This window comes from Agromyces ramosus (assembly GCF_030817175.1).
GTDB lineage: Bacteria > Actinomycetota > Actinomycetes > Actinomycetales > Microbacteriaceae > Agromyces > Agromyces ramosus_A.
In genome coordinates, this window is sequence record NZ_JAUSYY010000001.1 from 2,598,294 (window position 1) to 2,823,865 (window position 225,572).

Genomic DNA, 225,572 nt, shown 5'->3' on the forward strand with positions numbered 1-225,572 from the left:
TGGGAACGGTCACGGCCTTGCAGACCTCACCCGGGGCGAAGGTCACCTTCTGCGCGACCACCCCGACCTTGGAGGTGGTCGCGGTGGAACCCAGCACCGACACATACACGTCGGAAGCCGTCGTCGCCGGCGCGGAGAGCACGACCGGAACCTGCACCTCGTTCGGGCCGACGCGCTCCTCGACGTACGTGGTCGCCGTGTCGACCGCCACCATCGTCTGCGGTGTCGCCTGCCCGAGCGAGGGCCGGTCGAACGACAGGTCCGACACGTATGCTGCTCCGTCGGCGGTGCCCGAGACGCCAGCGGCGCCCGCCAACCGCACCTCACGCACGTCGGTGATGTTGAGCCCCGCAGCGGCAAGGTCCGCGAGCGGGACGCTCACCTTCTGCAGCACGATCTTGCCCAGCGTCGTCGAATTCTGCGTGCTCTGCGGTAGGCGCAGCAGCGCAGCCGCGTTCAGCTCCGAGGCCAGCGCGGTGAAGGTCGCACCCGCTCCGTCGATGACCGAGATCTTCAGGTCGGTGCCGCCTCCGTACGGGACCGACTCGTCGGCCGCCGTGCGGAACGAGAGGTTCGTGTACTCCGAGGCATCCCGTTGCGCGGCGGGCACCGGCACGCGAACCTCGCCTGAGGCATCCGACCACTTCATGCGGGCGACCGGCGTGGCCGGGACGTCACCGGCGAACCGGACGTTCGTCCAGTGCGGCACCTGCGCCGACGCGAGCGTCGAACATGCGGGGAGCTCTTGAGGCACGAGCCGTCCTGCCATGCTGGCGCACACCGACAGGGAGGCGCTCCCGTAGGTGCGGGCCGTCGTCGCCGGTCCCTCGAAGGTCTCGAGGTCGGCTCGAGCCGAATCCGGCTGGGTCGCGACGGTGCGCACGTCGACATCGGCGGTGGTGGCTGTCTTCGCGCCCGAGCCGTCGAAGGGTGCCAGGAACTGCTCCTCGCCACCCACGGTCGCCCGGAACCAACCGGTCATCAGCGAGGTGCCGACGTCGTACTGCACCGACGGCGACACGCGGATCGTGGTATCGACCGCCGCCCCGGCGGTACCGCAGACGCTGTCGACCGCACGGGCGGAGGTGGTGCTGGTGCCCGACCAGTCGTCGCTCACGTTGAAGGAGTAGAGACCCGGCGTCCAGACCGTGTTGAAGAAGTTGTGGTTCGCGCCCATGACCCACACGTCCGAGCGCAGCACGTCGTCGCCGAACGCATAGCGCGCATCGTCGTTCATGTGCTGGCCCTGCTGATTCGAGACATCCCCGTCGCAGTACGGCAGGATGACGAGGTTCGGCACGTTGGGCACCGTCATGCGTCCGAAGTCCACGGGCGCGAGCGGCAGGGTCGAGACGATGGCGAACGGGTCGGGAAGAGCTTGGTTGAGCGTCGCGGCCGAGGTGACCCCCTCGCCACCGCGTGAGTGCCCCATGAGGCCGATGCGCGAGAAGTCGAAACGCCCCACCAGGTCGCTGGGGGTGAGCTCCACGACCGCGGGATCGATGCGAGCTGCCTCAGTACCCTCGTTGCCCGTGAGGGCGTCGGCGAGCGTCACGTCTACGCCAGTGGCGGCGTCGTGCAGCACCACCGACTCGCCCGCGTTGGCCTTCCGGAGCAGGTCGAGCGTGTCGAGGATCAGCTGGCCGCGGGCACGTGCGCCGAAGTCGAGCGCGAGCTGGTTGTCGTTCGAGTTCACTGCGTTCGCCGAGATCGAGACGACGGCGTACCCGTTGCTCGCGAGCGACTCGGCAGTGCCGTCGTAGCCCGCGTAGCTCGGGATCGAGACCTGGCTCGACGAGCACGGCCACCGAAGCGGGTTGGCGGGGGAGCCCGCGCACGAGGTGTGACGTCCGTGCAGCAGCACGACGAGGGGACGCGCGCCACCGGTCGAGGGGAGGTAGATCTTGCCTTCGACCTCTCCTCGGATGCCGCCGATGCCCGCGAGGTCGATCGCCTGGTCGCCGAAGCGGTAGATCGACTCGGTGTACGCGTAGTCGCCGTGCACTGCGGGGTCGGCGCTGAGCGCCGACGTCTCAGTGGGAGCCGTCTCGATCGCGGGCACGTCGGCGACGACTTCCTCGGTGGTGCCGGCCTCGGCGAACCAGCCAGGCTCGACCTCCTCCGGGTCGTTGACGATCGGGTCGCTCGTCAGCACGGTCAACTTCTTGCCGTCGGCCGACTCCCGGGCGAACCCGACCGCCTCGCCATCGACCTCGATGGTCGGGGCATCCGACCGCATCTCGAGGGGACGGTCGAGCTCGACCTCGACCTCGTAGACGCCGCCGAGGTCGGTGACCGTCCAGTTGTCACCGGAGGCGATAACCGCGTCGTCGACCGGGGCCGCCGCCGCGGGGAGCGCGATCGCCGGCGTGATCAGGAACGCCGTGGTGATGCCCACGGCGAGACTCGCAGCGGCGCGGCGACGCCACGCGATGCGCGAGATTGGTGCATTCATTGAGAGTCCTTCGTTCACGAACGGATGGGGGAGTCAGGGCTGACTGCGGCCCTGTTCGTCACCAGACCAGAAAGCGGTTTCCGCCCTATGCCGCCCGCATTTCGCGCGTGAGAACAAGTGCTCACCGAAGGCGAGGTGCGGCTCTCACGGGGTGAAGGGCTTCAGGAGACGACGGGCGCCTTGACGTCATCCGCATCATGCATGGCGCCGATTTGGCCCGCAGGTAACGCCCTGAGCCGCGGCCACCAGCACCGAACCGTGTCCCGGTAGCGACGGTACTCATCGCCGAAGCGTGCCTCGAGATCGGATTCCTCGAGCGGACGGATGACGTAGTTCCACATGAGCGAGCCGGCGATCGAGTAGGCGACGACCAGCCACGACGAGAGCAGGAGGCCGACCGCGACACCCTGCACGAAGCCGGCGATCGCCATCGGGTTGCGCACGAAGCGGTAGGGGCCCGCGATCACGAGCCGGTTCGGCATCGCTGCCGGCAGCGGAGTGCCAGCGCCCCTCGTCGACATGGCGGCCGCCGACCACAACCCCAGCGCGCTCGCGAGGAGGAACACCACGAAGCCGGTGGGGCCGGCGATCGGCGGGAACGGCATCGACAGTCCCCAGCGCTGCTCCACGAAGGCCAGGACCAGCGGCACGACACCGAGGAAGAAGCCCCAGAAGATCAGGATCTGGAATGCGGTGGTCGCCACGTGTGCGAACGAGGACGCCCGCGCGTTGGCAGGACGGAACGCGAATGGCCCACGAGAGACGATCCACTCAGTCGGCAACCGACCGAGCAAGACGAAGCACAGCCCAACCGCCGACCCTGCCGCGGCGCCTGCCATCAGGAGCACGCCCAAGCCCGCCTCGGTCGTCACCGTCGCGTACACCGCCAAGCAACCGGTGACGATGAACGTCCAAACGGCGGCGATGACGGCGGCGACACGCGACCCGAGGGCGGCGACTGCTGAAGCGCAGACGAACAACGGGATGTCGAAGATCGCGACGATCACCGGATCGAGGCTTCCGAGCGTGGCCTCGCGCACCGCGGGTGAAAGGAACACCGCGACCCACCAGGCACCGCCGGCGAGCGCCTGCGCGACGAAGTACAGGCGACTCCACATGGCCGAACGATAACACCGGGGCGCCGAGGCCGGGCACTCGTGCGAGACTGCCCCGATGACCGCCGACATCGAGCTCGCACGAATCGAGGCCGGCGCCGTCACGCTGCACGACGCGCGCCGCAAGGTGCGGTGGAGCGTCGACCTCGAGCCGTTCGAGATCGGCGTCTACCCGGTGACACAGGAGCAGCTGGCCGAGATGCTCGGAGAGACCGCGTCGCATCCGCGCCGACCGGCGACCGGGGTGAGCTGGCTCCGGGCCATCAGGTTCTGCAATGCGGCATCCGAGTGGGAGGGACTCGACCCCGTCTACACCTTCGACGGCGAGGATGTTACGTGGCACGTCGGTGCCGACGGGTACCGCCTGCCCACCGAGGCGGAGTGGGAGTTCGCGTGCCGCGCGGGGTCGACGGGCGCGCACTACGGGCCGCTCGCCGAGGTCGCGTGGACGAGCGGCGACGGGGTGACGACCCCGCAAGACGTCGGTGCAAAGCTGCCGAACCTCAACGGACTGTTCGACACCCTCGGGAACGTGTGGGAGTGGTGCTGGGACCTGCTCGATCCCGCCCGCTACGACGCCTACCGAGTGTTCCGCGGGGGCGGGTTCGCAGACGATGCCTGGAGCGTCAGGGCCTCGACGCGGCGGGGCGGTGCGCCGCGCATGCACCAAGAAGACGTCGGGTTCCGCGTCGCGCGCGGCGGGTTCGATGCGACGGATGCCGCCCAGGGATGGTCCGCGGAGGCCGACCGGGAGCGGGCCGCAATCGACGGCCCGCTTCCGCCCGGGTGGACGCCGCGCCGCTGAGGGTGCGAGTCAGACCTCGTTCCAATGGCGCAGCTTCACCGGGCACAAGCGGATCCAGACCATGCTGATGAGTCCTCGGGTGAAGTCGACCGTCATCGCGGCAATCGTCTCACCGCCTCGGCTGAGCATGAGGCCCGCCTGTGCATTGACTGAGCGCTCGTCGATGACGAGTTCCGGCTTGGCGGCCATGCCGTGCAGGAGCAATGCGATCGCGGCGGATGCCCCGCGCACGACTCCGAGCTTGGGCTGACTCTGATCACCCGCATCGACGACCACGGCGACGCCGGGATCCAGCATCGCGGCCAGTCGTTCGGCGTCACCGCTCTCAGCTGCGCGGCGGAACGCGTGCACGGCGCGGTGATGCGGAGGGCGGGGCATCCAATCGATCGTGGTCATGCTGTTCCCTTCGAGCCACGGCCCCAATGAATAGGGCCCTGTACATATGACGGAACGAGCGGCGATTCTGTGACATCGGGGCTGGCTGCGGGCGGTTTCCCGCCAGGCTCGGGGTGGCTCGGCGCGCGGCGCAGCCCTACAGCTCGAGGGAGTAGTAGTACGCGTGTTCGCCGGTGTCATGGTCCGTGCCGCTGAACCCGTGTCGCTCGTAGAAGCGCTGCGCGTCGACATCTCCGGCGTCGACGTTGATCTCGATCGCCGAGATGCCCTGCTCTTCGGCGTCGGCGATCAGCCGGTGGATGATCGCGGCGCCGAGGCCATGACTCCGACGATCGGGCACGACATACAGTTCATCGAGGAGGGCGACGGGTCCGTCGTACCAGACGTTGCTTCGGAGCGTCACGAGCGCGAATCCGGCCGCGGGCTCGCCGACCAGGTACGCGATCGTGCTCGGCGCGGCGAGCAGCGATTGCAGGCGCTTCGTAAGAACCGCGGGGCCGGGCGTCGGAGTATCGAACTCGGTGTTGAAGTCGTGCAGCAGCTGCGCCAGCGTTTCGGCATCGTCTGGTCGGGCCCGTCGAGGCTCAAGATCTGTCGAATGCTCAGACATGAGCGCAACGATACCGACCGCGAGTGGGGCTGACGAGGCAGGACAATAGTCCACATGGCCTTGAGTTCGAGGGACGTCGAGTTCGCGATCGCGGCTCGACCGAGTGCCCGCACGCGGTTGATCACGTGGATTTTCGCGGTGACTGCGACCGCGATCGTCGGGGTGTCACTGGCGCTCGGGGCTCTGCTCGAGAACCGGACCTTCCAGGAGACGTACGGTCGCGGCATCCACATGCCTATACCCGACACGCCATGGGGACATCCCGGCGGGCTTTACCTCATGGCTGCGGCCGGTGCCGCCTTCGGAGCTTGTTGGCTCCTCGCTTGGTTGGTCGGCCGCGCGGTGCGACGCGAGACCGCTGCCGGCTATACCACCCTGAGGTCTGGCACCCGTTCTGTTCCAGAGGTGGATCCGAGGTCCGGAAGGGTCGTTCGTTCAGCCGGGGAGCCCGCGATCTCGGCGGCAGAACGCTCCGCACGTCTGCGTAGTATCCGAGGTCTCTGACGGCTGGCCGGCAGCGCATCAGTTACCTGTGGGCGCCCCGAAGTAGACGGTCTGCGAGTTCATGTAGAAGCGCACGCCCCACACGCCCCGGTCGCCATCCGCAGTCGGGATGTCGATGACGACGTTGCCGGTTTCGGATGCCTCGGGGTCGACGCCACCGAGTGTCTCGATGGTTCCCTCCATGTTGATCCAACGCTTCTCGACCACCTGGAGACCGGACGTGACGTACTCGAACTTGAGCTGCACGGCGGGTGTCGCTCGCAGGGAGCCCATGTTGGTCACGGTGACCGGCACGGACGCGTACTGTTCGCCCGGCTCGAGGTCGGAGTACGGGTACCCGGCCGCCACCTCGGCGGTCGCATCGAGGGTCGGAGACCCGAGGGTCACGTCCCATCCATAACCGAGGAAGTCGTCGGGAGCACTGCGAAAATGCACGGTCGAGCCGAACGGAGCTGGATTGTCGGGGCTCAGCCCCAGGCCGGCGTCGGCGGGCTCCGACGAGTCGGGCTCGAACACGACCGGCTCCTCCTCGGTGATGAGGTACGACGCGCCGTCGTCTTCGACGGTGTCGACCCACCCGGTGAAGGCCACCGCATACAGGACCACCAGGAGTACCGACAGTGCGAGCGATACGACCGAGACAGGCACACCGATGATTGCGGTGAGTTTGGGCTTGCCGCGCTGGAGCAGGCCGATGACACCCAGCACGACGCCGACGAGCGCGGCCAGCGCTCCGAGCACGTTCAGGATCGGAATCAACGCGAGGACGAGCGCGACCCCACCGAGCGCAATCGACGCGATTCCCAGTCCATTCGTCCGGGACGTGGGCCGGGAGGCCGGGGCTCCGGTCAGCGGAGGGTACGGAGGCGGCGGCGAGTTCAGCGTCGATCCGACCGGGGTCACCGGGGCGGGCGGAGTGGGCGGCGCCTCTGGCGGCGGGAACGACGTCGGGTTGGACACCCACATACTCTCTCAGATGACGTCACGGCGAAGTGCCCGCAGGGCCGGATGCCCCGGTGCATCCGGAGCCGCGATTCCCTTCAACCCGCTTCATGGTTGCCGGGCCGTCGAACACGCCGGTGTCAGCCGTCGCTGACGCGCATCCCGGCCGAGCCGAGCACTCGCTCGACGGTGATCTCGAGTACGACCCGGTTCGGATTCGGGCGCGGCTGCCGGTAGCGGGCGGCGTAGAGCGCAACGGCGAGGGCGACCGACTCTTCATCGGTGCGAACGCGGGCGGGGCCTTCAAAGCTGATCCAGCGCCGGCCGTCGACGGTGTTGACGGTGGCACGGCCGCTGCGCTCGGCGTTGACGAACTTCTGCGAGCCGCGGCTGCCGATCACGCGGACGATCCCGTCGAGGTAAGTGATGCCGACCGGCACCGAGTGGATGCGCCCACGGCCGTCGAGGGTCGAGAGCGTGGCAAGGTGGTACTCCGAGAGGAACTCTCGTGCGAGGTCGGTCAGCACATCGCTTCTTTCGTGCAGGCGGGCAACCGTGAGCTCAGTCTGCGGGCGACTCGCGGGGCGGGTTATGCATGAACTCGATGCGGATGCCGTTGTCGTCTTCGAGGAAACACGCGTAGTAGCGCTCGTTGAACCGCGGGAAGGTCTTCGGATCGCGCACCGGCGTCCAGCCTGCGTCGACCGCGATCGCGTGCAGGCGATCGACCTCCGCGCGTGAATCGACGGCGAAGGCGAGGTGCTGCCAACCGACCCGGCCGTGCCGGTGCGGGCCGGTGCCAGCCTCTCGGGCGGGGAAGAGGATGAGCTCCTCTTCGCCCTTGTACCAGGACACTCCGTTGTCAGCATCTTGCCGCGTGCAGCCGAGCGCCTGCATGACCGGGTCGAACTGTGCGATCGAGCGAGGCAGGTCATCGACGGTGATACCCAGATGGTCGAAGAGAGACATCCGAACATCCTAGGAGCTACTCGACTGAGCTACTCGACGAGCTTGCCCGCCACCGATACGTCGCGCATGAGCGCGGCGATCTCGGCCGGGATGGGCAGGATCTCCTCGCGGGTCACGCCCGTTGAGGGCGACCAGACCAGGTTCACCTGCAGCGACTCGTCGAGCTCTGGGTAGTCGCTGCGGTTGTGGCATCCGCGGGTCTCGCGCCGTTCGAGCGCCGCCTCGAGGGTCGCGCGAGCCGCCAGCGCGGCCGACTTGAGATCGAAGGCGTGGGCCAGGTCGTGGTAGCCGGCGATGTCGGGGTGCACGCCGATGTCGGCGATGCGCGCCTCGATCGCGTCGAGCTCGGCGAGGCCGGCGAGGAGGCCGTCTTCGTCGCGCACCACGCCGGCGTGCTCGGTCATGGTGTCGCGGATCGCGCGCTGCAGGGCGCGCACGTTCTCGGCACCATCCGAAGCCAGCAACGACGCGATCTCGTCGCGCGCGGTCCGCACGGCGGCGGCCGACCGCGTCTGCGCCGCGAGCGAGGCCGAGTACGACGCCGCGGCCTGCCCCACGATGCGCCCGAAGACGAGCAGCTCGATGAGCGAGTTGCCGCCGAGGCGATTGGCGCCGTGGAGGCCAGAGGATGCCTCGCCGATGGCGTAGAGGCCCGGGACATCCGTGCCGTGGTCGTCGGGTCGCACCCACACGCCGCCCATCGAGTAGTGCGCGGTGGGCGCGATCTCGATCGGCGACTTCGTGATGTCCAGCATCTGCAGTTCGAGCATGGTCTGGTAGACGCGGGGGAGGCGCGTCATGATCGTCTCGCGGGGCAGGTGCGAGACATCCAGCCAGACACCGCCATTGGGGGTGCCGCGCCCCTCCTTGATCTCGGTGTAGCAGGCGAGGGCCACGCGGTCGCGCGTGGAGAGCTCGAGCCGCTCGGGGTCGTACTTGTGCATGAAGCGCTCGCCGAGGCCATTGGTGAGGATGCCGCCCTCACCGCGTGCCGCCTCGCTGATCAGGGTGCCGGCCGCGCTCTCGGGCTCGATGATGCCCGACGGGTGGAACTGCACGAGCTCGGGATCGCGCACCCGCCCGCCGGCCTCGACGGCGAGCCGCCACGAGTCGCCCGTGTTCTCGTCGCGGCGCGACGAGGTGCGCCGCCAGATGCGGTTGTGGCCGCCGGCGGCGAGGATGACCGCGTCGGCGTGGATGAGGTAGCGCGTGCCGTCTTCGAGGTCGAAGCCGTAGGCGCCGAACACCGCGCCGTCGTCGTTCACGAGGATGCGCGTGACGTACACCGTGTCGAGGATCGGCACGTTCAGCTGCGCCGCCCGGTTGATGAGCGTGCGCTGGATCTCGAGCCCGGTGTAGTCGCCCGCGAAGGCCGTGCGGCGATACGTGTGGGCGCCGAAGAAGCGCTGTGAGATGCGGCCGTCGTCTTCGCGGGCGAAGGGCATGCCATAGCGCTCGAGGTCTTCGATGCCGCGGGCCGCGCCCGAGGTGACGATCTCGACCGTGTGCGGGTTGGCGAGCAGGTAGCTCTCCTTCAGCGTGTCGGCGGCGTGCTGCTGCCAGCTGTCGTCGGGATCCATGGTCGACAGCGCGGCGTTGATGCCCCCGGCGGCGAGGGAGGTGTGGGCGTCGGACTTCGGGCGCTTGCCGAGGGCGAGCACGTCGACACCCGCCTCGGCGAGCTCGATGGCGGCGCGCAGTCCTGATCCGCCGGTGCCGATGACGAGAACGGTGGTGGAGATCTGGCGTTCGGAGGTGCTCAAGGTGCTCATGCTTCAACGCTAGGCAGCCGCATCCGATTACTCCAATGCATATATTTCGTCGTAACGATGCGCGTAGGCTATCGATATGAACCTCGAGCAACTGCGGAGCTTCGTCGAGGTGGCCCGGTTCGGCAACTTCACTCGGGCCGCCGAAGAGCTCTACCTCGCGCAACCCTCGCTGAGCCGCCAGATCGCCGCGCTCGAGCACGACCTCGGCGCCGAGCTGTTACACCGAGCCCGCGGCGGCAGCACGCTGACGGTCGCGGGCGAATCACTGCTGCCGCTCGCGCGCCGCATGCTCGCCGATGCAGAGTCGGTGCGACGCGAACTCGCCGAGCTCGCCGGCCTCGAGCGAGGCCGCGTGCGGCTCGGCGCCACCCCAACCCTGTGCATCAGCCTCGTCGCCGAGGTGCTCAGCGCGTTCCACGCGGAGCATCCGGCCATCGAACTGCACCTCTCGGAGCAGGGCTCCCGTCGGCTGCTCGACGAGCTCGCGAGCGGCGAGCTCGATCTCGCCCTGATCACCACGTCGGATGCGACCTCCGCTGACCGATTCACCGTGACCCCGCTGCTCGTCGAAGAGCTCGTGGTGGTCTCGTCGGCCGCCGCACCGCCGGTCACCACCGGCGAGAGCATCGGGCTCGCGGATGTCGCGGGGCTGCCGCAGATCGTCTTCAGCTCGAGCTACGACCTGCGCAGCACGACTGATGCTGCGTTCGATGCCGCCGGGCTCACGCCCGAGGTCGTGCTCGAGGGCGCCGAGATGGATGCGGTCCTGCGGTTCGTGGAGCGCGGGCTCGGCGTCGCGATCGTGCCCGCGATGGTGCTCATCGACCGCCCCGGGCTGCGATCGGTGCGGCTCGAAGGGCCGACGCTCGACCGGACGATCAGCGTCGCCAGCCCTGCGGATGTCGCGCCGACCGCAGCGGTCGAGGTCATGCAGCGCACCATCACGGCGAGCGCCACGGCGTTCGCGGCCAGGGCCGGGGAGACCATGCGGCTCGCTGAAGCGAGCGCATGACGCGCCGACGAGCCGTCGCGACGCTACGCCGCCGAGCAGTGATGCGTCCCCGCCGGCGGCGCCTCGGGCAGCGCTGCGGCATCGGCCGCGTCGTGCATGACCTCGCCCCCCACGATCGTGAGGTCGGCGCGCTCGCCGAGCAGTTGCCCGGGATCGGCCTCGAGTTCGTAGAGATTCGACGACCAGGTCACGAGGTCGGCGCGAGCTCCGACACGCAGCCGGCCGAGCGAGTCTTCGGCGTGCCACGCCCAGGCGCCCTCGACGGTGTAGCCGCGAATGGCCTGGTCGAGCGACATCCGCTCGGCCGACGTCCATGACGACCGGCCTTCGAGGCCGGCTCGGGTGATCGCCGAGTAGAAGCCGACCAGCGGGTCCATCTCGCCGACCTGCCAGTCGCTCGAGAGCGCCACGTGCGCACCCGACTCGGCGAGCGACCGGAACCGCCAGGCGCGGCTCCAGCGCTGCTCGCCGACGTTGTTCATCCAGGTGCCGCCGACGAGGTCGGGCGAGCAGTGCCGCGGCTGCATGGCGGCGGTCACGCCGAGGGCGGCGAAGCGCGGCAGGTCGTCGGGGTGCAGGCATTCGACGTGCACGATGCCGTGGCGACGGTCGCGGGTGCCGTTGGTGCGTGCAGCGTGCTCGATGGCGTCGAGGGCGATGCGGATGCCGCCGTCGCCCGTGGCGTGCGTGTGGGTCTGGAAGCCGAGCCGGTCGAGCTCGGTCACGATGCGGGTGAGCTCGCCGAGCGGCGCGCTCGGGTGGCCGCGATGACCCGGACGATCGGCGTAGTCGTCGAGCATCCATGCCGTGTGCGGCTCGATCACGTCGTCGGCGTAGAGCTTGACCGGCCCGAACCGCAGCCGCTCGTCGCTGGGAGCCGAGTCGACGGCCTCGCGCAGCTCGGCGCGGAACGCGCCATCCGCATCCATGGGGTGGAAGAGCGCGGCGATGACCCGGCTCGAGAGCTCACCCTCATCGCGCGCTCGCAGCAGCAGGCTCATCTCGGCGAGCGGCACCTGCGGCTCGACGACGGTGGTGATGCCGGTCGCGCGAGCCAGACGCAAGCTCGTGAGCAGCTTTCGGTAGCGGCGCTCGGGGGAGTACATCGGAATGTCGCGCTGCAGCGCCGCGAGGCCCGCGGTCGTCATCGCGCTCGTGTAGAAGTCGGTCACCCAGCCGGTCGGCTCACCGGTCGCGGGATCGATCTCGGGGTTGCCCCACGCGATGCTGTCGGCACGACGGATGCCGAGTACACGAAGCGCCACCTCGTTCAGCCACACCGAGTGCTGGTCGTACGTGGTGACGAAGACGGGCCGATCGGTCACGCCGGCGAGGTCCTCGGCGCGCGGCCGTCGGCCGTCGACGATCGAGTACACGGCGTTCTCAGCGCAGACCCAGTCGAGGTCGGGGCGGGCGTCCGCGAGCGCGCGGATGCGGCGGCGCACCTCGTCGAGCGACTCGGCGCCCTCGAGTGAGACGGCGTCGGCATCGAATCCCAGCAGGAGGTGGTTGTGGCTGTCGATGATGCCCGGCGTGACCAGCCGCCCCTCGAGCTCGACGGTCTGGCGTGCGGTCGGGGCATCCGCTGCACTGCCGACGTAGCTGATGCGGCCGGCGGTGGTGCCGATGGCCTCGGCCGTGGGCTGAGCGTCGTCGAAGGTGCGGACGAGGCCGCCGGTGAGAAGCAGGTCGATCACGCGTGGCGCTCCCCGCCGAGCCCGGCCTCGGCTTCTTCTTCGGCATCGAGGAGCACGAGGTGCGTACCCGAGCGCGGACGCAGGTAGGCGACGTAGTAGAGGAACCCGGCCGCGACGATGCCGACCGAGATGGCGAGGCTCAGCCACTGCGCCGGGTCGAGCAGCGCGCTGAGGATGATGCCCAGGATGACCAGCATCGCGACGATCGGCGGCAGCGGGAACAGCGGCATGCGGTAGGCGCCGGCGACGGCCTTGCGGCGGTGGTTGACGAGGGCCGCCAGGGCGATGAACAGGTAGCTGAAGGCGACCGTCGAGCCGGTGGCGGTGAGCAGCACGTCCATGGGGATGAAGCAGGCGGCGAGGGCGATGATCCCCATCGTCGCGGTCGCCACGATCGGCACGCGCGAGCCCGAGGTCACGCGGCTCAGCGGGCGCGACAGGGCGGCGGGGAGCGCGTTGTCGCGGGCCGCCGTGTAGAGCAGACGGCCGGCCTGCAGCGCGATGGCGATGATGGCGTTGATGATCGCGAGCGCGATCGCGAGCAGCACGACGAGGCTCACCACGTCGCCCGACTGCTCGGCGAGGAACGACTCGACCGGCAGCTCCGCGCCGAAGAGGCCCGGCAGGCTCGAAGCGCCGAGGAGGATCGCGGTGAGTGGCACGACCTCGGCGACGACGGTGATGACGCAGCTGAGGATCACGGCCTTGGCGATGGAGCGGCTCGCGTTCTTCGTCTCCTCCGAGAAGTAGACGGCTCCGCCGTAGCCGTTGTAGGCGAAGATGCCCTGCGTGACGGCGAGGAGCAGGCCGCCGAGGGCGAGGGGTGCCATCTCGTTCGTCGACGGGTCGAGGAACTCGGGGCTCAGCAGCGTGAGCGGCGAGCGCTCGATGCTGATGAAACCGAGCACCGCGAGCAGCGCGAGCGCGGCGAACTCGATGAAGAGGAACACGCCCGTGAGCCAGGCGTTGGCGCGGATGTTGAAGCATGCCGTCACCGTCGCCAGTGCGACGACGATGAGGCCGGTGCCGAGCGGCGAGAGCCCGGCGATCGCGACGCCGAGGTAGTCGGCGACGCCGAGCCCGAAGACGGCGAGGATGAGCGGCAGCGAGACGAGGCTGATGAAGAACGTGGCCACGCCGAAGGCCGGGCCGAGTGCCCGGGTCACGAGGGAGTAGTCGCCGCCCGACACGGGGTAGGCGCTCGCGAGCTCGGCGTAGCAGAACGCGATGAGGATGCTCACGACCCCGGCGATCACGAACGCCCAGAACACGCCGGTTCCATAGGTGGTGAGGGCGGCGCCGCCGAGGATGAAGACGCTTGAGGCGGGCGAGATCGACGAGAGGGTGATGAGCACGTTGCCGCCGACCCCGAGGCGGCGGGCGAGGCGTGGCTGCTCGGCGCGTTGCAGTTCGGCGGGGGTGGGCGGAGCCTGCTCGGTGGCTGCTGCGTTGGAGTCCATCGGTCTTCCGTTCTCGATTTCGTCTCGGGTTCGAGATTCTTTGACATCGGCGTCAATGAATGAAGCGATGCTGACATTCTTTTGCGCTAGTGTCAAGGAATGGCGCGACCGAAGAAGCAGGAGGCCAGACGGGCCGACCTCGTCGAGGCCGCGCTCGCCGCCGTCTCGGAGCACGGGTTGCGTTCGCTGTCGCTCGCGGATGTCGCCGCGCAGGCCGGTCTCACGCGCGGCGCCATCCTCTACTACTACGACGACCTCGACGCACTGCTGCGAGAAGCGCATCGCGCCGGCCTCGAGCGCTTCTGCGACCGGCGCGACGCCGTGGTCGCGACGCTTGCGGAGCCGCAGAACCAGTTGGCCGCCGCCATTCGCGAGGGCTTGCCGAGCGGGCCGGATGACGCGCTCATGCGCCTGCTCTACGAGTTCGACGTGCTCGCGGGAACGTCGAGACTGCACGACGAACTTGTCGAGCGGATGTACCAGCGCCAGCTCGCGACCTACGCCGGCGTGATCTCACGCGGGATCGAGGCGGGCGTCTTCGCGCCGCCCATGCCGGTCGAGCAGCTCGCCATGAACCTCGTGGCGCTCGAAGATGCCTACGGGTTGCATATCGTCGCCGGCAACAGCCTGGTGACGGTCGCGCTCGCCGAGGCCGCGATGCGGGCGGTCGCCGACAACCTGGGGTGCCCGACGACGGTGTGAGCGGGCGCCACCTTGGGGACGCCTCACGGCTGCGCCGCCATTCTCGGCGGTCTCTCGGTATGCGGTTCGCGGTGAGGCGCGTACTCTGGAGAGACGGGTCGTCACGGCGGGTCTCGAGCGAGACCACGCCGGTCGAGCCGGCGGGCAACCCATGAACCAGCGCCCGAACGGAGCAGCTCAACGATGTCCTGGGACGACGATTCCGACGCCGACGACTACGACGGCCGTCGGCCGGAGCGAGCCACAGGACGTGCGGCGGCCTGGCGCGTCACACGGCGTGTACTGGGCTACGCAGGGGTCGTCGCCGGGGTCGGCGCGCTGGTCGTCGGCACGATCTTCGCGGCGAACGTCGTGGGACTCGCGGCCAAGCCCGGGGGATTCGAGGCGCCCGGGGCGAAGGGTCCCAGCGTCGAGCTGCCCCCCGTGACATTGACGCCCGAGCAGGATGAAGCGGCGGACGAACAGCTCCCGACGAACGAGGAATCAGCGCCGGTGTCGAGCTCCGCGGGGTCGCTGATGCCTGGCATCGATCCGGAGTGGGCAACGGTGACGGCTGCGGCGACCGGAATTCCGGAGCGCGCGCTGACCGCCTACGCCTTCGCGCACGTCTCGATCGCCGACGAGCAGCCGGAGTGCGGCCTCGCCTGGATCACGATCGCCGCCATCGGCGAGATCGAGTCGGGTCACGGCAGCCACGGCGACACGATTCTCGACGAGAACGGCCATGCCCAGCCGGCGATCATCGGTCGCGCGCTCGACGGCGATGGCGTGGCGAAGATCGAGGACACCGACGACGGGGTGCTCGACGGCGACGACAAGTGGGACCGTGCGGTCGGCCCGATGCAGTTCATCCCCTCCACGTGGGAGAAGTGGGCGAGCGATGCGAACGGCGACGACGTCGCGGACCCGAACCAGATCGACGATGCCGCGCTCGCCACGGCGCGGTACTTGTGCGCGTCGGGGCCGATGACGAGTGTCGAAGGGTGGCGCGCGGCGGTGTTCTCGTACAACCACGACAACGACTACGTCGACAAGGTCGCCCAGGTCGCGAACGAGTTCGCAGCGGCAGTCGAATAGGTCGAAGACCGGCCGTCAGCCTCGGTCGGAGCTCGAGCCGGATGCCGCGGTCGCGGCCTCGGCCGCCGCGGCAGCGGCCCGCTCCACCCACTTCGGCGTCTCGCCGTAGCGCTGGAACGACACCAGCCGACCCGCGGCACTGTCGTCGATCAGCTGCGTGAGCCGTCGCTCGCGCGTGGCCTCCTGCTTGGCCGAGAGCACCCAGTGGGTCACCTGGCGGCGGTAGGTGGCGGTGGCGGCGTGCCAGAAGGCGGATGCCGCGGCATTTGCCGCCAATCGTGCCGCAGCCTCGGGCGGCAGCTCGGTGTCGGGGTTCTCGTGCGAGTACACGCCCGACCGGTCTTCGCGTCGCCGCTCGAACGCGGCGATGCCGGCGGGGTGCATGCGCCCCTCGGCGGTGAGCTTCTCGACGAGGGCGATGTTCACGCTCGACCAGATGCTCGAGGGCTTGCGCGGGCTCCAGCGCTGGCGACGCGCATCGTCGTCGATGCGCTGGGACACCGAGTCGATCCATCCGAAGCACAAGGCCTCGGGCACCGCCTGTTCCCAGGTAAGCCCCCGATCGGGTACGTGCTTCTTGTACAGGCCCATCCACAGCTCGGTCTCGGTGTCGTGATTGGCCTCGAGCCAGGCGCGGAACTCCTCTGGCCCGGAGAAGAAGGTGGCGGGCCGTTCGGGAGTGCCGCCCGGCGTGCCGATGCTCGTCGTCATGGCACGAGTCTGCCAGCAGGCACCGTCAGAGTGGCGCGAGGCGGCCGGGTCCGCCGAGCGCTACATTGACCCCGTCGGGGCGATGAGTCGGGGCGATGAAAGGGACACCATGTCGGATGCCGAGCTCGCGAACCTGCGGGAACGAGCCGCACTCGGCGACGCGGAAGCGGCTGCGCAACTCGTGGAGCTCGCCGCTGAGCGAGCCGATGCCCACGAGTTGCGGGTGCTCGCTGAGAGCGGCGGCACTGACGAGATGGACGAGCTCGTGCAGCTCGCAGCCGAGCACGGCGATCTCGATGAGCTCCGACGACTTGCGGCGACCGGCAACCGGGATGCCGCGGCGGTACTCGACGCGCTGTACGGTGCGGACCCGACCGACGACGGCACCTGAGTGGCTTCACGGGCGGGCGCGTTCGCAGGAGATGCGCAGCCGCGCGGCATCCGACCGGGTCTACCGTCGAGTATGGGCGATCGTCGAGAGGTCGCCGGCACGAGCGCGGCCGGTGCCGGCGCTGCACCGTGGCGGCCCATGCGACGTCGTCGCCAGGAGCCGCCGGCATGGACGGCAGCGCTCACCGAGGGTGAGGACGCCGGCTTCTTCGGTCCGGGCAGCGCCGCCTGGACCGTCAACGGGTCGATGCCCGCGCTCGTCGCCGGCATTCGGGCGCTGCTGCTGCAGACGCTGCATCCGGGTGCGATGGCGGGGGTGCACGACTGGTCGAGCTACCGCGACGACCCCCTGCGGCGGCTCGACGGCACCGTGCGGTGGATCGCCACGACGACGTTCGGCGACCGGCGCAGCGCCACCGAGGCATCCGCGTTCGTCTCGCGGTTGCACGAGCGGGTGACCGGCACGTACGTCGACGCGAACGGGGTCGAACGCGAGTACGCGGCGAACGACGCGGAGCTGCTGCGCTGGGTGCACAACGCGTTCACCGAGGCGTTCCTCGGCGCGCACGAGGTCTGGGGCGGCCCGATCCCGGGCGGGCCCGATGCCTACGTGCGCGAATGGGCGCAGGCGGGGCGGCTCATGGGCGTGCAGGATCCGCCCACGACGGTCGACGCGCTGCACGCCGAGATGGCCGCGTTCCTCGTCGAGGCGAAGCCCGATGAGCGCGTGACGGAGGCCATGGGCTTCCTGCGCAGACCCGGGCTGCCGGGCCTCACCGGGATGCTGTACCCGATCCTGTTCGGCGGCGCCGTGGCATCCCTCGATCAGCACTCTCGCGAGCTGCTGGGGCTGCGGCGCCCCTGGTGGCCGGCGATCACGCCGACGCGGGTGCTGCTCGCTGCGGCTGGGCGCGTGTTCGGCCGGGTCTCGCCGAGCGAGCGCAATGCGCGTGCCCGCATCGCGGGGTTGCAGGGGTCGGCGAACGCCTCCGTCAAGCCATCGCGTCCGCCGGAGTCCGTCGATACGCTGAGCGAAACAACGGGAGGAGCTCGCATGAGCATTAACGATGACGACATCACCCTCGAGCCGGGTGACGACGGTGAAGGCGTCGCCGACGGCGGCGCCAACCCGAAGGGACACGACGGCGGCGCCGACGGCTCCGCCGCCGAGGGTGAGGGAGTCGCCGATGGCGGCGCCAACCCCGGTGGCCACGACGGCGGCGCCGACGGTTCGGCGTAATGAACAGCCCCGAGCGCGGGCCGATCGGTCGGCCCGCGCTCGCACGCTGCATCCGGGTGCCGGCCGAGGAGTTCGGCGACCGGTACTGGGGTCGCGAGCCGCTCCTCTCCACGGCAGACGAGCTCGGGTCTGGTTTCGACGACCTGTTCTCGGCGACTGCCGTCGACGAGCTCGTCTCCCGGCGCGGGGTGCGCACTCCGTTCATCCGCATGGCGCAGGAGGGCGCGGTGCTGGCGGCATCCGCCTACACCGCCTCGGGTGGGTTCGGCGCTGAGATCGCCGACCAGGTCTCGAGCGACAAGGTGCTCGCCGAATTCGCGGACGGTGCGACCATCGTGCTGCAGGGATTGCACCGGCTGTGGCCGCCGATCATCGACTTCACCCGGGCGCTCGTCGACGACCTCGGTCACCCGGCGCAGGTGAATGCCTACGTGACCCCGCCGTCGTCGCAGGGATTCGACCCCCACTACGACACCCACGACGTGTTCGTGCTGCAGATCTCGGGCGAGAAGCACTGGCGCATCCATCCGCCGGTGCTGGTCGACCCGCTCCGCACGCAGCCGTGGGACCAGCATCGCGCCGCCGTCGCCCGCAGGGCCACGCACGAGCCGGCCATCGACGCCGTGCTGCGGCCGGGCGATGCCCTGTACCTGCCACGAGGTTGGATCCACTCCGCGACCGCCCTCGGCGAGACATCCGTGCACCTCACCGTCGGCATGTCGGCCTACACGCGTGCCGACCTCGTCGACGCGCTCATCGGCGAGGTCGGCGACAACGCCGCCCTGCGCACATCGTTGCCGCTCGGCGTCGACCTGCGCGACCCCGAGGCGCTGAAGCCGATCGTCGAGCAGACCGTGCAGGCGCTCATCGAGACACTGCAGCAGACGGATGCCTCGCGGCCGGCCGCCAGCCTCAGCGCCCGCTTCGACGCCGAGACGCGTGCAGAGCCGCTCGCTCCGCTCGCGACGCTCGAGGCGCTCGCAACACTCGACGCCTCCACCCCGGTGCGCTGGCGCGGGTCGCTGCCGGTGCGCATCGAGACGGTCGAAGACCGCGTGCGCATCGTGGCCCGTGCCAAGACGCTCTCCCTGCCCGCCGAGGCGGAGGCGGCGGTGCGGCGGCTTGCAGCCGGCGACCCGGTGACGGTGGGGGAGCTGCCGGGAATCGACTCCGAGAGCGCGGTCGTCGTCGTGCGCAGGCTCGTGCGCGAGGGATTCGTGGTGGCGGCCGCGTGACGCTGGTCGCCGAGCACTGGGCACCGTGCAGCGATCGCGCCCGCGAGCGCGACGACCCGCTGGTCGGCACCGGTTCGCGCGGGCTGCGCTGGTTCCTCATCGAGGTCGCGGCGAGCTGGGGCCACAACGCGTTGCTCAGCGAGCCGTTCGACCGTGAGCTCGGGAGAGCCCTGATTCGGCGCATCGAGGGCGCCGGCATGCGCCCGCTCGTCATCCGTCGCACAGGTCGCCGCGTTGCTTCGGCGACGCAGCGGTGGGCGATCGTCGACTCGCGGCCGGGGCTCGAGAGCGTAGTCTGGGGCGAGGTGACGGATGCCTCGGAGCTCCTCGACGTGCCGCTCGACGGGTCGACCGGCGTGCCGTCGTCGCGGCCGGTCTACTGCGTGTGCACGCATGCCCGCCACGACCGATGCTGTGCCGTGCGCGGCCGTCGCGTCGTCACCGCGCTCGCCGAGGCGCATCCCCACGAGACGTGGGAGTGCTCGCACCTCGGCGGCGACCGCTTCGCCGGAACCATGGTCGTGTTCCCGCACGGCCTCTACTACGGCTACGCCGACGACGGCGACCCGGTGCGCATCGCCGACGCCTTCGACGACGGCCGCGTCGTGCCCGAGCGATACCGCGGACGCAGCTCCCTGACGCATCCGGTGCAGGCGGCCCAGCACTACGCCCGCGAGCGGTTCGGCGACGACCGCATCGAGGCGTTCGCGCCCGTCGCCGAGGACGTCACCGAGACCGGTTGGCGCGTTCGCCTCGAGGGCGCCGGCGCGGGCGGCGAGGTCATCGCCGTGGAGCTCGAAGAAACCGAATCCGAGCCGCTGCTGTCGACCTGCGCCGCGACCCGGTTCGTGCGGGTGCGGCAGTACGCCCTCCGCTCGATCAGCGTCGAACGACCGAACGACTGACCGACTGAGTGACTGGACGACGCTCGTTCAGGAACTCGCGCCAGGTGCGGATGCCGCGCTGCGCGCCCTCACCCGCGAGGTTCTCTCCCTCGCGGTAGGCACGCCCCACGGCTCCGGGCAGGCGGATGGGCAGGCGGCCGCCCCGCGCCCGGGCGCCCGTCGCCTCCCGGAACGCCGCGACGAGTCGAGGGACGTCGAGCACCTCCGGTCCAGCGAGATCCGCCACCCGTCCCGACGGGGAGCCGAGGGCGAGCTCCGCCAGCCGAGCCGCGACCTCGTCGCCGTGGACCGGTTCGAAGCGCAGCCCACCGGGTACCGGCAGCAGCGGCATCCGTGCCATGCCTCGAGCGACCGGCAGCACGAAGTCGTGCAACTGCGCGGCTCGCAGCACCGTCCACGGCACCCCCGATGCGGCGATGACCCGCTCGGCCTCCGCCTTCGCGCGGAAGTAGCCGATCGGCATGCGGTCGGCGCCGATCACCGAGATGAGCACGAGGTGCCGCACGCCCGCCGCACGCGCGGCGGCCGTGAGGTTCCGTGCGGCGACATCGTCGCCCTTCGCCCCGCCGGCGAGGTGCAGCACGACCTCGACATCCTCGAGTGCGGCGGCGAGTCCGTCTCCGGCGACGGTGTCGCCCACGACATGCTGGATGCCGGGCTCAGGAGTGCGCGGGTGCCGGGACAGGATCCGGATGTCGCGGCCGGCCTGCCGCAGCAGCGGTACCACGCGGCTGCCGATGTTGCCGGTCCCGCCCGTCACGAGCAGAGGTGCGTTCATGGTCGATCCCCTTCATGTCACATCCGAGGGCGTTCCCTCGTCGACATGGTGACGATCGAGCACGAGGAGATGTGACATGACGGATCGAAGAATTCTCGCGAGGCGGTTCGAGACCGAGCGCCCGCGGCTGAAGGCGATCGCCACGAAGCTGCTCGGTTCGGCCGCCGACGCCGACGATGCCGTGCAGGAGACCTGGCTTCGCCTGGAGCGGGTGGATGCCGCGGAGCTCGACAACCTCGAGGCATGGCTCACCACCGTCGTCTCGCGGGTCAGCCTCGACCTGCTGCGCGCACCACGCCGCAAGCGGGAGCACTCGTGGCAGGTCGAACCCTGGCGTGACGAACCCGCCGCCGCCGACGCGGACCCGGCCGAGCTCGTCGCGCAGAGCGATCAGGTGAGCGTGGCACTGCTCGTGCTGCTGGAGACGCTGAGCCCCGCGGAGCGGATCGCCCTCGTGTTGCACGACGTGTTCGGCCAGTCCTTCGACGAGATCGCAGAGGCGCTCGATCGGTCGCCGCAAGCGGCACGGCAGCTCGCCTCGCGGGCGCGCCGCCGTGTCCGCGCCGCCGACGAGCCCGCACGGCCCGACCGCGAACGCGGCCGGCGGATCGTGAACGCCTGGCTCGCCGCCGCGCAGGGCGGCGACCTCGGCGCGTTGCTGGGGCTCCTCGACGACGGTGCGGTGCTCCACGCCGACTACGGCACGTCGACGCAGCGCGTGGAGGGCGCCCGCTCGATCGCCGAGCAGGCGGTGCTCTCGGGCCGGCTCGCGGCGCACTCCACGCCGATCCTGATCGACGGGCGACCGGGTGTGGCCGCGGTCATGCACGGGCACGTCGTGTCGATCATGGCGTTCGACCTCGACGCCGACCGCATCGTCGGCCTCGACGTGCTGGCCGATCCGAAGCGGCTCGAGGAGCTCGGCCTCGACGAGATCGTGCGGGGAACGGCGCCCGACGGTCCGACGCGAGGCGCATGAGCACCGCTCGTCATGACGACCAATACGACCAGAGGCAGCGGAGCACGCGCCATGGCCGCAAGAATGGCTGACATGATCGATGCGATTCGCCCCCTCGTCGAGATGCCGCCACCGGTGTACGTGATGTCCGCCTCCGGGCGGCGCCTCGCCACCTACCGGTGGGGCGACGATGATGCGCCGACGGTGCTGTGCGTGCACGGGTTCGCATCGAGTTGCCGCGACAACTGGGTGAGCACCGGATGGGTGCGCGACCTCACGAGGGCCGGTTTCCGGGTGCTCGGTGTCGACCAGCGCGGGCACGGCGAGAGCGACAAGCCGCACGAGGCATCCGCGTTCAGCATGGATGAGCTCGTCGGCGACCTCGTCACCGTGCTCGACACGTACCTGCTCGATTCGGTGCTCTACGCCGGGTACTCGCTCGGTGCACGCGTCGGCTGGCAGCTCGCGGTGCAGGTGCCCGAGCGCGTCGAGCGGGCGGTGCTCGGCGGCATCCCCGACGGGCGCCCCCTCGCACGACTGCAGATCGACCAGGCGAGTGCGTATGCCGAGCGCGGCATACCCGTCGAAGACCAGGTGACCCGCAACTACGTCACGCTCGCCGAGCGCGTGCCGGGCAACGACCTGCGCTCGCTCGTCGCGCTCGCCGAGGGCATGCGGCTCGGCGACGCCGACCCCGATCCGGAGCATCCGCCGCTGCAGCCCATCTTGTTCGCCACCGGCAGCGAAGACGCCATCCTCGAGCGGTCGAGGGGGCTCGCGGATGCCACGCCGAACGGCACCTTCGTCGAACTGCCCGGGCGCCACCACTTCAACGCACCCGGTTCACGCGTGTTCCGCCAAGCGGCGGTGGACTTCTTCACGACGCAGCGCTGACCTCGTGAGGCCGCGGCTCCGCGACCTGGGGCTCGAGCTCGGCGGGCGCGACGGGCCGGACGATGCGGTCCTCGAAGAAGAATCGGGAGAGGCGGACTCGCAGTCGTCGTGCCGGGGTGATCCGGCCCCGCTCATCGGGGCGCAGGAGCTCCGGCCGCGGGTCGACGACGCCGGTGAGCCGCGCTCGCTCGTCGTCGTCGACCGGCTGGTGCACCTCGATGTACTCGCCGCCCGGGAGGCGCACGATGCGGCCGGTCTCGAAGCCGTGCAGCACGATCTCACGATCCTTCCGCTGCAGCCCGAGGCACACGCGACGAGTGAGCTCGAATGCGATGACCGGCCCGATGAGCACCGCGACCTGCAGGGTGGCGACCACGGTCTCGATGGTCAGCGAGAACGCCACGGCGACCAGGTCGGCGCTGCCCGCCAGCCACAGCACGCCGAAGAACGTGAGCCCGGCGACGCCGATGCCGGTGCGCGAGGGGGTGTCACGAGGGCGGTCGAGCAGGTGATGGTCGCGGTGGTCGTCGGTGATCCACTCCTCGAGGAACGGGTAGACCGCGACGACGGCCAGCCCGACGGTGATCACCGCGAGCGGGACCAGCAGGGCGAGGGTCCAGGTTCGGTCGAGCCAGACGAACTCCCATCCCGGCGGGACCAGCCGCAGAGCTCCGTCGAGGAAGCCCGTGTACCAGTCGGGCTGGCTGCCCGCCCCGGCATCCCCGGGCGATGCCGGCCCGTAGAGCCAGATGGGGCTGATGGTCACGGTCGCCGAGATCAGCACGAGGATGCCGCTCACGATGAGCCCGAGTCCGAGGCCGCGCCGCGCCGCGTTCGGCACGAGCGGGATGCCCACCACCCGGGACTCGCTGCGGCCCGAACCCCGGAACTGCGGCGACCGATGCCGGAGCCAGAGGACGCCTCGCACGACGAGGAGCGCCACCAGCGCGACCGAGGCGACGAGGTGCAGCGGGTAGAGGTTCGCGAGCACGTTGCCGGGGAACTCCCCGCCGAACAGCAACCGCGATACGGGAGTGCCGATGAACGGGATGGCGAGGACGATGCCCTCCACGATGCGAAGGCCCGTGCCCGACAGCATGTCGTCGGGCAGCGCGTAGCCGCTCCATCCGGCGGCGAGTGCCGAGACGAAGACGAGGAACAGCAGCACCCAGGCGGCGCGACGAGGACGCCGGAACCCGCCCGTGAAGAAGATGCTGAGCATCTGCAGGATCACGGCGGCGGGCAGCAACAGGGCCGCCCAGTGGTGCGCCTGCCGCACGAGGAGTCCGCCGGGCACGTCGAACGTCACCTGCATCGTCGACGCGAATGCCTTCGACACCTCGGCGCCGTGCAGCGGGGCGTAGGAACCCTCATACGTGACGACCTCGTTCGATGGTGTGTAGAAGAACATGAGCACGAGGCCGGTGCCGAACAGCATGACGACGCACGCCGCCGTGACGACGCCGAACAGGTTCGTCAAGTGATTCGGCACGACCCGGCGGCGCAGCTCCGTCGACACCCGCGACGCCTGTCGCCCGAACCGGGTCGTCCGCAGGCGCGCTGCGATGCGATCGCTCACGTTCTGCCGCTGCTTCCGCTCGACTGACATGAAACCTCCTTGGGCTCTCACTCATTAAGACGCCGGAGCCCTCGCATTTGTGACATCCCCGGATCGGATGCCTCGGCCGGCGCGGCAGGTCGCGCCGAGTTGGTGCGGTGATCACGGCTGCGGACTAGCGTTGAGACGTGTCCGCTCCCGCGACCGACGCACGGACCGCTCACGCCGAGGGCGTGCAGCGCCTACTCGAGAGCTATCGTGCGGTGCCCGAGTCTGCCTCGATCCGGCTGGCCAAGCCCACCTCGAACCTGTTCCGGTCGCGCACGAGGGCCGACGGCGCGGGCCTCGACACGTCGGGGCTGACCGACGTCATCGCGGTCGATCCTGAGGCGCGCACGGCCGACGTCGCGGGCATGTGCACGTACGAAGACCTCGTCGATGCGACGCTGCGCTATGGGCTGACGCCGCTCGTCGTGCCGCAGCTGAAGACGATCACCCTCGGCGGCGCCGTGACCGGCCTCGGCATCGAGTCGACGTCGTTCCGCAACGGGCTCCCGCACGAGTCGGTGCTCGAGCTCGACATCCTCACCGGTGCGGGGGACGTGCTGACCACATCGCCGGGCGAGCACGCCGATCTCCTTCGCGCCTTCCCGAACTCGTACGGCACGCTGGGGTACTCGGTGCGCCTGCGCATCGAGCTCGAGCCCGTGAAGCCGTTCGTCGCGCTCACCCACCTGCGGTTCCACTCGCTCACCGACCTGATGGCGACGATGGACCGCATTGTCGAGAGCGGCACCCTGCACGACGTTCCCGTCGACTACCTCGACGGAGTCGTGTTCAGCGCCGACGAGAGCTACCTGTGCGTGGGCGTGCAGACCGCGGCATCCGGCCCCGTCAGTGACTACACCGGCCAGCGCATCTATTACCGCTCCATTCGGCACGACCAGGGCGCCGAGCACGACCGACTCAGCATCCACGACTACCTGTGGCGTTGGGACACCGACTGGTTCTGGTGCTCCGAGGCGTTCGGGGCGCAGCATCCGCTGGTTCGTCGGCTCTGGCCGCGCCGGCTGCGGCGCAGCAGCTCCTACGCGAAGCTGATGCGCTGGGAACGTCGATTCGACGTCGGCGACCGCCTCGAGAAGCTCAAGGGGCGCCCGCCGCGAGAACGCGTGATCCAAGACGTCGAGGTGCCGATCGAGCGGTGTGCGGAGTTCCTCGAGTGGTTCCTCGGCAACGTGCCGATCGAGCCGATCTGGCTGTGTCCGCTGCGGCTGCGCGACGACGAGGGCTGGCCGCTCTATCCGCTCCGGCCGAACCGCACGTACGTCAACGTCGGCTTCTGGTCGACGGTGCCGGTCGGGGCGACCGAGGGCGAGACCAACCGTCGCATCGAGCGAAAGGTCGGCGAACTCGACGGGCACAAGTCGCTGTACTCCGACGCCTACTACTCCCGCGAGGAGTTCGACGAGCTCTACGGCGGCGACACCTACCGGGCCGTGAAGTCGAAGTACGACCCCGATTCACGGCTGCTCGATCTCTATGCGAAGGCGGTGCAACGACGATGACCTCGTTCAAGGAACACGCGACGAAGGCGGCCGACGGGCCAGAAGAGCCGAAAGGTCAGGTGACGGATGCCGCGGCCGCATCGGATTCGGGAAAGCTGACCCTCGCCGAGATCCTCGAGATCTTCACCGCGGGTCAGCTCCCGCTGCGGTTCACCGCCTACGACGGGAGCACTTCCGGACCGCCCGATGCGCAATTCGGGCTCGACCTGAAGACGCCGCGGGGCACGACCTACCTCGCCACCGGCCGCGGCGACCTCGGCTTGGCCCGCGCGTACATCTCGGGTGACCTCGAGGCCGAGGGCGTGCACCCGGGCGATCCCTATGAACTGCTCAAGGCGTTGTCGGGCGACCTGATCTTCAAGCTGCCGTCGCCGCGGGTGATGGCCCAGGTCTTCCGTTCCATCGGCGTCGAGCACTTGAAGCCGATCGCACCGCCGCCGCTCGAGGTGCCGCCCCGGTGGCGCCGCGTCGCCTCGGGCCTCCGGCACAGCAAGAGCCGCGACGCCGAGGCGATCCACCACCACTACGACGTCTCGAACACGTTCTACGAGTGGGTCCTCGGCTCGTCGATGACCTACACGTGCGCGTGCTACCCGCGCCACGACGCCACGCTCGACGAAGCGCAGGAGAACAAGTACCGGCTCGTGTTCGAGAAGCTGCGGCTGAAGCCGGGCGACCGACTGCTCGACGTCGGCTGCGGGTGGGGCGGCATGGTGCGCTACGCCGCCCGTCGCGGAGTCAGGGCGCTCGGCGTCACGCTCTCGCACGAGCAGACGTCGTGGGCCCAGCAGGCCATCGCCGACGAGGGCTTGGGCGAGCTGGCCGAGGTGCGCTACGGCGACTATCGCGACCTCACCGAGGGCGGCTTCGACGCGGTGTCGTCGATCGGACTGCTCGAGCACATCGGGGTGCGCAACTACCCGTCGTACTTCGAGTTCCTGCAGTCGCGACTGCGTCCCGGCGGGCTGCTGCTCAACCACTGCATCACCCGGCCCGACAACCAGGCCAAGCCCTCGACTCGCGGGTTCATCGACCGCTATGTCTTCCCCGACGGGGAGCTCACCGGCTCGGGTCGAATCATCAGCGAAGCCCAGGACGTGGGCTTCGAGGTGCTGCACGAGGAGAACCTCCGCCACCACTACGCGCTGACCCTGCGCGACTGGTGCGCCAATCTCGTCGAGCATTGGGATGAGGCGGTCGCCGAGGTGGGGCTTCCGACCGCGAAGGTGTGGGGCCTGTACATGGCCGGCTCGCGGCTCGCCTTCGAGAGCGGCGGGATTCAGCTGCACCAGGTGCTGGCGGTCAAGCCCGACGGACGTGGCGGCGACGGCGACCTGCCGCTGCGACCCTGGTGGACCCCCTAGCCGCGAGTTGCCGGCCGCCGTTCGCTAGCGCCGCCCGCGCAGCGCCTCACGGGTGACCGACAGGATCTCCTCGGAGATCGGGTCGCCCGCGGTGCCGCGCGCGAGCGTCAGCGCGCCGACCATGGTCGCGAGCTGGAGGATCGCACGGTCGCGCCGCTCGCGCTCGTCGAGTTCTTCAGGCTGGTAGTCGGCGAGCTCCTCGACGGTGGCGCGCAGGCCGGCGGTGTAGGCGGCGTGCAGGGGACTGTCGCCCGGGGCGCGCGCCGAGTCCGCGGCGATCGCCGTGTTGCCGCATCCGGTGCCGGGCGTATCGCGATGGTCGACCGACAGGTACCGGTCGAGCATCTGCGTCGTCGCGTCGTCACGCTCGGGGTGCTCCTCGAGGATGCGCTGCATGCCGGCGATGCGCTGGTCGAACGCGGCCGCCGCGGCAAGCCCCATCAGCTCGTCTTTCGAGGCGAAGTGCTTGTAGAAGCCGCCGTGCGTGAGCCCGGCCGCCGACATGGCGTCATTCACGCTCACGGCGCCCGCGCCGCGCTCGCGGAGGAGCCGCGACGTGGCGGCGACGATCTCATCGCGGTGCTCTGCGGCATCTGCACGTGATGCTCTGCCCATGGCGTGGCTCCTCACTCGAAAATATATGAGATTCATCCTCTAACTGGGAATGATCCATCTCGAGTTTAGCTTATAACCGTCATCTAACCGCCACAACGAAGGCACAACGAAGGAGAACCCCATGGACCTCAAGCTCGAGGTACTCGTCATCCCCGTCAGCGACGTCGACCGCGCGAAGGCGTTCTACGAGCAGCTCGGATTCCGTCTCGACGCGGACTTCCCGGTCGGCGACGACTTCCGGGTCGTGCAGGTCACGCCGCCCGGGTCGGAGGCGTCCATCATCCTCGGCAAGGGGGTTTCGACGGCCGCACCCGGGTCAGTCCAGGGCCTGCACCTCGTCGTCACCGACATCGAGGCCGCCCGCGCCGAGCTTCTCGCCCGCGGCGCCGACGTGAGCGACGTCTGGCACGACGCCGACGGCGTCTTCCACCACCCCGGCACCACGAACCGCGTGAGCGGCCCGCACCCCGAGCGCGCCAGCTACGGCTCGTTCGCCTCGTTCGAGGACCCTGACGGCAACGGCTGGATCCTCCAGGAAGTCGTCACCCGCGCACCCGGCCGCTGAGCCGGACCACCCACTCGAACCTGAGACAGGAGCAGATCATGGAACCCACTGAGAGCACCACCGGCACCACCATCGACACCACGACGAACGAGCTCATCCTCGACGTGCTCGTGAAGGCGGCCACCGCCCACGGCGTGCACGAAGCCGAGGAGCTCGGCGGCGTCTACGACGAGGACTGGCCCGCGTGGTACGCCGCGCACATCACCCGCTCGCTCGCCGACGGCGGCTACCGCATCGTCCGCACGTCCAACGGCGGGCTCTGATGTCGACTCCTCAGGCGCTCGGCACGGCCGAGTACGACGTCATCGTCCTCGGCGCCGGCGCCGTCGGTGAGAACGTCGCCGACCGCGCGGTGCAAGGGGGCCTCACCGCCGTCATCGTCGAGAGCGAACTCGTCGGCGGCGAGTGCTCCTACTGGGCGTGCATGCCCTCGAAGGCGCTGCTCCGTTCCGCCCAGGTGCTGCGCGCCGCTCGCCGAGTTCCCGGAGCCGCGCAGGCGGTCACGGGCGAGCTCGACGTCGCCGCGGTGCTCGCGCGACGCGACGCCTTCACGAACAACTGGTCCGACGCGGGCCAGGTGGCCTGGCTCGAGAGCGCCGGCATCTCGTTGGCACGCGGCCACGGCCGCATCACCGGCCCGAAGGAGGTCACGGTGACGGCTCCGGATGGCTCGGTGACCGTGCTGCGCGCCCGCCACGCCGTTGCGGTGGCCACCGGTTCCGACGCGTTCATCCCCGACATCGAGGGTCTCCGCGACGCCCACCCGTGGACCAGCCGTGAGGCGACGAGCGTCAAGTCCGTGCCCGCGAGCCTCGCGATCATCGGCGGTGGCGTCGTGGCCGCCGAGATGGCGACCGCCTTCACGTCGTTCGGCACCGCGGTGACGATCGTCGCGCGCCGCGGCCTGCTCGACGGCATGGAACCGTTCGCCGCCGAGATGGTGGCCGACGCGCTCCGGGCCGACGGGGCATCCGTGCTCCTCGAGACCGAGACGACGCGCGTCAGTCGCACCGCAGATGGGTTCACCCTCGAGCTCGGCGACGGTTCGACCGTCGAAGCCGAGCAGCTGCTCGTCGCGACCGGTCGTACGCCGCGCAGCTCCGACATCGGGCTCGAGACGATCGGCCTCACGCCGGGCGCCTGGCTCGACACCGACGACACCCTGCTGGTTCCCGGATTCGACTGGCTCTATGCCGTCGGCGACGTCAACCACCGCGCGCTGCTCACCCATCAGGGCAAGTACCAGGCCCGCGCGGCGGGCGACGTCATCGCCGCGCGCGCGAACCATGAAGAGGTGTCGGATGCCCCGTGGGGCACCCACGTGGCATCCGCCGATCATCGTGCCGTGCCGCAGGTCGCCTTCACCGAGCCCGAGGTGGCGTCGGTGGGCCTGACCGCGGCCGCGGCTCGCGCCGCCGGATACGACGTGCGTGCCGTGGACTACGAGATCGGCCACGTCGCGGGCGCGAGCGTGCTCGCCGACGGGTATCGCGGCACCGCCCGCATGGTCGTCGACGAGGAGCGCCAGGTCGTGCTCGGCGTCACCTTCGTCGGACCCGACGTGGCCGAGCTCCTGCAGACGGCGACGCTCGCGGTCGTCGCCGAGGTGCCGCTCGACCGCCTCTGGCACGCGGTGCCCGCCTACCCGACGGTCAACGAGATCTGGCTGCGGCTGCTCGAGACGTACGGGCGGCCCGTCACGCAGCGGGAGCAGATGGCGGCGTAGGGTCGCCGGTCTCGAAGTACAGGTGGGTGTGCAGGCGGCAGCGCTCGTTGAACGGCGACCCGCAGTTCGGGCACTCGCTCGCCGCGAGGTAGGACGCGATCGTGAGCTGGGTCTTGCACGCGCCGCAGAGCACGGCCTCGTGGTCGCGGTCGCCGAGCCGCCACTGCTGGGCGGCATGGTCGGCTGTCTCCGCGTGGCAGAGATGGCACGGGTAGTACTCGTTGCAGCAGGCGAACTTGATCGCGACGATGTCGACCGCCGTCTGGTAATGCACGCAGCGAGTCAGGTCGTCGACCACCGGCCCGAGCACCCGCGGTGCTGCCCGGGTCTCGGGGTGGTCGGCGTCGGGCATGCGACCATCCTTCCATCACCGCGCCGGCGCCATCGAGACGGGTAGCGTTGGGCAGGTGGAAGGGGAGCTCATGCCCACATACCAGGTCGGCTACTTCGTCGGCAGCCTGTCCTCGAAATCCATCAACCGGATCCTCTCCAAGGCCCTGATCCGGGTGGCGCCCGATGACCTCGAGTTCACCGAGATCCCCATCGGGAACCTGCCGCTGTACAGCCCCGACTACGACGGCCACTTCCCACCAGAGGCCGTCGCGTTCAAGGCGGCGATCGCGGCATCCGACGCCGTGCTGTTCGTGACGCCCGAATACAACCGGTCGATCCCCGGTGCGTTGAAGAACGCCATCGACTGGGCCTCGCGGCCGGGCGGCGAGAACTCGTTCGACCACATCCCGGCGGCCGTCATCGGCGCCTCGAAAGGGCCGATCGGCACGGCGCTCGCACAGCAGAGCCTCCGCGCCGTGCTCGGCTACTGCAACGCCCGCCAGATGACCGCCCCCGAGGCGTACATCCAGTACTCACCCGAACTGTTCGCCCCCGACGGCACCATCACGGCGGAGCGCACCGAGGTGTTCCTGACGAACTTCATGGCCGAGTTCCGCGAGCATATCGAGCGCGTCCTGACCGTGCTGCCGCGGCAGTAGCCGCGAGATCCGTGCGAATCGATCGCGGCTCCCCGGCGACGCCGTCGGCGTGCGGACCTACGATGGCTGTGTCAGGCACGATCTTCCGACGGGAGTCGCCATGATGATCCAGGTCCGCGTGCTCGGAGTCGCGCTCGATGCTGCGCGGCAGCACATCGTCCTGCTCAAGCCGCTGCACGAGGAGCCGGGCGTGCAACGCGTGCTGCCCATCTGGATCGGCGCCCAGGAGGCGACGTCCATCGTCATCGCCGTCGCGGGCGAGCAGGCGCCGCGGCCGTTGACGCACGACCTCACGATGACGTTGCTCGACACGCTGCACGCCCAGATCGCGCGCGTGGAGGTGACCCGCATCGACGAGGGCACGTTCTACGCCGAGCTCACCCTCACCACGCCCGCGGGTCCGCGGGTCATCGACGCGCGCCCGTCCGATGCCGTGGCGCTCGCCGTGCGCGCCGACGCCCCGATTTTCGTCGACGAGGAGGTGCTCGACGAGGCCGGCATCCCCGGCGAGATCGCCGAGGGGGGCGACGATGACGCCGCGGTCGATGAGGCCGGCATGCCCGACGAGGCGGCCGCCGAGCGCACCGATGAGGCGGCGGTCGACGAGTTCAAGCGGTTCCTCGACGACGTGGATCCCGAGGACTTCCAGGGCTGAGCCGTCGGCGGTCGCGCACCACGGCCGCCGGGGCGAGGAATGGCTCCGGATGCCACGGCGGGATACCGTGACGGTATGCCCCGGAGCATGAGCGAGCGCAGTGACCGTGATGACGAGGTCGACCTGATCATCGACGCGTGGTCACGTCGACTGCCCGACGTCGATTTCACGCCGCTCGACGTGATGTCGCGTCTGCGGCGCGTGTCGAACCGCCTCGGCCGCCTGCGCGCGACCGCGTTCAGCGGAGCCGGGCTCGCCGTGTGGGAGTTCGACGTGCTCGCGGCGCTTCGGCGGGAAGAACCGCCCCATGAGCTCAACCCGGCCCAGCTGATCGAGGCCACGATGATCGGCAGCGCCGCGATGACGAATCGTCTCGACAACCTCTCGCGTCGTGGTCTCGTCGAGCGGCGCCCCAACCCGCGCGACGGGCGCAGCGTGCTCGTTCGGCTCACGCCAGAGGGGGCGACGCGCGTCGACGACGCCATGCGCCGGCTCGCCGAACGCGAGGCCGTCGAGCTGCGCGGCCTGAGCCGCGAGGAGCAGGCGACGCTCGCCGGGCTGCTGCGCCGCCTCGTGCAGGACTCCGAGTAGCGCCGGCCCGAGAGCTCGCGCGGTTACGACTCGAACCAGCGGAGCACACGCAGGGCGCGGAGCGTGTTCCAGCGGCTCGGCTCGCCCGCGGGCGCATCCGCCGCGAAGTGCACCTCGCCGTGCCACGGCTCGCCGGCACGCCAGCGGCCGTCGTCGCCGCGCTTCGAGATCAGGAGGTCGACCGCGTCGGCGACCCGGGGATCGGGGTGGTCGCCCGTGCTGCGGAAGTAGTCGAGCGAGCGCAATACGTCGTAGAGCCAGTAGGGCGGGAAGATGAGGTTGGCGTAGCGGTCGCGCACGATCTGACCCGTCGAGCGGCGGCGGAAGAGGTCGCGCTCCAGCAGGTACTCCTCGCCCCGGCGGCGTGCCTCGGTGATCGAGGCATCCGTGCCGCCCGTCGCCTGCTCGTACCCGAGCAGCCCCTCGAGCACGCAGAGCGTGGTGTCGAACGACGACCGCTTCGACTCGGGGGCGTCGCAGTTCCAGCCGCCGTCGTCGAGCTGCTCGTCGAGCAGTCGCGCGATGATGCGGTCGCTTCCGGCGCCGAGCACGCCGAAGTAGGCGCCGAGTGAGAGCACGCCGCCGTTGATGCAGGGCTCGACCTCGCCGTGGAAGTAGGGCAGGTCGTCCCACTCGCGCCACTTCACGCCGTCGCGAACCCGGGCGATCGCCGCGCGAACAGGCGGGGCATCCGGATCGATGCCGAACCGGCGCAGCAGATGCAGCGTCCAGGTGACGCTCGTGCGCTCACCGTGCATGCCGTACTCGTCGCCGCCCCAGTAGCCGTCGTCGGGCTGCAGGGCGAGGAGCCGCGCCCCCCAGCCCTCGGTGGCGACGCGACCCCGCTCGGCGGCGACCGCCTCGGCCGGCTCGTCGAGCAGGTCGCGCATCACCTGCCAGCGGATCGAAGGGTCGGAATCGAGCAGCCACTCGGTGACATCCATGTGCCCATGGTTCCGGATGCGGCCGGCCGACGCCACACTCGGGCGGGGTTCAGGCACGTCGGCGCCGCGCGCCCACGCGCCCCCACGGCTTGAACACCGCGAGGGCCATCGCGACGATCACGGCCGTCGACGACACGATCGGCGGGAACACGAGGGTCGACGGCAGCGTCGGAGCCGTGCCTGCGGCGAGCGAGTCGAGCGCCGCGCCGGAGAGCGCCGACGTGCCCGGTGCCAGCACGAGCACCACGAGCGTGACGAGCACCACGTTCAGCACGAGCTTCGCGAGCACCCACCAGTACCGCACGAGCCCGTACTTGGATCCGACGCCGAGCAGCACCCCGGTCACGAGCGTGACGAGGCCGACCGTGATGAGCGGCCAGGTCGCGAACGACGCCACGCTCGCCGCCGCGGCGGCGGACTGCACGGCGCTCGCCGTGAAAGCCGTGAAGACGAGCACACCGAGCACGAGGTCGAGGCCCAGCCAGGCTCCGGCCGCCGCGATATGGGTGAGCAGCACGACCTTGCGAATGCGCGGCGAGAGCCGAAGGCGAATGGATGCCGGCGGCATCGGCCGTCGCTCGGTTCGTGCCCTTGCTCCAGTGGCGGCTGACATGGTCGCTCCCTCTCGTGGGTGCTTCTCGACCAGCATTCACGGCGGATGCGCCGAGGGCATCCGCGCGGGGGAGGCATCCGTCGTACTCCCGACGGCGTACGCGACCGTTCACTGCGTTGAACGCGCGGCTCGCGCCGCCGCGTCGTCGCTACGCGCGCAGGTCGACGCCCTTCGTCTCCTTCACGAGCGAGACGCCGACGAGCGAGACGACCGCGGCGACGGCGATGTAGACGCCGATCATCCACGACTTGCCGGTGGCCCCGAGCAGCGCCTCGGCGATCATCGGGGCGAACGCGCCGCCGAGGATCGCGCCGAGCGCGTAGCCGATCGAGACGCCCGAGTAGCGCACGTTCGCGGGGAACATCTCGGCGTAGAGCGACGCCTGCGGGCCGTACGACAGGCCGAGGCCGAAGGTCATCACGAACAGCGCGACGAAGTACCAGACGATGTCGGCAGTGTCGATGAGGAACCACATCGGCACGGCCCACAGTGCGAGGAACGTGTAGCCGATCTGGAAGGTGCGCACCCGGCCGAGCCGGTCGGAGATGCGGCCGCCCCACAACGTGAACACCAGCCAGCCGAACGAGGCGAGGGTCGTGGCGAGCAACACCGTGGGTCGGTCCATCTCGAGCACGGTGACGGCGTAGGTCGCGAAGAACGCGATGAGCAGGTAACCCGCCGCGTTGTTGCCGATGAAGATGATCGCGGTGAGCAGCACCGAACGCTTGTGCGTCTTCAGGAGCTCGCGCAGCGGAGCTGAAGACTCCTTGCGGCGGCGCTGCAGGTCTTCGAAGACCGGGCTCTCCTCGACCGAGCGGCGGATCAGGTAGCCCACGGCGATCAGCACGATCGAGAGGAGGAACGGGATACGCCAGCCCCAGGCGATGAAGGCTTTCGGGCGACATGTTCGAGGTGAGCAGCCACAGCGTGGAGGTGGCGAGGATCATGCCGATCGGCACGCCGATCTGGGGGAACGCGCCGAAGAAGCCCCGACGGTTCGTCGGGGCGTGCTCGACGGCCATGAGCGCCGCGCCGCCCCACTCGCCGCCCGCTGAGAAGCCCTGCAGGATGCGGAGCAGGATCAGCAGGATCGGAGCCGCGATGCCGATCTGCGCGTACGTCGGCAGCAGACCGATGAGCGAGGTCGACAGGCCCATGAGCATGAGCGTGAAGACGAGCATCTTCTTGCGTCCGAGCCGGTCGCCGAGGTAGCCGGCCACGATGGCGCCGAGCGGGCGGAACAGGAACGAGATGCCGATCGTCGCGAACGCGAGGACCTGGGCCAGGGTGGCGTTCGACTCCGCGACGGGAGCGAGGAAGAGGGGCGCGAGCACGAGGCCGGCCGCCTGCGCGTAGATGAAGAAGTCGTACCACTCGATCGAGGTTCCGACGAGGGTGCTGGCGAGCACCTTGCGCTCTTCGGCGGGCATGCGCCCGGTGCGTTCTGCTTCTGTGGGGGTGACTGTCGACATGCGAACTCCGTTGTTCTCGCGTGGTCTTCGGTGGGGGTGCAATTACTGAACGATTGGTCGGTCAGAAAATCCGAGAATACCGCATCACCCGCCGGCACTGAAAGCCGTGTGCGATGAACGGCCGCCCTGCTGCGCCGAGCGGCGCCGTCGTCGTGACGGACGCCGAAATAGAATGGGCCGGATGACCCACGCGTCGACCTTCCCCGGCGGGACCGCCGTTTCATGGCTCGACGTCTACGACACCGAGTCGATCGACGGGCTGCGAGGTGGCACGCCGCACCTGCACCTCGTCTCACCCGAGTGCTACGTGGTGGTCGCCGGGCGCGGACGGCTGCAGACGCTCATTGCCGCAGGCGTGGCCGAGACGCCCCTTGCGCCCGGCACCGTCGCGTGGTTCACGCCGGGCACCGTGCACCGGGCGGTGAACGACGGCGAGCTGCGGGTGCTCGTGCTCATGGCGAACTCGGGCCTTCCCGAGGCGGGTGACGCGGTGATGACGTTCCCGCCCGAGCACCTCGTCGATGCGGCGACGTACCGCGCTGCGGCGCAACTGCCCGACCGCGAGACCGAGGCCGAGCGGCAGGCCGACGCCGATCGGCGACGCGATCTCGCGGTGCAGGGCTTCCTCGACCTTCGATCAGCGATGGAACGCGGCGCCGCGGCGCCGCTCGAACGGCTCTACGCGGCAGCCGCGCGCATCGTACAACCGCTCGTGCCCGGGTGGGAGCCGATCTGGAATGAGGTCGTCGGCGAGCAGGCCGAGCGCACCCGTGCGACCCTGCCGGCGCTGGCGAACGGCGACTGGAGCAGCTTGCTCGCCTCGGCCGTCTTCGAGGCCGACGCGAACCCGGGCGAGCGGCGGTTCGGCATGTGCGGCCGGCTCAGCACGTACCGGCTCGGGGCGTAGGGCGGCCTGCGGCGTCGGCCGGTCAGCGCTCTTCCGGGTCGAGACCCTGGGCGGCGCGCCCGCCGTCGACGGGCAGCACCGCACCGTTGACGAACGACGCGGCGTCGGAGAGCAGGAAGCTCACCGTGTTCGCCACCTCCTCGGCCTCGCCGGGGCGGCCGAGTGGGTGCAGGTGGGCGATCTGACGTTCCATCGCGGCACGCGAGGCGACATCGAGCCCCTCCACGTGGCGGACGTAGCGTTCGGTCACGATGGAGCCCAAGGCGACGGCGTTCGTGCGGATGCCGCGCGGCCCGTAGTCGACGGCCATCGCCCGGGTGAGTCCCTCGATCGCCGCCTTGGCCACGGCATACGGAAGCGCGCCGCGCACCGCCCGCTGCGCCTGGTGCGACGAGACGTTGACGATCGACCCGCGAGCCCCGGTGCGGAGGAACTCGTCGAGGGCGGCGGATGCCCCTGCCACCGTCGGTCGCAGGATCGCGTCGACGATGTCGAGCACGCCGGCGCTCCCCGCCTCGTGCAGCCACGCGTCGCGGAAGACCGCGGCGTTGTTCACCCAGCCGCGCAGCTCGCCGAGTTCGCGGGCCTGCTCGATCGCGGCCGACAGCACTTCCGCGTCGCCGGCATCGCCGACGATCCCGGCGCCGCGCGGGCCGCCATCGGATGCCGCGTGGTCGAGCCATCCGGCCGGCGCGACGTCGATGACGACGACCCCGTCGCCGCTGCGCAGCAGCGCCTCGGCGATGCTGCGCCCGACCCCGCCGGACGCGCCGGTCACGACGTGCACCGCCCGACGCTGCTCCATGCACTCCATGCTAGGTCGGTACGGCGTTCGCCGGGCAGCTGTTCTCGTGCACCGCGGTCAGCCCAGGTCGAGGCGCATGAGCACGCGCGGGAACCCGTTCAGCACCGACTCGGTGTCGGCCGCCTTCGTGAACCCAGCCCGCTCGAAGAGCTTGCGCGTGCCGACGTAGGCCATCGTGAGGTCGACCTTCTCACCCTTGTTGTCGACCGGATAGCCCTCGATTGCGGGTGCACCATGATCGCGGGCGAACACGACCGCGCCCTCGAGCAGGTGATGCGAGATGCCCTTGCCTCGATGGCCGGGTCGCACGCGGATGCACCACACCGACCACACGTCGAGGTCGTCGACGTGCGGGATCTTGCGGTTGCGCGCGAAGCTCGTGTCGGAACGCGGGTGCACACCGGCCCAGCCCACGACCTCGTCGCCGTCGTACGCAAGCACCCCGGGCGGTGGGTCTTGCCGGCACAGCTTCTGCACGAGCTCACCGCGAGCCGGGCCCTGCAGTGCGAGGTTCTCCTTCGACGGGATGCGGTAGCTGAGACACCAGCAGACGTTCGCATCGGGCCGCTTCGGCCCGACCATCGCCTTCACGTCGACGAACACCGACGCCGGACGCACCTCGATCGCCATATCACTCACCCTGCCACCGGCCTCCGACAGCGGCAACGGCGTGCCCTCGCTACGCTGACCACGTGGCAGACGACCTCCCGCTCCTCGACCTCGCGGGGCTGAGCGCCGCGAGCGAGCGGCTCTACGTGCATGTGCTCATGAACGGACGCGCGAGCGTCGCCGCGATCGCCGAGCAGTTCGAGCTCGACGAGGCCGTCGCGTTCGAGCGACTCGAGAACCTCCGGCAGCTCGGACTGGTGTCGCGTCTCGAGGGCGAGCCGCCGGAGTACGCGGCAGTCGATCCGCGGTATGCCCTGAGGGCGATCATCGATCGGCTCAGCGACCAGGCGCTCCGCATCCGCGAGGCCATCCCGATGCTCGTCGAGTACTTCGACGCGGCGACGCCCGGCGACACCGCTTCGCATCAGACAGTGGTGCTGACAGATCCCGACACGGTCGCCGGCTGGTACGCGAGGCTGCAGCATCAGGCGAGACGCGAGTTCCTCGCGTTCGACCGGCCACCCTACGTCTCTGCATCGTTCGACCCGTTCGAGGCATCAGTGCTCGCTCGCGGCGTCGATTGGCGCGCCGTCTACACGATCGAGAGCTTCGACCAGGGAGCGACGTGGGAAGAGGTCGAACGCCTCGCCGAGCAGGGCGAGCAGTCGCGCATCACCGACGACCTTCCGGTGAAGCTCGCGATCGTCGACGGTGAGATCGCGCTCGTGTCGCTGAGCCTCGAGCCGGGCCGCATCGATGCCCTCATCACGCACGCGCCGCCACTCGTGCACGCCCTCCGCGAGCTCTTCGAGTTCCACTGGACCCGCGCGATGCCGTTGCCCGAGGCGAAGGAACACGTCGCAGGCGGAGCATCCGACCTCGCGATCGCCGAGGAGTTCGGCAGGCGTCCCTCGCTCGAGGAGCGCTCGATCCTCACGCTCATGGCCGTCGGAATGAAAGACGACGCCATTGCCAGGCAGCTCGGGATGTCGCCTCGCACGCTTCGTCGGCGCAGCCAGGAGCTGCTCGCCGAACTCGGTGCCGGCAACCGGTTCCAGGCGGGTGTCGCGGCTGCGAGGCGTCGCTGGCTCTGAGTTCGAGCTGCCCGTGTAACAGTCACGTTTCGTGCGGTGGCCTCCCCCGGTCGTTGGCCGATATCGGCCAACGATGCGTGGTTCGGCTCGCACACAATGGGACGATCGTCGGCCGTCGAACGGCATGACACCCCCGGCATCCGTTCCCAGCAAGGATCCTCGTGACCACACGCACCCGCTCCGCCATCGTGACGAGAGGGCGTCGCTCGACTGCGACCCTCGCCGCCACGCTCCTGTTCCTCACGCTCGGCACCGCTTTTTCACCCGCGGCGACAGCTGACGACACTCCCACTCCCAACACGCCTGCGCCGACGGCCGCGTCCGCGTCGAAGGACGAGGCCGCGTTCGAGGATGGGCGCTATATCGTCACCCTCCGCGACGAGGCCGTCGCCACGTACGGCGGCGGCACGGGCTCGTTCTCGGCGACACGCGCGCCCGAGGGGGAGGAGCTCGCAGCTCGCTCGAAGCGAGCGGTCGCCTATGCCGACCACCTGGGTGACGAGCAGGCAGCGGTGGCCGAATCCGTCGGTGCCGACATCATCAGCTCCTACACGCTCGCGACCAACGGGTTCAGCAGCACACTGACCGCCGACCAGGCGGCTGCGCTCGCGGCAGACTCGCGGGTCCTCGCCGTCGTCACGGACGAGCTCCTGCACCTGCACGCGGCGGTGCCCTCGACCGAGTTCCTCGGTCTGAGTGGCGATGGCGGCGTGTGGAACGCGACGGGCGGCGTCGACTCGGCCGGCGAGGGCGTCGTGGTCGGCATCATCGACTCGGGCGTCGCACCCGAGAACCCGTCGTTCGCGGGCGAGCCGCTCGGCGATGCACCCGGGGGCGAACCGTATCGCGACGGCGAGTCGATCGTCTTCGACAAGGCGGATGGCGCCCGGTTCCGCGGCGCCTGCGTCACCGGCCAGCAGTTCACCGCCGACGACTGCTCGACGAAGCTCATCGGCGCACGCTACTTCCTCGACAACTTCCAGGAGGAGTCGATCGGCGCCGACCGCGCCGAGTACGTCTCGCCCCGCGACGGCAACGGCCACGGCTCGCACACTGCGAGCACCGCGGCCGGCAACCACGGTGTGTCGGCGAGCGTCGCCGGGCGCGAACTCGGCGAGATCTCAGGCGTCGCGCCCGCCGCGAAGATCGCGGTGTACAAGGCCTGCTGGTCGGGTCCGACACCGCAGGACGACGGATGCGCCACCGGCGACCTCCTCGCAGCGATCGACGCCGCGGTGCTCGACGGCGTCGACGTGATCAACTACTCGATCGGCGCGGGCGCCGCGTTCACGACCGTCTCCCTCACCGACCAGGCGTTCCTGCGCGCCGCGGCCGCGGGCATCTTCGTGGCCGCCTCCGCCGGCAACGACGGACCAGATGCCTCCACCGCCGACAACGCGGCCCCATGGATCACGACGGTCGCGGCATCCACGATCCCGAGCTACGAGGCGAGCGTTCGCCTCGGTGACGGCCGCACCTTCCTCGGCGGGTCGATCACAGTGCCGGCCGGCGGGTCGCTCGAGGGGCCGCTCCTCGCGGCGTCCGCGATCGGTGTCGCGGGCGCCGAGGAGCCGCGGCTCTGCGGGCCGGGCACGCTCGACCCCGCCCGGGCGGCCGGCACCATCGTGCTCTGCGAGCGAGGCGTGGTCGATCGCGTGGCGAAGTCGGCGGAGGTCGCGCGCGTCGGCGGCATCGGCATGGTGCTCGTCAACCCCGGACCCAACTCGATCGACCTCGACGACCACACGGTTCCCACGGTGCACCTCGACGGCGCCGCGTACGAGGCAGTCGGCGGCTACGCCGCGACGGCCGGCGCGAGCGTGACGCTCGAAGACGGCAACACGACCGGCGGGGCATCCGCTCCGACGCCGCAGGTGGCGGGCTTCTCGTCGCGCGGACCGATCCTCGCCGACGGCGGCGACGTGCTGAAGCCCGACGTGGCCGCGCCCGGCGTCGCGATCCTCGCGGATGCGGCGAACGCCGAGGGTGATGACCCGCGCTTCCAACTCCTGTCGGGCACCTCGATGGCCTCGCCGCACGTTGCCGGGCTCGCAGCGCTGTACCTTGGCGAACGCCCGAACGCATCGCCGTCGGAGGTCAAGTCGGCGCTCATGACGACCGCGTACGACACCGTCGACGGCGCCGGCGAGCCGGTCGACGACCCCTTCCTCCAGGGCGCAGGCCACGTCGACCCGACGCGGTACTTCGAGCCCGGATTCCTCTACCTCAACGACCTCGACGACTGGTACGGCTACGTCCAGGGCCTCGGCTTCGTGGATGTGGGCGTGGAACCCGTCGATCCCTCGAACCTCAACCTCGCGTCCATCTCGGTGGGTGCCCTCGCCGGCGTCGAGACGATCACCCGCACCGTCACGGCGACCGCGCCCGGTCACTACGAGGTGCAGCCGGTCGACTTGCCGGGGGTCGAGGTGAGTGTCGCGCCAGCGATGCTCGACTTCGCAGCCGCGGGCGATGAGCTGGCGTACACGGTGACCTTCCGGCGAACGGATGCCCCGCTCGACGCGTTCACCACCGGCACGCTCCGCTGGGCCGGGGCCGACGGCACCGTCACGACGCCGCTCGCGGTGCGGCCGGTCGTGCTCAGCGTTCCGTCTGATGCCGCCGGATCGGGTGTCGACGGCTCGCTCGAGATCCCGGTCTCTGCGGGCGACACGCTCGATGTTCCGATCGCGGTCGACGGCCTCGTCGAATGTCACGTCCTGCGGGGTCGCGGAACGGAAGGCGGCGCGCGCGACCGCCATGTGATCGAGGTCCCCGACGGCACGACGTACGCGCGCTTCGACCTCGACGCGGCCGATGACACCGCCGACCTCGACCTGCGCCTCTACCAGCTCGACCCGTACGGCAGCAGCTGGCTCAGCCGCGAGGCGACGACGCCGAACGCCGACGAGCAGATCGTCATGCCGCTGCCCTCGAGCGGTCGCTACGTCGTGGAGGTCGACTTCTTCGCGGGCGCCGGCGACCTCGACTACGAGCTGATCGGGTTCTTCCTCGGTGGTGAAGCGAATGTCGGCGACTTCAGTGCCGATCCGGCCGTGCTGCCGATGAGACTCGGCGAAGCGGCATCCGTCGCCGTGTCATGGTCGGGTCTCGCGCCCGGTTCCCGGTACCTCGGCCGGGTGCACTTCGGCGACACCACGCGCGTCACGAACGTCGTCGTCTCGACGCCCGGCCAGCCGGCCGGGGGTGACGAGGAGCTCGCGGTGACGGTCGCCCCCCAGTGGGTGCGACCGGGCAAGTCGTTCAGCATCGAAGCGGTCGGGCTCGCTCCCGCAGGCGATTACACGATCTCCCTCGACGGCGAGTCGTTCGCGGCCGGCCGTGCCGCGAACGACGGCGAGGTCTCGCGCTACCTGAGCGTGCCGGCGGATGCCGCGGAGGGTACGCACCTCGTGCGGATCGAGGCCGACGGCGGTCATGCAGAGGCCGAGTTGCACGTCGCGAACCTCATCATCTACGACCTCTGGGAGTTCGTCGACTACGGCGCCGACGGCAGCGCGACCGCGGGGGCCGAGATCACGTTCGGCGGCATCGGCCCGGTTCGTGTTGTGATCGAGAGCGCGGGCGGGGCGATCGCACTCGACGAGACCCTCGAGCTGTCGGTCGACCCGATGTTCGAGGCCGACAGTCGGAGGTCGTCGGCCGCGCCGGTCGTGCCCGGCGACTACACGGCGCGAGTCTGGGCGATCGCAGGCGACGGCTCGCAGACCCAGCAGGGCGAGTACGCCTTCACCGTCGCCGAGACCGAACCGGACGCGGTGACGATGACGCAGAACCCCGACAACGAGAACGCGATGGACCTCATCTACGAGAACACCACCGGCGACGTCAGCCAGGCGACGATGCGCTACAAGATGTGCTCGGGGCCGCTCGTCTTCGCGACCGTCTGGATCGACCAACCGGTCATCACCGGCACGTTCGACATGACAGCGATGACGGGCGTCGAGTTCCTGCTCGACGGCGAAGCGCTCGGCGCCTACGCGAACCACGGGTCGGAGCGCTGCGTGAGCGAGCCGAAGATTTCGAACGACTTCTGGGCGACCATGTCGGCGACGGATGCCTCGTCGACGCTGGGCGCGGAGGGCGCCACGGCAGCGGAGAACGCGGAGGCCGATGCGACCGCCGCGGCGACGCCGATCACCCTTACCGCGAGCAACCGGTACCCCGCCTACAGCCGGGGATTCGACTTCTCGGTCGGTCACGGGTGGGACATCTACCAGGGCAGGTTCCACCGGGAGGAGGTGCCGCACGACCAGGTGCTCGAGCCCGGCCCGGTCGAGTCGCGAACCATCCAGGTCGAGGAGGATGCCGCATTCTGGGTGCGCGCCAAGTACGAGGTGCTCACGCCCGACATCCACATCTCGGCGCATCGCGTGATCTTCACGACTCCGGTCTCGCTGGCGCAATTGGCGCCGGTCGAGGATGAGGAGCCCGGTGGGCCGACGGATCCGGGCAACGGCGGGTCGGGTGGCGGAGCGCCGGGATCGCCGTCGGCGCCCGCGGCAGGCGGCGGGTCGGGCCTGGCGCACACCGGCGTGGAGCTCGGCAGCGTCGTCGCGATCGCGGCCCTCGTGGCGGTGCTCGGCGGAATGCTGGTGGTGGCCGGGACCCGGCGTCGCCGCGGAGGACGCATCTAGCCGAGCGGCACGCCGGGCGGCGGTCGGCACGACACAATCGTGCGGCCGTCGCCCTGCGCCGTCGTCTCTCGCGGTGGCATCCCCGGAGTCGCGGCGGCCCTTGTGAGCGGCGCCCTTGTGAGCGGCGCCGACCTGCGGGAGGGTGGCGAGAGCGATGAGAGGCGGCCATGGTGAGGACAGGAAGCCAACCGATCGAACGTGTGCGTGTCGCGCGGCTGGAACGCGGTGGACAGGAGCCGCCCCCTCGGACATGGCCGGCTGTCGTGGAGGCGATCGCGAGATGAACGGCCCGGAGCCCGCGCCGATGGTCCTGTTCTGGCGTCGCACCGACCTGCGCGGCCTGGAGCGGCTGGCGTTGACCGTGTCCGGCGACGGGATCGTCGCCGAGTCCACGGTGCTCTGCCTCGAAGACGGCGGGTTCCGGCTCGACTACCGCTGGAGGCTCACGCACGGCTGGAGGGCCCTCTCGCTCGGGGTCGAGCGCTGGGGTGCGGGAGTGCATCGCCGGCTGGTGCTCGTGCGCTCGGGCGACGGATGGCTCGTCGACGGCACACTCCGACCCGACCTCGATGGGGCGGAGGAACCCGATCTCTCGGTGACGCCCTTCTGCAACACGTTTCCGATCCGGCGCACGCCGTCGGCGGCCGGCTCGAATCTCACGCTCGACACCTGCTACGTCGACGCCGCCGAGATGACCGTGAAGCGCTCCCGGCAGCGGTACGACCGCCTTGGGCCGAACCGGCTGCGGTACGTCGACCTCGGCGTCGCGGCCGGGTTCGAGGCAGATCTCGAGGTCGACGATGAGGGGCTCGTGCTGCGGTACGAGCACCTGTTCGAGCGCGTGGAGCCCGCCCCGTAACCTCGCTGCACGGCTGGCTACAGTCGAGCTATGCACGCAGAGGCGGCGCCGATGGTCGCGATTCCCGCAGGCGCGATCAAATTGCGCGACGCCCGATCGGGTTCCTCGCGTGTGGTCGAGCTGCGCGCGTTCGAGCTCGGGCGCACGCCCGTCACGCGACGCGAGTACGAGGCCGTGCGCGACCGGGGCGCGGCGGGCGCAGCCGACCGAGCGGGCGAGACGGAACCGGCAGCGGATGCCCCGGCGCATCCGGTGACCTGGTTCGACGCGGTGGGGTGGTGCAACGCGGCATCCGCTGCCGAGGGCCTGACGCCCGCATACGCGATCGACGGTCGCGACGTCGCCTGGGAGGTCGGCGCCGACGGCTACCGCCTGCCGACCGAGGCCGAGTGGGAGCGCGCGTGCCGGGCGGGGACGACCGCTCCCACCTACGGGCCCGTGCGCGAGATCGCCTGGTCGGCGCTCGACGAGGTCGACGGCCCGCAGCCGGTCGGGGGGAAGGCGGCGAACGCGTTCGGCGTGTTCGACCTGCTCGGCAACGTGTGGGAATGGTGCTGGGACTACGCCGACACCGCACGCTACGGCGACTACCGGAGCCTGCGCGGCGGCGGGTGGGCCGATCGCGAGTGGAGCGTCCGGGCGTCGGTGCGGCGGGGCAGCGCGCCCGATGCGGTGCTCGAGGACGTCGGGTTCCGGGTCGCCCGCGGACCCGTCGGCGAGCAGGGCGCGGATGCCGCGCAGGGCTGGTCGGCGGCATCCGACCGCCTGCGGGCCGACGTTCGCGGACCGCGTCCGATCGGATGGACCCCGCTGCACTGAGCCCGGAGCGCTCCAGCGCGACTCGGCGCACGTTGCTCGCGCCGGCGCACCGAGGACGTTGCGCCGCCGCGAGAAACCTGCGCCCGACGCGACGTACACGGAATCGCACGCCCGCTCGCCCGGTTGCACCCACCATGAGAGCTATCGTCTACAGCCGCACGGGAGACTCGTCCGTGCTCGAACTGTCGGAGCGGGAGATCGCGGAGCCGGGGCCCGGTGAGCTGCGCGTGCGGGTCGTCGTCTCGGGCGTGAACCCGACCGACTGGAAGGCGCGGCGCGGGTCGGGCACCGCGGCAACGACCGCCCTGAGCGTGCCGAACCAGGACGGCGCCGGCGTGGTCGACGCGGTGGGCGAGGGCGTCACCGGTTTCGCGGTCGGCGACCGCGTGTGGCTGGCGATCTCGGGCTGGAAGCGTCCGGCGTCGGGCACCGCGCAGGAGGTCACGATCACGCTCGCCGAACGGGCGTTCCCGCTGCCCGACGAAGTGTCGTTCGATGCCGGCGCGAACCTCGGCGTGCCGGCGGTCACGGCGTATCGCGCGCTCACGGTGTCGGAGGACGGCCCCGCTCGCCTGCACCCGGGCGCGCTCGGGGGCAGGACCGTGCTCGTCGCCGGGGGCGCGGGCGCGGTCGGGCACGCGGCGATCCAGCTCGCCCGCTGGGCAGGCGCGACGGTGATCACCACGGTGAGCGGCGACGAGAAGGCGGCGCTCGCGACGGCCGCCGGCGCCCACCACGTCGTGCGCTATCGGGACGCGGATGCCGCGCAACAGATCCGGGCGATCGCACGCGACGGCGTCGACATCGTGGTCGAGGTGGCCGCGGGCGCGAACGCCGAGCTCGACCAGGCCATCACCCATGAACGCTCGACGATCGCGAGCTACGGCAACGACGGCGACGTGCCGCTGACCATCGACTTCGGACCGGCGATTTTCAAGAACCTGCGGTACCAGTTCGTGCTGATCTACACGATGGGCGCTGAGGCCTGGGCGGCGGCCGGTGAGGACGTCACCGCTGCGGCGCGCGACGGTGCCCTCGCGATCGGTGCCGGGGCGGGCCTGCCGTTGCATCGGTACGCGCTCGAGCAGACCGCGGCCGCCCACGATGCCGTCGAGGGTGGCGTGGTCGGCAAGGTGCTCATCGACGTCGCGCCGCAGTGACGACCTCGGGGTCGCCTGCGCCTCAACGGATGCCGCCGCCACTAGCACGGCACACCCGGCTCGGGCATCCCCCTGCCGCAAGCGCGCGGCACCGCGTACGTTGGCGAGCATGACGTCTGAGACGCCCCTGCATGAATCGACCGACCACGCACGACGAGCCGCACTGATCTACAACCCCGTGAAGGTCGAGCCCGGCGAGCTGAGGCCCATCGTCGAAGCGGCCGAGCAGGAGGCCGGCTGGGGCCCGACGCTCTGGCTCGAGACGACCGAGGAGGATCCGGGTACCGGGCAGGCGGAGGAAGCGCTGAGCGCCGGCGTGGCGGTGGTGATCGCCGCGGGCGGCGATGGCACGGTGCGGGTCGTCGCCGAGGTGCTGCGGGGATCGGGAGTCCCGCTGGCGCTCCTGCCGTCGGGCACCGGCAACCTGCTCGCCCGCAATCTCGATCTCACGCTCGACGACGCCGAGCACTCGCTGCGCAGCGCCTTCGCCGGTGAGAATCGCCCGATCGACATGGCTGTCATCGACATCCGCGATGGGGTCGGCGGCTCGCGGCGGCACGCCTATCTCGTCATGGCGGGCTTGGGGCTCGATGCCAAGATGCTCGCCAACACCGACGACGAGCTCAAGGCGAAGGCCGGGTGGCTCGCCTACGTGAAGGCGATCGGGGTCGCGCTCCGCGACAAGAACCAGTTGCGTCTGCGCTTCAAGCTCGACAACGGGGGCACCCGCAGGATGCGCGCCCACACGATCATGATCGGCAATTGCGGATCATTGCCGGCGAACATTCTGCTGCTGCCCGAGGCGGCGGTCGACGACGGCGAGTTCGACATCGTCGTGCTGCGCCCCGAGGGGTTCGTCGGGTGGCTGCAGATCACGGTCAAGATCTTCTGGGAGAACGGGGTACTCCGGCGCACCACCGCGGGCCGCAAGCTCATGGGCGCGACCAAGGAGGTGCGCGCGCTCAACTACCTGCGGGGCAGGGAGCTCATCGTCTCGCTCAGCAGGCCCGAGCAGATCCAGCTCGACGGCGACGGGTTCGGGGTGGCGCAGTCGTTCAAGACGTGGGTCGACCCGCGGTCGTTGCTCGTGCGGGTGCCCGCCGAGGAATGACGGCTACGGCTCGGGCTCGCCCCGCACGACCTCGAGCTCGAGCCAGCGCGCGAGCTCACGGATCTCCTCGTCGACACCATGACGGATGCCGCGGTCGAACGGCTCGTCTTCGTGGATCGCGTGCACCGTGAGGACGCCGGCCTTGCGGTCGGCCTTCGCGTCGAGCTTTCCGACGAGGCGGTCGCCGTGCAGGATCGGCAGCGCGAAGTAGCCCCACCGTCGCTTCGCCGCTGGCTTGTACATCTCGAGGGTGTACTCGAAGTCGAAGAGCTGCTGCGCACGCACGCGGTCGTAGACGAGCCGGTCGAACGGTGAGAGCAGCGCGGTGCGGCCGGCGAACGGCGTGCTGCGAGGGAGTTCGAGCTCCCGTTCGAGCGTGGCCGGGTCGACGCGCCAGACGCCCGGCACGCCCTCGACGACTGCGGCCTCACCCGCCTGCCCCACGTCGACCGGTTCGAGCGGCATGGCCGTGCTCTTCTCGCGGGCGATGCCGAGCGCCGTGAGCCGGCGTTCGTTGCGCACCGTGTGCGCTTCGTCGGCTGGCAGCGCGGGCGGATGCCGCGGGTAGACGCGCTCGGCGAGGGTCCAGAGTCGTTCGCGACCGCGTCGGGCGGCGATCGCGATCTCACCGCGCATGGCGAGGAACTCGAGCATCTGGCCGACGTTGCGGTTGTGCGTCCAGCCGGTGGATTGCCACGACACGATGCTCGTGTCGGGGAGGTCGCGCGAGCGCAGCGGCTCGGGCGACTCCGCGAGCAGGTTCAGGATGTCGCGGCGGAACGCGTCGTTCTGCTCGAGCCACTCGCGTGACCTCGACCACGTCGGCCAGGCCGCCATGTCGGCGCGGTAGAGCGCGAGGTCTTCGATCGGGCGGATCAGCGCGTCGTACTCGAACAGGGGTTCGCTGCCGCTCGAGCGCGTGCACGAGATCGGCCGGCCGGTACGCCGAGCCGAGACGGCTCCAGGCCACCAGGTCGGCGTTCGGCGCGATCGCCGCGGTGGGGTCGACCTGCAGCAGGGTGAGGTGCCGCACCATGTCGACGAGCTCGACGGGCCGGTTGGCGTCGAGCAATTGAGCGCGGATCGCGATGCGCCGCGCGGTGGCGCGATCGAGCCGGTGAGGTTCCACGCGCGTCACGCTACCCGGTGCCGCCGACACGTCGCCGCAGGGCGGAGGGGAGAGCGGGTGAGGAGCTACGCCTCGGGGATCGCCAGACTGAACGCGTCGGTCGTGATATCGGCGGGCTCAGGGCCGCCGCGCACGCCGGTGTCGAGCCGGTCGATCGCCTCGAGCTCCGCCCCGGCGAGCTCGAAGTCGAACACGTCGAAGTTCTCGGCGATGCGTTCGGGGCGCGCCGACTTCGGGATGGCGGATCGGCCGTGCTGCAGCTGCCAGCGCAGCATCACCTGCGCGGGCGTCTTGCGATGGTTCACGGCGATGCCGCCGATCACGTCGTCGTCGAGCGTGCTCGAGCCCCCGCTCCGGTAGAACGTGATGCCGCCGATCGGCGACCACGCCTGCGTCACGATGCCATGCTCCGCGTTCGCGGCCCTGACCTCGGGCTGCGAGAAGTACGGGTGCACCTCGACCTGGTTCACGGCCGGCACCACCGACGTCCGCTCGAGGAGCGAGGTGAGGTGGTCGGGCATGAAGTTGCTCACGCCGATCGCGCGCACCCGCCCATCGGCGAGGAGGGTCTCGAGCCCGCGGTACGCCTCGACCGTCCGGTCGAACTGCTTCGGCGTGGGCTGGTGCAGGATGAGCAGGTCGAGCACGTCGACGCCCAGCTTGCGCGTGCTCTTCTCGAACGCGTGCAACGTCTCGTCGTAGCCGTAATCGCTGATCCACACCTTCGTCTCGATGAAGACCTCCGACCGGTCGAGGCCCGACTGCCGAATCGCTTCGCCGACGCCGCGTTCGTTGAGGTACGCGGCCGCGGTGTCGATGTGGCGGTATCCGACGCGGAGGGCGGATGCCACGGCATCGGCGGTCTCGTCGGGCGGCGTCCGGTATACGCCGAAGCCGAGGGCGGGCATCGTGATTCCGTTGTTGAGCGTGAGCGTCTGTGTCATCAGCTCGACGCTACGCGTGCTCACCCCGACGAGGGCGGCCCGGTCAGGGCATGTCAGATCTGACTGCGGTCACCCGGGACATCGTCGCCCTTGTCGAGGACGCGCGAGTGCGCAAGAGTGACGGCATGCACGTCACCGGGTTCCTCACTCCCGACGAGTTCTGGGCCGTCGTCGACCGCGGCGACGACGAGGTGCGGCGTTCCTTCGCGGAGCGACCGGTCTACGCCGTGCGGGGATGGCCGGGGCGCGCCATGATCTCGGAGTGGTCGTTCGGCGGTGGCAGCGGCATCCGCTCGATCGCGTTCCTTCCTGCAGGCTGGAACGGCGCCGATTACTCGGCTGACGAGGCGAAGCCGCGCGTCGACGTGCTCGTCGATCTCACCGAACCCCGACAGATGGTCGCTGAACGCATTGCGCAGGGCATCCTCGCGCGCAGCGGCACGCCACCGACGCTGCCGATGCCCGATGCGCCGGCCCCCGACGCGATCATCGAGCTCGAGGTCGACGGCATCGGCGAGCCGTTCGAGATGTGGTCGGATGACGCGGGCGAACGAGCGGCCGGTCGTATCGGTGGCGTCACCGTCGTGCTGGAGACCGTCGATCACCCGATCGCGGACATCGCGCTCGAACGCGTCACCGACCTCGAGCGATTCATCGCCGAGCGGCGACGCTGGATCCGGGCTCAGCGCGGCGAGGACTGACGCGCCGCCCGCTAGTGCTGCTCCACCCCGGAGAAGAACGCGGCGGTGCGGTCTGCCGAGGCGCGAGCGGACTCCTCGGGTTCGCCCGCCGCGATGGCGGCATCGCCCCACACCGCTGCGGAGGCGCGGATGAACGCGAGTCCCTCCTCAGACGTCGCCCATTCGGTGGTCTCGAGGGGCGCGTCGGTGTCGAACGCGAGGTGGGCCGCGAGCCCGAGCAGGGCGCCGTCCCAGCCGACACCCGTCGCACCGGGGCCGAACTGGTCGTAGAACTCGTAGGGCACGTCGCCGGAGTGCTGCAGCGTGAGGCGGGTGCCGTCGCCCTCGGGGGTGAGCGTGACGCTCAGCTCGCTCGTGCCGCCGCCGAACTCCCACGTGGCGGAGAAGCCGGTGGGGGCGTCGCACGTGAGGATGGTGCCGCTCGCGTTGCCCTCGACCGCGTACGTGCCGCCGAGCCGGAAGTCGCCGCTGACGGTGCCGAACCAGCGGGCGAGGCGCTGCTGGTCGACGATCGCGTTCCAGAGGTCGTCGACGTCGGTGCGGTAGACGTGGCTGACCGTCAGCACGCTGGCAGCTGCGGCATCCTGCTTGTCGATGGTCACCGATCGGTGCGCCTCGGTGAGCACCCGGTGGGCCTCGGACGTGTAGTCGTTCATTCCTGTTCCTCCTCATCATGGTTCGGGGTCGGTCGCGTCGCCGGTCGTCGTGTGCGCTTGCCGCGGGCGATCTCGGTCTCGAGCGCCGAGAGGCGCGGGCTCCAGTAGCGGCGGAACGGTGTCATCCATTCATCCACCTGCCGCATCCCCTCCGCTTCGAACGAGTAGAGGCGCCTCGGCCCGTCGGCGCGCGATGAGGCGAAGCCGCTGTCGCGAAGCACGCGCAGGTGCTGCGACACCGCCGACTGGGTGATGCCGAACTCGCCGACGACGGCGTCGGTCAGCTCGCCGGCGCTGCGCTCGCCGTCGATGAGCAGCTCGAGCACGCGCCGGCGTACCGGGTCTCCGAGGACATCGAACGCGTGCATGGCCCAATCGTATTAGCACTGACTCATATGAGTCAAGACTAATGCGAGCGACGCATGCCCTCAGGGCGCGTCCCGGTGTTCACCGGGCCGGCGGATCGCCGCGGCACGAGCTGCGACGACCACACGGGAATCGGCTGGCTCAGTTTGCCCTCGATCTGGGAGAGCAGCTCGAGCACCGAGGCACGACCTTGCGCCTCGAAGTCGACGCGCAAGGTCGTGAGGGGCGGGTCGAAGTACGCGGCGTCGGGGATGTCGTCGATGCCGACGACGCTCACGTCGTCGGGCACGCGATAGCCGCGTTCCTTCAGGGCGAGCATCGCGCCGAGGGCCATCTGGTCGTTCGCCGCGACGAACGCGGTGGCTTCGGGAAGCTCGGCGAGCGTCGTGATCGCCTCGTATCCGGATCTCGCCGACCAGTCGCCGGGGAGCACGCCGAGCGAGCGCAGCCCTTGACCCTCGACCGCGGTTTCATAGGCATGGATGCGGTTGCGCGCCGCCGTCCAGTTGGTCGGGCCGGCGATGTGCACGAGGTTGCGGTGCCCGAGGTCGGCGAGGTGCGTGATGAGCGCCGGGAGGCCGACACCGGTGAGCTCCGACGGCTCGCCGCTCACCGCGTCGTCGGCCTCGACGGCGATGAGCGTCGGCACGCGGAACTCCGTCGTCTCGAATGCCCGGGTCATCTCGTCGGTCGACGAGAGCGCGAGCACGCCGGCGAGGTCGTGCTGGGTGATGAGCGCGAGCGACTCCTCGATCGCGCGTGGGTTGCGCACGTCGAGTGAGACCAGGTCGAGCACGTAGCCCGCCTCGCGGGCCGCAGCGCTGGCGCCTTCCGCCACCCGGCTGGGGCCGACGTGCGAGATCTCGTGGGTGAGCGCGCCGATGCGGTGGGAACGCCCCGACTTGAGGCTGCGGGCGGTCAGGTTGGGTCGGTATCCGAGCTCGTCGAGGGCCTGCACGACCTTCTCGCGTGTCTCCGGGCGAATGCCCGTGAAGCCCTTCAGGAAGCGGCTGACCGTCTGGTGCGACACGCCAGCCGCCTGGGCGACGTCGTAGATGGTGGCGGCCTTCATCGGTGCGCCGTTGCGTTCCGATTCGCGCGGCTCAGAATCCGTGCTCATGACGATCCCCTCAGTACGTGGCGCGGGCTCACCACCTCGGGTGGTCGTGAGTGCGTCACGTGATCATTTTCGTCACAGTGTCCAATTGGTGCTTGACAAGGCGATGTTATCGGCAACATTCTGGTTTGGCACGGAATGTTGTCGACAACATTCGCCGCATCGCCCAGTGCACACCACCATCCAGTCCCACAACGGAGTTCGCACAGATGCAGAACCACCAGCCGGTCCAGTCGATGAGCGGACTCCTGTTCGGCGTGGCCTACTACCCCGAGTACCACCTCACCGATCGGGTCGAGCTGGACCTCGACCTGATGCGCGACGCGGGCATCAACGTGATCCGCGTGGGCGAGTCCGTGTGGTCGACGTGGGAGCCCCGCGACGGCGAGTTCGACCTGGAGTGGCTGGCGCCGGTGCTCGACAGCGCCCATCGCCGCGGCATCCGCGTGATTCTCGGAACACCGACGTACGCGGTGCCCCCGTGGCTGCAGGTCGCGCATCCCGAGATCGCCGCCGAGCGGCGCACCGGCGAGCGAATCCCGTGGGGCGCGCGGCAGGAGGTCGACTTCAGCCACCCGGTCTTCCGAACGCACGCCGAGCGGGTCATCCGTGCCGTCATCGAACGCTACGCCGGGCACCCCGCCGTGATCGGCTACCAGGTCGACAACGAGCCGGGCATGGAGCTGTTCCACAACGACCACGTCTTCGAGGGCTTCGTGCAGCGGCTGCGCGAACAGTACGGCGACGTCGAGACGCTCAACCGCGAATGGGGCCTCACGTACTGGTCGCACCGCCTCGGCGACTGGTCGCAGCTGTGGCGGCCCGACGGCAACACCTTCCCGCAGTACGACCTCGCGTGGCGGCGGTATCAGGCCGAGCTCACCACCGAGTTCATCTCGTGGCAGGCCGACCTCGTGCGTGAGTACCGCCGGCCCGGCCAGTTCGTGACGACCTGCCTGCAGTACGGACGGCCGGCGCTCGACGACGAGCGGTTGTCGCGCGCCCTCGACATCACGGCGGGCAATCCCTACTACGGCATGCAAGACCACCTGGATGCCTCGCTCGAGCGGCCGCAGCTCAGTCACTGGACCACGACCGGGGTCGCCGCGCTCTTCCGGCAGGCAGACCGCATGTACGCGTCGAAGCAGGGCCGGTACCTCGTCACCGAGACCAATGCGCAGTCGATCGGCCACTCCGACACGAACTTCCCGCCGTACCCCGGACAACTGAAGCAGGCGGCCTACACCTTCATCTCGCGGGGCGCGGCGATGATCGAGTACTGGCACTGGCACACGCTGCCGTATGGCATCGAGACCTACTGGGGCGGCGTGCTGCCGCACAGCCTCGAGCCCGGCCGCGTCTACGCCGAGGTGGCCGAGATCGGCGCCGAGCTGTCGAAGATCGGCACGACGCTCGACGGGTTCGAGCCCGACGCGGATGTCGCGATCCTCTGGTCGAATCCGAGCCGCTTCGCGCTGCAGTTCTCGCCGCCGTTGCGCGTCGGCGGGGCACCAGACGGCGAATCATTCGAGCGCATCGTCGACGCGTTCCACCGCGGCGCGGTCGAGACGGGGCGGCAGGCACGTCTCCTGCACCTCGATCAGGCTGCCGAGCTCGGTGCAGCCGCACTCGCCGACCGGTTCCCGGTGCTGGTCGCCGCGGGCGTCTACGTGACCTCCGACGATGAGCTGCAACTGCTGCGCGACTACGTGTCGGCGGGCGGCCACCTCATCGTCGGCATCCGCACGGGCTACGCCGACGACGAGGCACGTGCCCGTGTCGAGGTCGCCCCGCCCCGCCTCGCCGACCTCGCGGGCACCCGCTACGAGGAGTACTCGAACCTCGACGACGAGGTCGCGGTCGTGAGCGAGTCCGACGAGCTGCACCTCGACGGCGCCGCCGCGCGCCTGTGGATCGACGGCCTCATCGCCGACGACGCCGACGTGCTCGCGCGATACGAGCACCCGCGATTCGGCGACTTCCCGGCCGTCACGAGTCACGCTGTCGGCGACGGGCGCGTCACCGTCCTCGGCTGCGTGCCCAACCGCGCGCTCGCGGGCGGCATCGTCCGCTGGGCGGCGGGCGAAGGGCCCGGCCACGAGCTCGCCGGGGAGACCGCATCGCCGGTCTCCGTGGCATCCGGCTCACTGCCCGGCCGACGCCGCGTGTGGTTCGTCTTCAACTGGGGGTGGGAGCCGCAGGTCATCACGATCGCGGCCGACATCGCCGACACCGTCACCGGAGAGCGACTCCAGACGGGCACCGATGTCTCACTGCCGGCCTGGTCGGCGCGGACCTTCGTCAGCCAGTGAGCGCCAAGGGATCGTGTGATCCATCCCAACCACAGAAAGAGTGATCATGAAGAAGGCACGGAGAACAGCAGTGACGCTGGTGGGCGGCGCCGTCTCGATCGGCATGCTCCTGACCGGGTGCACCCCGGACGCCGGTGGCGGCACGACCGACGGCCCCATCACCGACGAACAGCGCGAGGAGGCCCTCAGCACCCCCACCGAGCTCACCTTCTGGACGTGGGTTCCCGACATCGAGAACGAGGTCGCCCTCTTCGAGGAGAAGTACCCCGAGATCGACGTGACCGTCGAGAACGTCGGCCAGGGCCTGCCGCACTACCAGAAGCTGCGCAGCGCGATCGAGGCGGGCGAAGGGGCTCCGGATGTCGCGCAGATCGAGTACCAGTACATCCCGTCGTTCGTGCTCCCCGAGTCGTTGCTCGACCTGAGGCCCTACGGCGCCGACGACCTCTCGGGCGAGTACGTGGACTGGGCGTGGAACCAGGTCTCACCCGACGATCCGGTCTGGGCGATCCCGCAGGACGTCGGCCCGATGGGCAACCTCTATCGCGAGGACATCCTGGCGCAGGCGGGCATCACCGAGCCACCCGCGACCTGGGACGAGTACGCGACGGCGGCCCAAGCCGTGAAGGAGGCCACGGGCTCGTACATCTCGAACCTCGGCGCCACCCAGGCCGGCCAGATGATCGGCTTCTTCTGGCAGGCCGGGGTCAAGCCCTTCGGCTACGACGGAGAGGAGACGGTGAAGATCGACGTCAACAGCGACGAGGCCAAGGAGGTCGCGACCTACTGGACCGACCTGATCCAGCAGGATCTCATCTCGACCGACGTCGACTTCCAGGACGAGTGGTACCAGGGCCTCGCCAGCGGGAAGTACGCGGGCTGGCTCACCGCCGCCTGGGGTCCGATCTTCCTCCAGGGCACGGCCGAGGGCACGACGGGCCTCTGGCGGGCCGCGCCGCTGCCGCAGTGGCAGGAGGGCGATGAGGTCTCGGGCAACTGGGGCGGCTCGTCCGACGCGGTGCTCGCGGACAGCGAGAACCCGATCGCCGCGTACGAGCTCGCGAAGTTCATCAACAGCGATGAGGAATCGGCGATGAAGCTCGCGACGGAGCAGTTCCTCTTCCCGCCGCAGGTCTCGGTGCTGGAGGATCCCGCGTTCGTCGACCAGGAGTCGGAGTTCTACGGTGGCCAGCAGGTCAACAAGCTGTTCTCCGAGATCTCGGAGACGGTGGACACCGACTTCCAGTGGCTCCCGTTCATGGACTACGTGTACTCGAGCTACGAGGAGACGATCGGCACCGTCATCGCCGACAAGGGCGACATCGCCGCGGCGCTCGACGAGTGGCAGGACCAGCTCGTCGCCTACGCGGAGGACCAGGGCTTCACCGTCGAGTGAGCCCGTGAGGCGCCCGCCGCACCGCACCGCACCGCGGGCGCCTCACGCCCCTGGCCCGAATCCACGATCAGAAGGAGCCGCCATGTCGCAAACCCCGGCGCTCAGAGCCGAGCGCCCCGCCGCACCGCCGTCGCCGTCAGTTGCCAGGCGCGGTGCGAGCACGGCGAAGCGCAAGCAGTACCGTGCCGCCTACCTCTTCCTCCTCCCGTTCTTCGTCGTGTTCATCACGATGCTCGTTGTACCCCTCGTCTACTCGGGTTACCTGAGCCTGTTCGAGAGCAAGCTCATCGGCGGCGACGTCTTCGCCGGCCTCGCGAACTACGTTCGCGCCCTGCAGGACTCCGCGTTCCTGGCGAGCATCGGCCGTATGGGCCTGTTCTTCGTCGTCCAGGTGCCGATCATGCTCGGCCTGGCGCTGTTCCTCGCCCTCGCGCTCGACACGGGCCGCGCTCGCGGCTCGAAGGGCGTGCGGCTGCTCGTGTTCATGCCGTACGCCGTGCCCGCGGTGGTCGCCACGCTGATGTGGGGCTACCTGTACGGTCCCGACTTCGGTCCGATCGCCCAGATCGCGCGGGGCGTCGGCCTCGGCACGCCCGACTTCCTCTCGCCCGAGAACATCCTCGGTTCGATGATGAACATCGTCACGTGGGAGTTCGTCGGCTACAACATGATCATCATGTACGCGGCGCTGCGGTCGATCCCGGGCGAGCTCTACGAGGCGGCCGAGATCGACGGCGCCGGCCAGTGGCGCATCGCGTGGAGCGTGAAGATCCCCGCGATCCGCCCGGCGATCCTGCTGACCGTGATCTTCTCGATCATCGGCACGTTCCAGCTCTTCGCCGAGCCGAGCCTGCTGAACGCGATCGCGCCCGATGCCATCACGAACTCGTTCACGCCGAACTACTACGCCTACAACCTCGCGTTCATCAACCAGGAGCTCAACTACGCGGCCGCGATCGCGTTCCTCCTCGGCATCTTCATCGCGATCGTGTCGTACATCGTGCAGCTCAGCACACAACGGCGTGAGCGCCGCGAGAGGGGGATGTCATGACCTCGCTCGACACGCGGGCCGCCGTGGCCATCGACGACGATGCCGCAGGCAGGCGTCGCGCGAAGCGCAGCTTCGACCCGAAGAAGCGACGCAGCGTGCTGCTCACGGTGCTGCTCTGGCTGTGCGTGCTCTACTTCGTGCTGCCGCTCTGGTGGCTGCTCGTCTCGGCGACGAAGGACAACTCCGCGTTGTTCTCGACGTTCGGCCTGTGGTTCGGCGGCGGCTTCTCGTTCGCCGAGAACCTGGAGACCCTGTTCACCGTGCGCGACGGCATCTTCACGCGGTGGCTCGTGAACACGCTCGTGTATTCGCTCACGGCCGCCGCCGGCGCCACGCTCCTCGCGACCATGGCGGGATACGCGTTCGCGAAGTACGACTTCCCGGGCAAGAAGGCGCTCTTCAGCGCCACGCTCGGCGCCGTGATGATCCCACTCACCGCATTGGCGCTGCCGACGTACCTGCTGTTCTCGCAGGCCGGCCTGACCGATACGCCGTGGGCGGTCATCATCCCGTCGCTCGTCTCGCCGTTCGGGGTGTACCTCATGCGCGTGTACGCGGCGGACGCCGTCGACGACAGCCTCATCGAGGCGGCCCGCGTCGACGGCGCCGGCGAGTTCCGCATCTTCTGGCAGGTGGGACTTCGCCTGCTCGGACCGGGCCTCGTCACCGTGTTCCTCTTCTCGCTCGTCGCGACCTGGAACAACTACTTCCTGCCGCTGATCATGCTGAACACCTCCGACCTGTACCCGGTCACGGTGGGCCTCGCGCAGCTCCAGGCGGCGGCCTCGGCGGGCGGCGGGTCGCAGGCGTTGTTCTCGACGGTCATCACCGGGTCGTTCGTCTCGATCCTCCCGCTGATCGTCGCCTTCCTGTTCCTGCAGCGCTACTGGCAGTCGGGGCTCGCGACCGGCAGTGTCAAGGGCTGAGCGGATGCCCCGCGACCATCACCCACGAGGAGGACAGACGTTTGATCTGGTACGGCGGCGACTACAACCCCGAGCAATGGCCGAGGGACGTGTGGGACGAGGACGTGCGCCTCATGCAGCGCGGCGGCATCACGCTCGCCACGGTCGGGGTGTTCTCGTGGGCTCGCCTCGAGCCGCGCGAGGGCGAGTACGACTTCGGGTGGCTCGACGAGCTGCTCGACCTGCTGCACGCGAACGGCGTGCGCGTCGACCTGGCCACCGCCACCGCGTCGCCGCCGCCATGGCTCGCGCTGCGGCATCCCGAGACCCTGCCCGTGACCGTCGATGGCGTGCGGCTCGGTGTCGGCAGCCGGCAGCAGTACTGCCCGAGCTCGCCCGTGTATCGCGCGAAGGCCGGCGAGCTCGTGCGGCGCCTCGTCGAGCGGTACGCCGGCCATCCGGCACTCGAGCTCTGGCACGTCAACAACGAGTACGGATGCCACGTGAGCCACTGCTACTGCGAGGTGTCGGCGGCCGCGTTCCGCGAGTGGCTGCGCGTGAAGTACGGCACGGTCGAGGAGCTCAATCGTGCGTGGGGAACGGCGTTCTGGTCGCAGCGCTACGACGCGTTCGAGGAGGTCGAGCCGCCGCGCGCCGCCCCGACGTTCAAGAACCCGACCCAGCTGCTCGACTTCGACCGCTTCTCGAGCGACGAGCTGCTGGCCTGCTACCTGGCGGAGGTCGGGGTGATCCGTGCGGGATCCGGCGTGCCGATCACGACGAACTTCATGGGCTTCTTCAAGGCGGTCGACTACTGGGCGTGGGGCGCCGCACGTCGACATCGTGTCGGATGACACGTATCCAGACCCCGCGGATCCGATCTCGCCGGCCTACGCGGCCATGGTGCGCGACCTCATGCGGTCGCTCGGCGGGGGAGCGCCGTGGCTGCTCATGGAGCAGTCGCCGAGTGCGGTGAACTGGCGGGCCCGGAATGCCGTGAAGGCGCCGGGCCAGATGCGGGCGTGGTCGCACCAGGCGGTGGCGCGCGGCGCCGACGGCATCCTGTTCTTCCAGTGGCGGCAGTCGGCGGCCGGGTCGGAGAAGTTCCACTCGGGGATGGTGCCGCACGGCGGCACCGACACCCGGGTGTGGCGCGAGATCGAGCAGCTCGGCGCCGAGTTGCGGCAGCTGTCGGGTGCGGAGCCGGGGGTCGAGGGAAGCCGGGTCGCGGCGAGCGTCGCGATCGCGCTCGACTGGCACAGCTGGTGGGCGGTCGAGCAGCCCGCGTCGCCGACGACCGTCTCGTACGTCGAGACCCTGTTCGCGTGGCATCGGGCGCTCACGTCGCTCGGCGTCACGGTCGACTTCGTGCGTGCCGACGCCGACCTCTCGGCGTACCGCGTCGTCGTCGTGCCGACCCACTTCGTCGCCACCGATGCGCAGCTCGAGAGCCTTGCGGCGTTTGCCGAGGCGGGCGGCACCCTCGTGGTCGGCTTCGGCACCGCGATCACCGATCAAGACCTGCACGTGCGACTGGGCGGTTACCTCGGCGAGCGGCTGCGGCAGGTGCTCGGCGTCTGGATCGAGGAGTTCGCGCCGCCCGCCGCGCCCGATCTGCGGGCGGCTGGCGGCGGTGCAGCGCCTCCGGTGGCGTTCGAGGGCGAGCTGCTCGGCGGCAGCGTGAGCGGCAGTGTCTGGAGCGAGTTCGTGCGCGTCGATGGCGCGGAGGTCGTGGCGACCTTCACAGCGGGCGCGCTCGCCGGGTGGCCAACGGTGACACGACGCGCAGCCGGCGAGGGAAGCGCGTGGTACGTCGCGACCCTCCCCGAGCCGGCGGCATTGCGCCGGCTCGTCGAGCACGTGCTCCGCGGGGCCGGCGTCGAGCTGCCCGCGCCGGTCACGAGCGGCGAGCGGGTCGAGGTCGTGCGCCGTGGTGAGCTGACCTTCGTCATCAACCACGGGGCGGATGCCGCGGAGCTTCGGCTCGACGGCACCGACGTGCTCACCGGGTCGCCGGCGGCGGGCCTGGTGCTCGGGCCGCAGGGGGTCGCGATCGTCAGGCGGTGAGCACCGCCCCCGCCCGGCCGGGCCCCATCACGCGGCTCACGCCGAGCCGCTCCAGGGCGCGGGCGCGAGCACCCAGCACACCTCGGCCGGTGCGTCGTCCTCGGCGTGCCAGGTGTGCGGCTCCCGGCCGGGGAACGTCAGGGCGTCACCGGTCTCGAGTCGCACCGAGCGGTCGGCGAATCGCACGGTGACCGCCCCCGCGATGACGTGGAGCACTTCGATGTCGCAGTTCACGGTGTAGAGCTCGTGCCCACCGTGTGCGCCGGGTTCGAGGGCGGAGCGGATGAGCTGCACTCGCGATTCGCCGCGCGGCGACATGAGGAGCTCGCTGACGCCGACGCCGCCGAGGTTGATGTGGGGTGCGTCGGCGTGCGTGATGCGCTGGATCTCGGGTTCGGCGAAGAGCGCGCCGACCGGCAGCGAGAGCACTTGGCACAGCTGCACGAGGGTGGCGACGCTCGGCGAGGTCTCGTCGCGTTCGACTCGGCTGAGGAATCCCTTGCTGAGTCCGCTCGACTCGGCGACCTGGGCGAGGGTGAGCCCCTGTGCGATGCGAGTGCTCCGCAGCTTCGCGCCGATCGGGGTGCCGATCGCGTCGGCGCTGGGGTGGATGGGACGCATGAGGTCTCCTCCCTTGACGGCGGCGGCGACCGCGGCATACAGTGGCCGCAGGTTTTCTCAACAGTACTGAAAGTTTCGTAATATGCAACCTACTCCCGAAGAGCCGCGCGACCGCGACATCCGCGGCCCCGTCGATGCGAGCGTCGTACCGCGCTTCGCCGGCATCGCGACCTTCGCCCGCCTGCCGCGCCTCGACGAGGTCGGCCGGGCACACGTCGCGATCGCCGGCGTGCCGTTCGACAGTGGCGTGAGCTACCGGCCGGGCGCCCGGTTCGGCCCCGCGCACGTGCGAGAGGCCTCGCGGCTCCTCCGCCCCTACAACCCCGCACAAGACGTCTTCCCGTTCGGTGCGCAGCAGGTGGCGGATGCCGGCGACATCGTCGCCAACCCATTCGACATCGCCGAGGCGGTGCGCCAGATCGAGGCGGGTGCGCTCGATCTCGCCCGGCACGCCGACAAGCTCGTGGCGATCGGCGGCGACCACACCATCGCGCTGCCGCTGCTGCGCGCCGTGCACGCGAAGCACGGCCCCGTCGCGGTGCTGCACTTCGACGCGCACCTCGACACCTGGGACACCTACTTCGGCGCCCCGACCACGCACGGCACGCCGTTCCGACGTGCGTCGGAGGAGGGTCTCATCGACCTCACGGCGAGCATGCACGTCGGCATCCGCGGCCCGCTGTACGCGAAGAGCGACCTCGACGACGACGAGCGACTCGGGTTCTCGATCGTCACGAGCGAGTACCTCGAGGAGAACGGCCTCGCCGCCGCGATCGACCGCATGCGCGCCCGCATCGGCGATGCGCCGCTGTACATCTCGATCGACATCGACGTGCTCGACCCCGCGCACGCCCCGGGCACCGGTACCCCCGAGGCCGGTGGGCTCACGAGCCGCGAGCTGCTGCGCATGATCCGATCACTCGCCGACCGCAACATCGTCGGCGCCGATGTCGTCGAGGTCGCCCCCGCGTACGACCACGCCCAGCTCACCGCAGTCGCGGCGAGCCACGTCGCCTACGAGCTCATCAGCGCCATGGCGCCGCGCGCATAGCCCTTCCGACGCGCCCGACACCCGACACCCGACACCCGACACCCGACAGAAGAACCCGAGGCGAAGGAGCCGCACCGATGACCGACCAGACCGAACCGAACCGCGAGGCGGTGCTGGCCGCGGCATCCGAGATCGTCGACGCCTTCGCCGCGACCGACGGCGAGCGCTACTTCGCAGCCTTCGCGCCCGAGGCGACGTTCCTGTTCCACACCGAGCCCGAACGGCTGGCCGACCGGGCCTCGTACGAGCGGCTCTGGGCGGGCTGGGTCGAGGGCGGCTGGCGCGTCGTCTCGTGCACGTCGAGCGACCCGCTCGTGCAGACGTTCCCCGGCGGCGCGGTGTTCACGCACTCGGTCGCGACGACCGTCGACACCGGCGGGGGCACCGAGTCCTACCGCGAGCGCGAGACGATCGTCTTCCGCGTCGAAGGGGCGACGGATGCCGCCTCGCCGCGCCTCATCGCCGTGCACGAGCACCTCTCTCCCATGCCCGACGCGGCCCACGCGTCCTGATGGCCACCCGAACCCGACCCACCACTCAACGAGGAGACCTGGCAATGTCGCTCTACTCCCGCCTCGAGCAGTACCTCGAGGAACACTCCGATGACGCCGGCCCCGTGCGGGGCACGCTCTCGCTGCCGCGCATCGGCATGATCTGGCTCGCCGCGAACCTCGTGGTGACGACCCTGCTCACCGGCACGCTGTTCGTGCCGGGCGTCGACTACGGCCTCGTCGTCGTGCTGATCATCGTCGGCACGATCATCGGCGCCGCGGTGCTCGTGACGGTGGGCAACATCGGCACGCGCACCGGCCTGCCCACGATGGCGCTCACGCGCGGGCCGTTCGGCACGCGCGGCAGCCTCCTCCCGGTGGCCGCGAACGTGGTCATCCTCATGGGCTGGAGCTGGGTGCAGGCGATGCTCGCCGGCATCGCGCTCGACTTCCTCGTGGCATCCGTCACCGGGTTCTCGAGCCCGATCATGTTCGCGGTGCTCTGCCAGACCCTCGTCGTGATCCTCGCGATCTTCGGCCACACGGGAATCGCTCGCGTCGAGCCGTGGCTCGCCGTGCTCATCCTCGGCATCATCGCGTACATCTTCGTCGTCGCGTTCACGACGTACGCTCCGGCCGAGTTCGTCGCGATCCCGGCCGATCCGTCGATCGGCTACACGCCCATCCTCGTACTCGACGTGGTCATCGCCACGGCGATCTCGTGGACGGTGCTCTCGGCGGACTTCAACCGCTTCGCGAGGTCGAGCAAGGCCGGCATCATCGGCTCGGGAGTGGGCTACACGCTCTCGACGGTCGTCTCGATGACCGTCGGCGCCACCGCGATCGGCTACGTCGTGCTGTCGGGCGGCGAGGCCGTTCCGTTCGACCCGGTGACGATCGTCGAGCCGTTCGGCGCTCCGCTCGCGGTCGTGATCTTCCTGTCGGTGATGGCCACGAACACGATGGTCGTCTACGGCATGGTCACCACGATCGTGAACGCCGTTCCGGGCGGCAAGAAACTGAAGTTCCTCCCGACCGCGCTCATCGTGGGCGTCATCTCGATCGTCGGGTCGACCTGGTTCGGCCTGCTGAACCAGTTCACGACGTTCCTCGTCACGATCGGCGCGCTCTTCGCACCCGTGTTCGCGATCATGATCGCCGACTACTACATCGTGAAGCGCGGCGCCTACACGCCCGACATCCTGCGCGCCCGCGACGGCCGATACTGGTACTTGGCGGGCGTGAACTGGGGCGCGGTCGTCGTGTGGCTCATCGGTGCCGTCGCGGCCTACGTCTTCACCTACGTGTGGCCGACGTTCGTCGGTGCGACGATCCCCGCATTCGTGATCACCTTCGTGCTCTACCTGCTGGTGTCGCTGCGCGAGCGCTCGTCGACGCCACAAGTGAGGAGCGAGCATCTCGCGGATGCCACGACGGAGCCCGCCCCGCATGCGTGACCTGAGCCATCCGGTACGCACCGGCATGCAGGTGTATCCCGGCGACCCCTCCGTCGACCTGACGCCGGCGCTGGACCTCGAGCGCGACGGCGCCGCCGTCACGTCGCTCCACCTCGGGTCGCACACCGGGACCCACGTCGACGCCCCCGCGCATACCGTGCCGGGCGGGCGGACGATGGACCTGGTCGCGCTCGAGGAGCTCGTCGGCGAGGCGCTGCTGATCCGGGTTCCGGGGCTCGCCGACGGGGCGACCATCGGCATCGCCGACCTCGGCGAGCTGCCCGACCGGGTGCCGTCGATTGTGGTCGTCGACACCGGGTGGGCGCGGCACTTCGGCACCGAGCGGGCGCTGCGGCATCCGGCGCTCGGTGTCGACGCGGCGCGCCTGCTCGCCGAACGGGGCATGCACGTGCTCGGCGTCGACGCCCTGAGCCCCGATCCCACGGATGCCGCCGGCACGACCGAGTTCCCGGTGCACGAGGTCGTGCTCGGCGGCGACGGCCTCATCGTCGAGAACCTCACTGGGCTTGACGGGCTTCCACCGCGCGTGCCGATCGGCGTGTTCCCGATGCGGCTCGCCGGCGACGGCGCGCCGGCCCGAGCGGTCGCCTTCGTCGGCTGAGTCACTCGGGCTGGTTGCCCGCCGCGCCGTTGATCGTGAAGGGCGTCGAGACGCCCTCGTACATGACGTGGGCGATGAGGCCGTCGACCGCGTGGGGGAGGGTGTGGCAGTGATCGCTCCAGATGCCGGGGTTGTCGGCGACGAAGGCGATCTCGTACGACTCGCCGGGGTGCACGTCGAGTGAGTCGACCCACCATGGGCTGCCCGACGCGGCCTCGCCGTCGCGAGACAGCACCACGAAGTGGTGGCCGTGCAGGTGCATCGGATGCACCTCGCCCGACTCGTTCGCGATGCGCATCACCACGATCTCGCCCTCTCGCACGTGGAACATCGGCACGTCGGGGAACATGCGTCCGTTGATCGTCCAGAAGTTGCCGGGGCGGCCGTCGATGATGCCGAATCGGCGGGCGATCACGTAATCGTACGTACGGTCGGGCGCCGTCGGGTCGAGGCCGAGCGGAGCGGGCGTCCCGTAGGCCAGCAGGTCGAGGGTCTCCGAGGGCTGCGGGCCCGGCCGCACGGATGCCGCGGGGTCGCCGACCAGGATGCGGCGCGCACCGCCCACGTGCAGACCCACTGAGCCGTGCTGCGGCGACCGCACCGAGACATCCGCTCGACCGCCGGCCGGGATGAGCAGCCGCTTCCCGTCGATGTCCGTCGGCCCGTTCACGTCGCGCCCGTCGGTCGCGACGACGCGGAACGGCGACTCCGACCACACGGCGGCCGTGCCCTGGTCGGTGTTGATCACGCGAACCCGCACGGTCGCGCCCGGCGGCGCCTCGACGCGCTCGTCGGAGACCCGCCCGTTGAGGGTGTGCTGCCCGCCGTAGACGTGCAGCAGTGCGGTGACGTCGAGGTTCGCCGCCGCATCCGACGACGCTGGGTCGACGACGATCGCGCCGAGAAGGCCACGCACGACCTGGTCGTGCGACACCTGGTGCGAGTGGTACCAGTACGTGCCGGCATCCGTCGCCTCGAAGCGGTAGACGGCATGGCCGCCGACCGGCACGGCGTCTTGGGTGATGCCCGCCACCCCGTCGGCCGCGTTCGGCACGTCGATCCCGTGCCAGTGCAGCGTCGCGCCGGCGCTCACCGACTCGTTCACGAACCTGACCTCGACGAGGTCGCCCTGCCGAGCCCGCAGCTCGGGTCCCGGCGACGAGCCGTTCACGGTGTACCCCTCGACCGAACGGCCCCCGGGCACGTCGATCGTCTCTTGCCGGGCGACGAGCTCGACGTGCACGTCGGCGGTGCGGTCGGGGTCGGCCGTCAGTGCGGTCACGCTGACCTCGCCTGCGGCACCAAAGACGTCGGATGCCGCCGCCCCGCCGCCGGCGCCCACGCCGCGCTGCGCATGGCCCGAGTGCCCATCGTGACCGCCGCCACTGTGCCCGTCGCCCATGGTCATGACCGAGTACTCGCCGAGGAGCGTGGAGCTCCACGCGAGCGCGCCGGCGCCGAGCGCGGTCACGACCGCGACGCCCACGACGGCGCGCCGCACGAGCTCACGCCGCGACGGCATCGGGGCTCGCCCCCTCGGCGCGCGCGGGCGACGCGTCGGTCGCGTCGGCGACCCGCCCTCGCCGTGAGCGCAGCGCGGCGATCGACGCCGTGGCCACGACGGCCAGCGCGTTCGCCCCGTGAATCAGTCCGAGGTACGGCATGTCGGTGATCGAGAATCCGAGGGTGACCTGCAGGGCGACGAGTCCGAAGACGATCGCCGCCCACAGCCTGGCCCCGCGCACTCGCACGAAGAACGAGACCACGAGCAGCGTGAGCGCGAGCAGGGGGATGAGGCCGGCTCCCACCACTGCGTGGATCATGAACCCGAGTTCGCCGACGCCGCCCGCCTGGAAGCTCTCGAGGAGTGCCTTGTCGACGACGCCGCCCTCCGACACGAGGTTCAGCATGCCGCCGAACGCGAACGCGATCGCGGCGGCCTGCACGACGACGGCGCCCGCGACCGTCCAGGCGAGGCCGGTGTACAGCTTGCGCATGATGCCTTCTCCTTGGTGCGGCGCCGGTCGTGGCATCCGCTCGCCCCATACGTTCGTCGACCGCGCCGAGCACCGGAACGCAGCGAACCGGATGCCGCATGGTGGAGCGCCGCACAGTCGATGGGGGGTACCCGCTAAGGGGTGTCGGGGGAGACCCTCTCCCGAGAACGGCCGGACAGGAGGACGATGGGAACCGTGGACCGCAGGTGGGTGTGCCTCGCGACGCTCGGCCCGATCGGGGTCGCCGCGCTGGTGTACGTCGTCGTCATGCGCGGCTTCATCGACCCCGACGTCAACTCGGACCACGGCCTCGCCTGGCCGCTGCTCGGTGCGCTGCCGCTGTTCGTGTTCGGCATGTGGCTGCTCACGGTGTCGGCGTCGCGGATCGCGCTGCTCATCGCGCTCGGGTCGACCGCGATGCTCGTCGGGTCGGCGTACGAGACCTTCGTGCATCTCAACGTCGCGATCCTCGGGGAACCCTGGTTCCCGCTCGTCAACATGCTCGGCCTCACCGCCGATGCGGTGGCGACGTCGGCGCTGCTGGTCGTGTTCGCGACCTTCCCCGACGGTGTTCCGGAGCATCGGTGGCAGCGGATCGCGGTCATCTTCCTCTGGCTCCCGGTGCTGGCGGGCCCGCTCACCCTGCTCACGACTCCGCACGTCGTGATGTCGCAGTTCATCGGCATCAGCGGCGAGTCGATCCCCAACCCCTACTTCCTGCCGTCGCTCGAGTGGGCGGCCCCTGCAGTGCACTACCTGGTCGTCCAGTCGTGGGCGGCCGTCGCGCTCGGCGTCACCGTGCTCGCCTCCCGTGCGCTCTTCGGGCCGCCGGCGGTGCGCGTCCGTACCCGAGTCATGGCCCTGGCGGTCGGCTCGGCGATGGTGGCGTTCGCGCTGTGGACGTTCGTACCGGGCCTCTGGGGCGTCGAGTTCCTGGTCTACGCGTCGATGATCACCATCCTGGTCGCGGCGATCCACGGCATCCTGCGGTACGGCGCGTTCGACATCGGGCCGGGCGATCGCGGCGCGCGGGTCGAGCGCTCGTCGAACCTGCTCATCACGGTCGTCTACGCGGCCGGCGTCGCGACGCCCGGCCTGCTGCTCACACCCCCGCTCAGGACCGTGCCGGCGATCCTGCTCACGACCATCCTCGCGGTCGTGTTGCTGCCCGGCCGGAGCTGGATGCAGCGGCGGCTCCACCGCGCCCTGTTCGGCGACCGCGAGCGGCAGTTCACGATGCTGAGCGAGCTCGGCGCGCAGCTCGAACAGGCAGGTGACCCGCGCGAACTGCTCACGAGGCTTGCCGAGGCGGTCCGCGATGGACTCGATGCGTCGTGGGTGCGGATCCGGCTGGTGCCGACGGATGCCGCACTCGCCGCGTCGCCCGTCGGTGTCGCGGGCGATGCGGCCGGCGCCGAAGAACCCGCGCTGTCGTGCGACCTGGTGCGCGGCGATGAGACGCTCGGGCGCATCGAGGTCGGCGCGCGGCGTCGCGGCGAGTACAGCGACGCCGAACGCACCCTGTTGCGCACGGTCGCCGGCCAGGCCGCGGCATCCGTCGCCAATGTGCGCCTGACGGAGCAGCTCGCGGCGCAGCTCGACGAGCTGACCGCCTCGCGTGAACGGCTCGTGGCCGCTCAAGACGACGAGCGCCGGCGCCTGGAGCGAGACCTGCATGACGGCATCCAGCAGGACGTGGTGGCGCAGATCGCCGGGCTCCGGCTCGCCCGCAACAGGTTGCAGCGCGGCGAGCTGACGGCGGAGGAGCTCACCGAGCTGCAGGACCAGGCTCGCGAGACGCTCACCGACCTGCGGGAACTGGCCCGCGGCATCCACCCGCCGGTGCTGAGCGACAACGGCCTCGTCGCGGCGGTCGAGTCGGGCGTCGCGCGCTACCCGATCCCGCTGACGGTGGAGGCCGATGACGGCGTTCGCGCCGAGCGCTTCCCCGACGATGTGGAGACGACCGCGTACTACGTGGTGCGGGAGGCGCTCGCGAACACGGCCAAGCATGCGAACGCGACGCATGCCTCGGTCGGACTGGCGCGAGACGACGGGCACCTGCGCATCGCGATCAGCGACGACGGATGCGGCATGGGGTCGGTCGTACCGGAGTCGGCCGCCAGTGGCGGACTCGCGAACATCCGCGACCGGGTCGCCGCGCTGCGCGGCACGATACGGGTGTCATCCAGCGAATCGTCGGGCACCACCGTGCTCGTCGACCTGCCGGTCGACGGCGTCGCTCCCGCAGCAGGGCCGGGGGTCGCCGCCATTGGATGAATCGGATGCGCTGCGAGTCGTGATCGCCGAGGACAACTACCTCGTGCGTGAAGGGCTGCGCCGCCTGCTCGAGGACTCGGGCGAGATCGACGTCGTGGCCTCCACCGGCAACGCCACCGAACTGATCGACGCGGTGCGGCGGCTCGCCCCGCACGCGGTGCTCACCGACATCCGGATGCCGCCCGGCCATCACATGGAGGGCATCGAGGCGGCACGTGCGATCCGCGCCGCTCACCCCGACACCGGCGTGGTGGTGCTGTCGCAGCACGCGGACGAGAGCTATGCACTCGCACTCTTCGCCGATGGCTCGGCCGGGCTCGGCTACCTCCTGAAAGATCGCATCGGCGATCTCGAGGACCTCGTGCATGCCCTGCGCGAGGTGCGCGCCGGCGGTTCGGTGATCGACCCGCAGATCGTCGACACGCTCGTGCGGCGCCGCAGTGCCGCGGCGGCGAGCCCGCTCGCCGCGCTCTCGCCCCGCGAGCTCGACGTGCTGCGCGAGATGGCGCAGGGCAAGACGAACGCCGGCATCGAGCAGTCGCTCTTCCTCTCGTCGTCGACGGTCGAGAAGCATGTCAATGCGATCTTCACGAAGCTCCGCTTTCCCGAGACCGGCGTGCACCGTCGGGTCGCCGCGGTGCTCGCCTTCCTCCAGAACGGCGGGTGATCCGGGCGGGTGATTCAGGAGGCGCGGCGCATCGTGGAGCGACCGAACTCGGCGCCCTCGCGGCGTGCTGCGTCATGGGCTGACCTGCGCCCGAGGTCGGCGTCGGCGGTGGCGAGGTTCGGGCGGGAGGCGATCGACGAGACATCCGTGATTCCCGTCCAGCGCAGCCAGTCCTCGAAGTAGGGCTGCTGGAAGTCGCTGCCGAACGCGGACGGTCGCCCGTCGCCGTACACGGCGCTCGTGTACACGACGGCCGCGCGGCGACCGCCGAGCCGGCCGGTGTAGCCGGTCTCGGCGTCGAAGTCGAACACCATGCCGGGCTGGCTGACGACGTCGATGAACTGCTTGGCGATGTACGGGATGCCGGCGTTCCACATCGGCAGGCTGAACAGGTAGAGGTCGGCCGCCGCGAAGCGCTCGAACGCGAGCCGCGCGCGATGCCACGCCGTCTCCTGCGGCCCCATCGGCTGCTCGCCGGCGAAGACGCGCATCTTGGCGCCCGCGCCGTCGGGGCCGAACTCGGGCAGCGATCCGTCCCAGAGATCCCACTCGTCGATGGATGCCTCGGGGTTCGCGTCGCGGAACGCGTCGAGGAACACCCGCGCGATCGCGAGCGACTCGGATGCCTCGCCGCGCGGTGACGCGGAGATGTGCAGGAGTGTGGTCATGGCTTCGTCCTCTCTTGTGTGCGTGCGCACATAAATCGGTAGACGGCACCGTAGCAGATATGTGCGCACGCACACAAATACGGCTAGAGTGGGGCCATGCCCTCGCCCACTGACGCTGAACGCACCTGGGAGGCCGTGCTGCGCCTGCGCGCCGCACTGCTCCCGCGCCTCGACGGCGCCGTCGCCCGAGACGGCGGCATGCCGCTCAGCTGGTACGACGTGCTGCTCGAGCTGCGCGACGCGGGCGGCCGGCTCACCATGGGCCAGCTCGCCGAGCGCGTGGTGCTGAGTCGCACCCGCGTGAGTCGCGTCGTCGACGAGCTCGTCGGCGCCGGTCTCGTGGCCAGGGAGCCGAATCCCGACGACGGCCGCTCGGCGTTCGCGGCGCTCACCGCCGAGGGGCGACGCCGGTTCCTCGCGGCGGCTCGCGCCTACCTGCCGGCCATCGACCGTGAGTTCGCGGCGGTCGACGCCGGCCGCCTCGCCGACGTCGCCGACCGGCTCGAGGCCGTGCTCGAGGCCGTGACGGGCGACCCGCCTCGCCGTCGACGGGGCACCGAGGCCTCGCCCTAGCGAGCGGGATCGCGTAGATTCGCGCTGGTGCCACCGCCGGCGCCGAGTGAGTGACGAGGAGAACCAGTGTCCTACCCGCTGTACCCCGCCGACCCCAACGCCGACCCCGCCGAGCCGTTCCGGGACCTGGAGCCTGCGACCGCGACGGGCTCGCAGCCGACCGTCGAGACGCGACCTGAGGCCTTCGACGAGGTCGTCGACTCCCGCCCCCTCACGACCGAGCAGGTCATCGAGCGCCAGCGCGAGCAGTTCGGAGGTGTGAAGGTCGGATCGGCGTTCTTCGGCTGGCTCACCGCGACGGGCACCGCGGCCCTCCTCACCGGGATGCTCGCCGCCACCGGCGCCGCACTCGGCCTCGGCGTGATGGTCCAAGACCCGGGGGCCTCGGCCGGCGACGTTCCGCTCGATGCCGAGACCGTCGGCTGGATCGGCGCCAGCGCGCTCCTCGTGACCCTGCTCCTCGCCTACTACTGCGGCGGCTACGTCGCGGGGCGCATGGCCCGCTTCAACGGCGCCGTGCAGGGCCTCGCCGTGTGGGTGTGGGCGCTCGTCATGGCCATCGTGGTTGCGCTCGTGAGCGTCGGGCTCGGCAGCCAGTACGACATCCTCGGCGACCTGAACGCGTTCCCCCGGTTCCCCGTCTCCGACGGCGTGCTGACGATCGCGGGCGTCATCACCGCGGTCGTGGTCGCCGTCGCGAGCCTCGGCGGCGCCGTGCTCGGCGGTATCGTCGGCGTCCGCTACCACCGGCGCGTCGACCACGCCGGCCTCGAGGGGTAGCCACCGCTCCCGAGCGCGCTCGTCGGCGGCTCGATCGGGTCCGGCGGTTCGGTCAGGTCCGGCGGGTAGAGTGAGGCCGGCCAGCCGTCGGCCCCGCGTCCCACGCGCTCCGGCGAGCAGCGCCGGCTCGAGGCATCCGTCTCGCCCTCCCTCTCTCTGCAAGGACCCCCGTGAGCCTGATCCGCCTGAACGACGTGAGCATGGAGTTCGAGGGGCGACCCGTCTTGCGGGAGGCGTTCCTCAAGCTGCGGCAGGGCGACCGCATCGGCCTCATCGGCAAGAACGGCACGGGCAAGACGACGTTCCTCGAGCTCGTGCTGGGGCGGCAGGAGCCGACCGGCGGCACGGTCGACGTCTCGCTCGGCACCACCACCGGGTACTTCTCGCAGTTCTCCGAGCTCGACGGCGAGCAGACCACCCACGAGACCCTCAGCGCCCACTTCGCCGCCGTGCACGAGACGCAGGCGCGCCTCGACGAGATCGGCATGCAGCTCGCCGAGCCGATGACGGATGCCGCGATGACGCGCCTGCTCACCGAGCAGGGCGAGCTGTTCGAGCGCATGGACGCGGTCGGCGGCTGGACCTACGAGAACACGATCGACACCGTGCTCACGAGCCTCGGCTTCGACGAGGAGCGGCGGCACCTTCCCGTCGACCGGCTGTCGGGCGGATGGCGCAACCGCGCCGCGCTCGCGCTGATCCTCGTGCAGGCGCCCGACGTGCTGCTGCTCGACGAGCCGACGAACTTCCTCGACCTCGACGGCGTGCGCTGGATCGAGGGCTGGCTCGGCGGATTCACGGGCGCGGTGCTCGTCGTCTCGCACGACCGGCAGTTCCTCGACGGGGTCGTCGACCGCATCGTCGAGATCGAGAACCACCGCCTTCAGGAATATGACGGAAACTACTCGGCGTACGTGCACGCGAAGCAGTCGCGCCTGAAGATGCTCGAGCGCCAGTTCGCCCACGAGGAGGAGCTGCTCGCCTACGAGCAGGCCGCGTCGACCGCCCGTCGCGAGGCCGCCCGCAACCCGTCGAACGCGGTCGCGCGCCGGCTCGCGGACATCAAGAAGCGGCAGGCACCGCGCCCGATCGACCAGATCATCACGGGCATCTACGAGGGGCTGCGGGTCAGCAACGACCTGCTCACCGTGACGAACCTCGCGAAGGGCTTCAACGGCACGCCGCTGTTCGAGGGGCTCTCGTTCAGCCTGCACCGCGGCGACCGCGTGGCGGTGCTCGGATCGAACGGGTCGGGCAAGTCGACGCTGCTCGACGTGCTCACGGGCGAGACCGAACCGGACGCCGGTACGGTGCGCTGGGCCAAGGGAGTGCGGTTCGTGTCGTACAACCGGGTCTACGCCGAACTGAACCTCGACGACACCGTCGGCCACGCGGTGAACGCCTACCCCGATTCGCTCGCGTTCACCGCGACGAAGAAGAGCGTGAACCGGTTCCTTGCGATGCTGCAGTTCTCCGACGCCGACCTGCAGCAGAAGATGGGCACCCTCTCGGGCGGTCAGCGTGCCAGAGTCGCGATCGCGCAGTGCCTGCTCTCGGGCGCCGGGGTCATCGTGCTCGACGAGCCGACGAACCACCTCGACATCACGTCGACGCAGGTCATGGAGCGGGCGCTCACGCACTTCCCGGGGGCCGTGATCGTGGTGTCGCACGATCGGTTCTTCGTCGACAAGCTCGCCGACCGGCTGCTCATCTTCGACGGCGGGCCGCGCGTCACCGAGACGGCGGCGACCGGCGCGCTCTGAGCGCGGCCGGCGCCGCACTCACTCGGTGACCGGGTAGGTCAGGCGGGGTCGATGCGCAGCACCGTCGGCGACTCGCCGATCGTGAGGTCGTCGACGACGCGGATGCCGCGAGCGAGCTCGTCGACGGCGCCGATGACGGTGCCGAACCGCTCGCGATCGCTGCACACGGCCGTGACGCTCACGAAGTGCGAGCCGAGGTCCCACGTGTACGTCGCGAAGGGCGGAGTGCGAGCCTCCAGCGGAAGCGGCATGGCGAGCCTCTCGCCGACGCCGAGGTAGGTGCTGCGGAACTCCTCGGTGTCGTTGTACTCGATCGGCATCGATGCGCGGGCGATCCGCAACTGCGGTGTCGCCGCCTGCACCTGGGCCATCACCACGAGCAATTCGGGGTCGGCCCTCCAGACCCACGCGAGCACTCGCCCGCCCGCCTTGCGCATGAGGAACGGGACGGCCTGGCTCACCGCCCAGGCGCTGAAGCCGCCGCGCGGACCCGACGGCGTCGCGGCGGGCCCCAGGGCTTGCGACAGGAGCATGCGGATCGCCGCCTTGCGGTGGCGGCGACCGCGGAATCCGAGGGAATCGGTGACGGGCACCCATCGGGATCGATCGGGATCCGCCTGGAGTCGGGTCATGCTCCCAGCCTACGAGCCGACGAGAGCCGCCGCCTCGACGATGGCCGCCGCGAACGCGTCGACTACTTCATCGCGGCCGACTGCGCGGCGAGCCAGTCGGCGAACGTCGTCGTCGACAGCTGGGCGCCGTCGCTCAGCGGCACGAGTTCGGTGCCCGTGAGCTTTGTGCCGAAGTAGGGCGCCTCGGGGTCGCCGATGACGGTGCGGGTGTCGCCCTTGGCGGCGAGGCCCCGGCGGATCAGCTCGTCCTGAGCGATGCGCTCGGGCCCGCCGATCTCGAGCGTGCCGTTGATCGGGTCGCCGGCGGCGACGCGGGCGACGGCGCCCGAGACATCCGCTGCCGCGATCGGCTGCATGAGCCCCGTGCTGAGACGTGCGGTGCCGTCGACGGTCGCCTCGTCGGCGATGCGCCCCACGAATTCGAAGAACTGCGTCGCCCGCACGATCGAATACGGCAGGCCCGACTCCTCGATCAGCTTCTCCTGGGCGACCTTCGCACGCAGGTACCCGCTGTTGGGCAAGCGCTCGGCACCGACGATGGAGAGGGCGACGTGGTGGGCCACGCCCGCCTCGCGCTCGGCCGTGAGCAGGTTCGTGGTCGAGGTCGTGAAGAACGCGAGCACGTCGTCATCGGCGAACGATGGCGAGTTCGAGACATCCACCACCACGTTGGCGCCCACGAGCACCTCGGCGAGCCCCTCGCCGGTGATGGTGTTCACGCCCGAGTTCGGCGACGCGGCGACGGCATCGTGGCCGTGCTCGGCGAGGTGCTCGACGACCTTGGATCCGATGAGGCCGGTGCCTCCGATGACGACGATCTTCATGATTGGGTGCCTTCCGTCGGGGCTGCGGTGGTTCCGCTGCCGTCACCCAGCTCTGACCGGGTGGCCGCTCGATCTGTGACGGGGTCGCGTCATCCGGGCTCATTCGAGGGCGGGGCGCCGACGGTTCCAGTGGGCGAGCTTGCGGGGCGCGGTCGAGAGCCACAACGCCTCGATCGTCTCGGTGCCCTCGATGCTGAGCACGCCGAGCACCGCGCCGTCGTGCCGGCGCAGCGCGACTCCGCTCCGTCCGTTGACATGCACGATGTGGAGCGACGCTTCCGGATGTCTCGCCAGTCGCTCTCTCAGGACGCGAGTGACGTGCGCGCGCCCGTGGAGGTCACCGCCGGTGTCGTCACCGCTGTCGACCACCAGGCGTACGTCGGGGTTCAGCACGCTCGCCAGCGCGAGGTCATCCCACTGTTCGAGGGCGACCAGGAGGCGAGCGGCGGGGTCATGAGGCTGCACGAGAGGTCACGGCGCCGAGCTTGTGGGGGTTCATCATCCAGAGCACCTGCTCGATGCCGACCGTTGAGGCGACGACGGTGAGCACCGCGAACGTCGTTCCCTCCTTCGAGAGCAGCATCGAGGGCCGGCCGTTGACCTCGGCCTCGGTGATCTCCACGCCCACCCAGAAGTGCGTGTGGAAGGCGCGGATGTACTTCGCGACGACGGCGCGGCTGCGCACGGGGAACTTCGAGGCCCGTACGACGCCGCCCCCGTCGGAGTACGACACGACGTCTTCCGCGAACAGCCGCTCGAGCTCGACGAGGTCGCCGGTCTGCGCGGCGCTGACGAACGCGGTGAGCAGCCGCCGCTGTTCCTGCTGCGATACCTCGCGTCGACGCTCGCCGGCGAGGTGCTTGCGCGCGCGACTGACGAGCTGGCGTGCGGCAGCTTCCGAGAGCTGCACGATCTGGGAAATCTGGTCGTACGGGTAGGCGAACGCCTCACGCAGCACATAGGCGGCCCGCTCGGTGGGTGTGAGCCGCTCGAGCATCACGAGAACGGCGACGCCGAGCGCCTCGGCGCGTTCGGCGCCGAGGGTCGGATCGCCGCTCGTGTCGACGGGTTCGGGCAGCCACGGGCCGATGTAGGTCTCGCGACGGGCGCGCGCCGATTGCAGCGCGTTGATCGCGAGACGAGTCGTCGCCGTGGCGAGAAAGGCCGGGGCGTTCTGCACGACCGAGCGGTCGGCGCCCTGCCAGCGCAACCAGGTCTCCTGCACGATGTCCTCGGCTTCAGTGGCGCTGCCGAGCATGCGGTAGGCGATGCCGAACAGCCGCCCGCGCACGCCTTCGAAGACGGCGAGCGCGTCATCGAGGTTCGCATCCATGTCGTTTCCTGTCAGTCGGAGGGCGGGCGCATCCGCCCCTTCCAGCTGAGACCGGATGCAACGCGCCGATGTGACACATCCGGGCGATTCTCCGCCGGATGCCTCGGGCCGGCGTGCACCCTTCCATGGTGGTGGGTCTGTGCCGACTACGCCACTGATGCAGTTTTGGCATCAGTGGCGTAGTCGAACCCGCCCTTGCACCCTCGCGTCACCGCCGCAAGCCCCTGAACGACGGCCCGCGCGGAGGCTAGCGTCGAGGGCAACTCGAAGGAAACCCGATGAGCACCCCGTCCACCCTCATCGCCAACCGCTACCGGCTGATCAACCTGCTCGGCACGGGCGGCATGGGAGTCGTATGGCAGGCGTGGGACGAGCGCCTGCAGCGACCGGTCGCGCTCAAGATGCTGCGCACGCAGCCCGAGCTCACCGACCGTGAGCGCGAGGTCGCGACGAACCGGGCGATGCGCGAGGCGCGCATCACCGCCGGCCTGCACCATCCGCACGCGGTCACGGTGTTCGACGTCGTCGAGCACGAGGGCAGGCCGTGCATCGTCATGCAGCTGATCGAGTCGACGCCGCTGTCGATGCTGCTGCGTGAGCACGGCCCGCTGAGCCCGCCGGAGACGGCGCGCATCGGGGCGCAGGTGAGCTCTGCCCTGGCCGCCGCTCACCGGATGCGAATCGTGCACCGGGACGTGACGCCCGGCAACATCCTCATCACCGAGGACGGCTCGGCGCTGATCAGCGACTTCGGCATCTCGCACGCGCTGGGGGACACCACGATCACCGCGACCGGCATGATCCACGGAACTCCCGCCTACCTCGCGCCCGAAGTGGCTCGTGGGCAGCAATCCGGCTTCGCTTCCGACGTGTTCTCCCTCGGCTCGACGCTCTACGCGATGCTGGAGGGCGCTCCGCCCTTCGGCGCCGACAACAATGCCATCGCCCTGATCCACAAGGTGGCGCGCGGCTCGTATCCCGCGCCGAAGCATGCAGGACCGCTCGCGCCGCTGCTCCGCGACATGCTGGCGGCGGATCCCAAGCGCCGGCCCAGCATGAAGTCCGTTGCCTCGTGGTTGTCGGCGATGTCCGAGGAGGCCGCCGCAGCAGCAACCGCCCCGCCCGCTGCAGCCGCGCCCGCTGCAGCCGCACCCGCGGCAGCCGCACCCGCGGCAGCCGCACCCGCGGCAGCCGCACCCGCTGCCGCAGCACCCGCCGTGGCGTCCGAGTCGCCGACCGTGCCGCTCGGTGCCGCAACGGCCGCCGCGCTCGCCGCCGATGGCCCGCCGACGACGACCGCGGAAACCCGTGAGCTCGGCGCCACCGCCGAAACCGAGCCGTTGGATCAGGGCACTGCGCAGATCGAGCACGCTGATGCGACAGTGCCCGACGAGACCGAGCCACCGCCCGCGTTGGCCTGGCTCGTGCAGGGCCCGCCGACACCGCCGCCGACGGAGGTGCCGAGACCCGAGCGCGAGCCGCTCGACCGCCGCCGCGCCGCCGCACTGATCGCCATCCTGCTGCTGGCCAGCCTGCTCGTGCTCGGCGGTGCGTTCCTGTTCGGCCAGTTCCGGTTGGATGCGGGGAACGCGGGCAGTCCCGAAGCCGACGGGAATCCGACGACGTCACAGACACCGGATGCCGCGACGTCCCCTCCTGCGACGCCGACGACGACCCCCACGCCCACGCCCCAGACGCAGCCCTCCCCAATCGCGCCGAGCACGCCGCCCGTGGAGTCGCCGCCGCCCAGCGCAGAGCAACGCGTCGTCGACGCGCTCACCAGCTACTACGCGCTCGTTCCCGGTGACCTGAACAACGCCTGGACGCTCATGACGGCCGACTATCAGGTGAATCATGTCGGAGGGCGAGACGCCTACGACGCATTCTGGGGTGCCATCGCCGACGTGGAGATCACCGACGTGAGCGTCTCGCCGCCCGACGCCGGCCAGGCGACCCTGACCTACTACTTCCACGACGGGAGCGTCGTCCAGGAGGTGACGGCGTATCGGCTGGTCGACGAGGGCGGCGTCCTCAAGATCGCCGCGACCGAGGTGCTGAGCAGCGTCGAACAGTGACACGGGTGGTGCCCGTCGGGCGGGCCATGGCGACGCCCGAGGTCGCCGCTGGGTTGTTACGAGGCCGCGCGCCAGCGGCCCTCGGGTTTCCCATGTCACAACGTCGCCGCGTGCTCGGTCATTGCTGCTGACAGGCTCGGCCGAGTCGTGAGGTAAGAGCGGGAGCACAGGGTTTCAGGCGGCCCCTTGGGAGGTTGCGCCAAGCAGACCGCGGCTGGTCCCACCCGCCGCCGAGCCCACTGTCATGACCAGGAGGAGGAGTGCGATGAGTGCAGGAGATGGATTCAGGATCGAGTACCCCGATGCGGCCGGCTATCCCGACGGCACCGGATTCCTCGGTGAGGGTACCGTGGCGCTCGTCGACGAGGTGACGGCCGGCGCGGTCCGCGACGTCGACCGGCCGTCGGCCGACGCGGCATCCGAGATCGAGGTGCATCGCCGCGACGAGGACCACGTCTACGTGGCCACGATCGACGACCGTGAGCTCGCGAGCATCCGCTACGACGAGGTCGATGGTCGCGTCGTGGTGCTCACGACGACCGTCGCTCCGGAGTTCCGCGGGCGAGGCATCGCCGCCGACCTCATCGCCGACGCGCTCGACGACCTCCGCGAACGAGGACGTCGCATCACGGTGCGCTGCCCGGTGGTCGCCGCCTTCATCGCGGGGAACCCGCAGTATGCGGACTTGCTCGACCCGGAGCATCCGGGCCGCTGAGTCGAACTCACGAGTCTCCATAGCGGGCGGCGACCACGGCGGCGCGATCGCGCAGCGTGACCCGCAACGAGGGCGGGGCCAGGGCTTCGGCGTCGGTGCTGAGCTGCCACAGCGCCCACTCCGCATGCCGTGCGTCTTGGAAGGTCACCTCCATGCGCAGCCAGCCGTCGTCGTTGGCGTCTTCGGCGAGAACCGCTAGCGCCGTGCCCACCATTTCCTCGCGTCGCGCCGGGTCGACCCGAACCAGCACCGTGAGCTGGTCGCCGCCGCCTCGAAACCGCGCACTGCGCTCCTGCCAGAGCTCGTCGAGGTCGACCCGGTCTGGCCGCTGTGCCGGTTCGTCGAGTTCGTGGGCGGCGAGGATCCGGTCGAGCCGGTAGGTGCGATCGGCGCCGGAGGTCGTCGCCAGCAGGTAGCCCGTGTCGCGCACCGTGACCAGGCCGATCGGATCGACCGTGCGCCAGGCGGGGCTGCGGTCGGCCGCCGCGTAGTGGATGCGCAGCCGGTGTCCGGCGAGCACGGCGCGCCGAACCTCGGTCATCGTGTGGTCGGGCACCTCGTCGGTGCCTCTCCGACGCGAGAGCAGGTCGGTCTCGGGGTCGACGAGGAATCGCCGGGCCGCGTCGCTCGCGGTCGCTTGGTGACCCTCGGGCAGCGCGTCGACCACCTTGCGCATGGCCGAGGCCAGCGCCGAGCCGAGGCCGAACGCCTGCTGGCCGCGCGCCGATCCCGCGGTCAGCACGGCCAGGGACTCATCGTGGTTCAGCCCAGTGAGCTCGGTACGGAAGCCGGGCAACAGCTCGAAGCCCCCGTGGCGGCCGCGTTCGGCGTACACCGGAACACCGGCTGCGGAGAGCGCCTCGATGTCGCGCAGCACGGTGCGCGTCGAGACCTCCAGCTCGCTGGCCAGCGTCGCCGCAGACAGCCGACCGCGCTGGCGCAGCAGCAGCACCAGTGAGACCAGCCGGTCGGCGCGCATACGAGCGAACCTATCCGAATACCTGACACAAGGTGTCACGAATGCTTGGAAGGCTCGAAAGTGGAGGTCGCAGATGGCGGCTGAATCGAATGGAGCTCACGTGGCAATCGAACGAACGGCAGTCAACCCGGTGGCGTGGTCGGCGGAGCTGGGATTCAACCAGGGTGAGGTGGTCTCGGGGCACACCCGCACCCTGTACTGCTCAGGGCAGACCGCGATGAGCGCCGACGGCGCGCCCCTGCACGACGGAGACATGGCGGCGCAGCTGGGACTGAGCGTCGACAACCTGGAGGCCGTGCTCGGCGCGGCGGGCATGTCGCTCGCGAACCTCGTGCGGCTCAACGTCTACACGACCGAGGTCGACCTGCTCTTCCAGCACTACGGCGTGCTGGCGTCGCGATTGGGCGCTGTGAGGGTGGCGCCCACCACGACGATGCTCGGGGTGACCCGGCTGGCGATCCCCGGCCAGCTCGTCGAACTCGAGGCCACCGCCGTCGCGTGATGCAACCGGGGCCCGGCCGAGCTGCCTGCCGCCGGGCCTCGAGGCGCCTCGCCGCATACCCTGAAGGGATGGACGCCTGTGCCGCCCTCGCGGAGTCGATCGCCCGCCTCGCCGAGCGCGATCACTCGAACTCGCGGTTCCTGAAGGAGCTCGGGCGAGCGGGGGGCGTGAGACGCGGCCCGCTCTGGATCGTCGACGTGGCGGGAGGCGGCCGCAACCGGCTGCGCGGCCGCGGTTTCCGCGCAACGGTCGACGACGCGACCGAGGGGCAGGCGAGACACTTCGCCGGTACGGTCGCGGTCGCAGCACGCATCGGCGGCCGGCTGACGCGGTGGCTGACCGTGACCGTGCTGCGCGACACGCCCGACACCGCCGACGGCAGGCTCAGCGAGGAGGCTATCGAGTTCGCGCGCCTCATCCGCTCGGGCGAACTGCAGCAAGCGGATGCCGCGGACTGGGTGCGCGCCCGCCTGTGCCGCGCCGGGGCGAACGACACCCGGGCGCCGTTCGCGAGCTGACCCGTCAGTCGTTCGCGAGCACCGCGTCGAGGCTCTCGCGCACGATGGAGAGACCACGGCCCAGTTCGTCTTCTGTGATCGTCAGCGCAGGCAGGAACTTCAGCACCTCGTCGTGCGCGCCCGAGGTCTCGATCACGAGGCCACGGCGGAACGCCTCGGCCGAGATGCGGCCCGCGAGCGTGCGGTCGGACTCGCACGCGATGCCGTACATGAGCCCGCGGCCGCGCACCACGAAGCCCTGAGCGGAGTGATCGGCGGCGATGCGCTCGAGCTCGGCGCGGAGCATCCGGGACTTCGCAGCGATCGCGTCGGTGAAGCCGGCGTCGGCCCAGTAGGTTTCGAGCGCGGCCCGTGCCGAGACGAAGGCGAGGTTGTTGCCGCGGAAGGTGCCGGTGTGCTGGCCGGGCTTCCACACGTCGACCTCTGGGCGCAGCAGCACGAGTGACATCGGGAGGCCGGAGCCGGAGATCGACTTCGAGACCGTGACGATGTCGGGCACGATGCCCGCCTCCTCGAAGGCGAAGAACGCGCCGGTGCGGCCGACGCCGGCTTGGATCTCGTCGAGGATGAGCAGGATGCCCCGCGCCGCCGTGAGCTCGCGCAGGCGCCGCAGCCACGGGGCGCCGGCGACGTTGATGCCGCCCTCGCCCTGCACCGCCTCGACGATCACGGCGGCGGGCAGGTCGAGCCCGGACCCCGGGTCGTCGAGCATCTTCTCGAGCAGGTCGAGCGTGTCGACGCCTGCTCCGAGGTAGCCGTCGTAGGGGAGGCGCGCGACGTCGTCGAGGCCGACGCCGGCCGCGCCGCGGTAGTGGCTGTTCCCGGTCGCGGCGAGCGACCCGAGGCTCAAGCCGTGGAACGCGTTCGTGAACGCCACGACCGTCGAGCGGCCGGTCGCCTGGCGGGCGACCTTGAGCGCCGCCTCGACGGCGTTCGCACCCGTGGGTCCCGTGAACTGCAGCTTGTAGTCGAGACTGCGCGGTTCGAGCACGAGCCGCTCGAACGTCTCGATGAACGCCTTCTTCGCCGAGGTCGCCATGTCGAGGCCGTGGATGATGCCGTCGCGCTCGAGGTACTCGATCAGTGCTCGCGTGAAGGCGGGGTTGTTGTGTCCGTAGTTCAGCACGCCGGCGCCGGCGAAGAAGTCGAGGTATTCGCGCCCGTCCGCGTCGACGAGCGTCGAGCCGATGGCACGGTCGAACACGGTCGGGAACGAGCGGATGTACCCGCGCACCTCCGACTCGCGACGGTCGAATACATCCAGGGCTGCGTCGCTGCTCATGGCAGGCGTTCTCCTCTCGGCGGGGGCGGCGGTGAATCGACCCTACGTCCTCAGGATGAGCGTCCGGTGCACGCGACAACAACATGCAACCTATGGGTTGCAACATGGTCTGCGATCTGCAACCATGAAGTTGCAGCAACTGAAGGAGTGAGACATGACCGCCATCCACCGCACCACACCCCGCCCGACCCTCGTGCTCGCCGTGCTCTTCGCCGGCGCGTTCGTCATGGGCTGCGCCGAGATGCTCGTCGTCGGGATGATCGACCTCATCGCCGAGGACCTCACCGTGTCGGTGCCGGCTGCGGGCGCGCTGCTCACGGCCAACGCGCTGGGGCTGGCGATCGGTGGTCCGCTGCTGACGTTCCTGACCACGCGGCTCGACCGGCGCCGTGTACTGCTCACCACGATCGTCGTCTTCGTCGTGGCGACCCTGCTGCCGGCATTCGGCGCCGACTATTCGGCCTTCCTTGCCGCCCGCGTCTTCACCGGCGCGGTGCAGGGGCTCTTCATCGCCGCCGCGATGGTGACCGCGACCTCGATCTCGCCGCCCGAGCGTGCCGGCCGCGCGATGGCCGTGGTCATCACGGGGTTCGCGTCATCGAGTGCGCTGGGCATGCCGTTGGGCACGCTGCTCGGGCAGGCGGTCGGCTGGCGCGGATCGTTCACGGCGGTCGTCGCGGTCGCGGTGGTGCTCCTGGTCGTCGCCGTTCGCGTGCTCCCGTCTGTGCCGACGCCGAGCGAGAGCCACGCCGTCGGCCAGGCCCGGTTCGCCTTCGCGCCGCGCGTGATCGCCGTGCTCGTGCTGGCTGCGCTGATCTTCGTGGCCATCTTGTCGGCCGTCACCTACCTCGTGCCGTTCCTCGCTGCGGTGACGGATGTCTCGGGCACCGCGGTCGGCGCGTACCTGATGGCCTACGGCGTCGCCACCACCATCGGCTCCTTCGCCGGCGGCCGCTTCGCCGACGCGAACGCGTCGCGGGCACTCGTGATCGGCGCGGCGGGAGTGACCGTCTCGCTCGTCGTTCTGTTCGCCTTCGGCGGCAACCCGCTCGTCGTGGCCATCGCCGTGGTCGGCATCGGGCTCTTCGGCATGGCGACCGGCCCGTCGCTCCAGCACCGCGTCGTGAGCCTCTCCGGACCCGGCGCACCGCTCGCCTCATCGCTGCCGGCATCCGCCGTGAACGCCGGCATCGCCGGCGGCGCGTTCGCCGGGGGAGTGGCGATCGACGTCGCCGGCGTCTCGGCAGCCGTCCTCACCGGTGCCGTCATCGGCGCGATCGCGATCGTCGCCGCGTGGGCGACCGGATTCCTCAAGCCCGCGGCGGTCGCCGCACCAGAACCTGTTGCAACCCATTAGCTGCAGGCATCCATCGAAAAAGGAGATCATTGTGACCATGACCGACAACCAGGCATCCGTCATCGACGAGAGCACCTTCAGCGTGCGACGCACGATCCGCATCGCCGCGCCCATCGAGAAGGTGTGGACCGCCGTCACCGAGGCGGAGCACATCTCCAAGTGGTTCGGGCACACGGTGCTCGAGGGAACGGGCGCCGGGGCATCCGGCAGCATCACGTTCCCCGACTACGGCTCGGTGCCGCTTCGCGTGGAGGCGATGGATGCCCCGCGCATGGTCTCGTACCGCTGGGGCAACGACGATGCCGCCGGCGAGCTGCCCGACGCGGTCGACGACCACTCGACCGTCTTCACGTTCACGCTCGAGCGGGTGTCCGACGGCACCGAGCTCACGGTGGTCGAGACGGGATTCGACCGCACCTCCGACCCGGCCGCGAACATGGCGAGCCACGCCGAGGGATGGGTCTCCGAACTCGACAAGCTCGTCGCCCTGCTGGAGGGCGACGCGTGACCACGGGAACGCTGGTCCCGGTGTTCGCCGCACTCGGAGACGAGACCCGGTGGAGCATCCTGGCCGCACTCGGCGAGGGCGACGCGTCGGCGTCCGCCCTCGCCGGGAGGCTCCCGGTCAGCCGCCAGGCGATCGCGAAGCACCTCGCGGTGCTGCAGGAGGTGGGCCTCGTCGAGCCCATCCGGGTGGGGCGCGAGGTGCAGTACCGAGTGATCGGGGCGCAATTGAGTGACACGGCCCGCCGGCTCGAGCGCATCGGGGCCGAGTGGGACCGCCGTCTGTCGGCGATCAGGGAGATCGCCGAGGGGCTGTAGGGCCGGTGACCTCGTCAGGCGTTCTCGAGCTCGGTGATCACGACCTTCTTCTGCCGCATCATCACCTGGATCTGCTCGGGCGTGCGCGTCAGCTCACCCATGTTGGCGGGGATGACCTGCCAGCTGACCCCGAACCGGTCTTTGCACCAGCCGCACTGCTCCGACTCGGGCACGTGCGAGAGCGCCGCCCAGTAGCGGTCGATCTCGTCTTGGTCGGCGCATGACACGACGAACGAGATCGACTCGTTGAACGTGAAGAGCGGGCCGCCGTCGAGGCAGACGAAGTCGACCCCGTTGAGGGTGAACTGCCCGTTGATCACCTTGCCCGACATGCCGGCGAAGTGCTCGTCGAGCGACTCGTCGGGGTACTCGTCGATATGCCTGATGCGGGAGTTCGGGAAGACCCCGACGTAGTACTCCATCGCCTCGCGCGCCCGGTCGTCGAACCACAGGCACGGCTGAATCGGTGAGAGCTCGGCCATGTGAACCTCCTTGTTCAGCTCATCGCTTCGCCGCCCACGCTACGCCCCAGCGCCGACGCTGGCGAGGCCGGTCGAGCGAGAGGTGCCACTACCGTGGGAGACGTTTGCGACCCACCACGGCGAAGGAACCATGCAACGACTCACCTACGAGATCCGCCACCTGAGCGGAATCGACGACCTCGAGCTCTTCAACAGCATCCCCTACGCACTCAACCACGAGGTCGCCGACGACCTCGAGCAGGGTCGCCGCCGGCGCGAGTGGACGTGGATGGCGCTTCGCGACGGCACGCTGCTCGGCCGCCTCGCGCTGTGGAGCACGGCGGATGCCGCAGAGCCGATGCAGTTCGACATCTTCGATGTCGACGAGTCGCTGCCCGTCGACGACCAGCGCCGGGTCGGCGCCGCGCTGCTCGAGGCCGCCCATGCCGAAGTGCTCGGCGGGATCGAGACCCTGCCCGAGTTCGCCCGCTACCTGCCCGCCGACTGGCGCGAGCACCCGGCGTCCCTGCGAGGAACCGAGCTGCGCATGGAGTTGCTCGAGAGCACCGGCGCCCGATTCGTGGTCGAGCGGCTGCGCCTGGAGTGGCGCGAGGGCGCCCCGATTCCCGAACCCGATCCGCGCCTGTCGTTCCGACCGTTCGCGTCCGACGACGAACTGGTCGAGCTGTGCACCCGCGTCCTGTCGGGCACGCTCGACGCGCATTCCATCGAGGAACTCGGCACCGCGAGCCCACAGGCCGTGGCCCGCGCGCAATACGACGACGAGTTCGCCACGTACACGAGCCCTCGCGACTGGTGGCGGGTGGCGACCGACGCATCCGGCACCGCCGTCGGATTCGTGCTTCCCGCCCGCAATTCGTATCGCCACATCATCGCCTACATCGCGGTGCTGCCCGAGCATCGGGGCAACGGGTACATCGACGGCATCCTGTCCGAGGGCACGCGCGTGCTCGCCGCGGCAGGTGCGCCGCTCATCCGCGCCTCCACCGATGTCGGCAACGTGCCCATGGCCGCGGCGTTCGCCCGCGGCGGCTACGACACCTTCGAGCGGCTTATCAACCTGGCGTGGGACTGACCGACCAGCCCCACCGGGAGCGCCCGGCTACGAGGGCGGGGTCGGCGGGTTCGGCGGGTTCGTGCGGATGCGGCCGCGCAGGAACGGGAGCGCCGGCGCCCGGTACACGAGGGCCGGCGGATGCTGCGGCTCGAGTGCGAACTCGGCACGGCCGAAGCGCCACATGCGGTTGAACAGGTAGACGCCGACGACCACCGTCTGGTGTGCCGGCACCTGCCACGTGCCGATTCCCCACTGGGCCGGCTGTCCTCGGCCCGCGATCACGAGCGTCGGCTTGATGCGGGCATAGAGCGCGAACCACGGCTTGTGCAGCGTCAGTTCGATGCGGCGGACCGCCGGGTCGTCGGAGTTCATCGAGGCCAAGGGTAGTGGCTGATGCGAATGCGGCTGCTTCGAGGCTGTCACCAGGAGTCCCGGCTGCCCTACGCTGCTGGGTGTGATCACCGACCGCGACATCGCCCGCTGGCGTCTGCACTCGCAGCACCTCGCGGCACCGGTCGAGTCGGCCCGCCAGGTGGTGCAGTCACTCGTCGCCGTGCAGGCCGAGAACGCCTCGCAGTCGGCGTGGGCGGTCGCGACGCGAACGACGTCGCCGCGCCGAGACGACCTCGCGCAGGCGCTCGTCGACGGCCGCGTGCTGCGCACGCACGTGCTGCGCTCCACCTGGCACTACGTGCGCGCCGACGACCTGCAGTGGCTCCAAGACCTCACGGGGCCTCGAGTCCTGCCGGTCTTCGACCAGCAGCTGCAGCCGCTCGCCGACCGCATGACCGCGCTCACCGAGGTGGTCGAGCAGCTGCTCGCCGAGGCATCCGATCGCACCCGCACTGATCTCGCCGACGCCCTCGCCGAACGCGGAGAGCAGCTCACCGGCCAGCAGCTGATGCTGCTGCTCGGCTACCTCGAGGTGCAGGGACTCGTGACCAGCGGTGCTCCGCGCGGCGGCGAGCACACGTATGCGCTCTTCGCCGATCGCGTGCCCGAGCCGAGGCGACTCGACCGCGACGAGGCCCTCACCGAGCTCGCGCTGCGCTACTTCACCGCGCACGGGCCGGCCACCGAACGCGACCTCGCGTACTGGGCCACGCTCACCTTCACCGACGTGCGTCGCGGAATCGCGGGCGCCGCCGATCGGCTCGCGTCGTTCGAGCACGACGACCGCACGTTCTGGCACGCGCCGGGGGAGGCCCCGACCTCGGCGTCGCCCGCCGGCCACCTGCTGCAGGTGCTCGACGAGATGTATCGCGGCTACCAGGACTCCCGCTGGATGGTCGACGCAGCCGGCGCCGTGCCGCGCGGGCGCGAGACGGCGATCGGCATGGCCCTGGTCGACGGGCAGCTGGTCGCCGGCATGAAGCGCACCGTCAGCGCCACGGCGGTCGCGTTCGAGATCCGGCCGCACCGGCCGCTGCACGCGAGCGAGATCGCGGCGATCCAGGATGCCGCGGCGCGGTACGCCGCGTATCTCGGACTCGAGGCGCGAGTGGATCTCGCGACCGGCGGTCGGGTCGAGTAGCGCCCAGGCTCCGGTGCGCGAGTCGCAGCCGCTCGCGATCCGGGCGAGAATGGAAGGCGACGCAAAGGGGCACGGCATGGGTGAGCAGACCACTGGATCGACGACGGATGCGACGGCATCGACGCCGGCTCCCGAGGTCGCGCGCGCTCCGCACGGCCCGGGGCATCACGCCCTCGGCTGCCCCGAGTGCTTCGAGGAGCTGCAGCGCAACCGCGACTGGTGGAAGGCGCGCCCCGAGGGAGCTCGGCTCGTCGGGCTCGTCGTGGCTCGTGACGACATGCCGTCGGTCGTCGAGCAGCGCAACGACCTGGCCGCCTTCGGCGTCGCCATCCTCGACTTCAAGCACCCTGCTGCAGAGGCGCCCGAGACATGGGAGCAGCGCCTCGGCCGCCTGTTCGGCACGCTGCGCGCCGGTGATGTGCTCGTCGTGGCGAACGAGCACGCCCTCGGCCGCAATCGCGACGAGGTCTCGCGCACGATCCGCACCCTGCAGCGGCACAACCTCGTGGTGAAGGTGCTGAACCACGGCGCGCCGCACCTCGAGGACGCCCGCAGCTGAAGCGCGACGTCGGGGATCTCGCTCGGGTCCAGCTCTGCGACTTCTATGCAGTGACGTCGTCGAAGGCGGTCGTGCTCGATACGTCGTCGGGCGCGGCGTCGAAGAAGCCCAGTCGCTCTGCCTGAAGGAGCGCGGCTCGACGGTCGTGGACTCCGAGTTTGGAGTTGATCGCCGCAAGGTGCTTCTTGACGGTGTTGACCGAGAGATGCAGCGCCTGGCCCAGCGCAGACACGGTGGTGTGATGCCGCATCTCGCGAATGACGTGCAGTTCGCGTGGGGTGAGTTCGACGAACTGGACGCGGTCCGGGAAGATGGAGCCTCGCGCCGAGAGGTGGTCCTCCACGACCTGAGGCAGGCCCGTACCAGCCTCCTCGGCAAGTGCGCGGACTTCTGCTTCAGGCACGATGAAGTACGCATGGAACGCCCCGAGCTGGGCGGCCAAGACGCCGGCCTGTCGGAACGCTTCGAGCGCACGTCGCTGGTCACCAAGTCGTCTGGAGGCGACCGCCTTGATCATGAGCATGTCGATTCGATCGCGCACGACGACGTCGGGCGCCCACAGGGCGGCGGTCGCAAGGCGCTGCGCACGTGCATCGTTGCCGGTGATGAGGAACATCTGCGTGTACGAGGCGCGCAACCACGCCAGATCGGATGGTGCGGTCTGGTGGGCCGTGCCGTTGGACCGATCATGCTGCGCGGCGATGTCGAGCATCATTCGTTCCGCACGGTTCACCTCGCCGAGCGCGAGCAGCGTGTCGATGACGCAGCGATCGAGAATCCTGGTCGCGGTGCTGTCATTGGCGAGAAGCCTGCGGTGTACGAAACGAAGGTGATCAAGACGCGTCAGGGCAACTCGAGGTTCTTCGAACAGATGTGAGTGCGCGGTTGCTGCGAGGGCCGCAAACGGCCACATCTCGATGGTGAGGGCGGTTCCCTCGGTGATCATCTTCCGGGCAGGTTCGGGCTCGAGCCGGTTGGTGGCCAAGTAGGCATCGATGATCTGGATCGGCCGGTCGGCGATGGTGTCGAACGGGTGGCCGGCAAGGTCGATCCCGCGCGCAAGCTCGAGCCAGTGGGCGGCCTCCTCAGGACTGCCGACCACGTGGTGCAGGATCGCGAGATGGCCGGCGGCGATCGCGGCGACGAACTCACCGTCGGGAATACTGGCAGCTTCGTATGCTCGCATGCACATCGCGATCGCTTCACCCATGTCCCCGACGAGCATCGACGTCACCGACCGCTGGTGGGAGAACAGGGCGGCGCGAGACGGGCTGGCAAGCTCTCCCGCGGCTGCCCGACGGGACAACTCGCCTGCGACCGTGTCGCCGGTGCGTGCCGCGCCGACGAGATCTCCGCGGAGCCGTTGCGAGACCATCACAGACGACATCGCGGTGACGTATTCGTCGATGTCGGTATCGCCTCCAACGCTTCCCGCGAGCACGTCCACGACTTCCAGATGGATACGCGACGCCCGGGTGCGCCCCGCGAAGTCGTCGCGGCTCGTTCGCAGGATCGCGGCAGCGAGCGCCAGGACGGGTCGCTGTTCGGTCGCCTGCGAGGGCAGGTTGTCGTATGCGCGTTGCGCCGCTGGAAGGTGGCGAGCCATGAGGGTCAGGGAGTGCCGAGCCCACAAGCGGGAGAGGAGTCTCCAATGGCCTCCGGCTCGTGCATGCTCGAGCACCCTGCCAAGATCGGCATTCGCTTCGTACAGTGCCTCCGCGAACAACCGGTGATAGTCGGCGGTCTCGTCCCGGAGGTGAGTGGTGACGCCCTCGAGGAGGACGTGCCGGAGCAGCGGGACGAAGCGCCACTCGGCGGCCGGTCCGGGGAGCAAGGTGAGGATGCCCCCGAGGCGAAGTTGATCGCCCGCACGGGGCGTCGAGACGGATCGCTCTGTGCGAGAGTGCAGCGCTGCGAGGTGCGGAGGTCCCACGACCGGCGTCAACGAGAGTGCGAGCGCCGCGTCCAGCACGTTGGCCGCGGCAAGATGGGGCAACACCACGGAGCGCAGGTACCCCTCGGCGGCCGTGGTGCGGATCGCGTCCGGTGAGGACTCGGCCAGCACGCGTTTGCTCAGCTCCGGCCACCCGCCGCACAACGCGAGCAAGTGCTGCAGCTCCTGTGGACTGGCTGCCCACCCCCACAGCCCGCCGAGCTGCTGCAACTCCGTTGCAGTGAACGTGAGATCATTCGCGGTGATGCGGGCGACCTCCAGCTGGTGATGACCGGCGATGTCGGCGAGCGCGAGGGTGAATCGTGAGCTGACGAGAAGATGCACGGCCGGTACCCGGTCGATGAACCCGGCCAGGTCCTCGCAGAGCCGAGTGTCGGTCAGGTGACCGGCGTCATCGACGATCACGATCAGCTGTTCTGCGGTGCTGTGCTCGATCGCCTCGGCCAGGCCATCCCACGAGTTGGTCGTCCGGCTCGCAGGCGGCTCGGTGCTGTTCACGATGACGCCGGCGCGGCTCATCGCGTCATGCAGGGCGTGAAGGAACGCGTCGGCCGAGTTGTGTTCTGCCCGAGCGGTCAACCAGATGACCGTGTCGCCGTTTTCGAGACGGTGTCGGCCCCAAGTCGATGCGAGCGTGCTCTTGCCATAGCCTGGCGGCGCCTGAATGACGGTGAGCGCGGCGAGTTGATCGAGTCGGTCGAGTAGGCGAGGGCGATGGAGCACCCGTCTCGACGCACGCGGCAGGGGGCTGCCGGGATTGCGGATGGGTCGCCGAGCGTCGGAACCAGGTGTCGCGAACACAGAGCCGTGGAGCCTTTCGGTATGCGTAGGGTTCGGCGGTTCGGGTCCACCGGCAGAATTCATCCGCGCGATCGACATTCTTCCACGCGATGGTGAATTTCTATCAGCCGTCGGTCGCCGGTCGCGGCTTCTTCACCCTCGTTTCACCCTGTCGCGGTGCAGGCGCTCGCGCAGGCGCACTCGAAGCGTGGCGTCAGAGCCGTGCCCGGCGAATCGCATAGGTTGGTGCATGCCGTGCGCGAGGGGAACAAGGTGACCGTACGAGACACATCTGCACCGCGCAATGCGGCGCACGAGATGCGGAATCCCGATCCATCAGGCGCCCATGAGCCGCCGCCTGGCGGACGGCCATGAACGAGGATCCCGGACGCGATCGATCGTCGCCCCTCGACGAGATGCCGGACGAGTCCGACGTGGTTGCCGCACTGGAACGCGCGGTCGTCGCAGGCGACCTCGATGCCGCCACGAGGGTGGTCGAGGCGGCATGGTTCCCGCTTCTGCGCGGCAACGGCGACCGTGTCCGGGAGCTGCTCTCACCCGTGCCGTTCACGCAGTTGCGGTCGCATCCCTTGCTCGCGGTGCTGCTCGGCGTCACCTACTACGGCGAGCGTCACCGCCGAGCGAAGGCATTGCAGTACTTCGCCGTCGCCTCGGTAGCCGCGCGACCGCGGAACGCACGCATCTCGGATGCCGAGCGGGCGCTCATCCTCGCGGGAGAGAGTGTCGGCCTTCGTCTGTTCGGACAGTATTCTCGGGCTGTCGGCCCGGCTCGAGCAGCGCTCCGAGTCCTCGACTCGATGGGAGGCGAACGGTCGGCCGTGATCGGACAGCTCCCGCGGGTGTACTCGCAGTTGGGAATGAGCCTGTACTTCGGCGGGTGTCCGGTCGAGGCGCTCGATGCATTCTCGATGGGCCTGGCTGAAACCGGGCCCCACGACGAGTCGGGGTTCGGGAACCTCGCCATGTTGTCGGGCATGCACGCGCTCGACGGCGACATCCTCGTGGCGCGCGAGTACGTGGATCTCGCACGGGGCGAGCCATGGACCGACCAACAACGCGCGATGTACACCGGGACGTTCTACCGGATCGCCGAAGCGGTGATCGCGCTCGAGCAGTTCGATACGACGGCCGCGCAGAACCACCTCGACGCGATGATCCACGATCGAGGCACGATCGAGCATTGGGTCGCCATCGTGCGAGTGGAGGCGATGACGGCGCTCCTTTCCGACGCCGCTGCGACCGGGCTCTCCCGACTCGAGAGCTTCGCCATCTCGCGCGGCTCGGATGGGCGTTCACCCTCGAGGCGTGCCAGCCTGGCATCCGTCCGCGCTCTCCTGCATCTGGCCCTCGGCAACATCGACGCCGCGAGCGAGATCCTTCGACGCGACGCTCCGGCATCTCCGCAGACGAACGTGGATCGAGCGAGGGTGTCGCTCGTGCGCGATCACACCGGTGCCGCGCTGCGCGACCTCCGCGCGATCGCCGGAACGTCGCAGTCCTCCCGCACCTCGGCCGAGGCATCGGCGATCGAAGCCGCGGTGCTTCTCCGCGTGTCTTCCACCGGCGCGTCCCGGTCCGCGGTGGACCGGCTGGGCGCCCTGCTCCGCGACACCGGTCAACGGTCGGCCATTGCCCTGCTCCCGCGGGCTGACCTCGAACGGGTCCGGTCCGCGCTCTCCAAGCGGGGTCATGATGCCCTCTTCGAAGGCGTCGAACTCCGCTCGGTCTTCGTCGACACCGACACCGGGTCAACGCTCACGCCGCGAGAGCTGGAAGTACTCAAGGCGCTCGAGCGCACTGGCTCGACCTCGCAGATCGCGAGTGCGCTCTTCGTCTCGGTCAACACGGTCAAGAGCCAGGTGAAGAGCATCTACCGCAAGCTCGGCGTGAACAATCGGGAAGACGCCATCGCCGTCGCCATCGCCCGGCACCTGTTCATCGACACCGAGGACTAGCGCCGTCAGCAGGAAGAAACCGTGCCCCGCCACGCAGGGTGGCGGGGCACAGCGACCGTCTCTCCCGGTCCGCTCCCTACGACGCGTCCCGACGTGCGTCGAGTCGTCGGGTGATCAGGAGTGCGCCGCCCCCGAGGACGAGGAGCAGGAGGGCCACGGGAAGCGTCAGCCATGGCAGGTCCCAACCGGTCGAGGCGAGCGGCGGGGGAACCTGGTGGTCGGTGGCGCACACGCCGTTCGGGTCGCAGAGCGCCCGCTCATCCGAGCTGGTCACGACATTGCGGAGCTGGTCGTCGCCGGCCGCGGTCACGGTCACGGAGTAGGTGAGGGTCACCACCTGTCCGACCGCGAGGTCACCGGTCCAGCCCAGCGTGTTGCCGGTTCGCGTCACCGACCCCGACGTGGCCGTCGCGTTTCCGTTCCAGGTGGCGTCGTCGAGCACGGCGGTGAGGTCGTCCGTCACGCTCGCACCGCTCACGGCGCCGTCACCGCGCTGGGTGATCGTGACCGTGTAGGTCACGACGTCGCCGACCTGCACGTTGGAGCCGGACTTCGGGTTCGCGACCTTGCCGAACACGTACCCGCCGGTCTTGTGGACGGTGCGGCACTCCGCGGTCTCATCCGGTGCCGGCACGCACTCGCCGGTGCCCGTGACGACGTTGGCGAGGGTCGTGTTCCCGGCTCCGGTCACGGTGACCGAGTAGGTGATCGTCACCACCTCGTCGACGCCGACGGTCCCCGACCAGGTCAGGGTCGTCGCGTCGAGCGCCACGGTACCGGTGGACGCTGCGGCGTCGTCGTTCCAGGTGGCGTCGTCGAGCACGTCCGAGAGGTCGTCGATGAGGGTCGCGGGCACCGCGGCCGGGCCGACCTGGGCGCCGGTGATCGTGTAGGTGATCACGTCGCCCCTCGAGACATCCGAATCGTGCACCGGGTCGGCCATCTTCGAGTACTCGAAGCGGCCGGTCTGGTGCGACGTCGCGCAGTCGGGCGTTTCGTCGGGCGCCGGAACGCAGGTTCCGGCCCCGGGGTCGACCTCGTTGTTCAGGAACATGTCGCCGGCCGCCGTCACGGTGACCGAGTAGGTGATGGTGACGACCTGCCCGACGCTGAGATCGCCCGTCCAGTCCAGCGTTTCGCCCTCGACGTCGACGAGCCCAGTGGATGCCGCGGCGTCGTCGTTCCACGTGGCGTCATCGAGCACGTCGCCGAGGTCGTCGGTGATGGTCGCGCCCGTCACCGCCCCCGGGCCCTGGTGGGCGACCGTGACCGTGTACGTGATGACGCCGTCGACCGGGACATCCGAACCGGATGCCGGGTCCGACATCTTCGACACCGTGTACGTGCCGGTCTCGTGCGTGGTCGTGCACGACGGTGCATCGACACAGCCCTCGCTCGTGACCACATTGGTCAGCGTCATGTCGCCGGCGCCGGTCACGGTCACGGAGTACGTCACTGTGACGACGTCGCCCGCCGCCAGGTCACCGCTCCAGGTGAGGGTGGGTGCCGAATACGACGATGTTCCCGCACTGGCGGCCAGGTCATCGTTCCAGGTGGCGTCGTCGACGACGGCCGACAGGTCGTCGCTGAACGAGGCGTCCTCGACGGGGCCTTCACCGATCTGGGTCACGGTCACCGTGTACTCGATGACTTCGCCGATCTGCACCGTGCTGCCGGCGGCCGGATCGGATGACTTCACCGTCTCGTACCGGCCCGTCTGGTGCGTGGTCTCGCAGTCGTCGACGCTCTCGCAGCCGGGCGACTGCACCGTGTTCCCGATCAGCGTGTCCCCGGCCGCGGTGACCGTCACCGAGTACGTGACCGTCGCGACATCGCCCGGGCCGAGCTCGCCGGTCCACGCGATCACGCCGTCCTCGTAGGTGAACGTGCCCTGGGAGGCGACGATGTCATCGTTGAAGGTGGCATCGTCGAGCGCGTCGGCGAGGTCGTCGTTGAAGAACTGCCCCACGACCTGGCCGAGGCCCGACTGCGTCACCGTCACCGTGTACGTGATCACGTCACCCGCCTGCACGTCGGAACCGGATGCCGGATCGGCGGTCTTCACCGTCGTGTACGAAGCCGTGTAGTGCTCCGTCTCGCAGTCCTCCTGTGTTGCGCAGCCCTCACTCGTGACCACGTTGTAGAGCCGGGTGTCGCCGGCGCCGGTCACGGTCACGGTGTAGGTGATCGTCACGACGTCGCCCACCGCGAGGTCGCCCGACCACTGCAGCACCTGGTTCACCGGGTCGAATCCGACGGTTCCCCCAGTTGCCGTCAGCTCTCCGTTCCACGTCGAGTCGTCGAGCAGGTCGGAGAGGTCGTCCACGAGTGCGGCGCCCTCGTACGCGGCTTCACCACGATGCGTCACCGTGACCGTGTATTCGATCTCGTCGCCCTCGTCGACGTTCGCACCATCCACCGGGTCCGAGGACTTCACCACGTCGAAGGCCCCGACCGTGTGCTCGACGGGCGGGCAGCCGGCGTCGGGGCAGCCCGGGCTCTGCACGCCGTTCTCGACGAACCAGTCACCCTCATCGCCGATCGCGGCCGACGGCTTCACCGTCACCGAATAGGTCACCAGCGCGACCCCGTCGACCGGAACCGTGCCCGACCAGGAGATCACTCCATCGACCAGGGTCGCGGTGCCGATCGTCGCCGCGAGGTCGCCGTTGTACACGGTGTCGTCCGTCACCCCCGCAAGGGCGTCGGTGAACTGTGCGACGGCCGCCGCCGTGCCTTCCTGGGTGACGGCGATCGTGTAGGTGATCACGTCACCGGGGTGCACCGTGCTGCCCGACGCGGGGTCGGCGGTCTTCCCGGTGGTGTAGTTCACCAGTTCGAGTCCAGCAGGATCGCAGTTGATGGTCGGGGCCACGCCTGAGTCATCAGGGATCGCGGCGGCACCGCAAGCCGTGTTCACGACGTTGCCTCCGCCCGTGGCCGTGATGGTGAACTCGTGGACCTGCTGCGCACCCGGGGTGAGCTCGGCAACCGTGAAGGAGCCTTCGGGGAACAGGTCGTCGGTGATCTCGAGGCCGGTCAGGGTGCCCTGCCCGGTGTTCTCGATCACGATCCGGTAGGGGATCTCGTCTCCGACGCGGTAGACCGGGTAGTCCTCGACCGTGTTCGCATCACGCCAGACTCCTTCGGCGTCCTGCACGTACTTCTTCAGCGCCGCCGAATAGTGGTTCGCCACCGTGATCGACGCCGAGGTGCGCATCACGAGCTCGGTGTGCTCGGTTCGCGCTTGCGCCCGGTTCACCAGCACATCCCCGCCATCGACGCCGTCAGTTGCGATGTTCACCGTGAAGGGCTGGGTCGCGCCCGCCGCGAGCGCCGGCCCGACCACGCGCACGGCGGTCGCATCCGGCGTGAACGTCGTCGACCAGCCCACCGTGTTTCCCGAAGGGTCGCCGGCTGCGCCGTTCGATGCGTCACCGGGGTCGTCGCTCAGCGTCGCCGGGTTCGCCGTGGTGTAGTACACCGTCGCGCCCCCGACGGCGTCGACGCCCGTCAGCTCGTAGTCGCCCACGAAATCGGTGCCGCGACCGTCGCCGACGTACGGCAGGATGTCGATCGTGTCCGTGTAGTCCTGCGGCAGCGGGTCGAACGAGCGGAGTGTCACCGTCCATGACCCCTCACCGACGCCGTCGCCGGCGAGGTTCGGGATGAAGGGCGAATCCGCCGTCTTGCCGATCGAGGTGTAGCCGCTCGTCGAGACGGTCACCTGGGCGGCCGCAGAGCGGGTCTGCCCGGCGTACGAGGCGACCGCGGTGTTGGTGAGCACGGTGCCCGGCGTCACGCTCTGGTCGGCGACGGCCTGGTAGGTCTGCGCGTGCTGGGTGTTGGTCGCGACGCCGTTGAAGGTCCAGTTCAGGACTTGCCGGCCCTGCCCATCCGCACTGACGACGGGAGCGGGCGTGGCCGAGCCCGGCACGTAGGTCAGGCCGAGGGGCAGGGTGTCGCTGACCTGGTACCCGTCGACGGTGGGCGGGATCTGCCCGGCTCCGTTGGCGGCGTACGTCAGCGTGAACGTCGCGGGGACGCCCGGAGTCACGGCAGTGCGGTCGGCCGACTTCACGATGGCCGGCGAGGCATCCGAGATGCGCAGCACGTCACGGAAGCCCGTCGTGCACGGGTACCGCCAACCCGGGGTGTTCGTGATGCACCCCGCATAGTCGGGGCCGGTCCAGGTGTTCGGGACGGGGGCGTCGTGGATTCCGGAGAAGAAGCTCCACACTTCGGTGCCTGCGGGCGTCGACGGCCGGATCCGCAGGAAGGCGACCGGGGTGATGCTCGAGTCGTTGACGTGCGCCTCCGCCTGGCCCTGGGTCATGACGACGCGCACGGCCTTGACGTCGGCGAGGTTCGCCGGCGGCGTCGTGCTCCAGCCGGTCGCGGGAGCGCAGTCGAACGCGCTCGGGTTGTAGCCGGGGCTCGCCGGGTCGAGGTTCGCGCTCGTGCCCGTGTAGTACTCGAACGGGGCGCCGTCGACGCCGCCCGCCGGGGCGCCCCATACGAAGTTCTCGAGGGTCACGTACCTCGTGTCGAATGGCGCGCACATGCCGACGAGAAGGTTGTCGGCACGGTGGGACCACCGCTGCCAGCCCGTGTCGAGGTACTGCCCCACGACGGTGCCCGCGGCGACGCGGTAGGTGTCGTCCCACGTCGTGCCGCCGCTGCCGGTGTAGCCGCGGCCCCAGCCGGAGGAATATATTCCCAGCGGCTGCCACGTCTTGGTCTCGCTGTTGTTCGACGGATCATCCTGCGCGGTCTGCCCGCTCGTCGACGTATAGGTCGGTGCGCTCGATGTGACGGTCGCCGAGCCGCCGGGGACGTTGAAGACCCGAACATAGATGGAGCCGGATGCCAGCGCCACCTGATCGGTCGGCAGCAGGCTGCCGGCCGAGTCACGGGTGGGAATGTTCGCGGGGTCGTAGTCGATGCCGCTCAGGGTCAGCTGGAACGTGTTCGGCCCGGTCTGGGTGAACGTGCAGGTGTCGACGAACGACGTCATGTGGGTTGACGGGTGGTCACCGCCCGACCACGGATGCCCATTGGCCGCGATGCCCATGTCGAACGGCGTGCAGCCCTGTGGTGCGATCTGGATCGTACCGCCCTGCGGCGAGGCGATTGTGAGGTCGTAGGTGATCGTCTGCGGGCCCGGGTCGCTTCCCGCCTGCTTGCTCAGCGTCCACTCGTAGCTCGTCTCGAAGTAGTTGGCCCCGCTCGAGATGTAGGCCGCGCCGGTGCCCCACCGGATGTCCATGCCGAAGCCGTTCACGATGGCGATCGGGCTGAGCGCGGCGGACTGCCCCGCGATCGAGCCGGTCGAGGAGAGCTGGCTGCCGGTGGGGCCGTTGGCCTCGATGGGAGTCTGCAGCACGACCGCCGTGCCCTGATCGTGGGTGCCGAGGTTGCACGTGAGGGTCGCCCGGTCTGCGGACAGCGCCGAGACCGGGTCGACTCCCGTGGTGAGACAGGCGTCGGGAAGCCGGCTGAAGAGGCCGTTCTGCAGCGTGGCAGTGATCGTGATGTTGTCGACGGGCGAGTTCGATGGTGCGGCGGCGTCATCGTTGACGTTCACGCGCCACTCGCCGGTGACCACATCGCCGGTGGCGACCGTGGTTGGCGTGCCGGGGACCCAGTCGGCGGTGATCTCGTAGACCGGGGCAGCGACAGCCGGACTTGCGATGAACGCACCCGCTCCGATCGTCGCAATGGCGACCGCCGCTGAAAGCACGCGGCGCCCGAGTCGACGCACCCGCCCTCGCGTTCGTCGGGATGATGCATCCGCCGTCGATCGCTTCGACTGCCCGAGTTGCATGAACCAGCCCATGTGTTGCTTCCCCCTGCTCGTTCCGGCATCGCCTGCAGCCGTCGACGGCCTGAGCCACGCTCGACGGTGGCGATGCTGATTCCTTTCTAGGGATCGTCCAGAATGGTCACCACTCAGTAGGAGGAAATGGTCCAAGGATGGTCCGCGTCTGGTCCGCCGGGTACCCGAACACTGGTCCGCCGGGCACGCGAAGGCTCACCACGAAACCAGGTCCTCCGGACCCCGCAGGACCGGCGTGCCGGGCAGGCGCCGACGTGCGCAGGTCGCGCTGCCCGGACCCACTGGGGTCGGGCAGCGCACTGCGGAGCCGCTCGCCGGCGCTGCCCTACTTGGGTCCGCTCTTCCGCGCGAGTTCGAGCGTGCGCGTCGACTCGGTGTGACCGGCGATGTCCACCGCGCGGTAGTCGATGGTCGTCGCGCCCTTGCCGACGCGGATCGGACCCGTGTAGGCCTGGAACTCGCCGCCGTCGATCCGGTACTCGATCACGCCGATACCCGACATCGCGTCCTTCGCCGTCAGCGTGACGATCCGCTTCTTGGTGTCGACCTTCGCCGACGTGACTGGGGCAGCGGTGTCCCGCTGCACGGAGACCGCGGCTTCTTCCGACACATTGCCCGCCGCGTCGGTTGCCCGCGCCTTCACGATCGTGGTGCCGTCGGCGGTGACGGCGACCGGCTCGACGTAGGGCTGCCATCCGGATCCCGTCGAGATCTCGATCGTGGGCGCATCATCGAGGTCGTCCGTCGCTGCGGCGGCGACGGTGACGTCGCCCGTGAACCAGCCGGTCGCCGGCTCGGCCGGCGACGTCGTGAGCGTGACCTTCGGAGCCTCGGTGTCGACGACCTCGGGCTGGATCCTGAACGCATCGACGATCATGTAGCTGCCCGACTTCATCGTGCCGGTGATCGTGTGAACGCCTGGAGCCAAGCCGCTGATCGAGAGCACCGTCTGCTGATGCAGCCGGGTCGCGTTGAAGAACGACTGCGTCGTGTAGAACGCGCCGTCGAGGGTGACGTCGACCTCACCGAGGTCGGTGTTGACCTGGGAGATGATGTCGACGCCGGTGCCGTTGAACGTCAGCTCCCACGAGTCGCCGAGGTTCTGCGTCGCATCGATGTCGCCCAGCCATGCACCCCCACCGCCCCGCGCTGCGTCACGCCAGACCCACGACTCTCGAGTGGGTGCCGGAGCGCTTCGGTAGATGACACCGGAGGTGTTGTTGATGGTCTCGCCATCGGTCGGCTTGGTGAGCTCGACCGTCACGTTCGTCGAGGCCCGGCGCACGCCGAGGGTCATCGACGCACCGGCCGGCAGCGCGTTGTAGGCCTGCCAGAACGAGTTGCGTTGCTCCGTGACCTCGGTGCCGTTGATCGTGCGAATGAGGTCGTCGGTGCGCAGGCCGGCCGTCGCGGCCAGGCTGCCGTCCGGCACGGAGACGAACTTCACGCCCTTGAAATCACTGATCGCATAGGACGACTGCTCCGCCGTGGTGGTGATGTTGGCGATGTCGCCGCCCCAGAGGTTCTCGACGTACTTGCGCCGGGCGAGCTCGATCGGATCGGGGCCGCTCGTTCCGGTCGGGAGCACTGCCTCGGGCGGGAGTGCGCCGTCTGCGGCGCCGAAGCCCGTCATCGGGATGTCTTGGAAGCCGAGAGCCAGGGCCGGCGACGTGCTCCCCACGGTGAAGTCGTAGTTCCCGGTCGGGTCGGCATCGGAGAACATCGGATCGCCGACGGCCGAGTCCTGGTCCATGCCGGCGGCGTACCAGCTCGACGCGGTGTTGAGCGTCGTGCCGTCGGCGGAGAGCTTCTCGGTGACGCCGCCTCTGGGCCTGACATCGATCGCGGCTCCGGCGTTCCAGAAGAGGTTCTTGCCGATCGTGTACTTCGCGAGGGCGGGGTCGTTGAGCACGTTGTCGTAGGGAAGCCTGCCGAGGGTGATGTTGTGTTCGATCACGTCACCGCCGGGCATGTAACTGACTTGCTCGAACGTCGCCCCGTTGAGGATGAGGTTGTTGCGCAGCGTGCGCTCGAAGCCGTCGCGGAGCTTGACGCCGCCCTTGAGCAGGACGTTGTTCGTCATGACGAAATTCGATGAGCCGTCGTCGAGGTCGATGGCCCAGTCGCCATCGTGCCAGAACCGGTTGTGGTCGATGGTGATCGGCTTGATGACGTCGAGCTTCATCATGGCTCGCGCCTGCTCGGCGGTCAGCTGGCCACCCGTGTTGCCCATGAAGGTCACGCCCTCGGCCAGACTGGCGAACGCGTTGTTCGCGGCACCGGTCTTCCAGAACCGGCTGCGGCCCCACGAGTTGATCGAGCCGTTGTCGCCGGTCTCCCGCACGCAGTCGAAGATGTCGTTGTCCTGGATGAGGTGCCCGCCCCACGTGTTGTCGGAGAAGTTGAGGCACGCGCGAGGGCTGTCCGACAGCGAGTTCCCACGAACAGTGACGTCGAGGGCCATGGCGATGTTGACGGACGAGGTCTGCTTCTCGTAGCGACCGTTGTTGCGCATGACATTGCCCTCGATGAGGATGTCGCGCGGGTAATCCTCGGTCTTCGGCCCGCGCTGCCGAGATCATCGATCGGCGGGGTGGTGAAGTAGTTGCCGGCGTAGTTGCGAACAGCGGCGGGCGATCCGACGACGTGTACGTCGGTGGCTCCGTTGTTCTCGAATCGGCTGCCGGTGATCTCGGTGCCGCTGTTGTATCCCTCGAGGTAGACGCCGTTGCCGCCGAGGTCGGTGAAGGTCGAGTCGGTGAATGTGACATCCCGACTGTTCTTGAGGTAGGCGGCGCCCTTGGCGACGACCGACCAGTCGCCCCGCGAGAGGCTGACGAAGGGGCTGTTGAAGAGGGTCCGGTGGGTGCGCTCGAAGCTCAGGTTCTCGAAGGCGATGTCGTGGATCGGGTCGGCGGACGAAGTGCCGGTCAGCGTGACGAGCTGGTCGAGTTCGCCGACCTCGATGGTCGCGGTCGAGAGGTCGACCCCCGGGGCGGGCTTGAGGTAGAGCTTGTTCGCGTCGCGATCGAGGAACCATTCGTTCGCGGCGTCGAGCTCTTCACGGATGTTCTCGACCATGACGGCGTTGGAGTTCATCGGCAGGGCGGCATTGCAGTCCTGCGGACGGTTGTTGTCGCCGACGAACGTCAACTGGAGCGCGTCGCTGACGCGCCCGGCGATCGTGAAGGAGACGCTGCCCCAGTCGTGGCAATGCATGGCGCGGACGTAGCCGGTTGTCGGCTTCGACCAGCCGGCCGAACGGGAGTTCAGCGTGGCCATCGACGTCGTGCCCTCGAGACGGGAAGCGCTGTCGTTCCAGTTCGGGTATCGGGCCATGACCTGGCGTGCATCGTCGACGAAGAGCTCATCGAAATCGACGCCGGCGGGGACATCCGTCACCATGACGCTCGGATCGGCCTCGGTCGGCGTCCAGGTGCCGGTGAGCTTGCGGCCGCCGTTGATCGTGGCGCCGTTTCCCGCGCCGACCCAGCGCACGGGTGCAGCCTCGGTGCCCGAGTCGGCGTTGGTCAGCGCGAGGGTCGAGTCGAGGTAGTACTCGCCTTCGGCGAGCTGCACGGTCACCGGGGCGCCGCCGGCGAGGGCGTCGCGGACGAGTTCCTGTGCCTTCGTCATCGTCTTGACGGGCGCCTCGCCTGAGGTGCCGGCATTCGCGTCGCTCCCGTTCGTCGCGACGAAGACCGTGACGGCTTCGGCGGCCTGCGCGGGGAGCGCGGCAAGTGTGGACAGCGCGATGGCAGCGATACCCGCACCGGCGATGGCCCGAAGGAAATGGCGCGCCCAAGGGGCCGCGCCGCTCGTCGGGGTGACCTGATCTGACACTGGAACTCCCTTGTTCAGCGTGTGTCGAGAATCGAGGTTCGGATGAAACATCCGATCTCTCCGGCCAAGGCTAGAGGTGTCAAGCCCAAAGCGTCAACGTTTCGGCGATGAACGGCGGAGAATACCTCCGATGTTCAGCGGGGATGCCACAGCAAACCGTGAGACGCGCATGCGGGTGCCCTCCGCCTGTTCGGCACGCGCGCGCCGGTGATGTGCTCGTCGTGGAATGAGGACGCCCACAGCTGCTCTCGGCTCAGCCGAGCAGCTCGACGATCTCGCCCGCGCGTCCGCGCTCGAGCAGGCGCTGGACGTGGTCGGCGATCTGCTGCGGCGGGATCAATGGCCCGGCAGCGCGCTGCTGGTCGAGCGTGAGCGCCGCGAACTGCCGGCGTGCACGCTCGAGGCCGATCCAGCCGGGAACGACGGCCATGACCCGGACATCGGCCCGGTCGCCGAGCGAGCTCGTGTAGCGCCGGATGGCGGCCTTCGCCGCTCCATACTCAGGCGACGCGTACGGCTCATCGCCCTCGCCGGCGCTCGAGCCGATGTTCACGACCGCTCCGTGCGCCGCTGCGAGCCGCGGCCAGAGCCGCTGGGTGAGGAGCATGGGCGCGATGAGGTCGAGCGTCAGCGCGGCCAGCCAATGACCGGGATCGGCGTCGGGATACTGCGCGCCGATCGACCAGTCGCCGGCGTTGTTGACGAGTGCCGTGATGTCGGGGCGCTCGAGCAGCGAGTCGGCCGCGGCGTGAATTGCTTCGACCGTCGACAGGTCGGCGTCGACGACCGGTACCGGCGACCCGTGCCTGGCCTCGAGCTCGTTCGACGTCGCCGCCGCTGCCGCTTGGTCGCGGTCGACGAGGAGGACCCCTCGACCCTTCGCGAGCACGGTGTCGGCGATGACGGCTCCCAACCCGGCTGCTCCACCCGTGACCACGACGGTTCCATGCATGCTCTCATCCTGCGCTGCCGCACCGACAGTGAACAGGTGCCCTCCCGCTCTGCACGAGCGGGAGGGCACCCGATTGCCCACCGGCGAGGATCAGCCCGCCGCGTACACGCCGAGCTCCCAGATGGAGTAGCCCCAAGTGGTCTTGCGGTCGATGCCCTGCATCCGCACGTACTGCACCGGCTCGTCTTCGGGGAAGGTGTAGAGGTCGAGAGCGCAGGTCGAGTCGTCGACCGTGCGAATCGTCTTCCACGTGGTGCCGTCGGTCGAGGTCTGCAGTTCGTAGGCGGTCGCGCAGGCCGCCTCCCAGTTGACCGTGATGCCGCGCACGACCGTCGGTTCTGCGAGCTTCACCTGCACCCATGAGTCGTCGCTGTACCCGGAGGCCCAACGGGTCGACGGGTCGTCGTCGTTGACGTTCTCGGGTCCGAACCGGGGGACCTCGGTGCTCGAGGCCGACGCAGTGCCGGCAGGTGCGACGTTGACGACGTCACCGGCTCCCCACATGGCGAGCGTGAACCCGATGCGGCCGTGGAAGACGTCGAGCACGCCGTCGGCGATGCGCACCTTCGCCGTGCCCCACGTGTTGTCGGGCGGGTCGACGACCACCGCTGCGGCCTGTGCCGCCGTGGCCTTCGCCGAGGCGGCGAGCTCGTCGGATGTCGCGTCGTCGCCGTCGATCCGAGCCTGCACGGCGTCGAGCAGCTGCACCGTCGACTGGCCCCAGAGGGCGGTCGCGTCGAGCCAGGGGCTCGCGTCCGACAGGAACGCCGCGTCGGTCGGACCGGAGCGGATCGCTGCCGGGGCGTCGGCGATGGACTGGGCGTAGGCGCGGAGATCCGCCACCGCCTCGACCCGCTTATCGGCGTCCCAGCGCTCCCAGAACTCGGCGATGCGAGCGGCGAGCTCCGGCGACTGCGGCTGCCACGGCGCCCCGAAGCTCGGGGCGAGGTGGTTGAGGTCGGCGAACACCCGCAGCGCAGCGCTTGTCGGGGCATCCTCACCGGCGATGTACTGCAGCGCCTGCGACCAGTTGTGCTCGGCGTTGTACGCTTCGTCGTTCCACGTGAAGTCGGCGACGCCGAAGATCGCGATCTTGCTCGCGGCCGCCTGGTTCATCGGGTTCGAGACGATGCCCGAGAGGTACTCGCCGAGGCCGGCCTCGCGCTTGTCGTAGGGCGCGAGGAGCAGGCGCCCGGCCGTCTGGCCGTAGTCGTTGACCGGGTAGTTGTCCCAGAGGAAGGTCGGGCCGCCGAACACGGTGGCGGCCTTCTCGGCTTGCTCGACCGTCACCTCCTGGGGCACGACGCCCTCACCGGTCCACATCACGACGATGTCCTCGTCCATTCCGCGCAGGGCCGTCTTGTAGCCCGAGTCGGTCGTGTTGTAGTACTCGGTCGGCACCATCTGCAGCGGGTACACGCCCTCGTGCGTCTCGACGAACTCCCGCTGAACGCGGTCGAGGAACGTCGCCTGGGCCACACCGGCCGTGCGCGCGCTCGGTGCGCCGAACGCCGTGCGATCGGCGTCGCAGTGCCAACGGCCGTAGTCGATGTCGTCGAGCGGGATGTTGAAGGCACGAACCCCGAGGTCGTACATCTGCTGCAGCTTGGTCACGAGCGCCTGGTAGTCGGCGTCGCTCGAGTAGCAGACGGTGTTGCCGGGGGAGAGGGCGAACGTGAAGCGCACGTGGTTGTCGGTCGCCGTCTGCACGAGCCCGCCGAGTTCGGCCAGCTTGTCGGCCGGATACGGCTCACGCCAGCGATCACGGTGATACGGGTCGTCCTTCGGCGCGTAGATGTAGGTGTTCGCCTTGACGTCACCATAGAACTCGAGCTGGTCGAGACGTTCCTCGTGCGTCCACGGCTCACCGTAGAATCCCTCGATCGTTCCCCGCAGCGGCATCGACGGGGAGTCGCTGATCGAGGCGCCCGCCACGCGGAAGCCGCCGTCGTCCTTCGGGACGAACAACTGCTCGAGCGTCTGCACCGCATAGAACTGGCCGGCCGGGTCGACACCGCCGAGTGCGATGGTGCCGAGGGGCCCTCGAGCTGCGTCGGCCCGGACCGCATAGCCCTCGGCATGGGACGGCACCTCCGTCGCGCCGAGCGTGGAGCTGATGTCGGCCCGGGAAGCTGCGCCGAGCTGGATCGTGAGTGGCGCCCGGCCTGAGGCGCTGGCTCGCTCGTCGATACGGTCGACGCCGTGCTCGTCGAGGGTCGCTCGCAGCGCTGACAGGGCACTGGGGTCGGTGCCGGCGTCGACGACGACTTCGACGCGCCCCGGCACGGTGATGTCGGAACCGGCCCGAGTCATCGACTGCGGTGTCGGACTCACCGCCGGCAGGGCACCGGCTGGAGGGGCCGCCGCCGCCGGGAGCGGAACGAGTGCTCCGGCAAGCGCGACGGCGCAGATTCCTGCCGAAGCCAGCGTCTTCCGTATTGATTGCATCATTGCCTCCAACTATCTCGACGACCCTCGTGACAACTTCGTTAACTTTGTTAACCCAGTAAACTAAGTGAATACGAAACTAGGCGATGCCATGGGATGCGTCAAGAGACCGGCCACGCCGGCTGCTCGCCGCGAGCGGCGACGGAGGGTGACATCCAGCCAGGAAGGGAGGAGGCTGGGGCGCATGGGAAGGGTGACGATTTCATTCGAGATGACACTCGACGGGGTGTTCGACCAGATGGAGCAGTGGTTCGATCCAGAGGACCCGGGGGTGCAGCGGGCCTCCGACGCGCTCGTGTTCGGTGCCGACGCGGTGCTCCTCGGCCGGGAGAGCTACGAGTTCTTCCGCGAGTACTGGCCCGCGCAGACCGATGACCGCGGCTTCGCGGCGCATTACAACGCGCTCCCGAAGTTCGTCGCGTCGACGACCTTGTCGGGCCCGCTCGACTGGAACGCGACGCTCATCGAGGGCGACGTGGCCGAGGCGGTGAGGAGCCTGCGCGAGCGGTACGAGTCGATCATCTCGCACGGCTACGGCGGGCTGGCGGCCACGCTCGTCGACGCCGGCCTGGTCGACGAGATCCACGCCGGCATCCATCCGTTCATCGTGGGCAATGCCCGAGACCGGCTGCGCACGCCGCATCCGGTCAGCCTGCGACTGCTCGATGCGCAGACCTACGACTCGGGCATCATCGCCGCGAGGTACGCGCCGGCATAACGAGCTGCGGGGACTCCGAGGCATCCGCTCGGGCATCGCCATCTAGCATGAGCGGGTGGACTTCTCACTGACCTTCACCCCCGACCTCATCGCCGTCTTCGTGACGCTGTTCGTGCTCGAGATCGTGCTCGGCGTCGACAACGTCATCTTCATCTCGATCCTCGCGTCGAAGCTGCCCAAAGAGCAGCAGGCCCGCGCACGCAACCTCGGGCTCACCCTGGCCATGGTGATCCGGGTGGTGCTCGTGTTCTTCGCCGGCTGGATCATCACGCTGAAAGACGACGTCGTCGAGCTCTTCGGCATGGGCTTCTCGGTGAAGGACTTCATCCTGATCGCCGGTGGGCTGTTCCTCGTCTACAAGGCGGTCACCGAGATCCACCACAAGCTCGAGGGAGCCGAGGAGGAGCACGGCGCGGCGCCCAAGAAGATCACCTTCGCCTCGGTGCTCGCGCAGATCCTCGCGCTCGACATCGTCTTCTCGCTCGACTCGGTCATCACGGCCGTCGGCATGACCGAGAACCTCGTCGTCATCGTCACCGTCGTCGTGCTCTCGTTCGGCATCATGCTGTTCGCGGCGCGGTTCATCTTCACGTTCGTGAACCGCCACCCCACGGTGAAGATGCTCGCCCTGTCGTTCCTCCTGCTGATCGGCGTGTTCCTCATCGCCGAGGGCTTCGGCGTGCACATCGACAAGGCGCTCATCTACGCGCCGATGGCGTTCGCCATCCTCGTCGAGGCACTCAACCTCATCGCCTCCGCACGCAAGGCGAAGCGCGAGCACCGGCGTCAGCAGGCCGTGCAGTTGCGCCCGGAGTACCCCGACGTCGACGAGTCCGTCGCGGTGTCGGCCGCGCTCTCGACGGGTGCGGGCCGGGGCTCGGTCGGCCTCTCGAACCGCCCGGTCGAGGGCGAAGCGGATGTCTCGGAGGAGCGCGCCGGGCTCGGCTGAGCGCCGTCTATTCGTCCTGCTGAGCCGTCTGCGGCTTCAGGCGCCCCGCGACATAGCCGCGCTGGATCGGATCCGCCCAGTAGTTGCCGTGGTTCGCGGGCCGGTTCCATGCGCGGATGTCGCGGAGTTCCTCCTGGTCCATCTGCACGTTCATCGACTTCTCGCCCCAGGGCGGGTCGTCGAGCGGATCATCACGGAAGGCGGCCTCGGTGATCGGCGTCGCGACGGGATCCGTCTCGCGCCAGAAGTTCGCCCACCCGGCTGAATGGTCTCTGACCCTCCCGAAGAACGTCGCATCGAAGTACGCGGGAAAGAAATGCGCGTAGAGGGAGTACAACGGTGACCCGCAGGTGACGAGGTCGACCTTCCGTTCCGGGGTGCCATGCACGCCCACGAACCACGCCGCGATGACCGAGCCCTGCGAGTGCCCGGCGAGGAGCACGCGGCGGCCCTCGAGCTGGCTCAGTTCGTCCCTGATCCCGTTCAGCACCGGTGCACGGTAGGACCGCCCGGAGAGCGGGTGCCAGCGCACCGGCCAGAATCCGATGATGTCGGCGACGGTCGATCCGAGGCGGCGCGCCGTGCCGTTGAAGAACAGGAAGAGGACGACCACGATCGCGCCCGCATGGGCCACGAGCACGACCGCGAGGGTCGAGCCGGCCCCACCGCGGGCCCTCCAGAGCGCGAGGAGCACGAAGAGGCCGGTCCAGAGCAGCCAGGCGATCACGACCGTGACACCGAGCCGTGAGGGGATGCTCGCGACGAGACGATGCGTGTACCGCCACACGTCGACGAGTCGAAGGGATGCCGGTGCGCCGGCCTTGCCCGCGCCGACCAGGTTGGTGAGCCCGAAGGTGACCGCGAAGACGAGCAGGCCGAGCACGGCCAAGCCGGCGAAGCTGTTCGGCAGCCACTCGCCGCTGGCGACGTCGCAGCCCAGATCCGCTCCCCGCACGTACGTGCGTCCACCCCGGAGGCCGGTGGCACGGTCGAACCAGCCGAAGAGGTCGAACCGGTCGAGGTACGTCAGGATCCACTCGATCGCGAGGCGAAGGGACCCGCCGAGCGCATGCATCAGCCCCATCGCCGCCGAGAGCGCCATGGCCGCGCCGGCGAGTTCGGTTCGCTTCGGGGTCTCCCTGCGCCCGAACGAGAGGGCGACGAGCACGAGTGCGATGATGCCGGTGAGCAGCACCGATCCGACGATCCAGCTGTTGACCGGATTCACGTAGGTGTCGAAGGACGGGTCGGTGGCGGCACGCCGACAGAACTCCTCGGCGGCCATCCGGTCCGATGGGTCGTGCGGCCGCGGATACGTGAACAGCGCGAGGTATTCGGGCGATGGCACCCGCAAACGGGTCGGCGGAAAGGCCACGACCAGCGCGCCGGCGACGAGCACCGAGAGGACGTGCAGCCCCGTCAGCCAGAAGTTGACCCCGCGCTCGCCGTCACCCACTCCTCCGACCTGCCGGCGGGCCCTCCAACGGCGGTGCAGGTACGCGTGACGGATGACGATGCTGATCGCGTAGGCCACGAAGACGAAGATCACCGTCCATTGCCCGATGCCTTCGCGACCACCCGCCGCGAGGTAGTCGAGCACCGTCTCGGCGATCAGGAGCAACCAGAACAGTCCCGTGAGCGTCGCCAGCAGACCGACCAGGTTCACGCAGACGACGAGAGCGAGGTTCTTCGCCGATGGCGTGACACCCTCGCGCGCGTCGGCCATCTGGCCGGCGACGTTGACGAGAGAGAATGGCAGCGCCGCGAACCAGATGGCGCCGCGGGCGTGCCGACGTGATGTGCGCGACCAGTTGAGCAACCGGAGTTCATGGCTGCTCGGAAGCTCGGGCGCGAGCATCGTGTCGGGTCCGCGGGGAAACCTCGATGCGACCACGGGTCCGCTGCCGATCGAGTCCATCGGCCGATGGTCGCCCATGCCGTGGATCCGTATCTCAACGCCGAGCGCGGAGTCCTCCGCGTCCCTCGCGGCCGTCATGTGGCGAGCGTAGTGCGTGGGCGCCGCCGGCCACTGCCTCCAGTCCGGGGGTGCCGCACGACGCGTCCGCTTGGCAAGAGGTCGGGCCCGAAGAAGCAACGCGGCAGCAGGCCGTCGTAGGCTCGGTAGCATGACCGACGATCCCTTCGTCACCCACCGCAGCCTGCTCTTCACGGTCGCCTACGAGATGCTCGGCTCGGCGGCCGACGCCGAAGACGTGCTGCAGGAATCCTGGCTGCGATGGGCGGATGCCGCACAGGAGCAGGTGCGCGACCCGCGCGCGTACCTCGTTCGCATCGTCACGCGCCAGGCGCTGAATCACCTGCGCACGGTGTCGCGCCGCCGCGAGTCGTACGTGGGGGAGTGGCTGCCCGAGCCGCTGCTCACGATGCCGGATGTCGCCGACGACGTCGAGCTGGCCGAGAGCGTCTCGATCGCGATGCTGACCGTGCTCGAGACGCTCGGGCCGACCGAGCGCGCGGTCTTCGTGCTGCGCGAGGTGTTCGACGTTCCGTACGACGAGATCGCGGTCGCCGTCGACAAGTCGCCGGCGGCGGTGCGGCAGATCGCGCACCGGGCGAAAGACCATGTCGCCGCTCGGCGGCCGCGCATGGAGGTGGAGCGTTCGGAGCACGCCGAGGCGGTCGAGCGATTCGTGGCCGCGCTGAACACGGGCGACGTGCAGGGGCTCATGGACGTGCTCGCGCCCGACGTGGTGTCGGTCGCCGACGGCGGTGGCAAGGTGCGGGGTGCCGCGCTTCGCCCGATCATCGGCGCCGACCGCATCGCGAGGTACCTGGTCGGCGGGCTCGCGAAGTACCCCGGCCGGTACTTCGCCGCGCCGGCGTGGGTGAACGGGCAGCCGGGTATCCGGGTCGAACTCGACGGGCGGATGGCGGGGGTCGTGAGCCTGAGCGTCGAGCACGGGCGGATCACCCGCATCTACTCGATGGCGAACCCCGAGAAGTTGGGCTGGATGGGGGCGGCCGCCGAGTTGGCGCGGTGAGACGAGCGCGGGCGACGCCGGCACCCCACTCAGGAGAGCTCGTCGCGACGGCGTGACAGGTAGGCGGTCTCGGCGGTGTTGCCCGCGAGCGCGATGGCCCGGTCGTATGCCGTGCGCGCCTCCTCGCGGCGTTCCAGTCTGCGCAGCAGCTCGGCGCGAGTGGCGTGGAAGGCGTGATACCCGTCGAGCGCGTTGCCGAGGGGGTCGATGACCTCCAGCGCGGCATCCGGACCCTCGAGCTCTGCGACCGCGATGCCGCGGTTGAGCGCGACGATCGGCGAGGGATCGAGGCGGACCAGCTGGTCGTAGAGGGCGACGACCTGCGACCAGTCGGTGTCGCGGGCGTCGAGTGCGTCGGTGTGCACGGCGTTGATCGCCGCGAGCAGCTGGTAGCGACCAGGAGGGGCACCGGAGTCCAGGCGGTCGCGCACGAGCCGGTGCCCCTCGGCGATCAGTGCCTCGTCCCATGCGCCTCGGTCCTGCTCGCCGAGCGGGACGAGCTCGCCGTCGGCTGAGACGCGGGCGGGGCGACGAGCCTCCGTGAGGAGCATCACGGCGAGCAGTCCGGCCACCTCGCCGTCATCGGGCAGCAGCGTGCGGATCAGGCGCGTCAACCGGATCGCCTCGGCGGTCAGGTCGGCGCGCACTGGGTCGGTGTCGGAGCCCGTCGCCAGGTAGCCCTCGTTGAACACGAGGAACAGCACGGCCAGCACGCCGCTGATGCGCGCCGGCAGGTCTCGCGTGTACGGCACCCGGTAGGGGATGCCCGCCGCCGCGATCTTGCCCTTCGCGCGGGTGATGCGCTGTCCCATGGTGCTCTCCTGCACGAGGAAGCCGCGGGCGATCTCGGGCACGGTCAGGCCCCCGACCATGCGCAGCGTCAGCGCCACGCGTGCTTCCATCGCCAGCGCGGGGTGACAGCAGGTGAAGATCAGCCGGAGCCGGTCGTCGTCGATGGCGCCGAGCGGCTCGGGCGGGTCGTCGTCGGTCAGCATCAGCGCCTCCCGGTGCTTGTCGACGCGCTTGTGCTCGCGCCGGATCCGGTCGATCGCCTTGTGATTGGCGGTCGTGGTGAGCCACGCACCGGGGTTCGGCGGGACCCCGTCGGCGGGCCACCGCTCGACCGCGGTCGCGAACGCCTCGGCTGCGGCCTCCTCGGCGATGTCGAGGTCGCTGAAGCGCTTGGCGAGTGAGGCGACCACCCGTGCCCACTCCTCGTGGTGGGCACGGGTGATCGCCGCGCGCGCGTCGATCGGGCTCACGCGGCCAGGATCGGTCGCACCTCGAGCCGGCGGTTGCAGGCCTTCGACCCCTCGGCCATGAGGCCGAGCGCGACGTCGAGGTCGGGGGCGTCGATGATCCAGAAGCCGGCCATGTGCTCCTTCGACTCGATGAAGGGTCCGTCGGTGAACACCGGGTGCTCGCCTCGGCCGTCGATGACCGTCGACGTGCTCGGCGCGGCGAGACCGGCCGCGAACACCCAGTGGCCACCCGCCCGGAGGCGGTCGTTGAAGTGGTCGATCGCCACCATCTCCTCGGGGGTGCCGGAGTTGCTCCGGTCGTCGATCACGGAAACCAGGTACTGCATCTCACACCTCCACGATGGGGTTCACGGCCATCTTGCTCCTGTGCTGCCGGCTACGCATACTGCGGGCGCCCGCCCGGCCGATACCTCTGCACGGTGATGCCCGTCGGGAACGTGCGTGATTCGAGCAGCTCGAGGGCGAAGTCCCGGCCCTCGTCAGGGAACAGCCGCGTGCCCGCGCCCACGATCACGGGGCAGACGATGAGCGTCATCTCATCGACGAGTTCGCGTTCGAGCAGCCAGCGGATCAGCTGCCCGCTGCCGTGCACCTGCAGTTCGCCGCCGGGCCTGGCCTTGAGTTCGCGGATGGCCGCCTCGAGGTCGCCGGAGAGCACCGTCGTGCCCGCCCACGTGGCCTCGCTGAGCGTGTTCGACGCGACGAACTTCGGACGGGTGTTCAGGGCGCCGGAGAACGGATTGTCGAGCGCGTCCTTGACCCCCCAGTAGCCGGCGAAGAGCTCGTACGTGCGCCGGCCGAAGAGGAACGCGTCGGCGCGCTGATAGCACTCGGCGATGTAGCCGATCGACTCCTCATCGCCGAGCGGCAGCGCCCACCCGCCGCGCTCGAACCCTGGGTCGAGCTCCGGGTTGTTCCCACCGTTCGCCTGCATCACGCCGTCGACGGTGATCTGGGTGTTGGTGATCAGCTTCATGGTCATTGCCCTCCTCGTCGCCCCTCGCGGGCGACCTCACTCTTGCTACGAACAGCGGTGCCGCGATCCGACAGCTCGAGGAGAAATTCCTGTTTCGCAACCAATGGGTTGCACGAAAACCTAATTCCTGCAACCATTAGGTTGCACATAGCGAACACGAGATGACGGGAATGGAGGCGGCGCGATGCTGCTCGAGAAGAAGGTGGCCGTGATCCACGGCGGTGGCGGTTCGATCGGAGGCGCGGCGGCGCGCGTGTTCGCCCGTGAGGGCGCACGACTCTTCCTCGCGGGCAGGAGCCTGCCGCGACTCGAGGCTGCAGCATCCGCCGCCAGAGCCGAGGGGGCGGATGTCTCGATCGCCGTCGTCGACGCGATGGACCAGGCGGCGGTCGACCGGCACGTCGACGAGGTGGTGGATGCCGCCGGCCGTATCGACATCGCGCTGAACGCGGTGGGATTCGACCACGTGCAGGGCCTGCCGATCGCCGAGACGTCGCTCGACGACTACCTGCATCCCGTGGTCGGGTACCTGCAGACGAACTTCGTGACCGCGAAGGCGGTGTCGCGGCGCATGATCGCGGAGGGGAGCGGCGTGATTCTCACGATCTCGACCCCCGGGGCGCGGCTCACCGGCCGCGGGCTCATCGGCAATGCCGCCCAATCGGCCGCGCTCGAGGGGTTCTCGCGCGCGCTCGCCGGCGAGCTCGGGCCTGACGGCGTACGGGTGGTCTGCGTGCGTCCGCACGCGATGTCGGATGCGCTCGCGACCTCGTACACGCGCGAGATGTTCGGCCGCACTGCTGACGCCAACGGCGTCTCCATGGACCAGTTCGTCAGCGGCCTGGCCGCCATGACGCTGCTCGGCCGCCTGCCGGTGCTCGACGAGCTCGCGGAGTACCTCGCGTTCGCGGCATCCGATCGTGCGGGTTCGATGACGGGGGCGATCGCGAACCTGTCGGCGGGAGCGCTCGTCGACTGAGGCGGATGCCGCGCGTGCCGTCACCTCGGAGCCGGCGGCCGCGGCGGTGGACGAGTGGCATGGGGTTGCGGCGCAAGCCCCTGCCCGGATCCGGGCGACCGCGTCACGATCGAAGCATGCTCCTCATCTTCGGCGCGTGGCCCCGCGAGCGAGTGCTCACGGTCGTGACGTTCGTCTGCGAGTACTGCCGCACCCGGGCATCGCAGGACGTGGTCGAGCGCGCGACGAGGTTCTCCGTCTTCTTCATCCCGTTGTTCACGGTGTCGCGGCAGTACTTCGTCGTGTGTTCGAACTGCGGCGGCATGACCCCGCTCACCAGGGAGCAGGCGACGCACGGGGTCGAGTGGGCGGCGCAGAACCGGCAGATGAGCTGACCCGGGGAGCGGCTGCCGTGGTCGCACCCGTGGCGCGACGTCCGCGCACCGAGCATGCTGAAGGGCATGAGCGAGCGGATGCACCGGGCTGAGGTTCGATCGCTGCGGGTCGCCCGCCCCGACGGCGCCGAGATCGCGGCCGAGGCGATCGGTTCGGCGGGACATCCGGTCGTGCTGCTCGTCGCCGGGGGCGAGAGCTCGATGGATTGGTGGCGACCCGAGTTCTGCGACCTCATCGTCGATCGAGGGCTGTGCGTGGTGCGCTACGACCAGCGCGGCATGGGCGAGACGACGCTGGGCCCGCCGGGTACGCGCCGTGACGGGCTGACGGTCGCCGTCGACGACGCGATCGCGGTGCTGGATGCCGCAGGCGCCACTGATGCGCACTGGCTCGGCTTCTCGGCGGGCGCATGGGTGGCGCAGCTCGCCGCGCTCGACCACCCCGGTCGGGTTCGCGCGCTCACCCTCGTGTCGACCAGTCCGACGATGTTCGAGTCCGATCCCGACCTGCCCGGTGCGACCGCCCGCATGCAGGAGGCGTGGGCGAACCCGCCGCCCGAGCCCGATTGGAGCGACCCCGACGCCGTGATCGAGTACCACGTCGACGTCGACCGCGACTATGCCGGCGACGAGTTCGACGTGGCGCACGACCGCGCGATCTGGGCGGACACGGTTCGCCGATCGCCCGGAATGCACCGCGACGAGGGCCGGGCCGAGGTCATCGAGCCGGCTCCGCGCTGGCGGGAGCGGCTCGGCGAGATCCGGGTGCCGACGACGGTCGTGCACGGCACCGCCGACCCGGTGTTCCCGATCGGGAACGGTGAAGCGCTCGCGCGTGACATCCCGGGGGCGCGGTTCGTGTCGCTCCCCGGCGGCGGGCACGAGCTGCCGCCGGCAGCGTGGGGTGCCGTGGTCGAGGCGGTGGCCCGCACGGCGTGATCAGCGCTCGAGCGCGCGTGCCACGCGCAGCCATGGCACGGATGCGTCGGGGCGTGCCGCCGACCCGCGCGCCTCGCCGTCGCAACGCACGACGACGGCCCAGTCGTCGAGTGACGTGCCCGCCGCCTCGAGTCGTTCGCGCAGCCGGCGCACCGCCTTGGCCGACGGTTCGCCCTGCACCGAGACGTGCGCCATGTGCGTCTCGGCGATGGCGGAGGCGGCCTTCACGAGTGGGCGAGGAAGCTCCAGGCGGCGCCCCATCGAGCGGATCAGCTCGGCACCGTGCTCGGCGTGGCCGTGCGAGGTGATGCGCCCGTTCATCCTTCGAGTCGTGTCGGGCTTGCCGAGGTCGTGGAACAGGGTCGCGAGCACCAGGACGGCTCGCCAGTCGGAGTCGACGCCGCGCTCGTCGGCGTATGTCGCAGCGAGATCGGCTGCCCACAGCGAGTGCACGAGCACGTCGCCCTCGGGGTGCCAGCGCGGGTCCTGCGGCGTCACCGCGAGCGCCTCGAGCTCCGGCACGGAATCGACGATCCCGTGGTCACGGATCGCGCGCGACGGGATGGGCTCCTCCCGTGCAATGCCGAGCAGCGCAGCTCCCACTTCGCGATCCGAACGGATGCCGCGACCACTCATCCCGCATCCCTTTCTCGCCCGCCTCAATCAGACAGGCGCGCGCTGACGACCCGCATCGAGTCGCCCTGGATTCGAACGACGCAGCGGACCAAGGCGTGGTCGACGTGACCCGACTCGTCGACGGAGGTCACGGAGCCCGACACGCGGTCGGCACCGTCGGCCTCGGTGACCTGGAACGACCGGGACACGTCGATGTCGGTGTGGCCGCGCGATTCCAAGGTGGCCTCGATCGCCGACCGGCACGCGGACTCCACGGTCGCTGGCGGCTGGGACCTGGCCGCCGAGACGCCCACGACCACGGCCGCCCCGCCGATGAGGACGACGACGGGGACGGTGATGCGGGCCCACAGCGGCGTTCGCGCGAGCGGGCTCGATTTCTGTGCGGGCGCTTCGGGAGCGCGTTCGCCGAGTTCAGATGTCATGGCAGCACAGTAGGTCGCACGAGTCGTGGCGGCATCCGTGCGCTCCACGGAAGTCTCTCCGGGGCAGCACCGTCGGCGAGCCGGCCAGCAGGGCATGCGACCGGCGAAACCGCGTCGGCGTCACGGCTCCGTCGTCGGCCGGATGACGCGGCGCGCGACGTTGTCGGCGGCGTCGGCCGGTACCTCCTCGGTGATCCACGGGCCCGTGCCCTCGCTGGGGTCGAGGATGCCGTCTTCGAGCCACGTGTAGCGCCCGTCGAGCACCAGGGCGGCGAGGCGCTCGTCGGCGGCATCCGTGTTGTGCCAGAGCGCGTCGAGCAGCCGCTCGACGCGATCGCGCGACTGCTTCGCGAACGTGTCGGCGAGCTGGTACGCGGACTTGCCATGCTCGGGGGTGTCGGCGGCGATCATCGCCGCACGCACGCACGACGCCGACACGGCGAACAGCTCGGCGCCGACATCGACGACGCGAGCGAGGAAGCCCTGCTTGCGTTCGAGGCCGCCCTGCCAGCGCGCCATGCCGTAGAAGGTCTCGCGGGCGAGCTTGCGACTCGTCCGCTCGACGTAGCGAAGGTGGGGAGCGAGTGCTCCGAACTGGTCGAACGAGGTGGGCAGGTCGCCCTTGCCGGCGACGAGCTGCGGCAGCCAACGCGCGTAGAACCCGCTCGCCGAGGCCGCCGCTTTCAGCCGGCGGGCGATGTCGAGGTGCGGGTCGATCAGGTCGCCGGCGGCCTTGAGGTGCGCGTCGACCGCCTCGCGCGCGATGAGCAGGCGCATGATCTCGGTCGAGCCCTCGAAGATGCGGTTGATGCGCATGTCACGGAGCACCTGCTCGGCGCCGACGGCGCGTTCGCCGCGGGCAGCGAGCGACGCGGCCGTCTCGAAGCCGCGGCCGCCGCGGATCTGCACGAGCTCGTCGGCGATGCGCCATCCCATCTCGGAGGCCCACATCTTGGCGAGCGCCGCCTCGATGCGGATGTCCTTGCGGCCCTCGTCGGCGAGCATCCCCGAGAGGTCGACCACTGCCTCGAGCGCGAACGTCGTTGCTGCGATGAACGCGACCTTGTGCGCGACCGCGGCGTGCTCGCCGACGGGTCGGCCCCACTGCACGCGTGCTCGCGACCACTCGCGCGCGATCTTCAGGCTCCACTTGCCGGTGCCCGCGCAGATCGCCGGGATCGCGAGCCGCCCGGCGTTGAGGGTGGTCAGCGCGATCTTGAGGCCCTCGCCCTCACGACCGATCAGGTTGTCGCGCGGCACGCGCACGTTGCGCAGCGAGGTGAGCCCGTTCTCGATGCCGTGCAAGCCCATGAAGGCGTTGCGGCGGTGCACGGTGATGCCCGGGGCGTCGGCCTCGACGATGAACGCGCTGATGCCGCCGCGGTGTTCATCGGACTTGGGCACCCGCGCCATCACGACGAGCAGCTCGGCGACGACGCCGTTCGTGGTCCAGAGCTTCGTGCCGTCGAGCACGTACTCGGAGCCGTCCTCGCTCGGGACCGCCGTGGCGCGCAGCCGGGCCGGGTCGGAGCCGACCTCGGGTTCGGTCAGCAGGAAGGCGCTGATGGCGCCCGTCGCGCAACGGGGCAGGTACTGACGCTTCTGCGCCTCCGTGCCCGCGAGCACGAGCGGTTCCGGCAGGCCGACCGATTGGTGCGCCGAGAGCAGCGCACCGATGCTGGCGTTGACCGAACCGATCATCACCAGGGCGCGGTTGTAGTAGTGCTGCCCGAGCCCGAGGCCGCCGTACTCGATCGGGATCTTCATGCCGAAGGCGCCGATCTCGGCGAGCGCCTGGAAGGTCTCGTCTGGGATGCGCGACTCACGCTCGATGCGCGCGACGTCGACTTCTCGCAGGAGCGACTCGAGGTCGGCGAGGAACTTCTCGCCGCGCTCGACGCGGTCGGGTTGCGGTCGAGGGTGCGGATGGATCAGCGACAGGTCGAACTGCCCGAGGTAGAGGCCTTTCGCGAAGCTCGGCTTGCGCCACTCCTGTTCGCGGGCGGCTTCGGCGACGGCGCGCGACTGCTGTTCGTCGACGTGCTCGACAGGTGGGATGGCGGAATCACGGATGGCGCTCACGCGAACCTCCTCGTGTTGCGCCAAATCTACGCGCTCGCCTTCGCCCGGGCGAGTCGCCCCGCGCGGGCGTTCCCCTGTCAGGGCGCGCTACATCATCGACTGCAACAGCTGTGTGGCCCGCTGGTTGTCGCTCGTCGCGAGGACGACGCGGTTCCTGGAGGCCACGTAGGCGAGGTTGATGTTGATACCCGCCTCGGCGATCGCGCGCGCCATCGCACCGAACCTGCCTGGCGTGTCGATGTCGGGCTCGGGTAGGTGCGGGCTGACGATGACGTCGGTTTCGGCGTCGACCGTGATGCCGGCGCCGTCGAGCGCCGCCTTGGCGCCCGCGACGTCCTCGACGAGGATGTGGACGATGCCCGTTCCGCCCTCCATGAACGCGCAGAGGCCCTCGATGTTGACACCCGCGTCGCCGAGGGCCTCACCGAGTCGAGCCCCTTCACCGGGCTGGTCCTTGAGCGTGACCAAGAGATCCTTTGCCATGACGGCACCTCCTTCTCGGATGCCTCAGGTCTACGCCTGCGGCCGCGGCGCGTCAACGCGGCGGGCGGCTGCCGGCACTGCGTCCGCTACTCGAGACATGCGGTGCTCGACGTCGCGGCCACCGATGTCGGCAGCACCGGGACGAGCGCCGCGACGACCTTGAAGAACTCCTCGCCGGTACCGCCGTCTCCGTTGCCGATGAGCGCGAGGACCGCGCCGGAGCCCGCGAAGTACTGCACATGCGCGCCGTATCCCGGTTCGGCTCCACTGTGGCTGAGGTCGAGCAGGCATTCGGAGACCGGGTCGATGTGCACCCCCACGCCGAGCCCGTACCCGTACCCCGCGGCGCTGGTGCCTGGTGCGAGGTCGTCGATGCGGGCGGCCCGCAGCTCGGGGGTGAGTCCGTATCCTTCACCCAGCGCGAGCCCCCACGCATGGAGGTCGTCGATCGTCGAGAGCATGGCGCCGGCCGCCCAGGACTCGTGGTTTGTCCAGTCGGTGGTGTCGGTGGGTTGGGGGAGTTGGGCGCAGAATCCCGAGTAGCCCCGGTTGAACGGCTCCGCCAGCACGGCATCGGGAGCGAAGCGGCTTCGCGTCATCTCGAGCGGCTCCATCAGGTGCTCGTCGATCAGCGTGCCGAGATCGGTGCCCGTCGAGTGTTCGAGGATGCGTCCGAGCAGGAAGGTGTTGAACCCCGAGTAGGCGAAGCCCTCGCCGGGTGCGTAGGCCTCGCGGGGTGTGGATGCGCCGATGGCGATGACCTCATCGGGCGTGATCGTCGAGTACGGATCGGCACAGATCCGGTCCAGTTGTGCCTGGCCAGGGCCGCCGATCCCGCTCGACATGTTCATGAGCATGCGCACGGTGATCGCGTTCGCTTCAGGAAAGTCGGGATACCACCGGTCGATCGTGTGGTCGAGAGTGAGCCCGGCCTCTCCGTCGCCGATGACCTGCAGCGCGACCGTGCCGACGATGGTCTTGGTGATGCTCCCGATCTTCGACTGGTTGGCACGGTCCATCGGCAGGTTCGAGGCGAGATCCGAGACGCCTCGAGTGGCGACCCATTCGTCCTGGCCGGGGATCCACAGTGCGACGGTCACGCCGGGCATTCCGGATGCCGCGAAACCTTCATCGAGGGCGGCCTCGAGTTGTGCGCGCACGGCAGGGTCGAGCGAGGTGGTGGAGGCGGTCGGCGGGGTCGAGGCAGTCGTCGGGGCGGGAGTTGCGGTGCACCCCGCGATGCCGCAAGAAAGCGCGAGCGCCGCTATGGCTGCTGCATGCACCCGCAGTCGGCCTTTCGCGCCTCGCACTCGTCGTTGCGCGCTCATGGTCGGCTCCGTCCTCACGACGGGTCGACGGTGTGACCGGCCCTCAAGCGACAGTACGCTCGCGCTTCTGGGCCGGGCAGCCCCAGAACGCGGGTGGATGGCGGCGCCTGCCGCTCACCGAGTGACGGCGCGTGGCGCGTCGGGGCCAGCTGCCTCGACCTCCCGGCGATGCACCTTCTCGATGCCGTCGAGGATCAGCTCGAGCCCGAACTCGAACTCGTTGCCATAGGCGTACCCGGGCTGGAGGATCAGCGTCACCGCCATCTCGGCGAGGTTCGCGAACGCGTCCGACATCATCTCCTGCTGCGCCATGATGTCTTCGGTGACGGCGCCGATGTCGCCCGACGCGTCGAGGGGCAGGGTCGCCTCCTGCATGGCGAACCCCTGCACGTAGCTGTCGAGCAACGACATCGCGTGGCCGACGAGGGGCATCGAGAATCCGGCCGCTCGAAGCACGCCGATCGTCGCGTCGAGATGCCCGAGGGTCGCCGGGCCGGGCGATGTGCGTGCGTCGAGGCTGATGGCCCACGGATGCCGCGCCAGCACCGCGCGCGTGGACTCGGCGCGTTGCAGCATGGCCGTCCTCCATTCGACGCCGGGCCCGGGCACGTGCATCTCGGAGTACACGACGTCGAGCATCCCGTCGAGGATGTCCTCCTTGTCGGTCACGTGGTAGTACAGCGACATCGGCGTGATGCTCAGCTCCGCGGCGAGCTTGCGCATGCTGACGGACTCGATTCCGCCCGCATCGGCGAGTTCGACCGCGACCCGCACTGCTCGCTCGCGCGTCACCGGCTCCCTGGTCACTGTCGCTGTTTCGCTTGGCCCGCCTGGCATTGCGCCTCCGGTCTTCGGCCTGTCGGCCATCCGTGATCGTCCCGTAGACGAAACCATACACCGTATGGTACCTTCGACCCAACCGACCATACACCGTATGGTTGATCACTCCTCGAGACAGGTCGACCATGGACACCACGCGAAACCCGGCACGGCTCACCGCACGCCGGGTGGGGGTGCTCATGTTGAGCGCCTTCCTCCTCTACGGAATCGGGAGCATGCTCGCGACGAGCGCTGGCGCCACCGCCACCGCCGCCACCGCCGGCGACGCAAGCCTCCCGCTGATCGCCGGCGCGGTGATGATGCTGCTCAACTCCGCCGCCGTCATCGCCATCGGCGTGCTCATGCTGCCGATCCTTCGGCCGCGCACGCCGGTCATCGCGGTCGGCTACCTCACCACCCGCATCTTCGAGGGGGTGGTGCTCGCCATCGGCGTCATCAGCCTGCTCACGCTCTCAGCCACTGCCGTCGCGGGCAACTTCCTCGCCTACAACGTCGCGATGGCCGGTCTCGGCATCGGCAGTCTCTTCTTCTGCGTCGCGCTCTTCCGGTCGCGCCTCGTGCCCCGCTTCCTCGCAGTGTGGGGCTTCGTCGGCTACGCGTCGTTCGCGCTGGGCTGCATCCTCGAGCTTCTGGGGTTCGCCGGCGCCGGCCTCGTGTCGACCGTCCCGGGTGGGCTCTTCGAACTGTTCTTCGCCGTCTGGCTCATCGCGAAGGGCTTCGCCCCGGCGGCGATCACCGCACCGCCCGCACCGGTCGCGCTCCGCACGTTCGCGTCGCAATCATGACCGCCACGACGGCAACCCAGCCGGCTTGGACGGCCGAGCGGATGCCCCGCCTCGATGGCGCGACCATCATCGTCACCGGCGCGAACAGCGGCATCGGCCTCGAAGCCGTCCGCGCCTTCGCCCGACACGGAGCACACGTCGTGCTCGCGGTTCGTGACGAGCAGCGGGGCCGGGATGCCGCGGCCGACGTCGAGGGTTCCACCGAGGTGCGCCGCCTCGACCTCGCCGACCTCGCGTCGGTGCGCCGGTTCGCCGCCGAGTGGACCGGCGACATCGACGTCCTCGTCAACAACGCGGGCGTGCTGATGCCGCCGTTCGGCCTCACGACCGACGGCTTCGAGCTGCACTTCGGCATCAACCACCTCGGCCACTTCGCGCTGACCAACCTGCTCCTCCCGCACATCACGGGCCGCGTCGTGACCGTCGGCAGCGGTGAGCACCGAGCGGGCACGATCGACTTCGACGACCTGAACTTCACGACCCGGCGATACGGCTGGGGTTCGGCGGCCTACGGGCAGTCGAAGCTCGCGAACCTGCTCTTCACGCTCGAACTGCAACGGCGGCTGGATGCCTCGGGGTCGCACGTCTTGGCGACGGCCGCGCATCCCGGCATGGCCGCCACCAACCTCGGGTCGAGCTCGAAGAAGAACCTGATTCTGGCGGCGGTGGCAAAGGTCGCGGTGCGCCTGTTCGCGCAAGATGCCACGAGCGGAGCTGCCCCGACGCTCTACGCGGCGACCGAGCCGATGCCCGGCGCCGGCTACGCGGGCCCGGGAGGCCGCCGGGAGATGACCGGTTCGCCGGTGCTCGTCGGCCGCTCCGACGAGGCCGCGGATGTCGCGACCGCCACGCGACTCTGGGTGGCGTCCGAGGAGCTCACCGGCATCGGCTTTCCTCTCTAGATCTCGGCCGCTGATGCGCAGGTCGCGCCACCCGAGAGAGATCAGCCGCGCTCAACGGGTTGGGCCGTCTTCGCCATTGCTCGAGACGAGGTCGGCGATGGGTGCGAACGGGATCGGGCAATTGTCCTCGAGCGCACATGTGGCGAGATCGCTGCATCCGGCCCCGCGCACGTCGACGAGTATGCGCTCGATCTGCTCCAATGCGGCGATCTTCTCCCGCACCTGACGGAGCTTCGCCTCGGCGAGCTCGTGCAGATCCGCCCGGCGCCGGTGCGCGTGCGAGCCGGTGTCGATGAGTGCGGAAACCTCATCGAGCGTGAAGCCGAGCGCCTGCGCGGCCTTGATGACGCGGAGCAAGAGCACCGCGTCGTCGTCGTAGAGGCGGTGACCGCCGAGGCTGCGGTCGGGTTCGCGCATGAGTACCGGCACATGCGCGGGCGGGACGGCGACGGTCATGAGCACGTGCAAGGGTAAATCGGTACCTACGTACCGGCTGCAAGCTCCAGGATGCTTCGAGCCGCTCCGCGAACGGTGCGCGGCCTGGTCACGTGGTGAGTATCACGTACCCGAGGCGTGTCCGATGCGCATCGTTGCTCCGCGGCAGTGGCGTCATCGGCGATCAGACATGTCCGATGCCGAAGTTCCACGGCGCGAAAATCGAGTTGGAGGCGCCGTGCCACTCCCAGGTGTTCACTGCGACCGAGTAGGCATTCTCGTAGTCGTTGTAGGGCTGCTGTTCACCGATCGGCTCGCCAGTCTCGACGCGCACTTGGTCGTTTCCATTGCCGTACCAGGGTTCGCCGAGCTCGGCGGCGAGTGCCTGCGCGTCGCCGCCCGGACGGTATCCGTTCACGGTGCGCACGGCAACACCATCGCCAACGGTCGGCGCGGTGAACATCACGCTCACGTTCATGTCGAACGGGCCGTACCCCCCGAGTCCGTTCGGGGAGATGACTTCCTCGTGGTCATCGCTGGCATGTACTCCCTCCCACGTGTATTCCGTTCTCGCAGGCGTCTCCATGCTGGCGGTGTACTCACTCTGCTCGGGGGCGGCCCCCAGCACGGTCGAGAGCGCACCGATGAACGCCGACGCCTCGGCGTCGTACGACAGCGTGGCAACCTGGACGCCTTGGGCGTCGTGGAGCTCCAGCTGTTCGGGGCGCACCACGATCTCGGTGACGGTGGTGAGCGGGTCTGGCTGCGCAGTCGGCGTGGGGCTCGCGGTAGCGGAGTCGGCCGCGTCAGGTGTCGGGGTCGGCACGGGTGACGGGCCGAGCGTGCACCCGGCCAGCGCGAGCACGGCAGCGACCGTCGCCAGGACAGGCAGGCGGCGGTTTGCGAGGTTCATGGGTCTCCGATTCGTACGCAGGGATGGCGCTGCGATCACTCTAGGGCCCGCGTCGGCTTGCGCGATTCCGTTCCACGAGTCGAGCGAGCTCGCGGCGCCAGGTCTGCCGGCCCACAATTGGGAGATGGTCGAAATCTCCGATGAGGACTTCGAGCGGATGGTCTCGGAGGCGTTCGACGCGCTTCCCGACGACATGGTGCGTGGAGTCGAGAACGTCGCGATCGTCGTCGAGAACCAGCCGGTGGGGGAGCGGCCGCGGCTCTTCGGTCAGTACCGGGGGCATCCGCTGACCACGCGAGGGGTCTACGGCTTCGGTGAGCTTCCCGACCGCATCACGCTGTACAAGAACAACCTGCAGGAGCACAGCGCCGACCTCGAGGCGCTGCGTTCGCGGGTGCACATCACGCTCGTGCACGAGATCGGTCACTATTTCGGGCTCGACGACGCTCGGCTCCACGAGCTCGGCTGGGCGTAGGGCGCGCTCCCAGTCGCCCCGACGGTCGCGGGGGTGTCGGTCGCGGAGGTCAGGCCGATGCGCGAGTGTGCACCCGCGCGCCTTGTGCATTGAACAGGCAGAGCACCTCGAGCGCGTCGGGGCCGGGATTGCCGAATCCGTGTGGCACGCGAGTATCGAACTCGGCAGCCTCGCCCGCCTCGATGATGAGATCGTCGTCGGCAAGCAGCAGTCGCATGCGACCCGAGATCACGTAGATCCAATCCCACCCAGGGTGCACCCACTGACGAATGGGCTTGTCCGGTGATGGCGGATGCACCTGCTTGAACGCTTCCCAAGAGCCAGTCCCTCCGGACAACGGCACCGTCACGACACCATCCCGCAGCCGCGGACGCGGGTGGATGCGCGGGTCGCCCAGGGCGGGGACGCCGACCAGGTCGTCCAAGGGGAGGCGATACAGCCGAGCGAGGGGCAGGAGCAGGTCGAGCTGCGCTCGTCTGGAGCCCGATTCGAGGCGGGACAACGTGCTGATCGAGATCCCGCTGGCCTCGCTCACCGCTCGGAGGGTCATTCCCCGGGACTCGCGGATCGCACGCAGACGATCCCCGATACCGGCCAAGTCGTCGTGCTGCGCCATGTTCACCCTCGTTGCCATTCCAGCAAACAGTATTGTCACCGCCTGTGTCCCGGCACCAGCATGAATCACATGGGCCGCGGGCAGCAACCAATCGATGTCGTGATCGTCGGCGGCGGGCCGGCAGGCCTCAGCGCCGCTCTCTCGCTCGCTCGATCGCGCCGACGGGTGATCGTCGTCGACGCGGGCAGACCCAGGAACATGACCGCTTCCCACATGCACGGGGTGCTCGGCCACGATGGACTCTCGCCACTCCGGCTCCTCGAGCTCGGACGCAAGGAGGTTGCGGGGTATGGCGGGCGGCTCATTCACGGCGAGGTGACATCGGCGCGCACCGACGGCGCCGCCATTGAGGTCGACACCGCAATCGGGACCATCCGCACCCGGCGCCTCCTCGTTGCGACCGGCCTCGATGACGACTTGCCGAACATCCCGGGGTTGCGTCAGCAGTGGGGACGAGGAGTCGTCGTCTGCCCCTACTGCGACGGGTGGGAGCACCGAGACGACGTCATCGGCGTCGTCGCGACCTCACCCCACAGCATCGAACAGGCTCAGCTGCTCCGGCAGTGGTCGGACCGCATCATCTACTTCGCGAACGCGCTCGGCGTGCCCGCGACCGATGAGATGGACGCGCTCGTGCGCCGCGGCATCGCGTTCGAACCCAGCTTGGTCACGGGGCTCCGCATCGATGATGACCGTGTGACCGGCGTGGAGGTCGATGGGCGCGTGGTCCCCGTGGGGGTGATCTTCACTGGGCCCACTCCCCGCCCTCGCGACGCCCTCTTGCGTTCGCTCGGGGCGGCGACGACGAACGGGCCCTTCGGATCATGGGTCGATATCGACGCAGATGGGCGCACTTCCGTTCCCGGTGTGTGGGCGGTCGGGAACGTCGTGAATGTGCGTGCCAACGTCTCCGTCTCCTTGGGTCTCGGCTCACTCGTGGCCGGCGCCTTGAATGCCGAGCTCGTCAGCGACGACATCGCGCAGACGCGTGCAACCCCATCGCTCTCAGTTTGAGGACCGCGCCCACGGCCTACCTGGCCGCCGGCCGGGTCCATCTCCACTCCCAGACCGCGCCGACCTCAGGGTCCGCCTGGTCGGCGACGTGTTCGAAGCCCAGCGAGACGAGCACGCCTGTCGACGCGTTCGGACCGGGCAGCGTGTGCGCGACGACGTGGTCGACCTCGCCGCTGGCCACAGCACGCTCGACCAGGGCCTGGGCAGCAGCCGCGCCGAACCCCTGACCCCGAAACGCAGGGGCGACCTCGTAGCCGATCTCGACGGTACGGTCGACCGGCGGGGCCGCGAATCCACCTGAGCCGAGCAGGCGCCCCGACGCGGCGTCGACGAAGAACTGCATCGACCACACGCGATCTGCCTCCTGCGAGTTCTGGACGTGCTCAAGGGTGAAGCCGATTGCCTCTGGGAACTCGGGCCAACCGTCGGGGACGGGTGAGCCGATCAACTCACCGAACCGGGCGCGGTCCTCGTTCAGGGCGTTCAGCAACGGCACCGTTGCCGGCACAAGCCGGACGTGCGTACGCAACGACATGCGGAATCTCCAATTCGGTTCGGAAAGCCGCGACCGGCGCTCCGTGCCCTTCGTTCATCGTCGACAGCGAAATCAGGCCTCGGACTCGAAGAACGGCGCCTGATGTTCGGGCGGCCAGTCGGTCGCCCGCCGCGTGCGCGCGTCGACGTGGGCCACGATCATGAGGCACGTCGCGACGGTGCGGCCCGCGGCATCCGTCATCGTGCACTCGATCATCGCGTCGGGCCCGCGGAACTCGCGCACGAACGAGGTGATCGTGACGTCTTGGTCGGCGCCCACCGACTTGACGAAGTCGATCTCCATGCGGCGCACCCATGTCATGAAGCCCAGCGTGCCGATCGTGGGAAGGTCCCACCCGGCGTACTTCGCGAGCCCTTCCATGCGGTGGTCGGTGAAGTACCTGGCGTAGTTGCCGGTGCTCACGTGCTGGAACGGGTCGAGCTCGGAGAACGCGATGCGGTGCGTGGTCTCGTAGACGACGGGCGTGCTCGTCATGGTGGCTCCTCATCAGGTCGGGCTCGGGTCGGAGGTCACGCTACGCCGACCCGCCGCAGGCGTCGAGGTCGCGCACGCACGAACGTTGAGGCGATTCTGGCCCTCTGTGCCCCCACTCGCGACACGACGCCTGCGCGCGGCGGATGAGTCGAGTCGTGTCAGGCCACCCGGTTTTCGCCCAGATCGAATCCCGCTCGGCCTCCGAGTCGTGGAACCTGCACTGGGTCGACGTGGGGAGGCGGAACGAACCAGACCTCGTTCGGGTTCGGGAGGATCTTCCACCCCTCGCGGTGGATCATGTGATGGCAGAACCCGCAGAGCATGACCCCGTTCGAGAGATCGGTCGGGCCCGCATCTCGTTCCCACCAGGCGATGTGGTGGGCCTCGACGTAGGCGATGTTCTGACCGCACGACGCGCAGCCGCCGTCGCGCTCGCCGAGCGCGAGGCGTTGCGCTCTGGTGAACAGCCGGGCGGCCCTTCCGAGGTCGAGCGGGAGGCTGTCACCGCCGAGGACGGCCGGGACGAGTTCGGCGTCGGCTGCCATGCGGCGGGCGGTGGCAGCGGAGATGGGCTGATCGAGGCCGTCGATGCGCGCGTGCCCGAGGCCACTGACGAGCGTGTCGAGGTCGACGCGAATGACCACCGTGGCTTTCGCGAGCGGTGTGTGGGTCTGGGCGCAGCCCAGGGTATGCCGAGCGAGCGCGGCAAGCGCGTCGGCCTGCATCTGCGGAATCGACCGTCGGTCATCTGCGACCGGGGTGAGGTCTGCGCCGGCGGGCTCGCGTCGGCGCAGCACGTCGGTCACGAGCGCCTCGATCGCCGCCTTCACCGGGGCGGCGCTCTCGGGGTCGAGGCGGGCATGCAGGTGCACCATGCCATGGCCGGCTTCGCGAATCGTCAGCGAACGCTCCATGCGGAGCTCGTCTTCGCGAGGCTCGACTCCGTCGGGATCGAGCCGTGCCTCCGCCTCGCGAACTCCGCGAAGGAGTGTCTCGAGCGGCACCTGCGCTGCCAGTTCGACGAGCGCTGCTTCGACGACGTCGACCTTGCTCGTCTCGGCCCGCGCCGACGCCCGGGCGAGCATCGAAGTGATCGCGGATGCCGCTTCGATGCCGATGCTCGCCGCCTCCAGTGCAGCTGCGACGTGCGGATGCCGCGAGGGCAGGCGCTCACCGCTGAAGGTCTGGCGCTCCGCGGTGACCGTGCCGACGGTGATCAGCCTCACTGCGTCGGCACGAGATGCTCCAGTGGATGCGGCGATCAGTCGCGCCGCGTTGTGGAATCCCTGCGCCTTCGCCAATCCGATATCGCCGAACTCGGGCCCGGATCGCTTCGTCACCTCGGCAGCCACCCGGGCGAGCACGACGTCGATGTCACGCCGGACCTGGGCGAGCGCATCGGTGACCCGCATGAGCCCGGGGTCGCTCATCCGCTCCACTTCGACCTGTGCGGCCCCGCTGACACCGCCCCACGCCGGCATCGAGCCAGCCCAAGCCACCTGCAGCGCGGCGATATCGCGCTCGAGTGCACCGAGCGCACCCAGCGGTGACTGTGGCGGCGGCGGTGCGAGCTGTTCCATGCTTCGATCCTGCACCCACCCACCGACATCCGAGTGGGCCGGAAATCGCCGTTGATCAGCATATTTCCTGTGGAGAACTCAGCCCGACGGCCCCCTGTGGAGGAGGAGTGCCGGCTCCGATCGCCAGGTCGTGAGTCCGAGGTCTCACGAGACGTGGTGCTCAGGCAGCCTCGTAGCATCTGAGCATGCTCTGCGGAGCGGTGACCGAGGTGAGCCGCGAGCTCGCCCTGCGTGCCGCTGATCTGGCGGCTCACGGCGACCAGTCGCGCTGGACCGTTCGACATCCCGCCCATCCCCTGTAGCTCAGTGCTCGAGCGAGTGCTCCGCCGTCGGTGTCGAGACGCGACTGCGCATTTGCGCAACTGCGCATTCACCTGATCGGAGCCACCCGAAAGCGCAAGCCCTTGAACGCCCGGGCGGGGTTGCCTGAAGATCGAACGCGAACGAAAGGGACCTGACTGAGATGAAGATCACCGACAACGGGCCCGAGCCGAACGCGTTCGACATCGAGACCGCAACGAAGGAGAACGATAACTACCGCACCGTCGCGTGGAGCGGCAAGTACCTGCAGGTGACGCTGATGTCGATCCCGGTAGGGGAGTCGATCGGCCTCGAGGCGCACCCCGAGACCGACCAGTTCGTGCGCCTCGACGCAGGCCGCGGGCGAGCGAAGATGGGCCCGGCGAAAGACGAGCTGACCTTCCAGCAGGATGTCTCCGACGGCTGGAGCATTCAGGTGCCGGCCGGTACCTGGCACGACGTCGAGAACACCGGCGACGAACCCCTGCGCCTTTATGTCGTGTACGCGCCGGTTCACCACGCAGCAGGCCAGGTGCAGATGACGGCGGATGAGGCCGAGCGCGACGAGGAGTCGGGCGCCGATGAACCGCCCGAGTGGAGCTTCGAACCCGAGGGTGGCCATCCCGACGAGCACGCCTGAGCCTGACCTGTCGGCCGGGGCGCTCGTCGACGGAGCCGGAGTCTGACGCCGGCGGCACTGCTGACGGGGCGTTACCGCGATGGGTTACGGTCGACCCGTGGAGACGCAGCGGGTCTGGCTTGACCGGGGGGAGTGGAACTGTTGCGGAGAGCCCTTCGAGGTGGGCGATCAGGTGACATTCCGAACGGCCCCTCGGAACGAGGAGCTCACGACGCTGCTCGGCCCGGAGCTCTCACGCAGCGTCGATCGGCACGAGTCTCACCATGACGATGATCGCGGAGAGCCCGTGTCGGGAACGGTCGTTGCCCTCTGGGCAGTGGTGCTCGATTACATCGACCGCCGGATGCCCCGCGGGCCCGACACTCCCTCCCGCCCCGTCGCGTCTCCCGAGAGTCAGTCCGGAGCTGGCTGGATCGCGATGGGAGGTGCCGGCCGGCCATACGTGACCGTCCGAGAGCTGGTTCCCGGCTCCGCCCGGTTGTCGACCGTTCCACGGGTGCCTTGGCCGCCTCGGGAATCTGAGCCGACGTTCGATGGGCAGCCGACTCCCGATGGGCTCGCGGGCTACCTCGTCGACATCGGAGTGCGGTAGTTCGTCGGGTTGCTCGGCCGACGACCGCGGGATGGGCCGGATAGGCTTCTCGCGGAAGCTGACGGTCGCGAAGACCGGCAGGATCTGCGCGGCCTGCTCTCCGATCCGATCACCCGCGCCCGCGCCGCCGGAACACCCCGGCGAACAGGGCATGCAGCAGGGGGATCACCGACACCGCGATCAGCGCGGCGCCCCACACGGGCTCGTCGACGCGGAGCAGGATTCCGCCGATGAACAGGCCGACGAACAGCACCGCCGAGGTGATGCGCCGGGCCGAGCGCTCGAGCCTCGCCAGCCGCTGCTCGAGCCGCGGCGAGTTCGCGACGAGGCGGCCTTCCTCGATGCGGTCGGCGAGCGCGTCGAGGCGCTGCGGCAGCCGCGCCACGGTGCCCGCGAACGAGAGCGCCTCCCGCCCGAGCGCCTGCACGATGTTGCCACGCTCGTCGCGCAGCAACTGCGCGGCGTAGGGTTCGACGGCGTCCCACATGTTGAACTCGGGGTCGAGCGAGCTGCACAGGCCCGACGTCAGCGACATCGACCGGATGACGAGCAGGAAGTTCTCGGGCAGTTGGAACGGCAGCGCCCGCATCACCTCGCCGAACTCCATCGCGAAGCTGCGCAGCTCGCGCTCGTCGATCCGCTGCAGTTCGGCGAGCCCCATGCCCCCGAAGCGCGCGAACAGCTCGGCCATCGCTCGCTCGAGCTCTTCCGTGTCGGCCGACGGCAGCAGAATGCCGACACCACGGATGCTGTCGACCAGGCGCTTGCCGTCACGCGCTGCGACCGCGAGGATGACCTGCTGCAGTCCGCGGCGCAGCGAGTCGGGCACTTCGCCCATCATGCCGAAGTCGATGAAGGTGAGCCGCCACCCCGGCGCCGCGGCATCCGTCACACCCGAAGAAGCCGGCGACGAGGCATCCGTCACCCGTTCGACTGGCGTGATGAAGATGTTGCCGGGGTGCGGGTCGGCGTGGAAGTAGCCGTCGCGGAAGAGCTGGTCGAACATGACGGCCGCGAACTGCTTCGCGACCGCCTTCGGGTCGATGCCCGCCGCCACCAACGCCTCGCGGTCGTTGATCTTGATCGCCGTCACGTCGGCGAGCGTCAGCACGCGGCGCGTCGTGCGCTCCCAGACGACTTCGGGCGCGGCCACCCGGGGGTCGCCGGCGAAGCTCGCCGCGAACCGCTCGGCGTTGCCGGCTTCCTGCAGGTAGTCGATCTCTTGGAGGCTCGTGACGGCGAACTCCTCGACGAGCGAGGGGAGGTCGACGCGGCTCGCGACGAATGTCACGCGGTTGAGCCATCCGGCGACGCGGCGCAGCGCCGACAGGTCGACGTCGACGATCGTCTCGATGCCGGGTCGCTGCACCTTGACGACGGCCTCGTCGTATCCCATGTCGGCGGCGTCGAGCGGCGAGAGCCGCGCGCGGTGCGCTTGACCGAGGGATGCCGCGGCGAGCGGTGTCGGGTCGAACGACGCGTACGCGCGCTCGAGCGGAACACCCAGCTCGGCCTCGGCGAGGCGTCGGATCGCGTCGAACGGCACGGGCGGCACTTCGTCTTGGAGCCCGGCGAGCTCGTGCGTGATCTCGGGCGGCAGCACGTCGAGTCGCGACGAGAGGTATTGGCCGACCTTGATCATGAGGCCGCCGAGGTCGACCGCGAGCACGCGGAAGCGCTGGGCGATGCGGGTCAGCCGCGCCGCTCGCCCGCGCGCCGCGACCTTCGCGAGGCCGAAGCGCGGCAGCACGAGCTCGAACCACCAGGTCTGCATGATGTGTCGCGCTGCGAACCGCAAGATGCGCCGGTAGCGGGCGCGCGTGTTGCCGACATCGGGGGTCGCGGCTTCCGGACCCCGACGTGCCGCGGGCACCGAGGTCAGTCCTGCGCGAGGATCGAGTAGAGACGACGACGTGCCTCGTCGAGCACCTCGACCGCCTGCTTGACCTGCTCGGGAGTGCCCGTGCGCTGCACCTGCGCCGCCGCCTGCGCGAGCTCGATGCCGGCCTTCGGGAGCGCCCCGACCGTGCCGGACTCGCGCGCGCTCGAGGTCTGCCACGGTGCAGTACGGTCACCGGATGCCTCGGCCTCGGCCCGCCCCGCCTCGGTCAGCGAGTAGGTCTTGCGACCGTTCGACTCCTCGGCGCTGATGAGCCCCTCGTCGGCGAGCAGCTGCAGTGTCGGATACACCGAGCCCGCGCTCGGCTTCCAGGTGCCGCCGCTGCGCTCGGCGATCTCGCTGATGATCTGGTAGCCATGCATCGGCTTCTCGGCGAGGAGCGCGAGCACCGCCGCCCGCACGTCGCCACGGCCCATGCGGGGTGCGACCTTCTGCTCGAACATGCCGCGAAGCTGCTCCATGGCCTCCCACAGTCCCTGTGGAGGGCGGCCGTGCCCCCACCCGCCCGAGGGGCCGGTGAAGCCGTCGCCAGTGTACGAACCGCTCATGATGTCCTCCCTGAACCGGGCCCTCGCCCGGCGCTCGACGATATATCAACGATATATCGTTCGGATGCTTCGGGGTAGACCTCGATTCGCGTCGACCTGAGCGTGTCAGCCGCGAATCGTCCTACGGGTAAGGTGACGCCGTGCTCCCCATTCTTCTGGCCGTCGCGTTCGGCCTCGGCGTCGGAACCCTGCAGGCCTACGCTTACCTTCCGCGACCGCAACGCCTGCCGTCGATCGCGATAGCCGTGGTGCTCCTGATTGGTGCAGCGTATGCGGCGTGGGGCCCGGGCGGATCGATGATTCCCGCGCTGGCCATAGTCATTTCCACCGTTGCCGCTCAAACCCTGGTCGGCGGCCTTCGTCTGGCCGACGACCCTCGCGCGAAGGGTCTGGGTTACTGGGAGCGGGTGTGGCTAGGGTTCACGCGTGCAGGCTCGTTACGCAGGTCACGCAGTGCGCCGTCGAATGCTCGTCGACATGCGTAGCGCGAGACGGCGAGCGACGGCGCGTGGGCGATCGAGTAGCGCTCCACAACAGGGTGATTCGGTGACGCGGCCGACAGAACCGAAGTCCGTGCCCGTCGACATTGGCGCTCACGCCCGCCGCGGCGCAAGTCGTCGCGCGTGGCTGGTAGTCGCGGCGATTGCGATCGCGGGCATCGTCGTAGTTGCGTGGGCGGTCGGGGCAATGGTCGACGACCCAGACTCTCGCTCCGTCGCAGTTCCGCTCGTGGGCGTCTGCGGATTCCTCCTGGTGCTCACTCCCGTGATCTTTACAGGATTCGCGTTGCAGGGAGTCATGCTGCTACGTCGAGCTGACCGGCGGTGGCCGGGATCGTCTGTGGTTCCGTTTGTCATTACGATGCAGCTGCCGGGGCAGGTTGACGACGTTTCTGCGGCCCTGGGCCGTCGGCTGTATCTTCCAGCGAAGGGCTACGGCCTCTTGGTTGCGAACACTGCAGGCATTCGTGTGCTGTCTGGTTGGGGGATTCTGACGGATCTAAATATTCCGCGAACCTCATTGAGCGACGTCGAACTGGGCGTGATCGAGTTTCCGTTCGGCAAGACTGTCTCGATCGACGTTCATTTGAACACCCCCGGCGACGTCCGAGTTTCCTTCATGCCGACGCGAACGTCAGGGCGATTCTGGGGGGCCGAGCGGCCCGCGATTGTGGAGCAGTACGTCGAGGAGTTGCGAAGGGCGCTCGAACTCGGCCCTGTCAGCGCCCAAGCCTGTTCAGTGCCCGGCAGGGATCTCCCGGAACCTGCATAGAGTGACGATTCTTGCGTTTTTTCAGCATGCCCTTCGACCCGACAGTCGGTCAGTGCTCGAGGGAGTGCTCCGGTGACACGATGCTCGTGAATTGGCGGAAGATGCCTGTCGCCGTCGAAACCGACGGATCGGTGGCGGGCGAGGGCGTGGTGTAGACGACCATCGTCCACCCTTCGTCCGGGAGGGTCCCGCCCGCGCCGTAGTAGCCCGGGATGCCCGGGTTCAGGAACGCCCAGCCGTCGAGCATCAGGGCCCCCATCACCCAGTATTGCTCTGGCTTGTTGCTGCCGATGCCGACCGTGGTGGGTGCCAGCTGGATCTCGTGGTACTCGTCCGAGAGCAGCTCGCCGGAACCGAGCGCATCCAGGAACACATGAACGTCGTCCTGATTGCTGCCGATCCCACCGGCGTAGTGCGCCCATGTCGGGGTCGGGCGTGATCATGCGAGTCACCGCGCTGCACTCGCGCGTCGGGCTCCCGCGGGTGGGCGGCTACGGGCCGGCGATGGCGGCGATGGAGGCACTCACCCGCGATCTCTCGGCTGAGCTCGCGCCCCGCGGCATCCGTGTCGTCGGCATTCGGCCGCAGGCGATGCCCGAGTCGAGCACGATTCGCGAGGCCTTCGAACCGCGCGCCGCGGCAACCGGGTTGACGTGGGAGCAGTGGCAAGAGCTGCTCACGAGCAGGACGCACCCGCGGCGCCTCATGTCGCTGCGCGAGATGGCTGGCGTGGCCGCGTTCCTCGCGTCTGACAGCGCGAGCGGGCTGACGGGTACCATTGTCAACCTCACGATGGGGAGCCTGGACGACTAGTCGTCGGACCGGAAGAAGAGACCGGGCTTCAGCCGACTCGCGCGAGGAACTCGAGCACGCGCTGCGTGAGGAGCGTGGTCGCGGGTGCGTCGTAGCTCGGCAGGCTGGAGTCGGCGAAGTAGTGCTGCTCGCCGGGGTAGAGGAACAGCTCAGCGTCGTCGGCTGACGCTACGAGCTCGCGGGCGGCCTCGACGTCACCTTCCTCCATGAAGATCGGATCGGCATCCATCCCGTGGATCTGCGTAGGGACCCCGGCCGGCCACGCGCCGAACTCCGAGACGGGGACGCACGAGTAGAACAACAGCGCGCCCTTTGCGCCGGGGCGAGTCTGGGCGAGCATCTGCGCCGGCACGACCCCGAGCGAGAAGCCTCCGTAGACGAGGTCGTTCGGCAGCGACTCGGCCGCGCGCTCGCCCCGCGCCATGATCTCGCCCCAACCGACCTCGCTGGCGTATCCGACCCCCTCCTCGATCGAGTCGAACGTCCGCCCCTCGAACAGGTCAGGCGTGTGCACCGTGTGGCCCGCTTGACGCAACTCGTTCGCGAAGGCGTGCAGGCCCTCGGTCGGACCCAGTGCGTGGTGGAAGAGCAGTACCTCGGCCATCGTGTTCCCCTTCCGCCAGACGATCCCCGATTCCGATCGATCGAAACGTACTCGGTCGACGCGGACATGTCGACCGATCGATGCGGCACGGGCACCATGGTGAACGCGCGAGCCTACACGGCGAACGTTCGCAGGTATCCGATGGCCCCGTTGAGCGACGTTTCGAGCGAAGCGACGTCCTTGCGGGTCTGGCACAGCAGGAGACCGCCTTGGAGTGCCGCCAGCAGTGTGGTCGCAAGCAGGGCAGTGTCGGCGTCGGCGCGCACCAGCCCGAGGTCTTGCATCCGCTGGACTCCGCGGAGAAAGGCGCGCTCCCACCGCTCGAAGCTCTTGACCAGGAGCTGGCGAGTCAACTCATCTTCGTCGGCCAGCTCGCTGGCGAGTGAACCAAGCGGGCACCCGCCGACGCATCCGGCCTTTCTCTGAATCTCAACCACGAAGTCGCGCCACGCCTCCCAGCTCTCCCACCCCCGCACGTGAGCGAGATGGGGTTCTTGCCCGCTGAAGACGAGTTCGGCCTGCCGCTCGATGACCGCCCGAACCAGCTCGCCCTTGTCATCGAAGTAGTGGTACACCTGCGATCTTCCGACCCCTGCAGCCGCGCAGACACCTTCTATCGTCGTTCCGGCGACACCGTCGTTGAGCATCAAGCTGGCGGCTGCGTCGACGATCTTCCCTCGAGTTCGTTCACCCTTCATGGTCAGCGAACGGGCTATATCAGTTTGCGTCACGCATCCTCCAGATTTTGGACTCGATATTACATTTCGTCCTCGGTAGGAATGAGTGGGGGCCGCGCTGTGCTGGCGGCTCCAGAAGCGGACGAGATACACAGGAGGTTCCGGATGAAGGCGATTGTGGTGACCGATCAGGCTGCGGGAACGGCCGGGATGACGCTGATGGAGCGGCCCGAGCCGAAGCCGGCGATCAACGACGTCGTGGTTCGGGTTCATGCGTCGGGATTCGTCCCGACGGAGCTGACATGGCCCTCGACCTGGACTGATCGTCTCGACCGTGACCGAACACCGACGATTCCCGGGCACGAGTTGGCCGGAGTGGTCACCGCCCTCGGCTATGGCACGACGGGGCTGTCGGTGGGGCAGCGGGTGTTCGGCCTCACGGATTGGACTCGAGACGGCACCCTGGCGGAGTACGCGGCCGTCGAGGCACGCAACCTCGCGCCGCTGCCGGGCGACGTCGACTTCACTGTGGGCGCGAGTCTGCCGATCTCGGGCCTGACCGCGTGGCAGGGACTGTTCGAGCACGGCCGCCTTCGGGCGGGGCAGAGCGTCCTCGTGCACGGCGCGGCCGGTGCAGTCGGGGCGCTGGTGACGCAGCTCGCACGAGAGGCCGGCGCCTATGTCATCGGCACTGGTCGCGGGGCCGACCATCAGACGGCGCTCGATTTCGCCGCGCAGGAGTTCGTCGACCTGGAGAACGACGTCCTCGAAGAGGTCGGCGAAGTCGATCTGGTCTTCGATGTCATCGGTGGCGATATCCAGAAGCGGTCCGCAGCGCTGATCCGAGCAGGCGGAACACTCGTGACCATCGTCGGGCCGCCCGAGGCGCGCCCTGCCGACGGCCTGGCGATCGATTTCGTGGTCGAGTCCGACCGTGCCCAACTGGGTGAGATCGTGCAGCGGGTGCGCGACGGACGGCTGCGCACGAACATCGCCACCATCGCGACCCTCGATGACGCCGTCGCCGCCTTCAATCCGACCGAGCGACGCACGGGCAAGACGATCATCGGCATTCGTGCGTAACGAAAGGAACTCATCATGACCAGCCCCGCTCAGCCCGCTCGCTACCAGTTCGAGTACCCCGACGAGGCCGGCTACCCCGACGGAACCGGCACCCTCACCGAGGATCAGGAGACCCTCATCGATCACGTCCTCGACACTGAGGAGAAGCCCGACTTCGACTTCAATCTGGTCAACGACGAGGAGAACGGGGTCTACGAGGCCCTCGTCGGCGACACCGAGATCGGAGGCATCACGTACAGCCTCACCGGCGACCGGATCGTGCTGCTGGCCGCATCGGTGCATCCCGAGTTCCGCCACCAAGGTGTCGCGACGGAGATGATCCGCCGGGTGCTCGACGACGTACGCGCGCAAGGGAAGACGACGACGATCATCTGCCCGATCGTGCGCACCTTCATCGACAGCCACCCGCAATACGAGCACCTCGTCGACCTCAAGCATCCTGGCGTGAAGAACGCAAGTCACCGATGACGTTCCGCAGGTAGTTCTCCATCGGGCATCACGGGTGCCTCGGCTCCAACCGCGCTATCCGGATGTCACAACCGCGCGATGCCCGGTGTCTCCATGTCGACGGATCATCCGGGAACCGAACCCCGGGCCGTCGACGATCGCAGGAGGACATATGACCACCCAGACCCGCATCCCGCCGACCGAGCTCACCGGCCTCTTCGGAACGGTCGTGAAGGTCGCCGCCCGTCGGATGCTCGGCAGGGTGCCGGACTCGATGGGCGTGCTCGCGCACCACCCCGCTCTGATGCGGGCCTCGATGGGCATCGGCCGCAAGATCGAAGCGCTCGACGAGCTCGACGAGAACCTCGCGAGCTACGCGGTGATGGCGACGGCGGCATACATCGGCTGCACCTGGTGCCTCGACTTCAACTACTACAAGACGCACAACGAGGGCCTCGACGAGGAGAAGGCGCGGCAGGTGCCGAACTGGCGCGAGGCATCCGTGTTCACGCCCCTCGAACGTCAGGTCATGGAGTATGCGGAAGCAATGAGCCAGACCCCGCCCGCCGTCTCCGACGAACTGTCGGCCGCGCTGCTCGACGAACTCGGCCCGGCCGCGCTCATCGAGCTCACCGCCAAGGTCGCGTTCATGAACATGAGCTCGCGCATGAACCTGGCGCTCGGCATCCATTCCGAGGGCTACGCCGACGCATGCGAGCTGCCGCCGCTTGCCACCCGGTCGGATGCCGCGGCCGTTGTCGTAGGCGGAGCGTCATGACCGACGATCCGTTCGTCACCCCACCGCAGCCTGCTCTTCACGGTCGCGTACGAGATGCTCGGACGAATCCGGCAAGTCGGGCGGTACGTGAACGAAGCACGACTTCTCCTTCTGGCAGTGTCGATCGACACTTCAAGCTATCTACGCACCCTGCGATTCGGGCCCGAAACGGCGCCGCGTACCCACTCGTGGGGGTGTGCGACCTGAACGCGGGTTGAGCCGTCGCACGTGGCGATGAGTGCGGCTGCCCGATACCGAGCTTCGACTCATCCGCTGATCCGCAGGTCGTGCCATGTGAACCCGCCGGGCTCGGGCAGGCTCTCGCGGATCTGCTCAGCCGTGAACCTGCGGCGCGGGCGTAGGTCGTCTGGCACGGATGCCGCGGGCGGCGCGGCATCCGTCACGCCCTCGGCGAGCATGCGCACCTGCGCTTTCGCGACGAGTGGCACCCTCATGGTCCACTCGGCAACCTGCGCGAGCGCGTACTGCGCCCACACCGGCCATGGCACCACGACCACGCGACGGCCGACGACGGATGCCACGCGCCGCACAGCCTTCGACAGCAGCAGTTGCTCGGCGCCGACGACCGCGACGGTTTCACGCGACATGCGCCCGTCGATCGCGGCTTCGAGGATGTCGGTGAGGTCGTCGATCGGGATGGGCCGGATGGGCTTCTCGCGGAAGCCGACGGTCGCGAACACCGGCAGGGTCTGCACAGTGTGGCTGAGGTGGTCGATGAGGTGGTCGCCGCGGCCGTAGATCATGCCGGCCTTGAGGATCGTGTAGTCGAGGCCCGAGCCGCGGATCAGCTCTTCGGCCGCCCACTTCGACTCGTGGTACGGCGACCCGCAGTCGGGCCGCGCCCGCAGGAAGCTCAGCATGATGACCTTGCGCACCCCGGCGCGCTTCGCCGCTTCGATCACATTCGCGGTGCCCTCGATGTGCACGCGCTGATAGGTCTGGTCGCCGATCTCGCGGTTGATGCCCGCGCAGTGCGCCACGACCTCGCACCCCTCGAACGCTCGGGCGAGCGCGTCGACGTCACTGGTGTCGACACCCGTGCGTCGTGAGATGACGACGGATGCCTCGGGCCCGAGCCGCTCGGCCAGGTGGCGTCCGACGAATCCGCTGCCGCCAGTGATCGCGGTGCGGGGGTGGGTCACGAGGCGAGTCTAGGGCGCGCACCCCGATCTGGGGGTGGCCCCGGGCGACGGTAACCGAGAGGCTGGCGTTGATGACCCCTCCAGGAGACGAAGTGCCCATGACTGCCTACCGTCCGATCGTCATCGCGAAGCCTGCCGAACTGGGAGCGCTGGAGATGATCGGCCCTAGTCTCGGTGGCGCCTTTACCCCGGTGCTGGTGGTGCCCCCGAGAGCTTGGAACTGGGACGATGACACCTACGCGAAGACTCTAGAAGGGCACTACTCGGGGATACCCGGTGCGATGGAAAAGAGCGCAGCGGCGGTCCGGTTCCTGTGGATATTTCGCTCATGGATTCCGATGACGCGATCTTCGGACAGCATCCACTTCGTTGGCTTGTTGAACAGGCGCGAATGCGAGAGCTCGACGCCACCCCGGTTGTCGCTCCCGAGAGCTCGATGGAGCATGTGGGCGCCGTCAATGACCTTGACGCAGCGTATGCATCCGGCGCCGGAGTTCGTTTACAGCCTCGCAGTTGGCCGTCGGTCGACCGAGCGGCGCTCGACGGTCTTCTGGAGGTGCTTGTGATGGCCGAGCCCGATATAGATCTATTCCTCGAGCTGGGGGAATCGAGCGGCCCTATTGCGGAGCGTGCCGCCATCGCGGAAGTGAACGCCGTGGCCGCTGCACACGACTTCCGTTCGATCAGCGTCGGAGTTAGCGCCTTTCCGGATCTAGCAGGGGTAGCACGCGGCGTCTCGGAATTCTCGCGCAGCGATCTCGAAGTCTTTCTGACTGTCCGCGATGAGGTAAACGTGGAGATCGGCTTCGCGGATACGGCGATCCAGCGGGCAGATCAAGTCGATCTTGGAGTGGACCCGAAGTTGTTGACCATCAGTGCGGTTCTCCGCTACACGACGGCAGACCACTGGCTGATTGCGAAGGGTGGGCTCTTCAAGGCCTCCGGTGGGCGCAGCGAGGGCGGGGCGGCGCTGGTTCCTGCTCTGGATCTTCTCGTCGGGCATTCGGAATATCGGACGCCTTTTGGTACTGAGGCCGACGATTGGATCGACCAAGTGCGTGCGAGCTCCGCATCGCCTGGCAACCCGCAGACGTGGCGAAAATGGGGCACCCTTCGCCATCTACGTGTTACGGCGTCACAGCTCGCCACTTAGTGCGAGACTTCAGGGATTCCCGAACCAGCGTTCGGAGTTCGTCAGTGCCAAGGTGATCGACAAGGGCGGTGTGTAGAGCCGGGAGAGGCTTGCCGCGCATCCCGTGGGCTGCCCCTAGAGTCTCAAGTGCGGCGAGCGTCTCGTCCTTCCAGAGGAGCCTGACCAGCCATTCCGGCTCAATGCGGCGGTTTCGGTGGCCCTGCCTTGCTCTCCTCAAGCGGACCCCACCGGAGCGGTTTGTCGAAGCGATGACAAGGCCCCACCACGACGGAACTGCTCCAAGCGCATGGCTCACGTGATTCTCGGCGACTACCAGCGTCGCGTAGTCGACGACCTTCGAGTACACCTCCACCTGCTTCGGGAGGCGACGAAGGGTGTCACTCGCACTCTTGATCTCGTAACCCGCGAAGCTCCCGTTCAGCACCGCCGTGTCGATTCGGACTTCGCCTGCCACTCCGAGTTCGTCGACGAACCTCGTCGACCCCAGCTCTCTCGCATGGAGACTACGCAGTCGCGCATGTAGCGCAGCACGCACATCTGAATCCAACATCCTTTGGATTGTCCCACGAGCGGGTACTTGTGTGAGCGACATCGTTGCCCCGTCTTAGAAGGGCGAAGGCCCGATGTTCGCCTCCGGGCGAACCGCGGTGACCGCTCGCTTCGTGTACCTCTCTTGAGTGACTGTGCCGGCAGTGACAGTGCCGGTATCGTTCGAAGCCTGAGCATCGGAGCCCTAGCATGACCACGACCGCCCCTGCCGGTTGGTATCCGGACGCGACCCCGAACACACTCCGCTGGTGGGATGGCCACCAATGGACGGAGCATCTGAGCCCTATCCCTGCTGCCGAGTCGGCGGGCGCCCCTTCTGCTGGCCGGCCGCCGAAGCCCATCGGGCGTCTCTCGAAGGGCGATGCCCGGGCCCGGGCGGAGGAACTCCAGGCGCTGGTCGACAAGCACGGGCTTCAGGCCTTCGGTGACGTCGATGCGTACCGAGCGAGCGTCGAATCGGACCTCGCGCAGCAACGCGCTGCGTTCGAAGCCGAGCAGCTGGCTTCCCGCACCGAGTGGAATCGGGCCGTGACGGATGCCGCGAAGCACATCGAATCGTTGCAAGCGACAAGTCGTTCGCTGCAGATCGAGATCGACGAGCAGAAGCACGAGGTCGTGAACCTCCGTGAGGCCGCGAGCTTGCAGGAGCTCGGCATCTTCAACTACGAGCATCCTGCCGAGTCATCGGCAGCGCTCGCCGGGCAGCTGGAGGTATTGCGGGCGCAGATCAAGGACGCAGCCCGCACCGGGAGAGCGACCACTGCGTCGCAAGGATTCACGTTCAACAACTCCGCGTCCAAGGGGCGGAAGTTCGTCAGTGACATGAGCAAGATCCTGCTTCGCGCATACAACGCGGAGGCAGAGAACTGCGTGAAGACGATGCGCGCCGGCAACCTGTCGGCCGCGCAGCAGCGCCTCGGCAAGGTCGCCGACCAGATCGCGCGCCAAGGCACGATGATCGATCTGAAGATCACGCCGTACTACCAGCAGCTCCGTATGCAGGAACTCGCGCTCGCCGCGAAGCACCTCCAGACCCTGCAGGCAGAGAAAGAACTCGAACGAGAGCGCCGGGCCGAACTTCGTGAGCAACGGAAAGCTGAGCAAGAACTCGCGCGCGAACACGAACGCCTCGACAAGGAGAAGGCGCACTACCTCGCGGCGCTCGCGGCGCTCGAGGCGAACGGTGATGTCGAAGGCGCCGAACGGATGCGTACGAAGCTCGCCGACGTCGACCGAGCACTTGAAGACGTCGACTATCGGGCCGCGAACATCCGGGCCGGCTACGTGTACGTCATCTCGAACATCGGTGCGTTCGGCGAGAACATGGTCAAGATCGGCATGACCCGTCGCCTCGAACCAATGGATAGAGTCCACGAACTCGGTGACGCATCCGTGCCATTCCGCTTCGACGTGCATGCCCTCTTCTTCGCAGACGATGCTGTCGGAATCGAGAGCATGCTCCACTCGACCTTCGCCGCCGAGCGAGTCAATAAGGTCAATTTGCGACGCGAGTACTTCCGCACGACGCCAGCGAACGTGCTCGACGCGCTGAAAGCCCACCACGTCGAGCTCATCGAATACACCATGGAACCTGCCGCAGAAGAATTCCGAATCAGTCTTGAGTCGGCCAGTGCCAGTTGAGCATGTGCCAGCCGATGCTGCGGATGGGCGAAACGCTTCTATGTGACGAGGCGATTGGGGCCTGCCGCGTAACTACGCTGAGCGCATGATTCATATACGACGGTTAGTGATCGACTTGACGCCACAGTTCGCGTGGTCGGAGCAGCAGTGACGGATGCCCTGGCGCTCGTCCTCCTCTCGGGCCTCAGCGGCGCGGTGCTGACCGTTATCGGAGGGTTCATTGGGGCGGCGATCCAGGGCCGTCGCGAACACCGAAAATGGGTGCAGGAACGGCGGTATGAAGCGTTCGTGGCCTTGGAGAAACACTTGCATCGCTGGCGCGTGATTGAGGCCGGCACGCACAGGCTCGCGCAGGAACGCGGTGTGATGTCAGAGGATTCAAGTCCGGACGAAGAGGCAGTGCTTCGCTATCGGAACCTCATCCGAGAGGCGGATTCGCACAGCGGAGCTCGCTACGATGCGATGGCAGGCGTCGTGATCCTTGGTCCACCCAGCGTAGAGCGAGCCGCGCAGGCCGTACTGCGCACGAGAGCTGGTGATGACGACAGCGCGACTATCGTGCGGGTAGACGATGCGCTCATTGCTGAGATGCGTGTGGCTCTAGGGATAAGGAACTGAGGCAGTTCGTCTTTCAGAGATCGCGCCCGTGGACGAAGCCTGGCATCCGGGCTCAGTCATGTCACGGGGCCATAGCCATAGCCGATGAGCTCGCTCATCTCGTGCCTAGCCTCAGTGAGTAGCTCGCGCTTGCTGCCTGCGCCAGCCTCTTGCGCTGCTGCTTCGAGAAAGGCAACCAGCGATAGGACGCCTTCTGCGACAATGCTGCGCGTGCTGGGGTCGATCGAGATAGTGCGCTTCGCGAGGCGCTCTCCATCGAGCGAGAATGTGAAGCGAGCACCACGCCCACTAAGTGACGTAACGAACGTGTCCAAGTCAGCAGGCACCTGCAGCGACAGCTGCTCCTGCTCGTCATAGGTGAGTGGGACTTCCAACCAGAGATCGAAGGGCTCAACCTGACCAAGAATCATCCAGTGGAGCGACCCGTCAGCAATAAGAAGGGTCGCTCGACCGTTGTAGGTATCGAGAACTTCGGCGCTAGCGATTGCCACGAGCACGGCCCCCTCTCCAATTTGCGAAAGCAGCCTCGAAACGGGCCACCTCAACGTCGTTCCATGGTACCGCCCGCGACGCGGAGAAGACCGAGACGTGTTTCGGTGATGCAAGGCTTGGCGAATGCACAACGATAAAGCCCGCATCAAGTAGGTCGCCCGCGAGCACGTGGCGGACTGCATCCGACGCTAGGACGTTTCGCCGCCGGACGCTCCTCGTGACTTCGTCCAACGTGCACGGACCCACAAACATGGACAGCTCGGTTTCGATATCTGCGCGTGGCGACGAGCGGAAGACAGGGATCGTGGGATCCGTGGTCGCGAAGCCGTACTGGGACAAGACTTCGTTGGGCTTTACAACCTGCCCTGGTACGTAGGCCACGGGCTCAGACTACTGTCCAGCTCTTCGATGAGCCACGTCGGACGGGCTCGCTGATGGGGAAACTTGGCTGCGCGCGAACGAGAGCCGTCTTCAGTCGGGGGAGTCCGATGTCTAAGGATTCGAGTAATCCTGCAACGAGTACGAGGCCATCTGTGCCATGTCTTCGTAGCAAGCATCGAATCTTGGTCTCACTTGCCCAGATACCGGATGTTGCCCTGCCCGTACTGGGACGGCTGTGTTGAGCATGTCGTTTAGTCCCGTCGTAGTGACAATCGCTGCAACTGGGCGAGCGACAGGTAGACGGCGGCCGATCGGGAATACCCGCGCCCCATCCGCGTTGAACTTGAGCGTACCCAGCTCAAGTTCCCAAGGAGGATTGGTGCCCGAAGACTTCAACCCCGAAGCCGGCGCGAACTCGTTCGACGAGTTCCTCAGCCGGTACCTCGCGGGAGAGCAGGCGCGTCAGGCGCGGTCGATCGACCTCAGCCGGTTCCTGACCGCCCGCACGCAAGGCATCCTGCAGCAGGCCGGACGCTTCGCACTCGAGCGCGGCCAGACCGAGCTCGACGCCCTGCACATCCTGCGCGTGATCGTCGAAGACGAGGCGGTCACGCAGGCCATCCAGCGCATCGGCGTCGCGCCCGAGCGCATCATCACCGCGACCGAGGCGCGCTTGCCCGCCGCGGGCGAGACGGCCGACATCAACTCGGCCACGATCACGCCGAGCGCGAGCCGCGCGCTGTTCCACAGCTACCAGGTCGCGCGCTCGGCCGGCTCGACCTACATCGACCCCGAGCACCTCTTCTTCGCGCTCGTGCTTGGGCAGGATGCCCCCGCCGGTCAGGTGCTGGCGCGCGCCGGCGTCACCGCCGAGGCGCTCACGCAGAGCGTCCGCGAGACGGTCATGGGCGAGCCCGGCATGGGCGAGGAGGGCATGACGGATGTCGCGGGCGGCAACGCCGGGGCATCCGCGACCCCGATGCTCGACAAGTTCGGCACCGACCTCACGGCCCTCGCCGAGAACGGCGAGCTCGACCCCGTGATCGGACGCGTCGACGAGATCGAGCAGACCATCGAGATCCTCAGCCGCCGCACCAAGAACAACCCGGTGCTGGTGGGCGAGGCCGGCGTGGGCAAGACCGCGATCGTCGAGGGCCTCGCCCGCGCGATCGTCGAGGAGAACGTGCCCGAGCAGCTGCTCGGCAAGCGCGTCGTGTCGCTCGACCTGCCCGCCATGCTCGCGGGCACCCGCTACCGCGGCGACTTCGAGGAGCGCCTCACCAAGACCATCGACGAGATCGCCGAGCACAAGGGCGACTTCATCGTGTTCATCGACGAGGTGCACACCGTCGTCGGTGCCGGCGGCAGCGGCGGTGGCGACGGCATGGACGCGGGCAACATCCTGAAGCCGCGCCTCGCGCGCGGTGAGCTGCACCTCGTGGGTGCGACCACGCTCAAGGAGTACCGCACCATCGAGAAGGACCCCGCCCTCGAGCGCCGGTTCCAGCCGGTTCGCGTGGGCGAGCCCTCGATCGAAGACGCGGTGCTGATCCTGCACGGGCTGAAGCCCGCCTACGAGGAGCACCACGGCATCGAGTACACGGATGCCGCGCTTCGCGCCGCCGTCGAGCTGAGCGCGCGCTACCTCACCGACCGGGTGCTGCCCGACAAGGCCATCGACCTCATCGACCAGGCCGGGGCGCGGCTGCGTCTGCGGCTGGGAGTGAAGACGGATGTCTCCGCGCTCATCGCGCGGCTCGCCGACCTCGAGGCCGACAAGAACGCCGCCGTCGGCGCTGAGCACTACGAGGAGGCGTCGCGGATTCGTGACGAGATCTCGAAGGTGCAGGCGAAGCTCGACGAGGTGACGGCTGCCGGCCGCGCCGCGACATCCGCTGACTCGGCCGACCGCTCGACCGTGATCGACGAGGCTGAGATCGCCGCGGTGATCTCGCGGGCCACCGGCATCCCCGTGAACCGCCTCACCGAGACGGAGCGCGAGCGCCTCGGCGACCTCGAGGGTGAGCTGCACGGGCGCGTCATCGGTCAAGACGACGCGGTCACCGCGGTCGCCAAGGCCGTGCGCCGCAACCGCACCGGCATGGGCGACGCGCGTCGCCCGGTGGGCAGCTTCCTGTTCCTCGGGCCGACGGGTGTCGGCAAGACTGAGCTCGCGAAGGCGCTCGCGTCGAGCCTGTTCGACGACGAGACCGCCGTGATCCGCTTCGACATGAGCGAGTTCGGCGAGCGGCACACCGTGTCGCGGCTCGTCGGCGCCCCTCCCGGATACGTCGGCTACGACGAGGCAGGCCAGCTCACCGAGCGCGTGCGGCGCAACCCGTACTCGATCGTGCTGTTCGACGAGATCGAGAAGGCGCACCCCGACGTGTTCAACCTGCTGCTGCAGGTGCTCGACGACGGACGTCTCACCGACGGCCAGGGTCGCACGGTCGACTTCCGCAACGCGGTGATCGTGATGACCTCGAACATCGGCTCCGAGTTCTTGGCGTCGCGGTCGGGTGCGCTCGGCTTCGTCGCCGGGGCTGCCGATGACACGACCGGCTTCGGCTCGGAGCAGGCCCTGCGCGACCGCGTCATGGGCAAGCTCCGCGAGGCCATGCGGCCCGAGTTCCTGAACCGCATCGACGAGATCGTGCTGTTCCGCAAGCTCGACCAGCCGCAGCTCGAGCAGATCGTGCGGCTCATGCTCGGTGCATCCGCTGCCCGTCTCGCCGCTCGCGAGGTCGCCTTCGAGGTGACGGATGCCGCGGTGTCGCTGCTCGCCGAGCGCGGCTACGAGCCCGAATACGGGGCGCGCCCGCTGCGTCGCGTGATCCAGCGCGAGATCGACGACCGCATCGCCGACCTCTTCGTGAGTGGCGCGCTGGGCGACGGCGATGGCGTGCGGGTGGATGCCGCTGACGGCGCTTTCGTCGTGGCATCCGTGCCGCGCGCCACAATCGACCTCGCCGCGTAGCCGGTGGTCGAGTAGCGCTCAGCGGGTATCGAGACCCGGACCGAAGTACCGGAGCTCGGAAGGCCCGGCCCTGTTCTTGGGGCCGGGCCTGTCGTCGTGGGGACCGCCGGCGCTACGCTGGGGGGACCTTCGAGCGAAGCCGCGGGGGGAGCGCGATGGCGACTGAAGACGGGTCGAACCCGAACGAGCCGGCGCAGAGCACGACTGCCGCACGGCCGAAGCGGCGATGGTGGGTCATCGCTACCGGAGTCGTCGCCACTGCCTTCCTCGGCGCGCTCGGTGCCTGGCTCTTCGCCCGCCTGGCCCCGATCCTCGACAGTCCGTTCGAGACGAGACCGCTCGAGGTCATCGTCGACGATTCCCAGAGCGAGTGTGACAGCTATGCACTCCCCGCGTCGCTCTTGGACGACGTTTCAGTCGTCGCGGTCGACGACGGCCTGCCGGCCCAGCTCGCCGAATTCGACGGCGAGTGGATCGTCGAGCACGGGGGGCTCCCGACCACCGCACGAGTGCTCGAGCTCACGTTGCACGGCAGCGGCGACGAGACCGTCGTCATCCACTCGATCGACCTGGTGGATTTCGAACCGATCACGCCGCAGGAGGACATGGTAGTGATCCACGAATGCCTCGCGATCGGAGGCGAAATGGGCGTGACCTCCCTTGCGACGAACTTCGCCGGTCGGCCACCGGCGCTCGAGCTGGCAGATCCCGCGTTGGACTTCCCGTATCAGGTGGCGAAGGACGATCCCGAGGTCTTCGACATCGTCGTCGCCAAGATGGGCCAGGGTGACGAGCAGGCATGCTTCTGTCGATGGAACATCGGGATCACCTGGAGTGCGGGAGCGGAACGGCAGCAGCTGATCGTCGAAGGTGAGTCGATCGGGGTCGCGACCGCGATCCCGTCGAGCGAATGGAAGGATCGTTGGTTCGTCGACGGCGAATGGTCGACAGAGCCCGTCGTCGACTGATCAGTCGACGACGGCGTGGCTCGCCCCCCCCCCCCCCCCGCCGACGCGTGATGGTCGTGGCGGCATGCATCGTCGGCGGCATCCGTCCGAAAGCGAGGGATACCCGGCCGCGCGCGACCGGACGAGGAATGGCAGTGAGGACCAAGCTGGAGCCAACCGGGAACGCGACGCCGCACGGGCGGTCGCCGCCCCTGCGGACGCATGCCCGTCGAATCTCTGAAGGAGATCTCATGTCCGCCACTCCCACGATCGTGCTCGTGCACGGCGCGTTCGCCGATGCCGCGAGCTGGGCCCCCGTCACCGCCGCGCTGCTCGAGCAGGGTCACACCGTTCGCGTGCCTCCGGTCTACAACCGCAGCCTCGTCGAGGACGCCGCCTCGATCCGCGCCTTCGTCGAGCAGATCGACGGCCCCGTGCTGCTCGCCGGCCACTCATACGGCGGCGCCGTGATCACGGTCGCCGGCGTCGCCGAGAACGTCGTCGGGCTCGTCTACGTCTCGGGCTACGCCCTCGACGAGGGCGAGAGCCTCGGCCAGCTGCAGGGGAGATTCCCCGACTCCGACCTCGCGGCCAACCTCGTGTACACGCCGTACCCTGTTGCGGGCGGTGAGCCCGGCACGGATGTCTCGGTCGAGATCGACGCATTCCCCGCAGTCTTCGCGGCCGGCGTGCCCGAAGAGACGGCGCGGGTGCTCGCGGTGTCGCAGCGGCCGCTCACCGCAGTCGCGTTCGGGGAGCCGGCCTCGGCGGCGGCGTGGAAGCAGAAGCCGGGCTGGGGCATCGTCTCGAGCGCCGACCACACGATCAACCCCGAGGTCGAGCGCTTCGGCTATGCCCGCGCCGGCCTCCGCTCGGTCGTCGAGATCGACGCGCCGCACCTCGTCATGCAGACGCATCCGGCCGAGGTCGCTGCGCTCATCACGGGCGCGATCGCCGAGCTCGCCGAGGGCACCGACGGCGAGCGTCTCGTCTCCTGAGTCGACGCGCCGACACGACGAAGCGGCCGTCCTCCAATCGGGTGGACGGCCGCTTCGTCGTTGCGCTCAGCCTCTGATGAATTCGAGGATGTCGCGGTCGAGCTCCTGCTGGTAGTCGCCGAAGATCCCGTGCGGCGCGCCCTCGTAGACCTTCAGGGTGCCGTGCTTGACGAGCTCGATCGACTTCAGCGCGGCGGCCGCGATGGGCACGATCTGGTCGTCGTCGCCGTGCGCGATGAAGATCGGCACATCAAGCGCCCTCAGGTCCTCGGTGAAGTCCGTCTCGGAGAACGCCTTGACGCACTCGTAGGCGGCTTGGATACCGGCGAGCATGCCCTGCCGCCAGAAGTCGTCGCGCGCGCCCTGCGACACCGTCGCACCCTCCCGGTTGAAGCCGAAGAAGGGCAGCGAGAGGTCTTGGAAGAACTGCGAGCGGTCGGCGAGCACGCCGGCCCGGATACCATCGAACGCCGTGATCGGCGTGCCCTCGGGGTTGGACTCCGACTGCACCATCACGGGCGGCACCGCACCTGCGGTGATCACCTTGGCGACACGGCCGGCACCGTGCTGGGCCGCGTAGCGCACGACCTCGCCACCACCGGTCGAGTGCCCGATGAGCACGACGTCGCGCAGGTCGAGCCCGTCGATGAGCTCCGCGAGGTCGCGGGCGTAGGTGTCCATGTCGTTGCCGTTCCAGGGCTGCGCCGAGCGGCCGTGGCCGCGACGGTCATGCGCGATGGCGCGGTAGCCGTGGTCGGCGAGGAGTTTGCGCTCGACGGCCCACGCGTCGGAGCTGAGCGGCCAGCCATGGCTCAGGACGACCGGCTGGCCGGTGCCCCAGTCGGAGTAGTACAGGTCGGTTCCGTCGGACGTGGTGAAGGTGGGCATGCTGCTCCCGAGATCGAGATTGATGGGTCTCGGCCATCCTCAGGCGAGCCGGCAGCGGATGCCCCCGCTCCAGCGGCCGCCTATCCCTCGAATCGGGACAGGTCGAATGCGAGACGCTCAGTCGAGCGCCAGCCGGTCGGCGTACGCGCCGGCGATCGCCCGGAGCTCGTCTGCGGGCGCGTGCAGGCGGCTCGCCTGGATGAGCCCCTGCGCGACGAGCAGTATCTCGGCGCCGAGCACGTGTACCGGCCGGATCTCGCGCGTGCCCGAGCCGGCCCCGGTGGCAAGGCGCAGCTCGATCTCGGCCGCCATGTCGCGCGTTGTGGCCCGGCACAGCTCCAGCACCTCGGCGCCGCGCTCGCCGAATTCGGCGATGCTGTTCAGCATGAGGCATCCGCGCCGCCCCGGCTGGGTCGCGCAATCGTCGATGACGGCATCGAGCAGGGCGCGGACGGCCGCACCCGCGGGCCCCTCGGTCGCCATTGCCGTGCGGACGAGGTCGACCCGCGTGCGGCAGTACGCCTCGAGCACCACGATGAACAGGCCGAGCTTGCTGCCGTAGGCCGCGTAGATGCTTCCATTGCCGACGCCGCTCGCCGAGGCGATATCGCCGATCGAGGCGCCCTCGAAACCGCGCGTCCAGAAGTCCTCCAGCGCCGCGGTGCGCAGGGAGGCGTCATCGAACTGGCGAGGCCGTGCCATCCGACCAGCGTAGCCGCCCCGCACGCCCCTGCCCGTCGGCCTCACGATGGCGGATCGCCGGTGCGACCGGCGCTTCTCCCGCGAGACTTTTGCTGGAGCGCTCATTCCAGAATGATGGTGCCCATGACCGCGCTTCCCACGCCGATCTCGTCGCACCGTTCTCGTCGCATCGGGTTCCTGCTCTTCGACGGCGTGAAGGCGCTCGACTACGTCGGCCCGGCCGAGGTGTTCATCGAAGCGAACCAGGCCGTCGACGCCTACGACGTGGTGCTGCTTTCGCCAACGGGGGCGGATGTCATGACCTCGCTCGGCGGCCGGGTCTCGGTGCACGCGTCGGCCGCCGACGTGGCCGATCTCGACACGCTCGTGGTGCCAGGCAGCGAGGAGCGGCCCTCGGCGTTCGCACGCGGCGAACTGCTCGACGCGGCGGCCGCCCTCGCGGAACGAAGCCGGCGCGTCGTCTCGATCTGCAGCGGCGCGTTCGTGCTCGCCGCCCTCGGCGTGCTCGACGGCCGGAGCGCCACCACGCACTGGAAGTTCGCCGCCGACCTCGCACGCCACTACCCGCGCATCGATGTGCAGGCCGACCGCATCTTCGTGCGCGACGGCGAGGTGGCGACGTCGGCCGGGGTGGCCGCGGGCATCGACCTCGCGCTCGCGCTCGTCGAGGACGACCACGGGCCTGACGTCGCCCGGCGGGTCGCACAAGGCCTGCTCGTCTACCTGCAGCGCTCGGGCGGGCAGTCCCAGTTCTCCACCCCCTTGCGGGCCCGAGCTCCGCAGGAGAGCGTCGTGCGCAAGGTGACGGATCTCCTCGAGGCCGACCCCGCCGCGATGCACACGGTGGCCGACCTCGCGCGCCACGCGAACGTGAGCATGCGCCACCTCACCCGGCTGTTCCGGGAGGAACTCGACACCTCGCCCGCCGAGTACCTGGCCGCGCTCCGGTTCGACCTCGCCCGCTGCCGGCTCGAAGCGGGCACGTCGGTCGCCCAGACGGCCATCGACGCGGGCTTCTCGAGCGCGGAGTCGCTGCGCCGCTCGTTCGTCGCGCGCCTCGGCATCTCACCGTCGCAGTACCAGCGCCGCTTCCGGTCGGCCGACGGTGGGGCCACGCACCCGACGCTCCGACCCGCGGAGTCTCGCCCGACCGTCGCGGGCTGGGACGGGGCGGCTGCCCGCACCGCGTGACGGCGGTGCGCGAGACGATCACGGGGCTCGGGCTCGACATCCGGCCGCCGCGCTCGCGCGTTGACGGCGAGGGTGAATCCATCTACTTCTACGACCACGACGGCCACCTGTTCGAGCTGCACGCTGGATCCCTGCGCGAACGCCTCGCCGTCTACACGGGCGGCGCGCCGAGCGGCGACGCCTGATGCCCGCCGCCTAACCCTGCCGGCGGTCGAGTAGCGCGAAACGCGTATCGAGACCCACCAGAGCGCCCGCCAGTCCTGTACGCCCGGCACAATCGTCTGGCGCGAAATCCTGCTCACGGTGTCGGCATCGACGAAGTCTGCGCGGTCGACGGACCGAGTCGTTACCCTCGGCTCATGTCGCGCTCAGAGCTCGTGCCATCGTCAACCGGGATCGGGGCCACCACGCACTGGACGCCGCTGCAAGAGCGTGCCATCGAGACGCTCGTGGTCGTGGCATCCACTCTCGGTGTACGACTTCTCGGGGTGGTGCTGCTCGTCGGCTCCACCGGCTCGGCGAACTCGCCGGCACTGGCATTGAGCGTGATCGGCGCCGTCTTCGATGCAACCCTGTTCGTCTGGGCGGGGCTCGCAGTCGCGGTGCAGTTCGGGATGCTGCGTGCTTCGCGCCCGTGGCGCTGGGCGCTCGTGGTGCTCGCGGCTCCGGCGGCCGCGCTACTGAGCGCACTGCCTGGCGTGCTTTCCGGTGCGCTCGGCGGGGCCGGGGCGGCGAATCCGGTCACCTGGATCAACGGCACCGTCTTCACGATCGTCGTCGGCCTCGGCGTGGTAATCGCCGCCGCGTGCCTGAGTCGCGAACGACGTTCGCTGGCCGGTGGCGCCGCGGCGCTCCTGACGATCGGCTCATTGCTCACGCTCGTGCTGATGTGGCAGTTCCTCGACGTCTACTTCACGATCTGGGGCGCGCCCGTGACCGTGACCGAAGCCGACGGGAATCGATACCTCATCAACGCTGGTGCCGCCGCCGGCTCGCTGCTCGGTGCGGTGGCACTCGCCATCGCGGCTCACCGACGCGGGCTCATCATCGCGACATCCGTCGTCGCGGCGATCGGCCTCATCGTCGCGTTCACGGTGCAGGTGCCGCAGGGGCGGTTCATTCCGGATCCGCCGCCGCCACCCGCCGAGCGGTCGAACAACGGATGCATGGGTGAGGGTGACCCCAACTGCGTCGGCGGCTGAAGGCCCGGCCCTCATCTCGAGGGCCGGGCCTTCGTCAGGTGTGCGAGCCGGAGCCTACGCCCGCTTCGTGCCGCGCGAGGCGAAGACGATCGCGGTGCCGACGACGGTGAGCGCCCGAATCACCTGAGCGCCACGACCGATCTGCATCCAGCGAGCCTACGATCGTACGTACCCGCTCAGCTCGGTCGTCGGCGCACTCGAAAGCGCAGGTGGAGCACCCGGTTGCCCTGAATCACCTCGTCAGGATCCTCCAACAGGTGCTGCGCGTGGACCGACCCGAAGTAGCGCTTGCCGGACCCGAACACGACGGGTACGACGTCCATGCGCACCTCCTCGACCAGGCCCGCGGCAAGCGCCTGGCCACCGATGTCGCCGGCGGCGACCTCGACGATGCGGTCACCCGCAAGCGCCTGCGCCTTGGCCACGGCTGCTTCGACGCCGTCGACGAAGTGAAACGGCGCCTCGGGGTCCCAGCCCTCGGGCTCCGGCCGGTGCGTCACGACGACCACGTGGTCGACCCCGCTCGGAGGCGTGCCGTCCCAGCCGTCCGTCATGTCGAAGACGTGACGGCCGGCGATTGTCACCCCGATCTGGTCCCAGTACGGGCGGACGTAGTCGTAGGACGTCTGCGACACCTTCAACACGCCACTCTCGTCCAACGGGACGTCACCGCTGACCAACCAGTCGAACAGCGGTCCGGGCTGATCATTCTCGTCGGCGATGAAGCCGTCTACCGACACCGAGGCGTACATGACCACCTTGCCCATGTGGTGCTCCTCTGCTTTGGGGTGCCCCCAAATTTAGCGTGGCGTGAGCTGTCGCTCTTGTAAGAAATCAATCGGCTGGCAGCGATCGGTTCGGCGAGAGCCTTCGGCACGGGGCCGGATGCATCACGCCCGGTCGCTGTCGCCGGCGGCCAGATCCTCGTCGGTGATCACGCCTGTCGGTTCGCTGTCGATGACCGTGTGCTCGGTGCCGAGCTCCTCGGCGAGTCGCCGGCCCTCCTCGATCGCCTCGTCGCGACTCGCGTAACTCTGCGACCGCTCGGGTTCGCCCTCGACGCGGTTCTCCCACTGCCCTCGGTTCGAACGCGTCTCGACATCGCCTTCGGCCATGGTGTGCTCCCTCCCGCTCGTTCAGTTCGCCCACGCTACGCCGATCCCGTGCGTGCAACACCCGGGTTGACGGAACGCCCGGCCCTCACCGAGAGTCGGGCGTTCTGCGTGCCGCACTATCCCGTCAAGTCGAGCCGCCCTCCGCGGAACCGCTGGCGCATCAACCGGTCGTGCGAGACGAGCACGACCGCGCCGGGGAACCCCTCGAGCGCGCGCTCGAGATCCTCGACGAGGTCGGGCGAGAGATGGTTCGTCGGCTCGTCGAGCAGCAGCAGCTCGTGCGACTCGCTCACGAGGAGCGCGAGTTCCAGCCGCCGCCGCTGACCGTACGAGAGCCCCGCGACCGGCACGGCGAGGTCGCGCGCGTGGAACAGGCCGAGGCTCATCAGGCGCTCCTCGGCCGTCTCGACGTGCTCCCGGAGGCCGGCCGCGTACGCCTCGAGCAGGCTGCGCCGGGTCGGCGCGATCCCGCTGTGCTGGCGCAGGTGGCCGATGCGTGCGGTCGCGGTCACGGTGCCGGCATCAGCGGGCTGCTCCCCGGCGATCACCCGCAACAGGCTCGTCTTGCCGATCCCGTTCGGTCCCGTGACGAGCAGGCGATCACCCGCGGCCAGCTGCAGGTCGTCGACGGATGCCCCGGCGACACGCACCCCGTGCAGCGTGAGCAATGGAGCATCCGGCGCTCTCGGGGCATCCGTTGCGCGACCCTCGGGCGCCTCCCGCTGCGCGGCCGGCGTCGCTCGCCCGAGCGACGGGGAGAACGACAGCGGCTTCGGCGGCGGTGCGACCGGCGCGTCGAGCAGGCGCGACACCCGCTCCTTGGCGTTGCGGATGCGTGCCATCGCGCCGTGGTCGCGGCCCCGCGCGCGGAAGGCGCCCGCGCCCATGCCCGCCTTGTCGAGCTTGCGGGGGATGGCGTCGAGTCGCGTGGCGTTCACCGTGGCGAGTTCGCGACTGCGCGCGAGCTCGGCCTTCCAGGTCTCGTAGGCGAGCCGACGACGTTCACGCTCGCTCGCCTTCGCGATCAGGTAGCCCGCATACCCGTCGCCGTAGCGGGTGACGGATGCTCCGTCGACCTCCCAGATCACGTCGGTGAGCGCCTGGAGGAACGCGCGATCGTGCGTCACCGCGACCACCGTGCCGTGATGCGTGCGAAGCCGATCGACGAGCCACTGCCACGCGGCATCGTCGAGGTCGTTGCTCGGCTCGTCGAGCAGCAGCAGCTCGGGGTTCGACGCCAGCGTGGCCGCGAGTGCGATGCGCGAACGCTCGCCGCCCGACAGGCTCGACCAGGAGCGAGCGCGCTCGATGCCGGCGACCCCGAGCACCTCGAGCGCGGCGTCGAGTCGTGCGGGCGCGCCGTATCCGTCGCGTGCCTCGAAGCGATCGGCAAGCGCCGCATAGTCGGCGAGTGCTGCATCGAGGGCAGCGCCGTCGAGGCGCGCGAGACCGTGCTCGGCCTCGTGCATCGCGCGCTCGAGGGTGCGGAGCTCGATCGAGCAGGCATCGATCGCATCGATGACGGTCGCATCGTCGGGCAGCTCGAGCACCTGGCCGAGCGCACCGATGCCGCCTGCGGCGGCCACCGTCACGTCGCCGGCATCGGGCGGCAGCTCGCCGCTCATCAGTCGCAGCAGCGTGGACTTTCCCGAACCGTTGTCGCCGATGACGCCGATGCGTTCGCCGGGGCGAGCCGCGAGATCGACGCGGTCGAGCACGATGCGGTCGCCGAATCGCTTCGTCGCAGCGTGTATGGAAAGTTGGCTTGGGTACAACATATGAAGCTCCGTTTCCCGGCTCTTCGCAGTCGTTCACGCGTCGCAGAACGCAAGCCGTGCGGCGAATGCGGAGGATGCGACGAAAGGTCGACAGCTCAGGTGCCGTGAGAGTCAGTGGTCGGAAGCGCTGAGATCAGCGCAGAGTGCCGTGGAGCATGTGCTCGACACGGCTCGCCACTAGGAGTAATTCAGAGTGCCCATCGCCGCCACGGTATCAGGCCTCGCGAACGAGGTGCAATGGTCGGAGCGTTCGTGCGGCGGCGAGGTTGGACACCCGGGGTGGCAGCGGGCGTGGGGCTTGTGCCAGTGTGAGCAGCAATCCGTCTCGCATGCGACGAAGGGCACTCATGAGCGACGAGTCGACGAGTTCGGCACCTGCCGCCCCCGCAGCGGAGGCACCCGCGCGAGTGCCCCGGTGGCGTCATCGGCCGTTCATCGAGATCATCGCGGTGGCCATGCTCTCAGTGACCGCCATCCTGACCGCCTGGTGCGGCTTCCAGGCGGCCAAGTGGAGCGGCGAGCGGGCGATCGCGTTCGCCGAGGCATCCGCCGCCCGGGTCGAGGCGGGCGACGCCGACAACGAGGCGCGCGAGGCGCGCGTGGTCGACCTGATCATCTACGCCGAATGGGTGACCGCCAACGCCGAGGGCCAGACGGCACTCGCCGACAAGATCGAGACTCGCTTCACGCCGGAGCTCAAGGTCGCCTTCGATGCGTGGCAGGCCGGCGATGAGGTCGCTCCCGGCCCGTTCGCGATGGACGAGTACGTGCCTCCTGGCACCGAGAGGAGCGCGGAACGCACGGCCTACGCCGAGGCGCGCTTCGCGGACGCCGTTGAAGACACCGAGCGTGGCGACAACTACTCGCTGCTGACGGTGCTGTTCGCCCTCGTGCTCTTCCTGACCGCGATGGCGCAGCGTGACATCCACCACTTCGCCGCATGGATGATGCTCGGGCTGGCCGGCCTCATCGCCCTGGGCGGGTTCGTCGTGCTGCTCACCTTCCCGGCGCGGTTCTGAGCGCGCCGGTCAGCTCCCCTCACGGCCGCCGGCGTGCGAGCAGGGTGGCGTCGTGCACGTCGACCGTTGCGCCCTCGCGCAGCATCGCTCGCGGCCGCTGCTCGGCCACGAGCACGTCGAAGTCGTCGGGCAGGGCGGGCAGCAGCTCTTCGGCGAGGAACATCGCGTTGCGATGACTCGCCGAGAGGTGCGTGAACACGCCCGACGGCGCATGCCCGACCACGAGGAGGTGTCCGCCGGGCGCAACCGCCTGCGCGAGCCGGCGAGTCACCTCGACCATGCCGCCGTCGGGTGGATGCAGGAAGTGCGTGGTGACGAGGTCGTACGAACGGCCGTCGGCATCGAAGGTGCGGGCGTCGACCTGCCACCAGTCGGTGCGGTCGGCGACTCCGGCCTCCTCGGCATGCCGGGCCGCGCGGGCCAGGCCGTTGGCCGAGAAGTCGGCGCCGGTGACCTTCCACCCGTGTTGCGCCAGCCAGATGACGTCGCCGCCCTCGCCGCAGCCGACGTCGAGGGCCGTGCCGGGAGTCAGTACGGATGCCTCGGCGACGAGTTGCGGGTTGGGCTTGCCGCTCCACACCTTCCGTTCACCCGAGTACCGCTCCTCCCAGCTCGACGGCTCGAACATCTCGGCCGCCTCGGCGTCGCTGGATTCGTGTTCGTGCCGGCTCATCGAGTGCTTCCTTCCGCTGCTGCCCGAGCGTACGCAGCCCGCCCGTTGATGGCACCTCGGCTTGCCGTTCCGGCAACGCCGGACCTGGGGGAGCCGCGCCACGGGACGCGCATCACTGACTGCTAGCATCCGCTGGTGCGCATACTCCGCAGGGCGATCACCGTCGTCGCAGTCCTCGTGCTCGTGGCCATCGCGGCGTTCACGGGCGTGTACCTCTGGCAGCAGCCGATCCTCATGACCGCCACGGGCTACGCCGCCCACAATGCCTGCGCCGTCACCACGGTGGCCGGGCGCGACGACTCCGCGACCGACCTGCCACCGAACCCGCTCGTGCCCTACCTGCAGGTCGACGTCGACGGCGACACGACCACCGGCTCGCTCCCGGCCTCGCTCGCACGGCAGCGGGCCTGGTACGCCGAGGGCTTCGGCTGCACGCTCGCCGACGAGCGTCCCGAATTCGGCGAGGCGACGCCGATCTCAGGCGACGGCAACCCGTTCAGTGACGCGCCGACGCCGACGCCCGATCCCGCCGTCGACGAGGCCATCGCGCGTGCCTTCGGTGACGATCTCCCCGAAGCGGATGCCGCGGCGCTCGGCACCCGCGCGGTCGTGGTCGTGAACGACGGCGAACTCGTCGCCGAGCGGTACGCCGACGGGTTCGATGCCACGACGCCCCAGCTCGGCTGGTCGATGTCGAAGAGCGTCGCGAGTCTGCTGACGGGAGTGCTCGTGAGGCAGGGCGTCGTCTCGCTCGACGACGACCGGCTGCGCCCGGAGTGGACCGACGAGCGCGCCGACATCACCGTCGAAGACCTGCTGCGCATGACGGGCGGCCTCGAGTGGGACGAGACCTACGACCTCGGAACCCCCATCACCCGCATGCTCTACCTCGAGGGCGACATGGGCGCCTACGTCGCCGGGCAGCCGCTCGCGCATGAGCCGGGCACCGTGCAGCAGTACTCGAGCGGCAGCACCAACGTGCTCTGCTCGGTGCTCGCCGAGCGCACCGGCCTCGGAGCCGACCTGCCCCGCGAGGCCCTGCTCGAGCCGCTGGGGCTCTCGTCGGCGGTATTCGAGCCGGACGCCGCGGGCACGCCGGTGTGCTCGTCGTACCTCTGGGCGACCCCGCGCGACTGGGCGGCCGTCGGCCAGTTCGCGCTGCAGAACGGCGAGTGGAACGGCGAGCAGCTCCTGCCCGACGACTGGATGTCGCAGAGCCTCACCGTCACCGACGCCGAGGAGACCGACGACCCCGGCTACGGCATGGGATGGCGCGTCAACCCGATGCCCGACGGCACCGTGCGGTGGCCCGGCCTGCCCGAGGACGCATTCTCGGCGAACGGCCACGACGGCCAGCGCGTCACCGTCGTGCCGTCGGAAGGACTCGTCGTCGTGCGCCTCGGGTTCACGCCCGGGGGAGTCGAGGACGCGTCGGTCACGCAGCTCGTCGAGGACGTCATCGCCGCGCTCGGCTGATCTCACGGTTCGACGAGCTAGCGAAGGCCACCTGACGCCGTCGGCGGTGTGTGGAAAACTGGCGGCATGCCTGAGTCGCCTGAGGTGCAAGCGCTCGTCGAAGAGCTCGGCACGCGATTGACCGGCCGCGCGGTCAGCGACGTCGACGTGCTCGAGTTCCGCGTGACCAAGACCCGCGCGAGGCCGCCCTCGTCGCTCGTCGGCGAACGGGTGACCGCCGCGAAGCGGCATGGCAAGCTCGTCGAGTTCGAGTTCGAGGGGTCGCAGCACCTCGTGGTGTCGCTCGGCAGGCACGGCTGGGCTCGGTGGCGCGACGGCGATGGCAACGGCAACGCAGTCGGCTACGACCCGGCCGTGACCGGAGCGGCCGACGCAGATGCCGGCCCCGCGCCGGCGCTCGTCTCCGTCGAGTTCGACGACGGCAGCGCCCTCGAGTTCACGGATGCCGGTGGCTGGGTGTCACTCGGCTTCTGGGTGGTCGACGACCCTGCCGAGGTGCCGGCCGTCGCCAAGCTCGGACCCGACCCCGCCGACCCCGAGTTCTCTCGGGCCGACTTCGACCGCGCCCTCGGCGGCCGTCGCAAGCAGGTCAAGGCGGTGCTGCAGGAGCAGGAGTCGCTCGCCGGCATCGGCAACGCGTACTCCGACGAGATCCTGCACGCGGCCAAGATCTCGCCCGTCGTGCACGCGGCCGCGCTGACCGGCGCAGAGCTCGACCGGCTCTTCGACGCGACGGTGGGCACCATCACCTCCGCGATCGACGCGCGCCGGGGCATCCCGATCGATCAGCTCAAGGCGACGAAGGTCGCGGCGATGCAGGCGCACGGCAGGGCGGGCGAGACCTGCCCGGTCTGCGGCGACACGATCCGCGACTTCTCCTTCGCGAGCACCACGGCCCAGTACTGCCCGACGTGCCAGACCGGCGGCGCCGAGCTCGCGTTGCGCGAGGCGTAGTCCGCGCCATCGAGCAGTATCGGAGAAGCGTCGCCGGGCGCACCGAAATAGCGTCATCCGTATGAACTCCATCGACTCCATCACCCTCGAGGTGGCCGACATCGCGGCCGCCCAACGCTTCTACGACGCCGCCTTCGGGCTCGGCGACCTGCTCCGCTTTCGGGCATCGGATGCCCCGAGCTCGGGCTTCCGCGGATTCACCCTCTCGCTCATCGTGGCGCAGCCCTCGACCGTCAGCAGCTTGATCGACTCGGCGGTCGCCGCCGGCGCCACCACGCTCAAGCCCGTCGAGAAGTCCCTCTGGGGCTACGGCGGCTCCGTGCAGGCGCCCGACGGCACGATCTGGAAGGTCGCGACCTCGGCGAAGAAGGACACCGGCCCGGCCACGCGCGACATCGACAGGATCGTGCTCCTGCTCGGCGCCGAAGACGTCGGCGCGAGCAAGCGCATCTACGTCGACCGCGGACTCACGGTCGGCAAGACCTTCGGCAGCTACGTCGACTTCGCCATGCCGACGAGCCCGATCGGCCTAGGGCTCTACAAGCGCCGTGCCCTCGCGAAGGACGCGGGCGTGCCGCCCGAGGGCAGCGGATCGCACCGCATCATCGTCAACAGCGGCGCCGAGTCCTTCACCGACCCCGACGGGTTCACGTGGCAGCCTGCAGCGGTGAGCTCGCTGGCCCGGCCGGTCGGGTAGCGCGAGCCGCGGCATCCGCTTCATCGCACGAACGCCCGGTCCTCGAACGAGGGCCGGGCGTTCGCGTTGCGCGAAGGACCTCTGGGTCAGGCCGCTTCGGCGATCTCCTCGAGCGGAGACTCGACGACCGGGATCATGCGCGCCGCCGGCCGGACCGTGCGACTCCGGCCGAGGAACGGCACGACGCCGCCGGCGACCGCGAGCACCGCGCCGATGACGAACGCTGCGACATAGCCCGACTCGGCGGGCAAGCCGCCGGCCCCGAGGGTCGCCCCGATCGCCGCAGCGAACACCGTGGTGCCGATCGCGCCGCCGATGGTGCGGATGTTCGCGTTCATGCCGGTGGCGATGCCCACCTGGTCGGCCGGCACGCTGCGCACGATGAGGTTCGGAGTCGACGAGGTGACCAGGCCCGTGCCGAGTCCGAGCGCCGCGGCCGCGGCAGCGAGCTGCAGGACATCGCCGTGGAACAGGGCGATCGACAGCGACGCGGCGCCCGACACGAGCGCGCCGATCGTGAGCTGCGCGGCGAACGGCAGTACCCGACTGAGCGGGCCGGCGATGAAGCCGACCGACGCCATGGTCACGAGCATCGGGAGCATGATGAGGCCGGCGGTGCTCGCGTCGACGCCGAGGCCGTAGCCGCTGGCGGTCGGTGTCTCGGCAAGTCGCGGCAGGTACGCCCACACGCCGAACATCGCCGCGCCGGTCAGCAGGGCGGTGAGATTCGTGGTCCACACGGCGGGCAACCGCATCATGCGCATGTCGACGAGCGGCGTGCGCGAGCGCACCTCGACGGTGACCCAGGCGGCAGCGAGGCCGGCCGCCGCGACGAAGAGGGCGATCACGAGAGGCGATCCCCACCCCCACTGATTGCCCGAGCTGAGCGGCAGCAGCAACGCGACCAGCCACCCTGAGAGGAGCACCGCGGCGAGCACGTTGATCCGTCCGGTGGAGCGGGCGGCTGAGCGAGACAGGCCGAAGTACCCCAGTGCGAGCCCGGCGGTGGCGAGCACCAACGGCAAGGCGAAGAGCCCGCGCCATCCGATGGCGGCGGCGACGGGACCGGCGATGACCGTGCCGAGCCCGCTGCCGACCGCCATGATCGCCGAGAGGGCGCCGATCGCACCGGCGAGGCGGGTCGCCGGGAAGGCGTCGCGGACGAGCCCGAAGCCGAGCGGGAAGACGGCGGCGCCGAGCCCCTGCAGGATGCGCGCGATCAGCATGACGGTGAGGTTCGGTGCGAACGCCGAGAGGAGGGAGCCGACCGCGACCGCGCCGAGCGCCAGGAGGTACATCCGGCGCCGGCCGACGAGGTCGCCGGCGCGGCCCAGCAGCGGTGTAGCGACCGCAGCCGAGATGAGCCAGGCGGTCAGCATCCAGGTCTGGCCGATCGCGTCGGCGCCGATGTCGGTGCCGATCGTGGTGAGGACGGGGATGATGAGCGATTGGAGACTTGCGACGGCGGTGAAGCTCGTGGCCACCGCGATGAAGGTGATGCGAGTACTGGACAAACGAACGCCTTTCGGTCAGGCGATTGGAATATACTGGAGGGATCCTCCGATCGGAGGCTGCCTCCGGTACATTAGCGGAGGACCCCTCCACTTTGCAAGTGAGGAATTCGATGACCGACCCAGCGCTCAGCGCCCTGCTCGACGAGCGCCGGCCGACGCGTTCTGATGCGCGGCGCAATTTCGACGCCCTCATCGAGGCCGGACGTGACGCATTCGCCGAGCACGGGGTCGACGCATCCCTCGAGGACATCGCCCGCAGGGCCGGCGTCGGCATCGCGACGCTCTACCGCAACTTCCCGACGCGCGACTTGCTCGTCGAGGCGGTGTACCTCGACGAGGTGGCCGGTGTCGCGTCGTTCGCCGAAGACCTCGGCGATCTGCCGCCGTTCGACGCGCTCGCCGCCTGGCTGCGCCGCTTCGCCGACTACGTGAGCCGCAAGCGCGTGCTGCTCGACGGCCTGAACCGCGATTCCGAGCTGCTGCAGACCTGTCGCGAGGTCATGTACCAGTCGGGCGAGCCGTTGCTGCGACGCGCGCAGTCCGCCGGCCTCGTTCGTGCCGACATCGGCATCGACGACGCCGTGCGCCTGGTCGCCGGCGTGGCGAGCGTCGCGTTCCCGAGCCCCGAGCAGCGTGAACGGGTCGTCGACATGGCACTCGATGGGCTGCGTGCCCGCTGACGCCGGCGTGCCCGCGCTTGACAGGTGAGAATCCCGCAGCCTAATCCTTGAGGGGGAGGAGGAACGATGAACTCCATCGACTGCATCACCCTCGAAGTGGCTGACACCACGGCGGCCGAACGCTTCTACGAAGCCGCGTTCGGTCTGGGCGACCTGGTGCGTGTGCGGGCGTCGGATGCCGCGACCACGGGCTTCCGCGGGTTCACGCTGTCGCTCGTGGTGTCGCAGCCCTCGACCGTCAACGGCCTGATCGACTCGGCGGTCGCCGCCGGTGCCGCCACGCTGAAGTCGGCCGAGAAGTCGCTGTGGGGCTACGGCGGCGTGGTGCAGGCCCCCGACGGCACGATCTGGCAGCTGGTCACGTCGGCGAAGAAGGACACCGGCCCCGATGCCCGCACGATCGACGAGGTCGTGCTCCTGCTGGGCGCCGGCGACGTGGGCGCGAGCAAGCGGTTCTACGTCGACCGGGGACTCACCGTCGGCAAGGGCTTCGGCAACTACGTCGACTTCTCGATGCCGTCGAGCCCGGTCGGTCTCGGGCTCTACAAGCGCCGCGCCCTCGCCAAGGTCGCCGGCGTCGACGCCGAGGGGAGCGGATCCCACCGCTTGGTCATCAACGGCGGCGCGGAGCCGTTCACCGACCCCGACGGATTCGCGTGGGAGCCCGCATAAGTGGACTCGGGTAGGCGGTTCGCGCCCGTTCGCCGAGGGCGCAGCCTCTGAGTAGGTGGCACCAACTCAGCATGCTAAGTTGGAGTTCCAAACTCAGATCGCGGCGGACCACCGCACAGACCGAAGGGCACATCATGACCACGTTGCAAGGAGCCGTCGTGCTCGTCACCGGAGCGAACGGCGGACTCGGCACCGAGTTCGTGCAGCAGGCCCTCGAGCGCGGCGCCGCGAAGGTGTACGCGACGGCGCGCACCCCACGGGAGTGGAGCGACGACCGAGTGGTGGCACTCGCCCTCGACGTGACGGATGCCGCGTCGATCGCCGAGGCCGCCTCCATCGCCGCCGACACCACCGTCGTCGTGAACAACGCCGGCGCGCTGGCACCGTCGACGATGCTCGACGCCGACCTCGGCGAGGTGCGGGCCTTGTTCGAGACCAACGTGTTCGGACCACTCGCCGTGGCGCAGGCGTTCGCGCCGGTGCTGATCGCGAACGGCGGCGGCGCGCTCGTCGATATCCACTCCGCGCTCAGCTGGCACGCCGCGGGCAACGCCTACAGCGCGACCAAGGCGGCGTTCTGGTCGGTGACGAACTCGCTCCGTCTCGAGCTCGCGCCGCACGGCACGCAGGTCGTCGGCGTGCACCTGGGCTACACCGACACGCCCATGATCGCCGATCTCGACGTGCCGAAGGGTCGCCCCGACGACATCGTGCGACGCGTCTACGACGGCGTCGAGTCGGGGGAGCACGAAGTGCTCGCCGACGACACCGCCGTGTACGTGAAGAGCGTGCTGTCGCGGCCGGTCGTCGAGCAGTACCCGCAGCTCGCGGCGAGCTGAGCCGCGGCATCCGCTCGATCCGGCGCCGTGGGTGAGTGGCAGGATGTCCCTCGAACCGACTTCGCCGGCCTGGGAGGACTTCTGAACGCCATCACCGATGCTCGCTCCGAGCTCGCCGCCCTCTGCGAGCGGGGCCTCGAGTGGTACCCCGACGTGCCACGGCAGTCGACGGATGCCCCGAGCGCGCGCCCCGCTGCCGTGCTCGTGCTGTTCGGGGTGCTCGACTCCGTGCCTTCCCGAACCGGTGGGGCGGTCGCTCGCGATCTCGACGTGCTGCTGCTCCGGCGTGCGGCGACCCTCGGCAGCCACGCGGGGCAGATCGCCTTTCCGGGTGGCCGGCTCGAGGCATCCGACGACGGACCCATCGCGGCCGCGATCCGTGAGGCGGGCGAGGAGACCGGGGTCGACCCCGACGGAATCGAGCCGCTCGGAACGCTGCCGCCGATGCCGGTTCCCGTGAGCAACCACGTCGTCACGCCGGTGCCGGCGTGGTGGACGCGCCCGTCGCAGGTGGCGGCGGTCGACCACGACGAGTCGGTCGACGTGTTCCGGGTGCCCGTCGCCGACCTGCTGGAGCCGGCCAACCGGGCGAACACGCAGCACACCGTCGGCACGCAGACGTTCCGCTCGCCGGCGTTCACGGTGGGCGGCCGCATCGTGTGGGGGTTCACGGCGCTCGTGCTCGCGCGCATGTTCGACGAGCTCGGGTGGTCGGAGCCTTGGGATCCCGAGCGCATCGTCGAGCGCGACGACCTGGCGCGTTGACGCTGTCTCGCCAGATCCCTTCACTGTTGGTCAGGACTTGACGGCTCCGGCGGTGAGGCCCTCGATGACCTGCCGTTGAAGCACGAGAAACAGGATGATCGGCACCAGCATGACGATCGTCGCACCCGCCAAGGCGCCGGTGATGTTGAACCCGAACTGCGATTTGAACGCAGCGAGCGCAAGCTGGACGCTCTGATTCTCAGCGGAGACGGTCAGGAGGTTGGCGAAGAAGAACTCGTTCCAGATTTGGACGAACGCGACCACGGACACCGTTGCGATGGCTGGGCGCGACAGCGGCAGGACAACACGACCGAGGATCGTGAAGTACCCGGCGCCGTCCATCATGGCCGCTTCCTCGAGTTCCGGGGGAATCGACTGCAGGAACGATCGGAGCACCACGAAGGTGAACGGGAACTGCAACGCCGCGTAGAGGATAACGAGGCCGATCTTCGAATCGAAGAGACCGAGCTCGCGGACGATGAAGAATACCGGGGTAGCCAGGCCGACGAGCGGGACAGCGAGTGCCAGCGCGAAGGTGACGTTGAGGAATGCCTTCCCGCGGAAGTCGAATCGCGCGAGAGGGTAGGCGGCGAGGAACGCGACGACGAGCGCTCCGATGGTCCCGCCGATCGCGTACAGGAGGGAGTTGAAGATGTACTCCTGGAGATGAATCTGGGTGAACGCGTCGATGTAACCCTGAACTGTGAGGGGAGTGGGCCAGAACCCCTCGCCCGTGTTGATCTGAGCTGCGGTCTTGAAGCTTGAGACCATCACCCAGAACGCGGGAAGGAGAGAGAGCACGGTCGCCACGATGAGGACCACGTAGAGGACTGTCGAGGCGAGCGCTCCTCGCCGATCCGAGAGATGTCGCCGCCGAGTCGTCACCCTGGCGGAGCCCAGCGCATCTCGTCGAGCGGGAAGCGGTGCCTGCTTGGAAGTCGCGCCAGTGGAAGTTGCGCTTGCGGTCATGATCAACGATCTCCGATTCGGAAGAGCCGGCGGACCAGAATGATCAGGATTGCACCGACTCCGATGATCACGGTCCCTACGGCGTTTGCGTAACCCCAGTCGCCCTGGAGATACGCACGGTATGCGTACAGCGCAAGGGAGACGGTCGCGTCGTCTGGCCCGCCGGCGGTGAGGATGAACACGAGGTCGAACATGCCGATGTCTGCGAGTACGCGGATGAGCACGCATGTGCCGATCGCGTTGCGGAGTAGGGGCAACGTGATCAGAAATTGCTGTTGCAGCTCGCTGGCCCCATCGACACGCGCCGCTTCGTACAGCTCCCGCGGGATCGAGGCGATCTCGGCCATGATCACGATCATCACGAAGCCGAGAATGAACGCGAAGGTCCCGGCAACGGCCCAGCGGGCGGTCTCGCTGTCGAACAGCCAGTCCCGGCCGCTGATCCTGATCGAGGCGAGGATGCTGTTCAGCAACCCGGATCGTGGGTTGTAGAACATCGAGAAGATGAGCGCATACGCGGCGCCGGATATCACGAACGGGATGAAGAGCAGAGTCCGGAACGTCTTCCAGCCGCGCAGCTTCAGGGCGAGGACGATCCCCACCCCAACACCGAGCGGTACCTGGACGAAGACGCCGATGGCGAGGTAGAAGAGCGTGTTTCCGAGCGCCTTCGCGAACACGGGGTCCGTGATCATCCGCTGGTAGTTCTCGAAGCCCACGATCTCCAGGGACCGCCCGCTCCATGATGTAAAGGACGTCGCGATGAGGACCACGAGGGGTACCGCGAAGAACGTTCCGAAGAGGATCGCTGCGGGGGCGACGGAGAGGAACGCTGAGAAGCGCATTCCTCGAGGTATGGGCGACCCGGCTACGCCGCCGTGCTGACGACGTAGCCGGACGGTCGGCGCGCTCACGGTTGTTCGCCACCTGCATTCGCGTCCTCGGCGAGGCGTGTGAGGAAGGCATCGGTGTCGATATCGCCCTGCACGTAGGCGGGCCACAGGTTCTTCCACGCGTTGCCGAAGCCTGCCGGCCCATGAACGCGAACGTGGGGGTAGGTCTGGGCCACGTCGTTGGACGCGGTGACGAGGGCGGATGACAGCGGTTCCAGATCCGCGGCTTCGAGGGCCTTCTCGTCGACAATCACCGCCGGGTTGGCTCCGGTCTGCTCGGCCTGGACAATCACTTCTTCCTCGGATGAGACGAATCTGAGGAAAGCGAGCACCGCTTCGAGCTCGGTCTGATCTTCGGTACCTGAGACCCATCCTGCGCCCGAGACGACGACGAGGCCCTGGCCGTCGTCCCAGCCGGGGGAGACCGAGTATCCGGTCGATTCGTAGAGGCCGTCGATGGCGGCATCACCCTGCAAGTTGGTCTTCACGAACCATGGTCCGTTGGGCACCGTGGCGGCCGAACCGGAGAGGTATGCTGCGGCAGCGTTCTGGAACTCGCCGGAGAAGGCGTCGGAGTTGACGAGGCCCTCGACGTGCCAGTCTCGGAGCCGTTCGGTGGCGTTGTATGCGGCCTCGTCGTCGACGTAGTTCGACCCGGCGATCCCCTCGGTGAGGAAATCCTGGCCGCCTGGCGCGGTACCGATCAGGTTGGTCCACATGAGCATGGTCGCCCAATCGCCGTCCAGTGCGAGCGGGATCGTGCCGGTCGCTGCGATCGCTCGGGCGCCATCCTCGAATTCGTTCCATGTCGAGGGCAGTTCGTCGTAGCCGGCTTCGGCCCAGAGGTCCTTGTTGTAGTAGATCCCGATGGGGTCGCGTTGCTGTGGGATGGCCCAGACCTCCCCGCCTGCTCCGGTGAGCGCATCGAACGTGCCGGGTTGGAATGAATCCGCCCATGCGCTGTCGGAGGCAAGGTCATCGGTGAAGTCGTGGAGAGACCCGGTTTCGGAGAGCGCTGCGATCTCAGCAGAATTGAGCTGGAACACGTCGGGAAGGTCGTCTGCAAGGGCCAGACGCTGGTAATACTGCAGACGTTCATCCCCTGAACCTGCGTTGGCATTGCTGAGCGTCTCGATGCGGTACGTGCCTTCGAACTCCTCGTTGAAACGCTGAGCCGCCTCGTAGTTGTACTGCAGGAACGGGTCGGTGGGGGACTCCTGGCAGGTCGCGCACGTGATGACGATCTCACCAGCCGCGTCTTCCGTGCCGCTGGCGTTGCAAGCCCCGAGGGTCATGCTTCCTGCGGCAATCGTTGCGATCACGACTGCTCGGCCGAATTTGCTGTGTGTCATGCGGTTCCGTCTCCTTCAAGGGTTGGGTACGGGTTTCTGGAGCCCGATCTTCAGGTTGAAGCTGTGTCTAGTAGCCGACGATCCGAGGCCAGTGCCGTTCGATCCCCGCGCTGTCCAATCGCTTCTGGAACTCTTCAAGCAGCTTTTCCGAGTCTCGGACGGCCTTCGGCGTCGTCGCGTTGGCTTCACAGAACGCGATGAGGTGGGCCCCGACTTCAGCGACGTTCCACTCGACCAGCGGCATTCGGTATGCGCCATTGGTGATGTGGGTGGTGCCGATGTTCTTTGCGGCGGGGAGAAGGTTCGTGATCCTGACCGGAATGATGCAGCCAAGGGGGATTTCAAAGGGGCTGCAGCCGATGTCGATGTATGGATCGCCGCCCGTAGATGGGTGCAGGTCGATCCGGTAGATGCCGACGCCGACGGAGTCGCGATGCTGCACCGCCCCGTGTTCGCCGCGAATCTCGAGCGAGATCTCCTGTTCGACCACGGTGTGCTCAGCGACGATCCGACGTGCCTCTCGTACATAGGGTGCCAGGGCGAGCCCGTCGCTCGCGCTGCCAAGGAGGTCTCCGCGCAGTCGGAGGCCGGGCCAGCCCGTGCCTCCGTCGGGACGTGGAGCTTCGGTCTGCAACCAGTACAGGAAGGAGCGCGACAGGGACCGTGCTCGTTGAATGTGGAGCTCTGCGTCTGGAACCTCGAAGATCGGTGACTCCCAGTAATCGATCTGGGGCCAATTCACGAGGGTGATGTCGGACCGGTATGCGCCCGGCACGAAGTTCTGTCGGGCTGCGATCCGCCTGAACGTCCACAGATTGCGGTCCATCTCACCCACTCGTTGGTCGGCGTAGTCGGGGCGGATGGATCCGAGGTCGCCGTCCGGATTGGGGCGAAACTCGTGTCGCACCGGGGTGAGTCTCTTGGGGTGGGGTGCCGTGAACGAAAGCTGCCCCTCGGGCCAGTGCGGGGCGCGTGCAGCCAGAAAGTGCTCATACTCCGCGGGCTTGTCGATGGTGTGGTCGCCGTCGACGTGGTCGATCGCGAAGCACACGCTCACGGGCTGCATGTTGAGGGGGTCCGCTTGGGCGGGTGCGTGTGGTTCGCCCGTCGATGTCCGTGATTCTGCACCGGTGACGTACTCGGCGCCGGCGAGAGGAAGCAGGTCGCCAAGCTCCGTCGCATCGACCACCCAGGTCGCGCCGATGGTCACGGGTTCGTCGGTTCGCGTGTCTCGGAAGGTGACTGCCCTGACGGTGTCTCCATCGACGTCAGCGCTCACCGGGGCGTGTTCCATGAGGACGCGGAGTCGTCCCGCAGCTCGATGGGGCGCCAGAAGCGCATCGATGACGGCGACGGTCACGAGCGGTTCATGACACAGGTCCGATACCTTGGCCGCACCGGGATTGAGGGCCCCGCGTGTGCGAGCTTCCTCGGTGAGCGGGTAGTGGTCGCGATAGTAGCGTCGGATCTCGTTGCGCAGATGACGATATGTCGCTGTTGAACCGAACTGTTCAATCCACAGATGTTCGTCGGGTGGGACTGCCTGCGACGTCAGCACTCCTCCCAGCCAGCGTGTGGGCTCTGTGAGGACGACGTTGAGTCCGTTGCGCGCTGCAGTGAGGGCTGCGGCGACGCCGCCGATTCCGCCACCAACAACCAGGACAGTGGTTCCGATACTTTGCACGCCCACAATGCTGCCTTGACGGCTAGCTTCAGTACATGGCTGGTTCGCGCATAAATGTGTCTGAAATTGATCCTGCCTCGCGCCACCTCAGCCTGCTGCACTGCGTCGTGCAGCCGCTGAAGCAGGACCCAGGCAGTCAGGTCGGTCCCCGAGCGCAACGTCAGATCCAGATGGTCCTCGTGCACTCAGGACTCATGTCCGTTTCAATCCAAGGCGGGCGGACGTACGACGTCACCGCGGGTCAGATGTGCATCCTCCTTCCGGACCACATTGAGACGATTCGCTTTCCGACGAACGGCGTCACCTCCCAGACGATCATTCGAGGTGATCCCGAGAGGCTCACCGACGCCATGCAGGCATGGTTGGAGAACCTGCGTCCAACGCGCAACCTCTCTGCCGCACTGACGTACCTGGCGAGGGAAGCGGTAGCGACGGTTCAGACTCGCCTCACAGCGCAAGGCGCGCTGGTTGACGCTCTCAGCACCGCATTGCTGTGGCGCTTCATCGCCGAGTTCGAGAACTACCCGGCCGCCCTTCCGGAACGCATTGAAGAGGCTCGCCTCTTCATTCATCAGCACCTCGAGGAAGAGATCACCCTCGACGACATCGCGAAGGCGGCACACGTCACCCCGGCTCACCTGATTCGTATCTTTCGGGAGCACGTGGGCACCACCCCGACGAGGTATCTCTGGGAGCGACGAATCACCTTGGGAATGGAGCTCTTGACGAGCTCGGGAATGCCGGTTTCGGTGGTTGCCGTCAGATCGGGGTTCAAGACGAGCTTTCACTTCGCGAGAAGGATCAAGGAGGCAAGCGGGCTCTCGCCGACCGCATTGCGTGAGGCGTCATGGCGCCCCTCGCAGTCGTCTGAATGATCCGAAGAAGTCCTCGCCCCGCAGAGCCAAGTTCTTCCGATCGGCCCGTTCTCCATATACCCTCAGGGGGTATGGATTTCAAAACCTCTGTCACCGGAATAGAACAGCACCAGGTCGAGGCGAAGACTCGCGGATGGCGCATCGCCGTGACCATCGCGATCGGCGTGCTCAGCGGTCTCGTCTTCCTCATCGGCGGGGTCGACGCCTCGATGCCGATGACGGTGGTCGGTATTGCGGCGCTCTGCTACCTCACGGCCGCCGTCACCGGCCTTCGCTGGATGGCCTGGGCGTTCGTCGCGATCGGCTCCGTCCTCGTCTTCGCCGCAGAGCTCGCCGACGTGCCGCGCTGGATCGTGCTCGCGCTCGCCGGCGTCGTGCTCGTCGCGATCGGCCTGATCAAGCGGCGTGCTGCGGCGACGACCCCGCAGGCGCTCGCCATGCTCGGCTACTTCGGCGTCGCGGTCGTCGCGCTGTTCCTCGCACCGACCGTCGGGCTCGTGCTCGCCGGCCTCGCGCTCGCCGCACACGCCGTTTGGGACGTCGTGCACTACCGCCGCGACGTCGTCGTGAACCGCTCGCTCGCACTCTGGTGCATCGGCCTCGATGTCTTCCTCGGCACGGCGTGCATCGTGCTCGCGATCACCGCCTGAGCGGCGGGTGCCCGCCACGCAACGCGCGGGTAGCCTGAGGGCGACGAGAGGGGCAGGGATGCGCATCGCGATCCTCGACGACTACCAAGGTGCCGCCCTGGACGCGGCCGACTGGTCGGGACTCGACGCCGACATCACGGTGTTCCGCGAACATCTCGGCGACGCCGACGCGGTCGCCGCCGCACTCGAGCCGTTCGACGTCATCGTGGCGATGCGTGAGCGCACGCGCTTCCCGCGCGCCGTGCTCAGCCGGCTCGGGCGGCTGCGGCTGCTCGTGACGACGGGCATGCGCAACGACTCCATCGACCTCGTCGCCGCCGATGAGCTCGGCATCGTGGTGTGCGGAACCGGCATCGCCGTGGCGCCGACCGCCGAGCTCACCTGGGCGCTGATTCTCGGGCTGGTTCGGGGCGTGGCATCCGACGACGCCGTCGTTCGCCGGGGCGGATGGCAGACCTCGGTGCCGGCAGACCTCGAGGGCTCCACGCTCGGCATCGTCGGCCTCGGCAGGCTGGGCCAGCGAGTCGCGGCGGTGGCGCACGCGTTCGGAATGCACGTCATCGCCTGGAGCCCGCACCTCACCGACGAGCGGGCCGCCGCGCTCGGCGTCGCCGCCGTGACGAGGGCCGAACTCTTCGAGCGCTCCGACATCGTCACGATCCACCTCGGGCTCGGCGAGAGCACCCGTGGCCTCCTCGGCGTCGACGACCTGCGCCGGATGCCGCGCACCGCCCTCCTGGTCAACACCTCACGCGCCGCGATCATCGACGACGCCGCTCTCCTGCAAGCGGTCGCCGAACGCTGGATCGCGGGCCTCGGCATCGACGTCTACGACACCGAGCCGCTGCCTGCCGATCACTGGATGCGCAAACCGGATTCGCCGGGCGGCACGCGCGTGCTTCGATCGCCGCACATGGGCTACGTGACGGCAGGGAACCTCGGCATCTTCTACCGCGACGCCGTCGAGGACATCGCCGCATTCGCGGCCGGTGCGCCCGTGCGGGTGCTCACCTCCTGACGCGGGCCTCGCGCAGGGAGACGGGCGACCCCTAGGCTGGCGGCCATGATTGCCGTCTTCCCCGTGATGCTGGTGCTCGCCATGCTGTTCGCCCTCATCGACATCATCATGCGAGATGAGGGGCAGGTGCGGCACCTGCCGAAGTTCGGCTGGATCCTGCTGGTCGTCTTCCTGCCGCTCATCGGCACGGTGCTGTGGTTCGTGCTCGGGCGCGAATACGGTGCCGCCTCGTCGGGCGAAGGCATCGGCTCGCTCATGGCGCGGCGCTCGCCGCCCGCCTCCCAGTACCGGCCACCGGCTCCCGAGGTCAGCTCGACCGAGCAGCAGCTCGCCGAACTCGACCGCGAGATCGAGTACTACCAGCGGCGCGCCGAGCTCGAGCGCCTGAAGCGCGAAGTCGACGGCGACCCTGCGTAGGACGCGGTTCCTGCGGCATCCAAGTCGAATCAGGTCGCCGGATGTCCGCATGGTGTCGTAGCCTCGCGGCATGCCGACGCCAGCAGTTGAGAAGTACGACATCAAACGGGCGCACCGCGAGCTGTACGCGCCGCGCGCGGAGTTCACGCTCGTCGAGGTGCCGCCCATCCGGTACCTCGCCGTCGACGGGCACGGCGACCCCAACGCCGCCCCCGAGTACGCCGACGCCGTCGAGGTGCTGTACAGCGTCGCCTACGCCGTGAAGTTCCGCAGCAAGCGCGAGCTCGGACGCGATCTCGTGGTCGCGCCGCTCGAGGGGCTCTGGCGAGCGGATGACCCGGCCGCCTTCGTCACGCGGGAGAAGAGTGCGTGGAGCTGGACCATGCTCATCGCCCAGCCCGAGTGGATCGACGGTGAACTCGTCGACGCGGCGGTCGAGGCGGTGCGCGCGAAGGGCGGCAAGCCGGCGCTCGACCTGCTCCGGTTCGAGGAGCTGCACGAGGGCGCCTGCGTGCAGATCCTCCACGTCGGCTCGTACGACGACGAAGGCCCCACGCTCGCGCGGCTTCACGACGAGTGGATGCCGCAGCACGGCCTCACGTTCAACGGCGACCATCACGAGATCTACCTCAGCGATGTGCGGCGCACGGCGCCCGAGAAGCTGCGTACGGTGCTGCGGCAGCCGGTTCGGCCGGTGTCGTAGTTCTCCGGGTTCGGAGAAAAAACTTCCGAAGACGCGCACAAACCGGGATACTGTTTCCGAACAGTCGTGCCGAAGGGAATCGGTGCCGGCGGTCGGGAGTCGTTCACCATCGCGACATCCGGGCGAAGACTTCGGGTCCCGCCAGTGGCCCCCGGCCTCCCTAGAGTGACGGCGGCCGCGCTCGCGGCAGGACCCAGGCTCCGATTCGCAAGAAGGTACCGAACCAATGCCCTCGCTCCCCACCAACTCGATCGGAGGGGAGCGGCGCACGCAGCGCGCCGCGGGCCCTCGCCCTCGCCATCACGTTCCTTGCCGGCGGCATCGCCCTCACCGGGCCGATCGACGCCCCGGCTGCCGTCGCCGCGCCCGACACCGGCGGGCTCGACCTCAGCGGCGGCGACTCGTCGCTGCTCACCGCCGAGACCGAGGCCCTCGCGCCCGGCCTCGTGCTGACCGACTTCCGGCGGCTCCAGCCCGCCGGCTGGGTCACCGGGCACGTCATGCGCGCCGACCTGACGACGCCGACGCTCTCGCTCGACGTGCTCGACGGCGGCAGCGTCACCGGCGGCGCCACGCTCTCGCAGCAGATCGAGGGCAGCGGCGCGGTCGCGGCGGTCAACGGCGACTACTTCGACATGAACGCCTCGGTCGCGCCGGTCGGCACGAATGTCTCCCCGAGCACCGGACTCCGCACCGCGAGCGGCGGCGCCCGCCAGGCGTTCACCGTCAGCGACGGCATCGCCGCCGTGCAGCAGCTCATGGTGCAGGGCAGCCTCACGGCCGGCGGCATCGAGACTCCGCTCGGCGGCGTGAACACGCCCGGGCTCGCGAGCGGCGCGATCGGCTGGTACACCGCCGCCTGGGGCGAGCACCCGCTCAGTCGCCCGCTCGGCGGACCCGGTTCGCTCGCGGCATCCGTCGCCAAGGTCGTCGTCGCCGACGGCGTCGTGCAGTCGGTGAGCACCGACCCGGCCGCCGTGACCGGCCCCACCGCGATCGCCGACGGCACGGGCGTGCTCATCGGCCGCGAGGCCGGCGCCGCAACCCTCGCGGCGCTCACGGTCGGCCAGGCGGTCGACGTAGTCGTGGGCGCGAACGCCGACGTCGACCTCGCGGTGAGCGGCTCGCAGCGCATGATCATCGACGGCGTGCAGACCGACGACGACCAGGTCGAGGCCGCCCGCACCGCCGTGGGCGTCAACAGCGACGGCACCGAGATCACGGTCGTCTCGATCGACGGCCGGGCCGGCGACAGCCGCGGCATGACGATCCAGGAGCTCGGCGACCTCATGCTCGACCTCGGCGTGCACAACGCCGTGAACCTCGACGGCGGCGGCTCGACCATGCTCGCCGCCCGGCGCCCTGGCACGGCCGAGGCCGAGCTGATCAACCGGCCCTCCGACGGCAACGAGCGCGTCGTCGCCAACAGCCTCGCGTTCCTCTCCACGGCACCGACCGGTGTGGTGACGGATGTCGCGGTCGCGCCCGCCTCCGAGGCGACCGACGCCGATGCGGTGTTCCCGCGCCTCGGGCGCACCCTCGCGGCGACCGGACTCGACGCGAACTACACCGGCGTGCCGGTCGACGGCGAGTTCACCGCCGGCAAGGGCCTCGAGGTCGAGCCCATCGATGGGGCATCCGCCCGGGTCGTCGGTGTCGCGAGCGGCCCCAGCAGCGTGAGCTTCACCGCCGAGGGCATGACCGCGACCGGCGAGCTGCGCGTGCTCGGCGACCTGCAGCGGATCCGTCCGAGCAGCACCGTCGTCGCCCTTCCGGAGCCCGGGCAGTCCGCCCGCCTGACGCTCACCGGCCTCGACGCCGACGGCTTCGGAGCCCCGCTCGAGGCGACGGATGTCTCAGTGGCGAGCGGCGCCGACGTGACCGTGACCGCCGACGGGGTCGACGCGTTCGTCATCACGCCGAACGTCGAGAGCGGGTCCGCGACGGTCACGTTCACCGCCGACGGACGCAGCGTCGACGTCGCGGTGACCATCGGCTACCGCAGCGTTCCGGTGGCCGACTTCGCCGACGGGGCAGCGTGGCGCCCGGCATCCGACCGCGCCACCGGCACCCTCACGACGACCACCGGACCGAATGGCGAGCCCGCGCTCGCGCTCGACTACGACTTCACGCAGAGCACCGGCACCCGCGGCTACTATGCGGTCGCGCCCGAGATGTCGACGCCGGGCAGCCTGGGTCGCGAGCTCGCCGACCAGCCCCAAGCCCTCACCCTGTGGATCAACGGCGACGGCAGTGGTGTCTGGCCGCGCATCCAGATGAAGAACGGCGCAGGCACGACCATCAACCTCGACGGCCCGACCGTCACCTGGACCGGCTGGAAGCAGGTGCGGTTCAGCGTGCCCGCCGGCACGCCGTACCCGCTGCACCTGCAGCGCATCCGCATGCTCGAGACGCGTTCGGCCGTCAGCTATCTCGGCCACGTCGAGATCGCGGCGCTCGAGGCGATCGTCGCACCCGATGTCGCGCAGCCAGTCGCGCCCGTCGTGCACGACCCCGTCATCGTGACGAACGGCACCGTCGACAAGCGCAAGCAGCGCATCGCCGTGATGAGCGACGCGCAGTTCGTCGCACGGAGCCCCGAGAGCGGCGCGGTCGAGGGCGCACGGCGCACACTGCGCGAGATCCTCGCCGCCGAGCCCGACTACCTCGTGATCAACGGCGACTTCGTCGACGAGGCGAGCGTCGCCGACATCGCGTTCGCGAAGCGGATCCTCGACGAGGAGATCGGCGACCGGCTGCCGTACGTGTACGTACCGGGCAACCACGAGGTCATGGGCGGGCCCATCTCGAACTTCGAGGCGGTCTTCGGCGACACGACGCAGTCGATCACGGTCGGCAAGACGAAGCTCATCACGCTCAACTCGGCGGCCGGGTCGTTCCGTGGCTCCGACCCGACGCAGCTCGGCTTCCTCGACGACGAGCTGGCGGATGCCGCAGCCGACGACGAGATCACGGGCGTGCTCGTGTTCGCGCACCACCCGTCCGACGATCCGCAGCCCGCGAAGGCGAGCCAGCTCGGCGACCGCTACGAGGCGGCCGCGTTCACCGAGCGGCTCGCCGAGTTCCGTGCCGACAGCGGCAAGTCGATCGCCGTCGTCAACGCCCATGTGGGGGCGTTCCACGCGACGTCGACCGAGGGCGTCTCGCAGCTCATCAACGGCAACTCGGGCAAGAGCCCGTCGGGCACTCCCGAGACCGGCGGATTCACGGGCTGGACGATGCTCGGCGTGAACACCTCGGCCGGCGTTGCCGGCCGCGGCGGGGGCTTCGAGACGGTCGACGATCGCACCCGCTGGATGCAAGCGGAGGTGCTCGCCCGGGTCGACGCGCTCGACCTCGACGTGCCCACCGTGCTCACCGTCGGCGAGACGGTGCCGGTGGCCGCGACGGTCACGCAGGACGGGGGCCGCCAGGTGCCCGTGGCGTGGCCGATGAGCGCCAGTTGGACCGGTGACCGCCTCGCCGTCGACGATGGCACCCGGCCCGAGCTCGAGCGGGCGCTGCAGGCGAAGGGCGTGCTGCGGCTGAACACCCAGACGGGCGAGCTCACCGCCGTCGCGCCGGGCGCCGCGACCGTCGAGGTGACGGTGAACGGTGTGACCGAGCGCGTCGAGGTGCGGGTCGTGGGGGAGCGCGGCGGGCGTTGAGTCGCTGGTCGCCGCTGCGGCGAGCGGAAGCGGGGGCCGGCCATGCCGGCCGACCCCGCCGATGGTCTGCGATACGGCAATGACAGTTCCCCCTCATCGATGAGGGGGAACTGGCATGCCCGATCCGGAGTGGTCGGGCGATGCGGCATTTCGCACCCGACAGTCCAGAGGGGAGTGGGGTCAGATCACGTCGCGCGGCCGACGAGCGACGCGACGCCGCGGGAGCGCCAGCACGCAGGCGACGCCGGCGCACACGATGATCGGGCTCGCCAGCAGCGCCGTCGAAACCCATGAGCCCGTGAACAGGAAGCTCGCGCCGAAGATGAGGGCGGGGGCGGCCACGAGCGGCACCGTCCACCAACGGCCGCCGAGCAGGAAGCCGCAGACACCCGCGGCGATGCTCGCCACCAGACACAGGATGAACAGCGAGGTCGGGTTCGAGAACGTCGTCTCGAAGCCGGCGCTGTTGAGCGCTGACGTGAGCGCGCCGAAGAGGATGGCGACCCCGGACACCACCGCCGCGAGCGCCCAGATGATGACGAGCAGCACCCGGAGCGGGCCGCGAACGGGTTCTCGGCGATCTGTCACGCCGTCAGGATAGCGAGGGGCGCCGAACACATGGCGCCGAACCGGCGGGGTGAGGCATCAGGCGCCGACCGACAGGCGCACGTCGACGGTATCGCCGACCTCGATGCCCTCGGCCTCGCGTACCCACGCCTTCAGCGGAACGATGTACCCGCCGTTCTTCGGCCACAGCGACGTGGGCCACTCGGTGTCGCCGATGCGCGCGGTGACGGGCACCATGCCCCACCCGTAGGTGACCATCGCTGCTACAGCCTCGAGCGCGGCGCTCTCCTCGTCGGGCACCGTGACGAAGTGCCACGGCGCCGGGCCCCGCCAGAACCAGATCTCGCCGCTGAACATCAAGTCCACCGGATCGACGCTACCCGGTCTCTGCCGATTGAGCACCGCGACGCCGCCGTGCTAACGTCTTGGCGATCGTGATCCATCGGCAGGAGGTGAGACCCATGAACGCAGTATCCGCAGTGGGTGCTCCCCTGCAGTCCACGATCGCGCGACTGAGGTAGTCGTCGCCGGGAGCGCCCGACAGGCAAATTCGCGAAAGGCGACTCCCATGAACACGACGACTTCTTCAACCCTGCCCGCATCGGGCGAGCGAGCCTTGGTGCTCGGCGGCGGCGGATCGACCGGCAACGCGTGGCTGATCGGCGTGATCGCCGGCCTGTTCGATGCCGGGCTCGACGTGACCACCGCGGACCTGACCATCGGGACGTCAGCCGGCTCGACCGCCGCGGCCCAGCTGGCCGGCGCGACCCCGACCGAGCTGCTTGCGGCCATCCTTGCCGCCGCCCCGCACCAACGGACCGCTCCAGCCGGATCCGACCGCGCTCGCGGTCCGATCAAGCCGGTGGCGGACCACCTGGAGCGAATGCGCACGATTATCGCCTCCGCTGATGATGCCGCGGACCTGCGCCGGAGAGTGGGCGCGGCGGCACTCGACGTGGATGCGGCGTCGGACGGCTCCTGGCAATCGCAGTGGCGCGCCACCGTCGCCTCGCGGCTGCCGAGTGAGCGTTGGCCGCAACGAACGGTGCTCGTCACCGCGATCGATGCCGGCACCGGTGAACCGGTGGTGTTCGACCGGCACAGCGGAGTCGACCTCGTGGATGCCGTCGCCGCCAGTTGTGCCAGTGGCCTTCCCTACCGGATCGGGGATCACCCATACCTCGACGGCGGCTTCCGGTCCAACGCCGAGAATGCCGATCTGGCCGCGGGATACCGACGAGTGCTCGTGCTGGCACCATTCGGCGGCCGGTCACTGGTGCCGCTGGAGTGGGGCACGCATCTCGCGACTCAGGTCGACGAACTCCGCGCGGGCGGCAGCATCGTCGAGACGATCTTCCCGACGAGCGAAGACGAGCACATGTTCGGTGCCAATGCGATGGACCTGTCGCTGCGTCCGCCTGCTGCTCGAGCCGGTTTCGAGCAGGGCAGAGCCCGTGCCGCGCAGCTGACCGAATTCTGGCGCTGACCGCTCCGGAGGCACTGAATACTGTGATGATGACCTTCGACCCTCACGGTCGACCATGCGTTCTCCACCACGCAGCTGCACCGCCTCGAGCTCGAGGTCTTCGCCTTCAACCCGCGGGCGCAGCGCGTCTACGAGAAGGCGGGCTTCGTCGTCGAGGGCGTGCGCCGCGACGCGCTCCGCTTCGACGGCGCCTTCGTCGATGCGATCGTCATGTCGATCCTCCGGCCCGAGTGGGAGGCGAGCCGCGAGCAGATCGCCGGGTGAGCTGCGCGGGCGCCGTGTCGCCGGCTGATCCCCGCGTTGCGGAGCAGATCATATGCGCGCATACTATCCGAGTGATCCTGTTGAGCTCCGGACGCGCGTCGACGCGTCATCCGCCTGATGCCGTCTTCGCCCGATGGGCGGATCCTGCGACGTGGCCGGAATGGGATCCGGACCTGGAGTGGGTGCGGTTCGCCGGGCCTGCGATGCTGGGGTCTCGCGGGACGCTGAAGCCGACGTCGGGTCCGCCGCTGTCGTTCGCCGTGAGCGCGTTCGAGGAGGATCGTGTCTTCACCGATACCGGAACCCTGCCGGGTGCTCGGCTCGCGTTCGAGCACCGTGTCACGCCGGTGCCGGGTGGGAGCGAGGCGGTCGTGGAGATCCGGGTGCATGGTGCGCTCGCGTGGCTCTGGAAGCGAGTGATGGGCGGCAGCCTCCGCGGTGCAGCCCAGTCGAGCCTCGACGGGTTGCTGGCCCATCTGGACGGGCGGGGTTGACGATGGGGCTTCGGTCGACGTTCGAGCATCGTGATGCCAGCCCAGGCCTGTTGCTGTGGCGGGTGAGCATGGCGTGGCAGGCGAAGCAGCGTGCTGCGCTGCGCCCGCACGAGCTCACGCACGTGCAATTCGTGCTGCTCGCCGGCCTCGTCGACCTCGCACTGCCGGTCAGCCAGGCGGATCTCGCGAGGAGCATGGGCGTCGACGCGATGATGACCTCGCAGGTGCTGCGCGCACTCGAAGCGCGCGTGCTCGTCGCTCGCCATCGCGACGCGAATGACACGCGCGTCGTCAACGTCGAGGCGACCCCGGCCGGCGAACGACTCGTCAATGCGGCGATCGGCGATGTCGAAGCGACCGACCGTGACTTCTTCGCATCGCTCGGCCATGACCAGGCCACGTTCACCGGGTACCTCGGTGCACTGCTGCGGTGATGCGCTCGAGCAGGCAGCAGACGGTGCGTCCGGTGGTCGGCATGCGCCGGGTCTCTCAGGTCCGTAGCCGACCGCGCAGGTGTCGGCGGGCGGTGGCAGACTGGCGGCGTGCTGCTCGATGAGCTCGTGACCACTGCCGAAACCGTGACCGCCACGCGATCACGGCTGGCGAAGGTCGACGCGCTCGCCGCGTTGCTCGCACGGCTCGAGCCCGACGAGATCGCGCCCGCGGTCGGGTTCCTCGTGGGCAAGCCGCGGCAGGGGCGCGTCGGCGTCGGCTGGCGCAGCATCGGGGCCGCGATGGGTGAGGCGGCGGATGCCCCGAGCATCACGGTCGGCGAACTCGACGCGATGCTCGAGCGGCTGGCCGGCGACATCCGGTGCCGGCTCGTCCACCGACCGCAGTCGCGAGCTCCGCGAGCTCACCGCCCGGGCCACCGAGCGCGAGCAGGACTTCATCGGGCGGGTGCTGCTCGGCGAGATGCGCACCGGCGCGCTCGAGGGAGTGCTCACCGACGCCATCGCCCGGGCTGCCGATCGCCCCGGTGCCGTGGTGCGCCGCGCGGCGATGCTCTCGGGCGACCTCGGCGAGACGGCGCGCCTCGCGCTCACCGGCACGGCCGAAGCGCTCGAGTCCGTCGGGCTCGTCGTCGGGCGCCCGGTGCTGCCCATGCTCGCCGCCACGGCATCGACTGCCGCGGCCGCGCTGGCGACGACGGGCGAGGCATCCGTCGAATACAAGCTCGACGGGGCGCGCATCCAGGTGCATCGCGCCGGCGACGAGGTGCGCGTCTTCACCCGCAACCTCGCCGACGTCACCCATCGCCTGCCCGAGGTCGTCGACGTCGTGCGGCGGCTTCCCGTGCGCGACGTGATCCTCGACGGCGAGACGCTCTCGCTCGACGAAGACGGGGCGCCGCGCCCGTTCCAAGAGACGATGTCCCGGTTCGGTGCCGATGCCGCACGCGAGACGCTGCTGCATCCGTGGTTCTTCGACGTGCTGCACGTCGACGGGCGCGACCTGCTCGACGAGCCGCTCTCGACGCGCCTCGGCGAACTCGAGCGCATCGCCGGCGACTACCGCATCCCGGGCGAGGTGACCGACGATCCCGAGGTCGCCGAGCGGGTGTCGCACGACGCGCTCGCCGCCGGGCAGGAGGGCGTCGTCGTCAAGGCGATCGGCTCGCCGTACGCGGCCGGCCGACGGGGGTCCAGCTGGATCAAGGTGAAGCCCGTGCACACCTACGACCTCGTGGTACTCGCGTGCGAGTGGGGTTCGGGCCGGCGCACCGGACTGCTGTCGAACCTGCATCTGGGCGCACTCGACCCGACTGGCGAGTTCGGCGAACCGGGCCAGTTCGTGATGGTCGGCAAGACGTTCAAGGGCCTCACCGACGCGCTGCTCACCTGGCAGACCGAGTACTTCCCGCAGATCGAGGTTCGTCGCACGGAGAACACCGTGTGGGTGGCGCCCACCACCGTGGTCGAGATCGCGATCGACGGGGTGCAGCGCTCGAGCCGGTATCCCGGTGGCATCGCGCTCCGCTTCGCGCGGGTCAAGCGCTACCGCGACGACAAGCGGTCCGAAGAGGCCGACACGATCCAGACGCTGCGTGCCCTGCTTCGCGAGTAGCGCTCGGATTCGGCGAACCCCTGTCGGGCGGCGCCGATCCGTGCTGTGATGAGGCGTGAGCAACGGGCGAACATGACGGATCGCCGCCGGCCACCCGACGACCAACTCGTCGTTCGGGTCACCGGCGGCATGGTGCGCGGCGTGCGGGAACGCGGGCTGCTCGCTTGGCGAGGCATCCCGTATGCGGCACCGCCCGTGGGCGAGCTGCGGTTCGCGCCGCCCGCACCCACCGTGCCGTGGGAGGGCATCCGCGATGCCTTCGACTTCGGTGCCATCGCGCCGCAGACGCTCGGCAATCGGTTGCTGCGGTCGCCGCCGGCGGTGGATGCCTCGTCGGAGGACTGCCTCACGGTGAACGTGCACGCGCCCCACCACCGGGAACTCGCCTCGGCGCCACTGCCCGTCATGGTCTTCATCCACGGCGGCGGGTACAGCGCGGGATCGTCGCGCGAATACTCGGGACAGGGCGAGGGGTTCGTGCGCAGCGGCCGAATCGTCTACGTGAGCTTCAACTACCGGCTCGGGCCGCTCGGCTACCTCGACTTCAGCCGCTACTCGAACGCCGAGCGGATCTTCGCGAGCAATCTCGGGCTGCGTGACCAGGTGGCACTGCTGCGCTGGCTGCGCGAGAACATCGCCGGCTTCGGCGGAGACCCTCGCAACGTGACGGTGTTCGGGGAGTCGGCCGGCGGCAACGCGGTCACGACGCTCATGGCGACCCCCTCCGCTCGCGGCCTCTTCACCAGGGCGATCGCGCAGAGCCCACCGCCGCACGCGGCCTATTCGCGGACGATGACCGCCCTCTGGGCGGAGGAGTACGTCGAACTCCTGCGCGGCGTCGTCGGTGAGACCGCCGGGCCCGCAGCACCCGGATCCGGTCGCGGTGTCGTCGACGCCGGAGGCATCCGTCGCACCCGGGAGCTCTTGACCGGCGCCGACCCGAACGACCTGGTGGCGGCGTGCGCCGCGCTGCAGGTTCGCACTCCCGACGCGTACCCCGGCTCGTTCTGCCTGGCGCCGGTCGTCGACGGCGAGGTGCTGCCGCAGACCCCGATGCGGGCGTTCCGAGACGGCCGCGCGCACCGGGTGCCGATCATCATCGGCACGAACGAGCGCGAGGGGTCGATCTTCCGCGGGCGGGTCGACATCCTCCCGCGAACGCCCGAGCGAATCGGGGCGATGTTCGAGCGTGCGCCCGCTCGAGCGCGGGAGGGGATGCGGCAGGCATACGACGGCCTCACCACGCGACGGGCGGCCGCCGACTTCGGCGGCGACTACGCGTTCTGGTACCCCAGCACCCGGGTCGCGGACTTCCATTCGCGCTTCGCGCCCGTCTGGTCGTACCGGTTCGACTTCGCCCCGCGGCTGCTCAAGGTCGCCGGCATCGACGCGACGCACGGCGTCGAGATGTTCGCGCTCTTCGACCAGACCGACGCGCCGGTCGCCCGCTTCATGACCTCGCTCGGCGGCGAGGAGGAGTACGCGGCGGTCGGCGAGCGCATGCGCGAGCTCTGGCTGCGGTTCGCCGAGGGCGCGCTGCCCGAGGAGGCGTGGCCGCGGTACGACGAACGCACGCGACGCACGCTCATGATCGATGTGGTCGATCGCATCGAGCAGGATCCGCGGCGCCAACAGCGGCGAGCCTGGAACAGGTTCCTGCCGTCGCTCGCGGGCTGAGCGTCGGAGCTACCGGGTCGAGCGGCCGAGCACCGGGAGCAGCTGCAGGCCCACGCCGCTCGCGATGAATCGGGCACGTCGGTCGCCGAGAAGCTGGCCGACCCAGTCGAAGAGGCCGAGGTCGGCGATCGCCGAGCGGTCACCATCGGGGCCATCGGGCCCGTCGACGAACAGCTGGATGCGGACGCCCTCGTAGTAGTCGGACTGCAGCTGTCGGTGCTCGAGGTCGAGTGCGACGGCGCCGGTTCGGAACGCCTCGGTGATGCGATCGGCGAGGCCCGCCCTGCCGGGCGCGGTCTCGAGGAGGGCGCTGATACGCCCGTAGTCGCGGCCGAATTGCGACGCCGCCGATCGGATCGCGACCAGGATGACGGCGAGCTGGCGCGTGATGGCCTCGAGCTCGACGGCGTGGTCGGCTCGCCCGAGCGCCGCGTCGGCCAGGCAGAACAGGCGGAAGTGCTGTGATCGGCCGGGCTCCGACGAGGGTCGCTGCATCCGCAGTGTCTGGTGCGCCGTGCACAGCCGAACTGATGCGGCGGGGTCGGTCGACAGCCGGTCGGCCGCCTCGATCGCGAGCGAGTTGGTCGGATCGGAGACGACCTCGGTCGCGCGGGTCGTGGTGAGCGTGCGGTCCTGCGACGTCGGCGCGAGCACCGAGCACGGCACCGAGCGGCGCGACGGGCGACAGCAGCAGGGCGTCGTAGTCATCCGCGGCGGCGAGCGCGAGGCCGTCGAGCCGGATCGCGTCGCGGAGGTCGAGGTCCGACGGCCGCGCCGTGCCATCGCGCTGCCACTGCTGCAGCAGCTCGACCGGTCGCCGGCGGGCGGCCTGCGCCCGGGCCAGCGCCAGCAGCGCCGGGCGGGTGCGGCTCGGTGAGTCGAGCTCGCTCAGTACGAAGGGGTCCGTCCTCATCGATCCAGCATGCCGTGCGCTGGCGGTGCGTGCGAGACGGGACCGGCGCGTGTCACGCCGCCGGCGCGGTGCTGGCCGCCTTCGTGGTGGTGGCGCTCGCCGGATCGCTGCGGCGCAGCTCCGCGTCGAGGATCTCGAGCAGCAGGGGGCGCGGATGCAGCGGCCGGACTGCCCGTGACGGAGGACACGACCCATTGCGGTGCCGTGTTCGCCGCCAGTTGCACCGACACGAGCCCGGCGGCCTGCGGCTTCGCCGCGACGTGCTGGGGGACGAGCGCCACGCCGAGGCCGCGGTGCACCAGGTCGAGCAGGGTGTGCACGTCGTTCACGGTGCAGCGCACCCGCCGTCCGACGCCCTGCGCGGCGCAGGCGGCGTCGTTGAGCGAGCGCACCGCCCATGACTCCTGGAAGTCGATGAAGTCGAGGTCGCGAAGCTGTGCCCAGTCGACACGCGCCGATGCGGCGAGCGGATGCTCCGGTGGGCAGAGCAGCACGACCGGCCATCTCCCGAGCTCGGTGCGGGTCACCCGGCTCAAGTGCTCGGTCGTGGCGACGAACGCGACGTCGAGTTCCTCGTCGAGCACCTGCGCGACGAGGTCGTGGGAGCCGGCCTGCGTGAAGTGGATGTCGACGAGCGGGTAGCGGCGACGGAAGCGCTCGAGGAGCGACGGCACGTCGACGATGCCGAGGCACTGCTCGGCTCCGACGCGCAGCTGACCCGAGAGCTCGCGGCTGGCGCGCACGACGGCGTCGCGGCCGGCCGTGGCCTCGGCGAGCATCGATCGGGCGAAGGGGAGGAGCGCGAGTCCGGCGTCGGTCGGCTCGACGCGACGGGTCGTGCGCATGAACAGCGTGGTGCCGAGCTCGTCTTCGAGGCTGCGGATCGCGGCCGAGAGACCCGATTGCGTGACCCGGCAGAGCGCGGCCGCACGGGTGAACTGCTGCTCGTCGGCGAGCGCGACGAGGTACTCCATCTGGCGAAGATCCATTGATCGATTCCGCTTCTGAATATCATCAGCATGAGTTGTTGGACTTCTAGCTTGGCCCTCCCTAGTGTGAATTCGCAACCCACACGAACGAAAGGTCCTTCCGTGCAGCAACGAACCATCGGAACACGTTCGGTCGGCGCGATCGGCCTCGGCGGCATGCCGATGTCGATCGAGGGGCGACCCGACGAGTCCCGGTCGATCGCGACCATCCACGCCGCGCTCGACGCCGGGGTCACGTTCATCGACACCGCCGACGCCTACCACCTGCACTCGAACGACGTCGGCCACAACGAGGAGCTCATCGCCCGGGCCGTGCGCTCCTATGGCGGCGACACTTCGGCGGTGCTCATCGCCACCAAGGGCGGACACCTGCGGCCCGGCGACGGCAGCTGGACGCAGAACGGCCGCCCCGAGTATCTCAAGGAGGCCGCGAAGGCCTCGGCGCGCCGATTGGGCGTCGACGCCATCGGGTTGTACCAGTTCCACCGCCCCGACCCGAGCGTGCCCTACGCCGATTCGCTGGGCGCGATCCGCGACCTTCTCGACGAGGGCGTCATCGAGCTGGCGGGCATCTCGAACGCGAACGTCGCGCAGATCGACCAGGCCAACGAGATCCTCGGCGGTCGTCTCGTGTCGGTGCAGAATCAGTTCTCTCCGGCGTTCCGGTCGAGCCTCGTCGAGCTCGAGCACTGCGTGGCGCTCGGCATCGCGTTCCTGCCATGGTCGCCGCTCGGGGGCATCCGTCGCGCCGGTGACGTCGGTCGGAACCACTCGGCATTCCAGGATGTCGCGGACGCGCACGGCGTCAGCCCCCAGCAGGTGGCGCTCGCGTGGGAGCTCGCGCTGGCACCGGTCGTCATTCCCATTCCCGGCGCCTCGCGACCCGGCAGCATCGAGGACTCGGTGCGAGCGGCCGAGCTCACGCTGACCGACGCCGAGCTCGCCGGCCTCACCGAGCTCGCCCAGGCCGCGTGACCGAGCCCGCTCGCGTGACCGACCCCTCCAGAAGGAGCACCATGAAGACCATCACCATGCCCGGCACCGAGATCGTGGCACCCAACGTGGTGCTCGGCCTCATGCGCATCGCCGACAAGACCGACGACGAGGTGCGTGCGCTCGTCCGTGCCGCGCGCGACGCCGGCATCGACTTCGTCGACCACGCCGACATCTACGGCAACGACCTGCACGGCTGCGAACGCCGCTTCGCCGAGGCGATGCAGCTCACCGCGTCGCAGCGCGCCGAGCTCACCATCCAGACCAAGGCCGGCATCGTCAAGGACGGGCCGTACTTCGACTTCTCGTACGAGCACATCATCGAGTCCGTCGAGGGTTCGCTCACGGCGCTCGAAACCGACTACATCGACATCCTCCTGCTGCACCGGCCCGACGCCCTCGTCGAGCCCGAGGAGGTCGCCCGGGCGTTCGACGAGCTCGAGGCGGCGGGCAAGGTGCGCGCGTTCGGCGTCTCGAACCACACACCGCGCCAGATCGACCTGCTGAAGAAGTACGTGCGCCAGCCGATCGTCGCGAACCAGCTGCAGCTCTCGATCACGCACGCGCCGATCATCGCGCAGGGCGCCGCCGCGAACATGTCGGGCGAGGAACAGTCGGTCGGCCTCGACGGCGGCGGCATCGTCGACTACTGCCGGCTCAACGACATCACCGTGCAGGCGTGGTCGCCGTTCCAGGCCGGGTTCTTCACCGGCGTCTTCCTCGGCTCGCCCGAGTACGTCGCGCTGAACTCCGTCATCGACCGGCTGGCCGCTGCCTACGACGTGCCGCCGATCGCGATCGCGACCGCGTGGATCACGCGTCACCCGGCGAACATGCAGGTCGTGCTCGGCACGACGAGCCCCGATCGCGTCACGGGCGCAGCGCAGGGTTCCGACCTCCCCCTCACCCGGGTGGAGTGGTACGAACTGTTCCGGGCGGCGGGGCAGCTCGTTCCCTGAGGCGGCGCCAGGACGAGCGTGGCAGGGCCGCGACTGTTGTCGCGGAGGGAAACGCGAGCAATACTGCATGGGTGGCCCGCGATTCCCACGCAGCGCCGACGAACGGCTCCGGCCCGCCGATCGACGTCCCGCCGCCGCCGCATCGACCCGAGCGCGACGCGTCCGCCGACGCGCGCGGCGCCGGACCCGACGCTCGCCCGCCACGAGCGTCGGCGCTCGTCGGCGCGGCCCTCCTCCTGCTCCTGCTCGGCGCATTCCTCCTGATTCACGCCACCGCGAACCTCCGCTATCAGGAGGCCGTCGCCGCCCATCGCCTCGCGGTCGCGGACGCGCGGGAGGCGATCGCCGGGCTCGGCGAGGTCGAGGCGGATGCCACGGCCACGCGCGAGATCGCCGCCGAGCTGCTGGTGGCTCCGGACGCGTTCATCGACACGGCAGCGAAGGGCGAGCTGTCGACGGTCGCGGCCGAGCTCGGCCTCCTGCTCGACAACGGCGCACGGCTCGACGAGGAGCCGGCGATGCGGCCCCGTCCGCGGCCGGTCTGGTACGCCGATCTCGACCGGGCGTCGGAGCGGCTCGAAGCCGGAGCGGCGCAGTTCGATGCCCGAGCCGCCGAGGCGGCACGACACGCGGCCGCGCTCTCGGCCGCCGGTGATCTCACGAAGGAGTCGGGGCTGAGGTTCGTCGCAGCGATCCAGCCGGTCGCCGGGGTCGTTCGAGGCCGCGCACGGTTCGGCGAGGAATCTCGATCGGATCGCCTTCCGCACGGCGGTCGAGCGCGTCGCAGGCGCGAAGACGTGGACCTCCGATGCGGCGGCACGTGTCGATGCGTACGTGGCCGCCGCGACCGCAGTGGAGGCATCGCACGCCGCCGAGGAGGCCGAGAAGGCCGGTCCGCTCTACGATCGCCGGGTCGCGGTCGAGGCCTTCGCCCGTTCGATCGCGGGAGGGGTGCTGCTCGAGTTCGACTGGGCGCCAACGGTGAACGGACTCGGCGGCGACGGCACCTCTGCGGGCACGGCGACGTGGGATGCCCAGGGCGGCGGCTTCTCGACGATCACCCTCACGAACAGCGTCGCCGAGGCGTGGAATCACCCGAACGTCGTGGCGCTCGTCGCCCATCAGGTCGGGCACGCGATCACCTCGAAGTGCTACGGCGACATCGTCACGCCCGAGCTCGCCGCCGACGACGAAGCATGGGCCACCGCCTGGGCGATCGGCATGGGACACACCGCCGACGGCAACGGCGAGAGCAACTACGGGCGCCCGTCCGACGAGCTCATCGAACTGTCGAAGTCGTGCCGTTGACGCGTCGGGGCGTCGGGGTCGGGTGCTCGGGCGGCTACGACGGGCGCCGCGTCTCGAGTGCCCAGATCGCCATCTCCACGCGGTTGCGGGCGCCGAGCTTGGCCATGAGGCTGCCGACGTGGGTCTTCACGGTGCTGAGCGAGATGTAGAGCTCGGCCGCGATCTCGGCATTGCTCAGGCCGCGCGCCACCGCGGCGAGCACCTGCTGCTCACGATCGGTGAGCGGCTCGGCGGGCGCCGGCGCGGGCACCGCGGGCGTCGAGCCCGCGAACGTCTCGAGCAGCCGCACCGTGATGTTCGGGGCGATGAGCGCGTCGCCCCGGGCCGCCGCGTGCACGGCCTGCGCGAGCAGCTCGGCGCCCGCATCCTTGAGGAGGAACCCGCGCGCACCCGCCCGAAGTGCCGCGTAGACGTACTCGTCGAGGTCGAACGTCGTGATCACGACGACCGGGATCGGCTGCTCGACGTCGGGCCCCGCCAGCGCGCGGGTCGCCTCGATGCCGTCGAGCACCGGCATTCGGATGTCGAAGAGGCAGACGTCGGGGCGGAGGCTCCGCGCGAGTCGCACGGCCTCGGCGCCGTCGACCGCCTCGCCCACCACCTCGATGCCGGGCTGCGCATCGAGGATCATTCGCAGCCCGGTGCGCACGAGCTCCTGGTCGTCGGCGACGAGCACGCGCACGGTCATGTCGACCAGCCCGCTCGGGGGAGCACCGCGGTGACCGCCCAGCCGCCGCCGGCCGCCGGGCCGGCCTCGCACGTGCCGCCGAGCAGCGTCGCCCGCTCGGTCATCCCCGTGATGCCGTAGCCGGGAGTGGCAGACGCCGCGAATGCCCCGGACGCCACGGATGCCGCGACGTCGCCGTCGTCGCGGACGTCGAGCCGGATGCCCGCCTCGTCGGCGTGCACCCGCACGTCGACCCGAGTGGCGTTGCGGGCATGTCGCCGGGCGTTCGTGACCCCCTCCTGCGCGAGGCGGTACACGGTGGCCGCCACGGTCGGCGGGATCGCGTCGACGTCGCCCGAGAGCTGCACCTCGACGGCCGGGCCGCCCGACCCGGGCTGCGCGAGTCGGCGGAGATCGGCGATGCCCGCGCTCGGCGCGGTCGTCTCCGGGGCGTCCTCGCGGCGGAGCACACGCACGATGGAGCGCATCTCCGCGAGCGTGCGGGACGCCTCGCCCTCGATGACGCGGAGCACGCGCGCCGCGGCATCTGGATCTGTGGCTGCCACCGCCGTGCCGGCCTGCGCCTGGATCGCGATCGCCGAGACGTGATGGGCGACGGTGTCGTGGAGGTCGCGCGCGAGCTGCTCGCGTTCGAGGAGCTTCACCCGATCGAGCTCGCGGGCCCGCGCGGCGGCGCGCCAGCGAAACGCGACGCCGAGGCTGCTCGTCATCGCGAGCACCGCCACGGAGCCGATGAGGTCGCCGAGGAGCACCGGGCCGAGCAGGAGCGAGAGGAGGAAGCTCGCCGCCACGATCGCGGCACCGAGCGCCATCGCGCGGCCCGAGCCCCAGCGCACAACCGCGTAGATCAGGAGGAGCAGGTACGCGGTCGTCACGAGCTGCGCGTCGCCGCCGGTCACCGCCGTGACGACCGCCGTGACCGCGAACGCGATCGCGAGCATCGGAAGGGGGTGGGTGCGACGCCAGAGGAGCGTGGGCACGACCGCGATGAGCACGATAACCCAGAGCCACACCCACGGCAGCTCGGGGCGGGCCAGCCCCTCGAGCACCGCGGTAACCGGGATCACCGCGATGAGCGCCCAGTCGCGCCACACGCGCCGGGGTGGCGGGGGAGCGGCTGCTGGAGCGTCCCACATCGCGCGGAGGGGGCTCGTCATGCCCCTCATGATAGGCGGGCGCTCGCCGCCGCAGATCGGCCGGAAGTACGGGATGCCGGGCCGGATCCTGCGACGCGACGACGGATCACGACCTCGGCGACGGCGAGGTTGATCACCCACCCCGCACCCATGAGCACCGCCCAGGCGAGGGCATCGGGTTCGCCGCCCAGCAGGATGGCGCCCACCAGCCCGGTGAACACCTGGGTGCCGGCGCCCAGCGCGATCGCGTAGGCGCGGGTCATCCACGCGCTGTGCACGCGCACGTCGCCGCGGCGGATCGCGAGGAACCCGAGCACGAGGCTCGCGATCATCGACGTGCCGAACACGATCCGCAGCACGAGGAGCGCCCCGCCGTCGTGGCTGGGGAGCGCGGGCGAGAACGCCATCCAGAGGCCCGTCGACGCGGCGAGGAGTCCGGCCGGCAGGAGCACCCGCCCCACGCGGCGGTGCCACGGGCGCCGACGCAGTGACGGCACGAACTGCAGCGCCCCGAGCAGGCAGTAGACGGTGACGCTCACGATGTGCGCGATGACGGGCACCGGCGAGTCGAAGAATCGTTCGTTGTCGGAGGTCTCGGCTCCGGCGGTGAGCTGGCCGAGGCGCGATGCGCCGGCGGCGATCGGCACGAGGCAGAGCAAGATGAGGCCCGACGGCGCGAGCCACTCGCGACGGGTCGACCTCGATCGCCGAGTGCGAGGCGTGCGAGGGGTGCGCGGGTTGTGTGGGGCGCGGGTGCGGCCGGTGGCTCTGGTCATGCCTCGATGCTGGCGGCCGGAGCGGCCGGCGGCATCGGCGCGACGGCCCGAACCCGGTCGTACCTTCGGCCGAGGCGCGGCTCGGGCGTTCGGGCTACGCCGCCGAGATCGCGCCCGGCCCGCGCACCACGACGATGTCGGCGGGGTCGAGCTCGCGACCCTCGTCGTCGACGAAGGCGAGGCGAGCGGATGCCCCGGTCTCACGGTCGGCGTAGAGCGCCGCCGGTCCGTAGCCGCTCGGCCGGTGCTCATCGCCCCATGCGCTCATGGCCGCGAGCACGGGGAGGAGCGCTCGGCCCGCGTCGGTGAGCAGGTACTCTTCGCGCTCGCGCTCGCCGGCCTCGCGGTAGGGCCGTCGCTCGAGGATGCCGGCGTCGACGAGCCGCGCCAGCCGGTCGGTGAGCACGTCGGGCGCGACGCCGAGGCGCGAGCGGAACTCTGCGAAGCGCGTGCGCCCCCACATCGCCTCGCGCACGACGAGGAGCGACCACTTCAACCCCAGCACCTCGAGGCTGCGGGCGATGGAGCAGCGTTCGCCGCTTCCGTTCACCGGGGAGTCCATGACTCGAGTATAGCAACTGAGTTGGAAAAACCGATTCAGCCTGCTAACTTGGAGAATCCAACTCAGACGCTCACGCCCGAAAGGCGGCCTTCATGACTCTCGCAGCGCGCGGAAGCTTCTGGACCGCGGCATCCGTCGCCGGACTCGCCCTCTGGGCGAGCGGGGCCCCGACCGTGGTCTACCCGCTCTACGCAGCGGAGTGGCAGCTGCAACCCTCGGTGACGACCGCGATCTTCGCGGTGTATCCGATCGCACTCGTGCCGGTGCTCATCGTCTTCGGCAACCTGTCCGACGTCATCGGCCGCCGAGCGGTCATCCTGATGGGCCTCGCCGCCCTCGGCGCCGGCTCGCTCGCGTTCGGCCTGGCTCCCGACCTCACCTGGGTCTTCGTCGGGCGTGCGCTCATGGGCGTCGGGGTCGGGCTCGCGCTCAGCCCGGCGACCGCCGCGATGGTGGAGTTCGGCGGACCCGGCGGCGCGCGACGGGCGAGCTCCACGACGACGGCCTCGACCGCGACCGGACTCGCGCTCGCCACGCTCGTCGGGGGTGGGCTCGTGCAGTACGCGCCGAACCCGATGCGGCTGAGCTTCTGGGTGCTCACGGCGGTCACCGCGGTCGTGTTCGCCTTCGCCGCGCTGCTGCCGCGCCACACGCGCGACGAAGCTGCGGGGCCGTGGCGTCCCCGGCTGCCGCGGATGCCTCGAGACGAGCGACCGTCCTTCATCGCCGGGACGCTCGGCATCTCGGCGGCGTACGCCATGGGCGCGATCTTCCTCGCGCTCGGTGCCCAGATCGCGCGCGACCTCGTTCGCTCGGACAATGCGTTCGTCGACGGCGCGATCATCTCGCTGTCGGCGGTGGCGATCGGCGTCGTCGCCGTGCTCGCGCGCCCGCTTCGCCCCCGGCTCGCCGTCACCCTCGGACCCGCGCTCGCGGTCGCCGGCCTGGCGCTGCTCATCGTCGCGGGCCTCGCCCACTCGCTGCCGGCATTCGTCGCGTCGTCGCTCATCGCCGGCGCGGGCTACAGCCTGATGTTCTCCGGCGGGCTCGGCCTCGTCACGATGAGCGCCCCGACGCACCAGCGGGCGGGCGTGATCTCGGCCGCCTACGTCGTGGGCTACCTCGTGCAGGCGCTCGCCGCCCTGGGGCTCGGCGTGCTCGCGACGACGTCGGGACTGCAGCTGGCGCTCGACCTCGGTGCGCCGCTCATCCTGCTCCTCGGCGTCGCCGCGCTCGTCGTCGCCAACGCTCCGCGGCGGGTGCCGGTCACGCCGTAGTCGCGCGCGCCGTGCCTGCGCCGCCGAATCGAAGAGGGCGCGGAGGCGATCGGCGACGCAACCGGCACGCTCCCTACGCGTTCCCGTCGCGACCCGCCAGTCGCTCGAGACCGTCGAGGATGAGGTCGAGCCCGAACTCGAACTCGAACTGGTCGTCGCACCAGCCGAGCGTGGAGTCGGGGTCGACGTGGCGCACGACCGCGAGCATCGCGGCGAGGTGCGGCACGTGGGCCGCCATCTGCTCCATGGCGGCGGCGTCGGCAGAGGCGTCATCGGGCTCGCCGAGTTCTTGCGAGAACCCGAACATGCGGCTGCCGAGCGCGTGCATCGCGTGGTGGATGAGGTCGTACGAGAGCCCGCCGGACCGCAGGGTGCCGACGACCGAGTCGACGTACCGTGCGGTCGTGAGACCGAGATCGGCGCGGGAATCCAGGACGCCGGGGGCCCACGGATGCCGCAGCATCACGGTGCGGGCGGCGAGGATGCGTGCGCGCAGGCCCGACTTCCACGCGGCATCCGTCTCGGGCACGGCGAAGCCCCCCGCCGCCGCCTCGACCTCGGTGAAGACGAGGTCGACGATGCCGTCGAGGATGGCCCCCTTGTTGGGCAGGTGGTAGTAGAGCGACATCGGCTCGACGCCGAGCTGCTCGGCGAGGCGGCGGATGGTGAGGGCGTCGATGCCGGCCGTGTCGGCGAGGTCGACGGCGGTCTGCAGCACGCGGGCTCGGGTCAGCGGGGTGCGGCGCTCGGCGCGCTGCTCGGCCGTTGAAGACACTGGCGCCCTCCTCTCGAGACCACGGTACAAGCGTGTGGGGCGACTTCGCCGCAGCTCTCGACAATCGCTCGATTCCACGATACCTTACGTTGTAAGTCGTACAACGTAAGGTAGGAGATCGAGATGAGCAGCACAGCCATGATCGCGGGCACCGGCACCGGCACCGGTATGCGGGCGGCCGCCGCCCGCCGCTTCGGCGGGCCCGAAGTCGTCGGAATCGAGCGGATTCCGAAGCCCACGCCGAAACGCGACGAGGTGCTCATCCGAGTGCACGCGAGCACCGTGAGCATCGCCGACCACCGCACGCGCAGCCGCGACCTGCCGAAGGGGCTCGGCTTCTACGGCCCGCTCGCGCTCGGCGTCTTCCGACCGCGCAAACGCGTGCTCGGCATGGATGCCGCGGGCGTCGTGGAGGCCGTCGGCGACGAGGTCACCGGGTTCGCGCCCGGCGATGAGGTCATCGCCATGCTCGGCGCGGCCTTCGGCGGGCACGCCCAGTACGTGTGTGTGAACCCGGCCACCTCCGCTGTCACGCGGAAGCCCCGCAACCTCGGCTGGGAGGAAGCGGTCGCGCTCGTCTTCGGCGGGCACACGGCGCTCGCGTTCCTGAACCACGTCGAGATCGTGCCGGGCGCCGAGGTGCTCGTGAACGGGGCATCCGGAGCGGTGGGCACCGCCGTCGTGCAGCTCGCGAAGCAGCGTGGCGCCCGGGTCACCGCCGTCTGCAGCGGTGGCAACGCCGAGCTCGCCAGGTCACTCGGCGCCGATCGGGTCGTCGACTACAGCGTCGAGGACTTCGCCGCCGCCGGTGAGAGCTACGACGTGATCGTCGAATGCGTCGGCAACGCGCCGTTCGAGCGCGTCGGGCAGTCGATCAGGCCCGGCGGCGCGCTGCTGCTCGTCATCACGAGCCTGCACAGCATGCTGACGGCGTCACGCGACCGCAAGCGCTCCGGCAAGCTCGTGACCTTCACCGGTGCACCCGTCAGCGGAGTCGACCTCGCCACGATCGTGCGCCTCGCCGAGGCCGGCGAGTTCCGGCCCGTGGTCGACCGCGTCTACGACCTCGACGAGATCGTCGAGGCGCACCGCTACGTCGACACCGGCCGAAAGCGCGGCAACGTCGTCCTGCGCATCGGGTAGACGGCCCTCGGCGCGCGGGCCGCTCAGGGCTCAGGGCTCCGCGCGCCCATCCTCGATCTCCGAGATGTCGACGCCGGTGACGGGCTCACCCGCGGGCTCGAACACGAGCTGGATCGCGCCCTTCGGGAAGACCTTCGGCGGCTCGGCGAGCGTGAAGGCCGAGGGCACGAGCCCATCGGTCCACAGTCGCTTCCCGGTGCCGAGCGTGATCGGGTAGACCCAGAGGTTGAGCCGGTCGACGAGGTGCTCCTTCAGGAGCGTCTGCACGAGGTCGCCGCTGCCGATCACGTGGATCTCGTCGAAGCGGTCGCGGATCGCGCGGACCTCGGCCGCGACATCCGTCACGACCGTCGTTCCCTCCCAGCTCGGGTCGGTGAGCGTGCGCGAGGCGACGAACTTCGGCACCGCGTTGAACTTGGAGGCGATGGGGTCGCCTGCGGGCCGCGCCGGCCAGTACGGGGCGAAGATGTCGTAGGTCTTACGACCGAGCAGCAGCGCCTGCAGACGATCGATGCCGACGCCGATCGACGCACCCGACTCGTCGTCGAAGTACGCGCCCTGCCAGCCGCCGAACTCGAAGCCGCCCTCGCGGTCCTCGTCAGGGGCACCAGGCGCCTGGTAGACCCCGTCGAGGGTGATGAAGAGGTCGACTGCGATGATTCCCATGATGTGCTCCTTCGAATGAACGGGCAGCGGATGCCGCCTCTACCTGGACATCGAACGGGGTGCCGCGGTTTCGACATCGCGATTCCAATCTCTCGCAACGCGCGCGCTGGACGGAACCCCCTGGCGCTCGGCCGTCACGACGAACGGTCGCGACGGGAGCCGAGTCATCCGCCCGACACCGGCATCCAGACCCGCATCGTCGATGGCCCCCGGTTCGCCCAGTCCTTGTAGGGCCGGAGCTTCGCGGTGAAGAGCTCGCCGAACCCGGTCGCCGCGGGCGCGTACGCCCACGCATCCTCAGGTGCCGTTCGATGGCGCAGTCGCACGATCGCGCCGTCGCCATCGTCGACGGGAGCGAAGGTCGGGTCGAGTTCCACATGCTCGACATCGATGCCGTCGGGAAGGTCGACGTCTTCGAGCGCGAGCACGAGCGGACCGCGCTCCACGGCAGCCTGGCCGCGCACGGCGTCGACGCGCGGATGTGCGCGGCTGAAGCGCGGCTCCAGGGGGAGCCGGAGCTCCATCACGTCGCCGGCCGAGAAGCTGCGCTGCAACGTGAAGACGCCTTCGGTCGCCACCGTCGTTCTGCCGGGGAGCGAGTCGGAGCCCGCGCCCGTGACGGCGACCTCGGCTCGCCCGTGAGCCCACGCGGGGATCCGCAGGGAGACGTGCACCAGGCGGGCGGGGGCAGCCAGCACGACGACGCGCACCGACCCGTCGTTCGGGTACTCGCTCTCGACGCGGAGCGCGAAGCGCTCGCCGTCGTCGAGGGTGGTGTCGACCGTGTACGAGCCGTACTGGTGCAGCTGCACCCCGTCACCGTCGGTCGTCGCGAAGTACCCGGCCACGGACGCCAGCGTGCGGGCGACATTGGTGGGGCAGCACGACACCTCGAACCACGGCGCCCGCATGCTCGCCTCGGCACGCTCGCTGAGTTCGTCGTCGTCGGTCGCGACCCCGGCCGTGCGCTGGTGCAGCGTGTTCGCGTAGTAGAACGCCCGGCCGTCGGCGCGCGGCGACACGAGCACGGCGTTCAGCAGGGTTCGCTCGATCTGGTCGGCGTACCCCGCGTCGCCCGTCTGCATGAGCAGGCGCCAGCTCAGCATGACCGACGCGATCGCTGCGCACGTCTCGGCATAGGCGCGGTCGGACGGCAGCTCGAAGTCGTCGCCGAACTCCTCGTTCTGGTGGTGTGCGCCGACCCCGCCGGTGAGGTAGCTGCGGCGGGCGATCGTGCGCAGATACTGGGCTTCGACCGCGGCGAGCAGCTCGTCGTCTCCGGTCTCGACGGCGATGTCGACGGCGCCGGCGGAGAGGTAGAGCGCCCGCACCGCGTGGCCGCGCAGCACTTCGGCCTCCCGTACCGGCACGTCGTCCTGGAAGTACTCGTGCCCCTGGAACAGTGTCGTGGCCAAGTTGCCGTGGCCCCGCCGTTCGACGAACAGCCGGGCGAGTTCCAGGTAGCGGGCCTCGCCGGTCGCGCGGGCGAACTCGGCGAGGGCGACCTCGATCTCGGGATGCCCGCACACCGCCGTCCGGCCATCGGGACCGAACTCGGCGTGCAGATGGTCGGCGAGCCGGCGTGCGATCGCGGGCAATTCGTCGTCGTGGCCCGTACGCAGCCGGGCGACGGCCGCCTGGATGAGGTGCCCATGGCAGTACAGTTCGTGGCCCCATTCGAGGTCGCTGTATCTCGGGCGCTGTCCGGCGCGCCCGAAGCTCGTGTGGAGGTACCCGTCGTCGTCCTGCGCGGCGGCGACGCGGGACACGATTGCCCGGTAGCGCGCCTCGAGCGCGGCATCCGGTCGTCGTCCGAGCTCCCACGCCATTGCCTCGAGGAGCTTGTACACCTCGGAGTCGACGAACTCGATGCCGGCATGCTCGCCCGAAGCGGCGCCGGAAGCGCGATCGAAGTTCGCGATCCAGCCGATGCGTTCCATCCAGCCGAGGCAGTGGTCGATGATGACGTCTGCGTTCAATTCCTGCATGCGCCCCCACAGGCCGCCCGTGATCGTCACGTCGCCGAGTCCGAGCGGGCGGAGCGCCCCCCGCGACGGTGCGATCGGCCCCCCGAGCGCGGTCGGGACGGAGGTGAGGTGCAGAGAGGCGGAGCTGTTCACGGCGTTGTGCGTCCTCATCGGTCGTTCGAAATCGGGGAGTTCCGGGGACTTGTATTGTCGAACCGGTTCGATTACCGTATCGTCTCATCCAGACGGATTCAAGACGCCCGTTCGACAACTCTTCGCGAAATATTCGCGTTCGACGACACTGAACGGGGCTTGATCCGCCATAATCCGATGAGAATAATCGAATCGGTTCGAAGAAGAACGGGACGAGTGTGGCGACGATCGGCGATGTAGCCAAGGCGGCGGGGGTCTCCCGCAGCACCGTCTCGTACGCACTCTCCGGCAAGCGCACCATCTCGAGTGAGACGCGGGAACGCATCGAGTCGGCGATCGACCTGCTCGGCTTCACCCCGAACGCGGGGGCGAGGGCGCTCGCGACCTCGCAGACCATGGTCATCGGCCTCCTGGTGCAGTTCTTCCGAGACGAGTTCTCGCCGGCGATGCTGCAGTACGTGCTGCCGATCTCCGATGCCGCCCGTGAAGCGGGCTACGACATCCTCATGGTCACCGAAGACGACGGTCCGAAGGCGCTGCGCCGCATCACCGACTCGGACATGGTCGACGGGGTCGTGCTCCTCAACGTCGCCCACGAAGACGAGCGGGTTCCTCCGCTCCGTGCCGCGCGCCAGCCCGGGGCGCTCGTGGGCCTCCCGAAGGACACCGAGGGCCTCGACGTCTTCGACCTCGACTTCGGCGAGGCCGCGCGGATGCTCGTCGACCACCTGCACGGCCTGGGCCATCGCGAGATCATCCTGATCTCCCCGCACGAGCACGTGATCACCCGAGGCGGGGCCTACGCCTGGCGTTTCCGCGATGCCGCGCTCGAGCGCGCCGCGCGATACGGGCTGCGGATCTATCCCTACGACGGCGAGACGCAGCAGCCGGCGATCTCCGAGTCGCTCGACTCCATCCTCGATCAGCGCCCGACCGCCACGGCGATGATCGTGCACAACGACGCCATGATCGCCGGCCTGCCGCCGGTGCTCAACGCCCGCGGCGTGCGGGTTCCCGACGACCTCTCGGTCGTCGGCATCTTCTCCGAAGACTTCGGCCGACTGTTCTCGCTGCCGTACACGGCAATCGAGACCTCGCCGGACAAGCTGGGCCGCGCAGCGGTCCAGGCGCTCGTGCAGCGAATGCAGGATCCCGACAGCGCCGGTGCGCCCGTGGTCCGATTCATCGCACCCGAACTGACGGATCGAGGCAGTACCCGCTGACTCTTCGCTCCACGCCGACAGGCATTCGTCGGCCTGAGTGTCGAACCGGTTCGACAGACACCAAAGAATCACCACCGCACCATTCAAGGAGGAATACCGTGGCAACATCGCACACGGCGCGCACGCTCGGCGCCGCCATCATCACCGTCGGCGTGGCAGCCGCAGCGCTCACCGGATGCTCGGGCCCGGGCGAGAGTACGGAGTCCGCCGAGTACACGCTCTGGGACCCGTACCCCGACCGCGACGCCGAGTCGACCTGGGCCCAGGCCATCGACGCCTGCGCCGCCGACCTCGGCATCACGATCAAGCGCAACAGCGGCAACACCGGCGACACGGTGAAGGACCTCACCACGGCGGCCGGCAACCTGCCCGACATCGCCATGGTCGACAACCCCAAGGTCGCAACGCTCGCCGATGCCGGCCTGCTGACGACGACCGAGGACAACGGCTTCGACGTGTCGAACATCGAAGAGAACATCCTCAGCGCCGGCGAGATCGACGGCAAGGTCTACGGCGTGCCGGTCGGTGCGAACACCCTGGGCCTCTACTACAACCCCGCGGTGCTCGAGGCCGCGGGCGTCGACATCGCCTCCGTCGCCGACTACGCGTCGCTCACCGCGGCCCTCGAGCAGATCGTCGCGTCGGGCGGCAAGGGCATCACGTTCTCCGCGGTCGGCACCGAGGAGGGCTCGTTCCAGTTCCTCCCGTGGTTCTGGGGAGCCGGCGCGGACCTCACGGCCCTCGACTCCGCCGAGGCCGAGAGCGCCCTCCAGCTGTGGACGGACTGGGTGAGCACGGGTCTCGCCCCGAACTCGGTGATCTCGAACACGCAGGGCACCAGCTGGGACGAGTTCCTCACGGGCGAGTACGGCTTCGCCGAGAACGGCTCGTGGTTCAAGTCCGCCGCCGACGAGGCCGGCTACGAGTCCATCCAGATCCCCGGCATCGACGGTGGTGTCGCTCCGGCTCCGACCGGCGGCGAGTTCATCACCATCCCGATCCAGGAGGACACGTCGCGCTACGAGACATCCGCCAAGATCGTGGAATGCCTGAGCAGCGGCGACACGGGCGCGACCGCGCTCGGCTACGTCGCACCGACCGCCGACGGCCAGGCCGACCAGCTCGCCGCCGACCCGTCGCTCGAGTTCTGGACCAGCGCCGTCGGCGACGCGAAGCCCCGCACCGCCGACAACCTCGGCATCTCGTACGGCGTGATCTCGGAGCAGCTCTACACCGCCGTGCAGAACGCGCTGAGCGGGGCGTCGTCCCCGGCGGACGCGCTTGCCGAGGCGCAGGCGATGGCAGCCGAGAAGCTCGAGAAGTAGTCGACAGCACCACCGCACCACCCTCGATCGGAGAAAGTCACATGACCGCGACGCACACCGCATCCAGGGTGGCGGTGCCCGGCGAAACGGGGGAGGTGGCGCCGTCCACGCGCGCCGCCTCCCCGGTTCGACCGCTCCCTGCCCGTCCCGATCCCACTCGTCCGCTTCGCAGCAGGCAACGACTGCGGGCGCAGCTGACCGCCTGGGCGTTCATCGCCCCCGTCGTCGTCTACCTCGTCGTCTTCTACGCGTACCCGCTCTACCGCAACCTCGACCTGAGCTTCCGCGACTACACGCTCCGTTCGTTCATCGACGGGACGGCGCCCTTCGTCTGGTTCGACAACTACGCCCAGGTCATCCAGAGCTCGACGTTCACGCCCGCGCTCGTCAACACCGCCGTCTTCACCCTCGTGTCGATCGTGTTCCAGTTCTCGATCGGCCTCGCGCTGGCGGTGTTCTTCTTCAAGCGGTTCCCGCTCGCGGCCACCCTCCGCGCGCTCTTCCTCGTGCCGTGGCTGCTTCCCCTGCTCGTGTCCGCGTCCGTGTGGGCGTGGATGCTCAACAGCGAGTCGGGCATCGTCAATGCGGGCCTCGAGGCAATCGGCCTCACTCAGGTGAACTGGCTGACCTCACCGCAGTGGGCGATGGTGTCCGTGCTCCTCGCGAACATCTGGATCGGCATCCCGTTCAACCTGGTGATCCTCTACAGCGGCCTGCAGAACATCCCGGGGGAGGTCTACGAGGCGGCCTCGCTCGACGGCGCCAACGCCTGGCAGACGTTCTGGCGCATCACCTTCCCGCTGCTCCGGCCCGTGTCGGCGATCACGATCCTGCTCGGCCTCGTCTACACCCTGAAGGTGTTCGACATCATCTGGATCATGACCCGCGGCGGCCCCGGCGACGCGTCGGCCACGTTCGCGATCTGGTCGTACCGCCTCGGGTTCGGCGGCGGATCGCCAGAGCTGAGCCCGGCCGCGGCGGTGGGCAACCTGCTCATCGTGCTCGCGTTCGTGTTCGGCCTCATCTACATCCGCACGCAGCGTCGATTGGAGCGCGCATGACCTCCACGAGGAGGATCGGGAACACCGTGCTCGGCGTGATCTTCACGGCGCTGATGCTCTTCCCGCTCTACTGGATGATCAACGTCTCCCTGACGCAGCCGACGGACCTGCGGAAGGACCCGCCGAATCTCTTCCCGGTGAACCCGACCTTCGACGGGTACTCCCGGGTGCTCGGCGAGCAGTTGCCGTACCTCGGCACGAGCCTCGTCGTCGGGCTCGGCACGGTCGCGGTGACGCTCCTGCTGTCGGCGCCTGCCGCGTTCGCGCTCGCGAAGCTGCGCCCGCGCGGCGGCACGGCACTGAACTTCGTGCTCCTCATCGCCCAGATGATCCCCGGGATCATCATGGCGATGGGCTTCTACCTCATCTTCCACAACTGGGGCATCCTCGACACCGTCCCCGGCCTGATCCTCGCCGACTCGACCCTCGCCGTGCCCTTCGGGGTCCTCATCTTCACGGCGTTCATGGCGGGGATCCCAGAGGAACTCATGTCGGCCGCGAAGATCGACGGAGCCGGGCCGTGGCGTACCTTCCAATCGATCGTCATGCCCATCAGCCGCAATTCCGTCGTCACGGTGTCGCTCTTCACGTTCCTGTGGGCGTGGTCGGACTTCATCTTCGCCTCGACGCTCAACCGTGGCGGTGACCTCCAGCCGATCACGATGGGCATCTACAAGTACATCGGCAACAACACGCAGGACTGGAACGCCATCATGGCCACCGCCGTCGTCGCGTCGATCCCGGCGGCCGTGCTGCTCGTCGTCGCCCAGCGCTACGTCGCCGCCGGCGTCACGGCAGGGGCGGTCAAAGACTGATGCCGACCCTCGAATTCCCCATCGACGAGGTGCCGTTCAGCATGCGAGGCTCCTGGCTGTCGGTGTCGCGCGTGGTCGGGCTGCACCGCTCGGCCGACCTCATCCACCTGGTCTCGCACCAGACCGGCATGCACCCCGTGCTCTCCTTCCAGCCGCTGGCCGGCGGTGCCCCGGTCGAGACGACCGAGTTCGCCGCCCCGGAGCGCGTTCGCTGGGTCGGCGGTGCCGGTGAGTTCAGTGCGGCGTTCGCCGACGTCGACACCGTGCGGGTGCGCGGTGCAGGACTCGGATTGCGACTTGCGGATGCCTCGGGCGGACTGACCCCGTTCACGGGCACGTTCCTCTTCATCGCACCCCAGGACGGCGCCGCCGTGCTCACCTCGTACGAGACCGGGCGGCGCTACCGGATCACCCCGCTCGTCGGCGACTTCTCGGTGATCGGCTCCGAGCGCCTCGGCGCTGGGGAGCGGGCGATCGAGGTGGGCGGCGACGGGGGCGAGTGGGAGATCGCCATCGAGGAGGTGGCGTCGGAACCGGCGCCATCGCGACCGAGGTCATCGTTCGACGAGGTGGTCGCGGCGCGCGCTGCCGAGTTCGCCGCGTTCGCCGACGGTGTCGCGCCCTGGCGCGCCGAGCACCCGGGCGCCACGCTGGCGGCGTACGTGCTCTGGTCGGCCACCGTGCGCCCGCTCGGCTTCGTCACCCGTGAGACCGTGCTGATGTCGAAGCACTGGATGGACAAGGTGTGGAGCTGGGACCACTGCTTCAACGCGCTCGCGCTCGCGTCGTCGCATCCCGAGCTCGCGATCGACCAGTTCCTCGTGGTGTTCGACCACCAGGCCGCGACCGGCGCGCTGCCGGATTCGATCACGCACTCCGAGGTGCTCTACAACTTCGTGAAGCCACCGATCCACGGGTGGATGTGGTCGCAGCTGCGGCGGCGACTCCCCGGCGCCGTGCCCTCCGACGTGCTCCTCGAGGTGTACCGGCGACTCGCGGCCTGGACGTGCTACTGGCTCGATCATCGCCGGGCCCCCGGGGCGACCCTTCCGTACTACGAGCACGGCAACGACAGCGGCTGGGACAACTCGACGGTGTTCGACCTCGACCGGGTCGTCGAGTCTCCCGATCTCGCCGCCTTCCTGGTGCTGCAGCTCGACGAGCTCGCGCGACTGGCCGACGAGGTGGCCCCGGATGCCGCCGAAGGGTGGCGTCGCGAAGGGGAACTGCTCCTCGGCGCACTGACGGACGAGCTCTGGCAGGGGGAGCGGTTCGTCGCGCGCTCGGTCGCCGGCCGACGGGTGGGAAGCACCTCCAGCCTGATCACGGCCCTGCCCCTCATCGCGAGCCATCGGCTCCCGGATGACGTGACCGAGCGGCTGGCCGAGCAGGTCATGGCGCACCTCACGGAGTTCGGGCCGGCCACGGAACTGCCGAGCTCGCCGCGGTACGAGGCCGACGGGTACTGGCGCGGGCCCATCTGGGCGCCGTCGACCTTCATCGTCGAGGCGGGCCTGCGCGCGGCCGGCCACCACGACGTGGCGGACGACGTCAGCGAGCGCTTCCGCCGCCTCTGCGAGCGCAGTGGCTTCGCCGAGAACTTCGATGCGCTCACCGGCGCGGGGCTGCGCGATCGCGCGTACACGTGGACCGCGAGCGCCTACCTGTTGCTCGCGGGCCAGGCCTCCGAGCGTTCGACGGCGATGGCGACGGCGGAGCTGGCGAGCGATCTGGCTGGAGGAGCCTAGCGGCGAGCGTGGGCATGGCCGAACCTGCGATCCCCTCGGCGAGATTCGGTCACGGGCGGCGGAGCATCATCGTGATCGGCGTCGAGCGAACTGCCGAACGTCGACGGCGAGACGTACATCTCGGACACGTTCCCCGATGTGCTGCTCCGCTCGCAGCTGGCGCCGAACCTGGACTGGATCTCCGTGACCCCGTTCACAGCCTCGGCTCCGACGGCACCGGATGCCCCGACCGCCGCGAAGGCGTCGTCGACGTCGATCGCGGTGCACTGGGCCGCCCCGGCCGATGACGGCGGCAGCGCCGTCACCGGGTGGCGCCCGAACGCGCAGAGTGCGTCGGTCGACATCTCGGGCCTGCCGAACGGCGTGTACCAGTGCGTCGGCGTGCTCGTGAACTCGAAGGGTGAGACCGAGACGAAGCCGCTGAAGGTCACGGTGTCGATCAAGGAGTGACTTCGCGCCGCCGAGCGGCACGCGCGGGGTCCGTGGTCTTGCGACCACGGGCTCTTGCTGTTCCCGCTCCCAACGGTCTTCCCAATGTTGACGTCAACATGTAGAGTGCATCGCGGGCGTGTTGACGTCAACACACCTGTCTCACCACCTTCCAATGGCGAAAGAGGTCGACGTCGATGACGATGTACGGCAGACGGTTCACCGCACTCCTGACGAGCGCGGCACTCGCAACGGCCGCGCTCGTGGCAGCGCCGATCTCGGCGGCGCCCGCCTCCGCGGTCGATGGCCTCACCATCACCCCGAACCCGGCCTACGCCGGCGAGGCGTTCGAAGGCTGGGGCACGAGCCTCGTCTGGTTCGCCAATGCCACGGGCGGCTACCCCGACGAGCTGCGTGAGGAGCTCTACCAGGCGGTCTTCGGCGACGACGGCCTCGACCTGAACATCGCCCGCTACAACATCGGCGGCGGCAACGCGTCGGACGTCACCGACTACCTGCGCCCCGGCGGCGCGGTCGAGGGCTGGTGGGCGCCGAATCCCGACGGCGATGGCGGCACCTACGGCGGCGTCTCGACCGACTACGCCGATCGCAACGCGCTGCTCGCCGCGTGGAACGCCGACGGTCCTGCGTCGTACGACTGGTCGGCCGACGAGACGCAGCGCTGGTGGGTCGAGCGGCTCGCCGCCGAGGGGCAGATCACGCACTGGGAGACCTTCGCCAACTCGGCGCCCTACTTCATGACCGAGAGCGGCTACGTCTCGGGCGGGTTCAACTCCTCGGCCGAGCAGCTCAAGCCCGCCGCTGAGGCGCAGTTCGCGAAGTACCTCGTGAACGTGACCGAGCACCTCGAGGACGAGTACGGCATCGAGGTCGAGACCCTCGATCCGTTCAACGAGCCGAACACGAACTACTGGGGCACGACCCTCAGCAACGGCAAGCCGGTCGGCGGCCGCCAGGAGGGCATGCACATGGGGCCGGCACGCCAGGTGGCGCTCATCGACGATGTCCGCGCGGCGCTCGACGACCCGGCGTCAACGACAGATGCCGGGCTCTCCGCAATGGACGAGACGAACCCGGGCATCTTCGCGACGAACTGGGCGGGCTACCCGGCCGCGACGCGCGACAAGGTCGACCGCATGAACGTGCACACCTATGGCACCTCGGGGCGCCTCGGCGTGCGCGACCTCGCGAAGCAGGCCGACACCGACCTCTGGATGAGCGAGATCGAGGGCAACTGGGTCAGCGGCTACAACCCCGTCGACATCGAGAACGGCCTCGGCATCGCCGGCCGCATCATCGATGACCTGCGCGAGCTGGAGCCGAAGGCGTGGGTGCTGTGGCAGCCCGTCGAAGACCGCTACAACATGGAGCCGCAGGGCGAGAACCTGAACTGGGGATCGATCTTCATCGACCTCGACTGCGAGCCCTACGAGGAGGCCGGAGGCACCGTGTGGAAGTCGGCACGTCGTGTCGCCGATGCCGGCGGCAACTCCTCGGCGGCGCCCGAGTGCGGCGTCGAGGTCAACTCGAAGTTCAACACCATCCGCAACTTCACCAAGTTCATCCACGAGGGCGACCACCTGATCGCGATCGACGACATCTCGAGCACCGCGGCCGTTCGCGCCGACGGCACGGGGGCGACGATCGTGCACCGCAACACCGCGGCATCCGATCGCCGGGTCACGATCGACCTCTCGAACTTCGGCGACATCGCCGAAGGCGCCACGGTCACGCCGATCGTGACCACGCAGGCCCCGTCGGCGGATGCCCCGACCGCGAACGCGCTCGTCGAGGGCGCACCCGTCGCGATCGACGGCGTGGCGCGCACCGCCACTGTGACGGTGCCCGCCAAGTCGGTGACGACGTTCGTGATCGACGGCGTCTCGAGTGTCTCGGCGGATGCCCCGGCGCTCGTCGACGGCCACCGCTACCAGCTCATGGGCGCGCAGAGCGGCAAGGCGCTCACCGTGGGCGGCTCGACGGCCGCCACGTCGATCACCGGACTCGCGACGGATGCCGCCAAGGCGGCCACGCAGGCGTGGACCGTGCATGAGGTCGCCACGGGCGAGCGCGAGGCGACCAGGCGGGTCGTGCTCGAGGCATCCGACGGCCGAGTGCTCGGTGCGACGAGTGCAGGTACCGACCTGCGCCAGGTGGCGCCGGCTGCCGCGGGACTCGAGCCCGCCACGCGTTGGATCGTGAACACCACCGACGGTCGTCGCTATTCGCTCGTGAACGAGGCGCTCGGGCTCGCGCTGGAGGTCGGGGGACAGTCGACCGCCGAGGGCGCGGGCGTCGGCGTCTACGGCTCGAACGGCGGGGCGAACCAGTCGTGGCAGCCGCGCGACCTGGCACCGCTCGCTGGCCAGACCCTCGCGGCACGCACCCTCGTGGGCGTGCCGCCCGTGCTGCCCGAGACGATCGTGCCTCGATACTCGTGGGGCGCCGGAGCGCCGGCGGCCGTCGCCTGGCAGTTGCCGGATGCCTCGTGGGCCCAGCGCGGCCGCGTCGAGGTGCCCGGAACGCTGACCGACCTCTTCGGGCAGGCGATCGGAGTCACCGCACTCGTCGACGTCGGCGGGCTGACGGGCACGGACCCGGTCTCGATCACCGTGGCCGAAGGCGCATCGCTCAGCGCCGTGCAGGCCGCTGCGCCCGAGGTCGTGCCCGCTCGGGTCGGCGCATCGGAGAACACCTTCGAGGTGCCGGCGGTCTGGGACTGGTCGGCGGTCTCGGGCGACGCGTTCGCCGAGGTCGGCGTCGTGCATGTCGCCGGTGTGGTCACTGCCGATGGCGCCGAGCTGCCCGCGCAGCTCGCGGTCCTCGTGACCGAGGGAACGCTCCGCAACGTCAACCCCGACGCCGGCAACACCGCCTCGGCGAGCTCGACCGAGTCCGGCTACCCGGCCGACCGCACGCGCAATGGCGACATCGGCGACAAGGGCTGGTCCAACTGGGTCTCGAGCAACAAGCCGGCCCAGAGCACCCTGACCTACCAGTTTGCCGCGGCACACGAGGTCGAGCGCGTCGCGGTGCACTTCTTCCGCGACGGCACGAACAGTTGGGCGCAGACGATGCAGGTGCAGGTGCGCAATGCCGCAGGCGTGTGGGCTCCGGCGCCGGGCTGGGAGACGGCGCAGCCGGTCGCCTCGCCTGCCGGCGGCAGCGCCCCGGTCGTCGTGGCCGACTTCGCTCCGGTCACCGCCACCGGCGTGCGAGTGGTGATGAACGCCTACCCGAACACGCACCTCATCGTCTCGGAGGTGCAGGTGTTCGAGTCGACGGCGGCGCCTGCCGCGGTCAGCGACCTGGCGGTGCTGCGGCTCGACGGCGCGCTCATCGACGGCTTCGACCCGGCGAGGACCGAGTACGAGCTCGAGGTGGACGGCGGTCGGCTGCCCGTGGTCGACGCCATCGCCGTGGACTCCGCCGCGAGCGTGCGGATCACCCAGCCGACGACCGAGAACGGCGGCGTCGCGACGATCTCCGTGATCTCGGCCGACGGCTCGACCGAGACCCGGTACACGATCATGATCCGGCGCCATGCCGTGGTCGCCGACCTGCAGATCGTCGAGCGGCCGCGCGTCGGCACGCCCGCGCACGCGACGGCGACGATCGACCCGGGCGACGGCGAGATCGTCTGGCAGTGGTACCTGAACGGCGAGCCGATCGATGGTGCGAGCGGCCAGAGCTACACGCCGGGGACGAACGACGCGGGCAAGCTGCTCAGCGTGAGCGTCGACGTCTCAGCCGACGGCGTGGAGCCTGCGGCATCCGAGTCGGAAGCCCAGCGCATCGTCTCGATGCACTCGCGCAAGCCCTGAGCGCGAACGCATGACCGCGCGAGCGCTCGACCGCATCGGCCGGGCGCTCGCGCAGGTCGATCGATGTCTCAGGGCTCGCGCTCGTAGACCATCACGACGTCCGACTCGAGCACCACGCGCTCGGCCAGGCCGAAGCCCTCCTGTCGGAGCGCGGCGACGTCGGCGTCCACGCCGTCGGCGCTCCGCGACACGACGACGACGCGATCGACCGCCTCGAGACGATGGCCGACCTCGGCGAGGGGCGCCGTGACATCCCACAATCCGCCGGTCTCGTCGTACGGTCGCACGAGCCCGAGGTCGACGAGACCGTCGAACCCGTGCGGATACGCGTGCATCGCGAGACGGGGCCGACGCGACGGGCGGACGCTCTCGTCGAACACGACCCCGTCGCCCGGCCGGGCGCGTTGGGAGACGACCTCGGCGACCGTCTGCCAGTCGGTGCCGCCGTTCTTCCAGTACGGCGTGCGCTGGTCGAGGTAGACGGGAACCGCGAGGCCCGCGATCGCGGCGATCGAGACGGCGCGCATCCACCGGCGGGGGAGCGCGGCGAGGGCGATCGCGATCATGATCGCCGCGGCGGGCGCACAGAAGGCCAGGTAGCGCGGCGTGTACCCGAGCGAGACGGCCGCCGCGACCATGGCCAGCGCAGCGGTCGGCACGACGATCCACGCTCCGCCGAGGAGGAGCAGCTGACGGTTGCCGTGCCAGGCGTCCTCGCGACGGTGGGCGACGACGGCGACCGACACGACGATGAACGCCCATGCGACGAGCGCGAGCGCCTCGAACATGAACCACTGGTCGATGAGCACTCCCTTGGCCGTGACGGTGCGATGGGGCCTGCGGAACGCGATCTGGTCGCGCTGCATCACGGCGACCACGCCGATCGGGGCGATGAGGAGCGCGGCTCCCGCCCAGGCGAGCAGGAACGGACGGATCCGGATGCCACGCAGCCGCCCCGAACGACGCAGCTCGAGGGAGGCGACGACCGCGTGCACCGGGATGAGCAACGCGACGTACAGGAAGAGGTGGGCGGCGAGCGCGAGCCCGAGCGCGTAGACCCACCACCAGCCCCGGCGCGTCGGGGCGTCGAGCAGTCGCAGCAGGAGGAGCGTGAGCCAGACGGCCGCGGCGGTCGCGAGCGCCAGCGACCTGGCTTCGGTCGCGAGGAAGGTGGCGCGCGGCAGCACGGCGAACACGGCCGCGGCGATCACCGCCGTTCCCCGCGTCGACCGCCGGCGCACGAGCAGGTAGAGACCGGCGGATGCCGCGCCGACGGCGATCCCCGACGGGACCCGCACGGCGAAGGGCGAGGTGCCCGCGAGATCGATCCAGACGTGCAGGAGCGCGTAGTAGAGCCCGTGCACCGCGTCGACCGTGCCGAGCAGCGCCCAGAGGGATGCCCAATCCCGGCGAGCCGACATGATGCTCGCGGCCTCGTCACCCCAGAACGACGGGATCCACGACCCGGTGGTGGCGATCACTCCTGATGCGGCGCCGATCACGACGGCGACCCGGGCGTCGCTCCACCGGGCGGTCGACGATTCGTCGATGTGGGAGCCGGTGCGTCCGGCTCGGCCGGTCACAACCATCACGCCCATCATGCGCCTCCCGGAGGGGATTCGCGAGCATGGCGTTCGTGACGCTCACGGCACTCGAGGTGTCATGCCTCGCGCGCGTTCAGCGGGGCGGACGCCCCGTGCTGTCGCGCACGACGAGTTCGGTGTCGACGAGCGTGGTGCCCCGCGGTTCGCCGCCCTCCACCTCGTGCACGAGCGCCTCGACCGAACGTGATCCGACCTCGCCGAAGAATTGCCGCACCGTGGTGAGCGGCGGCCAGAAGCTCCGCGACTCCTCCATGTCGTCGAAGCCGACGACGCTGACCTCGCCGGGCACGGCGCGACCTGATTCGTGGAGGGCGCGCAGCACGCCGAGCGCCATCTGGTCGTTCGCGGCGAAGATCGCGGTGACCTCAGGGTTGCGAGCCAGCTCCAGCCCGAGCTCGTGCCCGGACTCGCTCGACCAGTCGCCGACGAGCACGGGCGGCACGTCGGCGCCATGGGTGCGGAGGGTGGCCTCCCACGAGGCGCGCCGGCCCGCGGCGGAGTAGGAGCGCTCGGGCCCCGCGACGTGCCACACCGTGCGGTGACCGAGGCCGAGCAGATGCTCGGTCGCCAGCCTCGCGCCGTGCGCCTGGTCGGTGTCGACGACGGGGTAGCGGTCGCTCGCCGTCGAGTCGATCACCACGACGGGCAGCCCTGCGGGCAGCTCGACGTCGCTCTCATCGAGCAGGTGCGCCTCGACGACGATGATGACGCCGTCGACGGCCTCCTCGCTGAGCCGATCGAAGGCGACCGAGACCTCGCCCAGCGTCGGATGCGGCACCGGGATGAGGGTGATCGAGTAGCCGGCATCCGTTGCAGCGCTCGCGATCGCGTCGAGGGTTCGCATGTTGCCGAAGCTGGAGAGGGTGAACATGATCACGCCGATGCTGTGGAAGCGGCCGCTGCGGAGGGCGCGCGCGGCGCTGTTCGGCCGGTAGCCGAGCTTGCGCATGGCGGCGAGCACGCGCTCGCGGGTCTCGGAATCGACGTTCTCGCGCCCGTTCGAGACGCGCGAGACCGTCTGGCCCGACACGTTGGCCTCTCGCGCGACATCCGCCATCGATGGTCCGCGGCGGCGGCCGTTCGCGGGCTCAGCCGTGTTCGTGACGGTGGTCATCGCTACTCCTTTGTCGACTCATGCAACAGTGGCGCATGTTCACGTCAACATGCTACGGTAGCGACACTGCATGTTGACGTGAACATGCCCCGAAATGGAAGCTTCGATGACAACGACGTCCCTGATCACCCCAGCGAGCGAGGCCACCGCGCCGCCGAGCACGCTGCGCATCCGGTCGCGCGGGCGCAGCGAATGGAAGGGCCTGGCGTTCGTCGCACCCTTCCTCATCGTGTTCGTGCTGGTGTTCATCGCACCGGTCGTGTACTCGCTCTACCTCAGCCTCTTCCGCGAGCAGCTCATCGGCGGCAACGCGTTCGTCGGGCTCGAGAACTACGTGGAGATCTTCCGCGACGCCCAGTTCTGGGAGGGCTTCGTGCGGGTCACGCTGTTCCTCCTCGTGCAGGTGCCGATCATGCTCGTGCTCGCACTCGTCGCGGCCCTCGCCATCGACAGTGCGCGCCTGCACGCGTCGGGATTCTTCCGCATCGTGATCTTCCTGCCCTACGCGGTACCGGCGGTCGTGGCCGTGCTCATGTGGGGCTTCATCTACGGCGACAACTTCGGCCTCGCCGCGAACCTCAACGACTGGCTCGGCTCCGAGGTCATCACCCCGTTCGCCCGCGACTGGATCCTCGTGTCGATCGGCAACATCGTCACCTGGGAGTTCGTCGGCTACAACATGCTCATCTTCTACTCGGCGCTCCGCACGATTCCGGGTGACCTCTACGAGGCGGCAGAACTCGACGGGGCCGGGCCGATGCGCGTCATCACGGGCATCAAGCTGCCCGCGCTGCGCGGCGCGATCGTCATCGCGACGATCTTCTCTATCATCGGCAGCTTCCAGCTCTTCAACGAGCCGAACATCCTGCGCACGCTCGCACCGAACATCATCACCACCTTCTTCACGCCGAACATGTACGCCTACAACCTCTCGTTCGCCGGCCAGCAGTACAACGCGTCGGCCACCGTCGCGATCGTCATGGGCGTGATCACCGCGGTCATCGCCTACGTCGTGCAACTGCGCGGCGCACGGAAGGAGGAGCGATGACCACCACCAGCCTCCGCAGCATCCGGAGCCGTCCGCGCTTCTCGCCGCTCCGCCCCCGCAAGTCGGTCGCGTTCACGCTGCTGATGGGCATCTTCGTGCTCTACAGCCTCGTTCCCCTCGCCTGGCTCGTGATCAACGCCACGAAGACGCAGAGTGGGCTCTTCTCGAGTTTCGGCCTCTGGTTCGACGACGACTTCGTGCTCTTCCAGAACATCTGGGAGACGCTCACCTACCGCGACGGAATCTTCCTGCGCTGGTTCGGCAACACGCTGTTCTACGTGGTGCTCGGCGCCGGCGGGGCGACACTGCTCGCCACGCTCGCCGGCTACGGCCTCGCGAAGTTCCGCTTCGTCGGCCGGAAGGCCGTCTTCGCCGTCGTGCTCGGCGCAATCGCCGTGCCGGGAACCGCGCTCGCCGTGCCCACGTTCCTGATGTTCAGCCAGCTCGGGCTCACGAACACCCCGTGGGCGATCATCATCCCCTCATTGATCAGCCCGTTCGGCCTCTACCTCATCTGGGTGTACGCCGTCGACTCGGTGCCGACCGAACTGCTCGAGGCGGCGCGCATGGACGGGGCGGGGGAGTTCCGCACCTTCTTCACGATCTCGATCCGCCTGCTCTCGCCCGGCATCGTCACGGTGCTGCTCTTCACCGTGGTGGCGACCTGGAACAACTACTTCCTGCCCCTCATCATGCTGAGCGACCCCACGTGGTATCCGCTCACGGTGGGCCTGAACCAGTGGAACGCCCAGGCCACCGGGGTCGCTGCTCAGCCGATCTACAACCTGGTGATCACGGGGTCGCTCCTCACGATCATCCCCATCGTCGTCGCGTTCCTCGGACTCCAGCGGTTCTGGCAGTCGGGACTCAGCGCCGGAAGCGTCAAGCAGTGACCGAGCGGCACCGCATGTCGAACCCCACCCACCCGCTCGACCGGAGCGTCCTGCCCCGGATCACATGGCACAACGAAGTGAAGGGAATCACCCCCATGACCATCGCCCGTACCGCCCTCCGGCGGACCCTGACGGTCACCGCGACCGCGATGCTCGCGGTCGGCGCGCTCGCCGCCTGCTCGACCGGAGGCGGCAGCACCGCCGCCGCTGAGACCGACCTCGACGCCGCACTCGAGGCCGGCGGCAAGCTCACCTACTGGAGCTGGACCCCGAGCGCCGAGGCCCAGGTCGCCGCGTTCGAGGAGGCGTACCCGAACGTCGACGTCGAGCTCGTGAACGCCGGCACCAACACCGAGGAGTACACGAAGCTGCAGAACGCGATCAAGGCGGGCTCCGGTGCACCGGATGTCGTGCAGATCGAGTACTACGCGATCCCGCAGTTCGCCCTCTCCGACGCCCTCGTCGACCTCGGCGAGTACGGCCTCGACGAGCTGGAAGACCAGTTCAGCGCCTCCACCTGGGGCAGCGTGAACATCGATGGCAAGCTCGTCGGCCTGCCCCAGGACTCGGGTCCCATGGCCCTGTTCTACAACAAGAGCGTCTTCGACCAGTTCGGCATCGCCGTGCCGACGACCTGGGACGAGTACGTCGAGGCCGCGCGTCAGCTGCACGCTGCCGACCCGACGAAGTTCATCACCTCCGATACCGGTGACGCGGGCTTCGCGACGAGTATGATCTGGCAGGCCGGCGGCCGCCCGTTCGCCATCGACGGCACCGACATCACCGTCGACCTCGCCGACGAGGGCACCCAGAAGTGGACCGGCGTCTGGAACCAGCTCATCGAGGAGGACCTCGTCGCCACGACCCCCGGATGGACCGACGAGTGGTTCAAGGGCCTCGCCGACGGGTCGATCGCGACGCTCCCGATCGGCGCCTGGATGCCGGGCGTGCTGGAGTCGAGCGTGGCCGACGCCGCCGGTGACTGGCGTGTCGCCCCGCTGCCGACCTATGACGGCACCCCGGTGACCGCCGAGAACGGCGGCGGCGGACAGTCCGTCACCACGCAGAGCAAGAACCCGGCGCTCGCCGCCGCGTTCCTGCGCTGGCTGAACAGCGACCCCGCGTCGATCGAGGTCTTCCTCGAGAGCGGCGGCTTCCCGTCGACGACCGCCCAGCTCGAGGACCCCGACTTCACCGGCTTCGAGTCGGAGTACTTCGGCGGCCAGAAGATCAACGAGGTGCTCACGCAGGCCTCGAAGGATGTCGCGACGGGCTGGTCGTACCTGCCCTACCAGGTGTTCGCGAACAGCATCTTCGGCGACACCGTCGGCCAGTCGTACGCGAACAAGGCCGACCTGAACGCCGGCCTCGCCGAGTGGCAGAGCCAGCTCGTCGAATACGGCAACGAGCAGGGCTTCTCGGTCAGCGAGTAGCACCGGTCCACGACGAGGCCGGCCGGCTGTGCCCGGCCGGCCTCGTCACTGCCCAGTCCCACCACCCAGAACGGATGCACGTGACCGCCAACTCCCGCTTCGCCATCGGCGCGACCGACTTCGAGCTCGACGGACGGCCGTACCGCATCCTCGCCGGAGCGCTGCACTACTTCCGCGTTCACCCCGACCTCTGGGCCGACCGCATCCACAAGGCGCGGCTGATGGGGCTCAACACGATCGAGACCTACGTCCCGTGGAACGCGCACGAGCGTCACCGCGGTGAGTGGCGCGCCGACGGCGCCCTCGACCTCGGCCGGTTCCTCGACCTCGTTGCGGCTGAGGGCATGACGGCGGTCGTGCGGCCCGGACCCTACATCTGCGCGGAGTGGGACAACGGCGGGCTTCCCGCCTGGCTGTTCCGGGACCCCGAGGTGGGCATCCGGCGCGCGGAACCGCACTACCTGCAAGCGGTCACCGACTATCTCCGTCACGTGTACGAGATCGTCGCGCCCCGTCAGCTAGACGTCGGCGGTCCGGTCATCCTCGTGCAGATCGAGAACGAGTACGGCGCCTACGGCGCCGAGAAGGCCTACCTCGCCGAGCTCGTGCGCGTCACCCGTGAAGCTGGCATCACCGTACCCCTCACGACGATCGACCAGCCGACGCCGCAGATGCTCGCCGACGGCAGCCTGCCCGGCCTGCACCTCACGGGCTCCTTCGGTTCCCGCACGGCCGAGCGCCTTGCCACCCTGCGCGAGTTCCAGCCCACGGGGCCGCTCATGTGCATGGAGTTCTGGTGCGGCTGGTTCGACGACTGGGGATCGCACCATCACACGACGGATGCCGCGGCATCCGCTGCGGAGCTCGACACGCTGCTCGCCGCAGGCGGCTCCGTGAACGTGTACATGTTCCACGGCGGCACCAACTTCGGGCTCACGAGCGGCGCCAACGACAAGGGCCGGTACGCGCCCATCACGACGAGCTACGACTACGACGCGCCACTCGACGAGGCGGGGCATCCGACGGCCAAGTACTGGGCGTTCCGCGAGGTCATCTCGCGCTACGCCGAGGTACCCGACGAGAGGCCGGGCGGTGCATCGCCCGCTCCCGAGCTCACCGTGCCGCTGCGGCCGGTCGTGTCACTGCTCGGCGCCGCCGCGCAGCTCGGCGATGCGCGGGCCGTCGACAGGATGCCCGCATTCGACGAGCTCGGCCACTACCGGGGTGTCGTGGTCTTCACCACGACGATCGAGCGTGGCGGACCCGCCACGCTCGCGATCGGCGACGAGGTGCGCGACCGCGCGTGGATCCTCATCGATGGAACTCCCGTCGGCGTGCTCGCCCGTGATGCGCACGAACGGGCCATCACGCTGCCCGACGCGCGTGGCGAACTGGCCATCGTGGTCGAAGATCAGGGTCGGGTCGACTACGGCACCCGCATCGGAGAGCACAAGGGACTCATCGGCGGGGTCACCCTCGACGGCGTCGAGCTGGCCGGCTGGACCGCGCGGCCGCTCGACCTCGAGCGCGTGCCTGCCGTCGTCGCGAGCGCTGCCGCCGACGCCGACGTCGATGCGCTGCCGGTGCCCGCCGGCCCGTTCCTCGCGACGGCTGCGCTCGAGCTCGATGCCCCGGCCGATCTCTTCCTCGACACGCTGCACTGGGGCAAGGGTCTCGTGTGGGTGAACGGATTCCTGCTCGGGCGCTACTGGCGTCGCGGCCCGCAGCGCACGATGTTCGTGCCGTCGCCCGTCACGCGCGCTGGGCGCAACGAGGTCGTGGTGCTCGAGTTCGAGGCGATGGCGAAGTCCGAGATCCGGCTCGTCGCCTCGCCCGAGCTCGGTCACACGGAGATCTGAGCTCGCCGCGCCGGATCGGGGAAGCGTGAGAGCGCGCTCTCGAGAAAGCGGTTTCCAGAAAGCGCTTTCTGGAGTATCTTTCGTCTCGAAGGCGCCGCGCCACCTCGGCGGGCCGCGACTGATCGGCGCCGATGTGCGGGAGCACGTCGGCGTCGACGCCGGCTCATCGATGCGCCGAGTGCGCCCATCGAACGGGAGGAACCAATGGAGATTCCGGAACTGAGCGGTCCGCGCAGCGGACCCGAGGATGGCGCCGACCGGCGGCGCGCCACCATGCGACGTGCAAGGGGCCTTCTGCCTCGCGTGCTCGTGGCTTTCGCGGCAACGGCGCTGTGCGCGGTGATGCTCGTCGACCCCGGCGCAGCCCCGCCCGCCCAGGCCGATGCCCAAGCCGACTGCGAGGCCCAGTTCTGGGCGAAGCCGGCGGCGACGATCTCGACGGCCGAGGACCGCGACCAGATGCTCTGCCAGGTCGGGTACGAGAAGCCGGCCCTCGGCCCCTGGGCCGAAGATCCGAACCGCCCGCTGAACGTCGCGACGACGCCGGAAGAGCGGCTCTGGTGGGATGCGTGCGGCCACCCGGTGCGCCGGGGAGCGCTCGGCGGCCTCTGGGCGAACTACGACGACGGGCACGGAGTCGCCGGTAATGGGCACGGCACCGGCGACAATGCCGCCGTCGACGGCTGGGAGTACACGCCGATCGACCTCCTCGAGATGAAGGACGGCACGCCGGTGACCACGCCGGACGACTGGTGGAACGAACGGCGCCCCGAGATCTTCGAGGCGGTCCAGGAGGAGCTCTACGGCAAGATCCCCGACCGGAGCCTCTGGCCCGACATCACGTGGGAGCTCGGCGAGATCACGACCGGCACCGCGAACGGCGTGGCCTACGTCGAGCGCACGGTGGCGGGCAACATCGACACGTCGAGCTACCCCGAGCTGCGGAACACCCCGCGGATCTTCGGCACGCTCCGCGTTCCCCAGGCCTCGTACGACGCCGGCACCGAGGTGCCGGTGGTCATCGTGTTCGGCGGAACCCAGAACTGGTCCAATCTCGGGCCGCAGGGTTGGGGCATCTTCGCGTTCGCCAACAACGAGCTGCAGCCGGATAGCGGAGGGGCGAACCTGTCGAGCTACATCATCGGCCTCATCAACAAGGGCCAGTGGCGGACCCCCGACGATTGGGGCACCCTGGCCGCGTGGAGCTGGGGTGTGAGCCGGCTCATCGACTTCTTCGACGAGCCCACCGGGTTCGTCGGCGTCGACGCCGACCGCATCGGCCTGCAGGGGCACTCGCGGTACGGCAAGGCCACGATCGTCGCCGCCGCCTACGATGCGCGCATCAAGGCGGCCTACACGAGCTCCTCGGGCTCGCTCGGGGCGCACATGAACCGCCGCCACTACGGACAGGAGCTCGAGAACGACGGCGACTACGCGGGCAACACCGGCGAGAGCCGTGAGTACCACTGGATGGCTGGGAACTACTTCAAGTGGATGGGCTCGCTCGTCGACGATCCGGAGAACCCCGGTGTCGGCCTCGTCGAGAACGGCACCTACAAGCCGCGCAAGCTGGAGCTGATGAGTGTCGACGGGCACTCGCTGGTGGCACTGGCCGCGCCGCGGGTGGTCTACATCACCGGTGGCAACGCCGGTGACGCGTGGGCCGACCCGCGGGGCATGTACCTGGCCGGCGCCAACGCGACGCCGGTCTACAACCTGGTCGGCGTCGACGGACTCGTCGTGCCTCCGGGCACGGAGTTCACGTCCGGCCCCTGCGAGTCGATCGGCGGCACTCCGCCGTTCGATCAGGCCTTCATCGACGGGTACATCGGGTTCCGGCGACAGAACGCCGGTCACACCGCCACCCCCGGCTGGCCGTCCTTCATCGAGGCGAGCAGGAAGATCCTCGACTTCGCACCCTTCTCCGACGCGACCTCCGTCGAGGCGGGCACGAAGGTGAGCAGCGAGAAGTGGAAGGTCGAGGGCCTGACCGGCCCGACGCCGATCAGCATCGTCGGCGGCGAGTACCAGACTCGAGGCGGCTGGAGCAGTGAGCCGGGCGTGATCGAGAACGGCTACAACATCAAGGTCCGGCACACGAGTTCGTGCTCGGCCGACGCGCCGATGGTCACCACCCTGAAGGTCGGCGACGACGTCTACACCTTCACGAGCATCACGGCTGCTGACAGCAGCTGCGATGCCGAAGGGCCCGAGAAGTAGGGAAACGAGGTCGGTGAGGCGGCGATCGGCCCGACGGGGCCGATCACCGCCTCACCGGTCACCCCGCGAGCGCCAGCCGGATCTCCTCGTCGATCAGGTCGGCGTTGATCGCGGCGCCGGCGAGGTTGCCGGCACCGGCGGCGACAGGCACGGATGCCCCGGGGCTGACCACGTTGCCGGCGGCCCAGAGCCCCGGCACGCTCGTGCGCCCGGTGGGGTCGACGCCGACCCAGTCGCCGCCGGGCCCGAAGCCCTCGCCCGCCTCCGCCCCGAGCCCGACGAGCAGTGCGTCGTTCGGCGCGAACCGCGGGCCGAGGAAGATCGAGTCGAGGGGCACCTCGGAGCCGTCGGCGAGACGGATGCCGCGGAGCAGGCCGTCGTCGTCGGCGACGACGTGGTCGACGGCCCGTCGCTCGACGCCGATGCCGCGGGCGGTCAGCCCGCTCAGGTCGTCGGCCGTGACATCCGTGCCGTTCGTGAAGAAGACGACCGTCGGCGACCACTGCCGCAGCAGCTGCACCTGGTGGATGCTCCGCTCGCCGGTCGCGATGACGCCGATGCGCCGGTCGCGCACCTCCCACCCGTCGCAGTAGGGGCAGACGACGGCCCCGTTGCCCCACTGCTCGGCGAGGCCCGGGATGCCGGGCAGCTCGTCGCGGAGGCCGGTGGCCACGAGCATCCGCCGGGCGACGTGGCGCTCGCCGGTCGCGAGGCTGACGGCGAAGCCGGGCTCGCTGCCGTGCTCGGCGCTCGCGCTCGCGACCTCGGCCGTGCGCACGACGCCGCCGTATCGCTCGACCTCGGCGCGCCCCTGCGCGAGCAGCTCGAGCGGCGACCAGCCGTCGCGACCGAGCACGCCGTGCATGTGCGCGGCGAAGCGGTTCCTCGGTGCGCCGCCGTCGAGCACGAGTACGCGGCGCCGGGCGCGCACGAGCATGAGCGCGGCACTGAGTCCCGCGCTGCCGCCGCCGACGATGATGACATCCCATGATTCACGCTGCATGCCTCCACTCTCGCGATAGCCTGCTCGGGGACGCAACGCGCGTTGCCGAAACAGCAAGGAGCCGCACATGCCCGACGACCTCGACGCGATGCTCGACGCGGTGGCGCCCAGGCTTCGCGACCTCCGCCACCGCCGCGGCTACACCCTCGCCGAACTCGCCGCAGAGACCGGCATCTCGACGAGCACGCTCTCGCGGCTCGAGTCGGGCCTGCGCCGGCCGACCCTCGAGCTGCTCATCCGCATCGCGTCCGCGTACCGTGCGAACCTCGACGACCTCGTGGGGGCACCGCAGATCGCCGACCCCCGCATCCACCCGAAGCCGTTCTACCGTGACGGCAAGGCGATCATCCCGCTCACCCGGCAGAACCCCGACGTGCACGCCTACAAGATGGTGCTGCCGGGACATCCGCCCGACCGGCCGGTCGAGCAGAAGACCCACGAGGGCTACGACTGGATCTACGTGCTGAGCGGCCGGGTCCGGCTCGCTCTCGGCGACAGCGAGCTCATCCTCGAACCGGGTGAGGCCGCCGAATTCGACACCCGCGTGCCGCACGGGCACGTCAGCGCCTCGACCGAGCCCGCCGAGATCCTCAACCTGCTGAGCGTGCAGGGCGAGCGGGTGCATGTGCGCACGGGCGCGGGTGAGGCTACGCCGGCGCCGCCACCGCGGCATCCGACCGCGTGATGGCCTCGAGGCGCCCCAGCGCGACCTGCGTGCGGACCCCGTCGCCGAGCGCCCGGTGCGCGTCGACGAGCCGTTCGAGCGCCGTGACCTGGTGGCCGCGGTCGCCCGCCGTCTCGGCCACCGAGAGCGCCTGCTCGAGCAGGCCGACGCTCGCCTCGGGGCTCACGGTGCGCGCCTGCAACAGCAGGCTGCGGGTCAGACACCGAAGGTCGCCGAGACGGCGGAACGTGGCGATGAGGGAATCGATGTTGTCGGCCTCCGCCGGGGACTCGGGGTGCAGCCGGGCCTGCACGAGGCACGCGTGGGCCAGCTCGTGCGTATTGCCGACCGAGCGTGCGTAGTCGACGCACTCCGACGCCCATCTCGCCGCCCGGTCCGGTTCGAGCCCGCTCTCGGCCGCCGCGAACGCCATCATGAAGCGGGCGTTGTTCACGTGCATGGTGTCGCCCGCCAGCGCGTAGCCGCGCATCGCGGCCTCGAACTCGACGAGCGCCCGCTCGGTCTGGCGGGGTGCGGCGTGCAGGTGGGCGATGCCGCGCATCTGCCGCACGGAGGCGAGCTCCCACTGGTCGCCGAGGGCGGTCGCGAGCTCCTCGGCCACCGCGAGGTGTTCCAGCGCGGATGCCTCGCGCTCGCGATACGCGTCGGCAGCGCCGGCGAGGTGCCGGGCGGCAAGCCGGGCCCGGTCGTCGTCGCTGTCCCCGGCGAGCACGAGCGCGCGCTCGGCGAGCTCGCCCACCAGTTCGACGTCGAGGAACAACAGGGCGTTCCCGAGCAGCAGGAGCTGCTCGGGTGAGGCCGACGCGAGCACCACGTCATCGCGAGCGGCCATCGCGAGCGTGCGCACGCTGTCGACGTCGGAGCCGTACTGCTCGACGCCGATCGAGAGTGACGAGGCGAGGCGCAGGGCCGCCGGATGCCCCGCCGCGAGCGCCCACCGCAGTGCGGCGTTGACCTCGGGGCAGAGGGTCTCCGAGACGTGGTGCGCTTGGGGGCTGTCGTCGATGCGCGCCTGCCGGACGAACCCCTGGGTGGTGGACGCGAGGTATTCGGCGTGCTGCTGCAGCACCTCGCGGATGACGACGGGGTCGGTGCGGGCGTGCACGAACTCGCGCATCACGGCGAGCAGGCGGAATCGGCGTGGCCGCCCGCCCGCCGGAACGAGGAGCGAATGGTCGAGGAGGCGCAGCACGACCCCCTCCGCGCCGGGGTGCGTGACCGCCGCGGCGAGATCGACGTCGAAGGTCCGGGGGAGCGCTGCGAGCCGGCGCAGCACCTCGCGTTCCTCGTCGGTGAGGAGGTCCCAACTCCAGTCGAAGGCGGTCTCGAGAGTGCGGTGCCGACCTTCGGGCACGGCGCGGTCGAGGGTGGCGAAGTCCCGATCGAGCCGCTCGGCGAGCTCTTCGAGCGAGAGGTGGCGCACGACGGCGGCGGCGAGCTCGAGCGCGAGCGGCAGGCCGTCGAGTCGGGCGCACACGCGCGCGGCGACCTGCCGGTCGGCGGTTGCGGGGGCCGAGGTCGAGAGGGTCATCGGCGCCGCCGCGGCCCGACCGGCGGAGCTCAGCCGATCGAGGAACATCGCGAGCGCCGCCGAATCGGGACCGTCGACGTCGAGCGGCGCGAGGGTCAGCACGGCCTCGGCGGCATCGCCGATCGGCGTGCGCGAGGTGGCGAGCACGTGCAGCTCGGGCGCCGAGGCCTGCAACCGTGCGACGATCTCGCCCACCGCTGCACCGACGCGGTCGGCGTTGTCGAGCACGAGCAGGTACGGGTGCGAGGCGAGGGCGAGGGCGAGCGACGTGGTGACATCCGCTCCGGGTGCCGCCTCGAGATCGAGCGCTCGTGCGATGCGCGCGACGACATCGCCGGGCCCCGCATGCTCGAGCTCGACGACCACGGGCGCGCGCTCGGCGCTCCCGCGGACCGCGAACTCCAGGGCGAGGCGCGTCTTGCCGACGCCGCCCGATCCGGTGACGGTGATCCACCGGTGCTCGGCGAACAGGCCGGCGAGCCGTTCGAGGTCGGTCTCCCGTCCGACGAAGGCATTGCGGGGGAGCCGAACGGTCGTCTGCCGCTCCCGCTGGTCGCGAGCGGCGCTCATGAGCTCGACACGCGTATCGGCGCCGAGCTTGCGCTTGAGGCTCGCGATGTGGCTCTCGACCGTCCGCACCGAGATGAACAACTCCGTGGCGATCTCGGGGTTGCTCAGTCGCCGCTCGACGGCGGCCAGGACCGCGGTTTCTCGCGGGGTCAGTGACGGACCCGGCACGCGCCAAGTGTACGACCGGTTTGCCGCCGCCGCACCGGTTCGAACCCGGAATCCGAGCGCCTCGGGCCGTCGTCGAACGGCCGGGCCGCCCGGCGCGGTCACGACAGCGCGGGGCGCGGCGGTTGCAGCGGGCGCAGGCGCCGGGGGAGCAGGGCACGGATGCCGCGGCGCGGGCGCGCGGCATCCGTCACCCCCTCACCGGCGCCGGCGACCTCCGCGAGGCGCTCGGCGATCACTCGCTGCCGTTCGAGGTCGCGCAGCATCTGCTGCTCGGCGAACCGGGCCAGTTCGAGTGATGCGTAGTCTTCGCTGAGGTGCATGGTGAATCCTTCGGGTGGATCGAGCGGATGCCCCGTCAGCGCACGCGGGCGGTGACGAGCAGGTATTCCCACTCCATGGCGCCGCCAGGGGCGTCGAGGCCCTGGGTTCGGCCCAGCTCGGCGAGCGCCGTGTCGAGGGCGCGCACCTGCTCGGGGTCGTCGGCGATGCGGTTGTAGACCGCGATCGTCGGGCCATAGTGGCTCTTGAAGTAGTCGCGGAACTCCTCGCCGGTGTCGAACCGGTCGATGACCACGGTCTGGCGCACCGCGGAGACGTCGGTCACCCGGTCGCCGAGCAGCTCGCGCACGTGCTGCTCGTCGCCCCAGAGCGGCGCGGGCTGCGCGCCCTCGGGGAGCGGCGGTGCATACGGCTTCATGGTCTTGAACAGCTGTCCGATGAACCCCTCGGGAGTCCAGTTGATGAGGGCGATGCGACCTCCCGACTTCGTGACGCGCACGAGCTCGTCGGCCGCGGCCTGGTGGAACGGCGCGAACATCACGCCCACCGTCGAGAGCGTCACGTCGAACTCGTCGTCGGGGAACGGCAGGGCCTCGGCGTCGGCCTCGCGCCACTCGAGCTCTGCGCCCGCCTCGGCGGCGATGCGCCGGCCGACGTCGAAGAGCTCGGGGGTGAGGTCGCTCGCGACGACCGTCGCGCCGCGGAGGGCGGCTGGGATCGCCGCATTGCCGCTCCCGGCGGCGACGTCGAGCACGCGGTCGCCGGGGCGCACCTCGGCGGCGTCGACGACGCGCGGGCCGAGCTCCCAGATCAGGTCGGATGCCAGGGTCGGGTAGTCGCCAGACGCCCACATCGTGCGGTGTCTGGTCTTCAGCGCACGGTCGGCATCGGTCTGGTCGGGCGAGGTGGTGTCGGTCATCGATCGTCTCCTTGACGTGTCGAACGAATGGGATTGTGCTCAGCGTGCTCGCGCGCCGCGTCCGCCGCATCCGTGCAGGACACGGAGATTTCCTCAGGGTTGGCCCGGGGTGGGTGGGCGCCGAGCGGCGGCCACGCGGCATCCGCCCAGCCGGTCTCCCGTAGGTTGGAGGGCATGCACATCGCCCTCATCCGCCACGGACAGACCGACTGGAACCTCGCGTTGCGCATGCAGGGGCGCACCGACATCCCGCTCAACGACACGGGTCGCGAGCAGGCGCGCGTCGCGGCATCCGTGCTCGCGAACGAGCCGTGGGACGTCGTCGTGAGCTCACCGCTCGGGCGCGCGCGAGAGACGGCCGAGATCATCGCGGCGACGCTCGGCGTGCCGCTCGGAGCGAGCTACGACGAACTCGTCGAGCAGGACTTCGGGGTCGCAGAGGGCACGCACGTCGCCGAGCTCGAGACCCGGTGGCCCGACCGCGACTTCGCCGGCAAGGAGCCCGACGATGCCGTCGGGCCTCGCGGCATCCGCGGCCTCGAGCGCATCGCCCTCGACCACCCCCGCGCCCGAGTGCTCGCAGTCGCGCACGGCACGCTGATCCGCTACACGCTCGCCGCGATCACCGGGCACGAGACGTGGCACTACCCCAAGCTCGACAACGCGTCGTCGTCGTTGGTCCGGTTCACGGATGCCTCGTGGCGCGTGCTCACCGTCGGCGGCGCCGACATCGCCGAGGTGCTGCCGCCGCTCGACGAGCGCCCCGAGGCGCTGCCGCTCGCCGGCTGACGCCGCACTCCGGCGAGCGGATGCCCCGAGCGTCGGCCCGGAGCATCCGCTCACCGAAGTGACCCCGTACGGTCAGCTCGCGGGGCCGATCTCCCGCATCGCGTGCCCGGTCTTCGGATTGGCCGGCTTCACCTTCATGTCGCGGCCATTCACCCGCACGATGACGGTGCCCTGGTTGGGTGCCCGGTCGGCCACGACGTCGTATGACGTGACGACGCCGTCGTGCCAGGCGGCGCTGACCTCGTAGCCGCCGCGAGCGCGGAGGCCGGTGAAGGAGCCGTCGCCCTTCCACTCGTCGGGGCACGCTGGCAGCAGGTGGATGACCTGCTCGTGGCTCTGCAGGAGCATCTCGGCGACCGCACCGGTGATGCCGAAGTTGCCGTCCATCTGGAACGGCGGGTGGTTGCCGAACAGGTTCGGCAGGGTGTTGTAGGACAGGAGCCCGCGCAGCATGAACCGGGCGCGCTGCGCATCGCCGAGGCGGGCGAAGAGCGCGGCGCGCCACGGCCAGGTCCACGATCGGCGGCTGTCACCGGAGACGGTGCCCTCGCTGAACGGCACGCCGTCCTTCTCTCCGCACCGCGCCTTCAGGGAGACGAGCGCCGCGGCGGCGAACTCCGGCGTCGCACTCGTGATCTGGCGGCCCGGGTACACCGCGAAGAGATGCGAGGTGTGCCGGTGGATGTCGTTCGGGTCGTCGAGGTCGTTCTGCCATTCCTGCAGCTGACCCCAGCGACCGATCTTGTTCGGGGCGAGCCGGGCCTGCAGGTCGGCGATCGTCGCCCGGTAGTCGGCGTCGATCTCGAGCGCGTCGGCGCAGTCGAGGTAGTTCTGGAAGAGGTCCCAGATGATCTGCTGGTCGTACATCACCCCGTCTTCGCGCGGCCCGTGCTCGGGCGACCACCCGTCGGGCGCGACGAGCGTCCCGTCGGGACGCTCTTCGAGGCGGTCCTCCCAGAACTGGCAGATCTCCTTGATCATCGGGTACCCGACCTCGCGCAGGTAGTCGCGGTCTTGAGTGAACGCCCAGTGCTCGTAGGCGTGCTGGGCGTACC

The 225,572-nt window shown here is 69.5% G+C and carries 211 protein-coding genes and 3 pseudogenes (2 of these 214 cut by a window edge); 118 read left to right on the top strand and 96 right to left on the bottom strand.

Annotated elements, in window-relative coordinates; genetic code table 11:
- A protein-coding gene (locus tag QFZ26_RS12200; RefSeq protein ID WP_307042454.1) for a hypothetical protein crosses the window boundary here: on the bottom strand, positions 1-2,455 show its 5' portion. It extends 476 nt beyond the left edge of the window; the window shows 2,455 of its 2,931 coding nt (coding positions 1-2,455); it begins with the start codon at positions 2,453-2,455; the stop codon falls past the left edge of the window.
- A 161-nt stretch (positions 2,456-2,616) separates the two neighbouring features.
- Positions 2,617-3,573: a methyltransferase family protein gene (locus QFZ26_RS12205; protein WP_307042456.1), complete on the bottom strand. Its 957-nt coding sequence runs from the start codon at positions 3,571-3,573 to the stop codon at positions 2,617-2,619.
- 55 nt (positions 3,574-3,628) lie between these two features.
- Here QFZ26_RS12205 and QFZ26_RS12210 point away from each other — a divergent pair, with 55 nt between their 5' ends.
- Complete coding sequence (locus QFZ26_RS12210) at positions 3,629-4,375, top strand: formylglycine-generating enzyme family protein (protein ID WP_307042458.1); 747 nt, start codon at positions 3,629-3,631, stop codon at positions 4,373-4,375.
- 9 nt (positions 4,376-4,384) lie between these two features.
- Here QFZ26_RS12210 and QFZ26_RS12215 read toward each other — a convergent pair whose 3' ends face one another.
- The 6 genes from QFZ26_RS12215 to QFZ26_RS12240 form a co-directional block, all read right to left on the bottom strand.
- Complete coding sequence (locus QFZ26_RS12215) at positions 4,385-4,771, bottom strand: hypothetical protein (RefSeq protein ID WP_307042459.1); 387 nt, start codon at positions 4,769-4,771, stop codon at positions 4,385-4,387.
- 136 nt (positions 4,772-4,907) lie between these two features.
- Entirely contained in the window at positions 4,908-5,381 is a 474-nt protein-coding gene (locus tag QFZ26_RS12220; RefSeq protein ID WP_307042461.1) for a GNAT family N-acetyltransferase, read from the bottom strand.
- Positions 5,382-5,903: 522 nt separating this feature from the next.
- Entirely contained in the window at positions 5,904-6,845 is a 942-nt protein-coding gene (locus QFZ26_RS12225; RefSeq protein ID WP_307042463.1) for a hypothetical protein, read from the bottom strand.
- Positions 6,846-6,967: 122 nt separating this feature from the next.
- Complete coding sequence (locus QFZ26_RS12230) at positions 6,968-7,354, bottom strand: pyridoxamine 5'-phosphate oxidase family protein (RefSeq protein ID WP_307042464.1); 387 nt, start codon at positions 7,352-7,354, stop codon at positions 6,968-6,970.
- 34 nt (positions 7,355-7,388) lie between these two features.
- On the bottom strand, positions 7,389-7,796 hold the full coding sequence (locus QFZ26_RS12235) for a VOC family protein (RefSeq protein ID WP_307042466.1): 408 nt from the start codon (positions 7,794-7,796) through the stop codon (positions 7,389-7,391).
- Positions 7,797-7,825: 29 nt separating this feature from the next.
- Positions 7,826-9,568: an L-aspartate oxidase gene (locus QFZ26_RS12240; RefSeq protein ID WP_373460718.1), complete on the bottom strand. Its 1,743-nt coding sequence runs from the start codon at positions 9,566-9,568 to the stop codon at positions 7,826-7,828.
- 76 nt (positions 9,569-9,644) lie between these two features.
- On the opposite strand from QFZ26_RS12240, the gene QFZ26_RS12245 reads away from it, so the two are divergent.
- On the top strand, positions 9,645-10,580 hold the full coding sequence (locus tag QFZ26_RS12245; RefSeq protein ID WP_307042469.1) for a LysR family transcriptional regulator: 936 nt from the start codon (positions 9,645-9,647) through the stop codon (positions 10,578-10,580).
- A 23-nt stretch (positions 10,581-10,603) separates the two neighbouring features.
- On the opposite strand, the gene QFZ26_RS12250 is transcribed toward QFZ26_RS12245, so the two are convergent.
- On the bottom strand, positions 10,604-12,277 hold the full coding sequence (locus QFZ26_RS12250) for an amidohydrolase (RefSeq protein ID WP_307042471.1): 1,674 nt from the start codon (positions 12,275-12,277) through the stop codon (positions 10,604-10,606).
- A complete protein-coding gene (locus QFZ26_RS12255) occupies positions 12,274-13,737 on the bottom strand; it encodes an APC family permease (protein WP_307042473.1) in 1,464 nt (487 codons plus the stop codon). The genes QFZ26_RS12250 and QFZ26_RS12255 overlap by 4 nt, the downstream gene beginning before the upstream one ends.
- 99 nt (positions 13,738-13,836) lie before the next feature.
- Here QFZ26_RS12255 and QFZ26_RS12260 point away from each other — a divergent pair, with 99 nt between their 5' ends.
- Both QFZ26_RS12260 and QFZ26_RS12265 read left to right on the top strand, forming a co-directional pair.
- Complete coding sequence (locus QFZ26_RS12260) at positions 13,837-14,439, top strand: TetR/AcrR family transcriptional regulator (protein ID WP_307042474.1); 603 nt, start codon at positions 13,837-13,839, stop codon at positions 14,437-14,439.
- 183 nt (positions 14,440-14,622) lie between these two features.
- The gene (locus tag QFZ26_RS12265) at positions 14,623-15,516 is read left to right on the top strand and encodes a lytic transglycosylase domain-containing protein (RefSeq protein WP_307042476.1); all 894 of its coding nucleotides are present in this window, start codon (positions 14,623-14,625) and stop codon (positions 15,514-15,516) included.
- Positions 15,517-15,531: 15 nt separating this feature from the next.
- Here the strand turns inward: QFZ26_RS12265 and QFZ26_RS12270 are convergent, their stop codons facing one another.
- Positions 15,532-16,227 (bottom strand): YdeI/OmpD-associated family protein, encoded by a 696-nt coding sequence (locus QFZ26_RS12270; protein WP_307042477.1) that lies wholly within the window; start codon positions 16,225-16,227, stop codon positions 15,532-15,534.
- A gap of 109 nt (positions 16,228-16,336) precedes the next feature.
- Between QFZ26_RS12270 and QFZ26_RS12275 the strand changes: the two genes are divergently transcribed.
- From QFZ26_RS12275 to QFZ26_RS12290, 4 genes are all read left to right on the top strand, one after another.
- Positions 16,337-16,618, top strand: a complete 282-nt coding sequence (locus tag QFZ26_RS12275) for a hypothetical protein (protein ID WP_307042479.1) — start codon at positions 16,337-16,339, stop codon at positions 16,616-16,618.
- Between the two features lie 72 nt (positions 16,619-16,690).
- Positions 16,691-17,857 carry an oxygenase MpaB family protein gene (locus tag QFZ26_RS12280; RefSeq protein ID WP_307042481.1) on the top strand — a complete coding sequence of 389 codons (1,167 nt, stop codon included), beginning with the start codon at positions 16,691-16,693 and terminating at the stop codon, positions 17,855-17,857.
- Complete coding sequence (locus tag QFZ26_RS12285) at positions 17,857-19,092, top strand: cupin domain-containing protein (RefSeq protein WP_307042483.1); 1,236 nt, start codon at positions 17,857-17,859, stop codon at positions 19,090-19,092. The genes QFZ26_RS12280 and QFZ26_RS12285 overlap by 1 nt, the downstream gene beginning before the upstream one ends.
- Positions 19,089-19,997, top strand: a complete 909-nt coding sequence (locus tag QFZ26_RS12290; RefSeq protein ID WP_307042486.1) for a sucrase ferredoxin — start codon at positions 19,089-19,091, stop codon at positions 19,995-19,997. The genes QFZ26_RS12285 and QFZ26_RS12290 overlap by 4 nt, the downstream gene beginning before the upstream one ends.
- On the opposite strand, the gene QFZ26_RS12295 is transcribed toward QFZ26_RS12290, so the two are convergent.
- Positions 19,972-20,775 carry an SDR family oxidoreductase gene (locus QFZ26_RS12295; RefSeq protein ID WP_307042488.1) on the bottom strand — a complete coding sequence of 268 codons (804 nt, stop codon included), beginning with the start codon at positions 20,773-20,775 and terminating at the stop codon, positions 19,972-19,974. The two genes, QFZ26_RS12290 and QFZ26_RS12295, sit on opposite strands and share 26 nt — an antisense overlap.
- Positions 20,776-20,851: 76 nt before the next feature.
- Between QFZ26_RS12295 and QFZ26_RS12300 the strand changes: the two genes are divergently transcribed.
- Both QFZ26_RS12300 and QFZ26_RS12305 read left to right on the top strand, forming a co-directional pair.
- Positions 20,852-21,754: a sigma-70 family RNA polymerase sigma factor gene (locus tag QFZ26_RS12300; RefSeq protein WP_307042491.1), complete on the top strand. Its 903-nt coding sequence runs from the start codon at positions 20,852-20,854 to the stop codon at positions 21,752-21,754.
- 72 nt (positions 21,755-21,826) lie between these two features.
- A complete protein-coding gene (locus tag QFZ26_RS12305) occupies positions 21,827-22,627 on the top strand; it encodes an alpha/beta fold hydrolase (protein WP_307042493.1) in 801 nt (266 codons plus the stop codon).
- On the opposite strand, the gene qcrB is transcribed toward QFZ26_RS12305, so the two are convergent.
- Positions 22,611-24,236 (bottom strand): cytochrome bc1 complex cytochrome b subunit, encoded by a 1,626-nt coding sequence (gene qcrB, locus QFZ26_RS12310; protein ID WP_307042495.1) that lies wholly within the window; start codon positions 24,234-24,236, stop codon positions 22,611-22,613. The two genes, QFZ26_RS12305 and qcrB, sit on opposite strands and share 17 nt — an antisense overlap.
- Positions 24,237-24,373: 137 nt before the next feature.
- Here qcrB and QFZ26_RS12315 point away from each other — a divergent pair, with 137 nt between their 5' ends.
- Complete coding sequence (locus QFZ26_RS12315) at positions 24,374-25,753, top strand: FAD-binding oxidoreductase (protein ID WP_307042497.1); 1,380 nt, start codon at positions 24,374-24,376, stop codon at positions 25,751-25,753.
- Positions 25,750-27,117, top strand: a complete 1,368-nt coding sequence (locus QFZ26_RS12320; RefSeq protein WP_307042499.1) for a class I SAM-dependent methyltransferase — start codon at positions 25,750-25,752, stop codon at positions 27,115-27,117. Before QFZ26_RS12315 ends, QFZ26_RS12320 begins: the two co-directional genes overlap by 4 nt.
- Before the next feature lie 24 nt (positions 27,118-27,141).
- Here the strand turns inward: QFZ26_RS12320 and QFZ26_RS12325 are convergent, their stop codons facing one another.
- Complete coding sequence (locus QFZ26_RS12325; protein WP_307042501.1) at positions 27,142-27,732, bottom strand: TetR family transcriptional regulator; 591 nt, start codon at positions 27,730-27,732, stop codon at positions 27,142-27,144.
- A gap of 121 nt (positions 27,733-27,853) precedes the next feature.
- On the opposite strand from QFZ26_RS12325, the gene QFZ26_RS12330 reads away from it, so the two are divergent.
- The 3 genes from QFZ26_RS12330 to QFZ26_RS12340 are packed head-to-tail and all read left to right on the top strand — an operon-like array spanning position 27,854 to position 30,023.
- Positions 27,854-28,297, top strand: a complete 444-nt coding sequence (locus QFZ26_RS12330) for a VOC family protein (protein WP_307042503.1) — start codon at positions 27,854-27,856, stop codon at positions 28,295-28,297.
- A gap of 38 nt (positions 28,298-28,335) precedes the next feature.
- Complete coding sequence (locus QFZ26_RS12335; RefSeq protein ID WP_307042505.1) at positions 28,336-28,560, top strand: hypothetical protein; 225 nt, start codon at positions 28,336-28,338, stop codon at positions 28,558-28,560.
- On the top strand, positions 28,560-30,023 hold the full coding sequence (locus QFZ26_RS12340; protein ID WP_307042507.1) for a dihydrolipoyl dehydrogenase family protein: 1,464 nt from the start codon (positions 28,560-28,562) through the stop codon (positions 30,021-30,023). Before QFZ26_RS12335 ends, QFZ26_RS12340 begins: the two co-directional genes overlap by 1 nt.
- Here the strand turns inward: QFZ26_RS12340 and QFZ26_RS12345 are convergent.
- Entirely contained in the window at positions 29,995-30,375 is a 381-nt protein-coding gene (locus QFZ26_RS12345) for a CHY zinc finger protein (RefSeq protein WP_307042508.1), read from the bottom strand. The two genes, QFZ26_RS12340 and QFZ26_RS12345, sit on opposite strands and share 29 nt — an antisense overlap.
- Before the next feature lie 70 nt (positions 30,376-30,445).
- Here QFZ26_RS12345 and QFZ26_RS12350 point away from each other — a divergent pair, with 70 nt between their 5' ends.
- From QFZ26_RS12350 to QFZ26_RS12360, 3 genes are all read left to right on the top strand, one after another.
- A complete protein-coding gene (locus QFZ26_RS12350; protein WP_307042511.1) occupies positions 30,446-31,015 on the top strand; it encodes an NADPH-dependent FMN reductase in 570 nt (189 codons plus the stop codon).
- A 100-nt stretch (positions 31,016-31,115) separates the two neighbouring features.
- The gene (locus QFZ26_RS12355; protein WP_307042513.1) at positions 31,116-31,670 is read left to right on the top strand and encodes a bifunctional nuclease family protein; all 555 of its coding nucleotides are present in this window, start codon (positions 31,116-31,118) and stop codon (positions 31,668-31,670) included.
- Positions 31,671-31,757: 87 nt separating this feature from the next.
- Complete coding sequence (locus tag QFZ26_RS12360; protein WP_307042515.1) at positions 31,758-32,261, top strand: MarR family winged helix-turn-helix transcriptional regulator; 504 nt, start codon at positions 31,758-31,760, stop codon at positions 32,259-32,261.
- Positions 32,262-32,284: 23 nt separating this feature from the next.
- On the opposite strand, the gene QFZ26_RS12365 is transcribed toward QFZ26_RS12360, so the two are convergent.
- The 3 genes and pseudogenes from QFZ26_RS12365 to QFZ26_RS12375 all read right to left on the bottom strand — a co-directional run bounded on the left by QFZ26_RS12365 (position 32,285) and on the right by QFZ26_RS12375 (position 35,290).
- Positions 32,285-33,205: a hypothetical protein gene (locus QFZ26_RS12365; RefSeq protein WP_307042517.1), complete on the bottom strand. Its 921-nt coding sequence runs from the start codon at positions 33,203-33,205 to the stop codon at positions 32,285-32,287.
- A gap of 49 nt (positions 33,206-33,254) precedes the next feature.
- Positions 33,255-33,818 (bottom strand): hypothetical protein, encoded by a 564-nt coding sequence (locus QFZ26_RS12370; RefSeq protein WP_307042519.1) that lies wholly within the window; start codon positions 33,816-33,818, stop codon positions 33,255-33,257.
- 148 nt (positions 33,819-33,966) lie between these two features.
- Positions 33,967-35,290 (bottom strand): annotated as a pseudogene (locus QFZ26_RS12375) (MFS transporter).
- A gap of 181 nt (positions 35,291-35,471) precedes the next feature.
- On the opposite strand from QFZ26_RS12375, the gene QFZ26_RS12380 reads away from it, so the two are divergent.
- Positions 35,472-36,197: a cupin domain-containing protein gene (locus QFZ26_RS12380; RefSeq protein WP_307042521.1), complete on the top strand. Its 726-nt coding sequence runs from the start codon at positions 35,472-35,474 to the stop codon at positions 36,195-36,197.
- 22 nt (positions 36,198-36,219) lie between these two features.
- On the opposite strand, the gene QFZ26_RS12385 is transcribed toward QFZ26_RS12380, so the two are convergent.
- Together QFZ26_RS12385 and QFZ26_RS12390 are read right to left on the bottom strand one after the other, a co-directional pair.
- Positions 36,220-37,002, bottom strand: coding sequence for an SDR family NAD(P)-dependent oxidoreductase (locus tag QFZ26_RS12385; protein WP_307042523.1), 783 nt, complete (start codon positions 37,000-37,002; stop codon positions 36,220-36,222).
- Between the two features lie 57 nt (positions 37,003-37,059).
- A complete protein-coding gene (locus QFZ26_RS12390; protein WP_307042525.1) occupies positions 37,060-37,632 on the bottom strand; it encodes a GNAT family N-acetyltransferase in 573 nt (190 codons plus the stop codon).
- Between the two features lie 62 nt (positions 37,633-37,694).
- Between QFZ26_RS12390 and QFZ26_RS12395 the strand changes: the two genes are divergently transcribed.
- The 6 genes from QFZ26_RS12395 to QFZ26_RS12420 all read left to right on the top strand — a co-directional run bounded on the left by QFZ26_RS12395 (position 37,695) and on the right by QFZ26_RS12420 (position 47,312).
- The gene (locus QFZ26_RS12395; protein WP_307042527.1) at positions 37,695-38,705 is read left to right on the top strand and encodes a helix-turn-helix domain-containing protein; all 1,011 of its coding nucleotides are present in this window, start codon (positions 37,695-37,697) and stop codon (positions 38,703-38,705) included.
- A 161-nt stretch (positions 38,706-38,866) separates the two neighbouring features.
- Entirely contained in the window at positions 38,867-43,363 is a 4,497-nt protein-coding gene (locus QFZ26_RS12400) for a S8 family serine peptidase (RefSeq protein WP_307042529.1), read from the top strand.
- Positions 43,364-43,643: 280 nt separating this feature from the next.
- Entirely contained in the window at positions 43,644-44,222 is a 579-nt protein-coding gene (locus tag QFZ26_RS12405; protein WP_307042531.1) for a putative glycolipid-binding domain-containing protein, read from the top strand.
- A 30-nt stretch (positions 44,223-44,252) separates the two neighbouring features.
- The gene (locus QFZ26_RS12410; RefSeq protein ID WP_307042533.1) at positions 44,253-45,041 is read left to right on the top strand and encodes a formylglycine-generating enzyme family protein; all 789 of its coding nucleotides are present in this window, start codon (positions 44,253-44,255) and stop codon (positions 45,039-45,041) included.
- Positions 45,042-45,175: 134 nt separating this feature from the next.
- The gene (locus QFZ26_RS12415; protein WP_307042536.1) at positions 45,176-46,201 is read left to right on the top strand and encodes an NADPH:quinone reductase; all 1,026 of its coding nucleotides are present in this window, start codon (positions 45,176-45,178) and stop codon (positions 46,199-46,201) included.
- A 109-nt stretch (positions 46,202-46,310) separates the two neighbouring features.
- The gene (locus QFZ26_RS12420) at positions 46,311-47,312 is read left to right on the top strand and encodes a diacylglycerol/lipid kinase family protein (protein WP_307042538.1); all 1,002 of its coding nucleotides are present in this window, start codon (positions 46,311-46,313) and stop codon (positions 47,310-47,312) included.
- A 3-nt stretch (positions 47,313-47,315) separates the two neighbouring features.
- Here the strand turns inward: QFZ26_RS12420 and QFZ26_RS12425 are convergent, their stop codons facing one another.
- Complete coding sequence (locus QFZ26_RS12425) at positions 47,316-48,149, bottom strand: DNA glycosylase AlkZ-like family protein (RefSeq protein WP_307042540.1); 834 nt, start codon at positions 48,147-48,149, stop codon at positions 47,316-47,318.
- A 357-nt stretch (positions 48,150-48,506) separates the two neighbouring features.
- Positions 48,507-49,385 carry an aldo/keto reductase gene (locus QFZ26_RS12430; protein ID WP_307042542.1) on the bottom strand — a complete coding sequence of 293 codons (879 nt, stop codon included), beginning with the start codon at positions 49,383-49,385 and terminating at the stop codon, positions 48,507-48,509.
- A 50-nt stretch (positions 49,386-49,435) separates the two neighbouring features.
- Here QFZ26_RS12430 and QFZ26_RS12435 point away from each other — a divergent pair, with 50 nt between their 5' ends.
- Entirely contained in the window at positions 49,436-50,086 is a 651-nt protein-coding gene (locus tag QFZ26_RS12435; protein WP_307042546.1) for a hypothetical protein, read from the top strand.
- A gap of 11 nt (positions 50,087-50,097) precedes the next feature.
- Here the strand turns inward: QFZ26_RS12435 and QFZ26_RS12440 are convergent, their stop codons facing one another.
- The 3 genes from QFZ26_RS12440 to QFZ26_RS12450 are packed head-to-tail and all read right to left on the bottom strand — an operon-like array spanning position 50,098 to position 52,228.
- On the bottom strand, positions 50,098-50,742 hold the full coding sequence (locus QFZ26_RS12440) for an SRPBCC family protein (RefSeq protein WP_307042548.1): 645 nt from the start codon (positions 50,740-50,742) through the stop codon (positions 50,098-50,100).
- Positions 50,739-51,110: an ArsR/SmtB family transcription factor gene (locus QFZ26_RS12445; protein WP_307042550.1), complete on the bottom strand. Its 372-nt coding sequence runs from the start codon at positions 51,108-51,110 to the stop codon at positions 50,739-50,741. The genes QFZ26_RS12440 and QFZ26_RS12445 overlap by 4 nt, the downstream gene beginning before the upstream one ends.
- Positions 51,111-51,148: 38 nt before the next feature.
- A complete protein-coding gene (locus tag QFZ26_RS12450) occupies positions 51,149-52,228 on the bottom strand; it encodes a LacI family DNA-binding transcriptional regulator (RefSeq protein WP_307042551.1) in 1,080 nt (359 codons plus the stop codon).
- Between the two features lie 206 nt (positions 52,229-52,434).
- On the opposite strand from QFZ26_RS12450, the gene QFZ26_RS12455 reads away from it, so the two are divergent.
- The 6 genes from QFZ26_RS12455 (at position 52,435) to QFZ26_RS12480 (ending at position 59,956) form a co-directional block, all read left to right on the top strand.
- On the top strand, positions 52,435-54,537 hold the full coding sequence (locus tag QFZ26_RS12455; protein WP_307042552.1) for a beta-galactosidase: 2,103 nt from the start codon (positions 52,435-52,437) through the stop codon (positions 54,535-54,537).
- Between the two features lie 46 nt (positions 54,538-54,583).
- Positions 54,584-55,933 (top strand): ABC transporter substrate-binding protein, encoded by a 1,350-nt coding sequence (locus QFZ26_RS12460; RefSeq protein ID WP_307042554.1) that lies wholly within the window; start codon positions 54,584-54,586, stop codon positions 55,931-55,933.
- Between the two features lie 82 nt (positions 55,934-56,015).
- Positions 56,016-56,984 carry a carbohydrate ABC transporter permease gene (locus QFZ26_RS12465; protein ID WP_307042556.1) on the top strand — a complete coding sequence of 323 codons (969 nt, stop codon included), beginning with the start codon at positions 56,016-56,018 and terminating at the stop codon, positions 56,982-56,984.
- Positions 56,981-57,910 (top strand): carbohydrate ABC transporter permease, encoded by a 930-nt coding sequence (locus tag QFZ26_RS12470; RefSeq protein WP_307042557.1) that lies wholly within the window; start codon positions 56,981-56,983, stop codon positions 57,908-57,910. The genes QFZ26_RS12465 and QFZ26_RS12470 overlap by 4 nt, the downstream gene beginning before the upstream one ends.
- A gap of 41 nt (positions 57,911-57,951) precedes the next feature.
- Positions 57,952-58,743: a beta-galactosidase gene (locus QFZ26_RS12475; RefSeq protein WP_307042558.1), complete on the top strand. Its 792-nt coding sequence runs from the start codon at positions 57,952-57,954 to the stop codon at positions 58,741-58,743.
- Positions 58,733-59,956, top strand: coding sequence for a beta-galactosidase (locus QFZ26_RS12480; RefSeq protein WP_307042560.1), 1,224 nt, complete (start codon positions 58,733-58,735; stop codon positions 59,954-59,956). Before QFZ26_RS12475 ends, QFZ26_RS12480 begins: the two co-directional genes overlap by 11 nt.
- Before the next feature lie 36 nt (positions 59,957-59,992).
- On the opposite strand, the gene QFZ26_RS12485 is transcribed toward QFZ26_RS12480, so the two are convergent.
- Positions 59,993-60,577, bottom strand: coding sequence for a helix-turn-helix domain-containing protein (locus QFZ26_RS12485; RefSeq protein ID WP_307042562.1), 585 nt, complete (start codon positions 60,575-60,577; stop codon positions 59,993-59,995).
- An 82-nt stretch (positions 60,578-60,659) separates the two neighbouring features.
- Here QFZ26_RS12485 and speB point away from each other — a divergent pair, with 82 nt between their 5' ends.
- The 4 genes from speB (at position 60,660) to QFZ26_RS12505 (ending at position 64,198) form a co-directional block, all read left to right on the top strand.
- On the top strand, positions 60,660-61,628 hold the full coding sequence (gene speB / locus QFZ26_RS12490) for an agmatinase (RefSeq protein ID WP_307042563.1): 969 nt from the start codon (positions 60,660-60,662) through the stop codon (positions 61,626-61,628).
- A 77-nt stretch (positions 61,629-61,705) separates the two neighbouring features.
- The gene (locus QFZ26_RS12495; RefSeq protein ID WP_307042565.1) at positions 61,706-62,140 is read left to right on the top strand and encodes a YybH family protein; all 435 of its coding nucleotides are present in this window, start codon (positions 61,706-61,708) and stop codon (positions 62,138-62,140) included.
- 44 nt (positions 62,141-62,184) lie between these two features.
- The gene (locus tag QFZ26_RS12500; protein ID WP_307042567.1) at positions 62,185-63,576 is read left to right on the top strand and encodes a purine-cytosine permease family protein; all 1,392 of its coding nucleotides are present in this window, start codon (positions 62,185-62,187) and stop codon (positions 63,574-63,576) included.
- A complete protein-coding gene (locus QFZ26_RS12505) occupies positions 63,569-64,198 on the top strand; it encodes a cyclase family protein (RefSeq protein WP_307042570.1) in 630 nt (209 codons plus the stop codon). Before QFZ26_RS12500 ends, QFZ26_RS12505 begins: the two co-directional genes overlap by 8 nt.
- Position 64,199: 1 nt before the next feature.
- On the opposite strand, the gene QFZ26_RS12510 is transcribed toward QFZ26_RS12505, so the two are convergent.
- Together QFZ26_RS12510 and QFZ26_RS12515 are read right to left on the bottom strand one after the other, a co-directional pair.
- Complete coding sequence (locus QFZ26_RS12510) at positions 64,200-65,720, bottom strand: multicopper oxidase family protein (RefSeq protein ID WP_307042573.1); 1,521 nt, start codon at positions 65,718-65,720, stop codon at positions 64,200-64,202.
- Positions 65,704-66,195, bottom strand: coding sequence for a hypothetical protein (locus tag QFZ26_RS12515; protein ID WP_307042575.1), 492 nt, complete (start codon positions 66,193-66,195; stop codon positions 65,704-65,706). Before QFZ26_RS12515 ends, QFZ26_RS12510 begins: the two co-directional genes overlap by 17 nt.
- 186 nt (positions 66,196-66,381) lie before the next feature.
- Here QFZ26_RS12515 and QFZ26_RS12520 point away from each other — a divergent pair, with 186 nt between their 5' ends.
- Both QFZ26_RS12520 and QFZ26_RS12525 read left to right on the top strand, forming a co-directional pair.
- Complete coding sequence (locus tag QFZ26_RS12520) at positions 66,382-68,475, top strand: sensor histidine kinase (protein WP_307042577.1); 2,094 nt, start codon at positions 66,382-66,384, stop codon at positions 68,473-68,475.
- On the top strand, positions 68,468-69,142 hold the full coding sequence (locus tag QFZ26_RS12525; protein WP_307042579.1) for a response regulator transcription factor: 675 nt from the start codon (positions 68,468-68,470) through the stop codon (positions 69,140-69,142). Before QFZ26_RS12520 ends, QFZ26_RS12525 begins: the two co-directional genes overlap by 8 nt.
- A 14-nt stretch (positions 69,143-69,156) precedes the next feature.
- On the opposite strand, the gene QFZ26_RS12530 is transcribed toward QFZ26_RS12525, so the two are convergent.
- Positions 69,157-69,810: an FMN-dependent NADH-azoreductase gene (locus QFZ26_RS12530; RefSeq protein ID WP_307042581.1), complete on the bottom strand. Its 654-nt coding sequence runs from the start codon at positions 69,808-69,810 to the stop codon at positions 69,157-69,159.
- Positions 69,811-69,906: 96 nt separating this feature from the next.
- Between QFZ26_RS12530 and QFZ26_RS12535 the strand changes: the two genes are divergently transcribed.
- From QFZ26_RS12535 to QFZ26_RS12545, 3 genes are all read left to right on the top strand, one after another.
- Positions 69,907-70,383, top strand: coding sequence for a MarR family winged helix-turn-helix transcriptional regulator (locus QFZ26_RS12535; RefSeq protein WP_307042583.1), 477 nt, complete (start codon positions 69,907-69,909; stop codon positions 70,381-70,383).
- A 66-nt stretch (positions 70,384-70,449) separates the two neighbouring features.
- The gene (locus QFZ26_RS12540) at positions 70,450-71,163 is read left to right on the top strand and encodes a hypothetical protein (RefSeq protein WP_307042585.1); all 714 of its coding nucleotides are present in this window, start codon (positions 70,450-70,452) and stop codon (positions 71,161-71,163) included.
- A 170-nt stretch (positions 71,164-71,333) separates the two neighbouring features.
- Positions 71,334-72,926: an ABC-F family ATP-binding cassette domain-containing protein gene (locus QFZ26_RS12545; protein WP_307042587.1), complete on the top strand. Its 1,593-nt coding sequence runs from the start codon at positions 71,334-71,336 to the stop codon at positions 72,924-72,926.
- A gap of 38 nt (positions 72,927-72,964) precedes the next feature.
- Here QFZ26_RS12545 and QFZ26_RS12550 read toward each other — a convergent pair whose 3' ends face one another.
- The 4 genes from QFZ26_RS12550 to QFZ26_RS12565 form a co-directional block, all read right to left on the bottom strand.
- Positions 72,965-73,558, bottom strand: coding sequence for a hypothetical protein (locus tag QFZ26_RS12550; protein ID WP_307042589.1), 594 nt, complete (start codon positions 73,556-73,558; stop codon positions 72,965-72,967).
- A gap of 62 nt (positions 73,559-73,620) precedes the next feature.
- Entirely contained in the window at positions 73,621-74,382 is a 762-nt protein-coding gene (locus QFZ26_RS12555; protein WP_307042591.1) for an SDR family oxidoreductase, read from the bottom strand.
- 99 nt (positions 74,383-74,481) lie between these two features.
- The gene (locus QFZ26_RS12560; protein ID WP_307042593.1) at positions 74,482-74,847 is read right to left on the bottom strand and encodes a hypothetical protein; all 366 of its coding nucleotides are present in this window, start codon (positions 74,845-74,847) and stop codon (positions 74,482-74,484) included.
- Positions 74,834-75,715, bottom strand: a complete 882-nt coding sequence (locus QFZ26_RS12565) for an RNA polymerase sigma-70 factor (RefSeq protein WP_307042595.1) — start codon at positions 75,713-75,715, stop codon at positions 74,834-74,836. The genes QFZ26_RS12560 and QFZ26_RS12565 overlap by 14 nt, the downstream gene beginning before the upstream one ends.
- A gap of 278 nt (positions 75,716-75,993) precedes the next feature.
- On the opposite strand from QFZ26_RS12565, the gene QFZ26_RS12570 reads away from it, so the two are divergent.
- Complete coding sequence (locus QFZ26_RS12570; RefSeq protein ID WP_307042596.1) at positions 75,994-77,790, top strand: serine/threonine-protein kinase; 1,797 nt, start codon at positions 75,994-75,996, stop codon at positions 77,788-77,790.
- A gap of 265 nt (positions 77,791-78,055) precedes the next feature.
- Positions 78,056-78,505, top strand: a complete 450-nt coding sequence (locus QFZ26_RS12575; RefSeq protein ID WP_307042599.1) for a GNAT family N-acetyltransferase — start codon at positions 78,056-78,058, stop codon at positions 78,503-78,505.
- 7 nt (positions 78,506-78,512) lie between these two features.
- On the opposite strand, the gene QFZ26_RS12580 is transcribed toward QFZ26_RS12575, so the two are convergent.
- Positions 78,513-79,484, bottom strand: a complete 972-nt coding sequence (locus QFZ26_RS12580; RefSeq protein WP_307042602.1) for a helix-turn-helix transcriptional regulator — start codon at positions 79,482-79,484, stop codon at positions 78,513-78,515.
- A 106-nt stretch (positions 79,485-79,590) separates the two neighbouring features.
- On the opposite strand from QFZ26_RS12580, the gene QFZ26_RS12585 reads away from it, so the two are divergent.
- The gene (locus QFZ26_RS12585; protein WP_307045071.1) at positions 79,591-79,986 is read left to right on the top strand and encodes a RidA family protein; all 396 of its coding nucleotides are present in this window, start codon (positions 79,591-79,593) and stop codon (positions 79,984-79,986) included.
- Positions 79,987-80,054: 68 nt separating this feature from the next.
- A complete protein-coding gene (locus QFZ26_RS12590; RefSeq protein WP_307042604.1) occupies positions 80,055-80,504 on the top strand; it encodes a hypothetical protein in 450 nt (149 codons plus the stop codon).
- 4 nt (positions 80,505-80,508) lie between these two features.
- Here QFZ26_RS12590 and ectB read toward each other — a convergent pair whose 3' ends face one another.
- Positions 80,509-81,786, bottom strand: a complete 1,278-nt coding sequence (gene ectB, locus QFZ26_RS12595; RefSeq protein WP_307042605.1) for a diaminobutyrate--2-oxoglutarate transaminase — start codon at positions 81,784-81,786, stop codon at positions 80,509-80,511.
- Positions 81,787-81,940: 154 nt separating this feature from the next.
- Here ectB and QFZ26_RS12600 point away from each other — a divergent pair, with 154 nt between their 5' ends.
- From QFZ26_RS12600 to QFZ26_RS12610, 3 genes are read left to right on the top strand one after another with little or no spacing between them, the layout of a single operon-like run.
- Complete coding sequence (locus QFZ26_RS12600; protein WP_307042606.1) at positions 81,941-83,143, top strand: MFS transporter; 1,203 nt, start codon at positions 81,941-81,943, stop codon at positions 83,141-83,143.
- Between the two features lie 37 nt (positions 83,144-83,180).
- The gene (locus QFZ26_RS12605; RefSeq protein WP_307045073.1) at positions 83,181-83,651 is read left to right on the top strand and encodes an SRPBCC family protein; all 471 of its coding nucleotides are present in this window, start codon (positions 83,181-83,183) and stop codon (positions 83,649-83,651) included.
- On the top strand, positions 83,648-83,965 hold the full coding sequence (locus tag QFZ26_RS12610) for an ArsR/SmtB family transcription factor (RefSeq protein ID WP_307042608.1): 318 nt from the start codon (positions 83,648-83,650) through the stop codon (positions 83,963-83,965). The genes QFZ26_RS12605 and QFZ26_RS12610 overlap by 4 nt, the downstream gene beginning before the upstream one ends.
- A 14-nt stretch (positions 83,966-83,979) precedes the next feature.
- Here the strand turns inward: QFZ26_RS12610 and QFZ26_RS12615 are convergent, their stop codons facing one another.
- Entirely contained in the window at positions 83,980-84,447 is a 468-nt protein-coding gene (locus QFZ26_RS12615) for a VOC family protein (RefSeq protein ID WP_307042610.1), read from the bottom strand.
- A 130-nt stretch (positions 84,448-84,577) separates the two neighbouring features.
- Between QFZ26_RS12615 and QFZ26_RS12620 the strand changes: the two genes are divergently transcribed.
- Positions 84,578-85,522 (top strand): GNAT family N-acetyltransferase, encoded by a 945-nt coding sequence (locus QFZ26_RS12620; RefSeq protein ID WP_307042612.1) that lies wholly within the window; start codon positions 84,578-84,580, stop codon positions 85,520-85,522.
- Between the two features lie 27 nt (positions 85,523-85,549).
- On the opposite strand, the gene QFZ26_RS12625 is transcribed toward QFZ26_RS12620, so the two are convergent.
- Entirely contained in the window at positions 85,550-85,876 is a 327-nt protein-coding gene (locus tag QFZ26_RS12625) for a hypothetical protein (RefSeq protein ID WP_307042614.1), read from the bottom strand.
- Between the two features lie 82 nt (positions 85,877-85,958).
- On the opposite strand from QFZ26_RS12625, the gene QFZ26_RS12630 reads away from it, so the two are divergent.
- Together QFZ26_RS12630 and QFZ26_RS12635 are read left to right on the top strand one after the other, a co-directional pair.
- On the top strand, positions 85,959-87,038 hold the full coding sequence (locus tag QFZ26_RS12630) for a winged helix DNA-binding domain-containing protein (RefSeq protein ID WP_307042615.1): 1,080 nt from the start codon (positions 85,959-85,961) through the stop codon (positions 87,036-87,038).
- Positions 87,039-87,114: 76 nt separating this feature from the next.
- Positions 87,115-87,597: a recombinase family protein gene (locus QFZ26_RS12635; RefSeq protein WP_307042617.1), complete on the top strand. Its 483-nt coding sequence runs from the start codon at positions 87,115-87,117 to the stop codon at positions 87,595-87,597.
- Between the two features lie 43 nt (positions 87,598-87,640).
- Here QFZ26_RS12635 and QFZ26_RS12640 read toward each other — a convergent pair whose 3' ends face one another.
- Positions 87,641-90,274, bottom strand: coding sequence for a helix-turn-helix transcriptional regulator (locus tag QFZ26_RS12640; protein ID WP_307042619.1), 2,634 nt, complete (start codon positions 90,272-90,274; stop codon positions 87,641-87,643).
- A 491-nt stretch (positions 90,275-90,765) separates the two neighbouring features.
- On the opposite strand from QFZ26_RS12640, the gene QFZ26_RS12645 reads away from it, so the two are divergent.
- Positions 90,766-92,307 (top strand): helix-turn-helix transcriptional regulator, encoded by a 1,542-nt coding sequence (locus tag QFZ26_RS12645; RefSeq protein ID WP_307042621.1) that lies wholly within the window; start codon positions 90,766-90,768, stop codon positions 92,305-92,307.
- 76 nt (positions 92,308-92,383) lie between these two features.
- Here the strand turns inward: QFZ26_RS12645 and QFZ26_RS12650 are convergent, their stop codons facing one another.
- The 5 genes from QFZ26_RS12650 to QFZ26_RS12665 form a co-directional block, all read right to left on the bottom strand.
- Positions 92,384-98,050, bottom strand: a complete 5,667-nt coding sequence (locus tag QFZ26_RS12650; RefSeq protein WP_307042623.1) for a DUF7927 domain-containing protein — start codon at positions 98,048-98,050, stop codon at positions 92,384-92,386.
- A 421-nt stretch (positions 98,051-98,471) separates the two neighbouring features.
- Positions 98,472-100,379: an OmpL47-type beta-barrel domain-containing protein gene (locus QFZ26_RS12655; protein ID WP_373460762.1), complete on the bottom strand. Its 1,908-nt coding sequence runs from the start codon at positions 100,377-100,379 to the stop codon at positions 98,472-98,474.
- A 5-nt stretch (positions 100,380-100,384) separates the two neighbouring features.
- A complete protein-coding gene (locus tag QFZ26_RS18895) occupies positions 100,385-101,989 on the bottom strand; it encodes a right-handed parallel beta-helix repeat-containing protein (protein ID WP_373460719.1) in 1,605 nt (534 codons plus the stop codon).
- A 253-nt stretch (positions 101,990-102,242) separates the two neighbouring features.
- Positions 102,243-102,941 carry an SDR family NAD(P)-dependent oxidoreductase gene (locus tag QFZ26_RS12660; RefSeq protein ID WP_307042627.1) on the bottom strand — a complete coding sequence of 233 codons (699 nt, stop codon included), beginning with the start codon at positions 102,939-102,941 and terminating at the stop codon, positions 102,243-102,245.
- Positions 102,942-103,031: 90 nt separating this feature from the next.
- Complete coding sequence (locus tag QFZ26_RS12665) at positions 103,032-105,392, bottom strand: beta-N-acetylglucosaminidase domain-containing protein (protein WP_307042629.1); 2,361 nt, start codon at positions 105,390-105,392, stop codon at positions 103,032-103,034.
- 190 nt (positions 105,393-105,582) lie between these two features.
- Here QFZ26_RS12665 and QFZ26_RS12670 point away from each other — a divergent pair, with 190 nt between their 5' ends.
- Positions 105,583-106,107, top strand: coding sequence for a dihydrofolate reductase family protein (locus QFZ26_RS12670; protein ID WP_307042631.1), 525 nt, complete (start codon positions 105,583-105,585; stop codon positions 106,105-106,107).
- 55 nt (positions 106,108-106,162) lie between these two features.
- Complete coding sequence (locus tag QFZ26_RS12675) at positions 106,163-107,056, top strand: TerC family protein (protein WP_307042633.1); 894 nt, start codon at positions 106,163-106,165, stop codon at positions 107,054-107,056.
- Between the two features lie 7 nt (positions 107,057-107,063).
- Here the strand turns inward: QFZ26_RS12675 and QFZ26_RS12680 are convergent, their stop codons facing one another.
- Entirely contained in the window at positions 107,064-109,052 is a 1,989-nt protein-coding gene (locus tag QFZ26_RS12680) for a hypothetical protein (RefSeq protein WP_307042635.1), read from the bottom strand.
- A 130-nt stretch (positions 109,053-109,182) separates the two neighbouring features.
- Between QFZ26_RS12680 and QFZ26_RS12685 the strand changes: the two genes are divergently transcribed.
- Positions 109,183-110,058: an RNA polymerase sigma-70 factor gene (locus QFZ26_RS12685; RefSeq protein ID WP_307042637.1), complete on the top strand. Its 876-nt coding sequence runs from the start codon at positions 109,183-109,185 to the stop codon at positions 110,056-110,058.
- A gap of 29 nt (positions 110,059-110,087) precedes the next feature.
- Here QFZ26_RS12685 and QFZ26_RS12690 read toward each other — a convergent pair whose 3' ends face one another.
- From QFZ26_RS12690 to QFZ26_RS12700, 3 genes are read right to left on the bottom strand one after another with little or no spacing between them, the layout of a single operon-like run.
- Complete coding sequence (locus QFZ26_RS12690) at positions 110,088-111,320, bottom strand: RNA polymerase sigma factor (RefSeq protein ID WP_307042639.1); 1,233 nt, start codon at positions 111,318-111,320, stop codon at positions 110,088-110,090.
- The gene (locus QFZ26_RS12695) at positions 111,317-111,646 is read right to left on the bottom strand and encodes a YciI family protein (RefSeq protein ID WP_307042641.1); all 330 of its coding nucleotides are present in this window, start codon (positions 111,644-111,646) and stop codon (positions 111,317-111,319) included. Before QFZ26_RS12695 ends, QFZ26_RS12690 begins: the two co-directional genes overlap by 4 nt.
- Before the next feature lie 50 nt (positions 111,647-111,696).
- Entirely contained in the window at positions 111,697-112,302 is a 606-nt protein-coding gene (locus QFZ26_RS12700; protein WP_307042643.1) for a dihydrofolate reductase family protein, read from the bottom strand.
- Positions 112,303-112,480: 178 nt separating this feature from the next.
- Here QFZ26_RS12700 and QFZ26_RS12705 point away from each other — a divergent pair, with 178 nt between their 5' ends.
- The 3 genes from QFZ26_RS12705 to QFZ26_RS12715 all read left to right on the top strand — a co-directional run bounded on the left by QFZ26_RS12705 (position 112,481) and on the right by QFZ26_RS12715 (position 114,588).
- Positions 112,481-113,275: an SDR family NAD(P)-dependent oxidoreductase gene (locus tag QFZ26_RS12705; protein ID WP_307042645.1), complete on the top strand. Its 795-nt coding sequence runs from the start codon at positions 112,481-112,483 to the stop codon at positions 113,273-113,275.
- A 116-nt stretch (positions 113,276-113,391) separates the two neighbouring features.
- Positions 113,392-113,649 carry a zinc ribbon domain-containing protein gene (locus QFZ26_RS12710; protein WP_307042647.1) on the top strand — a complete coding sequence of 86 codons (258 nt, stop codon included), beginning with the start codon at positions 113,392-113,394 and terminating at the stop codon, positions 113,647-113,649.
- A gap of 66 nt (positions 113,650-113,715) precedes the next feature.
- Complete coding sequence (locus QFZ26_RS12715) at positions 113,716-114,588, top strand: alpha/beta fold hydrolase (protein WP_307042649.1); 873 nt, start codon at positions 113,716-113,718, stop codon at positions 114,586-114,588.
- Here the strand turns inward: QFZ26_RS12715 and QFZ26_RS12720 are convergent, their stop codons facing one another.
- The 6 genes from QFZ26_RS12720 to QFZ26_RS12745 form a co-directional block, all read right to left on the bottom strand.
- Complete coding sequence (locus QFZ26_RS12720; protein ID WP_307042651.1) at positions 114,589-115,224, bottom strand: HDIG domain-containing metalloprotein; 636 nt, start codon at positions 115,222-115,224, stop codon at positions 114,589-114,591.
- Positions 115,225-115,247: 23 nt separating this feature from the next.
- Positions 115,248-115,646 carry a hypothetical protein gene (locus QFZ26_RS12725; RefSeq protein ID WP_307042653.1) on the bottom strand — a complete coding sequence of 133 codons (399 nt, stop codon included), beginning with the start codon at positions 115,644-115,646 and terminating at the stop codon, positions 115,248-115,250.
- Positions 115,647-115,766: 120 nt separating this feature from the next.
- Positions 115,767-117,728 (bottom strand): acyl-CoA dehydrogenase family protein, encoded by a 1,962-nt coding sequence (locus tag QFZ26_RS12730; RefSeq protein ID WP_307042654.1) that lies wholly within the window; start codon positions 117,726-117,728, stop codon positions 115,767-115,769.
- Between the two features lie 87 nt (positions 117,729-117,815).
- A complete protein-coding gene (locus tag QFZ26_RS12735; RefSeq protein WP_307042656.1) occupies positions 117,816-118,211 on the bottom strand; it encodes a hypothetical protein in 396 nt (131 codons plus the stop codon).
- Between the two features lie 86 nt (positions 118,212-118,297).
- On the bottom strand, positions 118,298-119,371 hold the full coding sequence (locus QFZ26_RS12740) for a serine hydrolase domain-containing protein (protein ID WP_307042658.1): 1,074 nt from the start codon (positions 119,369-119,371) through the stop codon (positions 118,298-118,300).
- A gap of 282 nt (positions 119,372-119,653) precedes the next feature.
- Positions 119,654-120,346 carry a TetR/AcrR family transcriptional regulator gene (locus QFZ26_RS12745; protein WP_307042660.1) on the bottom strand — a complete coding sequence of 231 codons (693 nt, stop codon included), beginning with the start codon at positions 120,344-120,346 and terminating at the stop codon, positions 119,654-119,656.
- 158 nt (positions 120,347-120,504) lie between these two features.
- On the opposite strand from QFZ26_RS12745, the gene QFZ26_RS12750 reads away from it, so the two are divergent.
- Both QFZ26_RS12750 and QFZ26_RS12755 read left to right on the top strand, forming a co-directional pair.
- Positions 120,505-121,164: a DUF4386 domain-containing protein gene (locus QFZ26_RS12750; RefSeq protein ID WP_307042662.1), complete on the top strand. Its 660-nt coding sequence runs from the start codon at positions 120,505-120,507 to the stop codon at positions 121,162-121,164.
- The gene (locus tag QFZ26_RS12755; protein WP_307042664.1) at positions 121,161-122,066 is read left to right on the top strand and encodes an oxidoreductase; all 906 of its coding nucleotides are present in this window, start codon (positions 121,161-121,163) and stop codon (positions 122,064-122,066) included. The genes QFZ26_RS12750 and QFZ26_RS12755 overlap by 4 nt, the downstream gene beginning before the upstream one ends.
- A 51-nt stretch (positions 122,067-122,117) precedes the next feature.
- Here QFZ26_RS12755 and QFZ26_RS12760 read toward each other — a convergent pair whose 3' ends face one another.
- Together QFZ26_RS12760 and QFZ26_RS12765 are read right to left on the bottom strand one after the other, a co-directional pair.
- Complete coding sequence (locus QFZ26_RS12760; protein ID WP_307042667.1) at positions 122,118-122,522, bottom strand: MerR family DNA-binding protein; 405 nt, start codon at positions 122,520-122,522, stop codon at positions 122,118-122,120.
- Between the two features lie 163 nt (positions 122,523-122,685).
- Entirely contained in the window at positions 122,686-123,231 is a 546-nt protein-coding gene (locus tag QFZ26_RS12765; RefSeq protein ID WP_307042669.1) for a hypothetical protein, read from the bottom strand.
- Positions 123,232-123,538: 307 nt separating this feature from the next.
- On the opposite strand from QFZ26_RS12765, the gene QFZ26_RS12770 reads away from it, so the two are divergent.
- Positions 123,539-123,889, top strand: coding sequence for a metallopeptidase family protein (locus tag QFZ26_RS12770; protein WP_307042670.1), 351 nt, complete (start codon positions 123,539-123,541; stop codon positions 123,887-123,889).
- A gap of 49 nt (positions 123,890-123,938) precedes the next feature.
- Here the strand turns inward: QFZ26_RS12770 and QFZ26_RS12775 are convergent, their stop codons facing one another.
- Positions 123,939-124,505 (bottom strand): helix-turn-helix domain-containing protein, encoded by a 567-nt coding sequence (locus QFZ26_RS12775; RefSeq protein ID WP_307042672.1) that lies wholly within the window; start codon positions 124,503-124,505, stop codon positions 123,939-123,941.
- Positions 124,506-124,574: 69 nt separating this feature from the next.
- On the opposite strand from QFZ26_RS12775, the gene QFZ26_RS12780 reads away from it, so the two are divergent.
- On the top strand, positions 124,575-125,519 hold the full coding sequence (locus QFZ26_RS12780) for an NAD(P)/FAD-dependent oxidoreductase (protein ID WP_307042673.1): 945 nt from the start codon (positions 124,575-124,577) through the stop codon (positions 125,517-125,519).
- 16 nt (positions 125,520-125,535) lie between these two features.
- Here QFZ26_RS12780 and QFZ26_RS12785 read toward each other — a convergent pair whose 3' ends face one another.
- From QFZ26_RS12785 to QFZ26_RS12795, 3 genes are all read right to left on the bottom strand, one after another.
- Positions 125,536-126,054 carry a GNAT family N-acetyltransferase gene (locus QFZ26_RS12785; RefSeq protein WP_307042675.1) on the bottom strand — a complete coding sequence of 173 codons (519 nt, stop codon included), beginning with the start codon at positions 126,052-126,054 and terminating at the stop codon, positions 125,536-125,538.
- 72 nt (positions 126,055-126,126) lie between these two features.
- Positions 126,127-126,549, bottom strand: coding sequence for an acyl-CoA thioesterase (locus tag QFZ26_RS12790; RefSeq protein ID WP_307042677.1), 423 nt, complete (start codon positions 126,547-126,549; stop codon positions 126,127-126,129).
- 158 nt (positions 126,550-126,707) lie between these two features.
- Positions 126,708-128,129, bottom strand: coding sequence for an HNH endonuclease signature motif containing protein (locus tag QFZ26_RS12795; protein WP_307042679.1), 1,422 nt, complete (start codon positions 128,127-128,129; stop codon positions 126,708-126,710).
- 463 nt (positions 128,130-128,592) lie between these two features.
- On the opposite strand from QFZ26_RS12795, the gene QFZ26_RS12800 reads away from it, so the two are divergent.
- A complete protein-coding gene (locus QFZ26_RS12800) occupies positions 128,593-129,069 on the top strand; it encodes a cupin domain-containing protein (protein ID WP_307042681.1) in 477 nt (158 codons plus the stop codon).
- Positions 129,070-129,148: 79 nt separating this feature from the next.
- Positions 129,149-129,661: a DUF6578 domain-containing protein gene (locus QFZ26_RS18900; RefSeq protein WP_373460720.1), complete on the top strand. Its 513-nt coding sequence runs from the start codon at positions 129,149-129,151 to the stop codon at positions 129,659-129,661.
- Positions 129,662-129,770: 109 nt separating this feature from the next.
- Here the strand turns inward: QFZ26_RS18900 and QFZ26_RS12805 are convergent, their stop codons facing one another.
- Together QFZ26_RS12805 and QFZ26_RS12810 are read right to left on the bottom strand one after the other, a co-directional pair.
- Positions 129,771-131,543 (bottom strand): ABC1 kinase family protein, encoded by a 1,773-nt coding sequence (locus tag QFZ26_RS12805; protein ID WP_373460763.1) that lies wholly within the window; start codon positions 131,541-131,543, stop codon positions 129,771-129,773.
- Entirely contained in the window at positions 131,540-132,109 is a 570-nt protein-coding gene (locus tag QFZ26_RS12810; RefSeq protein WP_307042686.1) for a PadR family transcriptional regulator, read from the bottom strand. Before QFZ26_RS12810 ends, QFZ26_RS12805 begins: the two co-directional genes overlap by 4 nt.
- A gap of 140 nt (positions 132,110-132,249) precedes the next feature.
- On the opposite strand from QFZ26_RS12810, the gene QFZ26_RS12815 reads away from it, so the two are divergent.
- Together QFZ26_RS12815 and QFZ26_RS12820 are read left to right on the top strand one after the other, a co-directional pair.
- Entirely contained in the window at positions 132,250-132,594 is a 345-nt protein-coding gene (locus QFZ26_RS12815; RefSeq protein ID WP_307042688.1) for a hypothetical protein, read from the top strand.
- An 88-nt stretch (positions 132,595-132,682) separates the two neighbouring features.
- Complete coding sequence (locus QFZ26_RS12820) at positions 132,683-133,381, top strand: hypothetical protein (RefSeq protein WP_307042689.1); 699 nt, start codon at positions 132,683-132,685, stop codon at positions 133,379-133,381.
- Between the two features lie 49 nt (positions 133,382-133,430).
- Here QFZ26_RS12820 and QFZ26_RS12825 read toward each other — a convergent pair whose 3' ends face one another.
- Positions 133,431-133,754, bottom strand: a complete 324-nt coding sequence (locus QFZ26_RS12825) for a hypothetical protein (RefSeq protein ID WP_307045163.1) — start codon at positions 133,752-133,754, stop codon at positions 133,431-133,433.
- Between QFZ26_RS12825 and QFZ26_RS12830 the strand changes: the two genes are divergently transcribed.
- The gene (locus QFZ26_RS12830; RefSeq protein ID WP_307042691.1) at positions 133,688-134,194 is read left to right on the top strand and encodes an SDR family oxidoreductase; all 507 of its coding nucleotides are present in this window, start codon (positions 133,688-133,690) and stop codon (positions 134,192-134,194) included. The two genes, QFZ26_RS12825 and QFZ26_RS12830, sit on opposite strands and share 67 nt — an antisense overlap.
- 28 nt (positions 134,195-134,222) lie before the next feature.
- Here the strand turns inward: QFZ26_RS12830 and QFZ26_RS12835 are convergent, their stop codons facing one another.
- Positions 134,223-134,798, bottom strand: coding sequence for a dienelactone hydrolase family protein (locus QFZ26_RS12835; protein WP_307042693.1), 576 nt, complete (start codon positions 134,796-134,798; stop codon positions 134,223-134,225).
- Positions 134,799-134,911: 113 nt separating this feature from the next.
- A complete protein-coding gene (locus tag QFZ26_RS12840) occupies positions 134,912-135,529 on the bottom strand; it encodes a TetR/AcrR family transcriptional regulator (protein WP_307042695.1) in 618 nt (205 codons plus the stop codon).
- Between QFZ26_RS12840 and QFZ26_RS12845 the strand changes: the two genes are divergently transcribed.
- From QFZ26_RS12845 to QFZ26_RS12855, 3 genes are all read left to right on the top strand, one after another.
- Positions 135,521-136,558, top strand: coding sequence for an NADP-dependent oxidoreductase (locus QFZ26_RS12845; protein ID WP_307042696.1), 1,038 nt, complete (start codon positions 135,521-135,523; stop codon positions 136,556-136,558). The two genes, QFZ26_RS12840 and QFZ26_RS12845, sit on opposite strands and share 9 nt — an antisense overlap.
- A gap of 15 nt (positions 136,559-136,573) precedes the next feature.
- On the top strand, positions 136,574-137,026 hold the full coding sequence (locus QFZ26_RS12850; RefSeq protein ID WP_307042698.1) for a GNAT family N-acetyltransferase: 453 nt from the start codon (positions 136,574-136,576) through the stop codon (positions 137,024-137,026).
- 151 nt (positions 137,027-137,177) lie between these two features.
- Positions 137,178-137,783, top strand: a complete 606-nt coding sequence (locus tag QFZ26_RS12855; protein WP_307042700.1) for a carboxymuconolactone decarboxylase family protein — start codon at positions 137,178-137,180, stop codon at positions 137,781-137,783.
- 266 nt (positions 137,784-138,049) lie between these two features.
- Here the strand turns inward: QFZ26_RS12855 and QFZ26_RS12860 are convergent, their stop codons facing one another.
- Positions 138,050-138,946: an SDR family oxidoreductase gene (locus tag QFZ26_RS12860; protein WP_307042701.1), complete on the bottom strand. Its 897-nt coding sequence runs from the start codon at positions 138,944-138,946 to the stop codon at positions 138,050-138,052.
- A 298-nt stretch (positions 138,947-139,244) separates the two neighbouring features.
- On the opposite strand from QFZ26_RS12860, the pseudogene QFZ26_RS12865 reads away from it, so the two are divergent.
- Positions 139,245-140,099: pseudogene (locus QFZ26_RS12865) on the top strand (beta family protein); the annotation flags it as partial.
- On the opposite strand, the gene QFZ26_RS12870 reads toward QFZ26_RS12865, so the two are convergent.
- Positions 140,074-140,649 (bottom strand): sce7726 family protein, encoded by a 576-nt coding sequence (locus QFZ26_RS12870; RefSeq protein ID WP_307042705.1) that lies wholly within the window; start codon positions 140,647-140,649, stop codon positions 140,074-140,076. The pseudogene QFZ26_RS12865 and the gene QFZ26_RS12870 sit on opposite strands and share 26 nt — an antisense overlap.
- Before the next feature lie 188 nt (positions 140,650-140,837).
- Between QFZ26_RS12870 and QFZ26_RS12875 the strand changes: the two genes are divergently transcribed.
- Both QFZ26_RS12875 and QFZ26_RS12880 read left to right on the top strand, forming a co-directional pair.
- Positions 140,838-142,289, top strand: a complete 1,452-nt coding sequence (locus tag QFZ26_RS12875; RefSeq protein WP_307042707.1) for a DUF4041 domain-containing protein — start codon at positions 140,838-140,840, stop codon at positions 142,287-142,289.
- Between the two features lie 147 nt (positions 142,290-142,436).
- Positions 142,437-142,907, top strand: coding sequence for a hypothetical protein (locus tag QFZ26_RS12880; RefSeq protein WP_307042709.1), 471 nt, complete (start codon positions 142,437-142,439; stop codon positions 142,905-142,907).
- 56 nt (positions 142,908-142,963) lie between these two features.
- Here QFZ26_RS12880 and QFZ26_RS12885 read toward each other — a convergent pair whose 3' ends face one another.
- Complete coding sequence (locus tag QFZ26_RS12885; protein WP_307042711.1) at positions 142,964-143,404, bottom strand: hypothetical protein; 441 nt, start codon at positions 143,402-143,404, stop codon at positions 142,964-142,966.
- Positions 143,405-144,159: 755 nt separating this feature from the next.
- Between QFZ26_RS12885 and QFZ26_RS12890 the strand changes: the two genes are divergently transcribed.
- The 3 genes from QFZ26_RS12890 (at position 144,160) to QFZ26_RS12900 (ending at position 148,702) form a co-directional block, all read left to right on the top strand.
- Entirely contained in the window at positions 144,160-146,757 is a 2,598-nt protein-coding gene (locus QFZ26_RS12890; RefSeq protein ID WP_307042713.1) for an ATP-dependent Clp protease ATP-binding subunit, read from the top strand.
- A gap of 155 nt (positions 146,758-146,912) precedes the next feature.
- Positions 146,913-147,725 carry a hypothetical protein gene (locus QFZ26_RS12895; protein ID WP_307042715.1) on the top strand — a complete coding sequence of 271 codons (813 nt, stop codon included), beginning with the start codon at positions 146,913-146,915 and terminating at the stop codon, positions 147,723-147,725.
- A gap of 230 nt (positions 147,726-147,955) precedes the next feature.
- Entirely contained in the window at positions 147,956-148,702 is a 747-nt protein-coding gene (locus QFZ26_RS12900) for an alpha/beta fold hydrolase (protein ID WP_307042717.1), read from the top strand.
- Positions 148,703-148,768: 66 nt separating this feature from the next.
- Here the strand turns inward: QFZ26_RS12900 and QFZ26_RS12905 are convergent, their stop codons facing one another.
- Positions 148,769-149,590, bottom strand: coding sequence for an alpha/beta fold hydrolase (locus QFZ26_RS12905; RefSeq protein ID WP_307042719.1), 822 nt, complete (start codon positions 149,588-149,590; stop codon positions 148,769-148,771).
- A gap of 117 nt (positions 149,591-149,707) precedes the next feature.
- On the bottom strand, positions 149,708-150,292 hold the full coding sequence (locus tag QFZ26_RS12910) for a TetR/AcrR family transcriptional regulator (protein ID WP_307042721.1): 585 nt from the start codon (positions 150,290-150,292) through the stop codon (positions 149,708-149,710).
- A 123-nt stretch (positions 150,293-150,415) separates the two neighbouring features.
- On the opposite strand from QFZ26_RS12910, the gene QFZ26_RS12915 reads away from it, so the two are divergent.
- From QFZ26_RS12915 to QFZ26_RS12925, 3 genes are all read left to right on the top strand, one after another.
- A complete protein-coding gene (locus QFZ26_RS12915; protein ID WP_307042723.1) occupies positions 150,416-151,483 on the top strand; it encodes a GlxA family transcriptional regulator in 1,068 nt (355 codons plus the stop codon).
- A gap of 5 nt (positions 151,484-151,488) precedes the next feature.
- Positions 151,489-151,668, top strand: coding sequence for a hypothetical protein (locus QFZ26_RS12920; RefSeq protein ID WP_307042724.1), 180 nt, complete (start codon positions 151,489-151,491; stop codon positions 151,666-151,668).
- A gap of 174 nt (positions 151,669-151,842) precedes the next feature.
- A complete protein-coding gene (locus QFZ26_RS12925) occupies positions 151,843-152,685 on the top strand; it encodes a hypothetical protein (protein WP_307042725.1) in 843 nt (280 codons plus the stop codon).
- A 176-nt stretch (positions 152,686-152,861) separates the two neighbouring features.
- On the opposite strand, the gene QFZ26_RS12930 is transcribed toward QFZ26_RS12925, so the two are convergent.
- The 3 genes from QFZ26_RS12930 to QFZ26_RS12940 form a co-directional block, all read right to left on the bottom strand.
- Positions 152,862-153,452 (bottom strand): dihydrofolate reductase family protein, encoded by a 591-nt coding sequence (locus QFZ26_RS12930; RefSeq protein WP_307042727.1) that lies wholly within the window; start codon positions 153,450-153,452, stop codon positions 152,862-152,864.
- A gap of 123 nt (positions 153,453-153,575) precedes the next feature.
- On the bottom strand, positions 153,576-153,800 hold the full coding sequence (locus QFZ26_RS12935) for a DUF2188 domain-containing protein (protein ID WP_307042729.1): 225 nt from the start codon (positions 153,798-153,800) through the stop codon (positions 153,576-153,578).
- A gap of 116 nt (positions 153,801-153,916) precedes the next feature.
- Entirely contained in the window at positions 153,917-155,578 is a 1,662-nt protein-coding gene (locus tag QFZ26_RS12940) for an ABC-F family ATP-binding cassette domain-containing protein (protein WP_307042731.1), read from the bottom strand.
- Between the two features lie 347 nt (positions 155,579-155,925).
- Between QFZ26_RS12940 and QFZ26_RS12945 the strand changes: the two genes are divergently transcribed.
- Positions 155,926-156,597, top strand: coding sequence for a hypothetical protein (locus tag QFZ26_RS12945; RefSeq protein WP_307042733.1), 672 nt, complete (start codon positions 155,926-155,928; stop codon positions 156,595-156,597).
- Positions 156,598-156,616: 19 nt separating this feature from the next.
- On the opposite strand, the gene QFZ26_RS12950 is transcribed toward QFZ26_RS12945, so the two are convergent.
- Positions 156,617-157,270 carry a class I SAM-dependent methyltransferase gene (locus tag QFZ26_RS12950; protein ID WP_307042735.1) on the bottom strand — a complete coding sequence of 218 codons (654 nt, stop codon included), beginning with the start codon at positions 157,268-157,270 and terminating at the stop codon, positions 156,617-156,619.
- A 135-nt stretch (positions 157,271-157,405) separates the two neighbouring features.
- On the opposite strand from QFZ26_RS12950, the gene QFZ26_RS12955 reads away from it, so the two are divergent.
- The 3 genes from QFZ26_RS12955 to QFZ26_RS12965 all read left to right on the top strand — a co-directional run bounded on the left by QFZ26_RS12955 (position 157,406) and on the right by QFZ26_RS12965 (position 160,397).
- Positions 157,406-158,746 carry a serine hydrolase domain-containing protein gene (locus tag QFZ26_RS12955; RefSeq protein ID WP_307042737.1) on the top strand — a complete coding sequence of 447 codons (1,341 nt, stop codon included), beginning with the start codon at positions 157,406-157,408 and terminating at the stop codon, positions 158,744-158,746.
- A 66-nt stretch (positions 158,747-158,812) separates the two neighbouring features.
- The gene (locus tag QFZ26_RS12960) at positions 158,813-159,700 is read left to right on the top strand and encodes a DNA-formamidopyrimidine glycosylase family protein (protein WP_307042738.1); all 888 of its coding nucleotides are present in this window, start codon (positions 158,813-158,815) and stop codon (positions 159,698-159,700) included.
- A 61-nt stretch (positions 159,701-159,761) separates the two neighbouring features.
- The gene (locus QFZ26_RS12965; protein WP_307042740.1) at positions 159,762-160,397 is read left to right on the top strand and encodes a glyoxalase; all 636 of its coding nucleotides are present in this window, start codon (positions 159,762-159,764) and stop codon (positions 160,395-160,397) included.
- 86 nt (positions 160,398-160,483) lie between these two features.
- On the opposite strand, the gene QFZ26_RS12970 is transcribed toward QFZ26_RS12965, so the two are convergent.
- A complete protein-coding gene (locus QFZ26_RS12970) occupies positions 160,484-161,911 on the bottom strand; it encodes an MFS transporter (RefSeq protein ID WP_307042742.1) in 1,428 nt (475 codons plus the stop codon).
- Positions 161,912-162,021: 110 nt separating this feature from the next.
- Between QFZ26_RS12970 and QFZ26_RS12975 the strand changes: the two genes are divergently transcribed.
- The 4 genes from QFZ26_RS12975 to QFZ26_RS12990 all read left to right on the top strand — a co-directional run bounded on the left by QFZ26_RS12975 (position 162,022) and on the right by QFZ26_RS12990 (position 164,867).
- Entirely contained in the window at positions 162,022-162,591 is a 570-nt protein-coding gene (locus QFZ26_RS12975) for a TetR/AcrR family transcriptional regulator (RefSeq protein WP_307042744.1), read from the top strand.
- A gap of 66 nt (positions 162,592-162,657) precedes the next feature.
- Positions 162,658-163,263, top strand: coding sequence for a glyoxalase (locus tag QFZ26_RS12980; protein ID WP_307042745.1), 606 nt, complete (start codon positions 162,658-162,660; stop codon positions 163,261-163,263).
- Positions 163,264-163,397: 134 nt separating this feature from the next.
- Positions 163,398-164,102: an SDR family oxidoreductase gene (locus QFZ26_RS12985; protein ID WP_307042747.1), complete on the top strand. Its 705-nt coding sequence runs from the start codon at positions 163,398-163,400 to the stop codon at positions 164,100-164,102.
- Positions 164,103-164,183: 81 nt separating this feature from the next.
- Entirely contained in the window at positions 164,184-164,867 is a 684-nt protein-coding gene (locus QFZ26_RS12990; RefSeq protein WP_373460764.1) for an NUDIX hydrolase, read from the top strand.
- A gap of 30 nt (positions 164,868-164,897) precedes the next feature.
- Here the strand turns inward: QFZ26_RS12990 and QFZ26_RS12995 are convergent, their stop codons facing one another.
- From QFZ26_RS12995 to QFZ26_RS13010, 4 genes are all read right to left on the bottom strand, one after another.
- Positions 164,898-165,836: a carbohydrate ABC transporter permease gene (locus tag QFZ26_RS12995; protein ID WP_307042749.1), complete on the bottom strand. Its 939-nt coding sequence runs from the start codon at positions 165,834-165,836 to the stop codon at positions 164,898-164,900.
- Positions 165,837-165,838: 2 nt separating this feature from the next.
- Positions 165,839-166,681 carry a carbohydrate ABC transporter permease gene (locus QFZ26_RS13000; protein ID WP_307042751.1) on the bottom strand — a complete coding sequence of 281 codons (843 nt, stop codon included), beginning with the start codon at positions 166,679-166,681 and terminating at the stop codon, positions 165,839-165,841.
- 65 nt (positions 166,682-166,746) lie between these two features.
- Complete coding sequence (locus QFZ26_RS13005) at positions 166,747-168,081, bottom strand: ABC transporter substrate-binding protein (protein ID WP_307042753.1); 1,335 nt, start codon at positions 168,079-168,081, stop codon at positions 166,747-166,749.
- A gap of 67 nt (positions 168,082-168,148) precedes the next feature.
- Positions 168,149-169,771 (bottom strand): FAD-dependent oxidoreductase, encoded by a 1,623-nt coding sequence (locus QFZ26_RS13010; RefSeq protein WP_307042756.1) that lies wholly within the window; start codon positions 169,769-169,771, stop codon positions 168,149-168,151.
- A 29-nt stretch (positions 169,772-169,800) separates the two neighbouring features.
- Here QFZ26_RS13010 and QFZ26_RS13015 point away from each other — a divergent pair, with 29 nt between their 5' ends.
- The 6 genes from QFZ26_RS13015 to QFZ26_RS13040 all read left to right on the top strand — a co-directional run bounded on the left by QFZ26_RS13015 (position 169,801) and on the right by QFZ26_RS13040 (position 177,096).
- The gene (locus QFZ26_RS13015; RefSeq protein WP_307042758.1) at positions 169,801-170,640 is read left to right on the top strand and encodes a helix-turn-helix domain-containing protein; all 840 of its coding nucleotides are present in this window, start codon (positions 169,801-169,803) and stop codon (positions 170,638-170,640) included.
- 71 nt (positions 170,641-170,711) lie between these two features.
- Positions 170,712-171,290 (top strand): hypothetical protein, encoded by a 579-nt coding sequence (locus QFZ26_RS13020; RefSeq protein WP_307042760.1) that lies wholly within the window; start codon positions 170,712-170,714, stop codon positions 171,288-171,290.
- 58 nt (positions 171,291-171,348) lie between these two features.
- Positions 171,349-172,308, top strand: coding sequence for a D-2-hydroxyacid dehydrogenase family protein (locus QFZ26_RS13025; protein WP_307042762.1), 960 nt, complete (start codon positions 171,349-171,351; stop codon positions 172,306-172,308).
- Between the two features lie 45 nt (positions 172,309-172,353).
- Positions 172,354-172,725, top strand: a complete 372-nt coding sequence (locus tag QFZ26_RS13030; protein WP_307042764.1) for a PLD nuclease N-terminal domain-containing protein — start codon at positions 172,354-172,356, stop codon at positions 172,723-172,725.
- Positions 172,726-172,795: 70 nt separating this feature from the next.
- Entirely contained in the window at positions 172,796-173,428 is a 633-nt protein-coding gene (locus tag QFZ26_RS13035; protein ID WP_307042766.1) for a GyrI-like domain-containing protein, read from the top strand.
- Between the two features lie 446 nt (positions 173,429-173,874).
- Positions 173,875-177,096 carry a phosphodiester glycosidase family protein gene (locus QFZ26_RS13040; RefSeq protein ID WP_307042768.1) on the top strand — a complete coding sequence of 1,074 codons (3,222 nt, stop codon included), beginning with the start codon at positions 173,875-173,877 and terminating at the stop codon, positions 177,094-177,096.
- A gap of 180 nt (positions 177,097-177,276) precedes the next feature.
- Here QFZ26_RS13040 and QFZ26_RS13045 read toward each other — a convergent pair whose 3' ends face one another.
- Together QFZ26_RS13045 and QFZ26_RS13050 are read right to left on the bottom strand one after the other, a co-directional pair.
- Positions 177,277-177,684, bottom strand: coding sequence for a hypothetical protein (locus QFZ26_RS13045; RefSeq protein ID WP_307042770.1), 408 nt, complete (start codon positions 177,682-177,684; stop codon positions 177,277-177,279).
- A 57-nt stretch (positions 177,685-177,741) separates the two neighbouring features.
- Positions 177,742-178,020: a DUF1905 domain-containing protein gene (locus QFZ26_RS13050; protein WP_307045077.1), complete on the bottom strand. Its 279-nt coding sequence runs from the start codon at positions 178,018-178,020 to the stop codon at positions 177,742-177,744.
- Positions 178,021-178,231: 211 nt separating this feature from the next.
- On the opposite strand from QFZ26_RS13050, the gene QFZ26_RS13055 reads away from it, so the two are divergent.
- The 5 genes and pseudogenes from QFZ26_RS13055 (at position 178,232) to QFZ26_RS13075 (ending at position 183,651) form a co-directional block, all read left to right on the top strand.
- The gene (locus tag QFZ26_RS13055) at positions 178,232-179,149 is read left to right on the top strand and encodes a patatin-like phospholipase family protein (protein WP_307042772.1); all 918 of its coding nucleotides are present in this window, start codon (positions 178,232-178,234) and stop codon (positions 179,147-179,149) included.
- A gap of 335 nt (positions 179,150-179,484) precedes the next feature.
- Positions 179,485-179,907, top strand: coding sequence for an SRPBCC family protein (locus QFZ26_RS13060; protein ID WP_307042774.1), 423 nt, complete (start codon positions 179,485-179,487; stop codon positions 179,905-179,907).
- A 68-nt stretch (positions 179,908-179,975) separates the two neighbouring features.
- Positions 179,976-180,341, top strand: coding sequence for a MarR family winged helix-turn-helix transcriptional regulator (locus QFZ26_RS13065; protein WP_307042776.1), 366 nt, complete (start codon positions 179,976-179,978; stop codon positions 180,339-180,341).
- A 108-nt stretch (positions 180,342-180,449) separates the two neighbouring features.
- A pseudogene (locus QFZ26_RS13070) lies at positions 180,450-181,974 on the top strand (ATP-dependent DNA ligase).
- A 72-nt stretch (positions 181,975-182,046) separates the two neighbouring features.
- A complete protein-coding gene (locus tag QFZ26_RS13075) occupies positions 182,047-183,651 on the top strand; it encodes a carboxylesterase/lipase family protein (protein WP_307042777.1) in 1,605 nt (534 codons plus the stop codon).
- A 9-nt stretch (positions 183,652-183,660) separates the two neighbouring features.
- Here the strand turns inward: QFZ26_RS13075 and QFZ26_RS13080 are convergent, their stop codons facing one another.
- A complete protein-coding gene (locus tag QFZ26_RS13080; RefSeq protein WP_307042779.1) occupies positions 183,661-184,146 on the bottom strand; it encodes a hypothetical protein in 486 nt (161 codons plus the stop codon).
- A 19-nt stretch (positions 184,147-184,165) separates the two neighbouring features.
- Here QFZ26_RS13080 and QFZ26_RS13085 point away from each other — a divergent pair, with 19 nt between their 5' ends.
- On the top strand, positions 184,166-184,528 hold the full coding sequence (locus QFZ26_RS13085) for a hypothetical protein (protein ID WP_307042781.1): 363 nt from the start codon (positions 184,166-184,168) through the stop codon (positions 184,526-184,528).
- 32 nt (positions 184,529-184,560) lie between these two features.
- Here QFZ26_RS13085 and QFZ26_RS13090 read toward each other — a convergent pair whose 3' ends face one another.
- On the bottom strand, positions 184,561-185,553 hold the full coding sequence (locus tag QFZ26_RS13090; RefSeq protein ID WP_307042784.1) for a LysR family transcriptional regulator: 993 nt from the start codon (positions 185,551-185,553) through the stop codon (positions 184,561-184,563).
- A gap of 102 nt (positions 185,554-185,655) precedes the next feature.
- Here QFZ26_RS13090 and QFZ26_RS13095 point away from each other — a divergent pair, with 102 nt between their 5' ends.
- The 3 genes from QFZ26_RS13095 to QFZ26_RS13105 all read left to right on the top strand — a co-directional run bounded on the left by QFZ26_RS13095 (position 185,656) and on the right by QFZ26_RS13105 (position 188,813).
- Positions 185,656-186,528, top strand: a complete 873-nt coding sequence (locus QFZ26_RS13095) for an aldo/keto reductase (RefSeq protein ID WP_307042786.1) — start codon at positions 185,656-185,658, stop codon at positions 186,526-186,528.
- Between the two features lie 41 nt (positions 186,529-186,569).
- Positions 186,570-187,505 carry an aldo/keto reductase gene (locus QFZ26_RS13100; protein WP_307042787.1) on the top strand — a complete coding sequence of 312 codons (936 nt, stop codon included), beginning with the start codon at positions 186,570-186,572 and terminating at the stop codon, positions 187,503-187,505.
- A gap of 834 nt (positions 187,506-188,339) precedes the next feature.
- Positions 188,340-188,813 carry a hypothetical protein gene (locus QFZ26_RS13105; protein WP_307042790.1) on the top strand — a complete coding sequence of 158 codons (474 nt, stop codon included), beginning with the start codon at positions 188,340-188,342 and terminating at the stop codon, positions 188,811-188,813.
- Between the two features lie 34 nt (positions 188,814-188,847).
- Here QFZ26_RS13105 and QFZ26_RS13110 read toward each other — a convergent pair whose 3' ends face one another.
- The 4 genes from QFZ26_RS13110 to QFZ26_RS13125 all read right to left on the bottom strand — a co-directional run bounded on the left by QFZ26_RS13110 (position 188,848) and on the right by QFZ26_RS13125 (position 191,975).
- Complete coding sequence (locus tag QFZ26_RS13110) at positions 188,848-189,501, bottom strand: response regulator (RefSeq protein ID WP_307042792.1); 654 nt, start codon at positions 189,499-189,501, stop codon at positions 188,848-188,850.
- The gene (locus tag QFZ26_RS13115; RefSeq protein WP_307042794.1) at positions 189,498-190,658 is read right to left on the bottom strand and encodes a sensor histidine kinase; all 1,161 of its coding nucleotides are present in this window, start codon (positions 190,656-190,658) and stop codon (positions 189,498-189,500) included. The genes QFZ26_RS13110 and QFZ26_RS13115 overlap by 4 nt, the downstream gene beginning before the upstream one ends.
- 5 nt (positions 190,659-190,663) lie before the next feature.
- The gene (locus tag QFZ26_RS13120) at positions 190,664-191,413 is read right to left on the bottom strand and encodes a DUF2306 domain-containing protein (protein ID WP_307042796.1); all 750 of its coding nucleotides are present in this window, start codon (positions 191,411-191,413) and stop codon (positions 190,664-190,666) included.
- A 94-nt stretch (positions 191,414-191,507) separates the two neighbouring features.
- Complete coding sequence (locus tag QFZ26_RS13125; RefSeq protein WP_307042799.1) at positions 191,508-191,975, bottom strand: winged helix-turn-helix transcriptional regulator; 468 nt, start codon at positions 191,973-191,975, stop codon at positions 191,508-191,510.
- 92 nt (positions 191,976-192,067) lie between these two features.
- Between QFZ26_RS13125 and QFZ26_RS13130 the strand changes: the two genes are divergently transcribed.
- Complete coding sequence (locus QFZ26_RS13130; RefSeq protein WP_307042801.1) at positions 192,068-193,252, top strand: MFS transporter; 1,185 nt, start codon at positions 192,068-192,070, stop codon at positions 193,250-193,252.
- A gap of 73 nt (positions 193,253-193,325) precedes the next feature.
- On the opposite strand, the gene QFZ26_RS13135 is transcribed toward QFZ26_RS13130, so the two are convergent.
- On the bottom strand, positions 193,326-194,027 hold the full coding sequence (locus QFZ26_RS13135) for a TetR/AcrR family transcriptional regulator (RefSeq protein WP_307042803.1): 702 nt from the start codon (positions 194,025-194,027) through the stop codon (positions 193,326-193,328).
- 123 nt (positions 194,028-194,150) lie between these two features.
- On the opposite strand from QFZ26_RS13135, the gene QFZ26_RS13140 reads away from it, so the two are divergent.
- Positions 194,151-195,170: an NAD(P)-dependent alcohol dehydrogenase gene (locus tag QFZ26_RS13140; protein WP_307042805.1), complete on the top strand. Its 1,020-nt coding sequence runs from the start codon at positions 194,151-194,153 to the stop codon at positions 195,168-195,170.
- A gap of 30 nt (positions 195,171-195,200) precedes the next feature.
- Here the strand turns inward: QFZ26_RS13140 and QFZ26_RS13145 are convergent, their stop codons facing one another.
- Together QFZ26_RS13145 and QFZ26_RS13150 are read right to left on the bottom strand one after the other, a co-directional pair.
- Entirely contained in the window at positions 195,201-195,836 is a 636-nt protein-coding gene (locus tag QFZ26_RS13145) for a dihydrofolate reductase family protein (protein WP_307042807.1), read from the bottom strand.
- A 164-nt stretch (positions 195,837-196,000) separates the two neighbouring features.
- On the bottom strand, positions 196,001-197,974 hold the full coding sequence (locus QFZ26_RS13150) for a glycoside hydrolase family 127 protein (RefSeq protein WP_307042808.1): 1,974 nt from the start codon (positions 197,972-197,974) through the stop codon (positions 196,001-196,003).
- Between the two features lie 200 nt (positions 197,975-198,174).
- Between QFZ26_RS13150 and QFZ26_RS13155 the strand changes: the two genes are divergently transcribed.
- The 7 genes from QFZ26_RS13155 (at position 198,175) to QFZ26_RS13185 (ending at position 208,402) form a co-directional block, all read left to right on the top strand.
- On the top strand, positions 198,175-199,179 hold the full coding sequence (locus QFZ26_RS13155; protein ID WP_307042810.1) for a LacI family DNA-binding transcriptional regulator: 1,005 nt from the start codon (positions 198,175-198,177) through the stop codon (positions 199,177-199,179).
- Positions 199,180-199,277: 98 nt separating this feature from the next.
- A complete protein-coding gene (locus QFZ26_RS13160; protein WP_307042813.1) occupies positions 199,278-200,504 on the top strand; it encodes a sugar ABC transporter substrate-binding protein in 1,227 nt (408 codons plus the stop codon).
- Between the two features lie 41 nt (positions 200,505-200,545).
- Positions 200,546-201,565: a carbohydrate ABC transporter permease gene (locus QFZ26_RS13165; RefSeq protein WP_307042815.1), complete on the top strand. Its 1,020-nt coding sequence runs from the start codon at positions 200,546-200,548 to the stop codon at positions 201,563-201,565.
- Positions 201,562-202,380 carry a carbohydrate ABC transporter permease gene (locus QFZ26_RS13170; RefSeq protein ID WP_307042817.1) on the top strand — a complete coding sequence of 273 codons (819 nt, stop codon included), beginning with the start codon at positions 201,562-201,564 and terminating at the stop codon, positions 202,378-202,380. The genes QFZ26_RS13165 and QFZ26_RS13170 overlap by 4 nt, the downstream gene beginning before the upstream one ends.
- Entirely contained in the window at positions 202,380-204,128 is a 1,749-nt protein-coding gene (locus QFZ26_RS13175) for an amylo-alpha-1,6-glucosidase (protein ID WP_307042818.1), read from the top strand. The genes QFZ26_RS13170 and QFZ26_RS13175 overlap by 1 nt, the downstream gene beginning before the upstream one ends.
- A 183-nt stretch (positions 204,129-204,311) precedes the next feature.
- Positions 204,312-204,578, top strand: coding sequence for a hypothetical protein (locus QFZ26_RS13180; RefSeq protein ID WP_307042820.1), 267 nt, complete (start codon positions 204,312-204,314; stop codon positions 204,576-204,578).
- Positions 204,579-204,754: 176 nt separating this feature from the next.
- On the top strand, positions 204,755-208,402 hold the full coding sequence (locus QFZ26_RS13185) for an RICIN domain-containing protein (RefSeq protein ID WP_307042822.1): 3,648 nt from the start codon (positions 204,755-204,757) through the stop codon (positions 208,400-208,402).
- Between the two features lie 68 nt (positions 208,403-208,470).
- On the opposite strand, the gene QFZ26_RS13190 is transcribed toward QFZ26_RS13185, so the two are convergent.
- Positions 208,471-209,991: a glycosyltransferase family 39 protein gene (locus QFZ26_RS13190; RefSeq protein WP_307042824.1), complete on the bottom strand. Its 1,521-nt coding sequence runs from the start codon at positions 209,989-209,991 to the stop codon at positions 208,471-208,473.
- Positions 209,992-210,079: 88 nt separating this feature from the next.
- Positions 210,080-211,120: a LacI family DNA-binding transcriptional regulator gene (locus QFZ26_RS13195; protein ID WP_307042826.1), complete on the bottom strand. Its 1,041-nt coding sequence runs from the start codon at positions 211,118-211,120 to the stop codon at positions 210,080-210,082.
- A 106-nt stretch (positions 211,121-211,226) separates the two neighbouring features.
- Between QFZ26_RS13195 and QFZ26_RS13200 the strand changes: the two genes are divergently transcribed.
- The 5 genes from QFZ26_RS13200 to QFZ26_RS13220 all read left to right on the top strand — a co-directional run bounded on the left by QFZ26_RS13200 (position 211,227) and on the right by QFZ26_RS13220 (position 218,573).
- Positions 211,227-212,168, top strand: coding sequence for a carbohydrate ABC transporter permease (locus QFZ26_RS13200; RefSeq protein ID WP_307042828.1), 942 nt, complete (start codon positions 211,227-211,229; stop codon positions 212,166-212,168).
- Positions 212,165-213,061 carry a carbohydrate ABC transporter permease gene (locus QFZ26_RS13205; RefSeq protein ID WP_307042830.1) on the top strand — a complete coding sequence of 299 codons (897 nt, stop codon included), beginning with the start codon at positions 212,165-212,167 and terminating at the stop codon, positions 213,059-213,061. The genes QFZ26_RS13200 and QFZ26_RS13205 overlap by 4 nt, the downstream gene beginning before the upstream one ends.
- Before the next feature lie 95 nt (positions 213,062-213,156).
- Entirely contained in the window at positions 213,157-214,494 is a 1,338-nt protein-coding gene (locus QFZ26_RS13210; RefSeq protein WP_307042832.1) for an ABC transporter substrate-binding protein, read from the top strand.
- Positions 214,495-214,568: 74 nt separating this feature from the next.
- The gene (locus QFZ26_RS13215) at positions 214,569-216,353 is read left to right on the top strand and encodes a glycoside hydrolase family 35 protein (RefSeq protein WP_444876240.1); all 1,785 of its coding nucleotides are present in this window, start codon (positions 214,569-214,571) and stop codon (positions 216,351-216,353) included.
- A gap of 309 nt (positions 216,354-216,662) precedes the next feature.
- Positions 216,663-218,573 (top strand): glucuronyl esterase domain-containing protein, encoded by a 1,911-nt coding sequence (locus QFZ26_RS13220; RefSeq protein WP_307042836.1) that lies wholly within the window; start codon positions 216,663-216,665, stop codon positions 218,571-218,573.
- 58 nt (positions 218,574-218,631) lie between these two features.
- Here the strand turns inward: QFZ26_RS13220 and QFZ26_RS13225 are convergent, their stop codons facing one another.
- Positions 218,632-219,576, bottom strand: a complete 945-nt coding sequence (locus QFZ26_RS13225; protein WP_307042838.1) for an NAD(P)/FAD-dependent oxidoreductase — start codon at positions 219,574-219,576, stop codon at positions 218,632-218,634.
- Between the two features lie 67 nt (positions 219,577-219,643).
- Here QFZ26_RS13225 and QFZ26_RS13230 point away from each other — a divergent pair, with 67 nt between their 5' ends.
- The gene (locus QFZ26_RS13230; RefSeq protein ID WP_307042839.1) at positions 219,644-220,261 is read left to right on the top strand and encodes a helix-turn-helix domain-containing protein; all 618 of its coding nucleotides are present in this window, start codon (positions 219,644-219,646) and stop codon (positions 220,259-220,261) included.
- On the opposite strand, the gene QFZ26_RS13235 is transcribed toward QFZ26_RS13230, so the two are convergent.
- The 3 genes from QFZ26_RS13235 to QFZ26_RS13245 form a co-directional block, all read right to left on the bottom strand.
- Complete coding sequence (locus QFZ26_RS13235; RefSeq protein WP_307042840.1) at positions 220,224-222,530, bottom strand: ATP-binding protein; 2,307 nt, start codon at positions 222,528-222,530, stop codon at positions 220,224-220,226. The genes QFZ26_RS13230 and QFZ26_RS13235 overlap by 38 nt on opposite strands.
- A 98-nt stretch (positions 222,531-222,628) precedes the next feature.
- Positions 222,629-222,850, bottom strand: a complete 222-nt coding sequence (locus QFZ26_RS13240; protein WP_307042842.1) for a hypothetical protein — start codon at positions 222,848-222,850, stop codon at positions 222,629-222,631.
- A gap of 35 nt (positions 222,851-222,885) precedes the next feature.
- Positions 222,886-223,728, bottom strand: coding sequence for a class I SAM-dependent methyltransferase (locus QFZ26_RS13245; RefSeq protein WP_307042843.1), 843 nt, complete (start codon positions 223,726-223,728; stop codon positions 222,886-222,888).
- 174 nt (positions 223,729-223,902) lie between these two features.
- Between QFZ26_RS13245 and QFZ26_RS13250 the strand changes: the two genes are divergently transcribed.
- Positions 223,903-224,517 (top strand): histidine phosphatase family protein, encoded by a 615-nt coding sequence (locus QFZ26_RS13250; protein ID WP_307042845.1) that lies wholly within the window; start codon positions 223,903-223,905, stop codon positions 224,515-224,517.
- A gap of 72 nt (positions 224,518-224,589) precedes the next feature.
- Here the strand turns inward: QFZ26_RS13250 and QFZ26_RS13255 are convergent, their stop codons facing one another.
- On the bottom strand, positions 224,590-225,572 hold the end of the coding sequence (locus tag QFZ26_RS13255) for a glycosyl hydrolase family 95 catalytic domain-containing protein (protein ID WP_307042847.1). The gene runs 2,254 nt beyond the window's last position; the window shows 983 of its 3,237 coding nt (coding positions 2,255-3,237); the start codon falls outside the window, past its right edge; it ends in the stop codon at positions 224,590-224,592.

Excerpts from the sequence above, each read along its gene's own strand:
- QFZ26_RS12620 (WP_307042612.1), top strand. The coding sequence starts at position 84,578 with ATGCAACGACTCACCTACGAGATCCGCCACCTGAGCGGAATCGACGAC.
- QFZ26_RS13240 (WP_307042842.1), bottom strand. The coding sequence starts at position 222,850 with ATGCACCTCAGCGAAGACTACGCATCACTCGAACTGGCCCGGTTCGCC.
- QFZ26_RS13190 (WP_307042824.1), bottom strand. The coding sequence starts at position 209,991 with ATGGTTGTGACCGGCCGAGCCGGACGCACCGGCTCCCACATCGACGAA.
- QFZ26_RS12715 (WP_307042649.1), top strand. The coding sequence starts at position 113,716 with ATGAGCGAGCGGATGCACCGGGCTGAGGTTCGATCGCTGCGGGTCGCC.
- QFZ26_RS13250 (WP_307042845.1), top strand. The coding sequence starts at position 223,903 with ATGCACATCGCCCTCATCCGCCACGGACAGACCGACTGGAACCTCGCG.
- QFZ26_RS12340 (WP_307042507.1), top strand. The coding sequence starts at position 28,560 with ATGTCGACTCCTCAGGCGCTCGGCACGGCCGAGTACGACGTCATCGTC.
- QFZ26_RS12855 (WP_307042700.1), top strand. The coding sequence starts at position 137,178 with ATGACCACCCAGACCCGCATCCCGCCGACCGAGCTCACCGGCCTCTTC.
- QFZ26_RS12615 (WP_307042610.1), bottom strand. The coding sequence starts at position 84,447 with ATGGCCGAGCTCTCACCGATTCAGCCGTGCCTGTGGTTCGACGACCGG.
- QFZ26_RS12410 (WP_307042533.1), top strand. The coding sequence starts at position 44,253 with ATGCACGCAGAGGCGGCGCCGATGGTCGCGATTCCCGCAGGCGCGATC.
- QFZ26_RS12305 (WP_307042493.1), top strand. The coding sequence starts at position 21,827 with ATGATCGATGCGATTCGCCCCCTCGTCGAGATGCCGCCACCGGTGTAC.
- QFZ26_RS12760 (WP_307042667.1), bottom strand. The coding sequence starts at position 122,522 with ATGACCGTCGCCGTCCCGCCCGCGCATGTGCCGGTACTCATGCGCGAA.
- QFZ26_RS12370 (WP_307042519.1), bottom strand. The coding sequence starts at position 33,818 with ATGTCAGCCGCCACTGGAGCAAGGGCACGAACCGAGCGACGGCCGATG.
- QFZ26_RS12390 (WP_307042525.1), bottom strand. The coding sequence starts at position 37,632 with ATGGCGATCGAGGTGCGTCCGGCGTCGGTGTTCGTCGACGTGAAGGCG.
- QFZ26_RS13030 (WP_307042764.1), top strand. The coding sequence starts at position 172,354 with ATGATTGCCGTCTTCCCCGTGATGCTGGTGCTCGCCATGCTGTTCGCC.
- QFZ26_RS12910 (WP_307042721.1), bottom strand. The coding sequence starts at position 150,292 with ATGGCACGGCCTCGCCAGTTCGATGACGCCTCCCTGCGCACCGCGGCG.
- QFZ26_RS13015 (WP_307042758.1), top strand. The coding sequence starts at position 169,801 with ATGGCTGGTTCGCGCATAAATGTGTCTGAAATTGATCCTGCCTCGCGC.
- QFZ26_RS12270 (WP_307042477.1), bottom strand. The coding sequence starts at position 16,227 with ATGACGACGAGCATCGGCACGCCGGGCGGCACTCCCGAACGGCCCGCC.
- QFZ26_RS12510 (WP_307042573.1), bottom strand. The coding sequence starts at position 65,720 with ATGCCGTCGCGGCGTGAGCTCGTGCGGCGCGCCGTCGTGGGCGTCGCG.
- QFZ26_RS13130 (WP_307042801.1), top strand. The coding sequence starts at position 192,068 with ATGACTCTCGCAGCGCGCGGAAGCTTCTGGACCGCGGCATCCGTCGCC.
- QFZ26_RS13175 (WP_307042818.1), top strand. The coding sequence starts at position 202,380 with ATGCCGACCCTCGAATTCCCCATCGACGAGGTGCCGTTCAGCATGCGA.
- QFZ26_RS13025 (WP_307042762.1), top strand. The coding sequence starts at position 171,349 with ATGCGCATCGCGATCCTCGACGACTACCAAGGTGCCGCCCTGGACGCG.
- QFZ26_RS12350 (WP_307042511.1), top strand. The coding sequence starts at position 30,446 with ATGCCCACATACCAGGTCGGCTACTTCGTCGGCAGCCTGTCCTCGAAA.
- QFZ26_RS12710 (WP_307042647.1), top strand. The coding sequence starts at position 113,392 with ATGCTCCTCATCTTCGGCGCGTGGCCCCGCGAGCGAGTGCTCACGGTC.
- QFZ26_RS12500 (WP_307042567.1), top strand. The coding sequence starts at position 62,185 with ATGTCGCTCTACTCCCGCCTCGAGCAGTACCTCGAGGAACACTCCGAT.
- QFZ26_RS12260 (WP_307042474.1), top strand. The coding sequence starts at position 13,837 with ATGGCGCGACCGAAGAAGCAGGAGGCCAGACGGGCCGACCTCGTCGAG.
- QFZ26_RS12515 (WP_307042575.1), bottom strand. The coding sequence starts at position 66,195 with ATGCGCAAGCTGTACACCGGCCTCGCCTGGACGGTCGCGGGCGCCGTC.
- QFZ26_RS13005 (WP_307042753.1), bottom strand. The coding sequence starts at position 168,081 with ATGACACACAGCAAATTCGGCCGAGCAGTCGTGATCGCAACGATTGCC.
- QFZ26_RS13245 (WP_307042843.1), bottom strand. The coding sequence starts at position 223,728 with ATGACCGACACCACCTCGCCCGACCAGACCGATGCCGACCGTGCGCTG.
- QFZ26_RS13140 (WP_307042805.1), top strand. The coding sequence starts at position 194,151 with ATGAGCAGCACAGCCATGATCGCGGGCACCGGCACCGGCACCGGTATG.
- QFZ26_RS13150 (WP_307042808.1), bottom strand. The coding sequence starts at position 197,974 with ATGAGGACGCACAACGCCGTGAACAGCTCCGCCTCTCTGCACCTCACC.
- QFZ26_RS12520 (WP_307042577.1), top strand. The coding sequence starts at position 66,382 with ATGGGAACCGTGGACCGCAGGTGGGTGTGCCTCGCGACGCTCGGCCCG.
- QFZ26_RS13080 (WP_307042779.1), bottom strand. The coding sequence starts at position 184,146 with ATGCAGCGACCCTCGTCGGAGCCCGGCCGATCACAGCACTTCCGCCTG.
- QFZ26_RS12705 (WP_307042645.1), top strand. The coding sequence starts at position 112,481 with ATGCTGCTCGAGAAGAAGGTGGCCGTGATCCACGGCGGTGGCGGTTCG.
- QFZ26_RS12905 (WP_307042719.1), bottom strand. The coding sequence starts at position 149,590 with ATGCCCACCTTCACCACGTCCGACGGAACCGACCTGTACTACTCCGAC.
- QFZ26_RS12985 (WP_307042747.1), top strand. The coding sequence starts at position 163,398 with ATGACCACGTTGCAAGGAGCCGTCGTGCTCGTCACCGGAGCGAACGGC.
- qcrB (WP_307042495.1), bottom strand. The coding sequence starts at position 24,236 with ATGTCAGTCGAGCGGAAGCAGCGGCAGAACGTGAGCGATCGCATCGCA.
- QFZ26_RS12720 (WP_307042651.1), bottom strand. The coding sequence starts at position 115,224 with ATGAGTGGTCGCGGCATCCGTTCGGATCGCGAAGTGGGAGCTGCGCTG.
- QFZ26_RS12975 (WP_307042744.1), top strand. The coding sequence starts at position 162,022 with ATGACCGACCCAGCGCTCAGCGCCCTGCTCGACGAGCGCCGGCCGACG.
- QFZ26_RS12655 (WP_373460762.1), bottom strand. The coding sequence starts at position 100,379 with ATGGGCAACACGGGTGGCCAGCTGACCGCCGAGCAGGCGCGAGCCATG.
- QFZ26_RS12420 (WP_307042538.1), top strand. The coding sequence starts at position 46,311 with ATGACGTCTGAGACGCCCCTGCATGAATCGACCGACCACGCACGACGA.
- QFZ26_RS12255 (WP_307042473.1), bottom strand. The coding sequence starts at position 13,737 with ATGGACTCCAACGCAGCAGCCACCGAGCAGGCTCCGCCCACCCCCGCC.
- QFZ26_RS12580 (WP_307042602.1), bottom strand. The coding sequence starts at position 79,484 with ATGCGCGCCGACCGGCTGGTCTCACTGGTGCTGCTGCTGCGCCAGCGC.
- QFZ26_RS12600 (WP_307042606.1), top strand. The coding sequence starts at position 81,941 with ATGACCGCCATCCACCGCACCACACCCCGCCCGACCCTCGTGCTCGCC.
- QFZ26_RS12680 (WP_307042635.1), bottom strand. The coding sequence starts at position 109,052 with ATGACGGCCGCGAGGGACGCGGAGGACTCCGCGCTCGGCGTTGAGATA.
- QFZ26_RS12925 (WP_307042725.1), top strand. The coding sequence starts at position 151,843 with ATGTCGCGCTCAGAGCTCGTGCCATCGTCAACCGGGATCGGGGCCACC.
- QFZ26_RS13035 (WP_307042766.1), top strand. The coding sequence starts at position 172,796 with ATGCCGACGCCAGCAGTTGAGAAGTACGACATCAAACGGGCGCACCGC.
- QFZ26_RS12445 (WP_307042550.1), bottom strand. The coding sequence starts at position 51,110 with ATGCACGCGTTCGATGTCCTCGGAGACCCGGTACGCCGGCGCGTGCTC.
- QFZ26_RS12665 (WP_307042629.1), bottom strand. The coding sequence starts at position 105,392 with ATGATGCAATCAATACGGAAGACGCTGGCTTCGGCAGGAATCTGCGCC.
- QFZ26_RS12415 (WP_307042536.1), top strand. The coding sequence starts at position 45,176 with ATGAGAGCTATCGTCTACAGCCGCACGGGAGACTCGTCCGTGCTCGAA.
- QFZ26_RS13050 (WP_307045077.1), bottom strand. The coding sequence starts at position 178,020 with ATGTTCAGCGGCGAGATCTGGTTCTGGCGGGGCCCGGCGCCGTGGCAC.
- QFZ26_RS13100 (WP_307042787.1), top strand. The coding sequence starts at position 186,570 with ATGAAGACCATCACCATGCCCGGCACCGAGATCGTGGCACCCAACGTG.
- QFZ26_RS12465 (WP_307042556.1), top strand. The coding sequence starts at position 56,016 with ATGTCGCAAACCCCGGCGCTCAGAGCCGAGCGCCCCGCCGCACCGCCG.
- QFZ26_RS12900 (WP_307042717.1), top strand. The coding sequence starts at position 147,956 with ATGTCCGCCACTCCCACGATCGTGCTCGTGCACGGCGCGTTCGCCGAT.
- QFZ26_RS12875 (WP_307042707.1), top strand. The coding sequence starts at position 140,838 with ATGACCACGACCGCCCCTGCCGGTTGGTATCCGGACGCGACCCCGAAC.
- QFZ26_RS12930 (WP_307042727.1), bottom strand. The coding sequence starts at position 153,452 with ATGGGCAAGGTGGTCATGTACGCCTCGGTGTCGGTAGACGGCTTCATC.
- QFZ26_RS12750 (WP_307042662.1), top strand. The coding sequence starts at position 120,505 with ATGGACACCACGCGAAACCCGGCACGGCTCACCGCACGCCGGGTGGGG.
- QFZ26_RS12800 (WP_307042681.1), top strand. The coding sequence starts at position 128,593 with ATGAAGATCACCGACAACGGGCCCGAGCCGAACGCGTTCGACATCGAG.
- QFZ26_RS12895 (WP_307042715.1), top strand. The coding sequence starts at position 146,913 with ATGGCGACTGAAGACGGGTCGAACCCGAACGAGCCGGCGCAGAGCACG.
- QFZ26_RS12365 (WP_307042517.1), bottom strand. The coding sequence starts at position 33,205 with ATGGATGTCACCGAGTGGCTGCTCGATTCCGACCCTTCGATCCGCTGG.
- QFZ26_RS12535 (WP_307042583.1), top strand. The coding sequence starts at position 69,907 with ATGCCCTCGCCCACTGACGCTGAACGCACCTGGGAGGCCGTGCTGCGC.
- QFZ26_RS12870 (WP_307042705.1), bottom strand. The coding sequence starts at position 140,649 with ATGTTGGATTCAGATGTGCGTGCTGCGCTACATGCGCGACTGCGTAGT.
- QFZ26_RS12810 (WP_307042686.1), bottom strand. The coding sequence starts at position 132,109 with ATGAGCGGTTCGTACACTGGCGACGGCTTCACCGGCCCCTCGGGCGGG.
- QFZ26_RS12940 (WP_307042731.1), bottom strand. The coding sequence starts at position 155,578 with ATGTTGTACCCAAGCCAACTTTCCATACACGCTGCGACGAAGCGATTC.
- QFZ26_RS12785 (WP_307042675.1), bottom strand. The coding sequence starts at position 126,054 with ATGTCGTTGCGTACGCACGTCCGGCTTGTGCCGGCAACGGTGCCGTTG.
- speB (WP_307042563.1), top strand. The coding sequence starts at position 60,660 with ATGCAACCTACTCCCGAAGAGCCGCGCGACCGCGACATCCGCGGCCCC.
- QFZ26_RS13145 (WP_307042807.1), bottom strand. The coding sequence starts at position 195,836 with ATGGGAATCATCGCAGTCGACCTCTTCATCACCCTCGACGGGGTCTAC.
- QFZ26_RS12565 (WP_307042595.1), bottom strand. The coding sequence starts at position 75,715 with ATGGATGCGAACCTCGATGACGCGCTCGCCGTCTTCGAAGGCGTGCGC.
- QFZ26_RS12935 (WP_307042729.1), bottom strand. The coding sequence starts at position 153,800 with ATGGCCGAAGGCGATGTCGAGACGCGTTCGAACCGAGGGCAGTGGGAG.
- QFZ26_RS12295 (WP_307042488.1), bottom strand. The coding sequence starts at position 20,775 with ATGAACGCACCTCTGCTCGTGACGGGCGGGACCGGCAACATCGGCAGC.
- QFZ26_RS13185 (WP_307042822.1), top strand. The coding sequence starts at position 204,755 with ATGACGATGTACGGCAGACGGTTCACCGCACTCCTGACGAGCGCGGCA.
- QFZ26_RS12265 (WP_307042476.1), top strand. The coding sequence starts at position 14,623 with ATGTCCTGGGACGACGATTCCGACGCCGACGACTACGACGGCCGTCGG.
- QFZ26_RS13210 (WP_307042832.1), top strand. The coding sequence starts at position 213,157 with ATGACCATCGCCCGTACCGCCCTCCGGCGGACCCTGACGGTCACCGCG.
- QFZ26_RS12755 (WP_307042664.1), top strand. The coding sequence starts at position 121,161 with ATGACCGCCACGACGGCAACCCAGCCGGCTTGGACGGCCGAGCGGATG.
- QFZ26_RS12835 (WP_307042693.1), bottom strand. The coding sequence starts at position 134,798 with ATGGCCGAGGTACTGCTCTTCCACCACGCACTGGGTCCGACCGAGGGC.
- QFZ26_RS12605 (WP_307045073.1), top strand. The coding sequence starts at position 83,181 with ATGACCGACAACCAGGCATCCGTCATCGACGAGAGCACCTTCAGCGTG.
- QFZ26_RS13075 (WP_307042777.1), top strand. The coding sequence starts at position 182,047 with ATGACGGATCGCCGCCGGCCACCCGACGACCAACTCGTCGTTCGGGTC.
- QFZ26_RS12320 (WP_307042499.1), top strand. The coding sequence starts at position 25,750 with ATGACCTCGTTCAAGGAACACGCGACGAAGGCGGCCGACGGGCCAGAA.
- QFZ26_RS13170 (WP_307042817.1), top strand. The coding sequence starts at position 201,562 with ATGACCTCCACGAGGAGGATCGGGAACACCGTGCTCGGCGTGATCTTC.
- QFZ26_RS12450 (WP_307042551.1), bottom strand. The coding sequence starts at position 52,228 with ATGAGCACGGATTCTGAGCCGCGCGAATCGGAACGCAACGGCGCACCG.
- QFZ26_RS12570 (WP_307042596.1), top strand. The coding sequence starts at position 75,994 with ATGAGCACCCCGTCCACCCTCATCGCCAACCGCTACCGGCTGATCAAC.
- QFZ26_RS12770 (WP_307042670.1), top strand. The coding sequence starts at position 123,539 with ATGGTCGAAATCTCCGATGAGGACTTCGAGCGGATGGTCTCGGAGGCG.
- QFZ26_RS12575 (WP_307042599.1), top strand. The coding sequence starts at position 78,056 with ATGAGTGCAGGAGATGGATTCAGGATCGAGTACCCCGATGCGGCCGGC.
- QFZ26_RS12205 (WP_307042456.1), bottom strand. The coding sequence starts at position 3,573 with ATGTGGAGTCGCCTGTACTTCGTCGCGCAGGCGCTCGCCGGCGGTGCC.
- QFZ26_RS18900 (WP_373460720.1), top strand. The coding sequence starts at position 129,149 with ATGGGTTACGGTCGACCCGTGGAGACGCAGCGGGTCTGGCTTGACCGG.
- QFZ26_RS12950 (WP_307042735.1), bottom strand. The coding sequence starts at position 157,270 with ATGAGCCGGCACGAACACGAATCCAGCGACGCCGAGGCGGCCGAGATG.
- QFZ26_RS12435 (WP_307042546.1), top strand. The coding sequence starts at position 49,436 with ATGTCAGATCTGACTGCGGTCACCCGGGACATCGTCGCCCTTGTCGAG.
- QFZ26_RS12995 (WP_307042749.1), bottom strand. The coding sequence starts at position 165,836 with ATGACCGCAAGCGCAACTTCCACTGGCGCGACTTCCAAGCAGGCACCG.
- QFZ26_RS12790 (WP_307042677.1), bottom strand. The coding sequence starts at position 126,549 with ATGACGAGCACGCCCGTCGTCTACGAGACCACGCACCGCATCGCGTTC.
- QFZ26_RS12945 (WP_307042733.1), top strand. The coding sequence starts at position 155,926 with ATGAGCGACGAGTCGACGAGTTCGGCACCTGCCGCCCCCGCAGCGGAG.
- QFZ26_RS12550 (WP_307042589.1), bottom strand. The coding sequence starts at position 73,558 with ATGACCCGACTCCAGGCGGATCCCGATCGATCCCGATGGGTGCCCGTC.
- QFZ26_RS12735 (WP_307042656.1), bottom strand. The coding sequence starts at position 118,211 with ATGGCAAAGGATCTCTTGGTCACGCTCAAGGACCAGCCCGGTGAAGGG.
- QFZ26_RS12850 (WP_307042698.1), top strand. The coding sequence starts at position 136,574 with ATGACCAGCCCCGCTCAGCCCGCTCGCTACCAGTTCGAGTACCCCGAC.
- QFZ26_RS12355 (WP_307042513.1), top strand. The coding sequence starts at position 31,116 with ATGATGATCCAGGTCCGCGTGCTCGGAGTCGCGCTCGATGCTGCGCGG.
- QFZ26_RS12235 (WP_307042466.1), bottom strand. The coding sequence starts at position 7,796 with ATGTCTCTCTTCGACCATCTGGGTATCACCGTCGATGACCTGCCTCGC.
- QFZ26_RS12980 (WP_307042745.1), top strand. The coding sequence starts at position 162,658 with ATGAACTCCATCGACTGCATCACCCTCGAAGTGGCTGACACCACGGCG.
- QFZ26_RS12455 (WP_307042552.1), top strand. The coding sequence starts at position 52,435 with ATGCAGAACCACCAGCCGGTCCAGTCGATGAGCGGACTCCTGTTCGGC.
- QFZ26_RS13120 (WP_307042796.1), bottom strand. The coding sequence starts at position 191,413 with ATGACCAGAGCCACCGGCCGCACCCGCGCCCCACACAACCCGCGCACC.
- QFZ26_RS12300 (WP_307042491.1), top strand. The coding sequence starts at position 20,852 with ATGACGGATCGAAGAATTCTCGCGAGGCGGTTCGAGACCGAGCGCCCG.
- QFZ26_RS12960 (WP_307042738.1), top strand. The coding sequence starts at position 158,813 with ATGCCTGAGTCGCCTGAGGTGCAAGCGCTCGTCGAAGAGCTCGGCACG.
- QFZ26_RS12460 (WP_307042554.1), top strand. The coding sequence starts at position 54,584 with ATGAAGAAGGCACGGAGAACAGCAGTGACGCTGGTGGGCGGCGCCGTC.
- QFZ26_RS12780 (WP_307042673.1), top strand. The coding sequence starts at position 124,575 with ATGGGCCGCGGGCAGCAACCAATCGATGTCGTGATCGTCGGCGGCGGG.
- QFZ26_RS12210 (WP_307042458.1), top strand. The coding sequence starts at position 3,629 with ATGACCGCCGACATCGAGCTCGCACGAATCGAGGCCGGCGCCGTCACG.
- QFZ26_RS13000 (WP_307042751.1), bottom strand. The coding sequence starts at position 166,681 with ATGCGCTTCTCAGCGTTCCTCTCCGTCGCCCCCGCAGCGATCCTCTTC.
- QFZ26_RS12280 (WP_307042481.1), top strand. The coding sequence starts at position 16,691 with ATGGGCGATCGTCGAGAGGTCGCCGGCACGAGCGCGGCCGGTGCCGGC.
- QFZ26_RS12405 (WP_307042531.1), top strand. The coding sequence starts at position 43,644 with ATGAACGGCCCGGAGCCCGCGCCGATGGTCCTGTTCTGGCGTCGCACC.
- QFZ26_RS12695 (WP_307042641.1), bottom strand. The coding sequence starts at position 111,646 with ATGCAGTACCTGGTTTCCGTGATCGACGACCGGAGCAACTCCGGCACC.
- QFZ26_RS13090 (WP_307042784.1), bottom strand. The coding sequence starts at position 185,553 with ATGGATCTTCGCCAGATGGAGTACCTCGTCGCGCTCGCCGACGAGCAG.
- QFZ26_RS13065 (WP_307042776.1), top strand. The coding sequence starts at position 179,976 with ATGGCGTGGCAGGCGAAGCAGCGTGCTGCGCTGCGCCCGCACGAGCTC.
- QFZ26_RS12965 (WP_307042740.1), top strand. The coding sequence starts at position 159,762 with ATGAACTCCATCGACTCCATCACCCTCGAGGTGGCCGACATCGCGGCC.
- QFZ26_RS12555 (WP_307042591.1), bottom strand. The coding sequence starts at position 74,382 with ATGAAGATCGTCGTCATCGGAGGCACCGGCCTCATCGGATCCAAGGTC.
- QFZ26_RS12245 (WP_307042469.1), top strand. The coding sequence starts at position 9,645 with ATGAACCTCGAGCAACTGCGGAGCTTCGTCGAGGTGGCCCGGTTCGGC.
- QFZ26_RS12360 (WP_307042515.1), top strand. The coding sequence starts at position 31,758 with ATGAGCGAGCGCAGTGACCGTGATGACGAGGTCGACCTGATCATCGAC.
- QFZ26_RS13165 (WP_307042815.1), top strand. The coding sequence starts at position 200,546 with ATGACCGCGACGCACACCGCATCCAGGGTGGCGGTGCCCGGCGAAACG.
- QFZ26_RS12590 (WP_307042604.1), top strand. The coding sequence starts at position 80,055 with ATGGACGCCTGTGCCGCCCTCGCGGAGTCGATCGCCCGCCTCGCCGAG.
- QFZ26_RS13200 (WP_307042828.1), top strand. The coding sequence starts at position 211,227 with ATGACAACGACGTCCCTGATCACCCCAGCGAGCGAGGCCACCGCGCCG.
- QFZ26_RS13215 (WP_444876240.1), top strand. The coding sequence starts at position 214,569 with ATGCACGTGACCGCCAACTCCCGCTTCGCCATCGGCGCGACCGACTTC.
- QFZ26_RS13225 (WP_307042838.1), bottom strand. The coding sequence starts at position 219,576 with ATGCAGCGTGAATCATGGGATGTCATCATCGTCGGCGGCGGCAGCGCG.
- QFZ26_RS13055 (WP_307042772.1), top strand. The coding sequence starts at position 178,232 with ATGAACACGACGACTTCTTCAACCCTGCCCGCATCGGGCGAGCGAGCC.
- QFZ26_RS13115 (WP_307042794.1), bottom strand. The coding sequence starts at position 190,658 with ATGACGAGCCCCCTCCGCGCGATGTGGGACGCTCCAGCAGCCGCTCCC.
- QFZ26_RS12625 (WP_307042614.1), bottom strand. The coding sequence starts at position 85,876 with ATGAACTCCGACGACCCGGCGGTCCGCCGCATCGAACTGACGCTGCAC.
- QFZ26_RS12380 (WP_307042521.1), top strand. The coding sequence starts at position 35,472 with ATGACCCACGCGTCGACCTTCCCCGGCGGGACCGCCGTTTCATGGCTC.
- QFZ26_RS12505 (WP_307042570.1), top strand. The coding sequence starts at position 63,569 with ATGCGTGACCTGAGCCATCCGGTACGCACCGGCATGCAGGTGTATCCC.
- QFZ26_RS12345 (WP_307042508.1), bottom strand. The coding sequence starts at position 30,375 with ATGCCCGACGCCGACCACCCCGAGACCCGGGCAGCACCGCGGGTGCTC.
- QFZ26_RS13125 (WP_307042799.1), bottom strand. The coding sequence starts at position 191,975 with ATGGACTCCCCGGTGAACGGAAGCGGCGAACGCTGCTCCATCGCCCGC.
- QFZ26_RS12725 (WP_307042653.1), bottom strand. The coding sequence starts at position 115,646 with ATGACATCTGAACTCGGCGAACGCGCTCCCGAAGCGCCCGCACAGAAA.
- QFZ26_RS12440 (WP_307042548.1), bottom strand. The coding sequence starts at position 50,742 with ATGAACGACTACACGTCCGAGGCCCACCGGGTGCTCACCGAGGCGCAC.
- QFZ26_RS12285 (WP_307042483.1), top strand. The coding sequence starts at position 17,857 with ATGAACAGCCCCGAGCGCGGGCCGATCGGTCGGCCCGCGCTCGCACGC.
- QFZ26_RS12700 (WP_307042643.1), bottom strand. The coding sequence starts at position 112,302 with ATGACCATGAAGCTGATCACCAACACCCAGATCACCGTCGACGGCGTG.
- QFZ26_RS13230 (WP_307042839.1), top strand. The coding sequence starts at position 219,644 with ATGCCCGACGACCTCGACGCGATGCTCGACGCGGTGGCGCCCAGGCTT.
- QFZ26_RS13020 (WP_307042760.1), top strand. The coding sequence starts at position 170,712 with ATGGATTTCAAAACCTCTGTCACCGGAATAGAACAGCACCAGGTCGAG.
- QFZ26_RS12635 (WP_307042617.1), top strand. The coding sequence starts at position 87,115 with ATGGGTGAGCAGACCACTGGATCGACGACGGATGCGACGGCATCGACG.
- QFZ26_RS12685 (WP_307042637.1), top strand. The coding sequence starts at position 109,183 with ATGACCGACGATCCCTTCGTCACCCACCGCAGCCTGCTCTTCACGGTC.
- QFZ26_RS12430 (WP_307042542.1), bottom strand. The coding sequence starts at position 49,385 with ATGACACAGACGCTCACGCTCAACAACGGAATCACGATGCCCGCCCTC.
- QFZ26_RS12470 (WP_307042557.1), top strand. The coding sequence starts at position 56,981 with ATGACCTCGCTCGACACGCGGGCCGCCGTGGCCATCGACGACGATGCC.
- QFZ26_RS12240 (WP_373460718.1), bottom strand. The coding sequence starts at position 9,568 with ATGAGCACCTTGAGCACCTCCGAACGCCAGATCTCCACCACCGTTCTC.
- QFZ26_RS12915 (WP_307042723.1), top strand. The coding sequence starts at position 150,416 with ATGACCGCGCTTCCCACGCCGATCTCGTCGCACCGTTCTCGTCGCATC.
- QFZ26_RS12660 (WP_307042627.1), bottom strand. The coding sequence starts at position 102,941 with ATGCATGGAACCGTCGTGGTCACGGGTGGAGCAGCCGGGTTGGGAGCC.
- QFZ26_RS12220 (WP_307042461.1), bottom strand. The coding sequence starts at position 5,381 with ATGTCTGAGCATTCGACAGATCTTGAGCCTCGACGGGCCCGACCAGAC.
- QFZ26_RS12215 (WP_307042459.1), bottom strand. The coding sequence starts at position 4,771 with ATGACCACGATCGATTGGATGCCCCGCCCTCCGCATCACCGCGCCGTG.
- QFZ26_RS13110 (WP_307042792.1), bottom strand. The coding sequence starts at position 189,501 with ATGACCGTGCGCGTGCTCGTCGCCGACGACCAGGAGCTCGTGCGCACC.
- QFZ26_RS12385 (WP_307042523.1), bottom strand. The coding sequence starts at position 37,002 with ATGGAGCAGCGTCGGGCGGTGCACGTCGTGACCGGCGCGTCCGGCGGG.
- QFZ26_RS12275 (WP_307042479.1), top strand. The coding sequence starts at position 16,337 with ATGTCGGATGCCGAGCTCGCGAACCTGCGGGAACGAGCCGCACTCGGC.
- QFZ26_RS12495 (WP_307042565.1), top strand. The coding sequence starts at position 61,706 with ATGACCGACCAGACCGAACCGAACCGCGAGGCGGTGCTGGCCGCGGCA.
- QFZ26_RS13205 (WP_307042830.1), top strand. The coding sequence starts at position 212,165 with ATGACCACCACCAGCCTCCGCAGCATCCGGAGCCGTCCGCGCTTCTCG.
- QFZ26_RS13195 (WP_307042826.1), bottom strand. The coding sequence starts at position 211,120 with ATGACCACCGTCACGAACACGGCTGAGCCCGCGAACGGCCGCCGCCGC.
- QFZ26_RS12485 (WP_307042562.1), bottom strand. The coding sequence starts at position 60,577 with ATGCGTCCCATCCACCCCAGCGCCGACGCGATCGGCACCCCGATCGGC.
- QFZ26_RS12335 (WP_307042505.1), top strand. The coding sequence starts at position 28,336 with ATGGAACCCACTGAGAGCACCACCGGCACCACCATCGACACCACGACG.
- QFZ26_RS12425 (WP_307042540.1), bottom strand. The coding sequence starts at position 48,149 with ATGGCGGCCTGGCCGACGTGGTCGAGGTCACGCGAGTGGCTCGAGCAG.
- QFZ26_RS12795 (WP_307042679.1), bottom strand. The coding sequence starts at position 128,129 with ATGGAACAGCTCGCACCGCCGCCGCCACAGTCACCGCTGGGTGCGCTC.
- ectB (WP_307042605.1), bottom strand. The coding sequence starts at position 81,786 with ATGAGCAGCGACGCAGCCCTGGATGTATTCGACCGTCGCGAGTCGGAG.
- QFZ26_RS12775 (WP_307042672.1), bottom strand. The coding sequence starts at position 124,505 with ATGGCGCAGCACGACGACTTGGCCGGTATCGGGGATCGTCTGCGTGCG.
- QFZ26_RS12530 (WP_307042581.1), bottom strand. The coding sequence starts at position 69,810 with ATGACCACACTCCTGCACATCTCCGCGTCACCGCGCGGCGAGGCATCC.
- QFZ26_RS12325 (WP_307042501.1), bottom strand. The coding sequence starts at position 27,732 with ATGGGCAGAGCATCACGTGCAGATGCCGCAGAGCACCGCGATGAGATC.
- QFZ26_RS12330 (WP_307042503.1), top strand. The coding sequence starts at position 27,854 with ATGGACCTCAAGCTCGAGGTACTCGTCATCCCCGTCAGCGACGTCGAC.